Annotated in this window: 204 protein-coding genes, 9 tRNA genes, 2 other RNA genes and 2 pseudogenes (1 of these 217 cut by a window edge); 131 read left to right on the top strand and 86 right to left on the bottom strand. The window is 24.3% G+C overall.

All coding sequences use genetic code 11. The annotated features are described in order from the left end of the window. The first annotated feature begins 201 nt into the window (after window positions 1-201). The 9 genes from mnmG (at window position 202) to D9V62_RS00045 (ending at window position 8,850) form a co-directional block, all read left to right on the top strand. A complete protein-coding gene (gene mnmG / locus D9V62_RS00005) occupies window positions 202-2,097 on the top strand; it encodes a tRNA uridine-5-carboxymethylaminomethyl(34) synthesis enzyme MnmG (RefSeq protein ID WP_158339782.1) in 1,896 nt (631 codons plus the stop codon). 179 nt (window positions 2,098-2,276) lie between these two features. Further along, on the top strand, window positions 2,277-3,095 hold the full coding sequence (gene atpB / locus D9V62_RS00010) for a F0F1 ATP synthase subunit A (RefSeq protein ID WP_158339783.1): 819 nt from the start codon (window positions 2,277-2,279) through the stop codon (window positions 3,093-3,095). A gap of 42 nt (window positions 3,096-3,137) precedes the next feature. Next, on the top strand, window positions 3,138-3,377 hold the full coding sequence (gene atpE, locus D9V62_RS00015) for a F0F1 ATP synthase subunit C (protein WP_158339784.1): 240 nt from the start codon (window positions 3,138-3,140) through the stop codon (window positions 3,375-3,377). 108 nt (window positions 3,378-3,485) lie between these two features. Continuing rightward, on the top strand, window positions 3,486-3,989 hold the full coding sequence (locus D9V62_RS00020; protein WP_158339785.1) for a F0F1 ATP synthase subunit B: 504 nt from the start codon (window positions 3,486-3,488) through the stop codon (window positions 3,987-3,989). Continuing rightward, window positions 3,989-4,519 carry an ATP synthase F1 subunit delta gene (gene atpH / locus D9V62_RS00025; RefSeq protein WP_158339786.1) on the top strand — a complete coding sequence of 177 codons (531 nt, stop codon included), beginning with the start codon at window positions 3,989-3,991 and terminating at the stop codon, window positions 4,517-4,519. Before D9V62_RS00020 ends, atpH begins: the two co-directional genes overlap by 1 nt. 11 nt (window positions 4,520-4,530) lie before the next feature. Next, window positions 4,531-6,063 (top strand): F0F1 ATP synthase subunit alpha, encoded by a 1,533-nt coding sequence (gene atpA / locus D9V62_RS00030; protein ID WP_158339787.1) that lies wholly within the window; start codon window positions 4,531-4,533, stop codon window positions 6,061-6,063. Between the two features lie 50 nt (window positions 6,064-6,113). After that, the gene (gene atpG / locus D9V62_RS00035; protein ID WP_158339788.1) at window positions 6,114-6,986 is read left to right on the top strand and encodes a F0F1 ATP synthase subunit gamma; all 873 of its coding nucleotides are present in this window, start codon (window positions 6,114-6,116) and stop codon (window positions 6,984-6,986) included. Window positions 6,987-7,008: 22 nt separating this feature from the next. Next, entirely contained in the window at window positions 7,009-8,406 is a 1,398-nt protein-coding gene (gene atpD / locus D9V62_RS00040) for a F0F1 ATP synthase subunit beta (protein WP_158340330.1), read from the top strand. Window positions 8,407-8,427: 21 nt separating this feature from the next. Next, window positions 8,428-8,850 (top strand): F0F1 ATP synthase subunit epsilon, encoded by a 423-nt coding sequence (locus D9V62_RS00045; RefSeq protein WP_261979526.1) that lies wholly within the window; start codon window positions 8,428-8,430, stop codon window positions 8,848-8,850. Window positions 8,851-8,942: 92 nt separating this feature from the next. On the opposite strand, the gene gyrB is transcribed toward D9V62_RS00045, so the two are convergent. The 3 genes from gyrB to dnaA all read right to left on the bottom strand — a co-directional run bounded on the left by gyrB (window position 8,943) and on the right by dnaA (window position 13,902). Further along, window positions 8,943-11,354, bottom strand: coding sequence for a DNA topoisomerase (ATP-hydrolyzing) subunit B (gene gyrB / locus D9V62_RS00050; protein ID WP_158339790.1), 2,412 nt, complete (start codon window positions 11,352-11,354; stop codon window positions 8,943-8,945). 78 nt (window positions 11,355-11,432) lie between these two features. Beyond that, on the bottom strand, window positions 11,433-12,533 hold the full coding sequence (dnaN, locus tag D9V62_RS00055; protein ID WP_158339791.1) for a DNA polymerase III subunit beta: 1,101 nt from the start codon (window positions 12,531-12,533) through the stop codon (window positions 11,433-11,435). A gap of 4 nt (window positions 12,534-12,537) precedes the next feature. Next, entirely contained in the window at window positions 12,538-13,902 is a 1,365-nt protein-coding gene (dnaA, locus tag D9V62_RS00060) for a chromosomal replication initiator protein DnaA (RefSeq protein ID WP_158339792.1), read from the bottom strand. A 371-nt stretch (window positions 13,903-14,273) separates the two neighbouring features. Here dnaA and rpmH point away from each other — a divergent pair, with 371 nt between their 5' ends. The 5 genes from rpmH to mnmE are packed head-to-tail and all read left to right on the top strand — an operon-like array spanning window position 14,274 to window position 18,039. After that, window positions 14,274-14,417, top strand: a complete 144-nt coding sequence (gene rpmH / locus D9V62_RS00065; RefSeq protein WP_158339793.1) for a 50S ribosomal protein L34 — start codon at window positions 14,274-14,276, stop codon at window positions 14,415-14,417. Further along, entirely contained in the window at window positions 14,401-14,775 is a 375-nt protein-coding gene (gene rnpA / locus D9V62_RS00070) for a ribonuclease P protein component (RefSeq protein WP_315984411.1), read from the top strand. Before rpmH ends, rnpA begins: the two co-directional genes overlap by 17 nt. Then, the gene (yidD, locus tag D9V62_RS00075) at window positions 14,754-15,011 is read left to right on the top strand and encodes a membrane protein insertion efficiency factor YidD (protein ID WP_158339794.1); all 258 of its coding nucleotides are present in this window, start codon (window positions 14,754-14,756) and stop codon (window positions 15,009-15,011) included. Before rnpA ends, yidD begins: the two co-directional genes overlap by 22 nt. 2 nt (window positions 15,012-15,013) lie before the next feature. Then, window positions 15,014-16,612, top strand: a complete 1,599-nt coding sequence (gene yidC, locus D9V62_RS00080) for a membrane protein insertase YidC (protein WP_158339795.1) — start codon at window positions 15,014-15,016, stop codon at window positions 16,610-16,612. Window positions 16,613-16,671: 59 nt separating this feature from the next. Continuing rightward, window positions 16,672-18,039: a tRNA uridine-5-carboxymethylaminomethyl(34) synthesis GTPase MnmE gene (gene mnmE, locus D9V62_RS00085; protein ID WP_158339796.1), complete on the top strand. Its 1,368-nt coding sequence runs from the start codon at window positions 16,672-16,674 to the stop codon at window positions 18,037-18,039. 9 nt (window positions 18,040-18,048) lie between these two features. On the opposite strand, the gene D9V62_RS00090 is transcribed toward mnmE, so the two are convergent. Next, a tRNA-Phe gene (locus D9V62_RS00090) sits at window positions 18,049-18,121 on the bottom strand. Between the two features lie 259 nt (window positions 18,122-18,380). On the opposite strand from D9V62_RS00090, the gene D9V62_RS00095 reads away from it, so the two are divergent. From D9V62_RS00095 to efp, 3 genes are all read left to right on the top strand, one after another. Then, complete coding sequence (locus D9V62_RS00095; protein WP_158339797.1) at window positions 18,381-18,671, top strand: co-chaperone GroES; 291 nt, start codon at window positions 18,381-18,383, stop codon at window positions 18,669-18,671. A 48-nt stretch (window positions 18,672-18,719) separates the two neighbouring features. Further along, window positions 18,720-20,366, top strand: a complete 1,647-nt coding sequence (groL, locus tag D9V62_RS00100; RefSeq protein ID WP_158339798.1) for a chaperonin GroEL — start codon at window positions 18,720-18,722, stop codon at window positions 20,364-20,366. Between the two features lie 218 nt (window positions 20,367-20,584). Next, window positions 20,585-21,154 (top strand): elongation factor P, encoded by a 570-nt coding sequence (gene efp, locus D9V62_RS00105; protein ID WP_158339799.1) that lies wholly within the window; start codon window positions 20,585-20,587, stop codon window positions 21,152-21,154. An 11-nt stretch (window positions 21,155-21,165) separates the two neighbouring features. Here efp and dnaC read toward each other — a convergent pair whose 3' ends face one another. The 3 genes from dnaC to rsmD are packed head-to-tail and all read right to left on the bottom strand — an operon-like array spanning window position 21,166 to window position 23,021. Beyond that, window positions 21,166-21,906 carry a DNA replication protein DnaC gene (dnaC, locus tag D9V62_RS00110; protein ID WP_158339800.1) on the bottom strand — a complete coding sequence of 247 codons (741 nt, stop codon included), beginning with the start codon at window positions 21,904-21,906 and terminating at the stop codon, window positions 21,166-21,168. After that, window positions 21,906-22,400 carry a primosomal protein DnaT gene (dnaT, locus tag D9V62_RS00115; protein ID WP_158339801.1) on the bottom strand — a complete coding sequence of 165 codons (495 nt, stop codon included), beginning with the start codon at window positions 22,398-22,400 and terminating at the stop codon, window positions 21,906-21,908. The genes dnaC and dnaT overlap by 1 nt, the downstream gene beginning before the upstream one ends. A gap of 33 nt (window positions 22,401-22,433) precedes the next feature. Further along, on the bottom strand, window positions 22,434-23,021 hold the full coding sequence (gene rsmD / locus D9V62_RS00120; protein WP_158339802.1) for a 16S rRNA (guanine(966)-N(2))-methyltransferase RsmD: 588 nt from the start codon (window positions 23,019-23,021) through the stop codon (window positions 22,434-22,436). Between the two features lie 131 nt (window positions 23,022-23,152). Here rsmD and ftsY point away from each other — a divergent pair, with 131 nt between their 5' ends. Both ftsY and rpoH read left to right on the top strand, forming a co-directional pair. Next, window positions 23,153-24,217 carry a signal recognition particle-docking protein FtsY gene (gene ftsY, locus D9V62_RS00125; RefSeq protein ID WP_158339803.1) on the top strand — a complete coding sequence of 355 codons (1,065 nt, stop codon included), beginning with the start codon at window positions 23,153-23,155 and terminating at the stop codon, window positions 24,215-24,217. 169 nt (window positions 24,218-24,386) lie between these two features. Next, window positions 24,387-25,247, top strand: a complete 861-nt coding sequence (gene rpoH / locus D9V62_RS00130) for an RNA polymerase sigma factor RpoH (protein ID WP_158339804.1) — start codon at window positions 24,387-24,389, stop codon at window positions 25,245-25,247. Between the two features lie 103 nt (window positions 25,248-25,350). On the opposite strand, the gene glmS is transcribed toward rpoH, so the two are convergent. Continuing rightward, entirely contained in the window at window positions 25,351-27,180 is a 1,830-nt protein-coding gene (gene glmS / locus D9V62_RS00135; RefSeq protein ID WP_158339805.1) for a glutamine--fructose-6-phosphate transaminase (isomerizing), read from the bottom strand. Window positions 27,181-27,230: 50 nt separating this feature from the next. After that, window positions 27,231-28,616 carry a bifunctional UDP-N-acetylglucosamine diphosphorylase/glucosamine-1-phosphate N-acetyltransferase GlmU gene (glmU, locus tag D9V62_RS00140; RefSeq protein WP_158339806.1) on the bottom strand — a complete coding sequence of 462 codons (1,386 nt, stop codon included), beginning with the start codon at window positions 28,614-28,616 and terminating at the stop codon, window positions 27,231-27,233. A 176-nt stretch (window positions 28,617-28,792) separates the two neighbouring features. Between glmU and D9V62_RS00145 the strand changes: the two genes are divergently transcribed. Next, complete coding sequence (locus D9V62_RS00145) at window positions 28,793-29,602, top strand: Cof-type HAD-IIB family hydrolase (protein ID WP_158339807.1); 810 nt, start codon at window positions 28,793-28,795, stop codon at window positions 29,600-29,602. 13 nt (window positions 29,603-29,615) lie between these two features. Here D9V62_RS00145 and metR read toward each other — a convergent pair whose 3' ends face one another. Further along, on the bottom strand, window positions 29,616-30,551 hold the full coding sequence (gene metR, locus D9V62_RS00150; RefSeq protein ID WP_158339808.1) for an HTH-type transcriptional regulator MetR: 936 nt from the start codon (window positions 30,549-30,551) through the stop codon (window positions 29,616-29,618). Window positions 30,552-30,702: 151 nt separating this feature from the next. Between metR and metE the strand changes: the two genes are divergently transcribed. After that, window positions 30,703-32,973: a 5-methyltetrahydropteroyltriglutamate--homocysteine S-methyltransferase gene (gene metE, locus D9V62_RS00155; RefSeq protein ID WP_158339809.1), complete on the top strand. Its 2,271-nt coding sequence runs from the start codon at window positions 30,703-30,705 to the stop codon at window positions 32,971-32,973. A 145-nt stretch (window positions 32,974-33,118) separates the two neighbouring features. On the opposite strand, the gene purH is transcribed toward metE, so the two are convergent. The 15 genes from purH to murB form a co-directional block, all read right to left on the bottom strand. After that, complete coding sequence (gene purH, locus D9V62_RS00160) at window positions 33,119-34,696, bottom strand: bifunctional phosphoribosylaminoimidazolecarboxamide formyltransferase/IMP cyclohydrolase (protein ID WP_158339810.1); 1,578 nt, start codon at window positions 34,694-34,696, stop codon at window positions 33,119-33,121. Window positions 34,697-34,809: 113 nt separating this feature from the next. Beyond that, window positions 34,810-35,082 (bottom strand): HU family DNA-binding protein, encoded by a 273-nt coding sequence (locus D9V62_RS00165; protein ID WP_158339811.1) that lies wholly within the window; start codon window positions 35,080-35,082, stop codon window positions 34,810-34,812. A gap of 549 nt (window positions 35,083-35,631) precedes the next feature. Continuing rightward, window positions 35,632-39,861, bottom strand: coding sequence for a DNA-directed RNA polymerase subunit beta' (gene rpoC, locus D9V62_RS00170; RefSeq protein ID WP_158339812.1), 4,230 nt, complete (start codon window positions 39,859-39,861; stop codon window positions 35,632-35,634). A 70-nt stretch (window positions 39,862-39,931) separates the two neighbouring features. Continuing rightward, window positions 39,932-43,960, bottom strand: a complete 4,029-nt coding sequence (gene rpoB, locus D9V62_RS00175; RefSeq protein WP_158339813.1) for a DNA-directed RNA polymerase subunit beta — start codon at window positions 43,958-43,960, stop codon at window positions 39,932-39,934. A gap of 185 nt (window positions 43,961-44,145) precedes the next feature. Next, a complete protein-coding gene (gene rplL, locus D9V62_RS00180; RefSeq protein ID WP_158339814.1) occupies window positions 44,146-44,514 on the bottom strand; it encodes a 50S ribosomal protein L7/L12 in 369 nt (122 codons plus the stop codon). A gap of 69 nt (window positions 44,515-44,583) precedes the next feature. After that, entirely contained in the window at window positions 44,584-45,081 is a 498-nt protein-coding gene (rplJ, locus tag D9V62_RS00185) for a 50S ribosomal protein L10 (protein WP_158339815.1), read from the bottom strand. Window positions 45,082-45,271: 190 nt separating this feature from the next. Further along, a complete protein-coding gene (gene rplA, locus D9V62_RS00190; RefSeq protein ID WP_158339816.1) occupies window positions 45,272-45,964 on the bottom strand; it encodes a 50S ribosomal protein L1 in 693 nt (230 codons plus the stop codon). 2 nt (window positions 45,965-45,966) lie between these two features. Beyond that, complete coding sequence (gene rplK, locus D9V62_RS00195) at window positions 45,967-46,395, bottom strand: 50S ribosomal protein L11 (RefSeq protein ID WP_158339817.1); 429 nt, start codon at window positions 46,393-46,395, stop codon at window positions 45,967-45,969. Window positions 46,396-46,422: 27 nt separating this feature from the next. Next, entirely contained in the window at window positions 46,423-46,968 is a 546-nt protein-coding gene (gene nusG / locus D9V62_RS00200) for a transcription termination/antitermination protein NusG (RefSeq protein WP_158339818.1), read from the bottom strand. Window positions 46,969-46,970: 2 nt separating this feature from the next. Then, window positions 46,971-47,354: a preprotein translocase subunit SecE gene (gene secE, locus D9V62_RS00205; protein WP_158339819.1), complete on the bottom strand. Its 384-nt coding sequence runs from the start codon at window positions 47,352-47,354 to the stop codon at window positions 46,971-46,973. Between the two features lie 223 nt (window positions 47,355-47,577). Next, window positions 47,578-47,650: transfer RNA gene (locus D9V62_RS00210), tRNA-Thr, on the bottom strand. Window positions 47,651-47,662: 12 nt separating this feature from the next. Further along, a tRNA-Gly gene (locus D9V62_RS00215) sits at window positions 47,663-47,734 on the bottom strand. A 14-nt stretch (window positions 47,735-47,748) separates the two neighbouring features. Then, window positions 47,749-47,830: transfer RNA gene (locus D9V62_RS00220), tRNA-Tyr, on the bottom strand. 14 nt (window positions 47,831-47,844) lie between these two features. Next, window positions 47,845-47,917, bottom strand: a tRNA-Thr gene (locus D9V62_RS00225). A 140-nt stretch (window positions 47,918-48,057) separates the two neighbouring features. After that, on the bottom strand, window positions 48,058-49,101 hold the full coding sequence (murB, locus tag D9V62_RS00230; RefSeq protein WP_158339820.1) for a UDP-N-acetylmuramate dehydrogenase: 1,044 nt from the start codon (window positions 49,099-49,101) through the stop codon (window positions 48,058-48,060). Between the two features lie 114 nt (window positions 49,102-49,215). On the opposite strand from murB, the gene metF reads away from it, so the two are divergent. Then, window positions 49,216-50,097 carry a methylenetetrahydrofolate reductase gene (gene metF, locus D9V62_RS00235; RefSeq protein ID WP_158339821.1) on the top strand — a complete coding sequence of 294 codons (882 nt, stop codon included), beginning with the start codon at window positions 49,216-49,218 and terminating at the stop codon, window positions 50,095-50,097. Between the two features lie 25 nt (window positions 50,098-50,122). Here the strand turns inward: metF and argE are convergent, their stop codons facing one another. Further along, window positions 50,123-51,268 carry an acetylornithine deacetylase gene (gene argE, locus D9V62_RS00240; RefSeq protein ID WP_158339822.1) on the bottom strand — a complete coding sequence of 382 codons (1,146 nt, stop codon included), beginning with the start codon at window positions 51,266-51,268 and terminating at the stop codon, window positions 50,123-50,125. Window positions 51,269-51,420: 152 nt separating this feature from the next. On the opposite strand from argE, the gene argC reads away from it, so the two are divergent. The 7 genes from argC (at window position 51,421) to cysE (ending at window position 57,843) form a co-directional block, all read left to right on the top strand. Continuing rightward, window positions 51,421-52,425, top strand: coding sequence for an N-acetyl-gamma-glutamyl-phosphate reductase (gene argC, locus D9V62_RS00245; protein ID WP_158339823.1), 1,005 nt, complete (start codon window positions 51,421-51,423; stop codon window positions 52,423-52,425). A gap of 15 nt (window positions 52,426-52,440) precedes the next feature. After that, on the top strand, window positions 52,441-53,214 hold the full coding sequence (argB, locus tag D9V62_RS00250) for an acetylglutamate kinase (RefSeq protein WP_158340332.1): 774 nt from the start codon (window positions 52,441-52,443) through the stop codon (window positions 53,212-53,214). Between the two features lie 25 nt (window positions 53,215-53,239). Continuing rightward, a complete protein-coding gene (locus D9V62_RS00255; RefSeq protein WP_158339824.1) occupies window positions 53,240-54,448 on the top strand; it encodes an argininosuccinate synthase in 1,209 nt (402 codons plus the stop codon). Window positions 54,449-54,498: 50 nt separating this feature from the next. Further along, a complete protein-coding gene (argH, locus tag D9V62_RS00260) occupies window positions 54,499-55,878 on the top strand; it encodes an argininosuccinate lyase (RefSeq protein ID WP_158339825.1) in 1,380 nt (459 codons plus the stop codon). Window positions 55,879-56,011: 133 nt separating this feature from the next. Next, the gene (locus tag D9V62_RS00265) at window positions 56,012-56,452 is read left to right on the top strand and encodes a rhodanese-like domain-containing protein (protein ID WP_158339826.1); all 441 of its coding nucleotides are present in this window, start codon (window positions 56,012-56,014) and stop codon (window positions 56,450-56,452) included. Between the two features lie 48 nt (window positions 56,453-56,500). Further along, the gene (gene secB, locus D9V62_RS00270; RefSeq protein WP_158339827.1) at window positions 56,501-56,956 is read left to right on the top strand and encodes a protein-export chaperone SecB; all 456 of its coding nucleotides are present in this window, start codon (window positions 56,501-56,503) and stop codon (window positions 56,954-56,956) included. Between the two features lie 56 nt (window positions 56,957-57,012). Further along, window positions 57,013-57,843, top strand: a complete 831-nt coding sequence (gene cysE / locus D9V62_RS00275) for a serine O-acetyltransferase (protein ID WP_158339828.1) — start codon at window positions 57,013-57,015, stop codon at window positions 57,841-57,843. A gap of 101 nt (window positions 57,844-57,944) precedes the next feature. Here cysE and rpoD read toward each other — a convergent pair whose 3' ends face one another. The 3 genes from rpoD to rpsU form a co-directional block, all read right to left on the bottom strand. Then, window positions 57,945-59,822 carry an RNA polymerase sigma factor RpoD gene (rpoD, locus tag D9V62_RS00280; RefSeq protein ID WP_158339829.1) on the bottom strand — a complete coding sequence of 626 codons (1,878 nt, stop codon included), beginning with the start codon at window positions 59,820-59,822 and terminating at the stop codon, window positions 57,945-57,947. 96 nt (window positions 59,823-59,918) lie between these two features. Beyond that, window positions 59,919-61,655, bottom strand: a complete 1,737-nt coding sequence (gene dnaG / locus D9V62_RS00285) for a DNA primase (protein WP_158339830.1) — start codon at window positions 61,653-61,655, stop codon at window positions 59,919-59,921. A 66-nt stretch (window positions 61,656-61,721) separates the two neighbouring features. After that, complete coding sequence (gene rpsU / locus D9V62_RS00290; RefSeq protein ID WP_158339831.1) at window positions 61,722-61,937, bottom strand: 30S ribosomal protein S21; 216 nt, start codon at window positions 61,935-61,937, stop codon at window positions 61,722-61,724. 216 nt (window positions 61,938-62,153) lie between these two features. On the opposite strand from rpsU, the gene tsaD reads away from it, so the two are divergent. After that, a complete protein-coding gene (gene tsaD, locus D9V62_RS00295) occupies window positions 62,154-63,176 on the top strand; it encodes a tRNA (adenosine(37)-N6)-threonylcarbamoyltransferase complex transferase subunit TsaD (RefSeq protein ID WP_158339832.1) in 1,023 nt (340 codons plus the stop codon). A gap of 15 nt (window positions 63,177-63,191) precedes the next feature. On the opposite strand, the gene ribB is transcribed toward tsaD, so the two are convergent. Beyond that, entirely contained in the window at window positions 63,192-63,842 is a 651-nt protein-coding gene (gene ribB, locus D9V62_RS00300) for a 3,4-dihydroxy-2-butanone-4-phosphate synthase (RefSeq protein WP_158339833.1), read from the bottom strand. 245 nt (window positions 63,843-64,087) lie between these two features. Next, window positions 64,088-65,032, bottom strand: coding sequence for a D-glycero-beta-D-manno-heptose-7-phosphate kinase (gene rfaE1 / locus D9V62_RS00305; RefSeq protein WP_158339834.1), 945 nt, complete (start codon window positions 65,030-65,032; stop codon window positions 64,088-64,090). A 170-nt stretch (window positions 65,033-65,202) separates the two neighbouring features. Here rfaE1 and D9V62_RS00310 point away from each other — a divergent pair, with 170 nt between their 5' ends. Next, window positions 65,203-66,435, top strand: coding sequence for a tRNA CCA-pyrophosphorylase (locus D9V62_RS00310; RefSeq protein ID WP_158339835.1), 1,233 nt, complete (start codon window positions 65,203-65,205; stop codon window positions 66,433-66,435). A gap of 19 nt (window positions 66,436-66,454) precedes the next feature. On the opposite strand, the gene D9V62_RS00315 is transcribed toward D9V62_RS00310, so the two are convergent. From D9V62_RS00315 to cysK, 5 genes are all read right to left on the bottom strand, one after another. After that, window positions 66,455-67,243, bottom strand: coding sequence for an undecaprenyl-diphosphate phosphatase (locus D9V62_RS00315; RefSeq protein ID WP_158339836.1), 789 nt, complete (start codon window positions 67,241-67,243; stop codon window positions 66,455-66,457). A 61-nt stretch (window positions 67,244-67,304) separates the two neighbouring features. Continuing rightward, complete coding sequence (gene crr, locus D9V62_RS00320) at window positions 67,305-67,808, bottom strand: PTS glucose transporter subunit IIA (RefSeq protein WP_158339837.1); 504 nt, start codon at window positions 67,806-67,808, stop codon at window positions 67,305-67,307. Window positions 67,809-67,868: 60 nt separating this feature from the next. Beyond that, the gene (ptsI, locus tag D9V62_RS00325) at window positions 67,869-69,578 is read right to left on the bottom strand and encodes a phosphoenolpyruvate-protein phosphotransferase PtsI (protein ID WP_158340333.1); all 1,710 of its coding nucleotides are present in this window, start codon (window positions 69,576-69,578) and stop codon (window positions 67,869-67,871) included. 154 nt (window positions 69,579-69,732) lie between these two features. After that, window positions 69,733-69,990: an HPr family phosphocarrier protein gene (locus tag D9V62_RS00330; RefSeq protein WP_158339838.1), complete on the bottom strand. Its 258-nt coding sequence runs from the start codon at window positions 69,988-69,990 to the stop codon at window positions 69,733-69,735. Between the two features lie 110 nt (window positions 69,991-70,100). Further along, window positions 70,101-71,069, bottom strand: coding sequence for a cysteine synthase A (cysK, locus tag D9V62_RS00335; protein WP_158339839.1), 969 nt, complete (start codon window positions 71,067-71,069; stop codon window positions 70,101-70,103). Between the two features lie 444 nt (window positions 71,070-71,513). Here cysK and ligA point away from each other — a divergent pair, with 444 nt between their 5' ends. Then, window positions 71,514-73,532: an NAD-dependent DNA ligase LigA gene (ligA, locus tag D9V62_RS00340; protein ID WP_158339840.1), complete on the top strand. Its 2,019-nt coding sequence runs from the start codon at window positions 71,514-71,516 to the stop codon at window positions 73,530-73,532. 9 nt (window positions 73,533-73,541) lie between these two features. Here ligA and D9V62_RS00345 read toward each other — a convergent pair. Both D9V62_RS00345 and D9V62_RS00350 read right to left on the bottom strand, forming a co-directional pair. Continuing rightward, window positions 73,542-73,614: transfer RNA gene (locus tag D9V62_RS00345), tRNA-Lys, on the bottom strand. Window positions 73,615-73,624: 10 nt separating this feature from the next. After that, window positions 73,625-73,697, bottom strand: a tRNA-Val gene (locus tag D9V62_RS00350). Between the two features lie 177 nt (window positions 73,698-73,874). Between D9V62_RS00350 and gltX the strand changes: the two genes are divergently transcribed. Together gltX and D9V62_RS00360 are read left to right on the top strand one after the other, a co-directional pair. Next, window positions 73,875-75,287 carry a glutamate--tRNA ligase gene (gene gltX / locus D9V62_RS00355; protein ID WP_158339841.1) on the top strand — a complete coding sequence of 471 codons (1,413 nt, stop codon included), beginning with the start codon at window positions 73,875-73,877 and terminating at the stop codon, window positions 75,285-75,287. 136 nt (window positions 75,288-75,423) lie between these two features. Continuing rightward, window positions 75,424-75,496, top strand: a tRNA-Ala gene (locus D9V62_RS00360). Between the two features lie 107 nt (window positions 75,497-75,603). Here D9V62_RS00360 and fliE read toward each other — a convergent pair. Further along, window positions 75,604-75,909, bottom strand: coding sequence for a flagellar hook-basal body complex protein FliE (gene fliE / locus D9V62_RS00365; protein ID WP_158339842.1), 306 nt, complete (start codon window positions 75,907-75,909; stop codon window positions 75,604-75,606). A gap of 175 nt (window positions 75,910-76,084) precedes the next feature. Here fliE and fliF point away from each other — a divergent pair, with 175 nt between their 5' ends. The 11 genes from fliF (at window position 76,085) to fliR (ending at window position 86,066) form a co-directional block, all read left to right on the top strand. Next, window positions 76,085-77,749 carry a flagellar basal-body MS-ring/collar protein FliF gene (gene fliF / locus D9V62_RS00370; RefSeq protein WP_158339843.1) on the top strand — a complete coding sequence of 555 codons (1,665 nt, stop codon included), beginning with the start codon at window positions 76,085-76,087 and terminating at the stop codon, window positions 77,747-77,749. Continuing rightward, window positions 77,746-78,741 carry a flagellar motor switch protein FliG gene (gene fliG / locus D9V62_RS00375; protein ID WP_158339844.1) on the top strand — a complete coding sequence of 332 codons (996 nt, stop codon included), beginning with the start codon at window positions 77,746-77,748 and terminating at the stop codon, window positions 78,739-78,741. Before fliF ends, fliG begins: the two co-directional genes overlap by 4 nt. Beyond that, window positions 78,734-79,402, top strand: coding sequence for a FliH/SctL family protein (locus tag D9V62_RS00380; RefSeq protein WP_158339845.1), 669 nt, complete (start codon window positions 78,734-78,736; stop codon window positions 79,400-79,402). The genes fliG and D9V62_RS00380 overlap by 8 nt, the downstream gene beginning before the upstream one ends. Continuing rightward, the gene (locus D9V62_RS00385; RefSeq protein ID WP_158339846.1) at window positions 79,399-80,757 is read left to right on the top strand and encodes a FliI/YscN family ATPase; all 1,359 of its coding nucleotides are present in this window, start codon (window positions 79,399-79,401) and stop codon (window positions 80,755-80,757) included. Before D9V62_RS00380 ends, D9V62_RS00385 begins: the two co-directional genes overlap by 4 nt. 203 nt (window positions 80,758-80,960) lie before the next feature. After that, a complete protein-coding gene (locus tag D9V62_RS00390) occupies window positions 80,961-81,278 on the top strand; it encodes a flagellar export protein FliJ (RefSeq protein WP_261979527.1) in 318 nt (105 codons plus the stop codon). Beyond that, entirely contained in the window at window positions 81,262-82,371 is a 1,110-nt protein-coding gene (locus D9V62_RS00395; protein WP_158339847.1) for a flagellar hook-length control protein FliK, read from the top strand. Before D9V62_RS00390 ends, D9V62_RS00395 begins: the two co-directional genes overlap by 17 nt. 100 nt (window positions 82,372-82,471) lie before the next feature. Further along, window positions 82,472-83,410: a hypothetical protein gene (locus tag D9V62_RS00400; RefSeq protein WP_158339848.1), complete on the top strand. Its 939-nt coding sequence runs from the start codon at window positions 82,472-82,474 to the stop codon at window positions 83,408-83,410. Next, entirely contained in the window at window positions 83,403-83,858 is a 456-nt protein-coding gene (gene fliN, locus D9V62_RS00405) for a flagellar motor switch protein FliN (RefSeq protein ID WP_158339849.1), read from the top strand. The genes D9V62_RS00400 and fliN overlap by 8 nt, the downstream gene beginning before the upstream one ends. 13 nt (window positions 83,859-83,871) lie before the next feature. Beyond that, window positions 83,872-85,011, top strand: a complete 1,140-nt coding sequence (fliP, locus tag D9V62_RS00410; protein ID WP_158339850.1) for a flagellar type III secretion system pore protein FliP — start codon at window positions 83,872-83,874, stop codon at window positions 85,009-85,011. Between the two features lie 18 nt (window positions 85,012-85,029). Continuing rightward, the gene (gene fliQ / locus D9V62_RS00415) at window positions 85,030-85,299 is read left to right on the top strand and encodes a flagellar biosynthesis protein FliQ (protein ID WP_158339851.1); all 270 of its coding nucleotides are present in this window, start codon (window positions 85,030-85,032) and stop codon (window positions 85,297-85,299) included. Beyond that, the gene (fliR, locus tag D9V62_RS00420) at window positions 85,299-86,066 is read left to right on the top strand and encodes a flagellar biosynthetic protein FliR (RefSeq protein WP_158339852.1); all 768 of its coding nucleotides are present in this window, start codon (window positions 85,299-85,301) and stop codon (window positions 86,064-86,066) included. Before fliQ ends, fliR begins: the two co-directional genes overlap by 1 nt. 120 nt (window positions 86,067-86,186) lie before the next feature. Here the strand turns inward: fliR and rpmG are convergent, their stop codons facing one another. Together rpmG and rpmB are read right to left on the bottom strand one after the other, a co-directional pair. Then, entirely contained in the window at window positions 86,187-86,354 is a 168-nt protein-coding gene (gene rpmG / locus D9V62_RS00425; RefSeq protein ID WP_158339853.1) for a 50S ribosomal protein L33, read from the bottom strand. 10 nt (window positions 86,355-86,364) lie between these two features. Next, entirely contained in the window at window positions 86,365-86,592 is a 228-nt protein-coding gene (rpmB, locus tag D9V62_RS00430; protein WP_158339854.1) for a 50S ribosomal protein L28, read from the bottom strand. Between the two features lie 111 nt (window positions 86,593-86,703). On the opposite strand from rpmB, the gene D9V62_RS00435 reads away from it, so the two are divergent. After that, window positions 86,704-89,397 carry a hypothetical protein gene (locus tag D9V62_RS00435; RefSeq protein ID WP_158339855.1) on the top strand — a complete coding sequence of 898 codons (2,694 nt, stop codon included), beginning with the start codon at window positions 86,704-86,706 and terminating at the stop codon, window positions 89,395-89,397. A gap of 5 nt (window positions 89,398-89,402) precedes the next feature. Here the strand turns inward: D9V62_RS00435 and ppa are convergent, their stop codons facing one another. Beyond that, on the bottom strand, window positions 89,403-89,942 hold the full coding sequence (ppa, locus tag D9V62_RS00440; protein WP_158339856.1) for an inorganic diphosphatase: 540 nt from the start codon (window positions 89,940-89,942) through the stop codon (window positions 89,403-89,405). A gap of 210 nt (window positions 89,943-90,152) precedes the next feature. Between ppa and pmbA the strand changes: the two genes are divergently transcribed. Beyond that, window positions 90,153-91,496: a metalloprotease PmbA gene (gene pmbA, locus D9V62_RS00445; protein ID WP_158339857.1), complete on the top strand. Its 1,344-nt coding sequence runs from the start codon at window positions 90,153-90,155 to the stop codon at window positions 91,494-91,496. 101 nt (window positions 91,497-91,597) lie between these two features. Here pmbA and rnpB read toward each other — a convergent pair. Beyond that, an RNA gene (gene rnpB, locus D9V62_RS00450) (RNase P RNA component class A) lies at window positions 91,598-91,959 on the bottom strand. A gap of 33 nt (window positions 91,960-91,992) precedes the next feature. Next, a complete protein-coding gene (gene rsmI, locus D9V62_RS00455; RefSeq protein WP_158339858.1) occupies window positions 91,993-92,850 on the bottom strand; it encodes a 16S rRNA (cytidine(1402)-2'-O)-methyltransferase in 858 nt (285 codons plus the stop codon). A gap of 144 nt (window positions 92,851-92,994) precedes the next feature. Between rsmI and D9V62_RS00460 the strand changes: the two genes are divergently transcribed. From D9V62_RS00460 to dapE, 4 genes are all read left to right on the top strand, one after another. Further along, window positions 92,995-94,212 carry a beta-ketoacyl synthase N-terminal-like domain-containing protein gene (locus D9V62_RS00460; protein ID WP_158339859.1) on the top strand — a complete coding sequence of 406 codons (1,218 nt, stop codon included), beginning with the start codon at window positions 92,995-92,997 and terminating at the stop codon, window positions 94,210-94,212. Window positions 94,213-94,326: 114 nt separating this feature from the next. After that, entirely contained in the window at window positions 94,327-95,277 is a 951-nt protein-coding gene (gene tal / locus D9V62_RS00465; protein ID WP_158339860.1) for a transaldolase, read from the top strand. Window positions 95,278-95,316: 39 nt separating this feature from the next. Continuing rightward, window positions 95,317-97,314: a transketolase gene (gene tkt / locus D9V62_RS00470; protein WP_158339861.1), complete on the top strand. Its 1,998-nt coding sequence runs from the start codon at window positions 95,317-95,319 to the stop codon at window positions 97,312-97,314. Between the two features lie 97 nt (window positions 97,315-97,411). After that, complete coding sequence (dapE, locus tag D9V62_RS00475) at window positions 97,412-98,539, top strand: succinyl-diaminopimelate desuccinylase (protein ID WP_158339862.1); 1,128 nt, start codon at window positions 97,412-97,414, stop codon at window positions 98,537-98,539. A 117-nt stretch (window positions 98,540-98,656) separates the two neighbouring features. Here dapE and D9V62_RS00480 read toward each other — a convergent pair whose 3' ends face one another. The 3 genes from D9V62_RS00480 to aroC all read right to left on the bottom strand — a co-directional run bounded on the left by D9V62_RS00480 (window position 98,657) and on the right by aroC (window position 101,380). Next, window positions 98,657-98,845, bottom strand: a complete 189-nt coding sequence (locus D9V62_RS00480; RefSeq protein WP_261979502.1) for a hypothetical protein — start codon at window positions 98,843-98,845, stop codon at window positions 98,657-98,659. Between the two features lie 61 nt (window positions 98,846-98,906). Beyond that, window positions 98,907-99,782, bottom strand: coding sequence for a 4-hydroxy-tetrahydrodipicolinate synthase (gene dapA / locus D9V62_RS00485; RefSeq protein ID WP_158339864.1), 876 nt, complete (start codon window positions 99,780-99,782; stop codon window positions 98,907-98,909). A 524-nt stretch (window positions 99,783-100,306) separates the two neighbouring features. Then, window positions 100,307-101,380, bottom strand: a complete 1,074-nt coding sequence (gene aroC / locus D9V62_RS00490; protein WP_158339865.1) for a chorismate synthase — start codon at window positions 101,378-101,380, stop codon at window positions 100,307-100,309. Between the two features lie 204 nt (window positions 101,381-101,584). Here aroC and smrB point away from each other — a divergent pair. The 12 genes and pseudogenes from smrB (at window position 101,585) to metG (ending at window position 113,744) form a co-directional block, all read left to right on the top strand. Further along, a pseudogene (gene smrB, locus D9V62_RS00495) lies at window positions 101,585-102,201 on the top strand (endonuclease SmrB). Between the two features lie 190 nt (window positions 102,202-102,391). Then, window positions 102,392-103,291 (top strand): ATP phosphoribosyltransferase, encoded by a 900-nt coding sequence (gene hisG / locus D9V62_RS00500; RefSeq protein WP_158339867.1) that lies wholly within the window; start codon window positions 102,392-102,394, stop codon window positions 103,289-103,291. Window positions 103,292-103,297: 6 nt separating this feature from the next. After that, window positions 103,298-104,605: a histidinol dehydrogenase gene (gene hisD, locus D9V62_RS00505; protein WP_158339868.1), complete on the top strand. Its 1,308-nt coding sequence runs from the start codon at window positions 103,298-103,300 to the stop codon at window positions 104,603-104,605. Further along, window positions 104,602-105,675: a histidinol-phosphate transaminase gene (hisC, locus tag D9V62_RS00510; RefSeq protein WP_158339869.1), complete on the top strand. Its 1,074-nt coding sequence runs from the start codon at window positions 104,602-104,604 to the stop codon at window positions 105,673-105,675. Before hisD ends, hisC begins: the two co-directional genes overlap by 4 nt. A gap of 25 nt (window positions 105,676-105,700) precedes the next feature. Further along, window positions 105,701-106,762: a bifunctional histidinol-phosphatase/imidazoleglycerol-phosphate dehydratase HisB gene (hisB, locus tag D9V62_RS00515; protein WP_158339870.1), complete on the top strand. Its 1,062-nt coding sequence runs from the start codon at window positions 105,701-105,703 to the stop codon at window positions 106,760-106,762. Next, the gene (gene hisH, locus D9V62_RS00520; RefSeq protein ID WP_158339871.1) at window positions 106,762-107,379 is read left to right on the top strand and encodes an imidazole glycerol phosphate synthase subunit HisH; all 618 of its coding nucleotides are present in this window, start codon (window positions 106,762-106,764) and stop codon (window positions 107,377-107,379) included. Before hisB ends, hisH begins: the two co-directional genes overlap by 1 nt. Beyond that, complete coding sequence (gene hisA, locus D9V62_RS00525; RefSeq protein ID WP_158339872.1) at window positions 107,360-108,094, top strand: 1-(5-phosphoribosyl)-5-[(5-phosphoribosylamino)methylideneamino]imidazole-4-carboxamide isomerase; 735 nt, start codon at window positions 107,360-107,362, stop codon at window positions 108,092-108,094. The genes hisH and hisA overlap by 20 nt, the downstream gene beginning before the upstream one ends. Next, the gene (hisF, locus tag D9V62_RS00530) at window positions 108,076-108,852 is read left to right on the top strand and encodes an imidazole glycerol phosphate synthase subunit HisF (RefSeq protein ID WP_158339873.1); all 777 of its coding nucleotides are present in this window, start codon (window positions 108,076-108,078) and stop codon (window positions 108,850-108,852) included. Before hisA ends, hisF begins: the two co-directional genes overlap by 19 nt. Then, on the top strand, window positions 108,846-109,469 hold the full coding sequence (gene hisIE / locus D9V62_RS00535; RefSeq protein ID WP_158339874.1) for a bifunctional phosphoribosyl-AMP cyclohydrolase/phosphoribosyl-ATP diphosphatase HisIE: 624 nt from the start codon (window positions 108,846-108,848) through the stop codon (window positions 109,467-109,469). Before hisF ends, hisIE begins: the two co-directional genes overlap by 7 nt. A 366-nt stretch (window positions 109,470-109,835) precedes the next feature. Continuing rightward, window positions 109,836-111,251 (top strand): NADP-dependent phosphogluconate dehydrogenase, encoded by a 1,416-nt coding sequence (gene gndA, locus D9V62_RS00540; protein WP_158339875.1) that lies wholly within the window; start codon window positions 109,836-109,838, stop codon window positions 111,249-111,251. Between the two features lie 150 nt (window positions 111,252-111,401). Beyond that, window positions 111,402-111,992, top strand: coding sequence for a dCTP deaminase (gene dcd, locus D9V62_RS00545; protein WP_158339876.1), 591 nt, complete (start codon window positions 111,402-111,404; stop codon window positions 111,990-111,992). Window positions 111,993-112,100: 108 nt separating this feature from the next. Further along, window positions 112,101-113,744, top strand: coding sequence for a methionine--tRNA ligase (metG, locus tag D9V62_RS00550; RefSeq protein WP_158339877.1), 1,644 nt, complete (start codon window positions 112,101-112,103; stop codon window positions 113,742-113,744). 32 nt (window positions 113,745-113,776) lie between these two features. Here the strand turns inward: metG and tilS are convergent, their stop codons facing one another. After that, complete coding sequence (gene tilS / locus D9V62_RS00555) at window positions 113,777-115,108, bottom strand: tRNA lysidine(34) synthetase TilS (RefSeq protein WP_158339878.1); 1,332 nt, start codon at window positions 115,106-115,108, stop codon at window positions 113,777-113,779. A gap of 32 nt (window positions 115,109-115,140) precedes the next feature. Then, a tRNA-Val gene (locus D9V62_RS00560) sits at window positions 115,141-115,214 on the bottom strand. Window positions 115,215-115,342: 128 nt separating this feature from the next. Between D9V62_RS00560 and D9V62_RS00565 the strand changes: the two genes are divergently transcribed. The 10 genes from D9V62_RS00565 (at window position 115,343) to tyrS (ending at window position 125,160) form a co-directional block, all read left to right on the top strand. Then, complete coding sequence (locus D9V62_RS00565) at window positions 115,343-115,969, top strand: riboflavin synthase subunit alpha (RefSeq protein ID WP_158339879.1); 627 nt, start codon at window positions 115,343-115,345, stop codon at window positions 115,967-115,969. A gap of 59 nt (window positions 115,970-116,028) precedes the next feature. Further along, the gene (gene rsxA, locus D9V62_RS00570; RefSeq protein ID WP_158339880.1) at window positions 116,029-116,610 is read left to right on the top strand and encodes an electron transport complex subunit RsxA; all 582 of its coding nucleotides are present in this window, start codon (window positions 116,029-116,031) and stop codon (window positions 116,608-116,610) included. Between the two features lie 11 nt (window positions 116,611-116,621). Beyond that, window positions 116,622-117,113: an RnfABCDGE type electron transport complex subunit B gene (locus D9V62_RS00575; RefSeq protein WP_187312797.1), complete on the top strand. Its 492-nt coding sequence runs from the start codon at window positions 116,622-116,624 to the stop codon at window positions 117,111-117,113. Window positions 117,114-117,195: 82 nt separating this feature from the next. Continuing rightward, window positions 117,196-118,758, top strand: coding sequence for an electron transport complex subunit RsxC (gene rsxC / locus D9V62_RS00580; protein WP_158339882.1), 1,563 nt, complete (start codon window positions 117,196-117,198; stop codon window positions 118,756-118,758). Between the two features lie 23 nt (window positions 118,759-118,781). Then, a complete protein-coding gene (locus D9V62_RS00585) occupies window positions 118,782-119,816 on the top strand; it encodes an RnfABCDGE type electron transport complex subunit D (RefSeq protein WP_158339883.1) in 1,035 nt (344 codons plus the stop codon). After that, window positions 119,813-120,427, top strand: a complete 615-nt coding sequence (gene rsxG / locus D9V62_RS00590; protein ID WP_158339884.1) for an electron transport complex subunit RsxG — start codon at window positions 119,813-119,815, stop codon at window positions 120,425-120,427. Before D9V62_RS00585 ends, rsxG begins: the two co-directional genes overlap by 4 nt. Window positions 120,428-120,432: 5 nt before the next feature. Continuing rightward, the gene (locus D9V62_RS00595; RefSeq protein WP_158339885.1) at window positions 120,433-121,131 is read left to right on the top strand and encodes an electron transport complex subunit E; all 699 of its coding nucleotides are present in this window, start codon (window positions 120,433-120,435) and stop codon (window positions 121,129-121,131) included. Beyond that, a complete protein-coding gene (nth, locus tag D9V62_RS00600) occupies window positions 121,124-121,756 on the top strand; it encodes an endonuclease III (protein WP_158339886.1) in 633 nt (210 codons plus the stop codon). Before D9V62_RS00595 ends, nth begins: the two co-directional genes overlap by 8 nt. Window positions 121,757-121,769: 13 nt before the next feature. Continuing rightward, window positions 121,770-123,773 (top strand): primosomal protein N', encoded by a 2,004-nt coding sequence (gene priA / locus D9V62_RS00605; protein ID WP_158339887.1) that lies wholly within the window; start codon window positions 121,770-121,772, stop codon window positions 123,771-123,773. Between the two features lie 112 nt (window positions 123,774-123,885). Further along, complete coding sequence (tyrS, locus tag D9V62_RS00610) at window positions 123,886-125,160, top strand: tyrosine--tRNA ligase (protein WP_158339888.1); 1,275 nt, start codon at window positions 123,886-123,888, stop codon at window positions 125,158-125,160. Window positions 125,161-125,190: 30 nt separating this feature from the next. On the opposite strand, the gene D9V62_RS00615 is transcribed toward tyrS, so the two are convergent. Next, window positions 125,191-125,574 (bottom strand): iron-sulfur cluster assembly accessory protein, encoded by a 384-nt coding sequence (locus D9V62_RS00615; RefSeq protein WP_158339889.1) that lies wholly within the window; start codon window positions 125,572-125,574, stop codon window positions 125,191-125,193. Window positions 125,575-125,784: 210 nt separating this feature from the next. Between D9V62_RS00615 and ydiK the strand changes: the two genes are divergently transcribed. The 12 genes from ydiK to yajC all read left to right on the top strand — a co-directional run bounded on the left by ydiK (window position 125,785) and on the right by yajC (window position 138,147). Further along, window positions 125,785-126,879, top strand: a complete 1,095-nt coding sequence (gene ydiK, locus D9V62_RS00620; protein WP_158339890.1) for an AI-2E family transporter YdiK — start codon at window positions 125,785-125,787, stop codon at window positions 126,877-126,879. A 396-nt stretch (window positions 126,880-127,275) separates the two neighbouring features. Then, entirely contained in the window at window positions 127,276-128,322 is a 1,047-nt protein-coding gene (locus tag D9V62_RS00625) for a 3-deoxy-7-phosphoheptulonate synthase (RefSeq protein ID WP_158339891.1), read from the top strand. Between the two features lie 120 nt (window positions 128,323-128,442). Beyond that, window positions 128,443-130,371: a threonine--tRNA ligase gene (gene thrS / locus D9V62_RS00630; protein ID WP_158339892.1), complete on the top strand. Its 1,929-nt coding sequence runs from the start codon at window positions 128,443-128,445 to the stop codon at window positions 130,369-130,371. Between the two features lie 3 nt (window positions 130,372-130,374). After that, the gene (infC, locus tag D9V62_RS00635) at window positions 130,375-130,914 is read left to right on the top strand and encodes a translation initiation factor IF-3 (RefSeq protein WP_158339893.1); all 540 of its coding nucleotides are present in this window, start codon (window positions 130,375-130,377) and stop codon (window positions 130,912-130,914) included. Between the two features lie 69 nt (window positions 130,915-130,983). Then, window positions 130,984-131,181, top strand: coding sequence for a 50S ribosomal protein L35 (rpmI, locus tag D9V62_RS00640; RefSeq protein ID WP_158339894.1), 198 nt, complete (start codon window positions 130,984-130,986; stop codon window positions 131,179-131,181). Window positions 131,182-131,223: 42 nt separating this feature from the next. Beyond that, the gene (rplT, locus tag D9V62_RS00645; RefSeq protein WP_158339895.1) at window positions 131,224-131,583 is read left to right on the top strand and encodes a 50S ribosomal protein L20; all 360 of its coding nucleotides are present in this window, start codon (window positions 131,224-131,226) and stop codon (window positions 131,581-131,583) included. A 202-nt stretch (window positions 131,584-131,785) separates the two neighbouring features. Continuing rightward, window positions 131,786-132,775 carry a phenylalanine--tRNA ligase subunit alpha gene (gene pheS / locus D9V62_RS00650; protein WP_158339896.1) on the top strand — a complete coding sequence of 330 codons (990 nt, stop codon included), beginning with the start codon at window positions 131,786-131,788 and terminating at the stop codon, window positions 132,773-132,775. Window positions 132,776-132,784: 9 nt separating this feature from the next. Continuing rightward, the gene (gene pheT, locus D9V62_RS00655; protein ID WP_158339897.1) at window positions 132,785-135,196 is read left to right on the top strand and encodes a phenylalanine--tRNA ligase subunit beta; all 2,412 of its coding nucleotides are present in this window, start codon (window positions 132,785-132,787) and stop codon (window positions 135,194-135,196) included. A 4-nt stretch (window positions 135,197-135,200) separates the two neighbouring features. Beyond that, window positions 135,201-135,503 (top strand): integration host factor subunit alpha, encoded by a 303-nt coding sequence (locus D9V62_RS00660; RefSeq protein WP_158339898.1) that lies wholly within the window; start codon window positions 135,201-135,203, stop codon window positions 135,501-135,503. Between the two features lie 32 nt (window positions 135,504-135,535). Beyond that, window positions 135,536-136,609, top strand: a complete 1,074-nt coding sequence (gene queA, locus D9V62_RS00665) for a tRNA preQ1(34) S-adenosylmethionine ribosyltransferase-isomerase QueA (RefSeq protein ID WP_158339899.1) — start codon at window positions 135,536-135,538, stop codon at window positions 136,607-136,609. 39 nt (window positions 136,610-136,648) lie between these two features. After that, window positions 136,649-137,752: a tRNA guanosine(34) transglycosylase Tgt gene (gene tgt, locus D9V62_RS00670; RefSeq protein WP_158339900.1), complete on the top strand. Its 1,104-nt coding sequence runs from the start codon at window positions 136,649-136,651 to the stop codon at window positions 137,750-137,752. Between the two features lie 38 nt (window positions 137,753-137,790). After that, window positions 137,791-138,147: a preprotein translocase subunit YajC gene (gene yajC / locus D9V62_RS00675; protein WP_158339901.1), complete on the top strand. Its 357-nt coding sequence runs from the start codon at window positions 137,791-137,793 to the stop codon at window positions 138,145-138,147. Window positions 138,148-138,169: 22 nt separating this feature from the next. Here yajC and glyS read toward each other — a convergent pair whose 3' ends face one another. After that, window positions 138,170-140,236: a glycine--tRNA ligase subunit beta gene (gene glyS / locus D9V62_RS00680; protein WP_261979503.1), complete on the bottom strand. Its 2,067-nt coding sequence runs from the start codon at window positions 140,234-140,236 to the stop codon at window positions 138,170-138,172. Window positions 140,237-140,280: 44 nt separating this feature from the next. Further along, entirely contained in the window at window positions 140,281-141,150 is an 870-nt protein-coding gene (glyQ, locus tag D9V62_RS00685) for a glycine--tRNA ligase subunit alpha (RefSeq protein WP_158339903.1), read from the bottom strand. A gap of 126 nt (window positions 141,151-141,276) precedes the next feature. On the opposite strand from glyQ, the gene folE reads away from it, so the two are divergent. The 3 genes from folE to rplY all read left to right on the top strand — a co-directional run bounded on the left by folE (window position 141,277) and on the right by rplY (window position 143,267). Continuing rightward, window positions 141,277-141,939, top strand: a complete 663-nt coding sequence (gene folE / locus D9V62_RS00690; protein ID WP_158339904.1) for a GTP cyclohydrolase I FolE — start codon at window positions 141,277-141,279, stop codon at window positions 141,937-141,939. 149 nt (window positions 141,940-142,088) lie between these two features. Then, complete coding sequence (gene nfo, locus D9V62_RS00695; RefSeq protein WP_158339905.1) at window positions 142,089-142,931, top strand: deoxyribonuclease IV; 843 nt, start codon at window positions 142,089-142,091, stop codon at window positions 142,929-142,931. A gap of 51 nt (window positions 142,932-142,982) precedes the next feature. Next, entirely contained in the window at window positions 142,983-143,267 is a 285-nt protein-coding gene (rplY, locus tag D9V62_RS00700) for a 50S ribosomal protein L25 (RefSeq protein WP_158339906.1), read from the top strand. A gap of 49 nt (window positions 143,268-143,316) precedes the next feature. On the opposite strand, the gene D9V62_RS00705 is transcribed toward rplY, so the two are convergent. Then, the gene (locus D9V62_RS00705; protein ID WP_158339907.1) at window positions 143,317-144,075 is read right to left on the bottom strand and encodes a DedA family protein; all 759 of its coding nucleotides are present in this window, start codon (window positions 144,073-144,075) and stop codon (window positions 143,317-143,319) included. A 294-nt stretch (window positions 144,076-144,369) separates the two neighbouring features. Between D9V62_RS00705 and D9V62_RS00710 the strand changes: the two genes are divergently transcribed. The 3 genes from D9V62_RS00710 (at window position 144,370) to D9V62_RS00720 (ending at window position 147,424) form a co-directional block, all read left to right on the top strand. Then, window positions 144,370-145,662, top strand: coding sequence for a peptidylprolyl isomerase (locus tag D9V62_RS00710; protein WP_158339908.1), 1,293 nt, complete (start codon window positions 144,370-144,372; stop codon window positions 145,660-145,662). 100 nt (window positions 145,663-145,762) lie between these two features. Further along, the gene (rsmA, locus tag D9V62_RS00715) at window positions 145,763-146,575 is read left to right on the top strand and encodes a 16S rRNA (adenine(1518)-N(6)/adenine(1519)-N(6))-dimethyltransferase RsmA (RefSeq protein ID WP_158339909.1); all 813 of its coding nucleotides are present in this window, start codon (window positions 145,763-145,765) and stop codon (window positions 146,573-146,575) included. 36 nt (window positions 146,576-146,611) lie between these two features. Next, a complete protein-coding gene (locus D9V62_RS00720) occupies window positions 146,612-147,424 on the top strand; it encodes a symmetrical bis(5'-nucleosyl)-tetraphosphatase (protein ID WP_158339910.1) in 813 nt (270 codons plus the stop codon). Between the two features lie 43 nt (window positions 147,425-147,467). On the opposite strand, the gene folA is transcribed toward D9V62_RS00720, so the two are convergent. The 8 genes from folA to ribF all read right to left on the bottom strand — a co-directional run bounded on the left by folA (window position 147,468) and on the right by ribF (window position 158,711). Continuing rightward, entirely contained in the window at window positions 147,468-147,965 is a 498-nt protein-coding gene (gene folA, locus D9V62_RS00725; RefSeq protein ID WP_158339911.1) for a type 3 dihydrofolate reductase, read from the bottom strand. A gap of 79 nt (window positions 147,966-148,044) precedes the next feature. Further along, complete coding sequence (carB, locus tag D9V62_RS00730) at window positions 148,045-151,275, bottom strand: carbamoyl-phosphate synthase large subunit (RefSeq protein WP_158339912.1); 3,231 nt, start codon at window positions 151,273-151,275, stop codon at window positions 148,045-148,047. Window positions 151,276-151,288: 13 nt separating this feature from the next. Continuing rightward, complete coding sequence (carA, locus tag D9V62_RS00735; protein WP_261979504.1) at window positions 151,289-152,428, bottom strand: glutamine-hydrolyzing carbamoyl-phosphate synthase small subunit; 1,140 nt, start codon at window positions 152,426-152,428, stop codon at window positions 151,289-151,291. Between the two features lie 198 nt (window positions 152,429-152,626). After that, the gene (dapB, locus tag D9V62_RS00740) at window positions 152,627-153,445 is read right to left on the bottom strand and encodes a 4-hydroxy-tetrahydrodipicolinate reductase (protein ID WP_158339914.1); all 819 of its coding nucleotides are present in this window, start codon (window positions 153,443-153,445) and stop codon (window positions 152,627-152,629) included. Between the two features lie 7 nt (window positions 153,446-153,452). Further along, a complete protein-coding gene (ispH, locus tag D9V62_RS00745; protein ID WP_158339915.1) occupies window positions 153,453-154,394 on the bottom strand; it encodes a 4-hydroxy-3-methylbut-2-enyl diphosphate reductase in 942 nt (313 codons plus the stop codon). A gap of 84 nt (window positions 154,395-154,478) precedes the next feature. Further along, complete coding sequence (lspA, locus tag D9V62_RS00750; RefSeq protein WP_158339916.1) at window positions 154,479-154,940, bottom strand: signal peptidase II; 462 nt, start codon at window positions 154,938-154,940, stop codon at window positions 154,479-154,481. Continuing rightward, window positions 154,937-157,753, bottom strand: coding sequence for an isoleucine--tRNA ligase (ileS, locus tag D9V62_RS00755; RefSeq protein WP_158340334.1), 2,817 nt, complete (start codon window positions 157,751-157,753; stop codon window positions 154,937-154,939). Before ileS ends, lspA begins: the two co-directional genes overlap by 4 nt. A gap of 10 nt (window positions 157,754-157,763) precedes the next feature. Continuing rightward, on the bottom strand, window positions 157,764-158,711 hold the full coding sequence (gene ribF / locus D9V62_RS00760) for a bifunctional riboflavin kinase/FAD synthetase (protein ID WP_158339917.1): 948 nt from the start codon (window positions 158,709-158,711) through the stop codon (window positions 157,764-157,766). 169 nt (window positions 158,712-158,880) lie between these two features. Between ribF and rpsT the strand changes: the two genes are divergently transcribed. Further along, window positions 158,881-159,144 carry a 30S ribosomal protein S20 gene (gene rpsT, locus D9V62_RS00765; RefSeq protein WP_158339918.1) on the top strand — a complete coding sequence of 88 codons (264 nt, stop codon included), beginning with the start codon at window positions 158,881-158,883 and terminating at the stop codon, window positions 159,142-159,144. A 62-nt stretch (window positions 159,145-159,206) separates the two neighbouring features. Here the strand turns inward: rpsT and dnaJ are convergent, their stop codons facing one another. After that, entirely contained in the window at window positions 159,207-160,343 is a 1,137-nt protein-coding gene (gene dnaJ / locus D9V62_RS00770) for a molecular chaperone DnaJ (protein ID WP_158339919.1), read from the bottom strand. Between the two features lie 101 nt (window positions 160,344-160,444). Then, the gene (gene dnaK, locus D9V62_RS00775) at window positions 160,445-162,361 is read right to left on the bottom strand and encodes a molecular chaperone DnaK (RefSeq protein ID WP_158340335.1); all 1,917 of its coding nucleotides are present in this window, start codon (window positions 162,359-162,361) and stop codon (window positions 160,445-160,447) included. 316 nt (window positions 162,362-162,677) lie between these two features. On the opposite strand from dnaK, the gene ndhC reads away from it, so the two are divergent. The 17 genes from ndhC (at window position 162,678) to D9V62_RS00860 (ending at window position 180,440) form a co-directional block, all read left to right on the top strand. Next, window positions 162,678-163,061 (top strand): NADH-quinone oxidoreductase subunit A, encoded by a 384-nt coding sequence (ndhC, locus tag D9V62_RS00780; RefSeq protein WP_158339920.1) that lies wholly within the window; start codon window positions 162,678-162,680, stop codon window positions 163,059-163,061. 47 nt (window positions 163,062-163,108) lie between these two features. Then, on the top strand, window positions 163,109-163,783 hold the full coding sequence (locus D9V62_RS00785) for a NuoB/complex I 20 kDa subunit family protein (protein ID WP_158340336.1): 675 nt from the start codon (window positions 163,109-163,111) through the stop codon (window positions 163,781-163,783). A 94-nt stretch (window positions 163,784-163,877) separates the two neighbouring features. Then, entirely contained in the window at window positions 163,878-165,680 is a 1,803-nt protein-coding gene (gene nuoC / locus D9V62_RS00790) for an NADH-quinone oxidoreductase subunit C/D (protein WP_158340337.1), read from the top strand. A 33-nt stretch (window positions 165,681-165,713) separates the two neighbouring features. Continuing rightward, window positions 165,714-166,193, top strand: a complete 480-nt coding sequence (gene nuoE / locus D9V62_RS00795; RefSeq protein ID WP_158340338.1) for an NADH-quinone oxidoreductase subunit NuoE — start codon at window positions 165,714-165,716, stop codon at window positions 166,191-166,193. Beyond that, window positions 166,190-167,470 carry an NADH-quinone oxidoreductase subunit NuoF gene (gene nuoF / locus D9V62_RS00800; protein WP_158339921.1) on the top strand — a complete coding sequence of 427 codons (1,281 nt, stop codon included), beginning with the start codon at window positions 166,190-166,192 and terminating at the stop codon, window positions 167,468-167,470. The genes nuoE and nuoF overlap by 4 nt, the downstream gene beginning before the upstream one ends. Window positions 167,471-167,580: 110 nt before the next feature. Next, complete coding sequence (gene nuoG, locus D9V62_RS00805; protein ID WP_158339922.1) at window positions 167,581-170,304, top strand: NADH-quinone oxidoreductase subunit NuoG; 2,724 nt, start codon at window positions 167,581-167,583, stop codon at window positions 170,302-170,304. Continuing rightward, complete coding sequence (nuoH, locus tag D9V62_RS00810) at window positions 170,301-171,269, top strand: NADH-quinone oxidoreductase subunit NuoH (protein ID WP_158339923.1); 969 nt, start codon at window positions 170,301-170,303, stop codon at window positions 171,267-171,269. Before nuoG ends, nuoH begins: the two co-directional genes overlap by 4 nt. A gap of 24 nt (window positions 171,270-171,293) precedes the next feature. Continuing rightward, window positions 171,294-171,836, top strand: coding sequence for an NADH-quinone oxidoreductase subunit NuoI (nuoI, locus tag D9V62_RS00815; RefSeq protein ID WP_158339924.1), 543 nt, complete (start codon window positions 171,294-171,296; stop codon window positions 171,834-171,836). Window positions 171,837-171,849: 13 nt separating this feature from the next. Further along, the gene (gene nuoJ, locus D9V62_RS00820; protein ID WP_158339925.1) at window positions 171,850-172,356 is read left to right on the top strand and encodes an NADH-quinone oxidoreductase subunit J; all 507 of its coding nucleotides are present in this window, start codon (window positions 171,850-171,852) and stop codon (window positions 172,354-172,356) included. A gap of 34 nt (window positions 172,357-172,390) precedes the next feature. Continuing rightward, complete coding sequence (nuoK, locus tag D9V62_RS00825) at window positions 172,391-172,693, top strand: NADH-quinone oxidoreductase subunit NuoK (RefSeq protein ID WP_158339926.1); 303 nt, start codon at window positions 172,391-172,393, stop codon at window positions 172,691-172,693. Next, entirely contained in the window at window positions 172,690-174,522 is a 1,833-nt protein-coding gene (gene nuoL / locus D9V62_RS00830) for an NADH-quinone oxidoreductase subunit L (RefSeq protein WP_158339927.1), read from the top strand. The genes nuoK and nuoL overlap by 4 nt, the downstream gene beginning before the upstream one ends. Window positions 174,523-174,595: 73 nt before the next feature. After that, window positions 174,596-176,125, top strand: coding sequence for a NuoM family protein (locus tag D9V62_RS00835; RefSeq protein WP_158339928.1), 1,530 nt, complete (start codon window positions 174,596-174,598; stop codon window positions 176,123-176,125). Between the two features lie 6 nt (window positions 176,126-176,131). Next, complete coding sequence (locus D9V62_RS00840) at window positions 176,132-177,589, top strand: NADH-quinone oxidoreductase subunit N (protein WP_158339929.1); 1,458 nt, start codon at window positions 176,132-176,134, stop codon at window positions 177,587-177,589. A gap of 294 nt (window positions 177,590-177,883) precedes the next feature. Then, window positions 177,884-178,645, top strand: coding sequence for a TerC family protein (locus D9V62_RS00845; protein WP_187312794.1), 762 nt, complete (start codon window positions 177,884-177,886; stop codon window positions 178,643-178,645). A gap of 90 nt (window positions 178,646-178,735) precedes the next feature. After that, on the top strand, window positions 178,736-179,977 hold the full coding sequence (gene folC, locus D9V62_RS00850) for a bifunctional tetrahydrofolate synthase/dihydrofolate synthase (protein ID WP_158339931.1): 1,242 nt from the start codon (window positions 178,736-178,738) through the stop codon (window positions 179,975-179,977). Window positions 179,978-180,015: 38 nt separating this feature from the next. Next, entirely contained in the window at window positions 180,016-180,249 is a 234-nt protein-coding gene (locus tag D9V62_RS03205) for a CvpA family protein (RefSeq protein WP_158339932.1), read from the top strand. Beyond that, window positions 180,249-180,440, top strand: a complete 192-nt coding sequence (locus D9V62_RS00860) for a hypothetical protein (protein WP_158339933.1) — start codon at window positions 180,249-180,251, stop codon at window positions 180,438-180,440. Before D9V62_RS03205 ends, D9V62_RS00860 begins: the two co-directional genes overlap by 1 nt. Before the next feature lie 92 nt (window positions 180,441-180,532). On the opposite strand, the gene D9V62_RS00865 is transcribed toward D9V62_RS00860, so the two are convergent. Together D9V62_RS00865 and ispE are read right to left on the bottom strand one after the other, a co-directional pair. Next, window positions 180,533-181,480, bottom strand: coding sequence for a ribose-phosphate pyrophosphokinase (locus D9V62_RS00865; RefSeq protein WP_158339934.1), 948 nt, complete (start codon window positions 181,478-181,480; stop codon window positions 180,533-180,535). 34 nt (window positions 181,481-181,514) lie between these two features. After that, entirely contained in the window at window positions 181,515-182,393 is an 879-nt protein-coding gene (gene ispE / locus D9V62_RS00870) for a 4-(cytidine 5'-diphospho)-2-C-methyl-D-erythritol kinase (RefSeq protein ID WP_158339935.1), read from the bottom strand. 206 nt (window positions 182,394-182,599) lie between these two features. On the opposite strand from ispE, the gene prfA reads away from it, so the two are divergent. The 3 genes from prfA to sirB1 all read left to right on the top strand — a co-directional run bounded on the left by prfA (window position 182,600) and on the right by sirB1 (window position 185,448). Beyond that, window positions 182,600-183,685, top strand: coding sequence for a peptide chain release factor 1 (prfA, locus tag D9V62_RS00875; RefSeq protein WP_158339936.1), 1,086 nt, complete (start codon window positions 182,600-182,602; stop codon window positions 183,683-183,685). After that, complete coding sequence (gene prmC, locus D9V62_RS00880) at window positions 183,682-184,509, top strand: peptide chain release factor N(5)-glutamine methyltransferase (protein ID WP_158339937.1); 828 nt, start codon at window positions 183,682-183,684, stop codon at window positions 184,507-184,509. The genes prfA and prmC overlap by 4 nt, the downstream gene beginning before the upstream one ends. A 129-nt stretch (window positions 184,510-184,638) precedes the next feature. Next, window positions 184,639-185,448, top strand: coding sequence for an invasion regulator SirB1 (gene sirB1, locus D9V62_RS00885; RefSeq protein ID WP_158339938.1), 810 nt, complete (start codon window positions 184,639-184,641; stop codon window positions 185,446-185,448). Between the two features lie 14 nt (window positions 185,449-185,462). Here the strand turns inward: sirB1 and nadE are convergent, their stop codons facing one another. Beyond that, window positions 185,463-186,269: an ammonia-dependent NAD(+) synthetase gene (nadE, locus tag D9V62_RS00890; RefSeq protein WP_158339939.1), complete on the bottom strand. Its 807-nt coding sequence runs from the start codon at window positions 186,267-186,269 to the stop codon at window positions 185,463-185,465. Between the two features lie 166 nt (window positions 186,270-186,435). On the opposite strand from nadE, the gene D9V62_RS00895 reads away from it, so the two are divergent. Further along, window positions 186,436-187,638 carry an acetate kinase gene (locus D9V62_RS00895; RefSeq protein ID WP_158339940.1) on the top strand — a complete coding sequence of 401 codons (1,203 nt, stop codon included), beginning with the start codon at window positions 186,436-186,438 and terminating at the stop codon, window positions 187,636-187,638. A gap of 51 nt (window positions 187,639-187,689) precedes the next feature. Next, complete coding sequence (pta, locus tag D9V62_RS00900) at window positions 187,690-189,819, top strand: phosphate acetyltransferase (RefSeq protein ID WP_158339941.1); 2,130 nt, start codon at window positions 187,690-187,692, stop codon at window positions 189,817-189,819. Window positions 189,820-189,829: 10 nt separating this feature from the next. Here the strand turns inward: pta and yfaE are convergent, their stop codons facing one another. The 4 genes from yfaE to gyrA form a co-directional block, all read right to left on the bottom strand. Further along, entirely contained in the window at window positions 189,830-190,090 is a 261-nt protein-coding gene (gene yfaE, locus D9V62_RS00905) for a class I ribonucleotide reductase maintenance protein YfaE (RefSeq protein ID WP_158339942.1), read from the bottom strand. Between the two features lies 1 nt (window position 190,091). Then, window positions 190,092-191,222 (bottom strand): class Ia ribonucleoside-diphosphate reductase subunit beta, encoded by a 1,131-nt coding sequence (gene nrdB / locus D9V62_RS00910; RefSeq protein WP_158339943.1) that lies wholly within the window; start codon window positions 191,220-191,222, stop codon window positions 190,092-190,094. 52 nt (window positions 191,223-191,274) lie between these two features. Next, window positions 191,275-193,563: a class 1a ribonucleoside-diphosphate reductase subunit alpha gene (gene nrdA / locus D9V62_RS00915; RefSeq protein WP_158339944.1), complete on the bottom strand. Its 2,289-nt coding sequence runs from the start codon at window positions 193,561-193,563 to the stop codon at window positions 191,275-191,277. 101 nt (window positions 193,564-193,664) lie between these two features. Beyond that, on the bottom strand, window positions 193,665-196,184 hold the full coding sequence (gene gyrA, locus D9V62_RS00920) for a DNA topoisomerase (ATP-hydrolyzing) subunit A (protein WP_158339945.1): 2,520 nt from the start codon (window positions 196,182-196,184) through the stop codon (window positions 193,665-193,667). 258 nt (window positions 196,185-196,442) lie between these two features. Between gyrA and D9V62_RS00925 the strand changes: the two genes are divergently transcribed. Further along, on the top strand, window positions 196,443-197,162 hold the full coding sequence (locus D9V62_RS00925) for a DUF2076 domain-containing protein (RefSeq protein ID WP_158339946.1): 720 nt from the start codon (window positions 196,443-196,445) through the stop codon (window positions 197,160-197,162). A 100-nt stretch (window positions 197,163-197,262) separates the two neighbouring features. Here the strand turns inward: D9V62_RS00925 and D9V62_RS00930 are convergent, their stop codons facing one another. Then, window positions 197,263-197,859 carry a peroxiredoxin gene (locus D9V62_RS00930; RefSeq protein WP_158339947.1) on the bottom strand — a complete coding sequence of 199 codons (597 nt, stop codon included), beginning with the start codon at window positions 197,857-197,859 and terminating at the stop codon, window positions 197,263-197,265. Window positions 197,860-197,934: 75 nt separating this feature from the next. Between D9V62_RS00930 and ung the strand changes: the two genes are divergently transcribed. Then, window positions 197,935-198,600, top strand: a complete 666-nt coding sequence (gene ung / locus D9V62_RS00935) for a uracil-DNA glycosylase (protein WP_158339948.1) — start codon at window positions 197,935-197,937, stop codon at window positions 198,598-198,600. 93 nt (window positions 198,601-198,693) lie between these two features. Here the strand turns inward: ung and grpE are convergent, their stop codons facing one another. Then, window positions 198,694-199,269 carry a nucleotide exchange factor GrpE gene (gene grpE / locus D9V62_RS00940; protein ID WP_158339949.1) on the bottom strand — a complete coding sequence of 192 codons (576 nt, stop codon included), beginning with the start codon at window positions 199,267-199,269 and terminating at the stop codon, window positions 198,694-198,696. 112 nt (window positions 199,270-199,381) lie between these two features. Here grpE and nadK point away from each other — a divergent pair, with 112 nt between their 5' ends. Further along, the gene (nadK, locus tag D9V62_RS00945; RefSeq protein WP_158339950.1) at window positions 199,382-200,260 is read left to right on the top strand and encodes an NAD(+) kinase; all 879 of its coding nucleotides are present in this window, start codon (window positions 199,382-199,384) and stop codon (window positions 200,258-200,260) included. 117 nt (window positions 200,261-200,377) lie between these two features. Then, window positions 200,378-200,704 (top strand): outer membrane protein assembly factor BamE, encoded by a 327-nt coding sequence (gene bamE / locus D9V62_RS00950; RefSeq protein WP_158339951.1) that lies wholly within the window; start codon window positions 200,378-200,380, stop codon window positions 200,702-200,704. 20 nt (window positions 200,705-200,724) lie between these two features. Here the strand turns inward: bamE and ssrA are convergent. Next, window positions 200,725-201,094, bottom strand: a transfer-messenger RNA (tmRNA) gene (gene ssrA / locus D9V62_RS00955). Between the two features lie 136 nt (window positions 201,095-201,230). On the opposite strand from ssrA, the gene grxD reads away from it, so the two are divergent. Then, on the top strand, window positions 201,231-201,557 hold the full coding sequence (grxD, locus tag D9V62_RS00960) for a Grx4 family monothiol glutaredoxin (RefSeq protein ID WP_158339952.1): 327 nt from the start codon (window positions 201,231-201,233) through the stop codon (window positions 201,555-201,557). Between the two features lie 111 nt (window positions 201,558-201,668). On the opposite strand, the gene rnt is transcribed toward grxD, so the two are convergent. Beyond that, the gene (gene rnt / locus D9V62_RS00965) at window positions 201,669-202,310 is read right to left on the bottom strand and encodes a ribonuclease T (RefSeq protein ID WP_158339953.1); all 642 of its coding nucleotides are present in this window, start codon (window positions 202,308-202,310) and stop codon (window positions 201,669-201,671) included. A gap of 177 nt (window positions 202,311-202,487) precedes the next feature. Between rnt and D9V62_RS00970 the strand changes: the two genes are divergently transcribed. From D9V62_RS00970 to ychF, 3 genes are all read left to right on the top strand, one after another. After that, window positions 202,488-203,099, top strand: coding sequence for a Fe-Mn family superoxide dismutase (locus D9V62_RS00970; protein WP_158339954.1), 612 nt, complete (start codon window positions 202,488-202,490; stop codon window positions 203,097-203,099). A 139-nt stretch (window positions 203,100-203,238) separates the two neighbouring features. Then, on the top strand, window positions 203,239-203,772 hold the full coding sequence (pth, locus tag D9V62_RS00975; RefSeq protein WP_187312798.1) for an aminoacyl-tRNA hydrolase: 534 nt from the start codon (window positions 203,239-203,241) through the stop codon (window positions 203,770-203,772). A 64-nt stretch (window positions 203,773-203,836) separates the two neighbouring features. Next, window positions 203,837-204,931, top strand: coding sequence for a redox-regulated ATPase YchF (gene ychF, locus D9V62_RS00980; RefSeq protein WP_158339956.1), 1,095 nt, complete (start codon window positions 203,837-203,839; stop codon window positions 204,929-204,931). A gap of 92 nt (window positions 204,932-205,023) precedes the next feature. Here ychF and thrC read toward each other — a convergent pair whose 3' ends face one another. The 3 genes from thrC to thrA are packed head-to-tail and all read right to left on the bottom strand — an operon-like array spanning window position 205,024 to window position 209,718. Then, window positions 205,024-206,313 (bottom strand): threonine synthase, encoded by a 1,290-nt coding sequence (gene thrC / locus D9V62_RS00985; RefSeq protein ID WP_158339957.1) that lies wholly within the window; start codon window positions 206,311-206,313, stop codon window positions 205,024-205,026. A gap of 3 nt (window positions 206,314-206,316) precedes the next feature. Next, window positions 206,317-207,246 carry a homoserine kinase gene (gene thrB / locus D9V62_RS00990; RefSeq protein ID WP_158339958.1) on the bottom strand — a complete coding sequence of 310 codons (930 nt, stop codon included), beginning with the start codon at window positions 207,244-207,246 and terminating at the stop codon, window positions 206,317-206,319. Between the two features lie 21 nt (window positions 207,247-207,267). Continuing rightward, window positions 207,268-209,718 (bottom strand): bifunctional aspartate kinase/homoserine dehydrogenase I, encoded by a 2,451-nt coding sequence (gene thrA / locus D9V62_RS00995; RefSeq protein WP_158339959.1) that lies wholly within the window; start codon window positions 209,716-209,718, stop codon window positions 207,268-207,270. Window positions 209,719-210,414: 696 nt separating this feature from the next. Here thrA and hpt point away from each other — a divergent pair. Then, window positions 210,415-210,948, top strand: a complete 534-nt coding sequence (hpt, locus tag D9V62_RS01000; protein ID WP_158339960.1) for a hypoxanthine phosphoribosyltransferase — start codon at window positions 210,415-210,417, stop codon at window positions 210,946-210,948. Between the two features lie 10 nt (window positions 210,949-210,958). On the opposite strand, the gene panC is transcribed toward hpt, so the two are convergent. The 3 genes from panC to dksA all read right to left on the bottom strand — a co-directional run bounded on the left by panC (window position 210,959) and on the right by dksA (window position 213,196). Beyond that, window positions 210,959-211,816: a pantoate--beta-alanine ligase gene (panC, locus tag D9V62_RS01005; RefSeq protein ID WP_158339961.1), complete on the bottom strand. Its 858-nt coding sequence runs from the start codon at window positions 211,814-211,816 to the stop codon at window positions 210,959-210,961. A gap of 32 nt (window positions 211,817-211,848) precedes the next feature. Continuing rightward, window positions 211,849-212,640, bottom strand: coding sequence for a 3-methyl-2-oxobutanoate hydroxymethyltransferase (gene panB, locus D9V62_RS01010; protein WP_158339962.1), 792 nt, complete (start codon window positions 212,638-212,640; stop codon window positions 211,849-211,851). A 100-nt stretch (window positions 212,641-212,740) separates the two neighbouring features. Next, window positions 212,741-213,196, bottom strand: a complete 456-nt coding sequence (gene dksA / locus D9V62_RS01015; protein ID WP_158339963.1) for an RNA polymerase-binding protein DksA — start codon at window positions 213,194-213,196, stop codon at window positions 212,741-212,743. A gap of 255 nt (window positions 213,197-213,451) precedes the next feature. Between dksA and truA the strand changes: the two are divergent. From truA to D9V62_RS01035, 4 genes and pseudogenes are all read left to right on the top strand, one after another. Then, window positions 213,452-214,263: pseudogene (gene truA / locus D9V62_RS01020) on the top strand (tRNA pseudouridine(38-40) synthase TruA). Window positions 214,264-214,339: 76 nt separating this feature from the next. Further along, entirely contained in the window at window positions 214,340-216,634 is a 2,295-nt protein-coding gene (gene mrcB, locus D9V62_RS01025) for a penicillin-binding protein 1B (protein WP_261979507.1), read from the top strand. A gap of 134 nt (window positions 216,635-216,768) precedes the next feature. Beyond that, window positions 216,769-219,387, top strand: a complete 2,619-nt coding sequence (gene secA, locus D9V62_RS01030; RefSeq protein ID WP_158339965.1) for a preprotein translocase subunit SecA — start codon at window positions 216,769-216,771, stop codon at window positions 219,385-219,387. 21 nt (window positions 219,388-219,408) lie between these two features. Further along, a complete protein-coding gene (locus D9V62_RS01035; protein WP_158339966.1) occupies window positions 219,409-219,813 on the top strand; it encodes an NUDIX domain-containing protein in 405 nt (134 codons plus the stop codon). Here D9V62_RS01035 and coaE read toward each other — a convergent pair. Next, window positions 219,805-220,470: a dephospho-CoA kinase gene (gene coaE, locus D9V62_RS01040; protein ID WP_158339967.1), complete on the bottom strand. Its 666-nt coding sequence runs from the start codon at window positions 220,468-220,470 to the stop codon at window positions 219,805-219,807. The genes D9V62_RS01035 and coaE overlap by 9 nt on opposite strands. 103 nt (window positions 220,471-220,573) lie before the next feature. On the opposite strand from coaE, the gene D9V62_RS01045 reads away from it, so the two are divergent. The 4 genes from D9V62_RS01045 (at window position 220,574) to lpdA (ending at window position 227,190) form a co-directional block, all read left to right on the top strand. Next, complete coding sequence (locus tag D9V62_RS01045; RefSeq protein WP_158339968.1) at window positions 220,574-221,623, top strand: GMP reductase; 1,050 nt, start codon at window positions 220,574-220,576, stop codon at window positions 221,621-221,623. A 238-nt stretch (window positions 221,624-221,861) separates the two neighbouring features. After that, the gene (gene aceE / locus D9V62_RS01050; RefSeq protein WP_158339969.1) at window positions 221,862-224,525 is read left to right on the top strand and encodes a pyruvate dehydrogenase (acetyl-transferring), homodimeric type; all 2,664 of its coding nucleotides are present in this window, start codon (window positions 221,862-221,864) and stop codon (window positions 224,523-224,525) included. 13 nt (window positions 224,526-224,538) lie between these two features. Then, window positions 224,539-225,714: a 2-oxo acid dehydrogenase subunit E2 gene (locus D9V62_RS01055; RefSeq protein ID WP_261979508.1), complete on the top strand. Its 1,176-nt coding sequence runs from the start codon at window positions 224,539-224,541 to the stop codon at window positions 225,712-225,714. 51 nt (window positions 225,715-225,765) lie between these two features. Beyond that, window positions 225,766-227,190, top strand: coding sequence for a dihydrolipoyl dehydrogenase (gene lpdA, locus D9V62_RS01060; protein WP_158339970.1), 1,425 nt, complete (start codon window positions 225,766-225,768; stop codon window positions 227,188-227,190). Window positions 227,191-227,275: 85 nt separating this feature from the next. Here the strand turns inward: lpdA and speD are convergent, their stop codons facing one another. From speD to ftsZ, 5 genes are all read right to left on the bottom strand, one after another. Next, window positions 227,276-228,082 carry an adenosylmethionine decarboxylase gene (gene speD, locus D9V62_RS01065; protein ID WP_158339971.1) on the bottom strand — a complete coding sequence of 269 codons (807 nt, stop codon included), beginning with the start codon at window positions 228,080-228,082 and terminating at the stop codon, window positions 227,276-227,278. Window positions 228,083-228,109: 27 nt separating this feature from the next. Further along, a complete protein-coding gene (speE, locus tag D9V62_RS01070; RefSeq protein WP_158339972.1) occupies window positions 228,110-228,970 on the bottom strand; it encodes a polyamine aminopropyltransferase in 861 nt (286 codons plus the stop codon). A gap of 196 nt (window positions 228,971-229,166) precedes the next feature. Continuing rightward, complete coding sequence (locus D9V62_RS01075) at window positions 229,167-229,880, bottom strand: 5'-methylthioadenosine/adenosylhomocysteine nucleosidase (protein WP_158340340.1); 714 nt, start codon at window positions 229,878-229,880, stop codon at window positions 229,167-229,169. A gap of 35 nt (window positions 229,881-229,915) precedes the next feature. Next, window positions 229,916-230,254, bottom strand: a complete 339-nt coding sequence (erpA, locus tag D9V62_RS01080; RefSeq protein WP_158339973.1) for an iron-sulfur cluster insertion protein ErpA — start codon at window positions 230,252-230,254, stop codon at window positions 229,916-229,918. A gap of 237 nt (window positions 230,255-230,491) precedes the next feature. Next, on the bottom strand, window positions 230,492-230,686 hold the 3' end of the coding sequence (gene ftsZ, locus D9V62_RS01085) for a cell division protein FtsZ (RefSeq protein WP_158339974.1). It continues 960 nt past the right edge of the window; 195 of the gene's 1,155 nt are visible here — the last part of the coding sequence; its start codon lies off the right edge, out of view; the stop codon is at window positions 230,492-230,494.

Here is a 230,686-nt window from a genome sequence, read left to right on the forward strand (position 1 = left end):
TCCACAGATTTTGTGTTTGCTAATAATAATAATATTATTATTATTTATAATTATTTTTTTATTTTTTTAAATATTAATAAAATAATTAAAGTCAAAAACTAATCTTTAATATTAAAGTTTTATATTAATTATTTACATGTGTTATCTTGATTAAAATATTAATACTGTATAAAATAATTTTAACATTTAAAGGGTTTTGATATGTTGCAGTCAAATTTAAAAAATTTTGATGTAATTATTATTGGTGGAGGACATGCTGGAACTGAAGCTGCATCAGCTTCTTCGAGAATGGGATGTAAAACGTTATTATTAACTAAAAATATAGCAGATATTGGTATTTTGTCTTGTAATCCAGCAATTGGTGGAATTGGAAAAAGTCATTTAGTCAAAGAAATAGATGCTTTAGGTGGTATAATGGCTAGAGCTATTGATTATTCAGGTATTCAGTTTAGAATTTTGAATAGTAAAAAAGGTCCTGCTGTTAGATCTACTCGTGCACAAGCTGATAGAATACTTTATTCTAAAAATATAAAAAAATTGTTAAAGAAAGAAAAGAATTTATTAATTTTAAATGAAGAAATAAAAGATTTAATCGTTAAAAATTATAAGGTTATTGGTGTATTAACACAGACTCAAATAAGTTTTTATGCTAAATCAGTTGTTTTATCTACAGGTACTTTTTTAGGAGGCAAGATACATATAGGTTTAGATAGTCATTCTGCAGGAAGAATAAATGAAAAAGCTTCGTTAGATTTAGCATGTCGTTTAAGAGAATTACCTTTACGTGTGAGTCGATTAAAAACAGGTACTCCACCTAGAATTGATTTAAATACCATTGACTTTAAGAATTTATTTGTACAACATGGAGACGTTCCTATTCCGGTTTTTTCTTTTTTAGGAAAAGTCTCAGATCATCCTTTACAAATACCATGTTATCTTACACATACAAATGAAAAAACACATCAAATTATACGTGATAATTTACATAAAAGTCCAATATACCAAGGTTTAATTACAGGTTTAGGACCTCGCTATTGTCCTTCTATTGAAGACAAAATAATACGTTTTCCTAATAAAATATCACATCAGATTTTTTTAGAACCAGAAGGTCTTTCTAGTTTAAAAATATATCCTAATGGGATCTCAACTAGTTTGCCATTACAAGTTCAAGAAGAATTAATTAAATCTATTAAAGGTTTAGAAAAAGCAAAAATTATTGACCCAGGGTATGCAATAGAATATGATTTTTTTGATCCTAAAGATTTAAATTTAACTTTAGAAAGTAAGTGGATTAAAGGGCTTTTTTTAGCGGGTCAAATAAATGGTACTACTGGTTATGAAGAAGCGGCTTCTCAAGGCCTTTTAGCAGGTTTAAATGCTGGGTTATATGCATTGGATCGAAACCAATGGTTTCCTAGACGTGATCAGGCTTATTTAGGGGTTCTTATTGATGATCTTACTACACAAGGTACTAATGAACCATATCGTATGTTCACTTCGCGTGCTGAACATCGATTAATTTTAAGAGAAGATAATGCTGATTTACGTCTTACTGAAATTGGTCATAAATTTGGGTTAATTAATAATTTTCGATGGTCTCATTATAACGATAAATTACTGAATATTAAGTCTGAAATAAAATTTTTAAAAAAAACAAAAATATATCCTCAATCTGATCATTCTAAACTTTTAAGTAATTTTTTTGATATTTCATTAACAAAAGAATTAAATATTTTTAATTTATTAAAACGACCAGAGATTACATATAAAAAATTATCTTATCTAAATATTTTTCATTCACAGATATCTGATTTAGAAATTATAAATCATATAGAAAACGAAATAAAGTATGAAGGTTATATTAAACGACAGTTAGAAGAAATTAATAGACATTTAAAAAATGAACATACTCTTTTACCATCTCATTATGATTATAATCAAGTAAAAGGTTTATCTCATGAAGCAGTGTCTAAGTTAAATGATTATAAACCAGTTTCTATTGGTCAAGCATCTCGTATTTCCGGAATTACACCTGCATCTATATCTGTTTTATTAATACATTTAAAAAAAGAAGCATATAAAAAACTTATATTATAAAAGATTTAAAATATAATTATTTTTAATATATAATTTAGTTGATAAATATCAAAATTATTTAAATTAAAAAAACATTTTTAGTTTTTTTAAAAACTAAATGTTTTTAAAAGTTCTTTTAAATAAAAACGCTTTAAAATTTTTTATTTTTGTATTAAATTCAATATAAATGAGAAAAAATTATGTTTTTAGAGCAAATATCCAATCCTCAAAAATATATCAGTCATCATTTACATCATTTACAAATAGATTTACTTAATTTTACATTTGTTAAATCTGAAAGTGTATCTTCTCATTTTTGGATTTTAAATCTTGATTCAATAATATTTTCTTTTATATTAGGATGTATTTTTATAAGTATTTTTTATATAGTAGCAAAAAATATTACAACTGGTGTACCAAGTAAATTACAAACGTGCGTTGAAATAATTTTTGATTTTGTATCTACTAATGTTAAAAGTATGTTTCAAGGAAATAATCCACTTATAGCACCATTGTCATTAACAATTTTTATATGGGTATTTTTAATGAATTGTATGGATTTAATTCCAATCGATTTTATACCTTTATTATTTGAAAAGTTTTTTCAACTCCCAGCTATTCGTGTTGTTCCATCTGCTGATGTGAATATCACTTTGTCTATGTCATTAGCAGTTTTTATTCTAATTTTATTGTATAGTGTAAAAATTAAAGGATATATTGGTTTTTTAAAAGAACTAACTTTACAACCTTTTAATCATCCTGTATTTTTTGTTTTTAATTTTTTATTAGAATTTGTTTCTTTATTATCTAAACCTATTTCTTTGGGCTTAAGACTTTTTGGTAACATGTATTCTGGTGAAATGATTTTTATTTTAATTGCAGGTTTGCTTCCATGGTGGTTTCAGTGTTTTTTAAATGTTCCATGGGCTATTTTTCATATTTTAATCATTTCCTTACAAGCTTTTATTTTTATGGTGTTAACAATTGTTTATTTATCAATAGCTTCGCAATCTCATTAAGGTAAAGTTTAACTATAATCCTATTAAAATTCGGGGTTTATAATGCATAATTTAAATATTGATATGTTATATATAGCAGTAGCTATTATGATTGGATTAGCGGCAATTGGTGCTGCTATTGGTATTGGTATTTTAGGTGGAAAATTTTTAGAAGGAGCAGCAAGACAGCCTGATTTAATTCCTTTATTAAGAACACAGTTTTTTGTTGTTATGGGGTTAGTTGACGCGATTCCTATGATTGCTGTAGGTTTAGGTTTATATATGCTTTTTGCTATTTCTTAGTTTTTTATTGTTTAAAAAAATTGAATTTTATCTTAAATAATCAGCAAAATCTTTACGTTTTTGAATGGCGTAAAGATTAATTTATATTTTAATATAAGGCGTATAATTGTGAATCTTAATGCAACAATTTTGGGACAAGCAATTTCATTTTTTTTATTTGTTTGGTTTTGTATGAAGTATATATGGCCTCCCATTATTTTGGCTATAGAAACAAGACAAAAAAAAATTGAAGACACTTTAATTTCTTCAAAAAAAATTGAACAAGAATATCTTATTATTCAAAAAAAAATGAATCAAACAATTAAAGATACGAAAGAAAAAGCTGCTTTTATTTTAAATGAAGCAAATCAACAAAAATTATTAATTTTAGAAGAAGCAAAAAACAAAGCGATTGAAGAAACCAAAAAAATTTTATTAAATAGTCAAGTGGAAATTGATATGCAATTAATGCATGCGCGTCAAAATTTAAAAAAAGAAATTATAGCTTTGTCTATTTTAATGACTGAAAAAATGATTAAACAAAATATTCAAGATAATAAAAATAAATTTTTTATGAATAATATAATAACTTTGTTATCAGAAATAAAAAAAATTAATATAGGTGATGTTTAATGTCATTTGATACCATTGCCAGACCTTATGCTAAAGCTATTTTTGAAATAGCAATAAAAAATAATTCAATAAAAAAATGGAAAAAAATATTGATTTTAATTCATCAAATTATTGCATTTAAAAAAATTCAAAAATTTTTATCTGGATCTTTATCTCCTAATTATTTATCATCATTTTTTATATCTATTATAGGGGAACATCTTGACGAATATTCAAAAAATTTAATAAAATTATTGGCTTATCATCAGAGATTAAAAATATTTGATAGTATATTAAAGCACTTTCTTAAATTAGAAGCTTCTCATCAAAAAATTATTATTATTGAATTAACATCAGCATTTGTTTTAAAAGAATCTCAAATAATTAAAATACGTAATATTTTAGAAGAAATATTATCTTCTAAAGTTGAATTTATATATAAAATTAACAATTATATACTTGATGGTATACTTATAAAAATAAATGATCAAATCTTTGATTTTTCTATGCGGAATTATTTACAACAATTATCTTTAGAATTAAAATTTTAAGAGAAAAACATATGCAATTAAACGCCACAGAAATTAGTCAATTGATTAAAGAAAGAATTTCACAATTTGAGGTATTTAATCAATCTTATAATGAAGGTACTATTATTTCTGTTAACGATGGTATTATAAAGATCTATGGTCTTTCTGAGGTGATGTTAGGAGAAATGATTTCTCTATCTAATAATGAGTATGCTATCGCGCTTAATATAGAGAGAGATACCGTTTCTGCTGTAGTTATGGGACCCTATATTCATATTAATGAAGGTATGAAAGTGAGATGTACAGGGAAAATTTTAGAGGTCCCCGTAGGCGTAAAATTTTTAGGTCGTATTGTTAATGCATTAGGTTCTCCTATTGATGGAAAAGGATCTATTAAATATGATAATTTTTTACCAGTAGAAGCTAATGCACCGGGAGTTATTGAACGTCAATCAATTAATCAACCTATACAAACTGGTTATAAAGCTATTGACGCTATGATCCCTATAGGTCGTGGTCAACGTGAATTAATTATTGGCGATCGTCAAACAGGCAAAACGGCACTTGCAATAGATACTATTATTAATCAAAGAAAATCTGATATTAATTGTATTTACGTAGCGATAGGACAAAAACTTTCTACTATTATTAATGTTGTAAAAAAATTAGAAGAACACGATGCTTTATCAAATACTATAGTTGTTGTTGCTTCTGCTGCTGAGGCAGCTTCTTTACAATATTTATCACCATATTCAGGTTGTGCGATGGGAGAGTTTTTTCGTGATCAAGGGAAAGATGCTTTAATTGTTTATGATGATCTTTCTAAACATGCAGTTGCTTATCGTCAAATTTCTTTATTATTACGTCGTCCTCCTGGAAGAGAAGCATTTCCTGGTGATATATTTTATCTTCATTCTCGTCTACTAGAAAGAGCTGCTCGTGTTTCTAAAGAATATATTCACAATATTACAAAAGGAAAAGTTGTTGGAAAGACAGGATCGCTTACAGCTTTACCAATTATTGAAACCCAGTCTGGTGATGTTTCTGCTTTTGTTCCGACAAATGTTATTTCTATTACTGATGGTCAAATATTTTTAGAATCTAATTTATTTAATTCAGGTATTCGACCTGCTGTAAATGCGGGTATTTCTGTTTCTCGTGTTGGCAGTTCTGCTCAAACTAATATTATTAAAAACCTGTCTTCTGGAATTCGAACAGCATTAGCTCAATATCATGAACTTGCAGCATTTTCACAATTTGCCTCAGATTTAGATCCAACGACACAAAAACAGTTAGTTCACGGGCAGAAAATTACAGAATTACTAAAACAAAAACAATATAATCCCTTTAGCATAGCTGATCAAGCATTAATGTTTTTTATTTCAGAAAACCATTTTCTTGATGATATCAATGTTGAAAAGATCGCTCAATTTGAAAGAGATATTTTGATATATGCATATAATTATTATTTAAATCTAATGATGGAAATAAATCGAGATGGAAATTTTAATGATAAAGTAAAAGAACAATTTATTGAATTAATAAAAAAGTTCAAAAATTCTTAATAGTATAATACTTAATTTTAAATAGAAAAATATAATTATAAAAAGAGAAGATACTAGTGGGTATAAAAGAAATACAAGATAAAATAACTAGTGTTATAAGTACAAAAAAAATTACTAAAGCTATGGAGATGGTTGCAATTTCTAAAATGCGGAAAACAGAAGAACGTATGCGTTTAGGAAGACCTTATTGCGAAATTATTAAAAAAGTCATTCAGCATGTTGTCAAAGGAAGTTTAGAGTATAAACATAGTTATTTAGAAAATCGAAACACTAAAAGAATTGGTATAATTATTATTTCAACTGATCGTGGTTTATGCGGTAGTTTAAATACTAATCTTTTTAAACAAGTACTATTAAAAATAAAAAAATTTATGCATATGAATATTCCTTGTGATTTAATATTATTTGGTTTAAAAAGTTTATCTGTATTTAAGTTAGATGGTATTTCTATTCTTGCTCAAGTTACTAATATAGGAGAAAATCCAGATTTTTCAAAATTGATTGGATCTGTACAAATTGTTTTAGAAAAATATCAAAATAATGAAATTGATAAAATATTCATTGCTTATAATAAATTTCATAATAAAATGTCTCAACATCCAATAATTAATCAACTTCTTCCATTATCCCCTAAAAAAAACACATTAAACAAAGAAAAATGGGATTATTTATACGAGCCAGAATCTAAATTAATTTTAGATACGTTGTTTAATAGATATATTGAATCTCAAGTATATCAAAGTATTTTAGAAAATATTGCAAGTGAACAAGCAGCTCGTATGGTAGCTATGAAAACTGCAACAGATAACAGTGCTAGTCGTATTAAAGAATTACAGTTAGTTTATAATAAAGTTCGTCAAGCTAACATTACTCAAGAATTAACTGAAATTATTGCTGGAGCATCAGCAGTTTCAGTAGATTAAAATTAGTTAGAGGTATTAAATGATAGCTAATGGAAAAATTATTCAAATTATTGGTGCTGTAGTGGATGTAGAATTTGATCAAAGTGCAGTACCAAAAATATATAACGCTTTAGAAGTACAAAATCAAAGAGTAAAACTTATTTTAGAAGTACAACAACAATTAGGATCAGGTATTGTTAGAACTATTGCTATGGGATCTACAAATGGTTTAAAAAGAGGTTTAATTGTGACTGATCTTGGGCATTATATTAAAATACCAGTAGGTCAGGCTACACTAGGTCGTATAATAAATGTATTAGGTGAAACAATAGATAATAAAGGGCCATTAACAAGTACAGATACTTCTGAAATAGAACATTGGGAGATTCATAGATCTCCTCCCAGTTATCAGGAACAATCTACTTCTCAAGAAATTTTAGAAACCGGTATAAAGGTTATTGATTTAATTTGTCCTTTTGCAAAAGGTGGAAAAGTTGGTTTATTTGGAGGCGCTGGTGTAGGAAAAACAGTAAATATGATGGAGCTAATTAGAAATGTTGCAATAGAACATTCTGGTTATTCGGTTTTTACTGGAGTTGGAGAAAGGACTCGAGAAGGAAATGATTTTTATTATGAAATGAAAGATTCAAAAGTTTTAGACAAAGTATCACTTGTATATGGTCAAATGAATGAACCACCAGGTAATCGATTGCGTGTTGCTTTTACAGGTTTAACTATTGCAGAAAAATTTCGTGATGAAGGTAAGAATGTTTTATTATTTATTGATAATATATATCGTTATACCTTAGCTGGGACAGAAGTATCTGCATTACTTGGCAGAATGCCATCTGCTGTAGGATATCAACCTACTTTATCTGAAGAAATGGGTTTATTACAAGAAAGAATCACTTCAACTAAAAAGGGTTCAATTACTTCTGTTCAAGCAGTTTATGTGCCTGCAGATGATTTAACAGATCCATCACCTGCTACAACGTTTGCACATTTAGATTCTACAGTCACATTGAGTCGTCAAATTGCATCTCTTGGTATTTATCCGGCTGTTGATCCTTTAAACTCTACCAGTCGTCAATTAGATCCTTATATTGTTGGAGATGATCACTATAATACAGCACGTGGAGTTCAATCAATATTACAAAGATATCAAGAATTAAAAGATATTATCGCAATATTAGGTATGGATGAACTTTCTGAAGAAGATAAAAAATTAGTTTCAAGAGCACGAAAAATACAGAGATTTTTATCGCAACCATTTTTTGTGGCAGAAGTATTTACTGGTTTTCCAGGTAAATATGTATCTTTAAAAGATAATATTCGTGCATTTAAGGGGATAATAGAAGGTGAATTTGATGATTTACCAGAACAAGCATTTTATATGGTAGGTTCAATTGAAGAAGTTCAAGCAAAATCAAAAATATTATAAATTATAGTAAATATTTTGGATATACCCATGGATTTTTATTTAGATATTGTTAGCGTTGAAAAACGTATATTTTCTGGGTTAGTTAAAAAAATACGAGTTTCTGGTAGTGAAGGGGAAATGGGTATTTATCCAGGACATGCTCAATTATTAAGTATAATTAAACCAGGAATAGTATATATATTTCATAAAAATAAAGCAGAAGAATGTCTTTATATATCAGGAGGTATCTTAGAAATTCAACCTTCTATTATTTCTATTTTAGCAGATATTGTTATTCGTGGCGTAGATTTAGATCGAAAACGTATTTTACAAGCAAAAAAACAAGCTGAAGAATATTATTTTAAACATCAAAATAAAAACATTAATACAGATGATCTTTTACTAAAAATATCAAAAGAAATTGCAAAACTTCGTGTTCTTGAAATAATGGATAAATTTAAATAATAGAAAATAATATTTTCGCGGCTGGTTTTTCCTGCCGCAATTATTTTTTTAAAAGATATAAGTATTTTTTAATAAAATATATGTTAAATTTTTTAAATATCTATATTTTCCGCTTTTAACGCATTATTTTCTATAAATTTTCGTCTAGGTTCTACTGCATCACCCATTAGAGTGTTAAATAAATGATTTGCTGAAATTGCATCATTAATTGTAACTTGTAACATATTTCTTGTTTCAGGATTCATCGTTGTATTCCATAATTGTTCTGGATTCATCTCTCCAAGTCCTTTATAACGTTGAATAAATGAATTATTTTTAAACTCGTTAGTTAACCATTCTATAGTATTTTTTATATCATTTATTATGTATGTTTTTTCTCCTTTTTCTATAAAATTATTATTTTTTTGAAACTTTTTAAATTTTTCACCTAATTTAACAATTGAAAGATATTCCTGGCTGGTTAGAAATTTGTTTGTAAAATCATATTGATTATGATTTTCATATCTAGATGAAATTATACTTGGTTCAAATATATTTTCATTTTCTTTTTTATTAACTTTAAATTTGTAAAATATATTATTTTTATCTTTTTTATTTAGTCTTTCTGTTAATTTTTCAATCCAAATAACAACTTGTTCTTGATTTGTTAAATTATTTAAATGTGGTTGATAGATTAATTCATTTAATATTATTTCAGGAAAGTAGTTTTTATTTTTTTTTATATTATTTTGGATTTGATTAAATTCGTAAATAATTTGTTTAAATGTTTTTATATTATTTTCAATATCATTGTGTTTGTTGTTTTTTATAATAAGATTCTTTAAAGCTATTTTAACTTGATATTTTTTCATTTCTTCATCGTTTTTAATATATTTTTCTTTTTTTCCTATTTTAATTTTATACAAAGGAGGCTGTGCAATATAAATATATCCTTTTTCAATTAATTCAGGTAATTGACGATAAAAAAATGTTAGTAATAATGTTCGAATATGTGCTCCATCAACATCTGCATCTGTCATGATAATAATATAGTTATATCTTAATTTTTCTAAATTATATTCGTTTTTTCCAATTCCACATCCCAAAGCTGTTATTAGAGCTGCTAATTCTTGAGATAAAATTATTTTATCAAATTTTGATTTTTGTACATTTAATATCTTTCCCTTAAGAGGTAAAATAGCTTGATTTTTTCTATTTCTGCCTTGTTTTGCAGATCCACCTGCAGAGTCTCCTTCTACCAAATAAATTTCTGATACTGTAGGATCATTTTCTTGACAGTCAGACAACTTTCCAGGCAATCCTCCTAAATCTAATATTCCTTTTTTTTTGTTTATTTCTCTAGCACGTCTTGCAGCTTCTCTTGTTTTTGCAGCATTTATAATTTTTTGAATTATAGCTTTTGAATCAATAGGGTTTTCTAAAAGATATTCAATAAGATGTTCATTAATTAGTGATTCTATTACTGATTTTGCTTCAGATGAAACTAATTTATCCTTTGTTTGTGAAGAAAATTTTGGATCAGATAATTTAATTGATATAATTGCTGTTAATCCCTCTCTAGTATCTTCTCCTATAACAACAGTTCTATTTTTTTTATTATATCCTTCACGTTCAATATGTAAGTTTAATGTACGTGTTACTCCAGATCTAAAACCTGCTAAATGTGTACCACCATCTTTTTGAGGTATATTATTAGTAAAACAACATATATTTTCTTTGTGTGATTCGTTCCATTGTATAGCTACTTCTAATTCAACATTATTTTTAGTAGATTTAAAGTAAAATATATTTGAATTAATCACTATTTTTTTTTTATTTAAAAATTTAATAAAAGCTTTAATACCGCCTTTATAACGATAATGATCTTCAATATTATTTCTATTATCTTTTAAGTAGATAGAAATATTAGAGTTAAGAAAAGATAGTTCACGTAAACGTTTAGATAAAATTTCATATTGAAATTTTCTTTTATTTGTAAAAATTTTATAACTAGGCCAAAATCTAATGTACGTACCTGTTTTACTTGTTTTTCCAAGTATTAACAAAGGTGATTCTGGAATTCCATTTTTATATATTTGTTTATATTGCTGTTGATTTTTATATATTATTAATTCTAATTTTTCTGATAAAGCATTAACTACTGAAATTCCTACACCATGTAATCCACCAGATATTTTATAGGAAGAATTATCAAATTTTCCTCCTGAATGTAATACAGTCATAATAACTTCTGCGGCTGAAATTTTTTCTTCATGATGTATATCTGTTGGAATTCCTCTTCCATCATCTTGGATTGATACAGAATTATCTTTGTGAATAATAACTATTATTTCCTTACAGAATCCTGCTAATGCTTCATCAATAGAATTATCTACAATTTCGAAAACCATATGATGTAACCCACTTCCATCATCTGTGTCTCCAATATACATTCCAGGTCTTTTTCGTACTGCATCTAATCCTCTTAAAATTTGAATTTTCGAAGAATTATAGGTATCTGTCATAAGTATTCCTATTTATTATTGTTGATTTTTTTATAAATCAATAGTTTTTTATTTTTCTATTTTATATATGTTTTTAAGTTAACGTTTTAGTAACATTATAACGTAAATAGTTGAAGAATTATTTTCTGATTCAATTTGTATTGAAGATTGAGATTTATTTAAAAATAACAAAATATTTTTACTATTAATAGTGTTAAGAACATCTAATATATAATAAACATTAATGGATATTTCTATTGTGTCACCAAAATATTCAATATTAAATTTATCTTCTGCTGTTTCTTCTTCTTGATTATCAGATGTTGTTTTTAGTTCACCGCTTTTAATATTTATTTCAATTCCAGAAAATTTTTCATGTGATAGAATAGAAGTACGTAGTAATGATTTTTTTAATAAATCATTATTAATAATAATAGGTTTTTTTGGGTTTTCTAATAAAACACTTTTATAATCTGGATATTTTCCTTCAATTAATTGAGTTGTAAAAATTAAATTATTTATATGTATTCTTAGATTATTAGTACCAATTAAAATATGTAATAATGTTTCTTTGATATTTAATAATCTTAATATTTCTATTATTCCTTTATGTGGAACAATAATTGAAAAAGAGTTAATTTTTTCTTTTAAAGACACATATGAGGTTGCTAATCGATATCCATCTGTTGCAACATTTCGAAGATAATTTTCTTTTTGCTCAAATAACATACCATTAAGATAATAACGAACATCTTGTTTTCCCATAGCAAATTCAGTTTTTATTATCATATTTTTTAAAATATCTGATGATATATAAAAGCTAGAAATATGATTAAAATTTTGATGATTAGGAAAATTTTCAGTTGGTAAAGTTACTAATATATAACGACTCTTTTCAGAGGAAATATATATTTTTTTATTTTTTAACTCTATTTGAATATTTGACATTTCTGGTAAATTTCGACAAATATTTAATATTTTTCTACCCGAAATAGTTGCTTTTCCTAGTATATATTTTTTTGAGATTTGAATATTTACAATTATTTCAATTTCTAAATTTGTTGCAGTTAAAGATAATATACCTTTTTTAATTTCTATAAGAATATTTTCTAAAATAGGAAGTGAAGTATTTTTAACTAATAATCGATTAATTTTTTTTAGATTTTCAACTAAAATATTGTTTGGAATAATAAATTTCATAAAATCACACTGATAGAGTTCTAATTAAATTGGAAAAATCTTCTTTAATATCATTGCTTTCTTCTCGTAATTGATCGATTTTACGACAAGCATGTAGTACTGTAGTATGATCTCTGCCGCTAAATGCATCTCCAATTTCTGGCAAGCTATGATTGGTTAATTCTTTTGCCATAGCCATAGCCATTTGTCTTGGTCGAGCTACCGATCGAGAACGTCTTCGAGATAATAAATCTGATACTTTAATTTTATAATATTCTGCAACTGTTTTTTGTATATTATCAATTGTTATAAGTTTTTCTTGTAATGCTAATATATCTCTCAGTGCTTCTCGTACAAATTCAATTGTAATAGTTTTATGAGTGAAATTAGCATTAACAATAATTCTATTTAAAGCACCTTCTAACTCACGCACATTAGAGCATAATCGTTTAGCAATAAAAAAAGCAACTTCATCAGGTAGTACAATATTTTTTTCATCAGCTTTTTTTATTAATATAGCTACTCTTGTTTCTAATTCTGGCGGGTCTATAGCAACAGTTAGTCCCCATCCAAATCTTGATTTTAATCGATCTTCAACACCATTTATTTCTTTAGGATAACGATCTGAAGTTAAAATGATTTGTTGATTTCCTTCTAGAAGAGCGTTAAATGTATGAAAAAATTCTTCTTGAGAACGTTCTTTATGGGCAAAAAATTGAATATCATCAATTAATAATGCATCAACTGATCGATAATGTAATTTAAATTTTTCAATTGCATTATTTTGTAAAGCTCTCACCATATCTTGAACAAAACGTTCCGAATGCATATAAATTATTTTCATATTATATTTATATGTTAATATTTCATTTCCAATTGCATGAAGTAAATGTGTTTTACCTAATCCTGTTCTTCCGTATAAAAAGAGTGGATTGTAAGAATTACCAGGATTATGAGCAACTTGAGAAGCTGCTGCACGTGCTAATTGATTGGATTTTCCTTCTATAAAGTTTTCAAATTTATTTTTTTTGTTAATATTAGAACGATAAGACAATTCATGGAAAATAGGTATTTTATCCCATTTTTGTCGTATGTTTATTTTTTTTAAATAATTTATAGTATTTTTTTTAAATTTTTTTTCTTTAGAAGTTTGATATACTTTAAATGTTACTAGTGGTGTATTTAAACCACAAAGATCTTTTAGTATTTTATTAAAAGTAATTAAATATTTGTCTTTTACCCACTCTAATATAAATTGATTTGGAGCGTATATTTCTAAAATATTATTATTTAGTTTGGCTTTCAGAGAGCGTATCCACATGCTAAATTCTGTAGATGGTAGCTCATCCTGCAACCGGTCAAGACACTGTTTCCAAAGACAAAGTGACACGGTAGACTCCAAGCGAACAAAATTAAATAAAATTAAAGTTTAAAAATTTTTTATATAAAAATTATATAAAATCATATTTTTTACATTAAAAGTTATACAATTTAAAATAGGTGAGTATAACGAAAGGATGTAATATATTTTTAGATATTTTTATTTAACAAAGTGGTTTTTAGCTGTATTTTATAAATAATAATTTACTTTTATAATAAAAATAAAATATTAAAATTTTTTTAAATATATTTTTAAAACTTTATAAAAATAATAAGATAATAGTTTTTTTAAAATAAATTTACTTTTAAAAAAATATTTCTTTATATTTTACACTTAACTAATTATAGAATCTCATTAATTTTTATTGGATACATATTAAAATGAAACGAACTTTTCAACCATCAATATTAAAACGTAATCGTTCACATGGATTTAGAATTCGAATGGCAACTAAAAATGGTCGTTATATTTTATCACGAAGACGTGCTAAATTAAGGGCACGTTTAAGTGTTTCTAGTAAGTAACAAGTTGAATATGATGTTAAATTATTCTTTAAAAAAAAAATCAAGATTATTAAAATCTATACATTTTAAATATGTTTTTAAAAAACATGTTATTCAAAAAAAAACAGAACTAGTTATTTTAGGACGTCCCAATTTATTAGGATATCCTAGATTAGGTATCAGCATATCTAGAAAAAATATAAAATATGCATATAAACGCAATATTATTAAAAGATTGATTCGAGAAACTTTTCGTGTATTACAACATAAATTAACTTTTATGGATTTTATAGTAATAGCTAAAAAAAATATTATTTTTTTAAATAATAAAAATATAATTAATATATTGGAGAATTTATGGTTAAACTATCATCAATAATTGTATGCTGTTTAAGTTTTTTTATTTCAATTTATCAGTATTGTATTAGTCCTTTTATGCAATCAAATTGTCGTTTTTATCCAACTTGTTCGACATATATGCTATTATCTTTACGTAAATTTGGTGTAATTAAAGGTATAATATTGACAGTTTTCCGTTTATTTAAATGTCATCCATTGCATTCAGGTGGATGCAATTTCATACCTACAAATATACAAGATAAAAGTGAATATTAATTATGGAAGTACAGCGTAATTTTTTTATTTTTGCCTTTTTATTTATTTCCTTTTTACTTTGGCAGGAATGGCAAAAGCAATCATTTTTAAATGATTATCAAAATAAAAAAAATAGTATAGATTTCCATATTGATCCTGAAAAGAACAATCATCAAAATCAAATTATTATTAAAAACGATGTAATTCGTTTAGTTGTAAACATGTATGGTGGTGATATAGAAGAAGCTAGTTTACTAGCTTATAAAGATAAATTAAATTCTTCCAAACCACTAAAATTATTAGAAACAGCATCAGATTTTGTGTATCAAGCACAAAGTGGATTAATTGGTAAAGATGGACCAGATAATGCAGAAAATTATATTAGACCACTTTATCATGCAAGAAAAAACTTTTTTGAATTAGAAAATAATAAAGAAGAATTACGTGTGCCAATAAGTTTTATTAAAGATAATAATATTATTTATACTAAAACTTTTATTCTTAAATCAGGAAAATATGATGTACAAGTAGAATATAATATACATAATCTTAGTAATGATAATTTACAGCTGCGTATGTTTGGACAGTTAAAACAAACTATTAAACTTCCTAAACAACGTGATATTTATAGTGGTAATTTTGCTTTACAAACATTTCGAGGATCTGCATATTCAAGTACTGATTCAAAATATGAAAAATATAAATTTGATAATATTTCTAAAAATCAACAATTACATATTTTAACTAAAAGTGGTTGGGTTGCAATGTTGCAACAATATTTTACTGTAGCTTGGATACCTGAAGAAGATGTAAATCTTAATACTATTTACACATCCTATATAAATCATAATATTGCTAGTATCGGATACAAATCACCTCTTATTAATATTCCCTCAAATTCTCAATCTATTATAAAATCAAAGTTATGGATAGGACCAGCAATACAGAAAGAAATGGCATTAGTAGCCCCAAATTTAGATTTAACAGTAGATTATGGATGGCTTTGGTTTTTATCTCAACCATTATTTAAATTGTTAAGTATTTTATATAATCTCATAGGAAATTGGGGATTTTCTATTATTTTAATTACATTTATTATGAAAGCTATAACTTATCCTTTAACAAAAGCACAATATGTTTCTATGGCTAAAATGCGAAAATTACAACCTAAAATTAATGAAATAAAGAAAAATTTTGGGAATAATAAACAGCGTATGAGTCAAGAAATGATGAATTTATATAAAAAAGAAAAGATTAATCCCTTAGGTGGTTGTTTACCTGTTTTTATACAAATGCCTATTTTTTTATCACTTTATTATATGTTAATTGGATCTGTTGAACTTAGACACGCTCCTTTTTTATTATGGATTAAAGATTTGTCTAATCAAGATCCTTATTATGTTTTACCGATTATTATGGGTATTACAATGTTTTTTATTCAAAAAACGTCGTCTAATAATATATCTGATCCATTACAAAAAAAAATAATGCATTTTATGCCTATTATTTTTACAGTATTTTTTTTATGGTTTCCATCTGGACTAGTTTTATACTATATTGTGAGTAATTTAGTGACTATTATCCAACAAAAAATTATTTTATTTAATTTAAAAAATGAATAATTTAAATAAAATTTTTTTCACTTTTAAAAGTTTTATCATTTTAAATAAGAAAGTATTTTATGATACAAAAAGATACTATTGCTGCTCAAGTTACCTATCCAGGAAAAAGTTCTGTCGGAATAATACGAATTTCTGGAATTAATACAAAAAAAGTTGCTATAAAAATTTTAGGTAAAATACCTAAGCCAAGATTTGCTACTTATTCAAAATTTTTGAATGAAAATAATCAAATTTTAGATCACGGTATATCTTTGTGGTTTCCTGCTCCTTTTTCATTTACAGGTGAAGATATATTAGAATTACAAGGTCATGGTAGTCCATTTATTATGGATTTATTAATGAAAAGAATTTTATCTGTAAAAAATACAAGATTAGCTAAACCAGGGGAATTTTGTGAACGTGCTTTTTTAAATGGTAAAATTGATTTAATTCAAGCAGAAGCAATAGATGATTTAATTAATTCTGAAACTGAATCTATGGTTAAAGCTTCATTAAATTCCTTACAAGGAAATTTTTCGTATTATATACATAATTTAGTAAAAACACTTATTAAATTTCGTGTAGATATTGAATCAAGTATTGATTTTTCAGAAGAAGAAATAAATTTTAATTTTGATGATATTATTGATAACAACTTTCAAAAGTTAAATAATCAATTTTCAAAAATACAAAAAATCATTACAAATAAAAGTATTGTAAGAGAAGCTAAAAAAATTATAATTGTTGGTCCTCCTAATGCAGGAAAATCTAGTTTGTTGAATATCTTATCTTCATATAATCGAGCGATAGTTACTAATATTCCTGGCACGACACGTGATCTTATTCATGAACATATAAATATTAATGGTTTTTTATGTGAAATTATTGATACTGCAGGTTTTCATGATACGCAAGATAAAATTGAAAAAATTGGTATTAATCGTGCTTGGGAAACCATTAAAACATCTGATCATATTCTATTTGTAATAGATAAAACAATAAGCGTTGAAAGTCAAAGAAAGATATCAAATGAATTTATTAAAAAAGTTAGATCTTATAATAATTCTATACAAATCACTTTTGTTTTAAATAAGAATGATTTACTGAAAGATGATTTTGGAGTAAAAAAAATAGAGAATTTTAATTTTATTAGTATTTCCGCTCTTACAGGTCAAGGAATAGATACATTAAAAAAATATCTTGTAAAAATAGAAAACAACAAAGAAAAAGAAGGTTTATTTATTGCTAGAAGACGTCATGTACATCAAATTGAATTATCTTATTCTCAATTTTTAAAAGCAAAACAACATTGGTTAAAATATAAAAATATTGAATTATTAGCAGAATCATTAAGCTTAATAAATAGATTAATAGGAGAGATTACAGGTTCTTTTACTTCAAATGATTTATTAAATCGTATTTTTTCTACTTTTTGCATAGGGAAATAAAAAAATTTATGCCCGGAGGCGGAATTGAACCACCGACACGGGGATTTTCAGTCCCCTGCTCTACCGACTGAGCTATCCGGGCATTTTTTATATTAAATCATCAAAGTTAAAACTTTGTCAATACTTTTTTTTATAGCAATTAAACTTCAATTCTATTTTAATAAATATTTAAAAAAAAAATCATTAAAAATAATTTTTACCCTTGAAAGTTTTCATAAACATCCCTATATTTAATAATAAAGATAAAATATTAAATTATAAAATATTGAATTTAGATAACAATTTAAAAAATAATTTTTTTTAAAACAATTAAACAGGATTATTCACAGGAGTATTATCATATGAAAATTCGTCCATTGCATGATCGTGTACTTGTAAAACGTCAAGAAGCAGAATCAAAATCTGCTGGTGGTATTGTTCTTACAGGTTCTGCTGCGGGTAAGTCAAATCGTGGCACAGTCACAGCAGTTGGTAATGGTCGTGTTCTAGATAATGGAGAAATTAAACCATTAGATGTTAAAGTTGGAGATGTTGTAATTTTTAATGAAGGTTATGGTGCAAAAACAGAAAAAATTGATAATGAGGAATTATTAATTTTAACTGAAAGTGACATTTTAGCAATTGTTGAATAGTAAACTATGCTATATCCATAAAAAAAATATATTTAAGGAAATGTCAAAATGGGCGCTAAAGACGTAAAATTTGGTAATGAAGCTCGAATTAAAATGCTTCGCGGAGTTAATGTATTAGCTGATGCAGTTAAAGTAACTTTAGGACCAAAAGGTAGAAATGTAGTTTTAGATAAATCTTTTGGAGCACCTAGTATTACTAAAGACGGTGTATCAGTAGCTCGTGAAATCGAATTGGAAGATAAATTCGAAAACATGGGAGCTCAAATGGTAAAAGAAGTTGCTTCTAAAGCTAACGATGCAGCTGGAGATGGAACTACAACAGCAACATTACTAGCACAATCAATAGTTAATGAAGGTTTAAAAGCTGTAGCTGCTGGAATGAATCCTATGGATTTAAAGCGAGGTATTGATAAAGCAGTTATTAGTGCTGTTGAAGAATTAAAAAATTTATCTGTACCGTGTTCTGATTCTAAAGCAATTACACAAGTTGGTACTATTTCTGCTAATGCTGATGAAAAAGTAGGTGCTTTAATTGCTGAAGCAATGGAAAAAGTTGGTAATGATGGAGTTATTACAGTAGAGGAAGGAACAGGTTTACAAAATGAACTTGAAGTTGTTAAAGGTATGCAATTTGATCGAGGTTATTTATCTCCTTATTTTATTAACAAACCAGAAACTGGAATTGTTGAATTAGAAAATCCATATATTTTAATGGCTGATAAAAAAATTTCTAATGTTCGAGAAATGCTTCCAATATTAGAATCTGTTGCAAAATCTAGCAAACCATTATTAATAATTTCAGAAGATTTAGAAGGTGAAGCACTTGCTACTTTAGTAGTTAATTCTATGCGTGGTATTGTTAAAGTTGCTGCTGTTAAAGCCCCTGGATTTGGTGATAGAAGAAAAGCAATGTTACAAGATATTTCTATTCTAACTGGTGGTTCTGTAATTTCAGAAGAACTAGCAATGGAATTAGAAAAATCTACTTTAGAAGATTTAGGACAAGCAAAACGTGTTGTTATTAACAAAGATACAACAACTATAATTGGTGGCATCGGAGAAAAACATGCTATCCAAAGTCGTATTAGTCAAATTCGACAAGAGATTCAAGAAGCTACCTCTGACTACGATAAAGAAAAATTAAATGAGCGCTTAGCGAAATTATCAGGTGGTGTTGCAGTACTAAAAGTAGGAGCTGCAACAGAAGTAGAAATGAAAGAGAAGAAAGCTCGTGTTGAAGATGCTTTACATGCAACTCGTGCTGCTGTAGAAGAAGGTGTTGTTGCAGGTGGTGGTGTTGCTTTAGTTCGTGTAGCTGGAAAAATATCCAGTTTACGTGGTCAAAATGAAGATCAAAATGTTGGAATTAGAGTTGCATTACGTGCGATGGAAGCTCCTTTACGTCAAATCGTATCAAATTCAGGTGAAGAACCTTCTGTAGTTACTAATAATGTAAAAGATGGAAAAGGTAACTATGGTTATAATGCTGCTACTGATGAATATGGAGATATGATTGATTTTGGAATATTAGATCCTACTAAAGTTACAAGATCTGCTTTACAGTATGCTGCGTCTGTTGCTGGTTTAATGATTACTACAGAATGTATGGTTACAGATTTACCAAAAGATGAAAAATCTTCTGATGCAAGTGCTTCTCCTGCTGGTGGAATGGGTGGCATGGGCGGAATGATGTAAAAATTTTTTAGTTAATCAGTACTTAAATTAATTTAAAAATTTCTTTCCTCAGATATATTTTTCTGAGGAAAGAATTGATTATTAATGAAAATCAAAAATATAAATTGAATTATTAATTTAAAACATAATAAATATATTTTTTAATATTATTAGTAAGATTTTATTTTTTTATTAGAAATTCAATAATTTAGTGGTAAATAAATTTTTATAGAGGTTTTATGAGAGTTTATCAAAGTAATAATTTTCGTATTGGTTATAAAATTATTTTTGAAAAAGAACCTTGTTTAATAGAGTCTAGTGAATTTGTTAAACCTGGAAAAGGTCAGGCATTTGTTCGTGTAAAATTAAGAAAATTACTAACAAATCAATTAATAGAAAAAACATTTAAATCAACAGATTCATTGGAAATAGCTGATATTTCAGAATATAAATTATCTTATTTATATAATGATGGTATTTTTTGGTATTTTATTAATAATGATACTTTTGAAGATTTATCTGTAGAAAAAAAAATTATTGGTTCAAATATACAATGGTTATTAGAGCAAGATACATGTATTATTACATTTTGGAACAATAAACCAATTTTCATTACACCTAATATTTTTGTTGAATTAAAAGTAATAGATACAGAATCAACTGTAAAAGGAGATACTATTAATACTAGTACTAAATTAGCAAAAGTAAGTACTGGTGCAATTGTAAAAGTTCCATTATTTGTACAAGTTGGATCTTGGATTAAAGTAGATACGAGATCCGGTGAGTATATAGCTAGAGTTAATAAATAAATAATAACGAATTAGTATTCGTCACCTTTTACATATTGTCTATAACTTTCCCATTCAAATGTTAACCATAAACTATTACCTAATCGCATTCTATCAATTACTCGTTCTCCTAATAAACTTTTCATACCCTTATGATCTAAATTAGATAACATACCGGTAGATCGTTTAGATGAGGATCTCCTATCAACTATTTGATTAATTATTACTTTTTCATATCTAGATTCAGTTTGCATACCAATTTCATCAATCATTAATAGATCAACACTACTAAGGTTATGTAATAAATTTTCTTCAGTAATGTTACTAGTACCACTAAATGTACCTTTCATATTAGACATTAAATCTGCAACTGTTACAATTAAAATACTTTTTCCATGTAAAATTAAATAATTGCCTATAGCTGATGCTAAATGATTTTTACCAGTTCCAGGCCGTCCTGAAAAAATAAAACTTGCAATATTTTCATTAAATTCTTCAGCATAGCGTTTCGCTGCTTTAAGTACTTTTCTTTGTCCTTCATGTTCTATTTTATAATTTTCAAATGAACAATTCATATATAATTCACGAATGCCAGATCTACCTAAAACTCTTTGCATTTTCATTGCTTTGTTTTCACGTAATATTGATTCTGAAGATATCCTTCCTTGTTCCTGGTTCCAAGCTAATAAATCTTGATCATTTTCAAATTTAGGTTTTATATTGTTAGGCATAATACGTTGGAGACGTTTAAAAAATTCAGTATAAAATGTCATTATTTTCCTCTAAATCCATGGGGTGTTTTTTGATCAGGAACTGGTATATAAGTGATATCTTTTTGTTTTTGAATTAAATTAAAAGAACGAGTTCTTTGTAAACTTCTTGCTAATTTTTGTTCCCATTGTACATGATAAAAAAAACAACGTTCAGCTTGCCAATAAGAAATAAAAGCAGCAAGTTCATGTTTAGAGACGTCTTCTTCTAATATTATTCCCCATAAAGCTGCTTTTCGAATAAAATCTTTTTCAGGAGTCCATTTGGAATGCATAGAAAATTTTTGTTTTATTTTTTCTTCTTGTTGTATATCTTTTTGTTCAAAATTGTTTTCAAGATTAAATATTTTTGTTAATACTGATGGAGTTATAACATAAAATAAAATTTTTTTATTTTTTGATATAGCTAGAGTTCCATTTTTAGTTGTTTTTATAATTTGAACAGGGTTTTTGCAAAACAAATCTAAACTTATATTTTTAGAAATTAAAATTTTCATAAAAATTTGATCCTATTAAATTTATTAATATTTTTAAATATTAATTTTTTTTATTTTAAAAACATAAAGATAGCATGCAATTTGACTGGTTATTTTTTTTTTATATAAAACAAAATTATGTGATATTATTAAAGATTGATTTCTTTTTACTTCTATATAAATTATTGAGTTATTTTTGATCCAATTTTTTTTCTCTAGAAGAATAATAGTTTTTTCTACTAATTCGGTATTATATGGTGGATCTATAAATATTATGTCATATGGTTTTTTTGGTTTTATTAACCAATCTAAGGTATTTGTATGTATAATTTCTAGATTAGATATATTTAATTTTTTTTTATTTTGTATTAATGAAAGTACAGTTTTTTTATTTATTTCTAACAACGTAACAAATTTAGCATATCGAGATATAGCTTCTAATCCTAATGCACCACTACCTGCAAAACAATCTAGACAACGAGCATTTTGAATGTATTTTGATAACCAATTAAAAAGTGTTTCTTTTATTCGATTAGTTGTTGGACGTATACTAAAATTATCTTTAAAAGATAATTTTCTTCCCTTTAGCTTACCTGAAATAATATAAACTTTTCCCTTTTTTTTAAAAAAAGAATTATACATTTTATTAGAGTATCTGTGTTAGTAATATAATTTATTTTATTATTAAATATAATTTAAATAAATATTTAATTTTGAATTTTTTAAAGTATAAAGTAAATAATTTTTACTTTTTTAGTTAAGGAGTTAGTTAAATGAACGATAATAAAAAAAATAATTTATTTTCTTGGATTAATTCAAAAATAATCAAAAAAAATAAAATTGATTTAAATAAACATGAAAGAGATAAACAAATAAGTACTAAAGATTCTATAAAAACAAACGATAAAAATAATACAAAAATAAATTTTTTTTTTAAATTAAAAGAAAGTTTAAAAAAAACTAAAAATTTTTTTGGTAACAGTATTAGTCGTATTTTTTCTATAAAGCATATAGATAATGATTTATTTGAAGAATTAGAAGATACTATGATCTTGTCTGATATTGGTATAACAACTACTGAAAAGATCATTCAGGGATTAATTAAAGATACTAGTCGTAAAGAGTTAAAAAATCCAAAGTCAGTGTATTTTCTTTTAAAAGAGCGAATGCATATAATTTTAAAAAAAGTGGAAGTTCCTCTATTAATTTCAAATAAAATGCCATTTGTTATATTAATAGTAGGTGTGAATGGTACAGGAAAAACTACAACTGCTTTAAAATTAGCAAAAAAATATAAGTTAGATGGAAAATCTGTCATGCTAGCAGCAGCAGATACATTTCGAGCTGCAGCAATAGATCAACTACAAACATTAGGAAAGATACATAATATTCCAGTTATAGCACAAGTTTTAGGAACAGATCCGGCTGCAGTAGCATTTGACGCGTTAAAATCTGCTATTTCTAAAAAAGTTGATGTTTTAATCATTGATACAGCAGGAAGGTTACATAATAAACAGTATTTGTTAGAAGAATTAAAAAAAATAATTAGAGTTGTTAAAAAGTTAAATGTATCTGCTCCACATGAAATAATATTAGTAATTGATGCATGTAATGGACAAAATACAATTAAACAAACTGAAATATTTCATAAAGAACTTAATTTAACTGGATTAATTATCACAAAATTAGATGGAACAGCAAAAGGAGGAGTAATTTTTGCGCTATCAGATCAATTTTCAATTCCTATTCGTTATATTGGTACTGGTGAAAAATCAACTGATTTAGTTACTTTTAATAGTAATGATTTTATCAATTCTATTTTTCATAGTATTAAATAATTTTTTTATAAATTTCAAAAAAATATAATTTACATCATTAATTTTGTTTATATATTAATATAGATAATATTTATATAAGTTTTTGATTTTAAATTTTAATTAAAGTATGATGCAAAGATCCCACATACTTATAATTAATTTAATATATTTTGTTTATGCGGGAATTAACATGACTAATAAAGTACAGATTTTGTCTGTAACATCGTTAGGTAATTTAGATGCTTATATTAGAATAGCTAATTTGTGGCCTATGTTATCTATCGAAGAAGAAAAATTATTAACTCAACGTTTACGTTACAATGGTGACTTAGATGCTGCTAAAACTTTAATTCTTTCTCATCTTCGATTTGTTATTCATATTTCACGTAATTATTCCGGATATGGTTTACTTCAAGCGGATTTAATACAAGAGGGAAATATAGGTTTAATGAAGGCGGTTAGGAGATTTAATCCAGAAATTGGAGTACGGTTAGTTTCTTTTGCTGTTCATTGGATCAAATCTGAAATACATGAATATGTACTTAGAAATTGGCGAATTGTAAAAGTAGCTACTACGAAATCTCAAAGAAAATTATTTTTTAATTTACGAAAAAGTAAAAATAGATTAGGTTGGTTTAATAAAGAAGAAATTGAAATAGTTGCTAGAGAATTAGGAGTGAGCATTGCAGATGTTAAAGAAATGGAGTCTCGTATGTCAGCTCAGGATGTAACTTTTAATCCATTTCCTGATGAAGATTTAAAAGATGGTAAAAATAATTTAAATATGCCGTATTTACAAGATAAAACATCTAATTTTGCCAATGGATTTGAACAAGATAATTGGGATCAGCATGCAACACATAAGTTAAGCAATGCTTTATTAAGATTAGATAAACGTAGTCGTGATATTATCCGATCTAGATGGTTACTTGATAATAATAAAAAAAATACTCTGCAAGCATTGGCAAATAATTATGGAATTTCTGCAGAACGAGTACGGCAATTAGAAAAAAACGCTATGAAAAAGTTAAAAATAGCTATAGAAAATTAAATTAAACTAATTATTAGTTATAGTATAATTTTATATAGAGTATGAGACTATTTTATAAAATTAAAAACTCATACTCTTTTATATATAACATCAATATAAATTTTTATTCTACTGTAACAGATTTCGCAAGATTTCTTGGTTGATCTATATTTGTTCCTTTACTTAAAGCAATATAATATGCAAGCAATTGCAATGGAATTATATAAAAAATTGGTGCTATTATTTCTTCTACATAAGGAACTTTTAAAAGTGTTATATTTTTTTCTAGATTTATTTCTGCATCAGAAAAAATATAGATTAAACCACCTCTTGTACATATTTCTTGAATATTTTTTTTTGTTTTTTCAAGTAATAAATTTTTTGGTGCTGTAATAATAATAGGTATATTTTCATCAATTAATGCAAGAGGTCCATGTTTTAATTCTCCAGATGGATAAGCTTCTGCGTGAATATAAGAAATTTCTTTTAGTTTTAATGCTCCTTCCATAGCTATAGGATATTGATCACCTCTTCCAAGAAAAAGTATATTTTTTGTATTATATAATTTTTTTGCTATATTTTTAATTTCTTTATTTTTTTTTAAAATTTCTTCAATTCTGTAGGGTAAAATAGTCAATATTTTTGCAATTTTTTTTTCAACATTATTTTTTTTTTGTTTAATACTTACTATTTTTGCTACTAACATTAATAAAACAGTAAGTTGTGTAGTAAAAGATTTTGTGGAAGCAACACCTATTTCAATTCCTGCTTGAGTGAGCAAATAAATATCAGATTCTTGAACTAAAGATGAACCTTTCATATTACATATAGTTAAATTACCTAAATATCCTAATTTTTTAGAAATTCTTAACGCAGTTAAAGTATCTGCAGTTTCGCCTGATTGTGATAAAGTAATAAAAAAACTTTTTTTTCTTACTGCTAATTTTCTAGAAGAAAACTCAGAAGCAACTTCAACATCACAAGGAATATTAGCTAATGATTCAAACCAATGTTTAGCTACCATAGCAGCATGATAAGAGGTTCCACATGCAACTATTTGAATATGTTCTACGTTTAAAAATATATTTATTTCTTTTAATCCTAATTCTGGAAAAAAAATAGTTGTATTATTTTTTAAACGGTTTTTTAAAGTATTTCGAATAGAATCTGGTTGTTCATATATTTCTTTCTCCATATAATGCTTGTATTTTCCTTTTTTTACGCATTCATATTTCACATCAGATTCAATTATTTTTCTTCGAACTATAGAATAATTCTTATTGAAGATTGTAGTTTTTTCTGCTTTTATAATAGCAATATCTCCTTCTTTTAAATATATAAAACGTTTTGTAATGTTTAATAATGCAATTTGATCTGAAGCTATAAAATTTTCTCCTACACCTAAACCAATAATTAATGGACTTCCTGAACAAACAGCAATTAATTTTGATGAATGATTGCTATCCATAGCCACCATACTATAATTTCCATGTAGTTTTATTACACTATTATGTATAACTTCTACAAGAGATTTTCCTGTCTTTTTTTGTTCCCAATGTAATAAATGTACAATCACTTCAGTATCTGTATCAGACTGAAATATATAACCTTTTTTTTGTAAAAATAGTCGAAGTTTTAAGCTGTTTTCAATAATACCATTATGCACAATAGCAATATGTGAAGAAATATGTGGATGTGTATTTTCTTCTGAAACTTTTCCATGAGTTGCCCATCTTGTATGAGCAAGACCAATTTTTCCAGATAATTTTTTATTTTTTGTTTTTTTTATTAATTCTTTTACTTTTCCAATAGATCGAACTCGAATAAAATCATTGTTTTTATTTATTAAAGCTAATCCAGAGGAGTCATATCCGCGATATTCTAATCGTTGAATACTTTCAAGAAGAAAGTTAATTATATTACGTTGTGTTACTGCAGCAACAATACCACACATATAAATATACCCTTATTTTATTATAAAATAATATTTATTAATTTCTATTATTAACTAGTGGTTTTTTTAATATTTTTATTAGAATAAATCCAATTTTCTTTATTTTTTTGTTCCTTAGTATTGTAAACTAAACATGGTTTATCTACATTTTTTATTACTGTAGTTCCTGCTGCGATAGTCGTATTTTTTGATATTTTAATAGGTGCAATCAATTCTGTATTTGAACCTATAAAAACGTTATCACCAATAATAGTTTTAGATTTTTTATAACCATCATAATTACATGTAATACTACCTGCACCAATATTTACTCGAGAACCAATTTCAGAATTCCCAATATAGCTAAGATGTTTTATTTTTGTTTTTTTTTCTATAATACTATCTTTAATTTCTACAAAATTGCCTATATGTGTTTCGTTATTTAATATAGTGTTGTTTCTTAGATGACAGAAAGGTCCTATTATACAATTTTTTCCTATTTTAACATTTTCAATAATTGTATATTCTTGAATTTGAGATTTATTATTAATAATACTATTTTTAATTATACAACCTGCCCCAATTTTAACATCATCTCCTAAAACTATATTTCCTTCTAATATAACACCTGTATCTATTTCTATATTTTTTCCGTGTTTTAATGTGCCTCTTAAATTAAAATGATATGGATCTTTTAATCTAATACCAGCAATCATTAGATTTTTAGTTATTTCTTTTTGAACAATTTTTTCTAAAATAGACAATTGTAATTGATTATTTATCCCTAATATTTCTTTACAATTTGAAGGTTCTACAGTTTTTATAGTATTACCCTCTAAATAAGCTAAATAAACAATATCTGTAGCACGAATTTCTTGATTAATATTGTTTTGGTTAATTTTTAATAGCCATCTTTTTAAGTCTTTTCCATTGGTTATAAACGTTCCAGAATATACTTCTTTAATTAATTTTTCTTTACTATTAGCACATTTATCTTCAATAATACTTATTACTTTTCCATTTTTTCTAAAAACTCTTCCGTATCCTTCTGGGTTTTCTATGTTACTAGTTAGTAAACTAAGATTTGATTTTTTTTTAGATTCTTGTAATTTTTTTATAGATTTATTTGAAATAAATGGCATATCTCCATAAAGAACGATAATATTTTCATTGTCTGAAAAATTTTTTGATGCTATAATTATGGCGTCTCCTGTTCCTTTTTGCTGTTTTTGAATTACCCATTCTATAGAAAAATCTTGATTTTTAGATAAAATTTTCTTTATATATTTTGTACAAACTAATATTATTTTTTTAGGCTGAATAGATTTTGCTGTATTTAAAACATGTTCTAATATTGTTTTCCCTCCTAATGTATGTAATACCTTCGGACAATTAGATTGCATTCTAAGACCCTTACCAGCCGCTAATATAATGACAGTTGTTTTATTTTTTAACATATATGTCTTTTTCCGATATTTTATATTAATATAACATATGAACTTTTTTTAAAATTAATTTACTAAATATATTATTAAATTTATAAAATTATAATTATCAGTTTATAAATATAAATAAATTATTAAAGCGTTTTTTAGCATATCAAATATATTATTTTTTATATTAAGGTGTTTTTATGTATCGAATTATTACTGTAGATTTAGATGGTACTTTATTATCCCCAGAAAATAAAATAACAAAATATACTAAAAAAATCATAAAATTATTAATAAATAAAGGTTTTTATATTATTTTTGCATCAGGTCGTCATCATATTGATATGATGCATATTCGAGATCATTTTAATATTAGAATTTTTATGATTACTTCTAATGGAGCTAAAGTTTATAATTTAGATAATAAATTAATTTTTGAAAGTAATTTAGACACAGATATTGCTTTAAAACTTAGTTGTTTAAAATATTTAGATTTAGATATTATTACGCAAGTGTATCAAAATAATCAATGGTATATAAATAATAGTAAAATTCAAAATAATTTTTGCCCAAGTTTATCATCACTAAAATATGAATATTTTCATCCAGATACATTTAATTTTAGTGAAGTTAGTAAAATTTTTTATACAAGTAATAATTTCCAAAAATTATGTGAGCTTAAAAAACATATTATTACTTTATTAGGTAAGAAGGTAAATATTAGCTTTTCTGTTCCTGGATGTTTAGAAGTTATATCTGGAAAAACTTCTAAAGGATATGGATTACAATTAATATCTAATATGTTAGGTATTTCTTTACAAGAATGTATTACTTTTGGTGATGGAATGAATGACTACGATATGTTAAACATTTCTGGAAAAGCATGCATTATGGAAAATGCTGATTCGCGTTTAAAAGATGCTTTGCCATATGCTGAAATTATTGGTAATAACAAACATGATGGTGTAGCAGTTTATTTAAATAAAATGTTTATTAAATTTGATAATTAATTATATCAAGATTTTAATATTTAAAATTTTTAAAAAATTTGGGTTGTAATATATGACGAATAAATTTTAAATGAGTATTAGCATGTGAACATATTGAAAAAATAAAATTTTGTATAGTTAGTTCTTCTTGTTCACCATTTCTTACAGCAGCATATAATCTTTTCCATATTCCATCACCTAATTTTTTCGTTACAATTAAATTTTGTCTCTCAAAACTATCTACTACCCAATGTGGTAGAGCAGTAATTCCCATTTTTGCCGAAACCATTTGTATAAGAAGAGAAGTATTATTTACATTTTTAAATATTGGTACTATACCTGCTGGTTGTAAAAAAAATTTCCATACATCTAATCTATGGCGCTCTACTGGATATGTCATTAATATTTCAGATGCTAAATCTTCGGGAACAATTTTTTTTTCTTGTTGAGCTAAAGGATGACTAGGGGATAAAATTAATCGTACTTCAAAATCAAACATAGGTATATAAATTAAGTCATTTTTAGGTAAAACTTCTGAAGTTAATACAATATCTAGTTTTCCTTGACGAAGAGATGGTTGCGGACTAAAAATCATATCAGAATGAAAATCTATTCCCACCTTAGGCCAGTTTTTACGAAAAATTTTTAATGCTGGTGTTAGCCAATGAATACAACTATGACATTCAATTGCCAGTTTGATAACTGTTTGATGAGTATATTTACAATTTTTAATTGCTTTATCTATTTTTGGTAATATCTCTTTAGATAATTTTAATAAAATTTTTCCTTGAATTGTAAATTTCAAAGGATTAGTTTTTCTAATAAATAATTTAAAACCTAATCTTTTTTCTAATTTATTACATTGATGAGAAATAGCTGATTGTGTTTGATGTAATTGAATTGCAGCAGAGCTTAATGAACCGCTATTTTTTAAGATTTGTAGCGTTCGTAAGTGTTTTATTTCGATCATGAGATTCCTTCATATCGAGAATTAAATATTTGCGCTTGCGTATTTTATTTAATACTAGAATTATAAGATATCTATTTTAAATAAATCAATTATTAAATTATGTTTAGTAAATATTTATTAAATAGTTATAAAATAATTATAAGGGAAAATAATGGTTATTTCGAATCATATACTTGGATTTCCAAGAATAGGTATAAATCGAGAACTGAAAAGAGCTCAAGAATCTTATTGGTCTGGTGATATTACACAATCAGATTTATTTTTTATAGGAAAAAATTTACGAAAAGATAATTGGAAAAAACAAAAAAATGCTGGTATTCAATATATATCAGTTGGAGATTTTGCCTGGTATGATCATGTTTTAAATACTACTATGATGTTAGGAAATATACCGGAAAGACATCATAATTTCAATTCTTCTATTGATTTAGATTGTTTATTTCGTATAGCTAGAGGTTCATATCCAGATATTTCTGCTTCAGAAATGACTAAGTGGTTTAATACTAATTATCATTATATTGTTCCAGAGTTTAATAAGAATAGAACATTAAAATTTTCTTGGAATCAGCTTTTAGAAGAAACCGACGAAGCTTTGTTATTAGGTTATCAAGTTAAACCTATTATCTTAGGTCCTATTACATATTTATGGTTAGGAAAAGTAAAAGGAAAATATTTTGATCGTTTAGATTTACTTGATGCTATACTTCCTATATATAAACATGTTTTAAATGAGCTATCTCTAAAAAATATTAGTTTTGTTCAAATAGATGAACCTGCTTTAGTTTTAGAACTTCCAGAAAAATGGAAAAAGGCTTATTCATATGCTTATGAATATTTATATGGAAAAACTAAAATATTATTAACAACATATTTTGATAGTATTAATCATAACATAGAATTTATTCGTCATTTGCCTGTGTATGGTATTCATATTGATTTAATTTTTGGAAAATATAACTTATTTGATTTTAATAATAAAATTCCTCAGGAATGGACTTTATCTTTAGGAGTTATTAATGGTCGAAATGTTTGGAAATCAGATCTTTTAAAATGGTTTAAAGTTATTTCGAAAATAACCAAACTACGTCAAAATTTATTAATTAGTTCATCTTGTTCATTATTGCATTCTCCTATTGATTTAGATCAAGAAAAAAATCTAGATACAGAAACGAAAAAATGGTTTTCTTTTGCTGTTCAAAAATGTAGTGAATTAACACTATTGTTAAAAGCACTACAAAATAATAATACTAATTTAATTGAACAATGGTGTGATCCAATTTATAAACGCGAATTTTCTAATAAAGTTCATAATTTTGATGTTCAGAAACGTTTTTATAGTATTTTAAATACTAATTTTAGTCGTACTAACAATTATTCTATTCGTTCTAAAGAACAAAAAAATAAATTTAATCTACCTATTTTACCTACAACTACTATTGGTTCGTTTCCTCAAACAATAGAAATAAGAAAATTAAGAAGAGATTATAAAGAAAACTTAATAAATCTTGAAGAATATGAAAAAGGTATTAGAAAAAGCATTAAAGAAGTAATAAAAATACAGGAAAAATTAGATATTGATGTTCTTGTACATGGAGAAGCTGAAAGAAATGATATGGTAGAGTATTTTGGTGAACATTTAGATGGTTTTGTATTTACAAATAATGGATGGGTTCAAAGTTACGGATCACGTTGCGTAAAACCACCAATTATAATAGGTGATATTAGTCGACCAAAGTCTATGACTATAAAATGGATTAAATATGCTCAGTCTTTAACAAAAAAACCAGTAAAAGGCATGTTAACAGGTCCAGTTACGATTTTATTTTGGTCTTTTCCTAGAGAAGATATTTCATTAGAAGTTATTTCTAAACAAATTGCATTGGCATTACAGGATGAAGTTTTAGATCTAGAAAGAGCAGGAATTGAAATTATTCAAATAGATGAACCTGCATTACGAGAAGGTTTACCGTTGAAAAAAAGTTTATGGAATGAATATTTAACTTGGGCAACAGATTCTTTTCGTTTAACTTGTTTTAATGTTAAAAATACTACACAAATTCACACACATATGTGTTATTGTGAATTTAATGACATTATGTATTCTATTGCTTTATTAGATGCTGATGTAATTACAATTGAAACTGCACGGTCTGATATGGAACTATTAGAATCTTTTAAAGAATTTAAATATCCAAATGAAGTTGGTCCGGGTGTGTACGATATTCATTCTTCAAATATACCTAATATTAAATCAATTCATATTTTATTAAAAAAAGCAATGCAGTATATACCGTTAGATCGTATTTGGGTTAATCCTGATTGTGGTTTAAAAACAAGAAATTGGAATGAAACGATATCTGCATTACAAATTATGGTAGAAGCCACAAAGATAATGCGAAATAAAATTAAAAAAAACATCTAATATAACATTTTATTATTAAAAACATCTACTTTATAAGAAATTAAATCATCTTTTAGATTATTTTACATAAATAAAATCTAAACGATGATTTAAAAACTATAGTAATATTTTATTAATATTTTCATTATTTAAAATATTATGAAAATTAATGTTTAAAATGACGTTGTTGAGTAAAAATCATCGCTATATTATGTTTATTAGCACATTTAATAATTTCTTTATCACGAATTGAACCACCTGGTTGAATAATACAATTTATACCAATGGAAGCGGCTTTTTCTACCCCGTCTATAAAAGGGAAAAATGCATCAGATGCCATAGTAACTGCATTAGTATCAAATCCTCTATCTTTTGCTTTTAAGTTTGCTAATTGCGTTGCATCTACTCTACTTGTCTGTCCAGCACCTATACTAATAGTAGTTTTTTTATAACCATATACAATTGCGTTTGATTTAACATATTTAACTACTTTCCAACAAAATATAGCATCTTGTAATTCTTGATTAGTAGGTGATCTTTTTGTAACAAAATTAAATTTTTTAATATCTATTTCATTATTATCGTACTCTTGTAAGAGTAATCCATTAGTTATTTTTTTAAAATCTATTTTTTCATCATTCTTTTGAAATTTTCCAGAAATTAATATTCTTATATTTTTTTTATGTTTTAATATTTCTAATGCTTCATAGTTGATTTCAGGCGCAATAATCAATTCAACAAATTGTGTTTGAATAATTTCTTGAGCTGTTTTTGTATCTACAATAGAGTTAAAAGCAACTATTCCTCCAAAAGCGGAAATAGGATCTGATTTATAAGCGGATATATATGCTTGAAATATAGATATATGTTCACAAACTCCGCAAGGATTACCGTGTTTAACAATTACACAAGCTGGTCTATCAAACTGTTTAACACATTCTAACGCTATATCTGCATCAGATATATTATTATAAGATAATTTTTTTCCATGTATTTGATATGATGAACTAACTGTACTAGAGTGCAAAATATTTTCTTTTATGTATAAAGCAGATTTTTGGTGTTGATTTTCTCCATATCTTAAATTTTGTTTTTTAATGAACTGTAAGTTTATTTGATTTGGAAACAAATCATGGGTATGTTGGGCATTATTTTTTTTTTTATTTATAAAATATTTTTCAATACTTTGCTCATAATTTGAGGTATAGGTAAAAGCACGACTTGCCAAATATAATCTTTTTTCGATACTTATATAATTATTTTTTGTTGAATTAAAAATTAATTTAAAATCAGAAAAATCAACTATAACTATAACATCTTTATAATTTTTAGCAGCGGATCGAACTAGTGTTGGACCTCCAATATCAATATTGTTAATTATTTCTTCTATTTTGTATTCTTGTTGAATATTTATTTCATCAAATGGATAAAAATTAACAATTACTATATCGATAGGTAATATGTTATATAAATCCATAATTTTTTGATCTTTTTCTCTTCTACCTAAAATGCCTGCTATTATTTTAGGATGCATAGTTTTTACACGACCATCCATTATTTCTGGAAAGTTTGTATATTTTGAAATTTCAACTACAGGTATATTATGATCTTTTAAATATTTTGCTGTGCCTCCTGTTGAAAATAAATTAATTTTTTTTTCTAATAAAATTCTTGACATCTCTAATAAATGTTTTTTATTAGATAAACTGACTAAAGCATTTTTTAATGTATTGTTTGATAACATGATTTTAGTTCTTTTATATAAAAAATATTATTAACAAAATTTATTTAAAAATTTTTATATATTTAATTTTATAGGGGCATTGTGCCCCTTATTTTTTTTAATATAATAATTTTTTATTTAATTGCATTTTTTAATGTTTTTCCAGATATAAAACTAGGTACTTTCGTTGCAGGAATAATAATTTCTTTTCCTGTTTGTGGATTTCTTCCTGTTCGAGCAGCTCTTAAATTGACTTTGAATGTACCAAAACCAACTATTTGTACTGATTCACCTTTTTTTAAAGAATCAATGATAGTTGATAATGTTGATTCTAAAGTAGATTTAACTTGTATTTTTGATAAATTAGATTTTTTAGAAATAATATTAATTAATTGAGTTTTATTCATTATCTTACCTTTTTATTTAAAAAATAATAATTAATTTAAATTATATTGATATAAATTTTAATAAAAAGCACCTATTTTATGTAGTAAGAACAACTTATCTGAGTATAAATTTTATGTTCTTAGAAAATTTAAAAAGCAAATTTCAGTTAATATTTTATATAATTTAAATCTAAATTTAATTGATATTACGTCTTTAAAAATTGATTTAAAATAAAAAAGATTAATTTATTAAATTAAATAAAATATATAATATATCTAAAAAAATAAAAAGATAGTATAAATAAAACATATATTTTTACTTAAATAAAAATTTATTTATAGAATTTTGAAAGAATGAAATTAGCAAGTTTATATTAATAAGGTAAAAAATAAATAATATTAAATGTATTTTAATAAATTTAAGTGTGTTTTTATAAAAAATTATATTTTTGTTTATTTAAGTATATAATTTAATAATAAATGTTAAATATTTACAAATGTTTTAGGCTGCTTTTATAGAGCAGCCATATTTCTATTTTTATATTTTAAAAATTTGTATATATATAATTTTTATGTCAAAGTAGAATTTAATAATTCAGATAAACTTGCAGATGCCTCTTCAGCACTAACTTGAGAAGACGAATTATTATTACTTAATGCATGATTATTATTTATAGTTTTACGACGATTTAAACGCTCTTTATGATATGCATATCCAGTTCCTGCTGGGATTAAACGACCAACAATAACGTTTTCTTTTAATCCTCGTAGTTCATCTTTTTTACCGGCTACTGCTGATTCTGTTAGTACTCTAGTTGTTTCTTGAAAAGATGCTGCAGATATAAATGATTCAGTTGCTAAAGAAGCTTTAGTAATTCCTAATAAATCTCTTGAAAAAGTAGCTGGTATTTTATTTTTTTTATTTAATATTCGATTTGAAATTTTTATTCTTGAAAACTCAACTTGTTCTCCATCTAAGAAATCTGAATTTCCTGATTTAATTATTGTCGCTTTTCTAAGCATTTGTCTAATAATAACTTCAATATGTTTATCATTAATTTTTACGCCTTGTAAACGATATACTTCTTGTACTTCATTTACAATATATTTAGTTACAGATTGAACACCTCTTAAACGAAGAATATCATGCGGTGATTCTGGACCGTCAGATATAACATCACCGCGTTCTACTCGTTCGCCTTCAAATACATTTAATTGTCTCCACTTGGGAATCATTTCTTCATACGAATCACTTCCATCTACTGGAGTTATAATTAATCTTCTTTTTCCCTTTGTTTCTTTTCCAAATGAAACAATACCACTAATTTCAGCTAGAATAGCTAGTTCTTTTGGACGTCTTGCTTCAAATAAATCTGCCACCCTAGGTAATCCACCAGTTATATCTTTAGTTCCTCCTGATTCTTGAGGTACTCTTGCTAAAGTATCACCTGAACTAATTTTTACACCATCATTTAATTGTACAATTGCCTTTCCTGGTAAAAAGTATTGAGCAGGCATATCTGTACCTGAAATAAGTACATCGTTTCCTTTCTCATCAACAATTTTTAATGAGGGTCTTAAATCTTTACCAATAGTCATTCTTTCAGCTGTATCTAACACAACTATTGAAGATAATCCTGTTAATTCATCTGCTTGTCTTGTAATACTTTGACCATCTATCATATCTATAAATCGAACAAATCCATTAACCTCTGTAATTACTGGTATAGTATGTGGATCCCATTTTGCTATAGTTTCTCCAGAACTAACTTCTTCTCCATTTTTTTTGGCCATTATAGATCCGTAAGGTATTTTATAACTTTCTTTTGTTCTACCAAATTTATCAATTATATTTAATTCTACGTTTCTTGATGTGATAACTATTTTTCCAGAAGAATTAGTTACAGATTTTGCATTGTTAAGATTTATAATACCTTTATTTTTAATTTGAATACTAGACTCAGTTGCAACTCTTGATGCAGCACCACCAATATGAAACGTTCTCATAGTTAATTGAGTCCCAGGCTCTCCTATAGATTGAGCTGCTATTACTCCTATTGCTTCTCCTTTATTAACTAGGTTCCCCCTTGCCAAATCTCTTCCATAACAGTATGAGCATACACCAAAATCGGTATCACAATTAACTACAGATCTTACTTTTATCGTATCTATAGAATTGTTTTCCAAAAGATCACACCATTCTTCATTTAATAAAGTATTTCTCTCAATTAATACATTCTTAGTATTAGGATTCAATATATTTTCTGCAGTTACACGACCTAAAACTCTTTCACGTAATGGTTCTTTAACATCTCCACCTTCTATTAATGGTGTCATTAAAATTCCTTCATGTGTTCCACAATCGTTTTTTGTAATAACTAAATCTTGTGCCACATCTACAAGACGACGTGTTAGATAACCAGAATTAGCTGTTTTTAATGCTGTGTCAGCTAATCCCTTTCTTGCTCCATGAGTTGAAATAAAGTATTGTAGTACATTTAAACCTTCTCTAAAGTTAGCTGTGATAGGTGTTTCAATAATAGAACCATCAGGTTTAGCCATTAATCCGCGCATTCCAGCTAATTGACGAATTTGTGCAGCTGATCCTCGAGCTCCGGAATCTGCCATCATAAATATACTGTTAAAAGAAGTTTGTTTTTGTAATTCTCCTTGTTTGTTTAAAACTAATTCTGTAGATAAGTTTTCCATCATTGCTTTTGCAACTCGTTCGTTAGCTGCAGCCCAAATGTCAATAACTTTATTGTATCTTTCTCCTGCTGTCACTAAACCAGATTGAAATTGTTCTTGTATTTCAGCAACTTCAATTTCTGCTTCGTGGATAATATTTGATTTTTTTTCTGGTATAACCATATCATTAATACCTACAGATGCTCCTGATCTTGCAGCATAAGCAAAACCTGTATACATAATTTGATCAGCAAAAGTCACAGTAGGCTTTAACCCTAAAATGCGATAACATATATTTAACATTTTAGAAATATCTTTTTTCCCTAAAGTTTGATTAACTATACTAAATGGTAAACCTTTAGGAACAATCATCCATAAAATTGCTCTTCCTACAGTAGTATTAACTATTTTTTTTATAGGACTAAATTCATTATTTGCATTTTTTTGGTATTCTATTATTCTAATTTTAACTAAAGAATGTAGTTCAGCAATTCCTAAATGATATACTTTTTCTGCCTCATTAGAACCATTTAGAAACATACCTTCTCCTTTTCCATTTATTTTTTCTCGAGTCATATAGTACAAACCTAAAACTACATCTTGAGAAGGTACGATAATTGGTTCTCCATTAGCTGGGGATAAAATGTTATTTGTAGACATCATTAAAGCTCTGGATTCTAATTGAGCTTCTAATGTTAATGGAACGTGAACAGCCATTTGATCTCCATCAAAATCAGCGTTATAAGCAGCGCACACTAATGGATGTAATTGAATGGCTTTGCCTTCTATTAAAACAGGTTCAAATGCTTGAATACCTAATCTATGTAAAGTAGGAGCACGATTTAATAACACTGGATGTTCTCGAATAACTTCATCTAATATATCCCATACTACTGCTTCTTCTCTTTCTACCATTTTTTTTGCGGCTTTTATAGTAGTTGCCAAACTTCTTACTTCTAATTTTCCATATATAAATGGTTTAAAAAGTTCTAAAGCCATTTTTTTAGGCAAACCACATTGATGCAATCGTAAATAAGGACCTACAGTAATAACTGATCGACCTGAATAATCTACACGTTTTCCAAGTAAATTTTGACGAAATCTACCTTGTTTACCTTTAATCATATCAGCTAAAGATTTAAGAGGTCTTTTATTAGATCCTGTAATAGCTCTTCCTCTTCTTCCATTATCTAGTAATGCATCTACTGCTTCTTGTAGCATTCTTTTTTCGTTTCTAACAATAATATCAGGAGCGGCTAAATCTAATAATCTTTTTAATCGATTATTTCTATTAATAACTCTTCTATACAAGTCATTAAGATCAGAAGTTGCAAACCTGCCACCATCTAATGGTACTAGAGGTCTTAAATCAGGAGGTAATACTGGTAAAACAGTAAGAATCATCCATTCTGGTTTATTATTAGATTGTATAAATGATTCAATCAATTTAATTCTTTTAGTTAATTTTTTTCGTTTTGTTTCGGAATTGGTTTCATTTAACTCTATTCTTAAATTTTCACATTCTTTTATTAAATGCATATTTTTCAACAATAGTTGAATTGCTTCTGCTCCCATTGTTGCATAAAATTCATCTCCAAATTCTTCTAATGCATCTAAATATTGTTCTTCTGTTAAAATTTGATTTTTTTCAAGATTAGTCATACCTGGATCAATAACAACATAAGATTCAAAATATAGTACTCTTTCAATATCTCTTAATGGCATGTCTAATAATAAACCTATACGTGATGGTAAGGATTTTAAAAACCAAATATGAGCTGTAGGAGAAGAAAGTTCTATATGACCCATACGTTCACGTCTTACTTTACTTTGCGTAACTTCAACACCGCATTTTTCACAGATTACACCTCGATGTTTTAATCTTTTATACTTTCCACATAAACATTCATAATCTTTAACTGGACCAAAAATACGAGCGCAAAATAATCCGTCTCTTTCTGGTTTAAAGGTACGATAGTTAATAGTTTCAGGTTTTTTAACTTCGCCAAAGGACCAAGATCTAATAACATCTGGTGATGCTAAGGAAATTTTAATGGCATCAAAATCTTCAGTTTTAGTTTGGGCTTTTAAAAATTTTAGTAAATCTTTCACGCATGAGCTCTCATTGGAGTGAAACTTTTGAAGGTTTTAAATCTATATATTCACTAATATATTAAATGTTTTATTCGTTTTCTAATTCGATATTAATTCCTAGTGAACGAATCTCTTTTAGTAGCACGTTAAATGATTCTGGCATCCCAGGTTCCATTTGATGATTACCATCTACAATATTTTTATACATTTTTGTTCTTCCATTAACATCGTCAGATTTAACGGTTAACATTTCTTGCAATGTATAAGAAGCTCCATATGCTTCTAACGCCCAAACTTCCATTTCTCCAAAGCGTTGTCCACCAAACTGAGCTTTTCCTCCTAATGGTTGTTGAGTTACAAGACTATAAGAACCGGTTGAACGAGCATGCATTTTATCATCTACTAAATGGTTTAATTTTAACATATACATATAACCAACAGTAACAGGTCTTTCAAATTTTTCTCCTGTTCTTCCATCAAATAGAAAAATTTGTCCAGATATAGGTAAATTGGCGAATTTTAACATTTGTTTTATTTCTTTTTCTTTTGCACCATCAAAAACTGGTGTTGCAATAGGAAAACCTTTTCTTAGATTATTTGCTAAATGTAGTATTTCTTCATTTGAAAATTTGTCTAAATTTACTTTTTGTCTTAAGTTTTCTCCTAAATCGAAAGTTTTTTGAATAAATTTTTTTAAGTGAGATATTTTTTCTTGTTTTTTGAGCATATTATTAATTTGATCACCAATTCCCTTTGCAGCCATGCCTAAATGTGTTTCTAATATTTGTCCAATATTCATACGTGATGGTACTCCTAAAGGATTTAAAACAATATCTACTGGTATACCGTTTTCATCATATGGCATATCTTCAACAGGATTGATTTTAGAAATAACTCCTTTGTTACCATGTCTTCCAGCCATTTTATCACCAGGTTGTATTTGACGTTTTACTGCTAAATATACTTTTACTATTTTTAATACTCCTGGTGCAAGATCGTCACCTTGTATAATTTTTCGACGTTTTATTTCTATTTTTTTTTCAAATTCTTTTTTTAGTTCATTATTCTGTTGTATAAATTTCTCCATTTCTTTATTTTTATCTTGTTCTTTAACATTGATTGTAAGCCATTGTTCTAAAGGCAATTTATTTAAATAGTCTAATTCAATGTTAAAAGATAGAAGAGTTTTTTTTATTTTTAAAAATAAGCTTAATTGAAATATTTTAAATTCTTCTGTAAGATCTTTTTTTGCTTTCTTAAGTTGCATATCTTCAATTTCTAAAGCTCTTTTATCTTTTTTTACACCATCTCTTGTAAAAATTTGAACATCAATGACTGTTCCAGATACTCCATTAGGAACTCTTAATGATGAATCTTTTACATCTGATGCTTTTTCACCGAAAATAGCACGTAATAATTTTTCTTCTGGGGTTAATTGTGTTTCTCCTTTAGGTGTTACTTTGCCAACTAAAATATCTCCTCCAGTTACTTCGGCTCCAATGTATACAATTCCTGATTCATCTAATTTACATAAAGCTGCTTCTCCTACATTAGGTATATCTGAACTAATTTCTTCAGGTCCTAGTTTAGTATCTCTAGATATACAAGATAATTCTTGAATATGAATCGTAGTAAAACGATCTTCTTGTACGACTTTTTCTGAAACTAATATAGAATCTTCAAAGTTATATCCATTCCAAGGCATAAAAGCAACTCGCATGTTTTGCCCTAATGCTAGTTCACCTAAATCAGTAGATGGTCCATCAGCTAATACATCTCCTTTGTTTATTTTTTCATTTAATTGAACACACGGTTTTTGATTAATACAAGTGTTTTGATTTGAACGAGTGTATTTAGTTAAATTATAAATATCTATACCTGATTCTCCTAAAAATGTTTCATTATCATTAACTTTAATAATAATTCGAGAAGCATCTACATATTGAATCATACCACTTCTTTTTGCTACAATTGTTACTCCTGAATCTACAGCTACTGCTCTTTCCATTCCAGTCCCTACTAAGGGTTTATCAGTTTTTAGAGTAGGCACTGCTTGACGTTGCATATTAGCTCCCATTAAAGCTCTATTTGCATCATCATGTTCAAGAAAAGGAATCAAAGATGCTCCAACAGATACAATTTGTTGAGTAGAAACATCCATATAATCTACTTGATTACGATTAAATAAACTTGATTCTCCTTTATGCCTACAAGTTACTAAATCATCCATAAAAAAATTATTATGATCTATATTTGTATTGGCCTGTGCAATAATATAATTTCCTTCTTCTATTGCAGATAAATAGTGTATTTCTTTTGTAACTAATCCATTTTTTACCTTTCTATAAGGTGTTTCTAAAAAACCATATGAGTTAGTTCTTGCATATACTGATAAAGAATTAATTAATCCAATATTAGGACCTTCTGGGGTTTCGATTGGACACACTCGACCATAATGTGTTGGGTGAACGTCTCTTACTTCAAAACCAGCTCTTTCTCTAGTTAAACCACCTAATCCTAAAGCTGAAATTCTTCTTTTATGTGTAATTTCTGATAAAGGATTATTTTGGTCCATAAATTGTGATAATTGACTAGAACCAAAAAACTCTTTTACAGCTGCAGATATTGGTTTGGCATTAATCATATCTTGTGGCATTAAAGTTTCTAAATCTCCTACTGATAATCTTTCCTTAACAGCTCTTTCTACTCTTACTAAACCAAGTCTAAATTGATTTTCTGCCATTTCTCCTACCGATCTAATTCGTCTATTTCCTAAATGATCAATATCATCTACCTCTCCTTTTCCATTTCGAATATCAATTAATTTTTTTATTACATCAATTATATCTTCTTTATTTAAAGTTCCTGGACCTTCAATTTTTTCACGTGATAAAGATCTATTAAATTTCATGCGTCCAACAGATGAAAGATCATATCGATCTTCAGAAAAAAACAAATTTTCAAATAGATTTTCTGTAGCTTCTTTTGTTAGTGGTTCTCCAGGTCTCATAACACGATAAATTTCCATTAATGCACTTGATCTATCATTTGATGAATCAATACGAAGTGTTTCAGAAATATATGGACCATGATCTAAATCATTAGTAAAAAGTGTTTCGATATATAAAAAATTTAGTTTTCTTAATTTTGTTAATACTTCTAAAGATAATTCTGTATTAGCTGAAATAATTATTTCTTTTGTTATTGGATGTAAATAATTTTTTGATACTATTCTTCCCAAAATATATTCTACTGGGACTATAATAGACGTAATGTTAAATTTTTTTAATTCTTGAATATGTCTAGCAGTGATACGACGACCTTTTTTAATGTATATTTTTCCGTTTTTCTGAATATCAAAAGAAGCAGTTTCACCTCGAAGTCTTTCTGAAACTAGTTCTAATTCAATTTTATTATTATTTATTTTAAAAATATTTTTTTCAAAAAATAAATTTAATATTTCTTCTGTATTATAATTTAGAGCACGTAAAATAATAGTTACTGGCAACTTTCTTCGTCTATCAATTCTAACAAATAAATTATCTTTTGGATCAAATTCAAAATCTAACCAAGATCCTCTATAAGGAATGATACGAGCATTATATAAAACCTTTCCTGATGAATGTGTCTTTCCTTTATCACTATCAAAAAACACGCCAGGACTTCGATGTAATTGAGATACAACAACTCTTTCTGTACCATTAATTATAAAAGTTCCATTATTTGTCATTAATGGTATTTCACCCATATATACTTCTTGTTCTTTAATATCTTTAACTGTAGGTTCTGATATATCACGTTCATAAATAACTAATCTTAGTTTAACTCTTAATGGAGCGGAGTAAGTAGCGCCTCGTATTTGACATTCTTTAACATCAAATGTTGCTTCACCTAATCGGTAACTTACATATTGCAATTCAGAATTACCATTATAACCACGTATAGGAAAAACTGATTGAAAAGCTGCTTCTAATCCGTGTTGTCCTTGTGCGTCTATTTTAATAAATTTTTTATAAGAGTTTAATTGAATAGAAAGAAGATATGGTATATCCAAAATTTGAGGACGTTTTCCAAAATCTTTACGAATACGTTTTTTTTCGGTGTAAGAGTAAACCATAGAGTTCCTGCGATTGTTGACAGACAAATTAATGGTAATATTATTGTCTTTTGATCTGAAGAAGAGATATTTTTTAATTTTAATTACTTATTTTAGTCATTTAAATATTTTATTATATAAAAGGGCTGGTGAATTGAAAACACCAGCCATATGCAGAATTTGATTACATAAAAATATATAATATTTTATTTAATTTCGATTTCAGCACCAACATCTTCTAAAGTTTTTTTCAACGATTCTGCGTCTTTTTTGTTAATATTTTCTTTTATGACAGTTGGTGCAGATTCTACTAAATCTTTAGCTTCTTTAAGTCCTAAACCAGTTGCACTACGAACGCTTTTGATCACTGATACTTTATTAGGACCAATAACTTTTAAAAAAACATCAAACTCTGTTTTTTCTTCAGCAGCTTTTTTTTCATTATTATTATTGGACTGCATAGACATATTTGCAGAAACTCCAAATTTTTTTTCCATTGCTGAAATAAGTTCAATAATATTCATTATCGACATTTCTGATACAGCTTCTAAAATTTGTTCTTTAGTAATAGACATAACAATAATTCCTAATAACAATTAGAATTATTTTAGATGTTAATAATACATCAAAAATAATAACCTCTTTTAAGAGGTTTCTTTTTTCTTTTTTATAGCAGATAATGTATAAATAAGTTTTCCAGCAGCTGATATTTTTAATATTAATAAAAGTTTTGCTATTGCTTCTTCATAAGTTGGCATATCTGCAAGTTGATTAATTTCTAAGTTAGATAGCAGTTTACCTTCAAAAACCGCTCCTGTAATTTTAAAATTTTTGTTTTTTTTTTCAAATTCTGTAAATAATCGAACCCCGCTACCTGGATGATTTGTAGAATAAGCTATAAGAGTTGAACCTTTTACAATTTCTTTTAAACATTCAAAAGCTGTATTTTTAATGGCTAAAGCTAGTAAGGTATTTCGAACAATGCTCATTTTTACGCCTAATTTACGTCCTGACTGTCTTAATTGATTTATTTTATTTACTGAAATTCCTTGAGAGTCCGCAATTACAGCTGATAAAGCCGAATTAGAAATTTGATGTATTTTAGAAACAATTATTTTTTTTTTATCAAGATTCAATGCCATTTTATCGTATTCTCCTACATTTTTATTTAGAGAAAAGATTTTTAATTAATTTTAAAGCAATAATTAGGATTAGTATTATTGTTTCTTTGTGATTATAAAAAATTTATTAAAATAAATTTTGAATTTTTAAAAGGGGATACCATTATAAATAATTTTTTTTCTATCGTAAAGTAAAAACATTTTATTATAATTAAGATAGATTTGATTGATCTATAGTTAAACCTATTCCCATAGTACTAGATAAAACAATTTTTTTGATATATATTCCTTTAGATTGTGGTGGTTTGGCTTTTTTTATCGATTCTAAAAAAGTATTGAAATTATCTTTAATCTGGTCTTTTTTAAAGTTAATTCTTCCGATAGTAGCATGAATAATTCCATTTTTATCATTTCGATAACAAATTTGTCCTGTTTTTGCGTTTTTAATTGCCTCATCAATATTGGTTGTAACTGTACCTAATTTGGGATTAGGCATTAGTCCTCGAGGTCCTAATATATGACCTAATTGAGTTACAATTTTCATAGCATCTGGTGATGCAATAACAGTATTGAATATAATACCTTCCTTTTTTATTTTTTCCGCTAAATCTTCCATTCCAATATATTCTGCACCAGCGTTTTTTGCTATTTCAATATTTTTGCCTTGAGTAAATACAGCAACTTTAATAACACGACCTATGCCATGTGGTAATATAGTAGTTCCTCGAATATTTTGATCTGATTTTTTTGGGTTTATTCCTAAATTAATAGCAATATCAATGCTTTCAATAAAATTGACTTTTGATGAATTTTTTAATAAAGTTATTATTTTATCAATGTCATATGACTTTTCAACGTTAATATCTTTCTTTATTGTATTCATACGTTTAGTAATTTTAACCATAATTAATCCTCGATAATTAAACCCATAGATTTAGCTGTACCTTTAATAGATTGAATGATATTTTCAATATTTGAACCAGTCATATCTTTTTCTTTTATTCTAGCTATTTCTTCAATTTGTAAATTTGTTACTTTACCTTTTGTTTCGATTTTGGGTTTACTAGATCCGGATTTAATTCCAGCAGCTTTTTTTAATAAAATAGAAGCTGGAGGTGTTTTTGTAATAAATGTAAATGAACGATCAGAATATACTGTTATAATTACTGGTATAGGTAATCCTTTTTCTATATTTGCCGTTTTTTCATTAAATAATTTACAAAATTCCATGATATTTACTCCTTTTTGTCCTAATGCAGGACCTATTGGAGGACTTGGATTAGCCATACCAGCAGATACTTGAAGTTTTATATAAGATTGTATTTTTTTTGCCATATTAAGATTTTCCTTATAAAAATGTTTTTAATTTTTTTCAACTTGTCTAAAGTCTAACTCTACAGGAGTAGATCTACCAAAAATCGAAACAGATACTTTTAATCTACTTTTTTCATAATCTACTTCTTCGACAACTCCATTAAAATCTGCAAAAGGACCATCATTAACTCGAATCATTTCTCCAGGTTCAAATAAAGTTTTAGGTCTTGGTTTGTCACCAATTTGACGTAGTCTATTAACAATAGTTTCTACTTCTTTATCACTGATTGGTGATGGTTTATCTGATTTTCCTCCAATAAAACCTAGTACTCTAGGAATATTCCTCATTAAATGCCAAGTTGTATCTGTCATAATCATTTGAATTAAAACATATCCTGGAAAAAATTTATGTTCACTTTTTCTACGCTGTCCACCTCGAATTTCAACAACTTCTTCAGAAGGAACCATAACTTCACCAAAAAATTCTTGCATTTTATTTAATTTCACATGTTCTCGTATTGATTGAGCAACACGACTTTCAAAACCAGAAAAAGCTTGTAAAACATACCATTTTTTTTTTGGATTTTCGTGCATTTTTATAACCTTAAACTAATAATAAATGCTATTAAACGAAATATAATACTATCTAAACCCCATAAAAGTAGTGACATAAATATTGTTACAAAAATAATGATAAATGTAGTATATAAAGTTTCTTTATATTTAGGCCATATTATTTTTTGCATTTCACTTTTTGATGCATTTATATACGCTAGGATAGCTTTGCCTTTTTTTGTGTAAATTAAAATAGCAATTGTACAACTAATTAAAAAAATTATTAACGAAATTCGAATAAATAAATTTATTTTATTAAAATAACAGTGAATTAAAATACATAAAATAAAATTTATAAGTATAAAAATCCATTTTATTTTTTCTATATTTTTATTTTTTTTTTGGTTAGAAATTTGTATACTCATGTTTTCTCCTGAGAATTGTAAAAAATTAAATAATTCAAGAAATATATTAGACTTTCTTGAAAGTTTAATTTTTTTATAATACATATGTTACAAATTTTTTGAAAAATAAAAATTGTATTTAGAGTATATTTTCATTTCAGGATTTAGATAATTTTAAAGGTGAGATTTTTTATGGATTGAATATTATTTTTGAAATTTTGTATTAGAATATATTTTTTTAAAATGCTGATACCCAGAATTGAACTGGGGACCTCACCCTTACCAAGGGTGTGCTCTACCCACTGAGCCATATCAGCAGCATTTTTTTAAGCGGTCAGCGGGAATTGAACCCGCATCATCAGCTTGGAAGGCTGAGGTAATATCCATTATACGATGTCCGCATGTGTAATGTTTTTGGTGGGAGAAGGATTCGAACCTTCGAAGTCTCAGACGGCAGATTTACAGTCTGCTCCCTTTAGCCACTCGGGAATCCCACCTATTAAAACATTTTTGCCGGCTACCGGAATCGAACTGGTGACCTACTGATTACAAGTCAGTTGCTCTACCTGCTGAGCTAAGCCGGCATTAAATAAACTTTGTTTTTTAATATTATATGTTTTTTCGTTTTTAATGCAAGGTTTTTTAAAAAATAATTTTAAATAATATATTATTATTTAATATAATATTTATAAAATACATAAAATTTAACTTATGAATAATTAAATTAAATATTTTTTAATAATTTTATTCTTCCCATAGCATTAATAAAATCTATTTCAGGTTCTAACCATATTTTAAATTTTTTTAAAATAGATTTTTGTATTATTTCAGCTAGTTTTAAAATTTCTTTTGGATGAGCTTTTTTTCGATTAATTAATATAAGTTTTTGTTTTTTATAAATAGCAGCATCTCCAATTTGGATGTTATTAAAATTATATTTTTCAATTAACCAAGCAGCTGAAATTTTTATAGATCCATCAATTTGCAAATAATGCGGTATATTAATATATAAAGATAAAATTTTTTTTGCTTTTTTTTTAGAAATAATAGGATTTTTAAAAAAGCTACCTGCATTTCCTAATTTATTTACATTAGGTAATTTTTTTTTTCTTATTTGACATATACTATTATATATTTTATAAGGGTTTACTTCTGTTATATTTATATTTTTTAAAAGTGCTTTAAAAATAATAGGATTCCATTTTTTGTATATTTTAATACCCACAGCAAGCACTGCATATTTGTCTTTGTACTTATATTTAAAAATACTATCACGATAAGAAAATTTACATAAATCTTTTTTAATTCTTATTATTTTAGAATTTTCTAAAGAAATAATATCAACATATTGACATATATTTTTAAATTCTAATCCATATGCGCCAATATTTTGAATAGCAGCAGATCCTAAACAGCCCGGAATTAATGCTAGGTTTTCTAATCCAAAAAAACCCATTCTTAATGTATATTTAACTAAGTCGTTCCATTTTTCTCCTGAATAAACATGTAATAACCAAGCATTTATTTGTTCTTTAACTTTAATACCTTTAATTCTATTAATTATAACTATTCCTTTATAATTTTCTAAAAAAAGTACATTACTACCCTCCCCTAAAATTATATAAGGAATATTAGATAAATTGCATGTTTTACAAATATTAATTAATGATTGAATACTTCGAACAAAAATAATTTTTTTTGCTGTTACATCGATAGAAAATGTGTTTAAATCTTTTAAAGATTTTTGATAAATTTTATTTTTATGCATATAAATTTTTAATATTATTAACATTTTTTAAAAATATACTATTTTCGGAGAAAAGTCCTATATTTATTTATGATATTATAACTAAAATTAAAATATTTTAATGGAGTTTTAAATATGAGTTTTTTAAAAAATGAATATCACCAAGATATAGTTAATCAAAAATTGAGCAATCTAAATAAGTTAATACGATGTTCTTTTGAATTTTTTCCACCTAAAAACATATATTTAGAAGAAAAATTATTTTCTTCTGTAATTCAATTAAATAAATTAAAACCATTTTTTTTTTCTGTTACCTATGGAGCAAATAGTGGTGAACGTAAAAAAACATATACAATTGTAAAAAAAATATATGAAAAAACAGGTGTTATAACAGCTCCTCATTTAACTTGTGTTGACGCAACACCAAGTGAATTAGAAAAAATAGCGAAATTTTACTGGGAAAATGGTATTCGAAGTATATTTGCATTAAGAGGAGATTCTGATAATACTAATCATCTACATCAAATGTATGCTTATGATTTAGTTGTTTTATTAAAAAAAATAGCTGATTTTGATATTTCTGTAGCAGCATATCCTGAAATACATCCAGAAGCTAAAAACGCACAATCTGATATTTTAAGTTTAAAAAAGAAAGTTGATGCAGGTGCTAATCGAGCTATTACTCAGTTTTTTTTTAATACTGAAAGTTATTTACGTTTTCGAGATAATTGTATTAAAAATAATATAAATGTTGAAATTATACCTGGTATATTGCCTATTTATAATTTTTCACAGTTAAAACAATTTTCTAAATTAACTAATGTTCATATTCCATCTTGGATGTTTGAGATTTTTAATAGATTAACTAATGACTTAATTACTCAAAGAATTATAGGTGCTAGTATAGTTATAGATATTATAAAAAATTTATCTAAAGAAGGTGTAAAAAACTTTCATTTTTATACTTTAAATCAATCAGATGTAGTATATTCTATATGTCGTTTATTTGGTTTTTAAGATTTTAATTATATAAATTATTTTTTTAACAACAAAATTTAATTATTAGTTGTTTTAAAATATTTTTTGTAGGCTCGATAAACGAACAATGTAAATATTCATCTGGATAATGTGCTTGATCGATTGAACCAGGCCCTAAAATCAATGTAGGTGCAATTTTATTTAAAAATGGTGCTTCTGTGCAATAGTTCGCAGTTGTAGATTCAATTTTACAAAAATTTTCTATTTTTTGCACTATTTTATGTTTTTTAGATATTTCATATGCAGGTACAGAAAAAAAAAGATTTTTTAAAAAAATTCGATTTGGCCATTTTTTATTAATTTTTTTTAATTTTTCTTTTAATAAAATTTCTAATGTTTTTAAGTTTAATTTGGGTATAGGTCGTATTTCAAATGTTATACTACATAACGAACAAATTCGATTGATTGCATTACCACCATTAATAGATCCTAAGTTCATAGTCGGATATGAAATAGAAAAATCTTGATGTGAATAGTTTTGTTGTAAATATTTTTTAAGATCAATTAAATTTTTTATTACTTCGTATGCAATTTCAATACTATTAATACCATTAGAGGGATTACTGGAATGTCCAGTATTACCAATAATGTCAATTTTATATGAAATATGACCTTTATGAGCTTTTATTAATTTTAAAGACGTTGGTTCTCCAATAATAATACAATCTGGTTTAATATTTGTAGATTGAGAAAAATATCTTGCTCCAGACATATCTGTTTCTTCATTAGCAGTAGCAAGTATATAAATTGGTTTTTTAAGCTTTTTGATATTTATAGAAGATATCACATCTAATAAAAAAGCAAAAAATCCTTTCATATCAACTACACCTAATCCATATAATTTATCATCTTTTTTGGTTAATTTAAAAGGATCTTTAGTCCATGCATTTTCATCAAAATCAACAGTATCTGTATGACCTGAAAATAACAATCCTCCATTACCTATACCCAATGAAGATAACATATTAAATTTATTTGTATTAGGTATATTTATAATTTGTATTAAAAAATTTAACTCTGAAAAATAATTTGCCAATAAGTCAATTAAAACTTTATTACTTTGATCTATTGTTTTTTTTTCGCTACTGATTGTAGGTATTTTAATAAACGATTCATACATTTGTATAAAAGAAGGTATTTTTCTTTTCATTTGAGCAAACTTATTAAAATTTTTTATATATTAAAACATATGTTACATATAAAGTAAAAATACTAATATAATTAAACATGCAAGCATTTTATATTTAATAATATAATAAATTAATTTTTAAAATAATTTTTTATTTTTAAGGTTTTCAATTTATGTTAAATGTTTTAATTGTCGGCGCTAGCGGGTATTCTGGAGCAGAGTTAGTTAATTATATTAATCGTCATAAGTTTGCTAGAATAAAAAAAATTTTTTTATCTAAAGATAGTATTGACATAGGAAAATTATTTTCTGATTTACATCCAGAATATACAAATATTATAAATTTATCATTTGAGTCTATTGAGAATTTTGCTTTAATTAAAAATAATATAGATGTGGTATTTTTGGCGACAGATCATAATGTAAGTCATACCTTAGTCCCTTTTTTTATAGAACACAATTGTGTTGTAATAGATTTATCTGGTGCATATAGAATAAATGATATTAGTATTTATTTAGAATATTATGGTTTTATTCATCAATACAAAAAAATTTTAAAAAAATCTGTTTATGGATTAGCTGAATGGAACCAGAAAAAAATTAAGGAAGCAAAATTGATTGCTATTCCAGGGTGTTATGCTACTTGTATACAATTAGCGCTCAAACCTATTTTAGAATCTAATATTTTATCTAAATCATATATTCCTATAGTTAATGCTATTAGTGGTGTTAGTGGTGCTGGTAGAAAGCCAAGTATTAATAATAGTTTTTGTGAAGTTAGTTTATCTCCATATAATATTTTTACGCATCGTCATACCCCAGAAATTATAGCACATTTAGGAATTCCAATAATTTTTATTCCACACTTGGGTCCTTTTGCAAGAGGCATTATTGCTACTATTACATGTAAATTAAAAACAAATGTTAAATTAAATCATATTTATGATATATATAATATATTTTATAAAGATAAATCATTAATTAGAGTGTATCAAAATACTTTTCCAAGTATTAAAGGAATAGTAAAATTACCATTTTGTGATATCGGATTTACTATTCAAGATGAATATCTTGTTATTGTAACAGCTGAAGATAATTTATTAAAAGGTGCAGCTGCTCAAGCAATACAGTGTTTTAATATTCGTTTTGGATTTAATGAAACAGAATCAATTATTTAATGAGGTATTTTAATGATTAATTCCTTAGTTATTAAATTAGGTGGAGTTCTTTTAGAAAGCGATAACGCAATGATGGGTTTGTTTAAAGCCATTTATGATTATCAAAAATCTAATAAACGAAATATTTTAATAATTCATGGAGGTGGACGATTAATAGATAATTTAATGAATAAATTATCTTTACCTATTACTAAAAAAAATGGCTTACGTATTACGCCTTCTGAACATATTAATGTTATTACAGGAGCTTTATCTGGAACAGCTAATAAAATTCTCTTGGCGTGGGCATTAAAAAATAAAATAAATGCTGTAGGTTTATGCTTATCTGATGGGCAAAGTACAAATATAGAAATATTAGATAAAGATTTAGGTCATGTAGGTAAAGTTAAACCAGGTTCTCCTGTTTTTTTATTAAATTTATGTGAGCAAGGTATTTTACCAATTATTAGTTCTATAGGTATTACAAATGATGGTAAATTAATGAATGTAAATGCAGATTTAGCTGCAACAGCAATTGCAAAAACTTTAGGAGCTCATTTAATTTTATTATCAGATATTAGTTCAATATTAGATGGAAAAGGACAAAGAATTAAAGAAATTAATAATGTTGAAGCTAAAAAATTAATTTCTCAAGGAATTATTACTAATGGTATGATTGTTAAAGTAAATGCCGCTCTAGATGCAGCTAAAACTTTACATAATTCAGTAGATATTGCTAGTTGGCAAAATACAGAAGATTTAAAATTGTTATTTAATGGTGTAAATATTGGAACACGAGTTTTAATATAGTTTAATTATATTATAGGTATTTAACATGACAAGTAATCTTGAAAAAGTTGTATTAGCATATTCTGGTGGTTTGGATACTTCGGCAATTATTCCTTGGTTAAAAGAAACTTATAAACTTGATGTTATTGCTTTTGTTGCAGATATTGGTCAATCTAAAAATGATTTAAACGATATTAACAAAAAAGCATTACAATCTGGTGCATCTAGTTGTCACATTTTTGATTTAAAAGATGATTTCATAGAAAATTATGTTTTTCCTATATTAAAAACAGGTGCTTTATACGAAGGTACTTATTTATTAGGAACAGCCCTAGCCAGACCTATTATAGCAAAAAAACAAGTAGAATTTGCTTTAAGTATTGGAGCAAAGTTTTTATGTCATGGTGCTACTGGGAAAGGTAATGATCAAATTCGATTTGAAATGGCTTACGCAGCATTAGCTCCTCATCTGACAGTAATTGCTCCCTGGCGTCAATGGAATTTAAATTCAAGAGAATCATTATTAGATTATCTAAATAAAAAAAATATTAATACTACAGCAACTTTAGAAAAAATTTATAGTAAAGACGAAAATGCTTGGCATATTTCTACAGAAGGTGGTTTACTTGAAAACCTTTGGAATAGAACTAATAGGGATTGTTGGAGTTGGACTACCGATCCAGAAAACGCTCCAGACAAACCAGAATATATTTTATTAAATATAAATCAAGGCTCTGTGAGTGCGATTAATAATGAACATGTAACTCCTTTAAAATGCATTAAAGAATTAAATAAAATAGGTTCTAAACATTCTATAGGACGATTAGATATTGTTGAAAATAGAATTGTGGGAATTAAATCTAGAGGTTGTTATGAAACTCCAGGTGGTACAATTGTTAATACCGCTTTAAGGGCAATTGAACAGTTAGTTTTTGATCGAGAAAGTTTTAATTGGAGAGAAAAAATTGGTTTAGAAATGTCTACAGTAGTTTATGATGGTAGATGGTTTACTCCAATTCGTGAATCTTTACAATGTGCTGCTAATTCATTAGCTTCTTTATTAAATGGAAAAGTAGTATTAAAATTATATAAAGGAAGTGTGATTGCTGTTCAAAAAAAATCTTTATGTTCATTATATTCTGAAGAATATGCAACTTTTAGTAAAGATGAAGTTTATAAACATTCAGATGCAGAAGGATTTATTCGTTTATTTTCTCTTTCTTCTAGAATACGTGCTTTAAATAAGTTAAAATAATTATATAAACAAATAATTATTAAATTAATTAATTTTATCAGAGAAAATATATGTCACTTTGGGGTGGAAGATTCCTTGATGAATCTAATAAATTATTTAAAGAATTCAATGCTTCTTTATCATTTGATTACATTTTAGCACAAGAGGACATATGTGCTTCAATTGCCTGGTCTAAATCTCTTCTAGAAACTGGTGTTTTAACCAAGACAGAACAAAAACAAATAGAAGTTGCTTTAATTTGTTTAAAACAAGAAATTTATACAAATCCAGAACAAATTCTTAAAAGTGATTATGAAGATATTCATAGTTGGATAGAATCTAATCTTATTAAAAAAATAGGAGAACTAGGTAAAAAATTACATACTGGTAGAAGTCGTAATGATCAAATTACTACTGATTTGAAATTATGGTGTAAAAATAACATTCAAATTTTATCACAAAGTATTTTAAATTTTCAAAAAATACTTATTTTAACTGCCGAATCATATTATGATGTTATAATGCCTGGATATACTCATTTACAACGCGCTCAACCTATTACTTTTTCTTATTGGTGCTTAGCATATATAGAAATGTTTAAACGTGATTTTAGTCGTTTAGAAGATACTTTAAAAAGATTAAATGTTAGTCCATTAGGATCAGGAGCTTTATCTGGTACAGGATGGAATATTGATCGTGACAAATTAGCATTATCTATGGGTTTTAGATCTGCTACTAATAATGCATTAGATAGTGTTTCAGATCGAGATTATGTTGTAGAACTATTATCTTCTGCTTCCATTAGTATGATGCATTTATCTAGATTTTCTGAAGATTTAATTTTTTTTAATTCTAGTGAAGCAAATTTTATCGAATTATCTGATTCTATTGCATCAGGGTCATCGTTAATGCCTCAAAAAAAGAATCCAGATGCTTTAGAATTAATACGTGGAAAATGTAGCCGTGTATATGGATCCTTGTTTTCTATTTTAGTTGTTTTAAAAGGTTTACCATTGTCTTATAATAAAGATATGCAAGAAGATAAAGAAAGTCTTTTTGATGCAATTAGAACATGGAATAATTCCTTGTTAATGGCTATTTTAATTTTAAAAAATATAAAAGTAAATCGTTTATCTTGCTATCAAGCTGCAGAAAAAGGATACTCTAATGCTACAGAAGTTGCAGATTATTTAGTGAAAAAAGGAATTACTTTTCGAGAAGCGCATAATATATCTGGGAAAATAGTATTACGAGCTATAAATGAAAATAAAGCTTTAAAAGATTTAGATTTGTTTATATTTCAGGAATATAATAATCTTATAGAAAACGATATATATGATCATATTACTTTAGAAGCATGTATTAAAAAACGCACATCAAAAGGTGGGGTTTCGTTAAATGAAGTCCAAGATGCAATTATAAAAGAAAAAATTCGATTAAATATTGTATAACTTTTAAGATATAAAAATTATAATAGTATTTCAATTTTATATTTTTAGGCATTTAAAGTTTTTTTAAATGCCAAAATTAACACTACCTAGATATATTATTATTTTAACCTATAAAAAATAGGATGTTTATTTCGTGAATAATATATTATTTTTTATATCTAATAATTTAGCACTTAGTGCTATATGGTTATTTTTCTTAATTATTATTGTTGTTTTAATTTATAAGCAATTTTATTTAAAAGAAAAAATAATTAATAATCTTGATGCAATAAAATTAATTAATGAAAAAAATGCTACAATCATCGATACACGATCTTTAGAATTATATAATACAGGTCATATTTTAAATGCTATTCATATTCCATTAAATGATATTTCTTTTAAAAAAATTAAAGAGTTAAATTTATCTACTGTTGTACCTGTAATTCTTATAATACATTCATCAAATAATAATAACAAATATATTAAGAAATTCATTGATAATGGAATAAGTAATATTTACATTTTAAAAAATGGAATGGAGGCCTGGAATACAGAAAATCTTCCTGTGATTACAAATAAAAATAATAATTAAATATGATAAAATAAAATTTTAATTAAATATTAAGCATTGGAAAATTTTATGATAGAAAAACAATTAGAAAAAAAAGTATTTGCAATTCAGAGAATTTATATAAAAGATATTTCTTTTGAAGCACCTAATACACCTGCAATTTTCGAAAAAAAATGTATTCCAACGATGAAATTTAATATAAACACAGATGTAAAAAAAATAAAATTAGATATTTTCGAAATTATTTTACAAGTTAGAGTAATAGTAGAAAGTAAAAAAGACTTAGTCTTTTTATGCGATGTACATCAAGCAGGAATTTTTCTTATTTCTAAATTTAATGAACAAGAGTTAAAATATTGTATAGCTTCATATTGCCCAAATATTTTGTTTCCATATGCTAGAACATGTATATCTAGTTTAGTTTCTTATGGTAGTTTTCCACAATTAAATCTTGCACCGATTAATTTTGATGATATTTTAAATCAAAATTCAAATTTAAAAAAAGATAATATCGACATCAATTGATATTTATATTTTTAATAATAAATGATGTATTTTAAAGACTATTTTAAGGAAAAACTATGTGTTCTACAGAAATCTTAGAACTATGGAATATAATAATATATGAAGCTAAACTTGCATCAAAAAAAGAACCAATTTTATATCGATTATATAAAGAAAGTATATTAAAACATAAGAAATTAAATTATGCATTAAGTTATATATTATCAACTAAATTATCTAGTTCAATAGTTTCTAGAAAAAATATGCAAAATATTTTTGATACAATATATTTAAATAATTTTTTTATGTTAGATCTAGTAGTTAAAGATTTAAAAGCTATTTTACAAAGAGATCCAGTTGTAAATAATTATTTAATCCCGTTTTTATATTTTAAAGGTTTTCATGCATTAGAATCATATAGAATAAGTCATTATCTTTGGAATCAAAAAAAATATGCATTATCAATGTATTTACAAAGTAGAATTTCTACTGTTTTTTCAGTTGATATTCATCCAGCTGCATATATTGGTTCTGGAGTGATGTTAGATCATGCAACTGGTATTGTTATTGGGGAAGGAGTTGTTATAGAAGATAACGTTTCTATTTTACACTCTGTTACTTTAGGCGGAACAGGAAAAAATAATAGTAAAAATAGACATCCAATTATTAGAAGCAAAGTTAGTATAGGTGCGGGAGCTAAAATATTAGGAAATATTGAAATTGGTTCTGAAACAAAAATCGGTGCTGGTTCAGTAGTATTAAAAAATATTCCACCATATGTTACAGTTGCTGGAGTGCCAGCTAAGATTGTAAAAAAAATAAAAAATAATGTAAATACTTTTTCTAAAGAAAGCCAAAGTATCTCTTTAGATAGTATAGAAGAATTTCAATATGGAGATGGTATTTAGTAAAACTTAGATTTAAAACTCCTGTGTTTTATTAAAAACATAATTTTTATGTTATTATTATTTTATTACAGAAGTTTTATTTGTTATTATATAATATGATATTAATCATCTAAAAAGCTGCGCAATACTTCTGATCTGCTTGGATGACGTAGTTTTCTTAATGCTTTTGCTTCTATTTGCCTTATTCTTTCCCTAGTAACATCGAATTGTTTTCCTACTTCTTCTAAAGTATGATCGGTATTCATATCAATTCCAAAACGCATACGAAGAACTTTAGCTTCTCGAGCTGTAAGTCCTGATAATACATCATGTGTTGCTGATCTTAAACTTTCAGATGTAGCTGAATCTAGTGGAAGTTCTAATGTAGTATCTTCTATAAAGTCACCTAAATGAGAATCATCATCATCTCCTATAGGAGTTTCCATAGATATAGGTTCTTTAGCTATTTTTAAAACTTTTCTAATTTTATCTTCTGGAATTAACATTTTTTCAGAAAGTTCTTCAGGTGTTGGCTCACGTCCTGTTTCTTGAAGTATTTGTCTAGAAATACGATTAAGTTTATTAATAGTTTCTATCATATGAACAGGAATACGAATAGTACGTGCTTGATCTGCAATAGAACGAGTAATTGCTTGACGAATCCACCAAGTTGCATAAGTTGAAAATTTATATCCTCTACGATATTCAAACTTATCTACTGCTTTCATTAAACCAATATTACCCTCTTGAATTAAATCTAAAAATTGTAATCCTCTATTAGTATATTTTTTAGCAATAGAAATAACTAGTCTTAAATTTGCTTCTACCATTTCTTTTTTAGCTCTTTTAGCCTTCGCTTCTCCAATAGACATTCGTTTATTAATATCTTTTACTTCCTTTATTGTTAAACCTGTTTCTTTTTCTATATTAGTTAATTTTTTTATACTTGTAAAAATTTTTTCTTCAACTTCTTGTAATTTTTCAGACCATGGTTGTTTTGAATTTTTTTCTTTAATAAACCAATCTATATTATTTTGATTTCCTAAAAAAATTTTCATAAAATTTTTTTTTGGCATATGACATTTTTCGATACATAATTTCATTATAATTTTTTCTTGTGTTCTTACTCTTTCCATCATATCGCGCATATTATTAACTAAATGATCAAATTGTTTAGGAACCAATCTAAATTGTTTAAAAATTTCTGAAAGATTATAAATTTCTAATAATGAATCTTTATGATTTCTATTTTTAATTTTAATTGTATTACTTGTATTAGTATATTGTTCTCGTAATGCAGAAAATTTTTCGTTTGCTAACTCTGGATCAATACTATTTTCTTCATCTTCTTCGTTGTCTTCATTTTCTTCATCTTCTTCGTTGTCTTCATCTTCTTCATCTTGATTATGAACTTCAGTATTAGTATCATCATCTAAAAGTTCAGATCTTAGATGAATATTGTTAGAAAGAGGTAAAATTTCTTCTGCATTAGGATCGACAAATCCTGTTACTATATCAGACAATCTTATTTGACCAGTTTTAATTCGATCATATTGTTCTAAAAGATAAGTAATAGCTTCTGGATATTCTGACACTGAAGATTGAACTTGATTAATTCCTTCTTCGATACGTTTTGCTATATCAATTTCACCTTCTCTTGTAAGTAATTCAACACTTCCCATTTCTCGCATATACATGCGAACAGGATCAGTTGTCCTACCTATCTCAGATTCAACACTTGATAAAACTTGTGTCACTGCTTCTACTGCATCTTCATCTGTATCTGTATTTATTTCGTTTAAAATTAAATCATCTGCATCAGGTGCTTCTTCGACGACTTGAATTCCCATATCATTAATCATCTGAATAATGTCATCGATTTGTTCGGAATCAATAATATCTTCTGGAAGATGATCATTAACTTCGGCATAGGTTAAATACCCTTGCTCCTTACCATGTGTAACAAGCAGCTTAAGTTGTGACTTTGGGTTTTGCTCCATAGGAAAATATCCAAATTCTGTTAATATAATGAATATTAATTGACTGTATCGTCAATAATGAATATATAGAATTATTGTAATTTTAAGGTGTACTATTCAGCTATTTTTTATTTTTTTATTAATAGACCAAATTTCTTTTTTTTCGTGTATTGTTAATCCGTTCGTTCTTTCTTTTGCGAGTAGATATTCCTGTCTTTTTTCAAGATTTTTTTTATATATACTTTTTAATAAATCTAAAAACATAGGTTGAATCTTATCTTCAACTATCATATGATCTAATGTTGATAGTGTTTTTAAAATATTAATTATTTTACTATCTCTATAAAATTCTAGTAATTGACCGGTATTAAATTTTGGATTTTCTAAACATGTTTTTAAGATTTCTAAAAAAATAGGAATTCCTTTTATTTTTGAATGTTTAAATTTATTTATAGAAGTTACTAAATTTGATAAATTAGGGTTTTGAACAAGTAAAGCTATAAGAGTTTGCATTTGAGTTTGTTTACTTTTATATTGTAAAACTTTATTATTGTTCTTTTTTTGGTGCAAAAATTTTTCAAATTGGTAATCATCTAAAATTCCTATTATTCGTGCTAATATTTGTCTTAAATAAATTCGTATTGTATCACTAGATATACAATTTATTAAAGGTAAAGCACGCACACTTAAATAAAATTTATCATCATTAGATGATAAATCAATTCCTTTTAAAATATTTTTAAAAAAAAATTTAGACATTGTAAGAGCGTTTTGAATACGTATTTGAAAATTTTCAGCTCCTTCTTTTTTAATAATAGTATCCGGGTCTTCATTTTCAGGTAATATGATAAATTTTACGGTTTTTTTATCAGATATATATGGTAATGTAATTTTTAAAGTTCTCCAAGCAGCATTTTTACCTGCGTTATCACCATCATAACAGTATATAACTGTATCAGTATTTCGAAAAAGTATTTTTACTTGCTCTTTTGTAATTGACGTTCCTAAAGATGAAACTACATAATCAATTTTATTTTGTGTTAATATAATAACATCAATATATCCTTCTACAACTAATAGATATTTTGGTTTTGAGTTTTTCTTTTTTACTTGGTACAATCCATAAATTTGTTCACTTTTATAAAAAATATTTGTTTCAGTTGAGTTGATATATTTTGGCGAAATATTTTTGATTGTTCTACCTCCAAACCCTACAGTTCTTCCGTATTTATCATGTATAGGAAATATTATTCTTCCTTGAAAAGAATCGTATATTTGATTATTTTTATTAATAGAAATAATTTTATAATCTAATAATTCTTTCTCAAATTCTTTTTTTATATTCAGTTTTTTAGAAAATAAATCCCATGTAAAACTTGAAAATCCAATATAAAAATATTTCATCATATTTTTACTAATTCCTCTTTGAATTAAATATTCACAAGCAGAATTAGTTAATATTACGTTTTTTTGATATAACTTAGATATTTGATCTGTTAATAAATATAACTTTTGTTTTTTAAAATAGTCATTTTTTTCAGATATTATATTTTTTTCAAATGGAATTAACAGTCCATGTATTAAAGCAAGTTCTTCAATACTCTCTATAAAAGTTAAATTTTCATAGTTTATTAAAAAATCAATTGCATTTCCATGGATGTTACATCCAAAACAATAATAAAATTGTTTTTCAAAACTTACTGTAAACGATGGTGTTTTATCGTGGTGAAAAGGGCAATTAGTTTGATAATTTCTACCTTTTTTTTTTAATTTTATTCGAGTGTTAATAAGATCAACAATATTAGTTCGATATAATAAATCATTAATAAAATATTTAGGTATTTTTCCAGACATAGATTTTTTAGTATAATCCCGTTCTTTTAAAAGAACGGTTTTTTTTTTAAAATGTTTTTATATATTTTAATACATACGGATTCGTTTTGAGTTTTCTCGTGTAAGTTTTTTTGCTAAACGTTTTATAGCAGAAGCTTTAGCACGTTTTCTTTCAGTAGTAGGTTTTTCATAAAATTCTCTTCTACGTATTTCCGCTAAAATACCAGCTTTTTCACAAGATCTTTTAAAACGACGTAGTGCTACATCAAATGGTTCATTTTCTCGTACTTTTATTATTGGCATGTAATATTTACCTTAATTATTTAATTTATATTGTATATTATAATTGTATAATTTAAATTTATTCTCTAATTTTTAATAGTATTTTTTAATTATTACAGAATGAATCCTATCTCAATTAATATTATGTTGTAAAGTATCATTATTTAAATATGGTTATTTTTTGATTAAATTTAATTTTATTTATAATTATTTAACTTTAGATAAATAGGTATTAAAATGAAAGTATTAGGTATTGAAACATCTTGTGATGATACTGGAATTGCTGTTTATGATAATATTCAAGGTTTATTAATCAATGAATTATATAATCAAAAAAGACTACATGCTAATTATGGTGGAATTGTACCGGAGTTAGCATCCCGTGAACATGCTAATAAAATAATTTTTTTGATAGATAAAATTTTTAAAAAAATAAATGTAAAGAAGGAAATTGATCTTATTGCATATACTGCGGGGCCTGGTTTATCTGGTTCTTTATTGGTTGGAGCTACGTTTGCATGTTCTTTAGGTTTTTCTTTAAATATTCCAGTATTAGCTGTTAATCATATGGAAGCTCATTTATTATCTCCAATGTTAGAGTATAAGTCAATGAAATTTCCATTTATTGGATTATTAGTATCTGGCAAACATACTCAAATTATTGCAGCTTATAAATTGGGAAAATATAAAATTCTTGGGACCTCCTTAGATGACGCTGCAGGTGAAGCTTTTGATAAAACAGCAAAATTATTAGGTTTAAAATATCCAAATGGTAAAGAATTATCTAATTTAGCAAAAAAAGGTGTCAAGAGTAATTTGTATTTTCCTCGTCCTATGAAAAATCATTCTAATCTACATTTTAGTTTTTCAGGTTTAAAAACATTTGCTTCAAATATTATTAAAAATAACATTTTAAATTTTCAACAAAAAGCAAATATTGCAAAAGCTTTTGAAGATGCAGTTATTGATATATTATTGATTAAAACTAAAAAAGCTTTACTTCAACAAGGATGGAATAATTTAGTAATAGCTGGAGGTGTTAGTGCAAATAAATTATTACGTAAGAAATCAAAGATTATGATGAAAGAAGTATTTAATGGTAATACATTTTATTCATCCCCTCAATTATGTACAGATAATGGTGCAATGATTGCTCATTTAGGATCTTTACATTATAATAAAACAAATATTTCTTCTTTAGAGATTGTAATAAAACCAAAGTGGTCTTTAGATAATTTATCGTTATCTTATAATAATTAGAATTTGTATATAAATTTATTTTTTTTTGTGATTTTTATGCATGTATAAAAGTAAATCTTTTATAGTTAATATCGTCATATTTTTTGCTTTTGAAAATTTAATAATTTCAGGTGTTCGAGACATTGATCCGTCTTTATTAGTTAATTCGCAGATTACTCCAGCTGGTTTAAAACCAGCAAGGGATACTATTTCAATAGCTGCTTCTGTATGGCCAGCTCGTGCTAAAATTCCACCTGTATTACCTCTTAAAGGAAATACATGACCTGGCCGATTTAAATCACTTGGTTTAGCATTATCTGCTATAGCTGTTTTTATTGTTTTGAGTCTGTCTTTAGCTGAAACACCAGTAGAAATACCTTTAGCAGCCTCTATTGTAACTGTGAATCCTGTTCGATATGTACTTGTATTATTTTGAACCATCATAGGTAAATTTAATTTTTTACGTTTAGATTCTGTGATGCATAAACATACAATACCACTACCATAACGAATTGCTAAAGCCATTTGTTCTACTGTCATTTTTTCACATGAAAATACAAGATCTCCTTCATTTTCTCTATTTTCATCATCTAGTATAATAATACCTTGTCCAGATTTTAAAGCTAATATTCCTTTTTCTACACGTTGTATAGGGTTTCCAAATTCATAAAGTAGTTTTTGATTCATTTTGAAAACCTTATTAAATTAAACTATTAAACGAATAATATTTAAAATTTTTTATATATGAAGCATAATTTAAAGACATATAATTGTCGTATATTATAACTTGAATAAAAATCAAGAGCAATCTAGAACTACATGATTATAAAAGATTTATATACTTTTATATCTAAGTATTAAATATGATATTTAGATATAAAATTTATTTTTTTATGTAAATAATATAAATATTTATTTAAAAATATTTTTAATTACATATTTAATACCGTATTTAATTCGTTTATATTTAGAGTTTCTGTTCCTATTTTTTGTATTACTATACTTGCTCCGATATTAGCGTAAAAACATGATTCTTCTAATGAATAACCTGTAGCCAAAGAAGCAGCAATAATAGAAATAACTGTATCACCTGCACCTGTTACATCTGATGCTATTTTAGATATTGCTGGAAAATGTATTGGTTTTTTTTCAGGTTGAAATAATGTCATACCATTTTTAGATCGAGTTACTAATAACGCTGATAGATCTAATTCAGATACTAATTTTATTCCTCTTTTTAATATTTGTTTTTCTTCATAACATTTTCCTACTATTTGCTCGAATTCAAAAAGATTAGGTGTTAATAAACTGGCTCCAGAATATTTTTTAAAATCTACTCCTTTTGGATCTATAAGCGTATGAATAGACATTTTTTTTGCGAGATTAATAATTTTTTTAATGTGCAATAGTGTTCCTTTTGCATAATCTGAAAGAACTAAAACTTTATAATTCTTTAACGAATTAATAATTTTTTCATGTAATAAATTAAAATTATTAAATATATATTGTTCTTGGAAATCTAATCGCATTAGTTGGTTTTTTTCCGATATAATTCTAATTTTTGTAATTGTTTTAGTATTTTTAATAATTATCAAATCGGAATAAATTTTTATATGTTTAAGAAGTTTATCTAATATTATTCCCTCATTATCTTCACCAATTAAGCCAATTATTTTACATTGACCACCTATTTCTGCAATATTTTTAGCTACATTACCCGCTCCACCGGGTTGATTTTTAATTTTTTTAATTAATGCAACTGGCATTGATTGTTCGGATAGCATATAGTAATTTTTACTATACCAATAACAATCTAATATTAAATCTCCTACTACGAGAACAAGTGCATTATTAAAATCAATGATTTCTTTTTTCATTAAGAATACCCTAAGATGTTATTAAAATAATTATTATATTTTTTTATATATTAATATTACCTTTAAAAATATCACAACATTTAATTATTACAAATAATCTTAAAACATTTAAGTATTCTATATTTTTCATTTAAAATAAAACTTTATTTTTTTATCTTGAGAAAATTTTTATGAAAATATACTTAGTTGGTGGTGCTGTACGTGATAAATTATTAAATTTACCTATTAAAGATAGAGATTGGGTAGTAGTCGGAGCTACTAAAGAAATATTATTAAAGAAAAATTTTCAACAAGTTGGTAAAGATTTTCCGGTATTTTTGCATCCAGATACACATGAAGAATACGCTTTGGCAAGAAAAGAAAGAAAATTCGGAAAAGGTTATACTAATTTCTGCACTAATTTCAGTTCTAACATAACGTTAGAAGAAGATTTAGTTAGGCGTGATTTAACAATTAATGCTATTGCTCAAGATAAATTTGGTAATTATATTGACCCGTATCAAGGTAAAATAGATTTAGAAAATCGTTTATTACGTCATGTTTCGGAATCTTTTATTGAAGATCCATTACGTGTTTTGCGAACTGCACGATTTGCAGCTAAATTAATGCATTTAGGATTTCGTGTTGCTAAAGAAACTATGCTTTTAATGTGTGAAATCGTCAATAAAAAAGAGCTATTATATTTAACTATAAATAGAATTTGGAATGAAACTGAAAAAGCATTTAAAACCAAAAATCCACATGTTTATTTTCAAGTGCTTTACTCTTGTAAAGCACTTAATTTAATATTTCCAGAAATATATTTTTTGTATCAAAAAGAATTATTTTTTACAAATATTTTTAATTACTTAAATAATTATTTTTTATCAACAGGTTTATCTAAGATATCTATTTTAACTAAAGATATTTCTATACGTTTTGCTTATTTATTTCAGTTTGTTTCTTTAAATATAAATTATATATCTAATACAAAATTGTATGATAAAACTTCTGCATCTATTGTAAAAAGTTTTTGTAATCGTCTTAATGTTCCTATACATATCAAGGAAATAGTGATACTAAGTGCTGGTTTTTATAATTTTTTACATGCAATAAACTATCAATCTTCTGAGGATATTATTAGTTTTTTTTCTAAGATAGATGCCTGGAGAAAACCAGATCGTATTGAGAAATTTGCATTTTTAACTGATTTTAATTTTTTTAATAATAAATTAAGTAATATTTCTAATATTAGTTTAGCACCTGGTTTATTTTTAAAAAAATCATTTTATGTTATACAAAATATATCTATTAAATCAATTTTAAAGAAAGGTTTTATAGGAAATCAAATAAAATATGAATTAAATCGATTGAGAATTAAAAAATTAGATTTATGGAGAATAAAAAACTTAAAAAAAGTATAACTAAATAAAGTATGATTTATTAATTTATGAAATAAATTAAAAAAGCTAATATAAAACGATAAAATCCGAAGAAATTTAATGAAATCTTATTAAGTATTTTAATCAGTTTATTAATTGATAGTAAAGAAATTATTAAAGATATAAAAAATGCACTTAAATAATATGGTATATAACTAATATTGATATTATTTATATTTTTTATTAAATCTAAACAAGATGCTCCTATTGTTAATGGAATGGAAGTAATAAAAGAGAAATCTATTGCAACAGAACGTTTTATACCTAATAATATTGCACTTCCTATAGTAGCACCTGATCTTGAAAATCCTGGGTATAAACATAATGCTTCAAAACATCCGATAATAAATGATTGTAAAAATTTTATATCATTAATAGAATTTATTGTAGATTTTTTAGGTTTTAAATTTTCAGAAACAATAAGAAAAAAACCTCCAATAATTAATGAGTACATAACATTTTTAGGATTAAATAATAATTTAATATTATTATAAAAAATAAAACCTAAAAATATTGTAGGTATAAGAGATATTAAAATATGTATATTTTTTGTTGTTTTTTTTCCTTTTTTAAATTTTATTAAATTTATTATTTTTTTAAAAAAAAACATTAATATTGCTATTGAAGATCCAAATTGAACAAATATTTTTAATATATCTGCATGTTTATTTGATACACCTAACCAATGACTAATAATAATTATATGTCCTGTTGATGAAATAGGAAGAAATTCTGTTATTCCCTCTACTATTCCAATAATCATAGAAATAATTGTTTGATATATATACATAAATTTTCTCTTTTTAAATAAAACGGTACTAAATAATAGCACCGTTTTTATTTTTTAGAAATTAATTATATAAAGACATAATTATTGTTTCACCAGCAATAATAGAACCTGATGATTTTTCTATTTTTTTAAATTTTTCCATATTAGATATTACTACAGGTGTTAAAATAGAACGTGCTGTTTTTTCCAATATATTTAAATCAAATAAGATAATAATATCTCCTATTTTTACTTTTTGATTATCTTTTGCTATTTGTTTAAAACCTTCTCCTTTTAGTTTTATTGTATCTATTCCAAAATGTACAAATAATTCAACTCCATCTTCTGATAGCACTGAAAAAGCATGTTTACTATCAAGTATTTTACCGATAGTTCCATTGATTGGTGATATTATTTTATTACCTGATGGTTTTATTGCAATACCATCACCTACGATTTTTTTTGCAAAAACTACATCTGGTACATCTTCAATATTGACTATTTCACCTGATACAGGTGCAAAAATATCTATTTTTTTTAAAGAATTAGATTTTTTACTATTAAAAAAATTCGATAAGAAACCCATTTTATTCTCCTAAGTACTTCTATCATTAAATTTTTTATATAAAAAAAATCAAATGACTCCTTAATTAAATGTATTTAATAAATTAAATATTTCTTGTGTTGTAGGCAAAGTTAATATTTTTTTAGCTAATTTTTGAGCTTTTAAAAAAGATATTTTTCGAATTGTTTCTTTGATTTTAGGAATACTTGTTGAACTCATACTAAACTCATCTAAACCCATACCTAATAAAAGAGCAGTAATGCGTTCATCTCCTGCTAATTCTCCACACATACCAGTCCATTTTCCGTCATTATGTGAAACATCAATAACTTTTTTAATTAATTTTAATACAGATGGACTTATAGGATTGTATAAATGTGAAATTAAATCATTACCTCTGTCAACAGCTAAAGTATATTGCGTTAAATCATTAGTACCAATACTAAAAAAATCTACTTCTTTGATTAAATATTCTGCTATTATAGCTGATGCAGGAGTTTCTATCATAATTCCAATTTTAATATTTTTATCAAATAGTATATTATTATGATCTAATTGATATTTTAATTTTTTAATTTCTATTTTTAATATTCTAATTTCCTCTACAGATATAATCATAGGAAATAAAATATATATTTTACCAAATGCAGAAGCTCTAAGTATAGCTCTTAACTGAGCATGTAAAATTTCTTTTCTATCCATTGAAATACGTATGGCTCTCCATCCAAGAAATGGATTTTCTTCTTTTGGTAAATTCATATATGGAAGATCTTTATCGCCTCCAATATCCATAGTCCTTATGATAACTGACTTATTTTCCATAGTTTCTGCAATTTTTTTATATGCTTGAAATTGTTCTTGCTCAGTAGGAAATGTATTACGACCCATAAATAAAAATTCTGTTCGATAAAGACCAATACATTCAGCACCATTTTTCTTTGCTGATTCGACATCTTGAATATTGCCAATATTAGAACCAATTTTAATATTATGTCCATCAATTGTGGTTGCTGGTAAATATTTTAATTTTTTAAAACTATTTTTTTTAATAAAATAGTTTTTTTCAACCTCTCGTTTTTTATTTATTAATTCAGTAGAAGGGTTGATAAAAATTTGATTGTTAATTGAATCTAAAACAATATAGTCATTGTTCTTGACTATATTTGTAATATTACTAGTTCCTACAATTGCAGGTATTTCAAGTGATCTTGCCATAATTGAAGTGTGCGATGTTAAACCACCTAAATCTGTAATAAATCCTAAAATGTATGTTAAATTAATTTGTGCAGTTTCTGAAGGAGTGAGATCTTTTGAAATTAGAATTACTTTATCTTTTATGTTATTTAAATCAATAATATTAATGTTAAGTATATTTTTTAATAAACGTAATCCAATATCTCTTACATCAATTGCTCTATTTTTTAAATATTCATCTTGTATTTTTTCTAACGCTTTTGCTTGTTCTTCAATAACATATTGAGTTGCTTCTTCTGCTGATATTTTCTTTTCTTGAATTAAGTCTATTATTTCTTTTTCTAATTCTTCGTCTTCAAGAAGCATAATATGACTTGCAAAAATATCTTCTTGTTTTTTTCCAAATTTTTTTCCTATAGTTAGTTTGATTTCTTGTAATTGATTTACTGATTTTTTTCTTCCATTAAAAAATTTATTTATTTCTGTTTGAATATTTTTAACAGAAATTATTTTCCGGTTAATGACAATGTCTTCATGTTTTAATAAAAGAGCATGGCCAAAAGCTATACCCGGTGATGCTGAAATGCCTGAAATCATAACATTACCTTTAACTATAAATTTTATATTTGTTTTAGAGAGGAAAACATTGAATGTCAGGCGAATATATTTTTTTTTATAAGAGAAATCCGGAAGTAGTATTAACCCTCCGGTATTTTTATAAAAATTCATAAATTATTTTTTTAATTATGATTTATTCTAATTCTGTCATTATTTTAGATAAATGTTCAATAGCTTTTTTTTCATCTTTTCCTTCTGCAGATAACGTAATTAAACTTCCATGAACTAAACCAAGTGTTTGAATTTTAAAAAGACTTTTTGCATTCACAGATTTTCCGTTATAAATAATTTGAATATCAGAAATAAATTTTTTTGCTTCTTTTACAAATTCAGCTGCAGGTCGAGTATGTAATCCATGCACAGCAGTAATTTTTATTTCATTTTGAAACATTTTTTTTTCCTTATTAATATTAAATTTCAGAAATTTTTTTTATATTAAATATTAAAATACAACTTCTATAATAAATTTTTTTTTACTTTTTATTAAAGAAGTTGTATTTTTTAATATGTATTTCTATTTTGAAATGATTTAGAAAATAATTCTGTACTTAAATAACGTTCTCCAGAAGAAGGAAATATTACGACTATTGTTTTATTTGAAAATTGTTTTTGACTTTGTATTTTTAAAGCTGCTGCAATAGCAGCGCCAGAAGAAATACCAGCTAATATTCCTTCTTGTTTCATTATTTTTTGAGCATATAACATGGATTCTTCACTTGATATTGTAATTACTTTATCAATTAAACTTAAATCTAAATTTATAGGAATAAAACCAGCTCCAATGCCTTGAATTTTATGTAATCCAGGTGTTATTTTTTTTCCTGATAAAAATTGTGTAATTACAGGTGATTCTAAAGGCTCTACAGCAACACTAATAAAATCTTTTTTTCCTTTAATATTTTTTATATATCTTGTAATACCTGTTATAGTTCCTCCTGTACCTACTCCTGAAACTAATATATCTATATTTCCATTGGTATCATTCCAAATTTCTGGTCCAGTAGTATTTTCATGTATTTCTGGATTAGCAGGGTTTTCAAACTGTTTTAATAAATAATATTGTTTTTTATTTAAAGATACAATTTCATTAACTTTAGCAATAGCTCCCTTCATACCTTTTTTGCTATCTGTTAAAATTAACTTAGCACCTAAAGATTTGAGTAGTTTTTGTCTCTCAATCGACATGGATTCAGGCATCGTAAGAACTAATTTATAATTTCTAGCAGCTGCAACATATGCTAGAGCTATACCTGTATTTCCACTTGTAGCTTCAATTAATTTAATATTTTTATTTAAACTTCCTTTTTTTTCTGCATTCCATATCATATTAGCACCAATTCTACATTTAACACTAAAACTTGGATTTCTAGATTCAATTTTTGCTAAAATTTTACCATTTCCTATTTTATTTAAACGAACAAGTGGTGTATTACCAATAGTTAATGAATTATCTTGATATATTTTACTCATTTTTTTCCATTTTTTTAAATTTATAATACATAATATTATTTATACTTGATTTTTTTATTTTATAAAACTTGTTAAGTTCATGTTTTTTTTTATTATACTTTGTTTAATAATTATTAGAAAAATCTATTTTTATAAATTGATAAAATTTAATTTTATTCTATTTTTTAAGAATTTTTTTATTTTACTTATCTAACATATAGTATATTTTAGATATTAATTTTTATACTATTTTATTTTTTATATATGTTTAATATATAAAATAATATATAAAACAATTTTCTTTGTATTTATTTATAATAAAGTATTATTTGTTTATAATTTAATTGTTATTCAAATATAAAATATTTTTGTATCGTAATAATATATTATAAAAAATATTAATATTTTAAATTAAAATTTTTAATGAATTTTCTATTGTTTACATTAATTTTATCTAATATATTTATGAAAAAAATTCAATATCAAATTAATAAACTACGCGAAAAAATTTTAAAATACGATTATTTTTATCATACTTTAGATAAACCAATTATTTCTGATCCAGAATATGATTATTTATTGAATCAATTGTATAATTTGGAATTAAAATATAAAGAATTAATTACCCCTGATTCACCTACTCAGAAAATAGGTTCAAATTTACTTGATAAATTTAAAAAAATAAGACATTTTTTTCCTATGTTATCTTTAGAAAATACATTTGATTTAAATGGATATTTAAAATTTGAAAATAGAATTAAAAAAGTTTTTATAACTGATTCTAAAATAGATTTTTGCTGTGAGTTAAAAATTGATGGAATAGCTGTTAGTTTAATTTATGAAGAAGGAATTTTAATTCGTGCTGCAACTCGAGGTGATGGCTATTTTGGAGAAAATATTACACAAAATGTAAAAACAATTAAATCTATTCCATTAAAATTAAAAGGATTGAATATACCGAAAAGGTTGGAAATACGAGGTGAAGTTTTTATGTTAAAATCTGATTTTTCAGACTTAAACATTCAATCTTGTTCGGATAAAAAAAAATATTTTTCTAATCCAAGAAACGCAGCTGCTGGATCATTAAGACAAATTGACTCTAAAATCACAGCTAAAAGAAAATTAATGTTTTTTTGTCATGGATTTAATTTTTTTAAAGAAACAAAATTTTTTAAAACTCATTATGAAACGCTTATACATTTTAAAAATTGGGGTATACCTATTAATAAGGAAATATTAATTTGTTCTAGTCATTTAGAAATATTTAATTTTTATAAGAAATTTGAAAAAAACCGATTATTATTTAATTTTGACGTAGATGGTATTGTTATAAAAGTGAACTCACTTTATTATCAAAAAAAATTAGGTTCTAATAATAAATCACCAAGATGGGCTATTGCTTTTAAATATTTTCCTAAAGAAGAAATAACTAAGTTAAATGATGTAAAATTTGAAGTTGGAAGAACAGGAGTTATTACGCCAGTAGCTTATTTTAATCCAGTTTGTATCTCAGGAGTTATTATTAAAAAAGCTTCTTTATATAATAGACAAGTAATGAACAAATTAAATTTACATTTTAATGATTATATTACTATACAACGCTCTGGAGATGTTATACCAAAAATTATAAATGTTATCAAAAATAAACGTCTTAAAAATACTAAAAAAATAGTTTTTCCTATTTATTGTCCAGTTTGTAATTCAAAATTATTAATACATGAAAAAGGAAAAACAATACGTTGTCTTGCTGGATTAATGTGTAATGCTCAGAAAAAAAAATTATTTTGTCATTTTTTTTCAAAATATGGATTAAATGCAAATGGATTAGGTCCTAAAATTATTAATAAATTAATTCAGAAAAAAATTGTTTTAAATTTAATAGATTTTTTTTATCTTAAAGAAGATCAATTGAAAACTATAGAAAATATAGGTAAAAAAAAGAGTGCTAAAATTATCAAAATTATTTATTTATCTAAAAGAACTACTATAAATCGTTTTATTTGTGCTATAGGAATTTTTTCTGTAGGTGAAGTTATTGCAGAAAAGCTTTCTAATTATTTTCATATTGTTAATAATTTAATTAATTCATCAAAAGAAGAATTAGAATCAATAGATGGAATAGGATCAGTAGTCGCACATAATATATTTAATTATTTTTCTATTCCTGAAAATAAAAGATTAGTTGAAGAATTAACAGAAGTATTAAATATTTTACCATATAATCAAAATATTATTAATGATAAAATACCGAGTATTTTTAATAAAAATATTGTTATAACAGGTATATTTAGAAATTATTCAAGAAATGAACTACAGGAAATTTTAATTAATTTAGGTGCTCGTGTTAGCAATAAAGTTTCTAAAAAAACAGAGTTATTAATATTTGGAGAAAAATTTGGTCGTAAGTTTTTAGAAGCAAATAAACTAAATATTAAAATGATGAATGAAGAAGACTTTATTTTGTTAATGAAGAATATGAACTAAATTATTTTATGGGTCGTGCAGGATTTGAACCTGCGACCAATTGATTAAAAGTCAACTGCTCTACCAACTGAGCTAACGACCCGAAATATTTTTGGGTGATGACGGGCTCGAACCGCCGACCTCCTCCGTGTAAAGGAGGAGCTCTACCAACTGAGCTAATCACCCATATAATTATCTATATCTATTGTAAAGATAAGAAAAATAGAGTCAATCTTTTTTTTAAAAAGATTATTTGTTTGTTGTAATTTTAATCATTATGATGAAATAATTATCTATATTTATTAATATATAAAATTTATTTTAAAATTTTTGTGTAAATTTTTAAAATATTTCAAGGAATATATGAAAGTTAAAACTCGTTTTGCTCCTAGTCCTACTGGAGATTTACATATCGGTAGTATTCGAACCGCTTTATATTCTTGGTTGTTTGCGCGTCATTATAATGGAAAATTCATACTTCGTATAGAAGATACTGATTTTCAAAGATCTAAATCATTTTCAGTTCAATCTATTTTCCAAGGATTAAAATGGTTGGGATTAGATTGGGATGAAGGTCCTTATTTTCAGAGTAAAAGATTAGATCGATACAAAGAAGTAATTGAAATTATGTTAAAAACAGGAAACGCTTATAAATGTTTTTGTTCACCAAAAGAAATAGAACAAGAACGTTTTAAACAACTTTGTGAAGGCAAAAAACCACGTTATACTGGAGTTTGTAGAAATTTAAAAAATAAATATAACATTAATAAAAAATATACAATACGATTTAAAAATCCCAATTCTGGAATAGTAACATTTGAAGATAAAATCAGAGGACAGATTACTTTTGATAATATGGAATTAGATGATCTTATAATTCAGCGTTCAAATGGAATTCCTACTTATAATTTTTGTGTCGTAATAGATGATTTAGATATGAATATTACACATGTAATTCGTGGAGAAGATCATATTAACAATACGCCTCGTCAAATTAATATTTTGAAATCTTTAAAAGCACAAATACCTGTTTATGCACATGTTTCTATGATATTAAATGAAAATGGAAAAAAATTTTCTAAAAGAGATAATTCTGAAAATATTATTGAGTATTATAATAAAGGTTTTTTACCAGAAGCATTAATTAATTATATAATACGATTAGGTTGGTCTCACGGTAATCAAGAAATTTTTAGTCTTTTAGAATTAAAAAAATTGTTTAATTTAGATTCTATTAGTAAATCGGCTAGCGCTTTTAGTATAAAAAAACTATTATGGTTAAATAAATACTATATTAATAGTTTGCCATTGAATTATATTTCTAATATTTTAAAAGATTATATGAAACACGAAAATATAAATATAGAAAGTGGACCTAATTTAGAATCTTTATTACATTTGTATAAAAACCGTTATCATACCTTGAAAGAAATGGCCTGTGCTTTTAGATTTTTTTATGAAGAATTTAAATGTTTTGATATAAAATCTGCTAATAAATATTTAGTTTTAAAAAATTTTTATATTTTAAAAAAAATTTATAATAAAATACAAAAATTTTCTTTTTGGCAAATTGAAACTTTGTCTGAATTTATTAATAATCAATCTATAGAATTAAATGTTAAGATAAAAGAAATAAGTATGTTATTACGAGTAGTATTAACAGGAAATATATCTTCACCGAATATAAGTTCTGTAATGTTTTTACTTGGAAAAGAAAAAACTTTATTTAGATTAAAAAAATCGATGAGTTTTATAGAAAAAAATAGAAAATTCTAGAGAAAATAGTTTTTTTCAAATCTTAATAAAATTAAATTTTTTTCTATTTTTTCAACGATTTACTTTTTAAGATAAACAGCACTTTATAGAAAAATAAATTGACAGAATTCATGTGTTTTTATATTGTAATAATTTTGGGGCTATAGCTCAGTGGGCAGAGCATTTGCATGGCATGCAAAATGTCAGCGGTTCGATTCCGCTTAGCTCCAAAAAAATAAATAATTTTTTAAAATTTAAATATTATTTTTTAGATAAATTTAATATTTTTAATCAATATACATGCTGTGCAAAATTAAAATCAGCACAGCATTTTAAATTAAATCTGTTGACTCATTATTTCTTTGTAAGCTGATATAACTTTATTTCTAATTTGAATAGCTAATTCTATAGAAATAGAAGATTTTTGTAAATTTATCATTACGTCATTTAAAGACATAGAAGATGGATTTAATTCAAATTTTTCAATATTTTTTTTCGCATTATTTTGAATATTATTAATTTCGCCTAATGCTTTTTGAAAAAATTGAACAAAACTATTAGATTTTTTGATGTTTTGTGTTTTTTCATCTAAAAAATTAATCTTGGTATAAACGTTTTGATTATGAATATTATCAATAACCATATTTTCCTCTAGAATTTTTACTATGACTTTTTAAATAATATCATATCTTTTATAAATATAAATTATAAAGATAAATATTTTATGTTATAGATAATTTATTAGGAAATGTTTGTAAATTAAATTTAATTGTTGCTCAATTTATAGTTAAGATTATCTACTAGATTAGGAAGATATCATGAATTTTAGTAATATAGAAGAATCAATTTCAGAAGAGAAAAAAAAACTTAATAACTTTCTATCTTATTTTTTTAAAAACGCACGTGTTTTAATAATTTTGTTGGTAATAGCAGTAATTACTACAATTTCAGTTTCTATGTGGAAAAAATCTTCTGATTATCAAGTTTTATATAATAATCTATCTACTGAAGATGGGGAATTTGTTTCTGATTATTTAAATCAAATGAAAATTCCTTATCAATTTTCAGAAGATTCTGGAAAAATATTAGTTCCAAAAAATAAAGTACATGATTTACGCTTATCTTTGTCAGAACAAAAAATACCCCGTAGCGGAATCGGTTTTGAAATTTTAGATAAAGAGAAATTTGGGATTAGTCAATTTAATGAACAAATTAATTATCAACGTGCTTTGGAAGGTGAGTTGGCACGTACTATAGAAAGAATAAATATTGTAAAAAGTGCAAGAATACATATAGTGATGCAAAAAAATTCTTTATTTTTACAAGATAAAAAAAAAGCATCAGCTTCAGTTATCTTAAGTTTAAAAGCTGGATCTAAATTAAATTCAAGTCAAACAAATGCTATATTACATTTAATATCTAATAGTATATCTGATTTATCCGTAGATAATATAACTATAGTTGATGAATTTGGTAAGTTATTAAATAATTCTTCATTAGTATCAGATCAAATAAATGATGCTAAATTAAAATATTCTGAGCAGGTCGAATTAAGATACGCTAATAAAATTCAAAGTATTTTAGAACCATTATTTGGATTTGGAAATGTACATGCTCAAGTAACTGCTCAAATTGATTTTAATTCTCAAGAAAAAACACAAGAACAATATGAACCTAATGCAAACTATAAGGATCAGTCAATACGTTCACATCAAACTACTATTAATGATAATATAAAAAGTAAAAAAGAAAAAGATCATAGTAATACGTTTCCTCAAAGTAATTCATTTAATACTAATAGTAGTAAAACTAAAAAATATAATTTAAATCAAACTAATGAATCACTGAAAGATAGTATTATGAGTTCTAATTCTACGATTAATCATGATGATACAATTAATTATGAATTAAATCATACTTTATCGCATGTAAAAATGAATATGGGAGAAGTTAAAAGATTATCTGCTGCAGTGGTAATAAATTTTATTAAAGATAAAACTGGAAAATCAGTGCCTTTAAATATAGAACAAATAAAAAATATTAAACGTTTAGTATGTGAATCAATAGGTTATTCTAAGATTAGAGGTGATAGTATACATATAATTAATGAATCTTTTGCACAAAATAATAAAAATACTTATATTAAACTTAATAATTTTAATCAATCTAATATTTTTAATGCTTTTTCAATTTTTATACCATGGTGTATTTTAGCTTTATTTTTGTTATATTTTTTAAAAAAATATATTTTTTCTTTTTTTAAAAATACGGGTCAAGATAAAAAATTAGATAAGAAGAATATTAAAAAAGCAATTATAAATTCTAATGAAAATGAATTAGCTAATAATGTTGAAAAAAAAGTTTTGAAAAATTTAAATAATGAAAATACAGATAATTTAATTCATCAAATTTGTAATATATCTAATCAAAATCCACGTGTTGTAGCGTCGATTATTCGTCAATGGATGAGTGATAAAAAATGACTTTAAATGGTACTGAGAAAAGTGCACTTTTATTAATGTCAATAGGATCTGATCAAGCGTCAGAAGTGTTAAAGTATTTAACTCCTTTTGAAGTTCAAGAATTGGTTACTTCTATGGTTAATATTAATCAGTGTTCTAATACAATATTAAATAAAGTATTAACTGAATGTTATGATATTTTTATGAAAAATAACAATTTAGTTTATAATAATAATGAAGAATATATATCTGATATGTTAACTAAAGCATTAGGTGATAAAAAAGGCAATATTTTATTAAGTGATGCATTAGAAGTAAGAAATATTAAAATGTGTATTGAATCTCTTAATTCAATGAAACCTGATAAATTAGCTTCTTTATTAAAAGAAGAACATACTCAAATTATTACAACTATACTTGTATATTTAGATAAAAATCAATCAGCTCAAATTTTATCTTATTTAAGTAAAGAACAACGTACTGAAATTATAATAAAAATTGCTGAATTTAATGGTATTGAAGAAAAAACATTTATTGAATTAAAAAATATTGTTAATAATTTATTAGAAAAGAAAAAATTTGCTTTTTCAAATAAAGGAGGTATTAAAACTGTTGCTAATATTTTAAGTTCTATGAAGATAGAAAATGAAAAATATTTATTAGAAAAAATCAAACTTTCTAATAAAGAATTATCTAATAAAATTATTAAACAAATATTTTTATTTGAAAATATAGTAAATGTTAATGATGATATTATTAAATGTTTAATAAATTATATAGAAGAAGAAAAATTGTATATTGCACTTCAAGGTACTAGTAACATCATAAGAAATAAATTTTTTAGCAATATGGATGAAACAAAATCAACAAGATTATTACTACTTCTAAAGAAAAAATCTTATATTTCTAATATTGCTATAGAAAATGAACAAAAATTAATTTTGATGATGATTAAAAATATTTTAGATCATGGTATATTTTCGCTAGAAAATTTAGGAAAATATTATGTCTAATTTAAATGTAAAAAAAGAATGGAAAAAATGGTATCCAGAAAAAATTGTTTTAAATAATCCAAAAAAAAATCATAATATTTTTTGGAATAAAAATGTTTTAAAAGAAACAGATTTTTATATTATTAAAAAAAATGAATTAATTAATCAACTGAAAAACTCAGATGAATTTGAACAAAATTCTTTTAATAGCAAATCAGATTTTTTAAAAATAAAAAAAAATCTTAAAGAAAAAGAAAAAAAATACATCTTACTAAACAGCAAGTTACAAGATTTATGTATAAATTTTGAATCTACAATTGCTGTATTTGAAAAAACGTTATTTTCACGTTTATTAAAGACTGTTTTAATAATTTCTTCTTATATTATTGGTGAAAAATTTTTAATTAATAAATCAATTTTATTAAAAAAAATAAATAAAATTATTAAAGACGATAAATTTTTCTTAAATAAACCAAGATTAGTTATTCATCCTAGTAATAAAAAAATATTAGAAAAAATTTTAAAACAATCTATAAATAATAAATGGGAATTAGTTTGTAATAAGAGTATTGATATTAATAGTTTTAAAATTGAATCTGATAATAGCAATATAGATTCTACTATTTATTCTAGATGGAAAGAAGTATATCGTGTTATTCTTAAAGAAGAGGAACATTTATGAAATTGAAATGTTCTGAATTATTTAAAAAAATTGATTTTTTTGAAAATAAGATTAATAATCTTTCAGATGTTATTACATATGGTTATGTAATTAGTATAAATGGTTTAATATTAGAAGTCATTGGTTTAAAAGCTCCTATTGGAGCTGAATGTATTATTGAAAGCATAATAGATGGTAAAATATTAAATATTTCAGCTGAAGTTGTTAAATTTAATCAAGAAAAAACGTTATTATTTTCTTTTCAAGAAACTTATGGTATTTTACCTGGTGCTAAAGTTGTTTTAAAAACATCTAAAAATCTAGACATATTTAGTAAAAAAATTCCTTTAGGAATAAATTTATTAGGTAGAGTATTAAATGGTAAAGGTCAACCATTAGACGGACGTTCTGAATTAGATCCAAAATGTTTTACTAGAATTAAAAAGAAATATATTAACCCATTAAGTAGAAAACCTATTCATGAAATCCTTGATACAGGAATACGTGCTATAAACGGATTAATAACTATTGGGAGAGGTCAAAGAATAGGAATTTTTTCAAGTTCAGGAATTGGTAAAAGTATTTTACTCGGAATGATGGCGAAATATACAAAATCAGATGTAGTAGTAATTGGATTAATTGGAGAAAGAGGAAGAGAAGTAAAAGATTTTATAGAAAATATATTAGGATCGGATGGATTATTAAATTCTGTAGTAATTGCTGCTCCAGCAGATCATTCTCCTTTATTACAAATTGAAGCTGCTTCATATGCTACAAGCATAGCTGAATATTTTCGAGATAAAGATAAAAATGTTTTATTAATTATGGATTCTTTAACTCGTTACGCAATGGCTCAAAGAGAAGTTGCATTGTCTTTGGGCGAACTACCAGTTTCTAGAGGATATCCATCTTCTGTTTTTTCAAAAATTCCTATTTTAGTAGAGCGATCAGGAAATACAGATAATAAAGGATCTATTACTTCATTTTATACAGTTTTAACTGAAAACGAAGAAGAACAAGATCCTATTTCACATATTTGTCGTTCTATACTTGATGGTCATATTGTATTATCGCGTTATTATGCAGATTTAGGACATTATCCTGCTATTGATATCGAATCTTCTATAAGTCGTGTTATGCCAGATATTATAACTAAATCACAATATTCAAAAGCTTGTTATTTTAAAAAATTAGTAGCTTCTTATCAAAGAAATAAAGATTTAATTAACATTGGAGCTTATATTAAAGGAAATGATTTAATTTTAGATGATGCAATTGACAAGTGGCCAGACTTAGAAAAATTTTTACAACAAAAACAATCAGAAAAAAGCAATTATTTAGTTTCTTGCGAAAAATTAAATAAAATATTTATTTAAATTTTTTTATTTATATATTTATTAGTTGGTTTAAGATCTAATAGGAGATTTTTTATGAAATTTAAAAAAAATTTATTTTCTATTTTAGAAAATATAGAGAAAACAAAAATAGAACAAAAAAAAAATCATATTAAAAATTTATATAACCAAAAAAAAAACATATTGAACAACTAAATCTATTAATTAATTTTCGAAACGAATATATTAATAAATTAAATATTAAACTTAAATTAGGTATATGTATAGATCAGTGGAAAATATATAATAATTTTATTCTTATGTTATATATTGCAGTGGAAGAAAATAATAATGTAATTAAGCAATATGAAAAAACAATTAATAAAAATTTAGATCAATGGTTTAAAAATCATGTTAAATTAAAAACTTGGAATTATTTAAATCAAAAAAATCAAATAGTGTTAAAAAAACGTAAAATTTTAGAAGAAAACATTATTAACGACGAATTTTCTCAATTTAAATTTTTTGAAAAAGGCAACTATTATAATGTTAAATCCTCTTAATAATATAGTATTAAAACGAAATATTTCAGTCAGTTCAGATTATAATATTGCTGATTTTAATTTGTATCGATTTATTTTTAATGCATGTAAAAAAAAATTATTAAATAAAGAAATTAAATTTGATAATATTTCAACGAAACATAAAACAAAAGATGATGAAAATATTATATCTACTAATTTTATAGTAAATAATTTATTAAATATTTTAAATACAAAAAATGTTAAGAATAACTTTTATATGCATAAAAATACTGAGAAAAAACAAAAAAAAAAATTACACGAAAATATTAAATTAACATCTCATATTTTTTTAAAAAATAAAGAAAAAATTAATAAAGAAGAAAATAATACAAAAGATAAAATATTTAAAAATAATGAAATGTTAAAAAATTTAAAATATATTAAAAACAAATATCGTTTATCTTGTAATTATAATACTATTAATTTATTTAAAAAATCCTACAATGAAAGTATCTTCAATAAAATCAGTAATTTAAAAAATATACAAAATAAAAAAAATTTTATTAGAGATAATAAAAATTTTATGTATTTTAAAAATTATAAAAATAATATATCTGAAATATCTTCTTCTAAAAATATGAAGAACAATCAATATTCTATTTCTGAAATAAACTCTTTAAAAAAAATAAATGAAAAAAATTCCTTTAAATTAAATAAAAAATCAATTTTTGTTTTAAATAGCAAAGAAAATATTAAATGGAAACAAGCAATTAATCAACAAGTTTTATTATCTATTTCTAACAAAGAAAATAAAGCGGAAATACGTTTAAAACCAGAATATCTTGGTTCAATATATATAAAAATTAAAATGGAAAATGATAAAGCTAAATTAAAATTAATTTCTGATAATTTAGGAATTAAAAATTTTTTAAATAATTGTATACCATTTTTAGAATATTCCTTAATTAAAAATGGTATCTTTTTAAAAGATGTTAATATTTCTAGTACTTTTAATTTAGAAAAAAATAAAAATTTGTTTATTTCAGACAATTGTCATTTAAGCAAATCTAATATATTTAAAAAATTTTATAAAAATTTAAATCAAAAACAACTAATTGATATGTATGTTTAAATTTTAAAAAATGTCTATTTAAAATTTTAATTGCATTTAAAACTTATAAATAAGTTTTAGAATAATTTAAAACCACTTTTACCTATAAGGTATATAATAAATGGGAAAAAGTAATTATTTAAATGTTATAAATAAAGAAACTAATAAAAAAGAAGAGATACTTAATATTTTAAGTGTAGATAGAATTAAAATATTAGAAAAAATTAATGAAAATTTTATAAAAAAAACAATAACATATTTTTCAAAATTTATTAAAAATCATATAAAATTAAATTTTTTTTCTATTAAAGTAAATTCTTATACAGATAATGATACAGATATAAAATATTTATTTTCTAATGAAATAAAAATATCTAATTCAAAAGAACAATCTTTTATATTTTTTTCTGATAATTTATTATCTGTTTTTATAGATTTATTATTTGGAGGTAATGGAAATTATATAGAAAAAATTAATAAAGAAAGAAATATTTCATATACAGAAAAAATTATTTCTGAAAAACTTATGAAGTTAATTTGTACTGCTTATTGTAAAGCTATTAAAAAATTTTATTCTATTGATATGAAAGTTATTAATATAAAAATCGTTGATATTAAAAAACTTTCTTATTTAAATCAAAATTATATAACTAATTATTTTAATTTTAGTATAAATAATATAAGTATTTTTTTTAGTATTTTATTTCCTATTTCAATAATTGAAAAAAATTTTCAACAAATAAATTCTTTAAAAGTTAATAAACAATCTTTAATAAAAAATGTAAATTGTAGACAAGATATTGCTATTAGTAATTTATATGATGTTGAACTAGATGTTATTGTAAAATTAATAATGTCTTCTAAAGTGAATTGTAACAGTTTATCTATAGGAGATATTTTAATGATTAAAAGCCCTGAAAAAGTACTTGCTTATATAGAAAAAATACCTATATTTTTAGGTCACTATAAAAATTTTGATAAAAAATCAGTTATTTTTTTAAAAAAATTTATACATAAAAATTTAGATTTGAATAAATATGAGGAGTTTTTTAATGAATAAACTAAAAAAAAAACCTAATTTTGACAAAATTGATCGTGTTATTCAAAGTAGTAACAATGATATAGATAACAATGATATAGATAACAATGATATAGATAACAATGATATAGATAACAATGATATAGATAACAATGATATAGATAACAATGATATAGATAATTCTAAAGAAAAAAAATCTGTTAAATCTGAAGAAATATTAAATAATAAAAAAATAATATTTGATATACCAATCAATATAACTATAGAATTAGGTAGATCAAAAATAAAAATAAAAGAACTATTAAATTTTTCTAAAGGAAGTATGTTTATCTTAAATAGACAAAAAGAAGATCCTTTAAAAATTTTTGCGAATGGTAAATTAGTTGCATTTGGTGAAGTTGTTATCTCAGATAATACTTATGGTATACGAATTATTAGTATCAAAAACTCTTTAAATACTATGAATTAAAAATTTAAATTTTATGAAAAACAATATTGAATCACAGTTAGCATTGAACAATTCTCCATTAGAATTTAATAGTATAAATTTTTTTCACATAGCTAGTTCGTTAGGACAAATAATATTACTAATATTAGTTTTAAGTTGGATAGCAAAAAAAATTTCATTTATAAAAAACAATAAAAAAAAATCTTATATAAACATTATAGAAAGAACGTCAATAGGATCTAACGAATCTATTATTGTAGTAGATGTAAAAGAGGTAAAATTGATATTAGGGGTTACAAAAACTAAAATTACTCATCTATATACATTAAAATCTCAATTAAAAGACGAGTTACCTAATAAAGAAGAAAATATTATGTTACCAAAAAAAAATTTTCATGATTCTTTTAAAAATTTAACTAAAATTTTTTTAAAAAAAATAATTTTCTATCGAACCATTCCATTTGTATTTTTTTTATTATTTTGTCCCTTAGTTTATGCTGATATACCTGGTCCAATAATTCATAATTTTAGTAATGGCACCCAAACTTGGTCTTTGCCGATACAAACCTTAGTTTTTTTAACTGCACTTACTTTTCTTCCAGCTTTTCTTTTAATGATGACTAGTTTTACTCGAATTATTATTGTTTTTGGATTACTTAGAAATGCCTTGGGAACTCCATATGCGCCACCTAATCAAATATTATTGGGTTTGTCACTTTTTTTGACTTTTTTTATCATGTCTCCTACTTTTGAAAAAGTTTATCAAGAAGCGTATCTCCCATTTAGCAAAGAAAAAATTAATATGGATGAAGCTATTTTAAAAGGTTCAATACCATTGAAAAAATTCATGCTAAATCAAACAAGGACATCAGATTTAGAAGTGTTTTCAAAAATAGCACATATTTCTTATTATAAAAATAAAAATGATATACCTATGCGTATTTTATTACCTTCATTTATTACAAGTGAATTAAAAACGGCATTTCAAATTGGTTTTACTATTTTTATACCTTTTTTAATTATCGATTTAGTTGTTGCTAGTGTTTTAATGGCACTTGGTATGATGATGGTTCCGCCTTCAACAATCTCATTGCCTTTCAAGCTAATGTTATTTGTATTAGTAGATGGTTGGCAATTATTGGTAACTTCGCTATCGCAAAGTTTCAACATATAATTCTTAATGGAATTGTTTATGACTCCTGAATATATAATGGTTTTATTTAGTCAAGCTATGAAAGTTGCATTAATGATTGCATCTCCATTATTGTTATCTGCTTTAATAAGTGGCTTGATTATTAGTATATTACAAGCAGCTACACAAGTAAATGAACAAACTCTTTCATTTATTCCTAAAATAATTTCTATTTTAGCAACAATTGCTTTACTTGGTCCTTGGATGTTGGGTGTTATGTTAGATTATATGCATAACTTATTTAATAATATACCAGTAATTATAAAATAATGTTAACATTTAATAACTTACAACTAATAACGATTATAAGCAATTTTTTTTGGCCTTTAGTACGTATTTTAGCATTTTTTTCAACTGTGCCAATTTTTAATGATCAGCATATAAATCGAAAAACTAAAATAGTTTTATCTATATTAATTAGTTGGATAATATTACCATTTTTACCGAAAGTAAATATAGAACTATTTTCTTTTATTGGTTTATTGCTTTTATTAGAACAAATTTTAATTGGTATTATTTTGGGATTTACTTGTCAATTTTTGTTTGCTACAATTAATTTTGCAGGAGAATTAATAGGATTACAAATGGGTTTATCTTTTGCCACGTTTTTTAATGCAAATAATAATATTGGTATTTCTGTTATATCTCGTTTATTAAATATTTTAATGTTATCTTTCTTTTTATCAATTAATGTTCATCTTTATTTAATATCTATATTAATTAATAGCTTTCACAGTATACCAATTAATATTATTTTTTTTAAAAGTAATATTTTTTTTGTTTTACTAAAATTTTCTAGTAGCATTTTTTTAAATAGCATAATGTTTGTGCTGCCAATTATGATTTTTTTATTATTATCTAATATAATAATGAGTATTTTAAATCGTTTGTCTCCGCAAATATCTATTTTCTCTATTGGTTTTCCTTTGAATTTATTAATAGGATTAGTAGTATTATATTATTTAATATCTATTTCTTTTCCTATTTTTAACAAATTATTACATCAATTAACTTCATTTTTATTTTATACTTTTTAACTATTATAGTTAATATTGTGAAATTTTATCAATACTTTAAAGTATATTAAATTATTTATAAAGTATAATTTATATTAAATTATACTTTAGTTTAGTTGTTAAATTTTATTTAAAATTTTTTTATTTAATTTTTCCTTCATTATATAATACATGTTTACGAATAATTGGATCATATTTTTTAAATACCAACTTATCAGGTGTATTTCTTTTGTTTTTAGTAGTAGTATAATAATGCCCTGATCCTGAAGAAGAAATCATTTTTATTTTTTCTCTACTTTTTTTTGCCATATTATAACCCTTATTTTTTATTTTTCATTTTTTGTATAATTGATTCTATTCCATTTTTATCAATACAACGCATTCCATTAACAGATACACGCAATTTAATAAATTTTTTTTGTTCTGGAACCCAAAAACGATGATTTTGAATATTTGGTAAGAATTTTCTTTTTGTTGCATTTAAAGCGTGTGATCTATTATTACCAATCATTCGTTTTTTTCCTGTAACTTGACATATACGAGACATATAAAATTTCTCCTAGAATTTCATTTTTTTAAAATACGAAAATTTTTATTTATATTAATATATAGTTTTATATTTAAAAGTATTAATCAATATTTAATTAGGATCTCTTATATGAATATATGTCAGAGATATTTATCTAAATCTTTGATTTTTTTATCTAGTATATTGTTTTTAATAGTATTTCTCCTAGAAAGTAATTTTGGATTTAAATTATTTTTTAATGTCACTAATTATTTTTTCTGGGGATTAAAAACAGAAGAAATATCAGGTAATTGGCGTGATTTTACATTAAAAAACATTACTTGTAATGTTTTTGGAGTATATATTAAAGCTACTAATGTTCATATATTAATTGATCCAATATCTTTATTTAAAGTAAATAAAATTTTTAAAAAAATTGAAACAAAAAATTTAATTTTTTCATTTAATAAAAATAATTTATTCTCTACAGAAAAAAAATATTTAAAAAAAAATATATTAGAAAAAAATATTTTTTTTAATAATTCTATTATTTTAAAAAAAATTTATGCTGATAAAATTTTATTAAAATTAAATAATATGAATATACTTTTATTTAATGTTTTTAGTGGATTAAAGTTAATTAATAATAATTTAACTATATTTCGTAGCCATATTAATTTAATTACATTAAAGTTTAAAAAACATCATCAACAATATTTTTTACATAAAAAAAATTTTATTGATAAAAAACATATAAACAATTTTTTATCTTGTCTTTTAGATAATAAAAAAGTTTTATTACCAATAAATTTAAATTTAACATCTATCAAATGTCAAAAAATAAAACTTTTTCATTATCAATTTAACAATATTTTGTTTCAAGGTATTATTAATAATCAATTGATATTTAAATTAAAATTTAATAATTTTTTTAAATTTAGTTTATATGGAAAAGTATTATTAAATAGTTTAAGTCATCCTATGTATATTAATTTAAATATTCATCGTTTTTTATTTCCAATTAAAAAAAATTTAATATTTACCTCAAAAAAATTTAATTTAATTTTAAAAGGAACATTTAATAATTATTATTTATCATTAAAAAATATTATTAATATTTCAAATATGCCGTCAGTTTTTATAAATATTTTTGGTAATGGTCATTTAACAAATATTTATTTAAATAAAATTTGTTGTATTCCATTTGTAAAAAAAGTTAAAAATAATAAATTAATTAATTTACAAAAAGAAAATTATAATCGATATATTTCTCAATTAATAGGAAATATTAATATATCGAGTAATTTTCATAACAATATAAATAGTATTAACATTCCTAGTTTTAATATAAAAACAAATATAGTAAATAGAAAATTATTAATACTAGGGGCTTTATATTATAATCAAATAAATAATATTAAAATACCTAAAATAAATTTTTTTTCAGGGAAAAATAAAGGATTTATATCAGGTTCAATATCAAAAATAATTAATATTAATTCGTCTATTAATGCTAATAATTTAGATTATTTTATACCTAATTTAAAAGGAGCAATTACAGCTACATTAAATATATATGGTCTTTATTTTTCACCTATTTTTTCTGGTTTAGTTTTAGGAGAAAAATTAAATTGGAAAAATATGATATATTTAAATAGTATTAAAATGTTGATTAATATGAATTCGGAAAAAAATTGTAAAAAAGATATTTTTCTTGTTATTAAAAAAATCAAGTTTTTTAAATATTATCTAGATTTTTTAAAATTAAAGATTAATTGGGATAATACAAACCAAAAATGTTATTTATTTTTAAAAAATAAAAATTTAAGTATAAATTTTATGCTGAATGGAAAATTAAATTATCGAACAGGAATTTGGAGAGGAACTTTTAATAAAATAAATATTTTAAGTTTTAATAAAAAATGGGTTATAAATCAAAATCCTGTTGTATTTTTTTATAATAATAAAAACATGCAAATAAATAAAAAAAATAAAAACACACATAAAAACTATATTTTTTCTATAATAAATAAAATTAAAAAATCTGTACTTTCATCTGTTTTTAATTCATCTATTAATTTTAAAACTAATTTGTTTTTCAAAATAAATTTTAAATCAAGAAAAAAACAATCTTCTAATATAAAAGTTTTTTTATATAATAGTAATGTAAAATTGCAAAAAAAAATAAAAGATACAATTTTTACAAAAAAAATATCTTCTTTACAATTATATATTCATTTTAAAAAAAATAAAATTTTAACTCAGTGGTTAATATATCCATTAAAAAACAAAAATAATAAATTATTTGGATTTTTAAATATTTATAATTATTTTGATAAAAATAATATAAAAGGGAAATATTTTTTATTTAATTTTCCTTGTTCTATTTTAAATTTTTTTATTTTAAATTCTACAAAAGTAAAAGGAAAATGTACCGGGAATATAAAATTTTCTGGAACTTTATATCAGCCTCATATATTGGCTGATATTCATTTAAAAAATTTTTACATTAAAAGTAATAAGATATCACAGTATATTATTTTATTTTTTTATCCTTCTTTAAGTTTAATTAAATATGTAAAGATAAATCAATTAATTTTTATAAAGCAAGGAGATGTATTATTTCAATTACATTTCAATTCAAAAAGTAATATTCTTAGTTTTATAGAATGGAATATTTTTTTTAATAGTAATCAAATGCTTTTTTTTATATTTCCAAATATTAAATTAAATTTGTTTTCTCAATTAAGTTTACATTATTGTTTATCTAAATATGATTTAATTGGATATTTAAAATCTTTTTTATTTTATTTTAAAATTAATGAAAAAAATTTTGTTTTTTAAAAAATTTAAATAGTTTTTTTATTTTTAAATCGATTATATGCTGAACTAATCTCTAGTTTTGCAGATTTATGATTTTCCCATCCTATAATTTTTGTCCATTTTTCTTTTTCTAGTTTTTTATAATATTTAAAAAAATGTTCTATTTGTTTTTTTAACAATTCTGATATATCTGAGATATCATTAATATATTTATATGTTTGACAAATTTTACTTTTTGGTACAGCGATAATTTTAGCATCATCTCCTGATTCATCTTTCATTTGAAGCATTCCAATAGGTTTGCAGTGAATAACAGAATGAGATTGTATGGGATATGGTGATGGTATTAAAACGTCTAAAGGATCTCCATCCATAGATAACGTTTGATTAATATATCCATAATTACAAGGATAAAACATAGGTGTAGGTATGAACCGATCTACAAAAAGTAAACCTGATTTTTTATCTACTTCATATTTAATAGGAGATGAATTAGATGCTATTTCAATGATAACATATATATCATTTGGTATATTATCACCTGCAATAATTTTATTATAATTCATTAATAGTTACCTTTTTATATTTTAAAAATATTTTATTGATATTGAATTTTAATAAACATTATTTATAAAATATATAAAATTAAATAAATATTATTTATTTTAAAAAAGTAATTTATTTTAAAGTAATTATTTTTATATAGTTATTTCTAGAATAATATTAATATATCTTACTTTTACTGATATATTATATATATTATTAAGGAGTTACAAATGAAATTAATAAATCAGATTAAAACTGAGGAAAATTTACTGATAAATGCAGTAAATAATACTTTACAATTAGCTAAAAAAACAATTTCTTGTTCTGTTGAAGTTTTTGTTAAAAAAACAATAGGCATTAATATTAATATTAGAAATAATATTGTAGAAAATATAGAATTTAATAGTGATGGAGCATTATTTATTACTGTTTATAATAAGTTTTCTAAAGGTAGTGTCTCATCTAGAGATTTTAGTATTAATGGTATTAAAAAAATGTTAGAAATTGCTATTGATATTTCTAAACATTCGTCTTCTGATTTTTTTGTAGGATTACCAGATATAAGATTATTATGTTTTCATGCTAATAATCTTGATTTATTTCATCCTTCTGAACTAGATATAAAAAAAGGAATTAATTTCGCTTCTCTTGTAGAACAAGAAGCATTTAAATTTGACAAAAGAATTGTAAATAGTGAAGGAAGTTTTTTTAGCAATCATGTTACTATAAATGTTTTTGGAAATAGTTTAGGAATGCTAGAAAAATATAAATCTACTCTTTATTCCGCTTATAACTGTATGATTGCAAAAGAAAATAATGTAATGCAAAGGGATTTTTATTATTCTACTTCTAGAAAGATAGAAAATTTAGAAAAACCTGATATTTTAGGTAAAAAAACTGCTAAACGTGCTGTTTCTAGATTAGGTTCTAGAAAAATTAATACTATAAAATCTTCAATTATATTTTCAAGAGAGATAGCTTCTACTTTTTTTTCTTATCTTATTGCAGCAATTAGTGGTGATAATGTTTATCGTAAATCTACGTTTTTACTTTATGATTTACAAAAAAAAATTTTTCCTACTTGGTTAAACATTATAGAAAAACCTGACATTCTACAAGGATTAGGTAGTAAACCATTTGACAATGAAGGCGTAAAAACAAATGAAAAATATATCATTAAGAATGGTATATTAAAAACATGGTTACTTAATAGTTATAATGCTCGTAGATTAGGATTAATTAGCACTGGAAATGCTGGAGGTATTTATAACTGGTTAATTTCAAATCAAAATATATTATTTCAAGATTTACTAGCAAATATGAAAACTGGATTATTAGTAACTGAATTAATGGGGCAAGGAGTAGATATTGTTAGCGGAAATTATTCTCAAGGTGCAATAGGTTTTTGGATTGAAAATGGAAAGATTCAATATCCAGTAAATGAAGTTACTATATCTGGAAATTTAAGAAATATATGGAATAATATTTTAAGCATTAGTAATGATATTGATATTCGAAATAACATTCAATGTGGTTCTATATTGATATCTGAAATGCAGATTTCAGGAAAATAATTTTTTTATTTTATTTTTTAAAACGTAAGTTAAATAAAAAGGTAATAAATTTATTACCTTTTGAATAGTTTTATTATCTTGTATAATTATGATTATTTTATATAAGAAGTTGACTGATAAGCCGGGTTCTGTATTTAACAGTCATTTATCTAGATTAGCAATTACTTGCTAATTCAAGCAGTCTACCCAGGTTTTTTTGTAGTACGAGCAATACCTAATAACCTATATTTGACTTTGCTCCAGGTGGAGTTTACCATGCCATAAATTGTCGCCAATTATGCGGTGTGCTCTTACCACGCCTTTTCACCCTTTCCATTTTTATATATTTATTATGGTGGTTTTTTTTCTGTTGCACTAGTCATAAGTTTACACTTTCCAGGTATTACCTGGCACCTTGCTCTATGGAGCCCGGACTTTCCTCTCTTTAGTAAACAACTAAACAGCGACTGTTTTAGTCAACTTCTTAAAAACATTATATATTATTTAAATAAAAATGTCATTTTTCTTCTTTTTTTATTGCATATTGATATAAAATATTTTTATTAATTTTATGAATTTTAGAAGTAATAAATACTGATTGTTTTAATGATAAAATATTTCTTAATATTGTAAAAGTATTAATTATTTTTTCTGAAATATTAATGTTTTTCAATTCTTTATAACCATCTATAATAATAACATTTTCTCCTTTGTTATAACGATTTTGATCCTCTTTGATCCAAGAAAGTATTAATTCAGCTTTATTCCCATAAATTATCTCCCATTTTTTTGTTATTTCTCTAGCAATTACTATATGTCTATTTTTTCCAATTTCATTTATTATATCTTTAATACTTTCAATTATTCTATGTTTTGATTCATAAAAAATCATTGTTCGTTTTTCTTTTTTTAAAGAGTGTAATAAATCACATCTTGATTTTTTTTTAGAAGGAAGAAATCCCTCATAACAAAAACGATGAGTAGATATACCAGAAGCACTCAATGCAGTAATAGCAGCACACGGACCAGGAAGAGGAATGATTTGAATATTTAATACATGACATTGTTTTATTAATAAATATCCTGGATCATTAATTACTGGAGTTCCAGCACTAGATACTAAAGCAATTGTATTGCCTTTTTTTAATTTTTTAATTAAATCATTATTTTTTTGAACTTCATTATTTTTATTAAAAGATGTTAAGGTATTTTTAATCTTAAAATATTTTAATAAAATATTAGTATGTTTAATATTTTCACAAGCTATTAGATCAACTTCTTTTAATATTTGTAAAGCCCGATAAGTAATATCAAATAAATTACCAATAGGTGTTGGTACAATATAAAGAATTCCAGTTTTTTTTAATAAACTCACTTTTTTTGTCCAAATATATTTTATATTTATTTTTATAGAAAATAAATTATCTGAAAAACAATTAATTATTTATTATATAAATAATATCAAATTTAATCTTTTTTATATCGCATTTAAAAAATTTATTATTGATAAGGAATATAATTGAAAAGAGTAGTTATTACAGGACTTGGTATTATTTCTAGTATTGGAAATAATAAAGACGAAGTTCTTAGTTCTTTATATAATGGTTATTCTGGAATAACATTTTCAGAACAGATGAAAGAATTAGGTCTACGTAGTCAAGTATGGGGTAATATTAAATTAGAGTATAAGAATTTGATAAGTAAAAAAATATCTCGTTTTATGACTGATGGTTCTATCTATACTTTTTTATCAATGGAACAAGCTATTAAAGATGCTAATTTAAAAAATAAAGATTATCAAAACAATGCTCGTGTTGGATTAATCGTTGGTTCTGGAGGTGGTTCTCGTAAAGATTATATTAAAGATATAAATATTACGAAAAATAGTTTTAATTTTCGTTTTTTAAGTCCATATACTGCAATTAAATCTATGACATCTGGAATTTCTGCTTGCTTATCAACTATATTTAAAATTCATGGAATAAATTATTCTATTAATTCTGCTTGCGCAACTTCTGGGCATTGTATTGGAAATGCTTTTGAATTAATTCAATTTGGAAAACAAGATATTATTTTTGCAGGTGGTGGTGAAGAAGTAAGTTGTGAATTAGCTGCTGAATTTGATGCAATGAGAGCGCTTTCATCAAATTTCAATAAAACTCCTATTAAAGCCTCTCGTGTATATGATTTAAACAGAGATGGTTTTGTAATATCAGGAGGAGGAGGTATTGTAGTCATTGAGAGTTTGAAGTCTGCAATTTCTCGTTCTGCTTATATTTATGCTGAAATTATTGGATATGCTGCAACTTCTGATGGTGATAATATGGTTGTACCTTCTGGAGAAGGTGCTTTGAGATGTATGAATTTAGCAAAAGGTAAAAGAAAGTTGTCTATTGACTATTTAAATGTTCATGGAACATCAACTAAAATTGGTGATTTAATTGAATTACAAGCAATTAAAAAATCTTTTTTTAATGAAAAAAAACCAATTATTTCAGCAACAAAATCTATGACCGGTCACTCCTTAGGAGCATCTGGAGTTCATGAAATTATTTATACTTTATTAATGTTACAATATAATTTTATAGCTCCTTCAATTAATATTGAAGTATTAGAACCGTTTGCAAAAAATATGAATATTATTCAAAAAACTATTCCCCAAAAAATTACTACTGCAATGTCTAATAGCTTCGGATTTGGAGGAACCAATGTTTCTTTAATATTAAAAAAATATTAATTTTTTAAAAAACAAATATTATTTAAATAATATATAAATATATGTATGATTTATAAATAGACAATATATTTTATATTTATTATCTTTTATCTCCTTAATAATAAGGATTATAATATGAATCAGTTGGAATTATTAAGAAAATTCACAACAATTGTTGCCGATACCAGTGATATAGATTCTATTCGTAAATATAAACCTGAAGATGCAACTACAAATCCATCTTTAATATTAAAAGCAGTAAATTCAAATATCAATCAAAAGTTACTTATAAAAGCAATAGAATATGCAAAAAAGAAAGGTGGTTCAAAAGCAGAACAATTAATAAATGCAAGTGATAAAATTTTAGTTGATCTTGGTATAAAAATTTTAAAATATATACCAGGTTATATTTCTAGTGAAGTAGATGCTCGTTTGTCTTTCAATACAGAAAAATGTATTTTAAAAGCAAAAAAAATAATTAAAATGTATGAAGAGCAAGGTATTTCTAGAAATAGAGTGTTAATTAAATTAGCAGCTACATGGGAATGTATAAAAGCAGCAGAAGAATTAAAAAAAGATAAAATTTTTTGTAATTTAACTCTTTTATTTTCTTTTGCTCAAGCACGTGCTTGCGCAGAATCAAAAGTATTTTTAATATCTCCTTTTGTAGGTCGTATTTATGATTGGTATATAGATCAGAACTTGATATCACAATTTTCTTACGATAAAGATCCAGGAGTTATTTCTGTTTGTAAAATATATAATTTTTATAAAAAACATAATTATAAAACTATTATTATGGGTGCTAGCTTTAGAAATATCCATCAAATTTTATTGTTATCTGGATGTGATCGATTAACTATTTCTCCTTTATTATTAAAAGAACTTGAGTCAAATAATACAGTATTTGATAGAAAATTAATTCCACCTTCTACTTATATTACACCACCTAATCCTCTTTCTGAAGAAGAATTTAGATGGGAACATAATCAAGATGAAATGTCTGTTCAAAAATTATCAGAAGGTATACGAAATTTTAGCAAGGATCAACTTCTTTTAGAAAAAATTATTTTAAAATTAATGTAAAAATTAATTTATTTTTTAAATTTAAATATGGAAAAATCTATGTATTTAGACAAAGAATTATCAAATGCAATTCGTATGTTAAGTATAGATGCCGTTCAAAATGCGAAATCAGGTCATCCTGGCATGCCTATGGGAATGGCTGACATTGCAGAAGTATTATGGAGATATTTTTTAAAACATAGCCCTAAAAATCCTAAATGGGATAATCGAGATCGTTTTGTATTATCTAATGGTCACGGTTCCATGTTGCTCTACAGTTTATTACATCTAACTGGATATGATTTATCAATAGAAGAAATTAAAAAATTTAGAACACTTAATTCTAAAACTCCAGGACATCCTGAAATAGAAGAAACACCTGGTGTTGAAACTACTACTGGTCCGCTAGGCCAGGGTTTAGCTAACGCTGTAGGAATGGCTATTGCAGAAAAAACATTAAGTGCTTATTTTAATCGATTAAATTTCGATATAGTGAATCACTACACTTGGGTTTTTGTAGGTGATGGGTGTTTGATGGAAGGAATTTCACATGAAGTTTGTTCTTTAGCAGGAACATTAAAATTAGGAAAACTAATTGTTTTTTATGATAGTAATGGTATTTCAATAGATGGAAAAATATCAAATTGGTTTACAGATGATACAGTAATGCGTTTTAAGTCTTATAATTGGCATGTAATAGATAAAGTTAATGGTCATGATTCAAAGTCTATTATGAATAGCATTAAACAAGCAATGTGTATCAAAGATCAACCTTCTATTATTATTTGTAATACTATTATTGGTTTTGGATCACCGAATAAATCAGGTACATCAGAGTCTCATGGTGCTCCGCTTGGGGAATTTGAAATTAATTTAACAAGAAAAAACTTAAAATGGAAATATTTACCTTTTGAGATTCCTAAAGAAATTTATGAAAAATGGAATTTTATTAAACAAGGCTTAGAATTAGAAAAAGAATGGGATAAAAAATTTGCTTTATATAAATTAGAATACCCTAAACTTGCAGAAGAATATTTAAGACGGTTTAGAAAAGAATTGCCTATAATATGGTATAAAAAAACTAATGAATATATTCTTGAATTACAAAATAACCCTAAAAATATTGCAAGTCGAAATGCTTCTCAAAATACTTTAGAAAAATTTGTAAAATTATTACCTGAGTTAATAGGTGGATCAGCAGATTTGTCTCCTAGTAATTTAACCATTTGTTCGTCTTCTAGTTCTATAACAGATAATCCATCTGGAAATTATATTCATTATGGTGTACGTGAGTTTGGAATGACTGCTATTGCTAATGGTATTGCACATCATGGTGGATTTATTCCATATACTTCAACATTTTTAATGTTTGTTGAATATGCAAGAAATGCTGTTCGTATGGCTGCCTTAATGAATACTAAACATATTTTTGTGTATACTCATGATTCGATTGGTTTAGGAGAAGATGGTCCTACTCATCAGCCAGTAGAGCAATTAGCTAATTTAAGAATGACTCCAAATATAGATGTATGGCGACCTTGCGATCAAGTAGAAACTGCAATCGCTTGGAAATTTGCAATTGAAAAAAAAGAAGGACCAACAGCATTAATTTTATCACGTCAAAATTTATTTCAATTTAACAGAGATAAAGAACAAATAAATAACATTACATATGGAGCATATATTTTATATGAATCTAAACAACCGATTGATATTATTTTTATATCTACTGGATCAGAAGTTGAAATTACATTACATGCTGCAAAAAAAATGATTTCCTTAGGTTATTCTGTACGTGTAGTCTCTATGCCTTCTACTAATGTTTTTGATCGACAAAAAAATGCGTATAAAGAGTTTGTATTACCTTCTTACGCTACTAAAAGAGTTGCAGTAGAAGCTAGTGCAAAAGACTTTTGGTATAAATATGTAGGAATAAATGGTTTAATTATTGGTATGGACACGTTTGGCAAGTCAGCTCCAGCCGATGTTTTATTTAAAAAATTTGGTTTTACTGTAGAAAATATAGTTGATCAATCAAAAATTTTTTTAAAACATTAATTTTTAACTATTATATAGTTATAAGGGGCTTTTTTAGCCCCATTTAAGAAAATTATAAAAAAGCTAAAATTATAAAAATTATTTTAAAGAGATAAATATGATTTGTTCAGTGACTGAATTAGCTAAAGAATTAATTCGCATTCCATCTATTAGCCCAAAAGACCTGGGTTGCCAAGATATTATGATAAATTTTTTATCTAATCTTGGATTTCAAATAAAAACAATCAATATTAATCAAACAAAAAATTTTTGGGCTACTAGAGGAATAGGCAAAACTTTAACATTTGCAGGTCATACAGATGTAGTTTCGCCTGGAGAATACAAAAATTGGAGTAATAATCCATTTGATCCTACAGTACAAGATGGATTATTATTTGGTAGAGGGGCATCAGATATGAAAGGTGCTTTAGCTGCTATGTTAATTGCATCGAAAAGATTTATAACAAAATATTCTAATTATAAAGGTCGTTTATCTTTTTTAATTACCTCAGATGAAGAATCTTCTGCGATTGATGGTACAAAAAAAGTAGTCGATTATTTAATTTCTAAAAAAGATATAATTGATTATTGTATAATAGGAGAACCTACTAGTTATACTAACATTGGTGATTGTATAAAAAATGGTCGACGTGGTTCTTTAACAGCTGATTTAAAAATTTTTGGTGTTCAAGGACATATCGCATATCCTCATTTAGCAGATAATCCAATTCATAAGGGTTTACCTATTATTTTAAAATTATTATCAATGCCATTAGATCAAGGTAATTCTTTTTTTGCTCCAACAAGTATAAACATCTCCAATATTCATGCAGGTGATGGAAGTAATAATATGATTCCAAATACTTTATTTATACAATTTAATTTTCGGTTCAGTAATGAAATATCTGAAAATCAAATAAAATTAAAATTTATAGAAATATTAGATCAAAATGATGTTAATTATTCCATAAAATGGAATTTATCGGGACTTCCTTTTATTACAAAAACAGGATTATTAACTAACACTGTAATGGAATCTATTTTAAATATTACTAAATTAAAACCAATATTATCTACAGAAGGTGGAACTTCAGATGGACGTTTTATCACTAAACTTAATGCACAAATAATAGAATTAGGATTACTTAACAAAACTATTCATAAAGTTGATGAACACGTTAAAATATCAGATTTAAAAATATTAACTTTAATTTATGAAAATATTATGACAAAGTTATTAATATAGAATAATAATGATGTATAACATATTTTATTATAAATGATGCAGAATATCTATTAAGATAATCTGCACCTATATATTTAAAATATAAATAATTTTTTTATATATTTTAGCCTAATTAGTTTATACAGGAGGAAATATATTATTTTTTTCTTTTTTTAAATCTTCTTCCGTGTAAGGTATTTTATATTCTTGATCTTCAGTCGGAATATTTATTCCTTTCGGAATAACTAGTTTATTAAATTGATTTTGATTATTTTTATTAAATAAAAAATTATGATTTTCTGAAATATCTAAATTACAAGAAGTCATTAAAAATATAATAAAAATTTTTAAAATGATTATTTTTATTTGAAAACAAAATTTGTTTTTATTAAAGATTAGCATATTTCAGTGCTTTTTCAAGTTGAACCTGTCCATTAGATGAAATTGGAGTCATTGGTAAACGAAGCGTATCATGTTTTATTAAACCCATTTTTTTCGCTAGCCATTTAATTGGAATTGGATTTGGTTCTACAAATAATGCTTCATGTAATAAAGATAATCTTTTATTTATATATCTTGCATTCATAAAATCACCTTTTAATGCATATGAACACATTTTCATCATTTCTTTCGCAGCAATATTTGCGGTAACTGATATTACTCCTTGACCACCTAATTGAATAAAATCTAATGCTGTTGCATCATCACCACTAATTAATAAAAAATTATCTTTTACTATGTTTTTTATTGTATTAATTCTTGATAAATCTCCAGTTGCTTCTTTAATTCCAATAATATTATTAAGCCGAGATAAACGGGCAATAGTTGATGGAAGTAAATCGCATCCTGTACGACTAGGAACATTATATAAAATTTGTGGTAATTCTGTGTTTTCCGAAATAGCTTTAAAATGTTGATATAATCCTTCTTGAGTAGGTTTATTATAATATGGGGTTACAGTTAAACAGGCTGCAACTCCAGAATTTTCAAATCTTTTTGTTAAAGATATAGCTTCAGTTGTTGCATTTGCACCTGTTCCTGCAATAATAGGAATTCTTTTATTTGCAATTTCTAATGTTGACATAACAACTTTAATATGTTCTTCTTGACTTAAAGTTGCTGATTCCCCAGTTGTTCCAATAGAAACAATTGCTGTTGTTTTGTTCAATATATGATAGTCAATTAAATTTTTTAAGCTAGAATGACAAATTTTTCCTGATTTATTCATTGGTGTAATTAAAGCAACAATACTTCCTGTGAACATTAGTTTTATTTTCCTCCATAAAAAATATTTTATGGTATATTTTGTTCAAAATATAAAATTAATTAAATAAAAATTATAAATATAATATTTCTAATTATTTAATAAATTTCTATAATTTTTGTATATTTTTTTTATTTATATCATATATAATATTATTTTTAATATATTTTAAAAAATTTGTATTCCATATTCAATTAATATTCTTAATATTAAAATTTATTTAAAAAGAATTAATTTTAATTTTAGAATATATTTATATTTTATAACATTTATTAAATTATTAAAAAATATTATTTTTTTATTTTAAAAGTATAATTTTTTCAATTACACGTTATAAAGTGTACTATGCAAATCTATTTTAAAAAATAGAATTTTTAGTTTTTTTAGTAAAAATATACTTAATTTTTTTTTACAGATCTAAAAATATAAAAAAATAAAATATTAATACTATTATACTTTTATTAAAATGTTTATATATAACTAAACGTACTAATATGAGTAAAAAGAAATCATTTTATAAAATTTTATATATTCATTATTTTATTACATTGTGCTCTAAATCTGAGCATATGATCCATAATTACAATTGCAACCATTGCTTCAGTTATTGGTGTTGCTCTGATCCCTACACATGGATCATGTCGACCTTTTACAATAATTTCAGATTCTTTATTATTAATATCCACTGTTTTGCCTGGGATTCGTATACTTGAAGTAGGTTTAAAAGCTGCTTTTAATATAATATTTTCACCATTACTAATACCCCCTAAAATTCCACCGCAATGATTACTTTTAAATCCATTAGGAGTCATTTCATCTCGGTTTTGACTTCCTTTTTGGTTTACTACTGAAAAACCATCGCCAATTTCCACTCCCTTAACTGCATTAATACTCATTAATGCATGTGCTAAATCTGCATCTATACGATCAAATACCGGTTCTCCAAGTCCTATAGGAACATTCTCAGCAACAATTGTTATTTCGGCACCAATTGAATCACCTATTTTCTTTAATTTTTTAATTAATTCTTTTATTTCTTCAATTTTTTTTGGATTAGCACAGAAAAAAGGATTTTTATTTACTTCTTCCCATGAATCAAATGAACATTGAATATTACCTATTGCTGATAAATATGCTCGAATTATTATGCCATATTTATTTTTAAGATATTTTTTTGCAATAGCTCCAGCTGCAACTCGCATAGCAGTTTCACGTGCTGATGATCTTCCACCTCCTCGGTAATCTCTAATACCATATTTCTTTTCATAAGTATAATCAGCATGTCCTGGTCTAAATAAGTGTTTTATTTCTTTATAATCTTGAGATCTTTGATCAATATTTTTAATAATTAAACCAATACTTGTACCTGTTGTTAAACCATTAAATACTCCAGAAAGTATTTCTACTTGATCTAATTCAGATCTTTGTGTAGTATATCTAGAACTACCTGGTTTTCTGCGATTTAAATCATTTTGTAAATCATTAGAAGATAATTTTAAACCTGGTGGAACACCATCTACTATACACCCCAATGCTGTTCCATGTGATTCACCAAAAGTTGTTACACAAAATATCTTACCGATTGTATTTCCAGCCATATTTTTCTTCTTTTTTATTCATTTGTAAATAATACAACTATACAGAAAAAAAATAAAAAAATAATCTTTTTGTTAAATAGTCTTAAGGATAAAATTTTTATTTGTTGTTTTTATAAAAACTAAATTATATAATCAAAAAAAATATTTATTAAAATAATGATTCTAAACACTTTATATTTATTTGCGATTTGGTAATAAATAATTATGAATAAAAATCGAGAATATTCTAATAATAGAAATATTTCATTTCGTCAATATTTAAATGATACACGTGAAATAGTACAAGATAAAATTTTTCATTCAAGAACAAGTAAAGTAGTAAATCAAAACATAATATCAAAAAGAAATATTTTTGAGCAAGAAGCTCATAGTTATTATTTTTCTTGTTTGCAGAATGAAAAAATTTTTTTTAAAGAAAATCCAGTGTCTTATATGCGTAGTAAAAATTCAAATAATATTTTAAAACGATTAAAAAAAGGAAAATATTCACCTGATATATCTCTTGATTTACATGGGTTAACACAATATCAAGCACAAAAAAAATTAGGTCAACTTATTACTATATGTCAAAAAGAAAAAATTTTTTGTGCTCATGTTATACATGGATATGGAAAAAATATTTTAAAACAGCAAATACCCTTTTGGTTATCTCAACATCCTGACATAGTTGCTTTTCATCAAGCACCTAGAGTTTTTGGAAATGATGCTGCTATTATAGTTATTATTGAAATATACAATTAAAAAAAATAAATTTGAATATTTTTTTAAATATATTTCACATTTTTCAACTTAAAAAAATTTATATAACTAATTTATGTTAAAAATAAATAGTAATTTTAAAAATTATATCTTTTTTAATTTCAACAAAATACGTATAAAACAAACTATTAATAAATAATATTTTTTAAAATAAAAATTTTTAAAACCCTTATTTTTTGGGTTTTTTTATTTTTTAAAAGAGCTATTTTATAAATTTATTTTTGAATATAAAAATATTTCAGGATTTTGAATATGTTAAATAATAATCGTCTACGTATAGCTATGCAAAAAACCGGTCGTTTAAGCAGTGAATCTATAAAGTTATTAATATCATGTGGAATAAAAATTAATTTAAAACAGCAGAAATTAATAGCTTTTGCTGAAAACATGCCTCTAGATGTTATGCTCGTACGTGATGATGATATTCCAGGTTTAGTAATGGATGGAGTAGTCGATTTAGGTATAGTAGGAGAAAATGTTTTAGAAGAAGAGTTACTAAATCGAAAATCACAAAATTTAGATAGTTCTTATATTACCTTAAGACGTCTTGACTTCGGTATTTGCAGACTATCTCTTGCAATTCCTATTAATACTTCTTATATTAATATAGAGTCTTTAAAAAATGTTAGAATAGCCACTTCATACCCTCACTTGTTAAAAAAATATCTAGATAAAAAAAACATTAATTTTAAATCTTGTATGTTAAACGGTTCTGTAGAAGTAGCACCTAGAGCTGGATTAGCTGATGCTATTTGTGATCTAGTTTCAACAGGAGCTACATTAGAAGCTAATGGATTACGTGAAGTTAAAGTTATATTTCGTTCACATGCATGTCTTATTTGTAAAACAGGAGATATTAATATTATTAAAAAAGAAGTAATTAATAAATTAATGACTCGTATTAAAGGTGTAATTAAAGCACGAGAATCAAAGTATATTATGTTACATGCTCCTATTAACAAGCTTGATGAAGTGATATCTTTGTTACGAGGTGCCGAAAGACCAACAATTTTAAAATTAGCTGGTGATGAAAATCGAGTAGCTATGCATATGGTCAGTAGTGAAACATTATTTTGGGAAACGATGGAAAAATTAAAATCACTAGGAGCTAGTTCAATTTTAGTTTTACCTATTGAGAAAATGATGGAGTAAAATTTTATGAAATATTTTAATACAATTGTTGATTGGAATAAGTTAAATTCTGATGAACAAGAAAACATTTTATTAAGACCTGCTTATTTTGAAAATAATGTTATTAAAAAAAAAGTAGAAGAAATAATTAAAAATGTCCAATCTTTAGGTGATCAGGCTGTAAAAAATTATACTAATTTATTTGATAAATGTTTATTACATAAGTTTCAATTATCCCAAGAATATATATCATCTACTTTGTTACAAATTGATCCTGTGTTACAAGAAGCAATTGCAGTTGCAGAAAATAATATTACATCTTTTCATAAAGCGCAAATTTTACCGGACACTGATATTGAAACACAAGTTGGAATAAGATGTCAGCAAATATATTTACCTTTAAATTCTATTGGCATTTATATTCCTAATGGAATAGCGCCTTTATTATCTACAGTATTAATGCTTGGGATACCTGCTAAAATTGCCGGTTGTAAAGAAATTATATTATGTTCTCCTCCACCAATTAGTCATGAAGTTATTTATGCTGCGCATACTTGTGGAATTAATAAAATATTTCAAATAGGTGGTGCACAAGCTATTGCTGCTTTAGCTTTTGGAACTGAAAGTATTCCTAAAGTAGATAAAATTTTTGGACCAGGTAATGCTTATGTCACTGAAGCAAAATTACAAGTTAGTTCTGTATTTAATGGCCCAGAAATAGATATGTTAGCAGGTCCATCAGAATTATTAATTATTGCTGATGAAACTTCTAATGCAGATTTTATTGCGGCTGATCTATTATCTCAAGCGGAACATGGAATATCTTCTCAAGTACTATTATTAACTTCTTGTGCTCAATTAGCTAAACAAGTTGTTTTATCTATTAATAAGCAATTAAAGAATTTTTTTAGATCATCTGATATATATATTGCTTTAAAAAATAGCGCAATAATTTTAACAAAAAGTGTTTTTGAATCTATTTATATATCTAATAGATATGCACCAGAACATTTAATTATTAATACAAAAGAACCAAGATCATTACTTCCTCATATATTGAATGCTAGTTCAATTTTTTTAGGGCCTTGGTCTCCTGAATCAGCAGGTGATTATGCTTCTGGGACTAATCACGTTTTGCCAACATATGGTAAATCTATTTCAAGTTCTGCTTTAGGTTTATCTGATTTTAAAAAACGTATATTAGTACAAGAATTAACATCTCAAGGATTTATGGACTTATCACATACTCTTCAAGTTTTATCTAAATCAGAAAAATTAGAGGCACATAATAATGCTGTTAAAATTCGGATAAATTTTTTCCAGGATAAATTATGAAGGATAAAATAATACATTTAGTTAGGTCAAATATAAAAGATTTACAACCTTATGAATCAGCAAGACGTATTGGAGGTAACGGTAAAATATGGTTAAATGCAAATGAATCTCCTATACCCAGTTCATTTACAACTAACATTACATTATTTAATCGTTATCCTGAATGTCAACCTAAGAATTTAATTTCTTCCTATGCTGATTATGTTGGTTTGTTAAATGATCAAGTTTTAGTAACTAGAGGCGCTGATGAGGGTATAGAATTATTAATTAAAGCTTTTTGTAATCCAGGAGAAGATGCAATTATTTATTGTCCTCCAACTTATGATATGTATGCTATAAATGCTAGAATTGCGAATGTTAAAATAAAAGAAATTCCTACCTTTAGAAATACTTGGCAAATAAATTTAGAAAAGATTGAATCTAATCTTAATAAAGTTAAATTAATATATATATGTAATCCAAATAATCCTACTGGAAATATTATTTTAAAAAAAGATATTATAAATTTATTAAAAATAACTTTAGAATGTGCTTTAGTTGTAATAGATGAAGCATATATAGAATTTTCCCCTAAAAATAGTATGATTGATTTTTTACAACAATATCCAAATTTAATTATTTTACGAACTTTATCTAAAGCATTTTCATTAGCAGGTATAAGATGTGGTTTTACTTTAGCGAATAAAGAGATTATTAATATTTTACATAAAGTAATTAGTCCATATCCAATTTCTACTATTGTTGCTGATATTGCTGTACAGTCTTTAAATAAAAACTCAATAAAAAATATGCAAGATAGAGTGTTAAAAATTAATTCAAATCGTAATTGGTTAGTTAATGAACTATCGAATATTTCTTTGGTAGAAAAAGTTTTTTATAGTAATGCTAATTATATTTTAGTTAAATTTCATATGTTTGAAAAAATATTTCAGCATCTATGGACAAATGGTATAATTTTAAGAAATCAAAATCATAAGATTTATTTAAATAAATGCTTAAGGATATCAATAGGATCTTATTCTGAATGTGTACGTTTAATTAAAGAAATTAAAATTTTATCTAACAGATAATATTTTAATCATAAGGTTGTTTAAAATGAAACAAAAAATATTATTTATTGATCGAGATGGCACGTTAATTGATGAGCCTAAAGATAACTTTCAAATTGATAAAATTAATAAAATTGTATTTAAAAAAAATGTAATTTCTTCACTTCTTAAATTAATGAAACTTGGTTATAAATTTGTTATGATTACAAATCAAGATGGATTAGGAACCAAATCGTTTCCATTAGAGGAGTTTAATATACCTCATTTTTTTATTTTAAATATTTTTAAATCAGAAGGAATAATATTTGAAGATATTTTAATTTGTCCACATTTTAAAAATGATAACTGTGAATGCAGAAAACCTAAAACTAAATTAGTAAAATCATGGTTAAATAAAATTAAAAGTCAATATAGTTATGTTATCGGTGATCGAAAAACAGATATGGATTTAGCAAAAAATATGAAATTACAGGGAATACAATATAAAGAAAAAACTTTTAATTGGCCAAATATTGTAACAAAAATTACACAGAATAATCGATGTGGAGAAGTATTTAGAACAACGAAAGAAACTTGTATACATGTAAAAGTATGGTTGGATTCTGAACATACCAGTAATATTAAAACAGGAATAAATTTTTTTGATCATATGTTAGAACAATTATCAGTACATAGTGGTATTTCTATTTATATAAAAGCTAAAGGAGACCTAAAAGTTGATGATCATCATACTGTGGAAGATACAGGTATTGCTTTAGGAGAAGCGTTATCACAAGCATTAGAAAATAAAAATGGCATATCTAGATTTGGTTTTGTTTTACCTATGGATGAAAGTGTAGCACAATGTACAATAGATTTATCAAATCGTGCATATTTAAATTTTAAAGGTTGTTTCCGACATCAAATAGTTGGGGATTTAAGTACTGATATGGTAGAACATTTTTTTTATTCCCTTTGTCAATCTATGCAAATTACTTTACATTTATCATTCAAAGGAAATAACGATCATCATTGTGTTGAAAGTTTATTTAAAGCATTTGGAAAAGTATTACGTCAAGCAATAAAAATAGAAGGGGAAACATTACCAACATCAAAAGGATTATTATAGTGAATATAGTTATATTAAATACTGGTTGTGCTAATTTAACTTCAATAAGAATAGCTATTAAACGATTAGGATATATACCTCAAATTACTTCTGATCCTAACTTATTGCTAAAATGTAAAAAACTTATAATACCTGGTGTAGGAACTGCTTCTGCAGTTATGAATGTTTTACATAAAAAAAATCTTATAAATATTATTAAAAATATGAAACAACCAGTTTTGGGAATTTGTCTTGGAATGCAAATTTTTTGTAAATTTAGTGAAGAATGTAATGGAACAAATACAATTGGGATTTTAAATAATTGTTCAACACATCTTTTAAAAAATTTAAATTTGTCTTTACCTCATATTGGTTGGAATTATATTACTTTTAATAAAATACACCCATTATTTAAAAACATTCAAAAAAAATCTAGATTTTATTTTGTTCATAGTTATATTGTACCAGTCAATAAATATACTTTAGCAACAAGTAATTATGGAATATCTTTTAGTTCTGTTATTCAAAAAAATAACTTCTTCGGAGTTCAATTTCATCCAGAAAAATCAGGTGATGTAGGAGCTCAATTACTAAAAAATTTTTTAGAGATATCATTTAATGATTATTCCAGCATTTGATTTCCTAGAAGGAAAAGCAGTTCGTTTACATCAAGGCAATTATTTAGAAAAAAAATTTTATGATATAGATTTATATCAAAATTTGATAAATTATAAAAAGCAAGGAGTAAAAATTATTCATTTAGTAGATTTAAATGGTACAAAAAATATAAAAAACAGACAATTGAATCTTTTAAAAGATATAATATCTTACACAAATATTCCTATTCAAATTGGTGGTGGGATACGAACCGAAAAAGATATAAACATGTTATTTAAATTAGGTTTTAAAAGAGTTGTTATTGGTTCTTCTGCAATAACCAATCAAATAGAAGTAAAAAAATGGTTAAGAATTTATGGCTCTAATAAAATTGTTTTAGCATTAGACGTTAAAATTATTAATAACATCAAAAAAATATCAATTAATGGTTGGTTACAAGACACTAATTTTACATTAGAAGAAATAATCGATATTTTTTCTTCTGAAAATTTGAAACATGTACTTTGTACAGATATATCTAAAGATGGTACTTTATCGGGTCCTAATATTACATTATATAAAGAAATTGTAAAAAAGTTCAAAAATATTAAATTTCAAGCATCAGGAGGAGTATCAACGTTATCTGACATAATTTCATTAAAACAAACACGCGTAAATAGTATTATTATAGGTCGTAGTTTGTTAGAAAAAAAATTTACGATAAAAGAGGCATTAAAATGTTGGCAAAAAGAATAATAGCATGTCTTGATGTGAGCAATGGAGTTGTGGTTAAAGGTGTTCAATTTAAAAATCATAAAATTGTAGGTGATATAATTCCTTTATCTGAACGTTATGCAAGAGAAGGTATTGATGAATTAGTTTTTTATGATATCACAGCTGCAACTAACAATACATTGGTTGATAGAAGTTGGATAGAAAAAGTTGCAGAAGTTATTAATATTCCCTTTTGTGTAGCAGGTGGAATTAAAAGTGTAGAAGATGTAAAAAATATACTATCTTTTGGTGCTGATAAAATATCAATTAATTCTGCTGCATTAATTAATCCTACTTTGATTAATAGAATTGCAGAACGTTTTGGTATACAATGTATAGTTGTAGGAATTGATTCATGGTTTGATAAATTAAATCAATGTTATATGGTTCAACAATATACAGGTAATATTAATCGTACTTACCAAACTAATTGGAAAACATTTGATTGGATAAAACAAGTTCAAAAAAATGGCGCTGGAGAAATTGTTTTAAATATGATGAATCAAGATGGATTGCAAAATGGATATGATTTATTACAATTAAAGCAAATGAGAAAAATATGCAAAGTACCTTTAATTGCATCAGGTGGTGCTGGAAATTTAGATCATTTTTATGAAGCATTATTTTATGCTAATGTTGATGGTGTATTAGCTGCTTCTGTCTTTCATAAAAATATAGTTAGTATAAAATTATTAAAAGATTTTTTAATTAAACGAGGAATAGAAATTCGACAATGTTAAATAAACAAAAAAAAATATTAAAATTAGATTGGTATAAAACTAATGGTATGATTCCAACAATAATACAAGATTATTTATCCAATGAAGTTTTAATGCACGGTTATATGAATGAAGAATCATTATTAAAAACACAACAAGAAGGTTTTGTTACTTTTTATTCTCGTAGTAAAAAACGATTATGGACAAAAGGTGAAACTTCAGGAAATTTCTTGAGAGTAATAGAAATAACTACAGATTGTGATAATGATTCATTATTAGTATTAGCTGAATCTACCGGAACAACATGTCATTTAAATAAAAAAAGTTGCTTTTTTTTACAAAATAATTATTTATCTTTTCTTGCTGAATTAGAAAGAATAATAGAAGATAGAAAAAATAATTATTTACAAAATTCATATACATCTAATTTATATAAATCTGGAACTCAACGAATAGCACAAAAAGTAGGTGAAGAAGCTGTAGAAACAATATTAGCTGCAATGAAAAAAGATACAAACGAATTAATTAACGAATCCTCAGATTTAATTTATCATTTAATTGTATTATTACATGATCAAAATTTAAATTTTAATTTAATTATTGAAAATTTAAAACAAAGAAAAATAACAAGATTATAAAATTTGTATTCTTAAATTAAATAATTTTTTATAAAATAATTCATAAAAACAATATTTTACTTATAATATTTTAAGTTTATTTTAATTTCAAAAAATTTCAATAAAATTAACATATATATAATATATGTAAATTTTTCTTATTGTATAAATCAAATCTAATAAAAAATAACATAAAACATTTATATAATTAAAAGATATACAATTAATTTTATCATTGTAACCATCTTTATTTTTTATATATTTATTAAAATATTTTTATTCTAAAATGCAAATTGAAAATAATTATAATATCATTTATTGTATAAGAAATATAATTTAATAATATAATTTTAAATGAATAATACATTTTTAATACTGGAGAAAAAAATGTTAAAGCAACAAATTGGTGTTGTAGGTATGGCTGTAATGGGTCGAAATTTAGCATTAAATATTGAAAGTAAAAATTATCGTGTATCTATTTTTAATAGAACTAGATTAACAACAGAAGAAGTAATTAGAAAAAACAAAAAAAGAAATATTTTTCCATATTTTTCTATTAAAGATTTTGTTAATTCATTGACAAAACCAAGATGTATTTTATTAATGGTTAAATCAGGATCTCCTACAGATAATACTATTGCGTCTATTCTTCCTTATTTAGAAAAAGGAGATATATTAATTGATGGAGGTAATACTTTTTATAAAGATACTATTAGAAGAAATAATGATCTTCTTGAAAAAGGTATATATTTTATTGGAATGGGTGTTTCTGGAGGAGAATTTGGAGCATTATATGGTCCTTCTATTATGCCAGGTGGATCAAAAAAAGCATATAAACTTATTTCTGCAATTTTAAAAGATATATCTGCTAAATTTCAAGGAGAATCTTGTGTGACTTACATTGGTCCTGATGGTTCTGGACACTATGTAAAAATGATTCATAATGGAATTGAATATGGTGATATGCAATTAATTTCGGAATCATATTTAATTTTAAAAAATTTATTAAATTTAAGTAATGAAGAGCTTTCTAACACATTTTCAGAATGGAATAAAGGAGAGCTAAATAGTTATCTAATTGAAATAACGAAAAATATTTTTATTAAAAAAGATGAAAAAAATCGTTATTTATTAGATTTTATTTTAGATGAAGCAGAAGATAAAGGTACTGGAAAATGGATCAGTAAAAATGCTTTAGAGCTTCGAGAACCTCTTACATTAATTACAGAATCTGTTTTTTCACGGTATTTATCTTCACTTAAAAAACAACGTATTATTGCATCAAAAATATTAAAAGGTCCTACTTTAAAACATATATCACATGAGAATAAAAAAAAATTTATTGAAGAAGTTCGAAAAGCTCTTTATTTAGGTAAAATTATTTCTTATGCACAAGGTTTTGCTCAATTAAAAAAAGCGTCAGAAAAATATTCTTGGAATTTAAAATACGGTAAAATCGCTAAAATTTTTAGAGAAGGATGCATTATACGAGCTAGTTTTTTAGAAAAAATAACAGATGCATTTAATATTGATAATAATATAACTAATTTATTATTAACTCCTTATTTTTCAAAAATATCTAATGAATATGAAAAATCTTTACGAAATGTTGTTGTATATGGCATAAAATATGGTATTCCTATTCCTGCTTTTGCTTCTGCTATATCATATTATGATAGTTATCGCAATTCTTCTTCATCAGCTAATTTAATTCAAGCGCAAAGAGATTATTTTGGTGCACATACTTATAAAAGAACAGATAAAATAGGATACTTTCATACAGATTGGTTAATTAAAAAGTAATTTGATCTTCGGTTTTTTAATTCTTTGAAAATTAAATTAATTATATAATTTATTATGAGATAGCAGAAGATGTTCAAACATATCTATCTGCTATTAATTATTTTATAATTTAGATATAAATATAAAATATATATGATAGGAGAAAAAATTATGCGTTTATGTGATCAAGATATTGAAAAATGGTTAGTTACAAAAAAATTAATTATTACACCTTATCCTAAAAAACAACTCATTAATGGAGTTACTGTGGATATACATCTAGGAAATACATTTCGTATTTTTTGTGATCATACTATATCTTGTATTGATTTAAGTAGTTCACAAGAAAAAATTTCTAAGAATTTAAAAAAAGTAATGAGTAATGAAAAATTATTTTCTAAACAAAACCCTTTTTTTTTAAAACCAAAAGCTTTAGTATTATTTTCAACTTTAGAAAGTATTACCTTACCAGATAATTTAGTTGGTTGGTTAGATGGTCGTTCTTCTTTAGCCAGACTTGGATTAATGATTCATGTAACTTCCCATAGAATTGATCCTGGTTGGAATGGTAATATAGTTTTAGAAATTTTTAATGCTGGGAATTTAACGTTAGTATTAACTCCAAAAATAAAAATTGCTGCGTTAAGCTTTGAATTACTTGATAAATCAGTAATTCGTCCTTACAGTGCTCGTTATGAATCAAAATATAAAATGCAGACTGGAGTAGTACCTAGTCGTATTTATAAAGAAGAAGTATTTTAAGTGTTTAGATGTTTTCTTTAAAATTTATTTAGAGATTTTTATATAAATACTTTACGATTATTTTTTTGTATATTATATTATTTATTTTGATTAATGAAATATTATTTTATGCCTATTAAAATGAGAAAAATATTAGTTACTTGTGCTTTACCATATGCAAATGGTCCTATTCATATAGGACATATGCTTGAACATATTCAAGCAGATATTTGGGTTCGTTATCAAAGAATGCGAGGTCATGAAGTATGGTTTGTTTCTTCTGATGATGCACATGGTACTGCTATTATGTTAAGATCTAAAGATCTTAATATATCGGAAAAACAGTTAATTAGAAATATTCATAAAGAACATAAAACAGATTTTATGAATTTTAATATTTCTTATGATAATTATCATACTACACATAGTATAGAAAATTTATTTTTACTTAGAAAAATATTTTCTTCTTTAAATAATAAAAATCTTTTAAATAAAAAAACAATTTTTCAATTTTATGATAATAAAGAAAAAATATTTCTTCCAGATAGATTTATTAAAGGTACATGTCCTATTTGTTATACAGAAAATCAATATGGAGACACTTGTGAAATATGTAGTTCAATTTATGAACCTAAAGATCTAATAAATTCTGTTTCAGCAATTTCAGGTACACCTCCAATTTTAAAAAAGACTGAACATTTATATTTTAATTTACCAATTTTTTCAGATATGTTAAATAAATGGATATATTCAGGTGTTTTAGATAATTCTGTAATAAATAAAACAGAAGAATGGTTACAATTAGGTTTAAAAAAATGGTGCATTTCTCGTGATGCTCCATATTTCGGATTTAAAATCCCAAATTTTTCTAATAAATATTTTTATGTTTGGATGGATGCTCCTATTGGTTATATAAGTGCATTTAAAAATCTTTGTTTAAAAAATAAAAATATAAATTTTAATGAATTTTGGAATAAAAATTCAAAATGTGAATTATATCATTTTATTGGTAAAGATATTATTTATTTTCATACATTATTTTGGCCTTCAATATTAGAAGCATCTTCTTTGCGAAAACCTAACGGTATTTTTGTACATGGTCATCTAACAATAAATGGATTAAAACTGTCAAAATCTAGAGGTTTTTTAATTAAAGCATCGGATTGGCTAAAACATTTTGATTCTGATAGTTTACGTTACTATTATGCAAGTAAGTTAACAAGCAATATTAATGATATTGAAATGAATTTAGATCATTTTATGTATAAAATAAATAGCGATATTGTAAATAAATTAATAAATTTAGCTTCAAGAAGTGCTAGTTTTATTAATAAATATTTTAATGGATATTTATCTGATACGTTAGATGATTATGATTTATACGATTCTTTTGTTAATGCAAGCAAAAAAATTGAGGGTTTTTTTGAAAATAGAGAATTTAGTTTAATTGTTCGAAGTTCTATGAAATTATTAGATGTTGCAAATAAATATATAAATGAAAAAAAACCTTGGACAATTCAAGAAAATGTAAAAAGAAATAATACATTGCATATGATTTGTACTATGGGTATTAATTTATTTAGAATAGTTATGACTTTTTTAACACCTATTATACCTATTTTATCTAAAAAAATAGAGCTGTTTTTAATGTCAAATCTTATATGGAATGATATTAGTAAACCTTTACTGTCTCAAAAAATAACAGATTTTCCAAGATTATATGAAAGAATAAGTTCTGATAAAATATTACAATTATTGAAGCTATCTAAATAATTTTTTAAATATTTTAAAATATATAAATAATTTTAATTAAATATAAAGTTATCATAATAATTTAATTGAATACTATTTATCCAAGATATATTCCATTCATTTTGATTTTCTTTTTTTATATTTTGATTAACGACAAATACACCTAATGCGCTAACTAATTGATTATTATAAAATAAAAGAGGAATTTGATTGCGTAACCAAGGAGGAATATTATATTCTTGCCAAATTTTTTTAATATATTTTTGTTTATGTTTTCCTAAAATTAATATTTTACCATCACATTGAAATCGAATATTAATTAATTCACTATTTTGGGGTCTTGGTATATTCATACCTTCTGTATTATTTTTAATAATATATCCTAAATTATTAGGTAGAATTAATTTATGATTAGTATCATGCCAAAATACAATCATATTTTTGATATTTTTTTTTGTTTCAATAAAGTAAAGAGATTTTTTATAGCATCTAATTTCGTTTTTTTGAATAATTATTTTTAGATTAATATTTTTTTGACTGCATATAATTTCATTATATATACGTTGAATAGTTTTATATGATGGTGATTTAATGTTTTTCAAAGAAATCCAATATCGAATTAAAGCTTTACATACTTCTTCTTTTAAATCTTCAAAACTTTTAATATTTAAAGATTCGTTAAAATGAAGAAATTTTTGAATTTTTTCTTGTAAAAGTATATTTTTTAATTTAGTTTCTTCTTTACATATTTTTGTAGTGCGAAAGCAATTTTTTAAAAAAAAAGGCCATTTTTTTTCTAATATTGGTAAAACGTTATGTCTGATAAAATTGCGATCATAGTTTGTATTAAAATTAGTAAAATCTTCAATCCATATTAAATTATTTAAATTAGCCCATTTTTTTAACTCTTTTTTTGTTTTTGTTAAAAATGGACGAACAATTTTAGTTTTTCCAAAAATTGTTTCATTAGACATTGCAGATAATCCTGTAGGACCACTGCCCCGTTTTAGAGATAAAAATAATGTTTCACATTGATCATTCAAATGATGTCCTGTTAGTAGTATTTCATTATTAAATAAATGTTTGTAAATTAAGTTATATCTTTTAATACGTAATTGTTCTTCAATATTTTGTATAACGTTTACACTTATTTTTTCAATAATTAATGGTATATTATATTTTTTACAAGTATTGTAACAATGATCTTGCCATTTTTTTGAATTAGAATGAATGTTATGATTAATATGAATAGCACGTATGCTAATTTTAGGGTTAATTTGTTTTATTTTTAATAATTGATACAATAATACTGTAGAATCCATTCCACCACTATAAGCTATTAAAAATAATTTATATTTATATTTTTTTATAATATCTTGAATCAATTAAAATCGCCTGATATTAAATATATTTTTATTACGTTCGAGTGGACTTGAACCACCAACTTCCACCATGTCATAGTGGTGCTCTAACCAATTGAGCTACGAACGTGAATTTTAAATAATTATTTTATATTTTATCATAAAAATATTTTTTATCTATTAAAATATATATTAATTTTTAAATAAATTTTTAAATAAAATAAATGTTATTAGATAATATTAAATTAAGGATATTTTATGTTTACAGGTATTGTTGGTGGAATTGCTCAAGTTGTATCTATAGATAAGAAAAAAAAATTACATACTTATACAATTAATTTCCCAGCTGCTTTATTAAAAAAATTACGACTTGGAGCTTCAGTTTCACATAATGGATGTTGTTTAACAGTAAAAAAAATTAATCGTTTTGATATAACTTTTGATATCATGCAGATAACACTTCAACATACTAATTTAGGATATTTAGATATAGGTGATTATATCAATATTGAAAGATCTGTTAAATACGGTGATGAAATTGGAGGACATATAGTATCTGGTCATATTATGAATACAGCTGAAATTTCTAAAATATTAAAATTAGATAATAATTATATTATATGGTTTAAAATAAATAATATATCTTTACTGAAATATCTTTTTTACAAAGGTTTTATTTGCATAGATGGTATCAGTTTAACTATTGTTAATATTGTTAAAAATGAATTTTGCGTAAGTATAATTCCAGAGACTTTGTCCTCAACAATAATAGGTCATAAAAAAATTGGAGAATTAGTTAATATTGAAATTGATTTATATACTCAAATTACTGTCGATACAACAGAGCGTTTACTTCAAAAAAACTTTTTTCTTTCATATAAATAATTTATTTTTCTTTTATATATTATTTGATAATATTTTATTTTGATAAATGGAAATTATAAATGAAGAATTATTTTCTATTTTTTATATCAAATATATTAATTGATAACTTTATTTTAGTAAAGTTTCTTGGTTTATGTCCTTTTACAGGAGCATCAAATAAGTTAGAAGTCTCAATTGGAATTAGTTTTGCTACTACTTTTGTTATATTTATATCTACTATTATTTTATGGTGTATTAATTTTTTAATTTTATCGCCATTCGATTTAGTTTACTTGAGAATTATTGTATATATGTTAATAATTTCTTTTTTTGTACAATTTTTAGAAACTATTTTATGTAATACTAGTCCTTTTTTATATCGTATACTTGGTATTTTTTTACCTTTAATTACAACTAATTGTGCAGTTTTAGCTATTCCTTTATTTTGTTTATATGAAAATTATACATTTTTAGAGTCAATACTTTATGCATTGAGTGCATCATTTGGTTTTTCTATAGTAATGATTATATTTTCAAGCATTAGAGAACGTATATTATTATCTGATATTCCTATAGTATTTAAAGGTTCCCCTATTGTTCTTATCACTATAAGTTTAATTTCCATTGTATTTATGGGTTTTAGAGGTTTAATAAAAGTTTAATTATGTTTATAATAATGATTATTTTAATTTTTTCTTCTTTATCTTTTTTATTAGGTTTAATACTATCATATTCTGATTATATTTTTCCTAAAACAATAGATCCTATTATAAATAAAATTAACGATATTTTACCTCAAAGTCAATGTGCACAATGTGGATATCCTGGTTGTTACCCTTATGCAAAAGCTATAATCAATGAAAATGAAAAAATTAATAAATGTATTCCTGGAGGAAGTGATTTAATATTTAAAATTAGTAAATTATTAAATTTAGATAAAAGTTTAGAGGATATTAATGTTCAAAATAAATCAATTTTATATACAACGGTCAAAATTGATGAAAACAATTGTGTAGGATGTTCTAAATGCGCTATTTTTTGTCCAGTAGATGCAATAATTGGAGCTCCTAACTTCATGCATACGGTAGTACAAAAGTTTTGTACTGGTTGTAATATCTGTGTATCACATTGTCCAACTAATTGTATTAAAATAATTGAAGAATAATATATTATGTTAAAAATTAAACTTATTTTAAAAAAATATTTGTGTCTAAATTTTTGGAAACGTTTAAAACGTTATTTTATAAATAAAAAAAAAATATAATTTTTCAGGTGGAATTACATGTATACCAATAAAAGAAGAACCAAATAAGTATATTATTAATTATGTTCCTTATCCAAAGGAATTTTTTATATATATTAAATATAATACTTTAAAACAAAGTATGTTAAGAGTAAAAATTAATCAGAAAGTACTATGCGGTGAACCCTTGACTTTTGGTGATTGTTTTAGTGTTCCTATACATTCTCCTACTTCAGGTAAGATTAAAAGTATAGAATTTAATTCTCACCATATTAATTTTAATAAAGCAAATATAAAAATTATTATTTCATCTGATTATTTAGATCAATGGATTAGATTAAAAAAAATTAATAATTATAAATTATATTCTGCTAAAAGCTTAATAAAAATTATTTATCAATCAGGCATTGTAGGACTTGGAGGTGCTCATTTTTCGTCTTCTAAAAAATTAATGTTAAGTGTTAATAAAGTACATACATTAGTTGTCAATGCAGTTGAAAGTGATCCTTGTATAACTTCTGACTATTGTTTAATAAATAATTGTTTAGAAGAAATATTAATAGGATGTGAAATTATATCTTGGATATCTAAAGTAAAAAAGATTTTAATTGTTATTCAAGAAGATAAAATTAAATTAATTTCTAAAATTCAATTATTAATTAGTAAAAAAACATTATTTAAAATATGTATTTTAAAAAAAAAATATCCTGGCGGAAGTAGTAAAATAATTATTAAATCTTTAACAGGAAAAGAAATTCCATATGGTAAACATTCTATAGATATAGGATATCTTATTTTTAATATTTCAACTGTATATGCTATTAAAAGAGCTATTATTAATGGAGAACCATTAATTCAGAGAATTGTTAGTGTATATAATTATGAAAATCATTTATCTAAAAATTTTTTAATTAAAATAGGAACTCCTATAAATTTTTTTTTAAATTATTTTAAAATTCAAAATAATTCAGATTACATGGTATATATAGGAGGTATATTTATGAAAGATTTATTAATTAATTTTAATTATTCGATCTCGAAAAATATTAATTCTATTTTAATAAAAAAAAAAATAAAAAAACTAAAAAAATCTATTAATTATTCATGTATTAATTGTGGTTATTGTGCTCAAGTATGTCCAGTTAATTTGCTTCCTCAAAAATTATATTTATATTCTAAAAATAATAATCACGAACAAACAAAAAAATCTTATATTATGGATTGTATTGAATGTAAAATTTGTGAAAAAATTTGTCCTAGTAATATTCCATTAGTTAAATATTTTAAGAAAGAAAAAAAAAATCAACATGAAATAAATATAGAAACATATCGAAAAAAAATATTTTTTGAACGTTTTCAATTACGAGAAGAAAGAATGATAAATCAAAAAAAAATTGTTTATAAAAATAAAAATTATTTTGATAATAAAAGCTTAATAGACTCTAATATTTTAAAAAAAGTATCAAACGAAGCATTTGTTAATAAGAAACAAATAGAAAAAAATATTAGAAAAGAAATATTACGGTCTTCAATAGAACGTATAAAACTAAAAAATAAAAACTTATAATCTTATCTTATAATAATATAAAAATGAATCTTCCTTATATATATGAAACTTATAGTGTAAAAAAAATGATGTTTTTTGTTCTTATAGCATCTATTCCAGCTATATTAACAGAATGTTATTTTTTTGGTATAGTTATATTAATACAAATATTATTATTTGTATTATTTTCTTTATTATTTGAGATAATAATATTAAAAATACGTGATAAGAATATTAAAGAGAATATATTAGACAATTCATCCGTTGTAACTGGAGTATTACTAGGTTTAAGTATTCCTTGTACATTAACGTGGTGGATGATAATGTTTAGTTCTTTTTTTGCAATTGTTATTGCTAAACATTTATATGGAGGTCTGGGACAAAACATATTTAACCCGGCTATGGTTGGATATGCTGTTTTATTAATATCTTTTCCTTTATATATGAGCTCTTGGAATAAAGAGAATACCAAGTTTTTTTCTATAAACAATATAAAATCTTCAATAGATAAAATTTTTTTTACAACAAATAACAGTGATTTTTTAGTAGATACTGATATTGAAAATTTTACAAAAGCAACTCCTTTGAATAACATTAAAAATCATTCTCATGTGTCTTATGATAATGCTTTAAAAAATTTCATTTCAAAAAATGAAAAAATAACTATTTTTTCATCTTGGAATTATATTAATTTAAGTTTTTTATTAGGTGGTTTTTTTTTACTATATAAAAAAATTATTTGTTGGCGTATTCCATTTAGCTTTTTATTTTCTTTATTTTTTTCTTCTACTATTAATTATTTATTTTCAATAGATTTTATTATTTCTCCATTGTTTCATCTTTTTTCAGGCGGAACAATGATTTGTGCATTTTTTATTGCTACTGATCCAGTGACAACTTCTTATAGTAATATAGGAAAAATAGTTTTTGGTTTAATAATTGGTTTGTTAGTTTATATAATTCGTAATTATAGTAATTATCCAGATGGAGTAGCTTTTGCAGTTTTATTTGGAAATATGCTTGTGCCATTAATAGATAATATTTTAAAAACATCTGGATATGGACATAAAAATATATGAAAGATTTTGAAAAAATATTAAAAAATTCATTTACAATGAGCTTTTTTTCTTTTTTATCTTTATGTATTGTTGGGTACGTACATTATATTACAAAAAATCAAATAAGAAATCAAAAAGAATACGAAAAAAAAATGTTTATTCAACAAGTAATACCTTATAAGATTTATGTTACTTTTAAAGAAAAAAAATATTTAGTAGATAATAAACTATTAGGAGATTCAAAAAAACACAACTTGTGGTTATTATTTCAAGATAAAGTGGCAAAAGTTGCTATTGTTGAAAGTACTGCTCCAGATGGATATTCTGGTTCAATTTATATATTAGTAGCAGCATATTTAAATGGTAAAATTATTGGTGTGAGAGTACTATCGCATAAAGAAACTCCTGGAATTGGAGATAAAATTGATATATCTATTTCTGATTGGATCACTAAATTTACAAATTTAAGTGTTATGAACTTACAAGATAATCATGTATTATTAAAAAAATACGGTGGTCAAATTGAACAATTTACAGGTGCAACTATTACACCACAAGCAGTTACTAATGCTGTAAAAAGAACAGTGATTTTTATAAAAAAAATACCATTAATATTTTCTTTAAAGAGATAAAATATATGGAATGGAAAAATTTTTTAAAAAATAGATTATGGACTAATAATTCTTCTTTAGTACAACTTTTAGGTTTATGTCCAGTTTTAGCTATGACAACTAATGTAGTAAATGCAATAGGATTAGGAATAGCTACAACATTTATATTAATTTTTACAAGTGGCATTATTTCTATATTTAAATATATCATACCTAAAAATATTAGAATTCCTATTTTTATGTTAATAATTTCTTCAATAGTTACTTGTATAGAAATGATATTGCATGCATACCAATTTAATTTATATAAATCATTAGGTGTTTTTATTCCTCTAATAGTAACAAATTGTATTGTAATTGGCAGAGCAGAAGCTATAGCTTATAAGAGTTCTATCTTGGTTTCTGTCTTAGATGGATTATTCATAGGCTTAGGATCAACATTTGCAATGTTTTTTATAGGTTCAATACGAGAAATATTAGGTCATGGAACTTTTTTATTTGGAATAAATAAAATTTTTAATGTTTTAGGAAATAATTATTTTTTTAATATATTAAATAAAAATACAACAATAATTTTAGCAATATCTCCTCCAGGAGGATTTTTAATATTGGGTTTTTTAATTGCTTTTAAAAATTATTTAGATAAAAATAAAATTAAAAATAAAAAAAAATGTTTAAAATGTATTAGTTTAAAATGTCAGGAACAACATAAAATATATGAATAAAAGTAAACGTTATAGTATTTTATCATTATTTTATATAAACCAACCTAATCCCATGACAGAGTTAATTTTTTCATCAGATTTTGAATTATTAATATCGTTAATATTATCTGCTCAATCAACCGATGTAATGGTAAATAAAATAACTTGTATTTTATTTAAAGTAGCTAATACTCCTGAAAGTATTTTACAATTGGGTATAAAAAGATTAAAATATTATATTAAAAATCTTGGTTTATATAATATTAAAGCTGTATATATTATTAAAATTTCTTATTTATTAATTAATAAATATAATAATCAAATTCCTAACAGTCGTATTGAACTTGAGTCCTTACCTGGCGTGGGTAGAAAAACTGCAAATATTATTTTAAATTTATTATTTGATCAAAAAACTATTGCTGTAGATACACATGTTTTTCGAGTTTCTAATCGTACTGGTTTTGCCACAGGAAAAAATGTAATACAAGTTGAAAAAAAATTAATCAAAGTTGTTCCATCTATATTTAAAAAAAACGTTCATTTTTGGTTTGTTTATCATGGACGTTACATTTGTAAAGCACGGAAAAAACAATGTGATATTTGTTTGATAAGCAAATTTTGTGAATTAACTAATAAAAACATATAAGATATGAATATAAGTGATTATTATAGACGTTATTTTACCTTTTTCAATTAGATCTTATTTTAGTTATATATTACCATATTCAAAAACTCCTATAATCGGTACTCGTGTTGTTGTACCTTTTAATTCAAAAAATGTTATAGGTATTGTAGTTGCATTTAATCATAAAGAAAATGCAAAACATTTTAATTTTAAATTTGTTAAATGTATTATTGATCATCAACCGATTTTTAATGCTTCATTATTAAATACTTTAACATGGGTTAGTAAGTACTACTATTATCCTATAGGAAGTATATTTTTTTCAATTTTACCAAATGTTTTAAAATCTAAAAATATAGAAGTAGATGAAAATATTAATAATTTTTTTTTAAATAAAAATATAAGTAAAATAGATCAATTTAAAACAAATAAAAAATTTTTTTTAAATAAAAAAATTTTATTACAAATAAGTAAAATTATAATTAAAAATTCTTTTGCATCTTGGTTAATATCAGAAATTAATTTGTATATAAAGATTAAATTTTATTTAGGATTAATTGAACAAATTTTAAAGAAAAATTTACAAATTTTAATTATTGTACCTTTTGAAAAATATATATATAAAATACTATTTTTTTTAAAACAGTATTTTAATGTTCCTATTGATATTATTCATTCCGATTTAACTGATGAAACATTTTTTAAAGTATGGATTAATACTAAAAATAATCAAAATTCTATTATTATAGGAACAAAAAAGAGTATTTTTTTTCCTTTTTTACAATTAGGCTTAATTATTATCTATGAAGAGCATAATGTAACTTATAAACATGTAGATAAATTTAAATGTAATGTTAGAGATATAGCAATATTTCGAGCATATAAAGAAAATATACCTATTATTTTAGATTCAAAAACTCCTTCTTTAAAAACGTTATATAATATTATGCATAAAAAATTTTTTTGGATAAGTTTATCTCAAAAAAATAGTTCTTTAATGTTAAAATATCAAATTATTGATATAAAAAAAGAAAAAATAAGGGTCGGTTTATCAGATACATTAATTTATGAAATTTTTGAAAATATAAAAAAAAATTTTTCAGTGCTGTTAATTTTTCATCCATCTGATTTTATTTTTTTAGGTCTTATTTGTCGTCATTGTAATTGGATTCCTAAATGTAATGTTTGCAATGATTACTATGAAATTAATAAATATAATAATATTGCATTTTGTAGAAATTGTTTAATTAATTTTAAAAAACCTACGTTTTGTTATAATTGTAATTTTTTTCCATTAACTACATTAAATTTTGGTATAAAAAAAATAAAAAAAAATTTTAAAAAAATATTTCCTAATATATCACTGTTGTTTTTAATAAATTTAAAAGATATTAAAAGAAAACAATTAAATTCACAACTTTTTAATTTTTCTATTGTGCATTCAGGAATTATTATTAGTACAGAAAAAATAGTTCAAAATTATTATTTTCCTAATGTAGAATTAATTGGTTTAGTCAATATTGACTATTATTTGTTTTCTTTAAAGTTTTATAATATTGAGTATTTTTATCAGTTTTATTTGAATCTAGTTAATTTAACGCAAAAAAATTCTAAATTTTTAAATATATTTATTCAAACAACAATTCCTCACAATAAATATTTAATAAATATATGCAATGAAAAATATTTTTTTTGTGCTCGTAATCTATTATATTTAAGAAAAAAATTTTTGTTACCTCCATGGAATTGTCAAGTTATTTTATATTGTCAAAGCAAAAATTTTAGAAAAACTTATAATTTTTTAAAATTTATATATACTTTATTAAAAAACGAATCTAAAAAAGATAATGTTTTATTATGGTTTGTAGGTCCTGATCCTGTTTTTTATAACACTCAAAAAAAATGCTTTTATAAATTATTAATACAATGTTCTTCACGTATTTATTTGCAAAAAATATTACGAATTTCACTTGAAATTTCAAAACATTTTTCTATATTTAATTGTGTAAAATGGTTTATAGATTTTGATATTAATTAATCTTAATTAAATAAAAATTTTATATATTTTATATTATTGAAGTTCAAAAGAAATTAGAATAAACTATTTACATAGTTTAAATTTTTTATTTTAAAAAAATAAGGTTTTTTTTATGAATCATGCTAATTTAGTTGACGAATTAAAACAACGAAATTTAATATCTCATATCACAAACGAAAATTTATTAAAAAAAAATATTGATAATAATTTTATTTCACTGTATTGCGGATTTGATCCTACTGAAGATAGTTTACATGTAGGTCATCTTTTACCTTTAATTACTCTTAAAAGATTTCAAATGAAAGGTCATACACCTATTGTTTTAATTGGAGGAGCTACAAGTCTTATTGGTGATCCTAGTTTTAAAGAAAAAGAACGTGTATTAAATTTTGATAATAAAATTGATGTATGGACAAATAAAATAAGTAAACAAATATCTTATTTTTTAGATTTTAATTGCGCATCAAATAAAGCAGTTATATTAAATAATAAAACATGGTTTGAAAAAATTAACATCTTGTCATTTTTACGTGATATTGGTAAACATTTTTCAGTTAATACTATGATTAATAGAGAAGCAGTAAAACAACGTATCAAAAGATTAGATCAAGGTATTTCTTTCACAGAATTTTCATATAATTTATTACAAGCATATGATTTTTTTATATTAAATAAAAAAAAACAAGTATCCCTGCAAATAGGAGGTTCAGATCAATGGGGCAATATTTCAGCAGGTATGCACTTAATAAATCGAATTTCTAAAAAAGAAGTTTATGGTTTAACACTGCCTTTATTAATACAATCTAATGGTGTTAAATTTGGAAAAACAGAATCTGGAACTATTTGGTTAGACGCTAAAAAAACAACTCCGTATAAATTTTATCAGTTTTGGAAAAACATAGAAGATTCTAATGTTTATAATTTTTTAAGATTATTTACCTTTTTAGACTGTAATGAAATTAATCAAAGAGAAATCAATAAATATAAAAATAATCAAATTATTAATGATAAATCTTATTTATCTAAGTATATGACTCATTTAGTGCATGGTGAAGAAAATTTACTAGCTGCTGAAAGAATTACAAATATTCTTTTTCTAAAAAATATTAATGAGATAAAAAAATCTGATTTACAGCAATTAAAAAAAGATGGAATACCTTCTATCGAAGTATATCAAATAAAAGATTTACAGGATGCATTAGTACTATGCTCGTTAGCAGATTCTCGAACACAAGCAAAAAACATGATAATATCTAATTCTATATCTATTAATACCAATAAAATTACAAATAAAAATCATGTTTTTCATAATAATGAAAAATTATTTGATCAATTTACTTTACTTTCAAGAGGTAAAAAAAATCATTGTCTTATATATTGGAAGTAAATTATATATTACAACATATTAATTTAATCATTAATTGATTGAAAAACTCTCCCCACAACCACAAAATTTTTCTAATTTAGGATTATAAAATTTAAATGTTTTATTAATATTATTTTTGATAAAATCAATTTTAATACCATCTAAAAATGGTATATCTTTTTTAGAAATTTGTATTAAAATAGTTCCATAAAAAAAAATTATATCATCTTCCTTTTGTGACATTTCTTTATTAATTAATTCCATAATATATCGAAAACCTGCACATCCAGATTTTTTTATACTCAGTTTTATACCTTTATTTGCTATATCTAGATTAATTAAAAATAGTATTTGTTTTATAGCACTTTCAGTAATTTTGATTCCTTTCCATTTATATTTATTTAATAAATAAGTATTTTCTTGTTTTTTTTTCATTTTTTTCTTTATTACCTTTGATAATAAGAATATTCTTTAAATAATAATTAATTTTATGTTTATATATCTTTTAGTGTAAAGTTCAGTTTTTTCTTTCATTGTTTGTAAAAATTTGATGTTATAATTTTTTAATAATAGAATTTTTAATTATTTTTTATTTGTCATCTGTAATGTAAAGATGTTTATAAAATATTGAGGTGAAACAATTATATGCAAAATCCAAAAGAAAAAGTGGATTTATCGCAGTTTATTTTATCATTAATATTTATTATTGCTATAAGCATTACAAGTTTTTTAACAATAAAACCGTTTATATTAGGATTTTTATGGGCTAGTACAATTGTTATTGCAACTTGGCCTATTATGTTAAAGATACAAAAATTTTTAGGAGGTAGACGTTTTATTGCTGTTTTTACTATGATTGTTATTTTATTATTATTATTTATTATTCCTATAGTACTTTTAGTCAATAGTTTAATTGCAACAAGTATTCCTTTTTTTCATTGGTTTAGTTCTAATACCTTAGATTTTCCAGAATTAATTTGGCTTCGAGATATACCACTTATTGGAAAAAAAATTTTTATTAGCTATCAAGAATTATTAGATAGTGATGGAGCCGAATTAATTAAAGAAGTTAGACCTTATATGGGTCGTACTACAGAATTTTTTATAATTCAAGCTAAAAAGTGTGGATTATTTATAATACACTTAGTTGTAATGTTGTTATTTAGTATTTTACTTTATTGGAATGGTGAAAAAATTAGTAATTTAATTCATCAATTTGCATTTCGTATTAATTCTAAAAATGGAGATGCTATTGTTTTACTTGCAGTTCAAGCTATTAGATCTGTTGCATTGGGAGTTGTAGTAACAGCTTTAATCCAGGTTTTTTTATCTGGAATAGGTTTATTAATTTCAGGTATTCCATATTGGACTTTATTAATGATTTTAATTGTTTTCTCTTGTTTAATACAATTAGGTCCATTGCCGATTTTAATACCATCTATTATATGGTTTTATTGGAATAGTAATACTACATGGGGTACATTATTGTTAATTTGGAGTTTTTTTGTATTCATATTAGATAATATACTTCGTACTTTTTTTATACGAATGGGATCTGATTTGCCAACTTTTTTAATTTTTTTAGGTGTTATAGGTGGTTTTTTAACTTTTGGAATGATTGGTTTATTTGTTGGACCAGTAGTATTAGTAATATTATATAGATTAATAATATCTTGGATACATGGTATTTCTATCAATTCATTGTTAAATAATACAAATATAAAATCAAAAATTAATTAATATTATATTAAATTAATAGTATTATAATTTTTAAACTTTGAATTATAAAATATATTAGTTTATATAATATAAAGATAGAATAAGTACTTTTAAAATATAAATAAAAGATTATGATATGATAAAAAATAATTTAATTATCTTTAATATTTACTGAACAGAATATTGATAATCTTGTATAATTATATTATTTTTAGAATGTTATCTTCATTTTCTTTCCTATTTTAAGCTTTTTTTATTATATTTAAAGTATACTATTATACTTATTTCATCTAATATTATAATGTTTTTTTTATATTTAAAATATATTAGAGATAAGTTTTTGATTAATTAGTTTATCGTGATTTTTATCACATTTTGATATTCTTTTTAGGATAAAAAATTCGTTTAGAGAATAAAATGAAAAAAACAGATGAACTACGTACAATACGAATTGATCCATTAATAACTCCTTCTGAATTAGCAAAAAAATATGCTATTACTTCAGATATTATGGATAATGTTATTATAACAAGACAAAATATTGCTCGAATTATGACCGGTGAAGATTTACGTTTACTTGTTGTCATAGGTCCATGTTCTGTTCATGATCCTATAGCTGCAGTTGAATATGCTCATCGATTATATGAATTACGTAAACAATATCAAGATCGTCTTGAAATTATAATGCGTACATATTTTGAAAAACCAAGAACAGTAGTAGGTTGGAAAGGATTGATTTCAGATCCAGACTTAGATGGTAGTTTTCGAGTAAATCATGGTCTTTCTGTTGCTCGAAAATTATTATTAGATATAAATACATTGGGAATGCCTGCCGCAACAGAATTTTTAGATATAGTAGTAGGTCAATTTATTGCAGATTTAATTAGTTGGGGAGCTATTGGAGCAAGAACTACTGAAAGTCAAATTCATAGAGAAATGGCTTCTGCGCTTTCATGTCCAGTAGGTTTTAAAAATGGAACTGATGGAAATATACGTATCGCCATTGATGCTATAAGAGCTGCACAAGCTCGTCATTTGTTTTTTGCGCCAAATAAAAACGGACAAATGACTGTTAATCATACTAGTGGAAATCCATATGGACATATTATTATGAGAGGTGGTCGAACTCCTAATTATCACGCTAAAGACATTGATTTGGCAATAAAAAGTTTACGTGAATTTAATCTAATAGAACATTTAATGATTGATTTTAGTCATGGTAATTGTTTAAAAGAACATATTCGTCAAAAAAATGTTGCTACATCTGTTTCAAGTCAAATTGCTTCAGGATCAAAAAATATATTTGGTGTCATGATTGAAAGTTTCTTGGAAGAAGGTTTTCAAAAAGTATCAAAAGATCAACCATTAATATATGGGAAATCAATTACTGATGCGTGTTTAAATTGGAAAGATAGTGTTTTACTTATTAAACAATTGGCAGATGCAGTAGATACTCGTTTTTAGCTTATATGCTAGTCAAAGTTTTGACTAGCATGTCTTTATTTGATGAAATAAATTCAATTTTATAAAATTAAAATTTTTATAAATTATTAACAAATATTTTTAAATAAAAGGTATATCAGAATGCCTGTAATACAATTTTGTGATGGAAGTAAAGAAATTTACAAGCATTCTATTTCATTACAAGAAATTTTAAAATGTAAAAATATTAATATAAATCAATCTCTTATCGCTATTTCTGTTAACGGTGATTTTGCAAATTTAAATACTGTAATTACAGAAGACGCTTCTATATCGTTTATTAATAAAAAAGATCTTTATGCATTAAATATTATTAGATGTTCATGTATACAACTTTTAAATTATTCAATTAAAACAATATGGCCATTATGTAAAATCGTAGAAAGTAAAATTACAAGCAATGGTTTTTATTGTGATATAGATATAAAAAATAGAATTTTAGAAAAAGATCTTGTTTTAATAGAAAAAAAAATGAAAACTTTTTTACATAAAAAATATGATATTTTAAATAAAAAAGTTTCTTTTAATCAAGCGTTAAAAGAATTTGAAGAAAGGTTAGAGACATATAAAATTAATTTTATAAAAACCAATTTTTTAAAAAATGATATAATCTCTTTATATTATCATGAAAATTATATAGATTTTGATATTGGTATGCAGACTTTTAATATAAAATTTTGTAAACATTTTAAATTGCAGAAAATTGGAGGTGTATACTGGAAAGGTGATAATCAAAATCAAATGTTGCAGCGCATTTATGGTACTGCTTGGTTGAACAAAGAAGAATTAGATAAACATTTAATTTATATTAGTGAAGTAGTAAAAAGAGATCATAGAAAAATTAATAAATATTTAAAATTATATCATATGCAAGATGAATCTCCTGGTATGGTTTTCTGGCATAATAATGGTTGGATTATCTTTAATGAACTAGAAAATTTTGTTCGAGAAAAATTAAAAGAATATAAATATAAAGAAGTAAAGACGCCGTTATTAATAGATAAATCAATATGGGGAAAAAGCGGTCATTGGGATAATTACAAGGATGCTATTTTTACTACTTCATCAGAAAATAGAGAATATTGTATTAAACCTATGAATTGTCCTGGGCATGTTCAAATTTTTAATATTGGATTAAAATCTTATCGAGATTTACCTATTCGTATGGCGGAATTCGGAAGTTGTCATAGAAATGAATTTTCAGGAGCTTTGCATGGTCTTATGAGAGTTCGAAATTTTACTCAAGATGATGCTCATATATTTTGTACTCACGAACAAATACATTCTGAAATAAATAATTGCATTAAAATGATATATGATTTATATGGTATATTTAATTTTAAGAAAATTATAGTAAAATTTTCTACTCGACCAAAAAAACGTATTGGTAATGATGTAATTTGGGATAAAGCAGAAAAAGATTTATCTGATTCCTTAAAAGAAAATAATTTAGAATTTGAATATCAATTAGGAGAAGGTGCTTTTTACGGTCCTAAAATTGAATTTATTTTACAAGATTCTTTAGATCGACATTGGCAATGTGGAACAATTCAGTTAGACTTTTATTTACCAATTCGTTTAAATGCATTTTATATTAATGAACATAACGAAAAAAGTACTCCTATAATAATTCATCGAGCTATATTAGGTTCGATTGAACGTTTTATTGGGATATTAATAGAAGAATGTTCTGGTAAATTACCTACATGGTTAGCTCCAATACAAGTTGTAATAATTAGTATTAAAAATATTCATTCAATTTATGTGAATAAAATAGTTAAAAAATTTAACCTTTTAAATATTCGTGTCGAATCAGATTTAAGAAATGAAAAAATAGGTCTTAAAATTCGAGAACATACTTTACGTCGAATTCCATATATATTAATTTGTGGTGAAAAAGAAATTCAATCTAATAAAGTTTCCGTTAGAAGTAGGAATGGAAATAATTTTGGAATTGTAGATATTGATTTATTTATTAAAAAACTACAAAAAGAAATATTTACTCGTAGTTTTTTTCAAATGGAGGATTAAGGTATTAAAGTCGGAAAAAGAACTCAATTAACAAGGCCAAATCGTATTAATAACGAAATTCGTTCAGTTAAAGTTCGTCTTACAGATGTTAAAGGCGATCAAATGGGCATAGTTACTTTACGTGAAGCTTTAGAAAAATCTGAATCGTTAGGATTAGATTTAGTAGAAATCAGCCCTAATGCAGAGCCTCCAGTTTGTCGTATTATGGACTATGGAAAATTTCTTTATGAAAAAAGTAAATCTTCTAAAGAACAGAAAAAAAAACAAAAAGTCATTCAAGTAAAAGAAATTAAATTTCGTCCTGGAACTGATGAAGGAGATTACCAAGTTAAACTGCGTAATTTAATTCGTTTTTTAGAAGATGGTGATAAAGTTAAAATTACTTTACGATTTAGAGGTCGTGAAATGGCTCATCAAAAAATAGGTGTAAATGTATTAAATAGAGTTAAAAATGATTTAATTGAACTAGCTACTATTGAATCATTTCCATCTAAAATTGAAGGTCGTCAAATGATTATGATATTAGCACCAAAGAAAAAATAGCAATTTTTGACTAAACGTGTTCAAAAATAAATATATAATTAATTTTTTATAATTTAAAAGAAACATTGTATGCCAAAAATTAAAACTTTAAAAAGTGCAGCAAAACGTTTTAAAAAAACTGCATCTGGTAAATTTAAACGTAAACAAGCAAATTTACGTCATATTTTAACAAAAAAAACAACAAGTAAAAAACGTCATCTTCGTCCTAAGATTTTAGTATCAAAAGGAGATATAGACAAAGTGAAGTCATTTTTACCTTATATATAAAATTTATTTTTACTAACATTGTGTGAACAGGAGAGCATATCAATGGCTCGTGTGAAACGTGGTGTGACTGCTCATGCTCGTCATAAAAAAGTTTTAAAACAAGCAAAAGGTTATTATGGAGCTCGTTCCCGTATTTATAGAGTAGCATGTCAAGCAGTAATAAAAGCTGGTCAATACGCTTATCGTGATAGACGTCAAAGAAAAAGACAATTTCGTAAATTATGGATTACAAGAATCAATGCTGCAGTTCGTCAAAGTCAAATTTCTTATAGCAAGTTTATATATGGATTAAAAAAAGCTTCTATTAATATTGATCGTAAAATATTATCTGATATTGCAATATTTGATAAATCTACATTTAATATTTTAGTACAAAAATCAAAAGAAGCTTTACTTGTATAATAAATTATTTTTTATAAACCAAGAAGGGGAAATTCATCTCCCCTCTATTTAAATAATAGTTAAATTTTTATTTTAGATAAAATTATTAATGTATTTATATTTTTATATATTTAAAAATTCAATAAAACAAGCTTCCTTTATGGAAGCTTTTTAATATTTTAATAATATAAGTTTTAATAAAAACATAGAGAAAGAGTTAATAATGTTAATGTTAGAAAAATTATGGAATGTTATTAAAAATGAAATTAATAGTTCTCATAGTATAGAGATATTAGATGGAATAAAAATTAAATACTTAGGAAAAAATGGAATTTTTAATAATTATATAAAAAAAATAAAAAATTTTTCTTTTGAAGAAAAAAAAAAATACAGTATTATTCTTAATACAATTAAAAAAAAAACAATATCTAAAATTCATATAAAAAAAAATGAATTAAATAAATTAATTTTTGAAAAACGTATTCAAAAAGAAAAAATTGATATATCTTTACCAGGTCGTTATATTAAAAACGGTTCTATTCATCCTATAAATTATAGTATTAGTTGTATACAACATTTTTTTTATAAATTAGGATTTGAATCAATTAATGGTTTTGAAATAGAAGATGAATATCATAATTTTGATGCATTAAACATACCTAAAAATCATCCTGCACGTGATAATCATGATACCTTTTGGCTAGATAAAAATAGATTGTTAAGAACTCAAACTTCTACTATGCAGATTCGTATGATGAAATCAGAGAAACCTCCAATGCGATTTATTTTTCCTGGAAAGGTTTATCGAAACGATTATGATTCTACTCACACACCTATGTTTCATCAAGTAGAAGGTTTAATAGTTGAAAAAAATATTAATTTTTCTAATTTAAAATGGATTATATATAATTTTATATATAATTTTTTTAATAAAAAAATACCTCTAAGATTTCGTCCTTCCTATTTTCCCTTTACTACTCCTTCAGCCGAAGTTGATGTTATGACGGATTCTAAAAAATGGTTAGAAATTTTAGGTTGTGGAATGGTTCATCCATCGGTTCTAAAAAACGTTAATATTAATCCAGAGATTTATTCTGCTTGTGCATTTGGATTGGGAGTAGAGCGAATGACCATGTTACGTTATGGAATTTCTGATATTCGATCTTTTTTTGAGAATGACTTCAGATTTATAAAACAATTTAAATATATTTAGTGAGATAAAATGAAATTTAGTGAAAAATGGTTACTTGAATGGATTAATCCTAAAATAGATAGTATTACTTTAACTCAACAAATTATCAATTCTGGTATAGAAATCGAATCTATTGATACACTTTTTCCTTCATTTAAAAATGTAGTAGTCGGTGAAATAATTTCTTGTATGATACATCCTACATTAAATAATTTAAAAATAGTGAAAGTAGATATAGGGAAAAAAAAGTTATTAAATATTTTATGTAAAGCATTAAATTGTCGAAATAAAATAAAAGTCGCAGTAGCTACTATTGGCAGTATATTGAATAATAATGTAAAAATTAATTTAAAAAAAATTTATGATCAAGAATCAGAAGGAATGCTATGTTCTTTTTTTGAATTAGGTTTATTTGATTCCAATAATAGTGAAATTATTGAATTTCCTGAAAATACACCAATAGGAATTAATGTTAATGATTATTTATTATTAGAAGATAATTTAATAAAAGTAAATGTTACGCCTAATCGACCAGATGGATTAAGTATTATAGGAATAGCTCGTAATATAGCTGTTATAAATAATATAGAAATGACTCCATTAAAAGATAAAAGTAATCCAATTACAATTAAAAAACAATTTCCAATTTATGTTAATACTCAAAACACAGATATTAATTGTTTTGGAAGATTAATTGAAAACATAAATGTTAATATTAAAACGCCATTTTGGATGAAAAAAAAGTTATTTATGTCTGAAATGTTATCTGACAATATAATAATGAATATTATTAATTATGTTTTAATTGAAATTGGTCAACCTTTAAATGTATTAAATTCAGATATAATAGATAGCTTTATTCAAATTAAAACAACTACTAAAAAAGAAATTTTGAATTTAAAAGATAATTTTCAATTAATTTTAGATAAAAATACACTTATCTTTTCCGATAAATCAAAGATATTATTTATTCCTGGTAATTTAAATTCTCATTGTTTAGAAATAGATAACAATACTAAAAATATATTTTTGATTTCATATTTAGTAGATCGAGAATCTCTTTTTAATATTACTAAAAAAGTTGGTTTTAATAAAATTCTTAATTACCATAATTATGGTATTGATTTTTCTCTTCAAAAATATGCAATAGAATACGCGACAAACTTAATCCTTCAAATATGTGGTGGAAATGCAGGATTGATTACCGATTATATAGATAATTCGCACTTAAAATGTATAAATAAGATTAAATTATATTATAAGAATATTAATAAAATAGTTGGTTTTTTTATTGATTCTAAAATTATTTTAAATATTCTCTTACGTCTTAAATATAAAATAGAAGATAAAAAAAATTATTTATATGTTACACCTCCTACTTGGAGATTTGATATATTAATAGAAGAAGATGTTATAGGTGATATTATTCGTGTATATGATTATAATAAAGTTCCATTAATTCCATTAAAAGAAAATTTTAATTTTAGTGTTTATAAACATCAAAACGATTCTAAAAAAGATTATATATTATATCAATTATCGACATTGCTTACACATAGAGGTTATTATGAAGTAATTACTTATCCATTTATTGATCCAATTTTACAAAATGATATTTTATCAACGAATGGTAAAGAATTATTTATTTCTAATCCTATTTCTAAAGATCTTTCTTGTATGCGTATATCATTATGGCCAGGTCTTCTTAAAACTCTTACTTATAATAAAAATAGAAAACAAGATAGTATTCGTTGTTTTGAACGAGGGTTATGTTTTTTAATAGATAATCAAAAAATTCTCGGAGTTAATCAACAAATGTTTTTAGGAGGAGTTATTAGTGGTTTTAGTGATAAAGAAAATTGGTTTTCTCAGAGAAGAAAAATAGATTTCTATGATTTAAAAGGCGATATAGAATCTATATTAGAATTCATATGTGATACAGATAGTTTCGAAATAAAAAATAGAAATGTATCAGGATTACATCCAAATCAAAGTGCTCAAATTTTTTTAAATAATGAGTTTATTGGTAGTTTTGGTAAAATACATCCAATTTTAGAAAAAAAATTAGATTTACATAATAATACGTTTTTATTTGAATTACTAATTGATAAAATTTTCGACGTAAAAAAACTTAAAGATTTTAAAATAGAAGAGTATTCAAAATTCCCAAGTAGTCGTCGTGATATTTCAATACTAATATCAGAAAATATTCCCTATTCTGATATTATAAAAGTATGTAAAAATTGTTTGTTAAATAAACAAATAGAAATTAATATATTTGATATTTATTCATGTAAAAATTTTTCTAATAAAAAGAGTTTAGGTATTAGTTTTACTTTTCAAGATGAAAGAAAAACTTTAAAAGAAAATGAAATTAATTTAATGCTTGATTATTGTATAAAAACATTAATAGATAAATTTCAAATTATTTTAAGGAAGTAAACTTATGGTACTAACAAAAGCTAAAATTTCAGAAAATTTATTTGAAAAATTAAAATTGACTAAACGTGAATCAAAAGCATTCGTAGAATTTTTTTTTGAAGAAGTAAGAAAATCTTTAGAAAAAGGAGAAAATGTTAAATTATCTGGATTTGGGAATTTTGAGCTAAAAAATAAAAAAGAACGTCCAGGTAGAAATCCAAAAACAGGAGAAAAAGTAATTATTTCAAAAAGACGAGTTGTTACTTTTAAAGCTGGTCAAAAATTAAAAAATCGTGTTGAACATTGTTTTATAAAAACTAAATATTAATATTTAGTTTAATTTTTTTAAAGAAAAAAAATATGAATCTTAGTAATTTTTCTTTTGAGATACCAAAATCATTAATAGCTTTTTATCCTTCTTGGATACGGAGTCAATGTCGTTTAATGATGATTAATGGTTATACCGGTAAAATAAGTCATGGATTTTTTTATAATATTATAAATGAAATTAATTCTGATGATTTAATTATTTTTAATAATACTGAAGTTATTCCTGCTCGTTTACATGGGATTAAAGAAAGTGGGGGAAAAATTGAAATTTTACTTGAAAAAATATTAAATAATAATAATATTCTTGCATATATTAAATCATCAAATCCAGTTAAAATTAATTCTCATCTTTTTTTTGGAAAATACAATGAAATTCGAGGTTCTATAATTAGTTATAGAAATCCATTTTATGAAATTAAATTTAACAATCAGAAAGTTTCATCTATTTATATTTTTAATAAAATTGGCCATATACCATTACCTCCTTATATTAAAAGAAAAAATATGAAATTAGATGTAAATTTGTATCAAACTATATATAAAAAAAATTTAGGATCTATCGCAGCACCAACTGCAGGTTTACACTTTGATTTGCCTTTATTAGAATCACTATATAAAAAGGGAGTAAATGTAGCTTTTCTAACATTACACATAGGTAGTGGAACGTTTCAACCTATTAGAACGATGCAAATAGAAAAACATATTATGCATTCTGAATGGGTTAATATTTCTTCAGAATTAATCAATAAAATTAAGATATGCAAAAAAAAGGGAGGTCGTGTAATAGCTGTTGGAACTAGTACATTACGTGCTTTAGAAAGTGCATACAATTCAATTTCATGGAATAATTCAGAAAATTATTCACAAAATACTAATATCTTTATATATCCTGGTTATCAACATAATGTTGTTGATGCATTAATTACTAATTTTCATTTTCCTGAATCAACACTAATTATGCTAGTGTCTTCTTTCCTAGGTTATAAAAATACTATTAATGCTTATTATGAAGCAATTAAAAAAAAGTATCGTTTTTTCAGTTACGGAGATGCGATGTATATTACATATAATAAACTGGCTCCTTATGAAAAAATAAAAAATTAAAAGATTGTATTTTAAAAATATTTATTTTATGGGAAAAAAATGAAATTTCAATTAATAAATCAAGAAAAAAAAGCAAGGCATGGAGTTTTTTATTTTAATGAACAACGTATAGAAACTCCTGTTTTTATGCCTGTTGGAACATATGGAACAGTAAAAAGTCTTAGTACTAAAGAAATTAAAAATACTGGAAGTCAAATAATTTTAGCAAATGCATTACATTTATATTTAAGACCGGGATATGATGTAGTGAAATTGCATGGTAATTTACATAATTTTATGAATTGGAACGGACCTATACTTACAGATTCCGGTGGTTTTCAAGTTTTTAGTCTTTCAAAATTTTGTAAAACTAATAAAGAAGGAGTAATTTTTAAAAGTTATATTGATGGTAAAAAATTTTTTTTAACACCTGAACTTTCAATTGAAATTCAATTAAATCTAGGTTCAAATATTATTATGGTTTTTGATGAGTGTATTGCATATACTAAAAACTGGGAAAAGACAAAACATGCCATGGAAAAATCATTAGATTGGTCAAAAAAATGTCGTAGATATTTCGACTTAAACAAAAAAAATAACCATCTTTTATTTGGAATTATTCATGGAGGAATATATCCAAATTTAAGAGATATATCTTTGAATGAATTAATAAAAATGGATTTTGATGGATATGCTTTAGGTGGTTTAGCAGTTGGTGAATCTAAATCAGAAATGTATAATATATTAGATTATATTACTCCAAAAATACCTATAAATAAGCCAAGGTATCTAATGGGTGTAGGAAAACCAGAAGATTTAGTAGAAAGTGTATATCGCGGAGTAGATATGTTTGATTGTGTTCTTCCTACAAGAAATGCAAGAAATGGACATTTGTTTGTAACTAATGGTATAATAAAAATTAGAAATAAAAAATATAAAAAAGATTTATCTGCATTAGATAAAACATGTCTTTGCTATACTTGTAAAAATTATAGTCGATCATATTTACATCATTTAGATTCTTGTAATGAAATTTTAGGAGCTCGTTTAAATACTATACATAATTTGCATTATTATCAAACATTAATGCTAAATATAAGAAATGCAATTAAAGAAAAAAGATTTGATGATTTTATAGTGAATTTTTATAATCAAAAGAAATAATTTTGTATTTATTAATATACATTAAGGAATTTTATAAAATGAATTTTTTTATAGAAAATGCTAATGCTTCAGTTGGTCAACCAATAGAAGGTAGTTCTTATTCTTTAGTTATTATGCTGGTAATTTTTTTATTAATTTTTTACTTCATGCTTTTTCGTCCTCAACAAAAAAAAGAAAAAGAACGAAAAAATCTCATGAAATTAATTACATTAGGTGATGAAGTAATGACAACTAGTGGTTTTTTAGGTCGTGTAAAAGATATCACAGAAAATGAATATGTTTTATTAGAACTAAATGATCAAAATGAAATTTTTATAAAAAAAGATTTTATAGTTTCATTACTTCCTAAAAATACTTTAGAATCTTTAAAAAAACAAATTATTAAAAAAAAATAATCAAATTTATTTTGATAAATATTTAATATAAAAAAGAGAAGTTTGCTATATTAAAAAAAATTTTTTCTACTGTTTTTAATAAAATTAATCTATTATTTTTAATTTCAGCATTATCATGATTTATTTGAACTTGGTTAAAAAAGTTATTTATAGGATTTTCAAATTTTTTTAATCTTAATAAAATTGATTTATATTTTTTTTCTATAAATAATTTTTTTGTATCTTGATTAAAATTATTTATTTCTTCAAATAAGTTTTTTTCTTCTATTTTTTGTATCAAACTGATATTAATTTCAGTGTTGTTTATATATTTTTTATGAGTTTTTAATATATTAGATATTCTTTTAATTATTAAAGTAACTGATTTTAATTCTTCTGTTTTTTTAAAATCTGATATTGCTTTAATTCTCATATCTATATCTAAAATTTCTGTTAATTGACAGGCTAATACTGATTGAATTATTTTAATATCATATTCTTTTTTTTTATAAAAAGATAATAATCTTAATTTAAAAAAATCTATAATTTTATTAGATATAAATACATAATTTAATTTTTCTTTATTATAATTTTTAAGACTATTAAAAATTAAATATTTTAAATCTAAAGACATTTTTTGATGAATAATAATACGTATTATTCCTAATGCAGCTCTTCTTAAAGCAAAAGGATCTTTGTTTGATAATGGTATTTGATTAATTAAAAACATACCACATAAGGTATCTATTTTATCTGCTATTGATAATACAGATCCAATAATACTAGATGGAAGTTTATCTTCAGAAAAAGATGGTAAATATTGTTCTTTTATAGATATAGCAATTTCATGTTTTTCTTGGTTTTTTAAAGCATAATACATCCCAATTGTTCCCTGTAATTCTGGAAATTCACATACCATATCTGTAATAAGATCACATTTTGATAATGTTGCTGATTTTATTAAATCTATCTTATTACTATCATTTGACATTAAACCTACAAGTAATTGTAATCGTATAGTTTTATCATATAATGTACCTAAATGATTATGAAATAAAACTTTTTTTAGTAATGGAAGATAGTCTAATAATTTCATCTTATTATCTTTATTTAAAAAAAATATAATATCATCTATTTTAGCTTTCATAATATTTTCATTTCCTAATATTATCTGATTATTATTTTTTGAATTAATATTAGTTGTAAAAATAAAATATGGTAAAATTTTTTCATTATTATATATTGGAAAACATTTTTGTTGTTTTTCTATAACATAAATTAATATTTCATTAGGTATATATTCAATATATTGTTCTTCAAAAGTAGCTAAAAAACATTTAGGAGACTCTACCATTGAATTTATTTCTTCGAGAAGTGAATAGTTTATTTTTGTGTATCCATTTACTTTATTAGCAATTTCTTTAATTTCTGTCTTAATTATTTTTTTACGAGTTTCATAATCAGCTGTTATATAACTATATTTTAACAAAGAAAATGGATATTCTTGGGCATGATTAAGACAAATATTTTTTTCTTTATAAGAAATATGATTGTGAAGCTTATTTGTAGAATTAACATTAAACATCTTATAATTAATTGTTTGATCATCTAACATCATTAAAATATTTCGAATAGGGCGAAAAAATTTAGTATTATTTTTTTCCCATCGCATTAAGTTTTGAATACTAATTTTTTTTAATGATATTTCTGTTATTTTAGGAAGTAATGTTTCAATATTTTCTTGTTTTTGTTTTATGTAATATGCGAGCCATTCACCTTTTTTATTTTTTAAATAACTTGCTTTGTCTACTTCGATACCAATATGTTTAGCCCAAGAATGTGCAGATTTTGTTGGACTTCCATCTTGATTAAAAGCATATTTTAATGAAGGTCCTTTTTTAAGAATTTTTTTAACATTTTCAGAGATATCAATATCTAAAATTTTTAATGCTAATCTTCTAGGAGTTGCAAAATAATTAACTTTTTTATATTTAATATTATATAACTTTAACTCGCTTATAAAATTTTCATAAAATAAAATAATCAAACGATATAGTATTTTAGCAGGTAACTCTTCTGTTCCTATTTCAACTACAAATGTTTTTTTCATTATTTTTCTCTTTTACATTTAATATAAATCATATTTTAATTGTCTTAGGAATTTAAATATTTTTTTGCAATTTGTTTATTTAATTTTCTAATTTTTAAAATATAATTTTGGCGTTCGCTAGAAGATATTGCTTTTCTTGCATCTAATAAGTTAAATATATGATTGGCTTGTAACATTTTTTCATATGCTACTAATAGTAATGGTTTTTTTAAATTGATTAAATTATTTGCTTCAAGCATATATTTTTCAAAATATTCAAATAATAAATCAATATTTGAATATTCAAAATTATACTTAGATTGTTCTATTTCATTTTGTTTAAAAATATCACCATAAGTGATTGTTTGAAATTTATTTGAATGCCAAATTAAATTATATACATTTGATTGATTTTGCATATGCATTGCTATTCTTTCTAAGCCATATGTAATTTCTATGGTTACAGGATTGCATTCTATTCCGCCAACTTGCTGAAAATAAGTGAACTGAGTAATTTCCATTCCATTAAGCCGTACCTCCCATCCAACTCCCCATGCACCTAAAGTAGGGTTTTCCCAATTATCTTCTATAAAACGTATATCGTTATTTTTTTCATCTATTTTAAGTAAATTTAACGATTCTAAATACATATTTTGAATGTTTTTAACTGGCGGTTTAATAATTACTTGAAATTGATAATAACTTTGTAAACGATTTGGATTTTTTCCATATCTTCCATCAGTTGGTCGTCGACAATATTGTACATAGGCGGCTTTAATGGGTTTAGGGCCGATCGTTCCTAAAAATGTTATATTATGAAATGTACCTGCTCCCATTGGTAAATCTAATGGTTGGAAAATAATACATTCTTGTTCTATCCAGTATTTTTTTAAAATTTGAATTAAATTATAAAAAGTATTGTAATAATTGTTCATTTTATACCTTTAAGAAGAATAGTATTTATACATATATATTATATATAATGATATTTTTAATCTATATATTTTATAGATAAAAAATTGTATATAAAATATAATTTTTTTAATAGGAGAAGTTCAAATATGACTAAAATTAGCAAAGAAGCTAAATTAGCACGTAATGCTTTAATATTAAAAGGATTAGAAAATCCTATTTTAAACGAATACAATGGCATAAAAGAAAAAAAAAGGGAATTGTTAATCGCAAAATATATATATAAAATTATGTATATTTTAAATTTAGATTTAAAAAATGATAGTTTAAAAGACACTCCAACTCGTATATCAAAAATGTATAATTATGAAATTTTTTCAGGTCTAGATTATCAAAACTTTCCTAAAATTACATTAATAGAAAATACCATTAAATCAAATGATATGATTATTGTTCGTGATATAATATTAATGAGTACTTGTGAACATCATTTTATTACTATGCATGGAAAAGCTACTATTGCATATATTCCTAAAGATAAAATTATTGGATTATCTAAAATAAATAGAATTGTTCAATTTTATTCGAAACGACCTCAAATTCAAGAACGTTTAACTAAACAAATATTGGTAGTATTACAAGTTTTATTAAATACTGAAAATGTTGCGATTGTTATTTATATGAATCATTTTTGTGTTAAAGCACGTGGCATTTGTGATGTTAATAGTACAGCTATAACTTCATCTTTACAAGGTGTATTTAAAAATGAAAAAAGTATTCGTGATGAATTTTTTTATAAGAATAATATATAAGAATATATATATTCTATTTATTTGATTGATTAAAATATTATTTCTCAGTATTATATGATTTTAAATTTATAAATATTTTGATATTTAAATAAATTTTTAATAAAATAAAGTTAACATTTAATTCTTTTAAATTTTGTGGAAAAGTGAATATGAAATATATTGGTGCGCATGTTAGTGCTGCAGGTGGTGTAGAAAAAGCAGTTTTTCGAGCGTTTCAATTAAAAGCTACAACTTTTTCATTTTTTACTAAAAATCAGCTTCAATGGTCTACATTTCCATTAAGTAAAATAAATATAGATGATTTCAAAAAAGCTTGTATTAAATATAATTTCTTTTTTGAAAAAATTTTACCTCATAGTAGTTATTTAATTAATTTAGGTCATCCTGATAATAATTTATTAAAAAAATCTCGTATAGCATTTATAGATGAAATAAGACGTTGTGATGAATTAGGTCTACGTTTTTTAAATTTTCACCCAGGTAGTCATTTGAATAAAATATCCGAAATAGATTGTTTATCAAGAATATCTGAATCAATTAATATAGCTTTAGAAAAAACTAAAAATATAATAGCTGTTATAGAGAACACTGCAGGTCAAGGTACTAATGTTGGATATTGTTTTGAGCATTTATCTACAATTATTAATAAAATAGATAATCAATCTAGAGTCGGAGTTTGTCTTGATACTTGTCATTTGTTTGCATCAGGATATGATTTGAGAACAAAAGAAAATTGTAAAAATACCTTTAATAAATTTTTTGATTTAATAGGATTAAAATATTTAAAAGGTTTTCATCTAAATGATTCGAAAAGAGATTTTAATAGCCGTATTGATCGACATGAAAGTTTGGGTTTAGGTAAAATAGGAGTTTTAGTATTTGAATGGATTATGCAAAATAAACATTTTTTTGATATTCCAATGATATTAGAAACGAGCAATCCTAAGATATGGTCGAAAGAAATTGATTGGTTAAAATCGTTAAGAAAATAATACTTATTTTTACTTTTTAAATATATATATTATTATATAAGAGAAAATATCATGTTAATTATCAATGCAGAAATAAGAGATAAAAAAGGAAAAAGTTTTAGTCGAAAATTACGTATTAAAAATAAATTTCCAGCTATTTTATATGGTTTAAATAAAACGCCTATGTCTTTAATATTAGATCATGATCCTGTTTTTAATTTGCAAAAAAAAATAGATTTTTATAATGATATATTAATATTATTGATTAAAGATAAAAAATACAAAGTTAAAGTGCAATGTATACAACGACACGCGTTTAAATTAAAATTGTTGCATATTGATTTTTTATATGTTTAATAACAAATTTTTTTAAAAATAAATTCAAATAATAAAATATAACTATAAATTACAATATAGTCGATAGTACTTGTCTAAAAATTAACATTGTAGGATGAAACTGTATTAATACTAACCCAATAATCCCAAATAATAAAACCGTTAATGCTATGAACCCAATGTTTTTTTGGATAATATTCATGTTATCTTTGTTCTTTATATGTCTTATTTTCCACCATTTTGATGTCAACCATATCCCTATCCAAATTAAAACAGCAATAATTAATAAAAACCATTTAAAATAGTTATTATCGGAATTTGTAGGTATATTAATAGTGATACCTGCAATAATTCCTGGAAAAAAATATACTGGAGGCCATAATATACATCCTATTAAACTAGGTAAAATAAATTTCTTTAATGGTAATTTTAACATACCAGAAACCATAGGAATTAATGGTCTAGTTGGTCCTATAAATCGACCAATTAATATTGTTAACATACTATGTTTATGTAATAATATTTTAGTTTTTTCAAGTATTTTATAGTGTTTTTTTAGAAAAGAAAGATTATGCAACCAGTTTTTAAAGTATAGTCCAACATAATATGACAACCAGTCTCCTAATAAACACCCGATAATTCCGGAAATCCAAGCAGGATAGAAAGGTAATTTTCCATTACCTATAAATGTGCCTAATGTTGCCATTAATACTATTCCGGGAAGTAATAGTCCAACTAATGCAAGAGATTCTAAAAAAGACACTATACCTACTATAAATAGTGAATATATTAAAGAATGTGTTATTAAAGATGTTAACCAATATTCCATAAAATATCCATTAAATTGTTATTTTGTTATATTTATGATAATTTGAAATTAAGTTGTAATATTTTTTAAAATTAAATTTTTTTATTTTATACTTTATATTTTTTTTAAAAAAATCTCAAGAAAATATTTTAAAAAATTTATTTAAATTAAATAAATTCAAAAATTTTTTAATTAAAATTAAAAGATTCTATATTAGAATATCATTATAATATAGAATATCATTATAATATAAAATATCATTTATAATGTAAAAATCATCATAATAAAAAATTTAAAATTTAAAGAAGAATAAAAATGAGAGTATTTTTTATTTTAATTTTCTATGTCTTTTCAAGTTTTTTTTCAAATTGTTTTTCTAAAACTTTAGAAATAGACAAAGTTCTTGCTGTTGTAAATAATCAAGCTATATTAAATAGCGATGTGAACCAAATTCTTTTTTATCTTAAACAAGAAAAAAATATCATTACATTGCCTTTAAAAATTAATTTTTTAAGAGATAAAATATTAGAAAAATTAATTGTAGATACCTTGATTTTAGAAGAAGCAAATAAGTTTAATATTACAGTTTCTGATGCTCAAGTGGATATTATACTTAGAAAGATTGCTTTTAAAAAACATATTACTTTAAAGGAATTAAAAGATAGTATTATATTAAATAACACTAATGATTTTTTTACTTATGAAGATTATATAAATAACTTTAAAAAATCATTAAAAATTAAAATGTTACAAGATTACATATTAAATAATCATATTCATATATCTCAAGAAGAAATATATTATTTATTAAAACAACGAATAGAACAAAGAAATGATTTAAAAAAAATTAATTTAAAATTTATTATTTTACCTTTTTCAAAAATAGAAAATAATAAAACAATTAAAAACAAAAGAACACTAATTAATAATCTTATTAAAATAATTAATGATCATTCTAATTTTGATTACTTTTATGGAATTTTTAAAAAAAATAAAAATATTTTTTTAGTTGAAAATGCATCATCAAAACCTTTAAAGCATTTTAAAGAATTGTTTTGTAATAAAATTCATATTACCCAAAAAAACAAAATATTAGGCCCTATTTTAGGTCCAAAAGGTTTTTATATTATAAAAGTTGATGATATTGAAAATAATAGTTCTAAAAAAATAATAACTGAATTTCATATTCAGCATTGTTTAATACGTCCTTCAATTTATTTAAATAATATACAGGCAAAAAAAGATATTTTTGAAATATACAATAATATAAAAACAAAAAATTATAGTTTTCAATATGCTGTTAAAAATTTATCTCATGATGTTTATTCATCCCATAAAAAAGGTGATTTAGGTTGGATATCAAACAAATCATTTGATGGTGTTTTTAAAAATGTTTTAAAACATTTAAATAAACAAGAAATTAGTAAACCAATTAAATCTAGTATCGGATGGCATATAATTAAATTGTTAGAAAAACGTCAAATAGATGAAACATGGAAAATAGAAAAAGAAAAAATTTATAAAAATTTATTACAACATAAAATAAAAATAGAAAAAACAAATTGGATTAATAAACTTAAACAATTATCATATATAAATATTTTTTAAATATTTAGAAAAGATGTAAATAATCAAGTAATTAAAAAAGTAAATAATGTACTTTTAAAAATTAAAAATTTTATAATATTTTAAGTTAATAAAAATTCAAATGAAAAAACATATTCCTCTTAAAAAATTTAGTCAAAATTTTCTTATAGATTCTAATATAATAAAAAAAATAATTGAATTTATTAATCCGAAATTAAACGAAACATTAGTTGAAATTGGACCTGGATTAGCTGCATTAACTCGACCTATTTGTCATTTAATAAATGAGCTAATTATTGTTGAAATCGATTATTCTTTATTAGAACGATTAAAAAAATTTTCGTTTTATTCAAAATTAGTAGTATTTCATCAAGATGCGTTAACATTTGATTATTTAGAGTTGTTTAATAAAAAAAATCAATTAATTCGAGTTTTTGGAAATTTACCATACAATATTTCTACATCTTTAATACTATATTTATTTCAAAAAATTCAAATAATTAAAGATATGAATTTTATGTTACAAAAAGAAGTTGCTGAACGTTTAATTGCTTCTCCAGGCAGTAAATCATATGGTCGTTTAAGTATTATTGCTCAATATTATTGTAATATGACAAAATTACTAAATGTTTCTCCAAAATGTTTTAGACCAGTTCCTCAAGTCGATTCGATATTTATTAATTTAACACCTTATGCTACTAATTATTACCCTTATTTTACTCATGATGTAAGAGTTTTGAGTTATATTACAAATTTGGCTTTTCAAAAGAGAAGAAAAATATTACGTCATAGTTTAGGACAAATATTTTCTGAAAAAGTATTAATAACATTGGATATCAATCCAAGATTAAGACCAGAAAATATTTCTATACTGCAATATTGTAAGTTATCTAATTATATGATAGAAAACAATATTTATCAAAATTATATTTAATTTTAATATATCTTTTTATATTCTAAGTGAAATGAAATGAGTATTTATTTTATTAGTGATATTCACGGTTGTTACAAAGAATTTAAACTACTTTTAAAAAAATCAAATTTTAATATAAAAACAGATTACTTATGGATTGCAGGTGATTTAGTTTCTAGAGGTCCAAACTCATTAGAAGTAATGAGATATCTATATTCTATAAAAGATAGAATAAAGATATCACTTGGAAATCATGATTTAAATTTAATTGCAGTTTATTCTGGTGTTCAAAAAAATAAAAAAGAAAATTGTTTTGATGATTTTTTATCGGCTAAAGATAGTCATAAATTAATAAATTGGTTACGTTCTCAATCTATTTTACAAATTGATGAAATTCAGAAAATTATTATGGTACATGCAGGAATCAGTCCACAATGGAATCTTGAAACAGTTAAAAAATGTTCTTTAGAAATTAAAAAAGCTTTATTAAGTAAAAATTATCCTTTATTTTTAGATTCTGTTTTTAATAATAAGATCGATTATTGGGATGATCATTTTGAAAAAATTAATCGATTACGATATAGTATTAATGTTTTTACACGTATGAGATATTGTTATCCCAATGGAAAATTAAATCTTATATGTAAAGAATCTCCTAATGTTGTTCAATATCCATTATTGCCATGGTTTGTTATATCAAATAAATTTATAGAAAAATATTCTATTATTTTTGGACATTGGTCTTCTTTAAAAGGTACAAATGTTCCTAATCAATTTTTCCCATTAGATCAAGGTTGTTGTTGGGGTGGAGAATTATTAATGTTAAGATGGGAAGATAAAAAATATTTTTATCAAGATTATCAAAAATAAGATATATTATATAAATATGAATATAAAAATTTATTAATAAATATCATCTTACTAATATTTCAAAATAAAAATCGTAAGAATGTTTTTTATCTTTAAAGAATTGTTTTTTAAATATTGTTTTCCAATTTTTATATAGTTTATATTTTGGAAAATATGAATCTCCAATAATATTACAATTAACGTGAGTTAAATATAATTTATTAGCGTAAAACAACATTTGTTTATATATTTCACCTCCTCCAATAACCATTACTTCTTGGTTTTGATTGTATTTCGAATATGTAGTAGAAATTATAGCGTTTTGAATTGAGTTTGCCCATATAATATTTTTTTTAACAATTTTTTTCCGGCTAATAACTATATTAGTTCGCATAGGTAAAAAATTTACAATGGATTCCCAAGTTAAACGTCCCATAATAATATTCTTATAAATTGTATTTTTTTTAAACCATTTTAAATCTTCTGGAAGATTCCAGGGTATTTTATTTTTATTTCCAATAACTAGATTATTAGAAATGGCTGCAATTAGACTAATATTCATATTTTAAAATTTTTGTTAAGAGTTATAAATATGTTTTACAACATATTTATAAAAATTACTTTAGTGAGTGAAGATCAATTTAATGTTTTAAATTTATTTTTTTATGAATTTCTTGTAGTGATCTAATGTTTTTTGTTGGATCTTCATTTAATGCCATGACTGTTGCAAATGCTCCATTAATAGTAGTATCATAGTGAACTTTATATTGTAAAGCACTTCGACAGATGAGCTTTGCATCCTTTATACCTTGACGACAAGATGTGGTATTTACAATATATACATATTCTCCATTTTTTAGACGATCTTGAATATGAGGTCTACCCTCGTGTACTTTATTTACTAATCTAGATATAATTCCAGATTTTTTTAAAGCTATAGATGTACCTTTAGTGGCATCAATTTTAAAACCAAATTTTTGTAATTTTACTGCTAAATTTGCAATATTTTTTTTATCGTTATTTCTTACTGAAAGTAATACACGACCTGATTTTTTCATATTTGTATGAGCACTAAGCATTGCTTTAGAAAATGCTTCTGAAAAATTTTTTCCAATACCCATTACCTCTCCTGTTGATCTCATTTCTGGTCCTAATATAGGATCTACACCTTGAAATTTATCAAAAGGCAAAACGGCTTCTTTTACTGAAAAGAATGATGGAATAATTTCTTTCATGAACCCCTGTTCTTCTAATGTTTTACCATACATAACACGTACAGATATTTTTGCAAGTGCTAATCCTATTGCTTTTGATATAAATGGAACAGTCCTAGATGCTCTTGGATTTACTTCAATAATATATATTTCATTGTCTTTAATTGCGAATTGAACATTCATTAATCCTTTTACAGATAATTCAAATGCTAATTTTTTTACTTGTTTCCTAATTTTATCTTGAATTTTTTTTGTTAAGGTATATGCTGGTAAAGAACATGCTGAATCTCCAGAATGAACTCCAGCCTGTTCAATATGTTCCATTATACCTCCAATTAAAACTGTTTTTCCATCGCAGATAGCATCGACATCTACTTCTGTAGCATAATTTAAATATTGATCTAGTAAAATGGGAGTATTTTTATCTTCTTTTAACATTGTTTGAAAATATTTATCTAATTCAGATGGTTCATAAACAATTTCCATTGCTCTACCACCTAGAACATAAGATGGTCTAACCATAATAGGATAACCAATGTTTAGTGCTTTTTGATGAGCTTCTTTTAAAGTTAATACAGTAGCGTTTAAAGGTTGTTTTAAATTTAATTTTGTTACAATTTCTTGGAAACGATTTCGATCTTCTGCTTTATCAATAGCATCTGGTTTAGTACCGATAATAGGAATTCCTTCTTTTTCGAATTCTTTTGCTAATTTTAATGGTGTTTGTCCTCCATACTGGACAATTACTCCATTAGGTTTTTCGATTTTAACTATTTCTAAAATATTTTCTAATGTAATTGGTTCAAAGTAAAGTCGATCAGATATATCATAATCTGTAGATACTGTTTCTGGATTACAATTAATCATAATTGCTTCAAAGCCGTCTTCTCTTAATGCTTGAGCTGCATGCACACAGCAATAATCAAATTCTATCCCCTGTCCTATTCTATTAGGACCTCCTCCTATTATAATAATTTTTTTATTATTTTTAGTTGGATTAGATTCACATTCATCTTCCCAAGTAGAATACATATATGCTGTTTCAGTGGAAAATTCAGCTGAACATGTATCAATTCTTTTATAAACAGGATGTAAATTTAATTTATATCTAAGACGACGTATATTATACTCTGTTGTATTAGTTAATATTGCTATACGTAAATCGGAAAAACCTTTTCTTTTAATAAAGTATAAAAATTTATAATTTAATCCAATAAATCCATTTTTTTTGATTTTTTCTTCTAGATTAATTATTTCTTGAATTTGTACAAGAAACCAAGGATCAATTGATGTTAATTCAAATACTTCTTCTATAGACATTCTTAACCTAAATGCATCACCAATATACCAAATTCGATCAGCACCAGCTTCTTTTAATTCGTGTCTAATTTTTATTAAACATTGTGGATCTAATAGAGATATTTTAGAATTAAAACCGCTTGCTCCAATTTCTAATCCTCGAATCGCTTTTTGTATTGATTCTTGAAATGTTCTGCCTATTGCCATTACTTCTCCGACAGATTTCATTTGAGTAGTTAATCTATCGTTACATCCTAAAAATTTTTCAAAATTAAATCTAGGAATTTTGGTGACTATATAATCTATAGATGGTTCAAAAGATGCTGTGGTATTTGTACCTGTAATATCATTAGCAAGTTCATCTAATGTATATCCCACTGCTAATTTTGCAGCTATTTTAGCAATTGGAAATCCTGTAGCTTTAGATGCTAATGCAGAAGAACGAGAAACCCTCGGATTCATTTCAATAACTATCATACGACCATCTTTAGGATTAATTGCAAATTGCACATTAGAACCTCCAGTTTCTACACCAATTTCTTGTAAAATGGCCATAGATGCGTTTCTCATAATCTGATATTCTTTATCAGTTAAAGTTTGTGCTGGAGCTACAGTAATTGAATCTCCTGTATGAATTCCCATAGGATCAAGATTTTCAATAGAACAAACAATAATGCAATTATTATTTTTATCTCGAACTACTTCCATTTCATATTCTTTCCAACCGATTAATGATTCGTCGATTAATAGTTCAGTAGTAGGAGATAATTTTAATCCTCTTTCGCAAATTTCTTCAAATTCTTCTTGATTGTAAGCAATCCCGCCACCATTTCCTCCCATAGTAAAAGAAGGTCTAATAATACATGGAAATCCTACATTTTTTAATACTGATAATGCTTCTTTAAGATTGTGTGCAATACCACATTTTGCAGTTTTTAGATTAAGCTTATTCATTGAAAATTCAAATAATTTTCTATCTTCTGCTTTATTAATAGCATCAATAGTAGCACCTATAATTTTAACATTGAATTTTTTTAATATTCCTCTTCGATTTAGTTCTAATGCGCAATTAAGTGCAGTTTGACCGCCCATTGTTGGTAATAATGCATCCGGACGTTCTTTAATTATAATTTTTTTTACTATTTTCCAATGAATAGGTTCAATATATGTAGCATCTGCCATATATGGATCAGTCATAATAGTAGCAGGATTTGAATTAACGAGAATAATTCTATAACCTTCTTCATGTAGTGCTTTACATGCTTGTGCACCTGAATAATCAAATTCACATGCTTGTCCAATTACGATAGGACCTGCACCAAGAATTAAGATAGATTTTATATCAGTAGATTTAGGCATGTTTTTTTCCTAATTAATTACTGAATTTTGCTTGATTAAGTAATTTTATAAAATGATCAAATAAATGAGAAGCATCATGTGGTCCTGGACTGGCTTCTGGATGTCCTTGAAAACTAAAAGCTGGTTTATTAGTTAAACATAATCCTTGTAGCGTACCATCAAAAAGAGAAGTATGTGTTATAGAAATATTATTTGGCATATGTTTTGTATCAACAGTAAAACTATGATTTTGAGATGTAATAATTACTCGATTTGTTTTTAATTCTTTAACTGGATGGTTCCCCCCATGATGTCCAAATTTCATTTTAATAATATGAGCTCCACTAGCTAATGCAAGTAATTGATGTCCTAAACATATTCCAAATATTGGAATATTAATTTTTAAAAAATTTTGAATAGATTTAATTGCATAGTAACATGGTCTTGGGTCACCTGGTCCATTAGATAAAAAAACTCCATCGGGAGCTAAATCTAATACTTTTTTTGCACTAGTTGTAGCAGGTACTATAGTTAAATAGCAGCCTCGATCTACTAGCATACGTAAGATATTTCGTTTAACACCAAAATCATATACAATAATATGAAATAAAAATTTTTTTTTGGAATATAATTGTTGTTTATTAATTACATAACTATTTTCATCCCAGTTATAAATAACTTTAGTAGTTACCTTTCGTGCTAAATCTAGTCCTTGTAAACTTAAACAATTTTTTGCTTTTTCATGTGCTATAATATAATTTTCTTTTTTATCTTCTATAATACATCCATTTTGAGATCCTTTCATTCGTAAAATACGTGTTAATTTTCTTGTATCAATATCAGATATTGCAATAATATTATTTTCTTTTAAATAAGAAGAAAAGCTTTTTTCACTGCGATAATTACTAGATATTGGAGACATATCACGAATAATTAAACCTCTTATATGAATTTTTGATGATTCTTCATCGTTATGATTAGTACCAATATTTCCGATATGAGGATGTGTTAGTGTTACAATTTGATTTGCGTAAGAAGGGTCAGTGATTATTTCTTGGTACCCAGTTATTGATGTATTGAAAACAACTTCTCCTACTGTGGTTCCGTTAGCTCCAATAGAACGTCCGTGAAATCTAGTGCCATCTTCTAAAACTAATACTGCTGATTGGCCCAAAGCACCCTCCAAAAAATTTTTTAATATTGATTCAATTTAAAATAATAAGTAAAATATTTTGAAAAATTAAATTTTATTTTAACTAAAATTAATATTTTTGTCTATTTATCGTAATAAATATTTTGTGTATCTTAATTTTTTAAAAGATTTAATTTTTTAAAGATATAAATGTAATAACTTATTTTTTTAAGTAAAAATTTAATATATATTTTTTAAAAAATCTTTCATATTAAATAATCCTTTATTTTTTAAACAGACCCAAAGAGCTGATTGAATAGCGCCTTTAGCAAAAGATCTTCTATCAAATGCTGTATGCGTAATATTAATTTCTTCTTCAGAGTTTGTAAAAAGCACTGAATGTTTACCAACAATATTACCTGATCTTATACTAGAAAACCCAATTTTTTTACATTCTCTAATCTTTGTTAGACCTTTTTTATAATACAATGAATTTTTATTTAAATCCCATTGCATAATTTTTGATATACTTTCGCCAATAGTTATTGCTGTACCTGAAGGAATATCAATTTTATTACGATGATGAAATTCTAAAATATCAATATCAGAATTATCACCTAAAATTCGAGTGGTTTGTTCTACTAATTCATATAGTAAATTTATGCCTATACTGAAGTTAGATGCTATTAATATAGCAATATTTTTTGAATATGAGTTAATTATCTTGATTTCTTCTTTTGAGAACCCAGTTGTACCAATGATAATATTTTTTTGAAAGTTATGACAATATTTTAAATATTGTAATGTTGCTTTAGGACTTGTAAAATCAATTAAAATATCAAAATTGTTGTTTTTAATATCTAATTCATCTTTTATCAGTACTCCTATATTTCCTATACCAATTTCTTGTCCAATATCATGATTAATTAATGGATGATTTTTTTTTACTATAGCTGTAGTTAAGCAAGTGTTTTTATTTTTGTGTATTTCCTTAACTAACATCTTCCCCATTCGGCCTAAAGCCCCAGTAATAGCAATACGAGTTATTTTTTTATTCATAATTTTTTTAATGTGATGGAAATATTAAATGTTTAGGTATATTAAAAACTGTTTTTTCTTCAGTTCCAATAATTTCTTTTGATTTTTTAGCACCCATTTTTTGTAAATGTACAATTACTTGTTTTACTAAAAATTCAGGTGCAGATGCACCTGCTGTAATACCAATATGTTTTATATTTTTTATCCATTCTTCTTGAATATCTAAAAATGATTCAATTTGTTTAGTGAAAACTCCAGTTTCTTTACTTAATTCAGAAAGACGATTAGAATTAGAGGAATTTTTAGAACCTATTACAAGTATCATATCAGTCATTTTTGATAATTTAATAATTGCGTTTTGTCGATTAGTTGTTGCATAACATATATCTTCTTTTTTAGGCCCCGAAATATTTGGAAATTTTTTTTTTAAAAATTGAATAATTGATTGAGTATTTTTAATAGATAATGTTGTTTGGGTAAAAAAATTCAATTTTGTATCTTGTTTGATTGATAGTTGATTGATATCTTCTATTGATTCAACAAGATGTATTTTTCCATTTTTATTATTATATTGGCCTATTGTTCCAATAACTTCTGGATGTCCTTTATGCCCAATAAAAATAGTTTCTATATTTTTTTGACTTGCTTTTGAAACTTCTTTATGTACTTTCATTACTAATGGACAAGTTGCATTTAAAATAATTAATTGTTTTTTTATAGCCTTTTCTTTGGTTTTTTTTGAAACCCCATGAGCAGAAAAAACTACTATTGATTTATTTGGAATATCTGAGATTTTTTCAACAAAAATTACTCCTTTTTGACGTAACTTGTTTATAACATATTTATTATGTACTAACTCATGTTTGACATAGATAGTTTTTTTATAAATTTTTAAAGCGTTTTCAACTATTAAAATAGCTCTTTTAACACCTGCACAAAAACCTCTTGGATTAGCTAATAAAATATCCACTTATAAAAAGATCTCCAGAAACATATTTATATTAAAGTAATATATTTTATTATTAAACATCTAAAAAATAATATATTTATTGTTTTAAATAAGTTTATATTTATTTTTTATATATATAATTATTCCAATAAAAATACTAAAATCAGATATATTGCACGTTGCAAAATGCCAGTTATTAATATGTATATCAATAAAGTCTATAACAAAGCCATAATAAATACGATCTATTAAATTTCCTATAGCTCCTGAAATAATAAAGCAATAAGCTAATTTTTTATATCTTTTTTTTGATTTTAAAATTTTTTGAAATATTAATAATACAATAATTGTACTTAATATGGACAAAAAACATCTATTCCATAATGTTTTATTCGATAAAATGCTAAAAGCAACACCGTAATTATGTACATGAAATAAATTAAGTACTGATAAAATTTTTTTTATTTCATATAAATCTAAATTATTTAAAATCCAATACTTAGAAAAAATATCTATCATTAAGAGAAATATTGTAATTAAAAAATATTTTTTATATATTTTTTTCATATAAAAATTCGTTTTTCACCATTTCCTTGAGTATTAGAAATACAACGTGTACAAATTTCATGGTTATTTTGATTAAGATTTGAAATGTTATAATGCCAACATCTTTGACATTTTTTTTCTTTGCTTTTTTTTAAAGAAATTTTAAATTTAGAAAATAAAAGACTTGTTTTTGTATTTTTTGGAGCTACATCGTAATTTTCAACTACAACATGAGATGTTAGAAATATAAATTTTAATTCATCTCCTAAAAGATTTAATTTTTCTTTTATTTCGGGTCTTACATATAATATAATAGATGCTTCTAATGAATTATTTATTTGTTTATTTTTTATTTCTTCTTCTATAAATTTATTTATTTCATTTTTAATTGCTATTATTTCATTCCAGAATTGATGATTAAATACAGTATTAATATTTAAATCAAACAATTTATCGAACCATTCTTCTGTAAATACATATTTCGAATGTTTTCCAGGTAAATAGTCCCATATTTCATTAGCAGTAAATGATAATATAGGTGATATCCATCTAACAAGCGCATGAATTATATAATATATTGCTGTTTGACAGCTTCTTCGTTCTAAACTATTTTTTTGTAAAGTATATTGTCTATCTTTGATAATATCAAGATAAAAAGACCCCATTTCAATAGAACAAAAATGCATTAATCTTTGTATGACTCCATGGAAATTATATTTGTTATAAAATGTAATAATTTCTTCTTGTACTATTTTCGTATGAGAAACAGCCCACTGATCTAAATGAATCATATTTTTTTGAGACACAATATTTTTATCTGGATTAAAATCATTTATATTAGCTAACATAAAACGTGCTGTATTTCTGATTCTTCGATAAATATCTGATGTTCTTTTTAAAATTTCATTCGAAATAGAAATATCATTAGAATAGTTTGATGAAGCCACCCAAAGCCTTAAAATATCTGCACCTAACGTATTGATTATATCGTTAGGACTAATAGTATTACCTATAGATTTAGACATTTTTTGTCCTTTTCCATCAACTACAAATCCATGTGTTAAAACTTCTGAATAAGGTGCTTTTTGAGTAATTAACATTGATATCATCAATGATGACATAAACCAACCTCTATGTTGATCAGAACCTTCTAAAAACATATCTGCACGATTTATTATATTTTGTTTGTTTTTATATTCTATTGATGTATGAGTATTTCCTGATTCAAACCAGACATCTAATATATCAAAAATTTGATCGTATAGATTATACTCTATACCTAATATTTCTTTTAAATCAATATTCCACCATACCTGAATACCTTCTAGTTCCACTTTTTTAATTATTTTTTTCATTATTAAAGAGTTTTGAGGATGTATTTGACCTGTTTTTTTGTGTATAAAAATAGACATTGGAACACCCCATTTTCTTTGTCTTGAAATACACCAATCAGGTCTGTTTTTTATCATTTCTTCAATTCTAGACTTGCCCCATTGAGGAATCCATGAAACTTTTTTAACTTCTTTAATAGTATTGAAACGAAAATTATTTTTGTTAATATTAATAAACCATTGTGGAGTAGCTCGAAATATAATAGGAGTTTTGTGTCTCCAACAATGTGGGTAACTATGATTTAAAGAGTTATGATGTAATAAGCAATTAGAATCAATTAATAATTTAATAATAATTTCATTAGATTTAAAAATATTGATACCATCTAATTTCGGGTGTACATTTTTTTTAAAATCACCCTTATAATTAATTAAATTTATTGTATTGATGTTGTATTTTTGACAAATAGTGTAGTCATCTTGTCCATGATCTGGTGCAGTATGAACTGCACCTGTACCTGCTTCAAGAGTAACATGTTTGCCTAATATTACAGGTAATTTAATATTTTTTAAAAATGGATGTAAAAATTTTATTCCTTCTAGTTTTTTACCTTCAATAGAAACTAAATATTTCCAATTTTTTATTTTTAAAATATTAAGTGTATTTTTAACCAACTCTTTAGCTATAATTAAATTATATTGTTCAGTTTCAATTACATCATACCTAAAGTTAGGGTGTACTGTAATAGCTTGGCTAGATGGAAGTGTCCATGGAGTAGTTGTCCAAATAGGTAAATATATTTCTTTATTATTTAATATATGTATATTAAATATTTTTTTTAAATTTTTATCATTGCTTTTTATTGCAACAAAAATTGCGTCTGATGTTTTATTAGAATATTCAATTTCTGCATCAGATAAAGATGATTGACATTTTAAACACCAATATACAGGTTTAAAATCTCTATATAAGTATTTTTTTTCAATAATTTTAGCAAGTGTTTTTATTATATTTGCTTCGTTTTTGTAATCCATTGTAAGATGAGCATTGTCCCAATCTCCAATTACTCCTAGTCTAATAAAGTCTTTTTTTTGTTTTTTTACTTGATTTTCTGCATATTTTCTACATTTTTCTTGAAATTTTAACGTATCTATTGTGTTTTTATGTATACCTAATTTTTCTTCAATTTTTTGTTCAATAGGTAATCCATGACAATCCCATGATGGTATATATGGAGCATCAAAACCAGATAAATTTTTTGATTTAATTATTATATCTTTCAAAATTTTATTAACTGCATGTCCAATATGAATATTTCCATTAGCATATGGAGGGCCATCATGTAGAAAAAAAATTTTTTTATTTTCTTGTTTTTTTCTAATTATTTGATAAAGATTATTTTCATACCAATTTTTTAAAATTTGAGGTTCTTTTTGAGTTAAATTAGCGCGCATAGAAAATTTTGTTTTAGGTAAATTTAAAGTTTTTTTATAATCATGCATAATTTTATCTTTATTTTTTTGGTCCATAATTGAAAGTATTAAAATATTTTGTAACAATTTTAATATCTTTACTAATTTGGTCTTTTAGTTTTTGTGTTGACGAGAAAAATAATTCATTTCTTATTTTTTTATATAAAAAAACTTCTATTTTTTTATTATATAAATTAATATTTGTATTAAATAAATGAGCTTCAAGAATTTTTATTTTTGGTATATAAATATAACTAGGCTTAATGCCTATATTGCATATTCCTAAATATATTTTTTTAAAATGAACTTGAACTGCATATACTCCATTATTTAAAGGAAAATTATCATATAATTTTATATTGGCTGTTGGATAACCCAGTGTCTTACCTATTTGATTACCATAAATAACGCGACCAATAAGACTAAATGGTCTTCCAAGTAATGCCTGCACTAATTTGAAATTATTTTCTAATAAATATTTTCTAATATTAGTACTGCTTACTTTAATATTATCTTTATATAGTGGTTTGATTTCGATAATATTAAATTTATATTTTTTACTAATTTCTTGTAAAAGCGAAATGTTTCCATTTCTTTTGGAACCAAATTTAAAATCTTTTCCAATTATAATAAATTTTATATTTAGTTTATTAATTAATATTTGTATAATAAATTTTTCAGCACTAAGATTTGAAAAAAAAATATTAAATTGAATACATAAAACAATATCAATTTTATATAATTGAATATATTTGATTTTTTCACGAAATTTTGTAATTCTTTTTGGAGGGTTTTGATGATTAAAAAATTCCAATGGTTGTGGTTCGAATAAAATTATTATTGTTGGTAAATTTTTTTCTTTACCTATATTATATACGTTAGATAGTAATTTTTGGTGTCCTAAATGAACTCCATCAAAATTGCCAATACTTACAACTGAATTAGAATTGATTTTTTTTAGATTATGAATACCTCGTATAATCCTCATTATTATATTAACCTAATTAAATAAAGTAATATATCATATAATTTATATTTATATAATAATTGTTCGCAAAGGTTTTAATATGTAATTTATTAGATTTTCTATGAATTGTTATTTTTTCTTGCACCATATTTTATATATATTGTAATTTTTTAAGGTTTAGGAGTTAAAATTGGCGAATATTAAATCATCTAAAAAAGATGCTATAGCATCTGAACAGCGTCGAAAAAGCAATACAAGTCAACGTTCAAAAATTCGTACTTTTATCAAAAAAGTTAGATTAGCTATTATTTCTGGAGACAAACAAAAAGCGGAATATGCTTTTAAGAATATGCAACCTATTGTTGATAAATATGCAACTAAGGGTTTAATACATAAAAATAAAGCTGCAAGACATAAATCTATTTTATCATTGCAAATTAAGAAATTAAATTAAAACTAAATTTATTTATATAGTATTGCCTCTAATTTTATTAAGAAGCAATACTTTATAATATTTTATTTGGTCAAATCATCGAAAAATCTTTTTACTCCATCAAAAAATCTTTTTGAACGAGGTGTATTTTTTTCACCTCTAAAACCATGGAAACTTTTTCCTAATTCATTTAAAAGATATTTTTGTTGTTCGTTAAGATTAACTGGTGTTTCTACTACTACACGACACAATAAATCACCTTGATTTCTATTTTGAACTGATTTTACACCTCTTCCTCGTATACGAAAGAGTTTTCCTGATTGTGTTTCAGATGGGATTTTTAATTTAACTCGACCATCTAATGTAGGAACTTCAATTTCTCCTCCTAATGCAGCCATGGTAAAATTTATTGGCACTTCACAATAAAGATTATTTTCTTCTCTTTCAAATATAGGATGTGTATTTACTGCAATTTGTACATAAAGATCTCCGGATTGTGCACCATTAATTCCTGCTTCTCCTTCATTATTAAGACGAATTCGATCATTATTATCTATACCAGGTGGAATTTTTACTGACAGTGTTTTATTAGTTTTAATTCTTCCTTGACCTTGACAGATACGACATGGATCTTGAATTATTGTTCCCTTTTCATTACATGTAGGACAAGATTGTTGTACTGTAAAAAATCCTTTTCTTATATGTATTTGACCTCTACCTTGGCAAGTTGAACAATTTCGAGGTTTAGTTCCTGTTTTTGCTCCTGTTCCATAACAATGTTTGCATTTTTGGAACGTTGGAATACGTATTTCTTTTATTGCCCCTTTTACTGCTTCTTCTAAAGAAATTTTCATATTATAACATAAATCAGCCCCTTTTTTTACTCTTTGATTCCTACTTCCTCCAAAAATATCACCGAAAACATCTCCAAAAATATCACCAAAATCTGTAGAACTAGTAAAGGTGCTATAAGTAGTATTTTGATTATTACCGTTTTCAAAAGCTGCATGTCCATATTGATCATATGCATTTCTTTTTTCTTCGTTAATTAAGATTTCATAAGCTTCTTTTATTTCTTTAAATTTATTTTCAGCGTTTTTATCTCCTTGATTTCTATCAGGATGATATTTCATTGCTAATCGTTTATAAGCTTTTTTAATCTCACGTTCTTCAGCTGATTTTGAGACTCCTAAAATTTGATAGTAATCTTTTTTTCCCATTATTACTCTTCCTAACTTTTAAAATAATTACACGGGCGTAGATTTTTTCTACGCCCGTGCTAGCTTTAGACGGTTAAAATTATTTATTTTTAATTTAATAATTATTTTTTAGGATCCTTTATTTCTTCAAATTCTGCATCTACAACATTTTCATTTTTTTGGGATGTAGAGGATTTATTTTCATTTTTCAGATTTTCATCTGACTTGGTTTGATGAACTTCTGTCAGTTTAGATGAAAGTGTTAATAGATTTTGTATGTTTTTTTCAATTTCAGACTTATTTTCTCCTTTTAAGGATTTCTCTAAGTCATCTAAAGCTGATTTTATTTTTTCTTGATCTTGAATTTCAATTTTTGTTTTATTTTCATCTAATTGTTTTTTTGTACTATGAATTAATTGATCACCTTGATTACGTATTTGAATTAATTCTTCAAATTTACGATCTGCTTCAGAGTTTGCTTCTGCATCATTTATCATTTTTTTGATTTCTGATTCATTAAGTCCAGAAGAAGCTTTAATAGTGATTTTTTGCTCTTTTCCAGTTTTTTTGTCTTTTGCTGAAACATGTAAAATTCCATCAGAATCAATATCAAATGTGACTTCGATTTGTGCTGTTCCTCTAGGTGCTGGTTCAATTCCATCTAGATTAAATTGTCCTAAAGATTTATTATCTACAGCTCTTTTTCTTTCACCTTGTAGTACATGTATTGTTACTGCTGATTGATTATCTTCTGCTGTTGAAAAAACTTGACTGTGTTTAGTAGGAATTGTAGTATTTTTATTAATAAGAGCAGTCATTACACCACCCATAGTTTCAATTCCTAAAGATAATGGAGTTACATCAAGTAATAATACGTCTTTAACATCACCTGAAAGAACCCCTCCTTGAACAGCGGCTCCAACTGCGACTGCTTCATCTGGATTAACATCTTTTCTAGGTTCTTTTCCAAAAAATTCTGCTACTTTAGATTGAACCATAGGCATTCTTGTTTGACCACCTACTAGTATAACGTCATTAATATTTGAAATTGATAATCCTGCATCTTTCAAAGCCACTTCGAGTGGTTTAATAGATCTTAATACTAAATCTTCGACTAAAGATTCAAGTTTAGAACGAGTAACTTTAATATTTAAATGTTTTGGACCATTAGAATCTGCTGTAATATATGGTAAATTTACATCTGTCTGTTGTGCTGATGATAGTTCAATTTTAGCTTTTTCCGCAGATTCTTTTAATCGTTGCATAGCTAATGAATCGTTTCTTAAATCAATACCTTGTTCTTTTTTAAATTCATTTACTAAATAATTAATTAATCTGCTATCAAAATCTTCTCCTCCTAGATGAGTGTCTCCATTTGTAGCAAGTACTTCAAATGTTTTTTCTTTGTCTACATCATCTATTTCGATAATTGATATATCGAAAGTTCCTCCACCTAAATCATAAACAGCTATAGTTCGATTACCCTTGCCTTTATCTAAACCATATGCAAGCGCTGCGGCTGTAGGTTCATTAATAATTCTTTTAACTTCTAATCCAGCAATTCTACCAGCATCTTTTGTTGCTTGTCGCTGAGCATCATTAAAATATGCAGGTACTGTGATAACAGCTTCTTTTACCGATTCTCCCAAATAATCCTCTGCAGTTTTTTTCATTTTTTTTAAAACTTCTGCAGAAATTTGAGGAGGAGCCATTTTTTTTCTTTTAATATCAATCCAAGCATCTCCATTTTCAGAGTTGATGATATTATATGGCATAATTTTTATATCACGTTGAACTTCTTCATCTTTAAATTTTCTACCAATTAAACGTTTTATAGCAAATAAAGTATTTTTTGGATTCGTAATAGCTTGACGTTTAGCAGGTTGACCTACTAAAACTTCGCCTTCTTGAGTATATGCAATAATTGAAGGTGTAGTACGATCTCCTTCTGAATTTTCTAAAACACGGGGTTTGTTGCCATCCATAATGGCAACACAAGAGTTGGTTGTTCCCAAGTCGATACCAATAATTTTACCCATTGTATTTCTCCTATTTTGATAAATTGGGTTTTCAACCTTTATGCGGCCATTTTTTTGGCTATTAGCTACATAGGATTGTATTTTCATATTTATCTATCGTGTTGTGATTATTAGATGGGGTCTTTTTTTTAGTCATCAAGGTCTAGGTCTAAAAAAAATGAATTTTCACATTCAGTTTAAAAAGAATATGATTTTGTTTACGAAACATAATTTATTATTTTATACTTTTCATGTATATTAAATTTTTATTCTTTGATTTAAAAATTATATTTATAAAATATTTATTATTATTTAAAATAGTTTTTGAGGTCATCTTATGTCAGTAGTAAATGCAATTGATACTAGAGAATACTTATCTTTCTTTTGTTTTATTTTTTTTTCTTTAATTTTTTGTTTATTCATGTTATTTACAAGTTCTTTATTAGGTGGAAAATCATCATCAAGATATAAACATACTCCTTTTGAATCAGGTATTGCTCCAGTAGGAGATACTTATTTGCATTTTTCTATTAAGTTTTATTTAGTTGCAATGTTTTTTGTAATATTTGATGTTGAAGCTCTTTATCTATATATATGGTCTATTAGTATAGTTGAATCTGGTTGGATAGGATTCATCGAAGCTTTTATATTTATTTTATTTCTTTTGCTATCATTATTTTATTTGATTCGTATTAAAGCATTGAACTGGACGCATAAATAAAATATTTAAATTCGTTATATTTAGGATATAATTTAATGAAACATAAAATGAACTATGTTTTAACTCGAGCAGAAACAAAGGATTCTAATAAAAAATATCCGAAAGAAGTCAGTCATTTTGTGGTAGATCCTGTTGAAAGTTATTTAAAAAAAAATATTTTCATAGGTAAAATTAATCAGTTAATTCATAAGTTAGTAAATTGGGGTCGAAAAAATTCACTTTGGCCTTATAATTTTGGATTATCGTGTTGTTATGTAGAAATGGTAAGTGCTTTTACTTCTATACATGATGTCGCTCGTTTTGGATCTGAAGTATTGAGAGCTTCTCCGAGGCAAGCTGATGTTATGGTAATTGCAGGTACACCATTTATTAAAATGGCTCCTATTATTCAAAGATTATATGATCAAATGTTAGAACCTAAGTGGGTTATTTCCATGGGTGCATGTGCTAATTCAGGTGGAATGTATGATATCTATTCTGTTGTCCAAGGAGTAGATAAATTTTTACCAGTAGATATTTATATCCCCGGTTGTCCACCTAGACCAGAAGCATATATACATGCTTTGACATTGCTTCAAAATTCAATTAACGAAGAAAGAAGACCATTATCTTGGGTAATTGGAGAACAAGGAATATATCGAAAAGACAAATTATCAGAAAAAGTTAAAAAAAGAAGCAAAAGGATTTCAATTATCAATCTTCCAACAGTAGAAAAAATTTAGTAATGAACTCAAAAAAAAATAATATAATTTTTTAAATATAATGAGAATTTAATAAAATGTTCAAGTTTTTAGAATGAATTATAATGAGAAATCCATGATAGATGAAATTACAAGTAAAAGTGATTTTTTAAACCAAAATATTCGTAAAGATAATTTAAATGATTTAATTTTTAAAAAATTATTTGATATCTTTGGTAAAGATTTTTGTAGTATTCAAAAGACTAAAACAGGTTTTCCAATAATTTGGGTAAATAAAACTTTATTAATACAAGTTATTAAATTTTTATTAAATTCACCATATTTTTATAATATGCTGTTTGATTTACATGGTGTTGATGAACGTTTTCGATTAAATCGAAAAAATTTACCCAAATCTGATTTTTCAGTGTTTTATCATTTAATATCTATTAAATATAATACTGATTTTATGATAAAGGTTCCTTTATTAAAAAATGATTTAACTTTGTTGACATGTACTGATTTATTTCCGAATGCTAACTGGTATGAACGAGAAACATGGGAAATGTTTGGTATTGTTTTTAAAAATCATCCAAATTTAACACGTATTATTATGCCTCACACATGGAAAGGATATCCATTAAGAAAAGATTTTCCAGCTAGAGCTACTGAGTTTAAAACTTTTTTCTTAAATGAAGAAAAAGAAGATGTAGAAATGGAAAGTTTAAAATTTAAACCTGAATTATGGGGGATGAAAAGAAAAAATGATGACGTAGATTTTATGTTTTTAAATTTAGGTCCAAATCATCCATCAGCGCATGGTGCTTTTAGAATTGTTTTGCAATTAGATGGCGAAAATATTGTTGATTGTGTTCCTGATATAGGATATCACCATCGAGGTGCAGAAAAAATGGCAGAGCGTCAATCATGGCATAGTTATATTCCATATACGGACCGAATTGAATATTTAGGTGGCTGTGTTAACGAAATGCCTTATGTGTTAGCAGTAGAAAAGTTAGTTAATATTACTGTTCCAGAAAAAGTAGAAGTAATTCGAGTAATGTTATCAGAATTATTCCGAATTAATAGTCATTTATTATATATTTCTACTTTTATTCAAGATGTGGGATGTATGACGCCTGTTTTTTTTGCTTTTACTGATCGACAAAAAATCTACGATTTAATTGAAGCAATAACTGGAGCAAGAATGCATCCGGCTTGGTTTCGTATTGGGGGTGTGGCACATGATCTTCCAAAAGGATGGAATATTTTATTAAAAAATTTTCTTGAATGGATGCCAAAAAGATTAAAATATTATATAGATGTAGCTTTAAAAAACACTATTTTAATTCATCGATCTAAAGGTATTGCTAAATATTCTCAAACAGAAGCTGTACAATGGGGTGTAACAGGTGCTGGTTTACGTGCTACAGGCTTGGATTTTGATGTAAGAAAAAAGAGACCTTATTCTGGATATCAAAATTATACTTTTGAAGTACCTATTGGTAATGGAATAAGTGATTGTTATTCTAGAGTAATGATTAAAGTAGAAGAAGTATATCAAAGTCTTTTAATTTTAAAACAATGTTTGAATAATATGCCAGAAGGTCCTTTTAAAGCGGAACATCCATTAACTACTCCTCCTCCTAAAGAAAATGTTTTAAAAGATATTGATAGTATGATTACTCATTTTTTACAAGTATCATGGGGTCCTGTAATTTCAGCAAATGAAAGTTTTCAAATGATTGAAGCTACTAAAGGTATTAATAGTTATTATTTAATTAGTGATGGTGGTACCATGAGCTATAGAACCAGAATACGTACACCTAGTTTTCCACATTTACAACAAATACCATCAGTTATTCGTGGAAGTTTAATATCAGATTTAATTGTATACTTAGGAAGTATAGATTTTGTTATGTCAGACGTGGATAGATGAAATTATGTGTAAAAAAAAAGAAAATTAAGAGAAATTTCTACAAAATTTGTATTAAGTTCCTTCGAAATTAATGAAATAGAAAATCAAAAAAAATATTATGAAAATTATAGAGCAATTACAATAGAAGCATTAAAAATTGTTCAGAAGCAACGTGGATGGGTTTCTGATCAAGCTGTTATTGAAATTTCTAAAATACTTAATATTAGTCCAAGTGATATAGAAAGTGTAGCAACTTTTTATAGTCAAATTTATCGCCAACCTGTAGGACGTAATATAATTCGTTATTGTGATAGCGTAGTTTGTTATCTGACAGGCTATCAAGAAATTACAAAAGTCTTAGAAAATATTTTATCAATTAAAACAGGTGATACAACTTTAGATAATCGATTTACTTTATTACCAGTTTGTTGCTTAGGAAATTGTGATAAAAGTCCGACTATAATGATTAATGAAGATTTATATTCTAAATTAACTCCAGAATCTATACCAAATTTACTGGACTCATATAAATGAATAATAAAATTGTTCGTATGGAAGAAACTCATCCATTAACATGGAGGATACGAGATGATAAAAAAACTATTTGGATTAAAGAATATTGTAATAAAAATGGTTATAATGCTTTTAAAAAAGCTATACACCAAAATACTCCGGAAGATATTATTAGCTTAGTTAAAGAATCAGGTTTAAAAGGAAGAGGCGGAGCTGGTTTTTCTACAGGTTTAAAATGGAGTTTGATGCCTAATATTACTAATAATCAGGAACATCGTTATTTATTATGTAACGCAGATGAAATGGAACCAGGCACTTATAAAGATAGATTATTAATAGAATATTTGCCTCATCAACTAATTGAGGGAATATTATTATCAGCTTTTGCAATAAAAGCTACTCGTGGATATATTTTTTTACGAGGAGAATATGTTAAAGGAGAACATATTTTAAGGCAAGCTATACAGGAGGCTATTCACTTTGGTTATATTGGTTGTAATATTTTAAATAGTGGTTTTAATTTTGATTTGTTTTTGCATACTGGTGCTGGTCGTTATATTTGTGGTGAAGAAACAGCTTTAATTAATTCATTAGAAGGTAGAAGAGCTAATCCTAGATTTAAACCTCCATTTCCTGCAACTTTTGGATTATGGGGAAAACCTACTTGTGTTAATAATGTGGAAACATTATCTAACGTTCCATCTATTGTATTAAATGGTACTAATTGGTATAAAAAATTATCTAAAAGTTCTGATACTGGTACTAAATTAATGGGTTTTTCAGGAAAGGTAAAAAATCCTGGTGTTTGGGAATTACCTTTTGGTATAAGTGCGCGTGAAATTTTAGAAGATTACGCATTAGGTATGCAGTCAGGTTTATCTTTAAAAGCATGGCAACCAGGAGGAGCAGGAACAGATTTTTTTACTCAAAAACATTTGGATTTATCTATGGATTTTTCTACTATTTCACAAGCAGGTAGTCGTTTAGGAACAGCACTTGCTATGGCGGTTGATAATCAAATTAATATGGTTTCACTTGTTCATAATATAGAAAAATTTTTTGCACGTGAATCTTGTGGTTTATGTACACCTTGTAGAGATGGATTACCTTGGATTGTAAAAATACTACATACTTTAAAAAATAAAAAAGGTCAAAGTAATGATATAGAAAATTTAGAACGTTTATGTATATCTTTAAGTCCAGGAAAAACATTTTGTGCTCATGCACCAGGAGCAATTGCACCATTACAAAGTGCTATAAAATACTTTCGTTCAGAATTTGAAAATGGAATTCTATAAAAAAGTAAATTTAAATTAAAAGAAAATTAAGATTCAATATAATAAATTTAATTTAAATATTTAATCATAAATGTAAATTTATTTTTAAAAAAGTTTTGGAATTTTCTATTATGTCTAAAATTTATATAAATAATAAAAAATATTATGCAAGTGAATCTGACAACTTATTACAGGTTTGTCTTTCGAATGGATTAGATATTCCTTACTTTTGTTGGCATCCTGAGTTAGGTAGTGTAGGATCTTGTCGACAATGTGCTGTAACTCAATATAATAGTTTATCAGATTCTCAAGGACGATTAGTAATGTCTTGTATGACACCAGTAGTAGATGGCATAATTATTTCTACTAATGATCATATGTCAAAAACATTCAGAAAAAATATAGTAGAACTTTTATTAACCAATCACCCACATGATTGTCCTGTGTGTGAGGAAGGTGGTAACTGTCATCTTCAAGATATGACAGTTATGAATAAACATTATATACGAAATTATCGATTTTCAAAAAGAACACATAAAAATCAATATTTAGGTCCTTTTATTAAACATGAAATGAATCGTTGTATTGGATGTTATCGTTGCATTCGATATTATAAAGATTATGCTGATGGTACTGATTTAAATGTTTATGGTGCTAATAATAATCTTTATTTTGGCCGCATAGAAGATGGAGTCTTAGAAAACGAACATTCAGGTAATTTAATTGAAATATGTCCTACTGGAGTTTTTACTGATAAAATACATTCAATACAATATAATCGTAAATGGGATATGCAATATGCTCCTAGTATATGTCAAAATTGTAGTGTAGGTTGTAATATTAGTATAGGTGAAAGATATGGTGAAATACGTCGCATAGAAAATAGATATCATCAAAATATCAATAATTATTTTATTTGTGATTTAGGACGTTTTGGATATTCACATAATTCTTTAAAAAGACGTCCTAGAAACCCTTCTTATATTGCTAATGGAAAGTTAAATATATTAAATTTTAACGACGCAATAAAAAAAGGAGTAAATTTTCTTCAACGTTATAAAAATATAATTGGTATTGGTTCAACACGTGCTAGTATAGAAAATAATTTTGCATTGCAAGAATTAGTAGGAGAAAAAAATTTTTCTCATGGTATGTCAATTAAAGAAGCGTCTTGTGTTAAATTAATTTTAAATGTTTTTGAGAATAATGAATTATATATTCCATCTTTAAAAGAAATTGAAAGTTATGACGTCATTGTCATCCTTGGAGAAGATGTAACACAAACATCACCTCGTATTGCACTATCAGTACGTCAAGCTATGAAAAATAAAGCTAAAAAAATAGCTGAACTAAATGGAATACCTAAATGGAATGCTACTATTATATCTAGTATTTCAGAAAATCATAAAAATTCTTTATATATTACTCATACACATGAAACTAAACTAGATGATATTTCTGATTGGTCTTATTTTGCATCAATTAACGACCAGTCGAAGTTTGGTTCAGCAATAGCACATGTTTTAGATTCAAAATCACTTTTTGCGCAAGATTTCAGTCCTTTTTTGCTTGAAAAAGCTTCTTTAATTGCAAAAAAAATATTTAATGCAAAAAAAGTATTAATTATTTCTGGAACAAGCTCTTTCAGTACATCTATTATAAAAACAGCTATTAATTTAGCTATATCTATTAAAAAGAAAAAAGTTAATCATGTTGCTCTTACTTTTTTAACGTCTTCTTCAAATACATTAGGAGTAGGATTGATTGGCGGAATTTCTATAGAACAAGCGGTCCAACGATTAAATCAAAAAGAAGCAGATGCTATAATATTTATGGAATACGATTTATATCGTTATCTTTCTAAATATGATTGTGATATTTTTTTAAAAAATAGAAATAATGTTTTATCAATAGATCATCAATATACCAAAACTTATACAAATTCTAATTTAAGTTTACCTTGTGTTAACTTTTCAGAAAGTTCTGGTACAATAATTAACTTTGAAGGTAGAGCGCAGCGTTTTTTTCAAGTTTATGATCCAATGTTTATTGATAAAAAAAATTGTCTTTATGAAAGTTGGAAATGGTTACATTTCATTCAATGTAAGTTTTTAAATAAAAAAATATCTTGGTTAAATTTAGATGATATTATTGTTTCTTATAGTAATAAATATCCTATTTTTAAAAAAATACTAAAATTTTTACCACATTCTGATTTTAGAATTAATAATCAAAAAATAGCTCGTTCTCCTAATCGCTATAGCGGTCGAACTGCTTTACAATCTCATATTAATATTCACGAATCTTCTCAACCTGAAGATGTTAATACTATGTTTTCTTTTTCTATGGAAGGGTTTAATCAACCTAATAAATCTTTTTCATACATTCCATTTGCTTGGTTTCCTGGCTGGAATTCACCACAAGCGTGGAATAAGTTTCAAGTAGAAGTTGGAAAACAATTAATTGCTGAAGAATCAGGTGTTCATTTGTTTAAAGATAACAAAAAAAATACAGATATTTATTTTCCGTATATAAATACTATTAAAAAAAAATATTGGTATATAATTCCGTACTATCATATCTTTGGTAATGAAGAGTTAACACAGAATTCATCTGTTATTCAAAAAAATACACCATTACCATATGTTTTACTTAGTAATTTAGATGCGTTAGAAATAGGTTTAAAAAAAGATTCTATAGTAGAATTTAATTGTTTAAATAAAAACTTTCGTTTAAATATACGATTATCTAAAAATTTATATAAAAAACAAATTGGATTACCTATTGGAAGAAAAGGATTTCCTATTGCTTTAGTTGGAAAAGAAATTAAATATATAAGGGAATTCATTAAATGAAATATTTTGGAATAGATATATTAGAAATATTTTTAGGGTTTTTTAAAATAATATCATGCGTTATTTTAGTTATATTTTTTTCAGCAATGCTTAGTATTTTTGAACGTCGATTGTTAGCATTTTTTCAAAATAGACACGGTCCTAATCGGGTAGGTTATTTTGGTAGTTTACAATTATGTGCAGATATGATTAAAATTTTATTTAAAGAAGATTGGATACCAAAATTTAGTAAAAAATTTATTTTTATTTTATCTCCAATTATATCTTTTGTTTCTTTATTATTTGTACTTCCAATAATTCCATTTATTCCAAATAATCCAATAATTAACTTAAATATAGGAGTTTTATTTTTTTTAATGATGGCGGGTTTATCTGTGTATGCAATATTATTTGCTGGTTGGTCTAGTAATAATAAATATGCTCTATTAGGAGCGATTCGAGCTTCAGCTCAGACTTTAAGTTATGAAGTATTTTTGGGTTTATCATTAATGGGAGTTATAGCTCAATCAGGATCATTTAGAATACTTGATATTATAAATCAACAACGAGAACTTTGGAATATTATACCTCAATTTTTTGGATTTTTATCTTTTTTCATCGCTGGATTAGCTGTTTGTCATAGACATCCTTTTGATCAACCAGAATCTGAACAAGAGTTGGCTGATGGTTATCATATTGAATATTCTGGTATGAAATTTGGATTTTTTTTTATTGGAGAATATATTTCAATTGTTACAATTTCATCATTAATAACAGCAATATTTTTCGGTGGATATTTTGGTTTTGGAGAACCTAGTTTTTTATGGTTTTTTTTGAAAATGATGGTGTTTATAGTTTTATTTATCTTAATTCGAGCATCTTTACCAAGACCTAGATATGATCAGATATTATCTTTTGGATGGAAAATATGTTTACCATTAACGTTATTCAATTTACTAATCACAGCTTTTTGTATATTAATATAAATTATATTAAAAGAGATTTTATTTATGAAATTTAAAAAAATCATTATTGGATTTTTTATACAAATAAGAAGTATGTGGATGGTTTTTAAAAACATATTTTCTAAATCTGAAACTAAATCATATCCAGAAGAAAAGGTTTATTTACCTCCTCGATATCGTGGTCGTATTATATTAACTAGAAATACCAATGGAGATGAGCGTTGTGTTGCATGTAATTTATGTGCAGTTGTTTGTCCGGTTGATTGTATTTCTTTACAAAAATCTGAAAAAATAGGTGGTCGTTGGTATCCTAAATTTTTTAGAATTAATTTTTCTCGTTGTATCTTTTGTGGTTTGTGTGAAGAAGCTTGTCCTACTGCTGCTATTCAATTAACTTCAGATTTTGAATTATCAGATTTTAAAAGGTATAATTTAGTTTATGAAAAACAAGATTTGTTAATTTCTGGTCCAGGTAAATATCCTGATTATAATTTTTATCATTTTTCTGGTGTAGTTATTAGTGGTAAAAAAACAGGTGAATTAGATATGGAATTACCACCTGTTAATGTAAAAACTTTATTACCATAAAGGAGACCATTAAATGAATTTAGTTTTTTATATATGTTCTTTTATAGCAATTGTTTCAACTTTTTTAGTAATTATTCAAAAAAATGCAGTTTATTCTTTATTATATTTAATAATTTCTCTTTTATCAATATCAGGTGTTTTTTTTACAATTGGTGCTTTTTTCGCAGGTGCTTTAGAAGTTATCATATATGCAGGAGCAATTATAGTTTTATTTGTTTTCATCATTATGACACTTAATCTTGGTCAGAAAGATGATATACAAGAAAAAAAGTATTTACATCCTATATTTTGGTTAGCGCCAAGTTGTTTAACACTAATTTTATTTTTATCAATGACATATGTTATTTTTTTTCTTAAAGAAAAAAAAATTGACTTTTTTATAACCAATACCAAAATTATAGGTATTAGTTTATTTGGTCCTTATTTATTATTAATTGAACTTGCTTCTTTTCTTTTATTATCTGCTTTAGTTGTAGTTTTTCATATTGGTACAGAAAAAAAATTAAATCAAAAAAAATGATCATAACTTCTTAAATTTATAAGGATAACAATTTATGATTTCTTTATTTCATGGTTTATTTTTATCATTAATATTGTTTATTTTAGGTTTAACATCTCTTATAGTTCGTCGTAATGTGATATTCATATTAATTAGTTTAGAAATTATGATGAATGCCGCTGCATTAGCATTAGTTGTAGTAAGTACATATTGGAAGCAACCAGATGGTCATATAATGTATATACTTGCCATTACTTTAGCTGCCTCTGAAGCTAGTATAGCATTAGCATTATTACTTCAATTATATCGAAATAAAAAAACACTAAACATTAATGTGTTAAGTGAGATGAATGGATGAATATTATTTTTTTAATAATTTTATTTCCATTAATTAGTTTCTTTGTTTTGTCTTGTACACAAGGAATACTTTCAAAAAAAAGTATATCTATTATAGGAGTTGCTTCAATATTTTTTTCATTTTTTATTACTGTTTTTTATAGAATACTTTCTATGCATAATACTTCTCAAGTTTGGATGCAAAAATTATGGTGTTGGATAAATATTAATACATTTAGAATAGATTGTAGTTTAATTTTAGATGGATTATCTTTAAGTATGTTAGTAGTAATTACAGGAGTAGGTCTACTAATACATATTTTTTCGATTTGGTATATGCAAAACAAAGAAGGATATTCACGTTTTTTTGCTTATACTAATTTATTTATAGCAAGTATGTCTTTGTTAGTATTAGCAGATAATTTTATATTTATGTATCTTGGTTGGGAAGGTGTTAGTGTATGTTCTTATTTATTAATTGGTTTTTATTATCGTAGTAGTAATAATAATAAATATGCTTTAAAAGCTTTTATTTTAACGCGAATTTCAGATATATTTTTAATAATTTCAATGTTTTTAATATATCAAAAATATGGAACTTTTAATTTTCAAAAAATTAATTTTTTATCAAATTTTATTTATACAAATGATTTTAATACAAGCTTAATAACATTTTTTTTATTCATTGGCGTAATTGGTAAATCAGCACAATTTCCTTTACAAACTTGGTTATCAGACGCTATGGTTGGTCCAACCCCTGTTTCAGCTTTAATTCATGCTGCAACTATGGTAACTGCTGGTATATATTTAATAGCTAGAACACATTGTTTATTTTTACTAACTCCACATATATTATATCTTATAAGTTGTATTGGTATTTTAACCATATTACTTTCGAGTCTTTGTGCATTAGTTCAAACAGATATAAAGCGTATACTTGCATATTCTACTATGAGTCAAATAGGATATATGTTTTTATCACTAGGCGTACAAGCATGGTCTGCTGCAATCACACATTTAATGATACATGCTGTGTTTAAAGCCTTATTATTTTTATCTGCTGGCTCTTTAATTGCATTTTGTAAAAATGAAAAAAATATATTTAAAATGTCTAAAATGAACATAAAATGTCCTATTTTATATGTTAGTTTCATTTTTGGCGGCGCATCTTTAATTTCATTTCCATTAATTACAGCTGGTTTTTATAGTAAAGGTAATATTTTATTTAGTGTATTAGAAAGCGGTTATATTGGTTTATTTTTATTGAGTTTATTTGGATCATTATTAACATCTATTTATACATTTAGAATGATTTTCATTTTATTTAATAAGTTTAGTTTTTCTAACTTGTTATATCAAGAAAAATTAACACATAATATACCATTATTAATTTTATTACTATTTTCTAGTGTACTAGGTATTTATATTATACCTTCTTTATCTTTTGTATTTCCTACATTGCACTATGCTATAAATAATAAATTTTTATTTGAATGTATATCTAGTTGTATATCAATTTTAGGGATTTGGATTGCATATTATTTATGGATCAAGAATACATATTTAATTGTTAAAGTATTGCAATTAAAAATTTTTCGATTTATACATTCTTTTTTACTAAATGGATTTTATTTTGATTCATTATATAATTTAGTTTTTGTAAGATTTTATTTATTTGTTTGTAATATATTATCCTCTGACCCATTTAATAAAATTAATAATTTTTTTATTAATACTACTAAAAAATTCAATTTTATTTTATTAAAAACTGTTAATGGAGATGTAAAATGGTATATAGAATCAATGTTATTTGGTGTTAATTTTATTTTTATATTAATTTTATTTTTATAAAAATTTAATTTATGGATTATTTAAAAATTTTTTAATTAAATAGTTTTTTATAAATCATAGGAATATATGTCTGATGTTGCTTTTTTTATTAGTTATCATTCCATTTTGTAGTAGTTTTGTTTCCTATTTATCTTTTAAATTAAATAAGTGTGCACCTCGTTATATTTCTTTGATTAGTATAATATTAATACTTTTTGTTACTATTAAAATATGGTTTTCTAGCAATTTTTATACGCATCACTTAGATCATTATCCTAATTGGAATTATCAATTAATATTACCTTGGATACCTAGATTTGGAATAGAATTTCATTTAGCTATTGATAGTTTTTCAATTATTATGTTATTTTTAACTTTTTTTTTAGGAATTATTGCTATTTTATGCGCATGGAATGAAATTAAAGAAAATGAAGGGTTTTTTTATTTTAATTTTATGTTAGTGCTAACTGGAGTTATTGGAATTTTTATTGCTTGTGACTTATTTTTATTTTTCTTTTGTTGGGAAATTATATTAGTTCCAATGTATTTTCTAATTTCATTATGGGGAAATAATAGAGAAAATAAGAGCAGTTCTATAAATGCTGCTAATAAGTTTTTTATATATGCACAAATCTCTGGACTAGTAATGTTAGTATCAATTTTATTATTAGTTTTTAGTTATTATCAAAATACTCATATTTTAACATTTAATTATAACTTATTACTTTTTAATACTATTGATTCAAAAATAGAATACATTATTATGCTAGGTTTTTTTATTTCTTTTATTATAAAAATGCCTATTGTTCCATTTCATGGGTGGTTATCAGATTTTCATGCTGAATCTTCATATTGTGGTGCAGTAGATATAATTGGTTCTTTATTAAAGATTGCTCCTTATGGACTTTTTCGTTATAGTATGACACTTTTTCCAAATACAATACAAAAAATTGCTCCAATTGCTATGTTTTTAGGTTTATTTAGTATATTTTATGGTGCTTTATTAGCTTTTTCTCAAAAAAATATTAAACGTTTAATTGCCTATGCTTCAATTTCTCATATGGGGTTAATTTTAATTGCTATTTATAGTAATAATGAAATTGCTTTTCAGGGAGTAATTATACAAATAATATCTAGTAGTATATCAACTGCTGCTTTATGTATTATCTCAGGTCAAATTTATAAATATTTTAATACTCAAAATATTCTTAAAATGGGAGGTTTTTGGTCCAATATTTATTGGATACCTGCTTTTTCTTTATTTTTTGCTTTATCAAACTTAGGACTTCCAGGAACGGGAAATTTTATTGGTGAATTTCTTATTTTATTTGGGACATTCAAAACATATTCAATGATATCCATTATAGCTGTAATAAGCATTGTTTTTTCTTCTATTTATTCTTTATATATGATCCAAAGGATTTATTATGGACCTTCTCAAAAAAGTTGTTTAACGTTGTTTCCTAATATCAAAGAACTTTGGATATTAATAATATTAATGTTAGTATTAATTTTTTTAGGTGTAATGCCTCAAAAAATATTAAATATTGCACAAGATACTATATCTTCTATATATCATTTTCAAAAAGAATTTATTAATTCTATTTTAAAGACAAGGTTATAACAAATAATGATAATAAATTTACAAGAATTAACTGCTTTATTCCCTTTGTTGATTTTAATAGTAAGTTCAGTAACAGTTATATTGTCTATTTCTTATAATCGAAATCATTCTATTGTTGCTTTTTTTAGCATATTTGGTTTAATTATAACCTTATTTACATTATATTTTTTAATTTCAATCGTTCCTATTCATATTACTAGTTTATTTTATATTACTAAATATTCTATTTTATATATTAGTATTATTTTAATTTCTAGCATTGCTACTTGTATTTTTTCGTATTCATGGTTATTAAACTATCCTTTTAATAAAGAGGAATTTTATTTACTTCTTCTTCTATCAACATTAGGTGCAATTTGTCTGACTATTTCTAGTCATATATCATCAATTTTTATTAGTATTGAGTTAATGTCATTACCAGTATTTGGTTTGATTGCATATTCAAATTATGTATATTATTCTTTAGAAGCATCATTTAAATATCTTATTTTATCAGCGATATCTTCTTCGTTTTTATTACTTGGTATTTCTTGGATATACGCTATTTCTGGAAATCTTAGTATTTCGTCTATAAATTATGTTTTATCATTTACATCTAATAATGAAAAATTAGTTTTACTATTCGGTGTAGTTATGGTATTAACTTCTTTTCTATTTAAATTGTCACTAGTTCCTTTTCATTTATGGACATCGGATATTTATCAGGGAACACCATCTTCAATTTTATCATTTTTTTCTGTTTCTGGAAAAGTAGCTCTTTTTAGTGTTTTGTTACATATATTTTCATATAATTTTATTTTAAATAATAAAATATTATACGTAATCTTATCATTAGTTAGTATTCTTTCAATATTATTTGGTAATTGGATGGCAATTTTCCAAAAGAATATTAAAAGATTTTTTGGATATTCATCAATATCACAATTAGGTTATTTATTAATAATATTGCTTGTTTTAAAAAATAATTATATTTTTTCTTTGGAAACAGTAGTAATTTATTTATTTAACTATTTATTTATTAATATATCATATTTTGGTGCTATTCAATTATTTTCCAATGCATCTAATGACATAGATTTAATAGATTCATATAGAGGTTTATTTTGGTCTCAACCTGTTTTAAGTAGTGTTATTACGATTGTTTTACTTTCTTTAGCAGGAATCCCTATAACGTTAGGTTTTATTGGAAAATTTTATATTTTATCTATGATAATTAAACATCATTTATGGTTAATTGGTTTTGGTTTTCTATTTGGAAGTATATTAGGTTTTTATGGTTATTTTAGATTAATTATAAATTTATATTTGAAACCACCTAATAAACTATTTACCAATAGTAAAGTTATATCTACTTCTTGGATTCATATTTCGTCTAAAATTTTAATATTATTTTCTGGAATATTTTTATTAATATTAGGATTGTATCCGAACGCATTAATTAATTTAATACATTTTATTAAATAGTTTTTATTAATCACAAATAAATAATAATTTTATATTATTTAATTAATACAAATATTCATAATATTATTCACAGTTTTTATTGAAATCAATTTTTAATTAAATAAAGAGATATTTAATGAGTATTTTTTTTTTAACTCGATAATTTTTGGAAGTCTTTTTTTTTTAATTTTAATCATATTCATTTTTAACAAATATAGTATTAAAAAAAAAATAAAACAGAGTTTTTTTTTATATCCTTGGGTATTTATTTATTGTTTTGCTTTTTTATTATTTATTTTTATATTTTGGATTTTCTTGTATAATTCCACTGGAATTAATTATGCTAATAAAAATATTATTTGTTTTTTAACTAGTTATTTATTAGAAATTATACTTTCTGGAGATAATGTTTTTGTTTGGTTTTTAGTATTTAAATCACTTAAAATACCAACGATTTATCAAAAAAAAGTTTTATTGTATGGGTTGTTATTAGGTTTAGTATTACGTTGTATTTTTTCTTTTTTTGGTTATTTTTTATTTTCTAAATGGCATTGGATATTATATTGTTTTGGAATATTATTTATATTTATTGGAATTAAAACGTTTTGTGTATCAAATCAAATACAAAATGATAAAAAAAATATAAGTTTATCTTGGATGTATAAAATATTTAGAATAAGTGATAACACTAATACTTCAAATTTTTTTTTAAAAATAAATAATAAAATATTTTTTACTCCTTTATTTATATCTTTAATTCTTATAGAATTGAGTGATATTATCTTTTCAGCAGATAGTATTCCTGCTATTTTTTCTGTTACTCATAATCTATTTATTATTTTGGTATCTAATATTTTTGCAGTTTTAAGTTTAAGATTTATGTATTTATTTATAGCATCGGTGATAAATAAATATTCTATGTTGGAATATGCATTATCATTTATTTTAATATTTATAGGATTTAAAATATTATTTGAAAAATTTATAATTATTTCAACTTTTCTTACTTTTAGTGCTATATCAATAATTTTAGTGATTACGTTTATAATAAATATTATCTTTATTAAAAAAAAATAATACTATACTAGTTATTTATATTTAATACTTTTTAAAATTTATATAAATTTTATATCAATATACAAAACTGTTTTAAAATAAGTTGGAAATATGTGTAAAAACAAATTTTCTTTTTCTATGTGGATTAAATACTTAGAAAAATTGAAAAAGAAAAATCAAATAAATTTAATAGATATTAAACATATTGCACGAAAATTAAATTTATTAAATTTAAAATCTTTTTTTTTTACTGTAGGAGGAACAAACGGTAAAGGAACAACATGTGCTATGTTAGAAAAATTATTATTAGATTCAGGATATCAAGTTGGTTTATATACATCTCCACATCTATTAAATTTTGTAGAACGTGTGAAAATTAATGGATTATATGTCACTGAAATGCAATATGTTTTTGCGTTTCTTAATATACATTCTGCAAAATTAAATTATTCTTTAAGTTATTTTGAATTTATTACACTTGCAGCTTTATTTTTATTTAAACAATATTCATTAGATATTATTATATTAGAAGTTGGTTTAGGAGGTAGATTAGATGCTACTAATATTATAGACTCAGATTTATCTGTGATTACTAATATAGGTATTGATCATACTTCAATTTTAGGTGTAAATAGATTTAATATAGCTCGAGAAAAAGCTGGTATTTTTAGAAAAAATAAAATTTCTGTTATTGGCGAAAAAGATATTCCAGATTCTATATATCAAGAAGCTAAAACAACTAAAACAATATTAAAAATAATCAATAAAGATTGGTATTGGGAAAAATATAATAATACCTGGAATTTAATTCATTCAAAAATAGCATTGTATAATTTACCAATACCTAAAATACCATTACCAAATGCAGCAATTGCCTTATCAGCATTATTTTACTCTGATCTTGATATTAATAAAAAAAAACTAAGACATGCAATTGCTAAAATACAATTACCAGGTAGATTTCAAACTATTTCTTGTTTTCCTCATATAATTGTCGATGTTGCTCATAATGCTCATGCTGCTTTATATCTTTCTAAAAAAATTGATCAAATGGATATACAAGGAAACATATATGCTATATTTGGTGTATTAAAAGATAAAGATATTTCATCAATTGTTGCTCCATTAAGAAATAAAATCTCTTATTGGTATACTTCTACTTTATCTGTAGATCGAAGTGCTAGTCTTGATCAATTAAAAAGTAATTTACCTATTCAAAAAACGTTTTTTTTTAATAGCATTTCTAATGCTTGGAATAATTTAAAAAAAATATTAAATAAAAAAGATATCGTATTAGTTTTTGGATCGTTTATTACTGTTTCAGAATTCATTTCTATAAAACAAAAGAAATAGAATAAAATAATAAAAATATTATTTTTTTTGGAAAGACTATGCTTTTGATAGATTATATCATTCTTATTATTATTTTATTTTCTACTTTTTTAGGAATATTTCGAGGTTTTTTAAAAGAGTTCATATCTACTGTATTTTGGTTTTTTATTTTATATTTTTTTATTAATTACAAATATTTTAGTGTTTTTTATGATGATATCATTGTAAAAAATGACAACTATTTAGTAATTTTAATTATTATTATTTTTTTTTTACAACAAAAATACTATTGATGTTTGTTTTAAACAAAATAATTAAAAAACTTAAATTATTATATATTAATATTGTTTTAGGAGGTATTTTTGGTTTGTCTCGTGGAATAATATTAGTATTTTTTATATTTTTTGGTATTAGTAAATATAGTGATGCTATTTATTTAAATTTAATAAATAAATCTTTTTTAATTGATTTATTTTTTGAATAGTTTTATATAATAAAACTTAATATTTTATTAAAATTTTTTTAAAATACTAAGCACATTATTTTAAAAAGTATAGTGTGCTTAGGATTAATTTATTAATGTTCAAACATAGCAGAAATAGACTCTTCATTACTGATTCGTCTTATAGCTTCTGCTAACATTCCAGATAATGTAAGAGTTCGTACATTTGGTAATAGTCTAATTTTTTCTTGTAAAGGAATAGTATCACATACAACAACTTCATCAATAACAGAATGTTTTAAATTTTCCGATGCTTTACCTGAGAAAATAGGATGTGTAGCATATGCAAAAACTCTTTTTGCACCTCTTTCTTTAAGTGCTTCTGCAGCTTTACATAGTGTTCCTCCCGTATCAATCATATCATCAACTAAAATACAATCTCTATTTGCTACATCTCCGATAATATTCATCACTTGAGAAATATTAGGATGAGGTCTTCTTTTATCTATAATTGCCATATCAGTATCATAAAGCAGTTTAGCAATTGCTCTTGCTCTCACTACTCCACCAATATCAGGTGATACGACAATAGGATTTTTTAATTCTCTTTGCAACATATCTTCTAAAAGAATCAAACTACCAAATACATTATCTACAGGTACGTCAAAAAAACCTTGAATTTGTTCAGCATGTAAATCTACTGTTAATACACGATCAACTCCAATACTAGATAAAAAATCAGCAACGACTTTAGCTGTAATTGGAACACGTGCAGATCGTACACGACGATCTTGACGTGAGTATCCAAAATATGGAATTACTGCAGTAATTCTACCAGCTGAAGCTCTTCTTAAAGCATCTACCATCACAACTAGTTCCATAATGTTGTCATTAGTTGGAGAACAAGTTGATTGAATAATAAATACATCGCTTCCTCTAACATTTTCATTGATTTGAACGCTAATTTCACCGTCACTAAATCTACCTACAGATGCGTTTCCTAAATTGATATAAAGTCGACGAGCAATAAATTTTGCTAGTTTTGGAATAGAATTTCCAGCAAATAATTTCATATCTGGCATAAAAAACCTTGTTTTTTATTTAAATGTTGATTTTTTAATTGAAAATATGCTTATTTTGTTTATAAAAAACATGATGTAATGGAGAAGTATTAACACTTTTAGCAATAAATCCTTTCATATTCTTAGGCAGTAAAGAAAATATTTTTTGAGCAGATGTTTTATCATTAAATTCAGCAAAAACACAGGATCCTGTTCCAGTCATTCGAGTGGGTGCATAGAGAGATAATATAGATAGTAATTTTTTTATTGTTTTAAATTTATTACTTACTATATTTTCAAAATCATTACTAAATGGAGATGTTAATAGTAATTGAATTGGTTTTTTTTGTGTTTTACTTTTCAGCAGAGAACTAGAAAATATATTTTTTGTTAAAACGTGAATTTCAGGATATACAATTAGATACCATTTTTCTTCTCTTTCAATAGGGTGCAATATTTCTCCTATTCCTTCAATAATAGATGTTTTTCCCATGATAAATGCTGGAATATCTGATCCTATATTAAGACTAAATTTGGCTAACTCTTGTAATGTAAATTTTGTTCTCCAGAGCTTGTTTAATACTACTAATACTGTCGCAGCATTAGATGAACCTCCTCCTAGTCCACTTCCTATAGGTATTTTTTTATTTAAAAATATTTTTGCACCAAGAGTAGTACAATTTGTCTTTTCATAATATAATGCTTTTGATTTTAATAGTTTAGCAGCTTCAATAATAGTGTTTGTTTTTTTTAGAAAAAGTTTTTTTTCTGTAAATAGTTCAATGTTGCCAGTTTTATTAGGAATAATTTTTAATGTATCACCATAATTAAGAAATTGAAATAAGCTTTGTATATAATGGTATCCGTCTGAACGAATACCTGTAACGTATAAAAATAAATTAATTTTTGCAGGAGAAGGCCATGTATATATCATTTTGGTATTTATTTTTAAAAATTATTTTATGTTAATATTTATTAAAATTATACTGAAAATTATTAAAAATGATATAATCATTTTAATTGAAAGATTTTAATTTTTTTTTTAATTATTATTAGCAATATAATATTTTTATTTATTTGAAAATATATTAACATTATTTGAGTTTTATTTTTTTTGAATTTGCAAAAGGATAATATTATATGAATGCTTCTATTATTAATAAATTAAAATCTTTAAAATATCGTCATCAAGAAATTGAAGTATTACTTACTCAAAACGATATTATTTCAAATCAAGATAAGTTAAAAAATTTATCTCAAGAATATTTAAAACTTTCTGAAATTGTTAAATATTTTATTCGTTGGGAAAAAGTAGAATCTGATATTAAAAATATTAATGTATTATTTGATGACAAAGAAATGTACGATATAGCTAAAGAAGAATATTATATACTTAAAAAACAAAAAAAAAAAATAGAAACAAAAATTAAAATATTATTATTACCAGAAGATCCTAATGATCAGCATAGTTGCTTAATTGAAATTAGATCTGCTACAGGTGGAGATGAGTCGTCTATTTTTGCTGGTCAGTTATGCAGAATGTATATAAGATATGCTGAAAGTTATATGTGGAAAACAGAAATAATGAGTTCAAGTGAAAATGAAAAAGGAGGATTTAAAGAAATAATAGTTAAAGTTACAGGTAAAGGAGCTGTTGGTCAATTAAAATTTGAATCAGGAGGGCATCGTGTTCAAAGAGTTCCAGAAACTGAATCACAAGGAAGAATTCATACTTCTACTTGTACTATTGCTGTAATGCCGATTCTTCCTAAAACAGAAAAAGAAGAAATTAATCTATCTGATTTAAAGATTGATACATTTCGTTCCTCTGGTGCTGGTGGTCAACATGTAAATACTACTGATTCAGCTATTAGAATTACGCATCTTCCTACTGGGAATGTAGTAGAATGTCAAGATGAACGATCACAACATAAAAATAAAGCAAAAGCTTTATCTATTTTATCAGCTCGATTGTATACTGAAAAATTAGCACAAAACCAACAAGAAAATTCTTCTATGAGACGAAATTTGTTAGGTAGCGGTTCAAGATCAGATAGAAATAGAACATATAATTTTCCTCAAAATAGAATTACAGATCATAGAATTAATTTAACTATATATAAATTAGATGAAGTATTAGAAGGAAAGTTGGACTTACTTATTAAACCAATAGTTCAAGAATATCAAGCTGATATTCTGTCTTCTTTATCTACGTTTAAATTATGAAAATATATGAATGGTTAGATAAAACAATTAAAATATTTTCGCATCTTGACTATCCCAAATACGAAGCAGAAATATTATTATGTCATGTTTTACAACGTTCACGTTCTTGGATTATAGCTTTTGATAGAACAGAGTTAAATGAATTAAATCAAAAAATATTAAAAAAATTTGTTTATCGAAGATCTATAAGAGAGCCAATGGCTTATATATTAGGAAAAAAAGAATTTTGGTCTTTATCTTTACGTGTTTCTCAAGATACTTTAATTCCTAGGCCTGATACAGAAATTTTAGTTGAACAAGTATTGTCTAAAATTGATAGAAATAAAATATATATTCTTGATTTAGGAACTGGTTGTGGAGCGATTGGATTAGCGCTTGCGAGTGTTTGTAAAAATTTTAATATTACTGCTGTTGACAATTCAAATAAAGCTATTAAAATAGCTAAAATAAATGCTCTAGAATTAAGCTTAAATAATATTGTTTTTTTTTATAGTAATTGGTTTTCAAACATAAATCAAAAATTTCATATTATTGTAAGTAATCCTCCATATCTTAGTTTAAAAGAAATGCACTTTTTTAAAAAAGATCTTATTTTTGAACCGGTTAATGCATTAGTATCCAAAAATAATGGTTTAAAAGATATTGAGTTAATTATAAAACAATCAAAAAATTATTTATTTTGTAAAGGTTGGCTTTTTATTGAACATGGATGGAAACAGAAATTCAAAGTTCGGTTTTTATTTAAAAAATATAATTTTTTTAATATAACATCTTATAAAGATTATGGAGGTAATGATCGTATTACTATTGGTCAAAAAAAATAATAATATTTTCAACTCTTTTAATTTAAAAAGAAAAAGTTTTAAATTATAAAAACATAATTAAATATCATTTATTAAAATACAAAAATAAATTTCAATGTCTTGATTACCTAAAAGTATTAGTATAAAAATATGAAATCTTTTTCAAAAAATAGTTTATCTAAATTATCACTTTTTGATTCTATTATATCAGCTTCTCAGTTTATTCGAGAAGATTTTCCTATAGATTCTATAATCTTAGATATGTGTAATAAAATTAAAGAAGCAAAATCTTATATTTCATCTGAAATTGAACCAAATGAAAAATTAAAAAAATTATTAAATTTATTTTATAAACATTGGAATTTTGGTGGAGCTAGCGGTATTTATAAACTTTCAGACGTATTATGGATTGATAATGTTTTGAAGACTCGACAAGGTACCGCAGTATCTTTAGGAATCCTTTTGTTACATATTGCAAAAGAATTAAGATTACCATTAAATCCCGTAGCATTTCCTACTCAATTAATATTACGAGCGGATTGGTCAGATAAAAATAAATGGTTAATTAATCCATTTAATGGTGAAATATTAGATCAACATACATTAGAAGTTTGGTTAAAAGGAAATATTAGTCCTACAGCAGAATTATATGAAAACGATTTATATCAAGCAGAATCTGTTACTATTATTCGTAAAATGTTAAACACTTTAAAATCAGCTTTAATGGAGGAAAAAAACATGGAGTTAGCATTAAATGTTAGTAACGTTCTTTTGCAAATTGATCCTAATGATCCATATGAAATTCGTGATAGAGGATTAATTTATGCTCATTTAGATTGTAATCACGTTGCTTTAACAGATTTACTTTATTTTGTTGAAAACTGTCCTGAAGATCCTATTAGTGAAATCATTAAAGTTCAAATTCATTCGATTGAACAAAAAAAAATGATATTGCATTAAAAATATTTTAAATTTTATCCAATATTAATTGTATTTCTTTTATGTTGTGTATGTAAATAAAGTTTCTCAATAATTTTTCTATCTGATATGTTTATTTCTTTTCCTTCTAGGTAAGAATCAATTATATTGTATTTAATACCTAAAGCAATTTCGTCTGGTTTTTGTGGATTTTTATCTTCAAGATCTGCGGTTGGTGTTTTTAAATATAAATTCTGAGGACAATTAAGTTGTTTTAATAATAATTGACCTTGTCTTTTGTTTAATTTAGATATTAGATTTATATCTACCCCATGATCTCCGTATTTAGTAAAGAAACCTGTAATAATTTCTGCCGCATTACTTGTTCCTACAACTATTCCATTTGTCATTGCAGCAACACTATATTGTACTTTCATTCTTTCTCTTGATTTTTCATTTCCTTTAACATAATCTGAAATTTTAATTCCTGCTATATTTAATGATAATTCACTACTTAAAACAGAATTTTTGATATTAATTGTAAAAACTTTATCTGGCTTAATAAATTTAATTACTTCTTTGCAATCTTGTTCGTCTTTTTGAATACCATATGGTAATCTTAATGCAATAAATTGATAAGAGTTGTTATTTTTTTCTCTACGTAATTGTTCAATTGTTATTTGGCATAGTTTTCCTGTTAACGTTGAATCTTGCCCCCCACTAATAGCTACAATTAAAGATTTTAAATTAGTATTTTGAAGTAAATATTTTTTTAATTCTATAATACGATTTTCAATTTCTATTTTTGGTATAATTTTTGGTTTTACATGAAGTAATTTAATAATTTTTTTTTGTAGTATCATGTTTTTTTAACTTTACATTGATGAAAATATTAATAAAAATATTTATTTTTATCAAATTATCTTTTTTTAATAAAGTAATTATTATATATTAAATATAATAATTTTTAAAACATATATTAAAAATAATTATTTTTACTTTTTAATTTTAATAACATACTGGTAAACAATATTGAATAATTTAATTTTTGTATTAAATTGTGGAAGTTCTTCTATAAAATTTTCTATATTAAACCCAAAAAGTAAAAAAAAATATTTATCTGGTTTGGTAGAATGTTTATTTTTAAAACAAACATATATTAGATGGCAATATTTAGGAGTAGAATATAAAAAAAACATAGGATCTTATATATCTCATCAAGATGCTTTAAATTTTATCTTTGATAAAGTTTTATCAAAAAAACAAGATATATTGAATAATATCATAGGGATAGGTCATAGAGTTGTTCATGGTGGAAAAAAAATTAATAAATCTATTTTAATAAATTCTGAAACTATAAATTTTATTAAAGAAGCTATTCCTTTTGCTCCATTGCATAATCCTGCAAATTTAATAGGAATTAAAATGGTAATTGAAAAATTACCTATTTTATCGAATAAAAATGTAGCAGTGTTTGATACTTCTTTTTATCAAAAAATGCCTAAAACTTCATTTTTGTATGCTATTCCCTATATTTTTTATAAAAAATATTATATTCGACGTTATGGTGCACATGGAATTAGCCATAATTATGTTTCATATCAAGCATCTATTATGTTAAATAAAGACTTTAATTTATTAAATATTATAACATGCCATTTAGGTAATGGATCTTCTGTTTCTGCAATTCGTAATGGAGTATGTGTAGATACTTCTATGGGTTTGACGCCTTTGGAAGGTTTGGTTATGGGGACTCGGAGCGGTGATATAGATCCTTCAATTATTTTTTTTATGCATCAACAAATGGGAATAAGTATAGATAAAATTCATGAAATATTAACAAAAGAATCTGGTTTGTTAGGATTAAGTGGAAAAAGTAGTGATTTTCGTTATCTTGAAAAACATTACTCTACTGATAAAAGAGTACAGTTATCTGTAGATATTTTTTGTCATCGATTATCTAAATATATTGCTTCTTATATGTGTCTTATGGATAAGCGACTAGATGCAGTAGTATTCACTGGTGGAATTGGTGAAAATGTATCATTAATTCGAGAAATAACTTTATCAAAATTATATTTAATGGGTTTTAAAATTGATATAGAAAAGAATTTATTAATTAAAAACGGAAAAAGTGGATTAATTACAATCGACAAATCTATTCCAGTTTTTGTTATTCCTACAAATGAAGAATTGTTGATAGCACAAGATACAATTAAAATAGTTAGTTAAATATAATTATTTATTAATTTTTTTTATATATTTTAAGATAATAAGAATATTATGTCACGTATTATAATGTTAGTTCCTTTAAATGAAAATGTTAGTATGACTACTATTACTTTAAGTTTAATTTCTTTAATTGATAAAAAAACAACAAATATTTTTTTTAAATATTTTTTTTATTTTTCTCTTATAGATCCTTTAAAAGATAAAACTAAATTTATTATTAATAAATATTTTTCAAAGAATATAATTACATTAGAAAATATAGATTTTTCAGAACAATATTTTAATTCGAGTCAATATAATACTCTTGTTAATCAAGTTATTGAACAATGTTATAATAAAAAAAATATAAATGGATTAATTTTTATTAAAGGTATAAATAAAAAAGATCATATTGATGCTGATAAAATAAATTATGAAGTTTCACAAAATATAAATGCTGAAGTAATATTTTTAGAAAATTTAAGAGAATATGCTTTTGAATATATCAGTAAAAAAGAAAATAAAATAAAAATATTTTTAAAATATAGTAAATATAAAAATATTTTAGGTTTTATTTTTAATAATATTAGCTCTCCTTTTATAAAATCAAAATATAATTTTACAGAAAAATTAAATATTTTATATAATTTAAAAAAAAATGCACATATTGATATAATTAAAAAAGATATTTTTTTAAAAAATAGATTTTTTTCTACCTTAGCCTGTATTCCTTGGAACAAAAGTTTATTAAAACCGTCTGTAATAGAGATTTGTAGCTTTTTAAATGCAAGTATTATTAATACAAAAAATATAAAGAATTCTATTGTTAAGAAAATAATAATATTTGATGAAAATTATAAAAATATAATAAAAAAAAATTATAGTAATGCTTTATTTTTAATTTGTTTAAATCGTATAGAAACATTTATTAATGAGTTATTTCTCAAATCAAAAGTAAATAAAATTAGTGGTATTATTTTAACAGGAACATTTAAATATACAAAAAACGTTTTAAACTTAATTGATTATTTAAAAAATAGTAATATTCCTATATTTTTTGTTAATAAAAATACAATAATGACATTGTCTCAATTAGAAAAATTTAATTTTAATATTAATTTTTATAATAAGACATACATTAATAAAATATTAAAATATATTTCTAGTTATTTTAACAATATTAATTTATTTTTGTTTCAAAATAAAAAAATTAATTATAAAAGAAAATATTCACCTAAAGAATTTTGTTATCGTTTAAAAAAATTATCTCAAAAAAATATAAAACGAATTATACTTCCTGAAGCATATGAACCTCGTATATTACAAGCGGCTTCAATTTCTGATTCCTTAGGAATTGCAGAATGTATATTATTAGGAAATCCAAAAAAAATTTACGAGATAGCTCATGATAAAGGGATTCATTTAAGTAAAAATATTAAAATAATACAACCTAATTTAATACGAAATAATTATATTTCAAGATTACTAGAATTGAGAAAAAATAAAGGAATGACTGAATTTTCTGCAATAAAGCAATTGCAAGATAATACTATTTTAGCAACTTTAATACTAGAATCTAATGAAGTTGATGGATTAGTATCTGGTTCGATAAATACAACAGCTAATACTATACGTCCAGCGTTACAGATTATTAAAACTAATTCTATTTATTCTTTAGTTTCTTCAATATTTTTTATGCTATTTCCTCAAGAAGTTTTAATTTATGGTGATTGTGCAATTAATGTTGATCCAACTGCTGAAGAATTAGCAGAAATTGCAATTCAATCTGCTAATTCAGCTAAAAATTTTGGTATAGAACCACGTATAGCAATGTTATCTTATTCTAGCGGATATTCTGGAAACGGATTACAAGTAGAAAAAGTAAGGAATGCAACTTCTATTGTAAAATTAAAACAACCTAATTTAATTATTGAAGGTCCTATTCAATATGATGCTGCTATCTCAAAAAAAGTTTCTAAGTTAAAAACTCCAAGTTCATTGATTGAAGGATCTGCAAATATTTTTATTTTTCCAGATTTAAATTCTGGTAATATCACTTATAAGGCAATACAACGTTCTTTAGGCTTAATTTGTATTGGACCTATGTTACAAGGATTAAGAAAACCAGTGAATGATTTATCCAGGGGCGCATCAATTGAAGATATTATTTATACTATTGCTTTGACTTCGATTCAGTCATAATATATTTTAATTAGATTTTAATTATAATATTACCGTTTGGCTGACAGCAACATGGAAAAATTTCATTTGTTTTAAATAAAGCAGCTATAGGCTGTTTTATTGGGTAACTTATTTTTCCTTTTATTATTTGTATACGACAAGTTCCACAATATCCAGACTTACATTGATATCCTATAAATATATTATTTTTTTCTAGAGTAGATAATAACGAAATATTTTGTGTGTAAAAAATTATTTTTTTATTTACTATTTCAATAGTAGAATTGCTCATTTTATAGTTTAAATTTTTTAAATTCTTGATTAGATACCTTAGAATCAATTTGACCTACTAAATAAGAACTAATTTCGGTTTCTTGAGGAGCATTTTGTATATAATCAGAGTTTAACCAAGAATCAATCCAAGGAATAGGATTAGATTTTTGTTGAAAAGGCATTTTTAAACCTATTGCATCCATACGAATATTAGTAATATATTCTATGTATTGACATAGTATATCTTTATTTAACCCTAACATTGAACCATCTCGAAATAAATATTCTGCCCATTTTTTTTCTTGCTCTGAAGCTGATATAAAAATTTTAATTACTATTTCTTGACATTCTTTAACAATATTGTGCATATTTTCATTATTTTTTTTATTACTTAAAAGATATAAAATGTGTTGAGTACCTGTTAAATGCAATGCTTCGTCTCTTGCAATTAATCTAATAATTTTTGCATTTCCTTCCATAATTTCTCTTTCTGCAAATGCAAATGAGCAAGCAAAACTTACATAAAACCTAATTGCTTCTAGCACATTAACACTAATTAAACACAGATATAATTTTTTCTTTAACAAATGTAAATTAATATAAATTTTTTTCTCATTTACTATGTGATGTCCTTCTCCTAATAAATGCCAATAACTAGTCATTTGGATTAATTCATCATAATAATTAGAAATATCTTTTGCTCTATCATTAATATTTTTATTACTTATAATATCATCAAAAATGATTGATGGATTATTAATAATATTTCTAATTATATGAGTATAAGAACGAGAGTGAATTGTTTCTGAAAATGACCATGTTTCAATCCATGTTTCTAATTCAGGAATAGATATAATAGGTAAAAAAGCAATGTTTGGACTTCGTCCTTGAATTGAATCGAGTAATGTTTGATATTTTAAATTACTAATAAAAATATGTTTTTCATGTGAAGGAAGGTTTTGAAAATCTATACGATCTTGTGACAAGTCTATCTCTTCTGGTCTCCAAAAAAATGAAAGTTGTTTTTCAATTAATTTTTCAAAAATATTATATTTTTGTTGATCATATCTAGCTATATTTACAGATTGTCCGAAAAACATAGGTTCTATTAACTGATTATTCTTTTTTTTTGAAAATGTTGTATAGGACACTTTTTATACCTAAAAAATAAATTTTTTACATTTTATGTAGTTTATCGAAATATTATATAATACAAGAACCACTTGTACAATTATCTTCTTTATTTGTTTTATATTTATTAAAATTATAATTATCTTCAGCTCCATCTCTTGTATTTTGGTAATATAAAGTTTTTATTCCTAGTTTGTATGCTATAAGTAAATCATATAATAGTTGTTTCATCGGTATTTTTTCGTTTTCAAATTTTTTGGGATCATAATTAGTATTTACTGAAATAGATTGATCAATAAATTTTTGCATAATAGCTACAAGTTCTAAGTATCCAGTATTATTTGGTATATTCCAAAGTAATTCATATTGTGCTTTTAATTTTTTATATTCTGGTACAACTTGTTTTAACATTCCATCTTTTGATGCTTTTATACTAATAAATCCTCTTGGCGGTTCAATACCATTGGTTGCATTAGATATTTGAGAAGATGTTTCTGACGGCATTAAAGCAGATAAAGTAGAATTTCTTAAACCATACTTTTTAATTTTTTTTCGTAATAAGTTCCAATTTAAATGTAATGGTTCATTACATATTATATCTATATCTTTTTTATATGTATCTATTGGTAATTTTCCTAAGTAATAATTTGTTTGATCGAATAATAGACATGATCCTTTTTCTTTAGCTAATTCACAAGAAGCTTGTAATAAATAATATTGTATTGCTTCAAAAGTTTTGTGTGTTAAATTTTTTGCGCTACCATCTGAATAACGAACTTTATTTTTAGCTAAATAATATGCAAAATTAATTACACCAATACCTAAAGAACGTCTTGAAATAGAGGATGTTTTTGCTGATATTATTGGATAGTTTTGATATTCTAATATTTCATCTAATGCTCGAACAGACAATATAGATAATTCTTCAAGTTCTTTTAAATGTTTAATTGATCCTAAATTTAAAGCTGATAATGTACAAAGAGCTATTTCTCCATTTTTATCATAAATATCATTTAATGGCTTGGTAGGCAATGTAATTTCTAAACATAAATTAGATTGCTTTATTGGGGCTAATTTAGGATTAAAGGGACTATGTGAATTACAATGATCTACATTTTGTATATAAATTCGTCCAGTTGAAGTTCTTTCTTGCATAATTAGAGAGAATAAATTAATTGCTTTGATGGTTTTTTTTCTTATATTTTTATTATTTTCATAATCAATGTATATTTCTTTAAATTTTTTTTGATCAGAAAAAAAAACTTCATATAACTCTGGAACATCAGAAGGACTAAATAATGTAATATTTGCACCTATCAACATTCTTTGATACATTAGTTTATTAATTTGAACAGCGTAATCAAGATGACGTACTCTGTTTTCTTCAACACCTCTATTATTTTTTAAAACTAATAGATTTTCAATCTCAAGATGCCAGATTGGATAAAAAACTGTCGCTGCTCCTCCTCTAACACCTCCCTGTGAACAAGATTTTACAGCACTTTGAAAATGTTTATAAAAAGGAATACACCCTGTATGAAATGCTTCTCCATTTCGAATTGGACTTCCTAAAGCTCTAATTTGACCAGCATTAATTCCAATACCAGCTCTTTGAGAAACATATTTAACAATACAACTAGCTGTGGCATTAATAGAGTTTAAATTATCTGCACATTCAATTAAAACACAAGAACTAAATTGACGAGTTGGTGTTCTTACACCTGACATAATTGGTGTAGGTAATGAAATTTTAAAGGTAGAAATTGCATTGTAAAATCTTTGAATATAATTCATGCGAATATTTTTAGGATATTTAGAAAATAAACATGCAGATATTAAAATATATAGAAATTGTGCACTTTCGTAAATTTTTCCAGTAATACGATTCTGTAATAAATATTTTCCTTCTAATTGTTTGACAGCGGCATAAGAAAAATTCATATCACGGCGATGATCAATAAAAGAATCCATTATTACATATTCTTTAAAAGAGTAATCTTGTAATAAGTTTTTATCATATTTCCCCAAATTTACTAATTTTTTTACATGATTATATAGTACTGGTGGTTCAAATTGACCATAAGCCTTTTTTCTTAAATGAAAAATAGCAAGTCTCGCGGCAAGATATTGATAATCAGGTGTATCTTGAGATATTAAATCTGCTGCAGCTTTAATAATTGTTTCATGTATATTAATGGTTGTTATGTTATTATAAAATTGAATACGTGATCGTAATTCTACTTGAGAAACAGATATATCTTCTAGTCCTTTAGCTGCCCAATTTAAAACTTTATGAATTTTGTCTAAGTTTATTTTTTCTTGTGTTCCGTTACGTTTAGTCACGAATAGACTATTTTTCATATTTACTTAACCTGTTGTACAGACATAATTTTTTAGATAAAAATTTTTTGAATTTAAAAAAAGTATTAGTTTATGTAATTTAAATGATTAATATATTTTGATTATATAGATTTTACAATAGGTTCGACAATTCTTTGTAAAGCAACAACTTTTTCGTTTTTTGATGTTCGTGTTAAAATTACACCCTGTGTATTTCTTTTAAATACTCCTATTTCTGAGACTCTAATTCTAACTAATGTTCCTGCGTTAGTAATCATCATAATTTGATCTTTATCTATTACTTGTATAGCACCAATTATTTTTCCATTTTTTTTTGTTATTTTTATTGAAATTACTCCTTGTGTTGCACGTGATTTAATTGGAAAATCAGAAATTTTTGTACGTTTTCCATATCCGTTATTAGTCGCTATTAAAATACTTGTTTTTTCATTAGGTACAATTAATGAGACTACTTTATCATTTTTTAGTATTTTAATACCTCTTACTCCAGAAGCAGTTCTACCCATAGCTCTAACACTATTCTCTGAAAATTGAACTACTTTCCCATTTTGGGTAAATAGCATAATGTTATTTTTTCCATTAGTTAGTGCTACTCCAATTAATTCATCATCAGTTTTTAAATTAATAGCGATAATTCCAGCAGATCTAGGTTTTTGAAATTTTTTTAAAGAACTTTTTTTAACTATACCTTGCGAAGTAGCCATAAAAATATTAAGATTATCTTTATATTCATGAACAGGTAAAATTGCTGTAATTCTTTCTTTATTATTTAATGGTAATAAATTTACTATAGGTCTACCTTTTGCATGTCTACTAGATTCTGGTAGCTGATATACCTTCATCCAATATAAAATACCTCGACTAGAAAAGCACAATATAGTGTCATGTGTGTTTGCAATTACTAAATTTTGTATAAAATCTTCCTCTTTAATCTTAGCAGCAGATTTTCCTTTTCCTCCTCTTTTTTGTGCGTTATAATCAGAAATAGGTTGATATTTAACGTATCCAGAATGAGATAATGTAACTACTACATCTTCTTGAGTAATTAAATCTTCAATGTTAATATCATTATGATGTTCATTGATTTCTGTTTTTCTTTTATCATTAAAATTACATTGTATTAAAAGTAATTCTTCTTTAATAACTTCCAGCATACGATTTGGGTTTTTTAATATTTCTTTTAATTCGATAGTTTTATTTATTAAATTATTATATTCTAAAACAATTTTATTTTGCTCTAAATTAGTTAGTCTTTGTAATTTTAAATCTAAAATAGCTTGCGCTTGCTTTTTACTAAAGCAGTAATAATTATTTTTTTCGTTTATTTTTTTTATTGCTGTAATATTTTGAGTGTTACATTGTATATTTTTATACATCCATTTTGTTTCTATAATATTTTTTTTTGCTTCTATTAAATTTTTAGAATTTTTAATTAAATCAATAATAAGATTGATATTTGTTAAAGCAACACTTAATCCTTCAAGAATATGAGTACGTTTAAGCGCTTTTTTTAACTCAAAAATACTACGACGTGTGACTATTTCTTTTCTATGTGATATAAAATATTGAATTATTTCTTTTAAAGGTAATGTTTTTGGTTGTCCACGACATAATGCAACCATATTTATTCCAAAAGAAATTTGTAGTTGCGTAAGAGAATATAATTGATTTAAAATTATTTCTGATAAAGCTTCTTTTTTAATTTCAATTACAATTCTCATTCCATCTTTGTCAGATTCATCACGTAAAGCTGTAATACCATCAATTCTCTTATCTTTTACTAACTCAGCTATTTTTTCTATTAAACGTGATTTATTTACTTGGTAAGGGATTTCATAAAAAACGATTGTTTCTTTATTATTTTTTTTATTTTTTTCAATTTTATTACGTGCACGAATATAGATTTTTCCCTTTCCAGTACGATATGCTTCTTCAATACCTGTTTTTCCATTAATAATCCCAGCTGTTGGAAAATCTGGTCCTGGAATGTATTTTATTAATTCTTGTAACGTAATGTTGTTGTTTTCTATATAGGCTAAACATCCATTAATTACTTCATATAAATTATGAGGTGGAATATTTGTTGCCATTCCAACAGCTATTCCAGATGATCCATTAATTAAAAGATTTGGTATTTTAGATGGTAATATTTCAGGAATATACTCAGTTCCATCATAATTAGGAACAAATTCAACGGTGTTTTTTTCGAGATCTGCTAATAATTCATGAGCTATTTTAGACATTCGAATTTCTGTATATCTCATAGCTGCTGCTGCATCTCCATCTACGGATCCAAAATTGCCTTGACCATCTATCAACATATATCTTAATGAAAAATTTTGAGCCATTCGTACTATTGAATCATATACAGCAGAATCACCATGTGGATGGTATTTACCAATTACATCACCTACAATTCTAGCAGATTTTTTATATGATTTATTCCAATCATTATTTAATATATACATTGCAAAAAGTATTCTTCGATGAACTGGCTTTAAACCATCTCGAACGTCAGGTAAAGCTCTACCGACTATAACGGACATAGCATAGTCTAAATATGAGCTTTTTAATTCTTTTTCAATATTAACTTGTATGATTTCTCGTGCAAGTTCTTTCATAATAACTATTGTCTCTTTTTGAATTAATAAAATAATTAAGTAAAAATTATAACATAATTAATATATTAGATGCATTGAAAGAAATAAATTCTATATTTAAAAATATACTTTAATTAATTAGTTAATATTTAAAAATATTTTTTATATTGTTTATTTTAAATGAAAGTATTAAAATAATAGTTTATTAAAACTATTTTATTAATATTCAACAATATTAAAAATAATATTTTTTATTTTAATTAAATATGAGATCTTTTTATGAAAGATGAAGAAAAAAAATTAATAGAAAATTTGTTTCATCGTTTAAAAAATACTGAATTAAATTCTTCTGAACGAGATGATGAAGCAAATAGTTTAATACAAGATTTAGTAAAAAAACAACCATACTCTCCTTATTATATGACACAAACAATATTAATCCAAGAAACAGCAATAAAGAAATTAAGTTTAAAAGTTGAAGAATTAAATAATACTATATCGAACTTAAATTCAAATAAGGTTATTAAAAAACCTAGTTTTTTATCTAGTTTTTTTAGAAAAGAACCTATTTCTTCAGAAACATCTAATAATATTTGGGGAAAAAATCAAAATATTTCAGGTTCTTATAATCCCTTACCAGCATCTTCTTCAGCTATAAGTAATAGTAATAGCAGTGGTAGTAATAGTGGGTTTATTAAAAATGCTTTGCAAACTGCAACTGGTGTAGCAGGAGGAATGATTTTAGGTAATATGTTAATGAATGTTTTTAATCATAGCAAACCTGAAGAAGAAATATTCGATACCATTAATGAATCTTCTATATCTAATATAGAAGCAAATGAATTTCATACAGATAATGAACACAACTTAATTGATTACAATGATCAACATCATCCTTATGCAGATGAAAATATATCTAATTTTGATGATAATCATATTAATGAAATTAGCGGTATAAACGATGATATGGATGACATTAATGATGATAATTTTATTTAATTATTTAAAATAAAATATTTGATATAAAATTTTTTTTAAATTTAAAAATTTAAATAAAGCCAGCATATTTTTTTGCTGACTTTAAACATAATAATAATTTTTAAGAAAAATGTTTATTTAAATATGAAGAAATTCCTTTTAAAGAAGTAGTTATTCCATCTTTTCCTGGTTCCCAATTTGCAGGGCATACTTCTCCATATTGGTTATGAAATTCTATAGCGTCTATCATTCGTATTATTTCATTTATATTTCGTCCAAATGGTAGATCATTAATAACTTGATGACGTATTATCCAATTTTTATCAATAATAAACGAAGCTCTTAATGCTATATTTAATTCTGGATGTTCAATACCATAAGATTTTTGAATTTCATGTTTGATATCAGATATCATGGGAAATTTAATTTTTCCGATTCCTCCATTTTTAGGGAGAGTATTTTGCCATGCCTGATGTACAAAAACACTATCAATAGATACACCTACAATTTTTACATTTCGTTTTTGAAACTTTTCATAAGATTTATTAAATTCCATAATTTCAGAAGGACATACAAAAGTAAAATCCATAGGCCAAAAAAATAACATAACTGATTGACCATTAGAGTATTTCTTTAAATCAAAATTATTAATGATTTCACCATTACTTAAAACTGCTGGAGCTATAAAATTTGGTGCTTTTTTTGTAACTAAAATCATTTTTTTCCCCTTTAGAATTAAAGTTATATTTTTTAAAAATATTTTATTTAATTAAATTAAAAAAAGAGTTTTTTTATGAGCAATAGTTTAACTTGGAAAGATATTTTATCTCAAGAAAAAAAAAAATATTTTTTTAATATTATTAATTATATTAAAAAAGAACGTTTAAAAAAAATAATTTATCCTTCTTCAAAAGATGTATTTAATGCTTTTTTATTAACTTCTTTTGATAAAATAAAAGTAGTTATTATTGGACAGGATCCTTATTTTTCAAATAATCAAGCCCATGGATTAGCGTTTTCTGTACCAAAAAATGAAAATATACCACCTTCTTTAAAAAACATATATAAAGAATTAAATAGTGATTTTAAAAAAAATTATATATTTAATCATGGTTGTCTTGAAAACTGGGCAAAACAAGGTGTTTTTTTATTAAATACTATTTTAACTGTAGAATTAGGAAAGCCAAAATCTCACAATCATATAGGATGGGAGATATTTACTAATAAAGTAATTTTTTGCATTAGTAAATATAAAAAATCTATTATTTTTTTGCTTTGGGGAAATAATGCCCATAAAAAATACAATTTAATTGATATTAGTAAACACTATGTTTTAAAAGCATCACATCCATCTCCATTATCAGCATATCGTGGTTTTTTTGGATGTAGACATTTTTCTAAAACTAATAAAATATTAATAAAATGTAAAAAAAAAGAAATTAATTGGTTTGATATTTAAATTAATATATAAAAATAGAAAAAATTTAAATAATTTTTTCTATTTTTATCTAAATTAATAGGATGAATTTTTATTTAAGAAATATAGATTTTTTTAAGTTTTAGAAATTATTACTAATGCTTTTCGAAGCATAATAGTTTTGAAGCTAAAACCTTTTCGTTTTACTGAAATAATATGATTAGGTTGTATTTCTGTTGAATTTTCGGTTAATATAATATCATGAATTTTTGGATTAAAAATTTCATTTTGTTTTCCTTCTATTTTTACTCCAAATTTATATAATATTTTTAATAAAGATTTCAACGTTAATTGTATTCCTTGTATTAACGGTTCTTTATCTAAATTTAATTTTTTAGAAAAATATAGTGTATCTTCTAATGCATCTATGATAGGAATAACTTTTTTAAAAAATTCCTCTTTTTTTATATTTTTTATATTTTTTATTTCTATTTCATTGTTTTTTTTGATATTTTCTATAAATGCTAAATGTCTTAATTGTATATCATGAATTTTTTTTTGATTATTTAACAATTTTTCTTTTAATTTATTTAATTCATTTATATTTTTTTGTTCAATTTCAGAATGATTATTTTGTTTTTCTTTTTTTTCTTTTTTTATATCTTGTTTTTCAATGTTTATATTTTTTGATTGTTTTTCTTCAGTATCCATAATATCACCGTTTTAAACATTACTGATTAGTTAAATATAAATTTTTAATATGTCTTTCAAAGTTGATTCATGTATTAATTAAATAGATATATTCATTAGGGATTTTAATGCAATGAAGCAATATTTTAATTGTATCGGTATTGTTGGACGTCCTCGTCATTCTAATGCATTAACAACACACGAGATACTTTATAAATGGCTAATTAAAAGAGGTTATAAAGTTTTTGTTGAATATAACGTTGCTAAAAAATTAAAGTTAAAAAATCCAAAAACCGCTACATTAATAGAAATTGGTAAGCTTTGTGACTTAGCCATAGTAATTGGTGGAGATGGAAATTTATTATTTACAGCTCGAATTTTATCATATTTTAATATTAAAATCATTGGTATTAATCGAGGAAATTTAGGTTTTTTAACAGATTTAAATCCTGATAATCGATTTAAAAAATTATCAGAAGTATTATCTGGAAAATTCTTTATAGAAAATCGTTTTTTATTAGATGTAAAAATTTATAAGAAATCAAAAATTTATAAATCTAGTATAGCTGTTAATGAGGTTGTGTTACATCCTAAAAATGTAGCTCATATGATAGAGTTTGAAGTTTATATTGATGAAAAATTTGCTTTTTCACAACGTTCAGATGGATTAATTATTTCAACTCCAACAGGTTCTACAGGATACTCATTATCTGCAGGAGGACCAATTATAGAAGCTTCTTTAGAAGCTATACTATTAATACCTATGTTTCCTCATACTTTATCAGCTCGACCATTGGTAATTAGAAGTGATAGTATTATTTGTTTAAAGTTTTCTAATTTAGAAAAAAAATTAAAAATTAGTTGTGATAGTCAAATAGTTTTACCTGTTAATAAAAATGAACATGTTGTACTTCAAAGAAGTAATTATCATTTAAATCTTGTTCACCCAAAAAGCTATAATTATTTTGATACTTTAACTTCAAAGTTAAATTGGTCTAAAAAATTTTTTTAAAAATTATATAATATTTTTTAATATGTAATATATATCAATATAATTTAGTGTAAAATTAAAAAATTACATATTTTTTTTGATAATATTTTATATAAAGTACTAGGAAAAAATTTGTTAATGAATATTCAAATATTTGTAGTTAAAATATTATTAATAACTTTTTTATTGACTAGTTGTTCATTTTTAGACAATAAAAATTATAATTCTAATAATATAGATGATTTTTGTTTGAGTTTAAATAAGTTTAAAAAAAATTATAAAGGTATGACAAGAGAACAAATAATTTATATTTTTGGAAACCCGATAATTTCTGATACTTTTAGTGATACTTATCATTATATTTTTTGTAAACCATTTAAAGAAGATATATGTCAAAAAAAAATATTAAATATTTTTTTTAAAAAAGATAAAGTTTTTTATTTTAGTATTGAAAAAATTGAGTAAATGTATAATATTTAAAAATTTTGGAGCTGGCGGGATTTGAACCCGCGTCCAAAATTTCTATAAATAAAGATCCTACATGCTTAGCTTTTCTAATTATATTCTCCTCCTAATTTGGAAAAACGCATTTTAGGAGTATAGCTTGAATAAATATTATCGTGTGACAACCAAGCATTGTTTTCACGTTTTCTCTTTAGTAAATGACCTTTAATAAATTTCTCGTTATAAAAGAGTTAATTTCGAGAATAAAGGGCTTTATACAGTTTTTTAAGCTGCTAATGCGTAGTTTTGTTTATTATTTGTAGCTATTTTTTTACGGCTTTTTACGAGGCAAACCGTTCCTCGGCATGCACTTTATTTGTTTGATAATTTTGTCGAATCCAGAACAGCCCCATACTTTGATTATAAATATTTAATTTATTAGTATTACAAAAAAAAATAAAATTGTCTATAAAATATTTTAAGATTGTTTATAGTTAAAATTTTTTAATGCTGTGTAGATTTATAAATTTTAGACATGGAGTAAATTATGGACGTAATTAAAAAAATAGAACGTCAAATTAAAGATAATATTATTTTAATTTACATGAAAGGAACACCAAGCTCTCCTAGTTGTGGGTTTTCCGCCCAAGCAGTTCAAGCTTTATCATTATGTGGAGAAAAATTTGCATACGTAGATATTTTGGAAAATACAGATATTAGACAAGAACTACCTAAATATGCAAATTGGCCTACATTTCCTCAAATATGGATAGATGGTGAGTTGATAGGAGGTTGTAGTATTATTATGGAAATGTTCCAAAATGGAGAATTACAAAAATTAATATCTAAAACGATAAAAAAATATAAGAAATAGAATTTAATTTATAAAATTAGTTTTGAAAAAGATATGACATTTTAAATAAATTTATTATTAATGTCATATCTTTAATTATATTGAAGAAATATATAAAATCTAAAATAGTATTTATTTGCGTATATTTATTGGCCATCCACCTAAACGTTTCCAACGATTAACTAATTCACAAAAAAGATTTGCAGTTTGTAACGTATCATAAAGTGCAGAATGAGCTTGATTGTTATCAAATGTTAATCCAATAGCTTTGCATGCTTTTGCTAAAACAGTCTCTCCTACAACTAATGCACTTAGTGTGGCAGTATCAAATGTAACAAATGGATGAAATGGATTTTGTTTAATTTTAACTCTTTGTATTACCTCCATTAAAAAGTTGTGATCGAAACTAGCGTTATGTGCAACTATAATACTCTTTCTACAACCTTCTATTTTAATTCCTTTCTTTACTGTTTCTAATATTGATTCAATTGCTAATTTTTCACTAATAGCACCACGTAATGGATTAAATGGATCAATTTTATTAAATGCAATAGCATCAGCGTTAATAATAGACCCTTTAAAGGGTTTAATATGAAAATGAAGTGTATTTTCTTTATGCAACCATCCTAATTTATCCATTTTCAATGTGATTAAAGCAATTTCTAATACTGCATCGGTTTTCGGATTAAACCCAGCTGTTTCAATATCAATAACTACCGGATAAAAATTTCGGAATCGATTACTTAATAAATTAAATTCTTGCGTTGTAGACATTTACATCTCATTTGAAAAATTATTGTTTTCATTTTATAAAATTAATTTTTATATTTTGTATATTTATTATGATTCTTGTTTATTACATAATAATTGTACTATAATTTAATATAATATTTAAGATGAAATTTTTAATTTAATTTCATATGATACCTTATATTTTAATAGGAAAATAAAATGAGTTATTTTTTACCTGCTATACCTTATGCATATAATGCATTAGAACCTTATTTTGATGAAAAAACAATGAAAATTCATCATACAAAACATCATCAAAATTATATTAATAATACCAATGCTATATTAAAAGATACTGCTTTTGATTCTCTTTCAATTGAAGAATTGATGTCTATATTTAATGAAATAAGTTTAGAAAACAAGAATGTATTACGTAATAACGCAGGTGGACATATAAATCATAGTTTTTTTTGGAAATCTTTAAAAATCAACACTGTATTAAATAGTAATATAAAACTAGAATTAGAAAAAAGTTTTGAAAGTATTGAACTTTTTAAAAATCGATTTGAAGAAGTTGCTATGAAACATTTTGGTTCAGGTTGGGTTTGGTTAGTTAATCAAAATGGAAAACTTAATATAGTATCTACTACGAATCAAGATAATCCATTAATGGGAAAATTAATTTCAAATACTTATGGTGAACCTATTTTAGGTTTAGATATTTGGGAACATGCATATTATTTAAAATATCAAAATAATAAATTAGACTATATTAAAGCATTTTGGAATGTAGTAGATTGGAATAAAGTTGATAGTCGTTTACAAAAATAAGAATTGATTTATTAGTAGTAATTATATTATTTAAATAAATAATATTTAAATTTTATACTTTAAAACATATAATATTTATTATTATATGTTTTTATATATTTACAAAAATATTAAAGGGTTATTTTTGAGTACTATTAAGATGATTGTGGGGTTATCTAATCCTAAAAAAAAATATCATAATACACGTCATAATATAGGTTCCTGGTATATTTACGCTTTATCAAAACATTTGAATAAATTATTAAGAGAAGAAAAAAAATTTTTTGGTTTTACTACTTCTATTAATATATATTCTAATAATATTCGTTTATTTGTACCTAATATTTTTATGAATATTAATGGTAGTGCAGTATATCAAATAGCTAAATTTTACAATATTCATTTAAATGAGATATTAGTAGTACATGACGATTTAGATTTAGAGTCTGGAAAATTAAAGTTAAAATATAGTTATGGACATAGTGGTCATAATGGTTTAAGAAGCATTATTAATAATTTTAATAATAAAACAAATTTTTATAGGTTTAGAATTGGAATTGGTCGACCAAAAGATAAAAAAGAAATATCATCTTTTGTGCTTTCAGAGCCTATAGCAAAAGAAATTGATTTAATTAACATATCTATTCAAAATGCTATAAAAGAAACTTATATACTATTAAGTAATATTGCTTAACTGAATATGAATTATTTTATTTTTTTAATATGCGATAAAATTATTTATTTTAAGGTATATAAATATGGGTTTTAAATGCGGTATTATAGGACTTCCTAATGTTGGAAAGTCTACTTTGTTTAATGCCTTAACTAAAGGAAATTCTACAGTTGCAAATTTTCCATTTTGTACAATTAAACCAAACATTGGAATAGTTTCCGTTCCTGATATTCGTATCTACGAACTTGCTAAAATTATTTCTCCTAAAAAAATAGTAAATGCATATATAGAATTTGTAGATATTGCTGGTTTAGTTAAAGGTGCATCTAAAGGAGAGGGTTTAGGAAATCAGTTTTTAAGTAATATTAGAGATACTCAGGCCATTGCACATGTTGTGCGTTGTTTTAAAGATGATAATATTAGTCATATTTACAATGAAATTAAACCTAAACATGATGTTGATACAATTAATTCTGAGCTTATATTATCTGATTTTGATACTTGTGAAAAATCTATATTAAGATTAAAAAAAAATTTAAAAAATGATGTTAAAGAAATAGAAAAAAAATTAAATGTTTTAGATAAATGCATGAATCATTTAAAGCAATTTTTGATGTTAAAAACATTAAAATTAAATAAAATAGAAAAACAATTAATTAGTGATTTTCGATTTTTAACTTTAAAACCAACAATGTATATTGCAAATATTAATGAAGATAAAGACTCTTTAATTTTTTTAAATGAATTAAATGAAATAGCAAAAATAGATAATTCTTTAGTTATTCCGATTTTTTCTAATTTAGAATTAGATTTAGTTAAAATGGATAGACAAGAACAGAAAGATTTTATGAAAGCTTTTAATATAAAAAATTTAGGGCTAAATGAAATTATTAAATATGGTTATAAAATACTTAATTTAATAACATTTTTTACAGTAGGTATTAAAGAAATTCATGCTTGGTCAATACCTAAAGGTAGCACAAGTATACAAGCTGCTCATAAAATTCATAGTGATTTTAGCAAAGGTTTTATTCGTGCTCAAATTATTAAGTATTTAGATTTTATTCAATATAAAAGTGAAATTCAAGTTAAAGAAATGGGTAAATGTAAAATTGAAGGAAAAAATTATATAGTTGAAGATGGTGATATTGTAAATTTTTTGTTTAATGTTTCAAATTAATTAAAATATTTAAATAAACTCTTAATATTTATTCATTTATTTTCAATTTTTTTAGAGAGGAAAAAATAATTATCCTCTCTAATTATTTATATTTATTTATTTAATAAAAAGTTTTTAAGTTTATTAAAATCTGGATTTATATTATGTGATAATAAAGGTAAATTAATTCGATGTTTAAGTTCATTTGGTAAAATAACACTATTTTTTAAAATTTTTTCAACAGTATCTTTGAATTTAGATGGATGCGCTGTTCCTAAAAATATACCGTATTCATCTTCTTTTAATTGATCACTTAATAATCTATATGCAATTGCAGCATGTGGTTCAGAAGTATATCCAAGTTGGAAAAGTTCTTTAATTGTTTCTTTAGTATTTGTATCTGATACACTTCCAAATCTTAAATCATTTAAGTTCCAATTATTTCTACGAAATAATTCTTCAATTCTAGGCCAATTATTTGGTTGACTAATATCCATAGCATTAGAAATTGTAGATATAGTTTTTTTGGGTTTCCATTGTTTATTTTGTAAAAATCTTGGAACAGTATCATTTGCATTTGTGCATGCTATAAAAGATTTAATCGGTAAACCAAGAGATTTTGCTAGCAATCCAGCTGTTAAATTTCCAAAATTACCACATGGAACAGATATAACTAAATTTTCTCTCTTTTTTTCTGTAATTAATGAAAAAGCTTCAAAATAATAACATATTTGTGCTAATAAACGACTTATGTTAATAGAATTAGCTGAATTTAAACCTATTAATTCTTTTAGTTTTTTATCATCGAAAGCTTTTTTAACTAAATTTTGACAATCATCAAAACTACCATTAATTGATATAGTTGTTATATTTTCTCCTAATGTACAAAATAATTGTTCTTGTAGTAAACTAATTTTTCCTTTCGGGTATAAAATAATTACTCGAATATTTTTCATTTTATAAAATGCGTGTGCAACTGCAGCACCAGTATCTCCTGATGTTGCAGTTAAAATAGTAAAATTTTCATTTTTTTTATTTAGATGAAATATCATTTGAGCCATAAAACGGGCTCCAAAATCTTTAAATGCTAATGTTGGTCCATGAAATAATTCAAAACAACTTATATTTTTATTAATTGAAACTTTTAATGGTTTTTTAAAAGAAAATGCTTTTTTTACATGTTTATATAATATATTTTTAGATATTTCAGAATCGATAAATTTAGAAAGTATTTCAGTACTTCTTGTAATAAAATCCATTTTTAGCATTTCTGATAATTCAAAAGGTGTAATAGTTGGTATTTTTACTGGAAAAAACAATCCTTGTTGTTGTCCTAGTCCAAGTTTTACAGCAGTTTCAAAGTTAACTTGTTCACTATGATTTTTTAAATTATAAAGTTTCATCTTTTATCCTATTTTTCGAGCACCTTTTATATCTATATAACAAATATGAACAAATCCCGTTTTATTTTGTAAATAGTTTTTTGTTAACCACTCAGATATTTTTTTAGCAATTTTAATATTTTCTGCAACAGCAAAAATTGTTGGTCCTGAACCAGATATACCGCAACTTATAGCCCCTAATTTTTGAATATTTTGTTTATTTTCAGTAAATTTAGGTAATAATTTACTACGATATGGTTCTGCTATAGATTCTTTCATGCATCTTGCTGCTAAATGAGATTGTTGAGTATATGATGCATGAATGAAACTAGCTAAATAACGACTATTTGTAATACAAATATCTTTTGTGTATTTTTTAGGTAAAATTTTTCTTGCTTCTGCAGTAGATAATTTTACTCCTGGCCAAGCTACTATCCAAAACCAATTTTTAAAATTTGGTATTGTTTGACTAATTATTTTAGAGTCGTCTATGATTAATTGTAAACCTCCCAGATAAGATGGAGCAACATTATCATAATGAATACTTCCTGATATTTCCCCTTCAACTTCACCCATAAGTAATAGTAGTTCTTTTGAATTTAATGGGTTGTTAAAAATTTCATTTATTGCAACTAAAGTAGAAACAACAGAACAAGCACTAGATCCTAGTCCTGATCCAATTGGTAAATTTTTTTCTAAAATTATTGAAACCGGAATGTTTTTTTTTATTAATTTACAAAATTTATACCAACATTTCCAAACAATATTTTGTTCGTGGTTTATAGGTAATTGATGAGAAAACGTTCCTTTATTAACTAATTGAAAATTTTCTGATAATTTTATTGTGATACAATCACCTAATAAACTACCATTTATTGGTTTAATAGCTGCACCTAAAATATCAAATCCAACTCCAACATTACCAATAGAAGCTGGTGCATAAATTTTAATCATTACTGTACTCCACACTGACGTTTATAATATTATACGTAGTAGGTCGGAAAATACTCCAGAGGCAGTAACATCGTTACCAGCACCATATCCTCTTAATACGAGAGGAATCGGTTGATAATAATTTGTATAAAATGTCAGTGCGTTTTCGCCGTTTTTAACTTTGTATAATGGATTATCACTATTTATTTCTTCAATTTTTACTGAACATTTTCCTCCTTTTTCTATTGTTCCTACAAAACGTAATACTTTTCCTATATTTCTTGCTTTTCTCACTCTTTCTACGAAAGAAATATCTATTTCCTTTAATTTATTTAAAAATTCTTTAGTATTTTTACATTTTTGAAAATTTTTAGGTAATATTGGTTCAATTTCAATATCTTCTAATTCTATTTTATATCCTACTTCACGTGCTAAAATTAACAATTTTCTAGCAACATCTATTCCTGATAAATCATCACATGGGTTTGGTTCTGTAAAACCTAAATCTTTCGCTTTTTTAGTAGCATCTGATAATAAAATATTTTCTTCTAGTTTTCCGAATATAAAAGATAAAGAACCAGATAATATGCCTTTAAAGCAAATTAAATTATCACCTGTATTAACTAGATTTTGTAATGTTTGTATGATAGGTAATCCTGCCCCAACATTAGTTTCATATAAAAATTTTTTATTTTCTTTTAATGTAGTGTTTCTAATATCGTTATAGTATTTTAACGAGCTAGTATTAGCTTTTTTATTTGATGTAATTACATGGAATCCTTTCGAAAAAAAATTAATATATTGTTGAGATAAAATTTCATCTGAAGTGCAATCGATTACAACAGAATTTAAAAAAGAATTCTCTTTCAATAATTTATTTAATATTTCAAGATTAAATTGTTTTTTCGATTCTTGAAAATGTTTTTCCCAATTTTTTAAATCAATTAAATCATTTAAAAATAATATTTTTTTAGAATTTGAGATAGTACGAATTTTTATTTCTATATTTTTATTTTCTAAAAAATTTTTTTGTTTTAATATTTGTTTTATTAATGTTCTTCCTACCCCACCTATACCAAGTAAAAAAACATTTATAATTTTTTTATTATAAAACAATGTATTATGAATATTTTGAAGGCTTTTTAACACATTTTCTTTTTTAATTACTACTGATATAGAATGTTTTGAAGATCCCTGAGAAATTGCAAGAACATTAACTTTAGATTTTCCTAAAGCACAAAAAATTTTTGACGCAATATCATATTTTTGAGAAATATTAAAACCGATTATAGATAATATAGACAAATTACTAATTATATGAATACTATTCAATAGTTTTTCTTTTAATTCAGATTTAAATAATTTATTTAATATAAAAAGAATTTTTTGCGAGTCTTTTTCTAGAGTGCAAAAGCTAAAATTATTTTTAGATGATGATTGAGTAATTAATATAATATTGATATTTTCTTTTTCAAATAAATTAAATATACGTGGAAGTACATCATTTTTTTGTTTTAATAAACAACCAGACATTGTAAACATTACAATATTATCTAAATTAGTTACACCTTTTAAAATATTATTTTGATTACAATCATTATTTTTACAAATCAATGTACCTTGAGATTGAATATTCGAAGTATTTTTAATGATGCATGGAATATTAAAGTTTTTAAGTGGCTCAATAGTTTTTGGATGTAATACCTTAGCTCCAAAATATGATAATTCCATTGCTTCTTCATATGATATTGATTTTAGTAATGAAGTATTGGATATTTTTTTTGGGTCTGAAGTCAAAACACCATCAACATCTGTCCAGATTTCGCATAAATTAGCATTTAAACAACAAGCTAATATTGCTGCAGAATAATCTGATCCGTTACGTCCTAATATTACTAATTCATTTTTTTTGTTACCTGCAATAAAACCTGCCATTAAAATAATATTATTTTTATTTATGTTTATTTTACTAATACGTTTTTTAGATTCATTTATATCCACTGCAGAGTTTAAAAAATTTCCTATAGATACAATATTTTCAACAGGATCTATAATAGTAATTTGATGATTTCTAGATATTAATATATTTTTCATGATCCAAATAGAAAGTATTTCTCCACGAGAAATTATAATAGCTTGTATATTTTCAGGATATTTTTTAAATGATTTAAAATCATGTACAATTTTTTTTAATTTGTTAAATTCTATTTTAATTATTTGTTTTGTTTCTTCATATAAAAAATAAGATTGTATTTTTTTGATATTTCTTATTATTTCAATAAATATCTTTTCTGCAAGATCAATTTGTTCTAATATTTTATTAATATTGATATCATTTTCAATAATATTAACTAGATAGTTAGTTATTTTAGCTGGAGCAGAAAGAACTGTTGCAACTTGTTCATTATTTTGATTTTTTTCTATAATATCAGCTACACATAAAAATTTTTCTGCATTAGCTAACGAAGTTCCACCAAATTTTAATAGTTTCATATTTTATGAATCCTTAAATTTATTTCATAAAAAAATTATATTGTTTACAATTTATTTTTTGTTAAAAATATATCACTCCTAAATTTATATGAGTTTATTTATAGTAAACTAGAACAGTTATTCTATTGCGATAAGATTATAAATAGATATTAATATTCTTATGTAATACCTTGAGAGGTAAAACTAATCAATGATGAAAGTAATTTAATTAATTTGTTAGGTAGTTTTTTAATAAGAATTAGATTTGTAATTGAAAATATATTTAAATTTTTTATCATTAGTATAACTTATATTTTATATGTTATTAATTTTATCATAAAATTAGTTTATTTTTTTTGAAATAATTTTAGAACATAACAACTTATTATCAGTAATTTTTTATATTTATAAATAATTTTTAAATAATAAAATTATTTATTGATATATTTATATTAAAATGCATATTTTAAAGATATAACATAAATAAAAAAAAACAGAATTATTTTAAATAAAATACCGAATAAGTGTTATTAAATATAATAATTTTTATAACATAATGATTATTATTATTGCAATAGTTTAAAAAATAAATATTCAATTTTTAATTTTGTATTAAAATCTTATCTATTACATATACTTTTTGTTTTTCTTACAGATCAATTAGATAATTTTTAGTATAATATAACTATAATTTAAATTAAAAACTTAGTTAATATTATGAAACATATTATTAAAGTTATTTTTTCTGAAAAAGAATTAGGTATTCGTGTTCATGAATTAGGGCAAGAAATTACTAAAAAATACAAGAATAGCGAAAACAAAATGATATTAATTGCTTTATTACGTGGTTCATTTGTATTTATAGCAGATTTATGTCGTAGTATTCAAATTGAGCATGAAGTTGATTTTATGACTACTTCTAGTTATGGACGTGGAATTATATCTAGTGGGGATGTAAAAATTATAAAAGATTTAGATGAAGATATTTATAATAAAAATGTTTTAATTGTTGAAGATATTATTGATTCTGGAAAAACCTTAAGTAAGGTATTGGGTATTTTAAAATTAAGAAATCCAAAATCTTTATCAATTTGCACACTTTTAGATAAACCTGAATGTCGTGAAGTAAATATTAATGTTGATTTTATAGGTTTTTCTATACCTGACGATTTTATAGTTGGTTATGGAATAGATTATGCACAATGTTATCGTTATTTACCATATATTGGTAAAGTAGTATTTAAAAAATAAGATATTTATTTTAATGTGGTAATATAAATTTTTTATTATCAATCAAACGAGTACTACCTAACCATACAGATGCAAGAATAATGTTGTTTTTATTTTTTTTATAAAAAATATCTAGTGTTTTAGAATTATATACGTTAAATATATCAACTAGAAATCCCTTTTTTGTTAAAGACATTTTTGCAAAATTAATAGTTTCATATAATTGATTTCCATTGTTTTTAATAATAATATTTATTGTATCTTTTATAGTTTTATATAAAAAAGGTGCTTTTTTAAGTTCTAAATCATTTAAATATTTATTTCTCGAACTAAAAGCTAATCCATTTTCTAATCGAATTGTAGGTGAGCTAATGACTTTTATTGGATAATTTAATTCTTTAACAAAAGTTTTTATAATTAATAATTGTTGATAATCTTTTTCGCCAAAAAATGCAAAATTAGGTTGTATTAAATTAAATAATTTTCCAATTATTGTCGTTACACCTATAAAATGTCCAGGTCTTGATTTTCCTTCAATAATTTTCGATAATTTAGGTACTTGAATATATGTATGCATATTTGTACCATTAGGATAAATTTCAGATATTTTAGGAGCAAATAAAATTTCTATTTTTTCGTTTTTTAATATTAAACAGTCTTTTAAAAAAGTTTGAGGGTATTTTTTAAAATCTAATGAGTTTTCAAATTGCATAGGATTAATAAAAATACTGACTATAACAATATCTACATATTTTTTAGCTAGTATAATTAAATTTATATGACCTAAATGCAAGTTGCCCATTGTAGGTACTAATCCTATTTTTTTTTGTTTTTTTTTAAAAAATTGAATTTTTTTATATAAATTATCTATTGTTTTTATTATGTACATGATATTCCTATTTATAGAATAGTTGATTTTTTTTAAAAGCTATATTTTTCATTAGGAAAAATACCATTTTTTACTTCACTAATATATGTTTTAATTGCATTTTGAATACTTCCATTATTCAAAAGAAAGTTTTTTACAAATTTCATCTGTTTTCCTTCAGTAATTCCCAAGAGATCTTGCATTACTAGTATTTGTCCATCTGTATAATTTCCAGCTCCTATTCCAATTACTGGTATCGATAATTTTTCAGTTATTTTTTTTGCTAATCTTGAAGGAATACACTCTAATACTAACATTTTAATTCCAGCATCTTCGAGTGATAAAGCTTCTTCTATAATTCTATTTGCATCTTTTTCGGTTGTTCCCTGAACTTGATAACCACTCAAATAATTTATATGTTGAGGAGTTAGTCCTATATGGCCACATACTAATATTGATTGATTTGACAGTTCTTTGATAATATTAATTAAATATTTGCCACCTTCTATTTTAATCATATTAGCACCAGATTGAATAATTTTTGAAGTATTTTGTAATGTCTGGTTAATTTGATAATAAGACATAAATGGCAAATCAGATATTAAAAAAACATTAGGAGCACCTTTTCTAACTGCTTTTGTATGATATTCAATATTTTCAACTGTTACAGGTATAGTTGAATTGTGACCTTGAATTGTCATACCGAGAGAATCTCCAACAAGTATAACTGGAATTCCTTGGTTTGAAAATAATTTGGCAAAACTAAAATCATAAGCTGTAATTGCAGCAAATTTATTTTTTTTATTTTTCCAATTTTGTAATGTAGAGATATTAATAGATTGCATATTAAACCTAATTTTTTAACAATTTAATTGTGATATAGATTTATCAAAGGATACTCGAGATAATTTGATATATCAATCGAATATCCTAATCTATATCATACTACCCAGACATTTGTTTTTCTCTAATCTCTGCCAATGTTTTACAATCAATACATAAGCTGGCAGTTGGTCTAGCTTCTAAACGACGTATTCCAATTTCAATTCCACAAGAATTACAATAACCAAAATCATTATTTTTTATTTTTTTTAAAGTTGTTTCAATTTTTTTTATTAATTTACGACTTCTATCTCGATTGCGTAATTCCAAACTAAATTCTTCTTCTTGTGTAGCTCGATCAATAGGATCTGGAAAATTAGTAGATTTATCTTGTATATATAGTAGAGTATGATTAATTTCAAATTTTAACTGGTTCTTCCATGTTTCAAGAATTTTTTTAAAATGTAACATTTGTTTTTGATTCATATATTGTTCATCTAATGTTTTTTGATAAGGTTTTAAACCAGCAATAGAAAGAACATTTAAAGAAGATTTTTTTTTTTGTTTTTCTTTTTCCATAATGTTTTCCTAATAAAAATTTTATAATAAAATTTATTATTTTTTAAATTAATAAGTATATTATAAATAAATTATAAATATTTTTATATGTAATATATTTTATTTTTTATAAAAATTTTCATTTTATACGCAGTATATTTATTAAATTATTAATAACTGATTTTAACACAAACTTTAATTAAATAGGCTTTATAAAATTATAGATTTATTTGATTATAATATTAATGTATTTGTATAAGTGAGGAACATTTTCAGATGATACAAAAAAAAATAAAAAAATTTGCTTTAGGAGTTGAGTATAATGGAGAATATTACCATGGTTGGCAACGTCAAAAAACATGTTCTTCCGTTCAACAAGAAGTTGAAGAGTCTTTATCTAAAATCGCAAATCATAAAATTAATGTTATTTGTGCTGGTCGAACAGATTCTGGTGTTCATAGTATAGGACAAGTTGTTCATTTTGAAACGACTTCTATTAGAAGTGAATATGCATGGACAGTAGGAGTTAATAATTATTTATCTAAAAATATTTCAATTAAATGGGCCAAAGAAGTTCCTGATTATTTTAATGCGCGTTATAGTGCTATTCAACGTACTTATCGTTATTTAATATATAATGATATTTGTCGTTCTAGTATTTTATATAAACAATCGAATCATATTCATAAATATTTGAATGTTTTTAAAATGCATTCTGAAGCACAGCATTTATTAGGAAATCATGATTTTTCTTCTTTTCAAGCATTAGGTTGTCAATCTTATTCTTCTTATAGAGAAATAAAAAAAATAAATGTTTTTCGTATAAATAATTGCGTTATTATTGATATTACAGCAAATTCTTTTTTATATCATATGGTTCGAAATATTGTTGGTTCTTTAATTCAAATTAATTCTATAAAAAAAGAAAATATTATTAAAGATTTATTAAAAAAAAAAATCGAAGATATGCAGGCCCTACTGCTGCAGCTAAAGGTTTGTACTTATTATCTGTTCAATATCCTTCGTGTTTTAATTTACCAATATCTGACGATATTTTGTTAAAATATAATCATGTGTTTTTTAAATAAATTTTCTATTTATTTAAGTTTTAAATAAAATATAATTTTCAATATAAATATTTAATGAATAAGGTCTTTAATGTATATGAATAAAAAAAAAGCAAAATCATTAAGACAAATTTTTATTTTAATATTGATTTTAATAATTTTTTATGGTTTTTTTTTATACATAAAGATAAGTCATTTAATTAATGGTAAAGTGTGGGATTTTCCTACTTCAATATATAGTCGTATAATAAATTTAGAACCAGGTGCTTTATTTTCTCAAAAAGAAATTGAAACTTTTTTAAAAAGTACAATGTATAAAAAAGTTGATAACATTATGCTTCCTGGAGAATACAGCGTATACAATAATAATATAGAATTTATACGTCGTTCGTTTGATTTTCCTGATATTAAAGAAAATGAACTTCATGTAAAATTAGTTTTTAATGCAAATTCTTTATTAAAAATTCAAAATATTGAAAATTATAGGGATTTTAATTTTTTTCGATTAGAACCAAAATTAATAAGCATGTTAAATTCTTTTAAGGGAAAAAATCGTATTTTTCTTCCTCGATCTAAATATCCCATGATTTTAATTAAAACATTGTTAGCAATTGAAGATAGAAATTTTTATAAACATGATGGAATTAATATAACATCTATTTTTAGAGCACTGTTAGTTAATATTATGGCAGGTAAAACAATACAAGGAGGTAGTACACTAACTCAACAACTAGTTAAAAATCTTTTTTTAACAAATACTCGTTCAATATGGAGAAAAATGAACGAGATGTACATGGCTTTAATTTTAGATTGCTTTTATAAAAAAGATCGAATTTTAGAATTATACTTAAATGAAGTTTATTTAGGACAAGATGGTAATGAGCAAATTCGAGGTTTTCCACTTGCGAGTCTTTATTATTTTGGAAGACCAATTGATGAATTAAATTTAGATGAGTACGCTTTATTAGTTGGTATGGTAAAAGGAGCATCTTTATATAATCCTTGGAGTAATCCAGAATTTGCTTTACATAGAAGAAATTTAGTTTTATTAACTTTATATAATCAAAGACTAATTACGAAGAAAACTTATATAAAATTATCTAAAAGACCTTTAAAAATTCATCCACAAGGATTTATAATTTCAGATTACCCTGATTTTTTACAGCTTGTTCAAATGGAAATAAAACAAAAATTAAAAAATAAAATTCAAAATTTATCAGGTTTAAAAATATTTACTACTTTAGATTATTTGTCACAAAATGCTATTGAAAAAGCTGTTCAAGTAAGTATGCCTTTATTAAATAAGAAAAAAAAATTGCATGATTTAGAAATTGCTATGATTGTAGTAGATAAATTTAATGGTGAAATTAACGCAATTATTGGTAGTTCTTATCCAAAATTTCATGGTTATAATCGTGCTTTACAAGCACGTCGTTCTATTGGATCTCTATCTAAACCTGTTACTTATTTAAAAGCTTTATCTAATCCAAAAAAATATCATTTGAACACTTGGATACCTGATTATCCTATTGCAATTAAATTAAAAAATGGTAAATATTGGATTCCAAAAAATAATAACAGTCAATTTAATGGACAAGTAACTCTTTTGGAAGCATTAACTAATTCTATTAATATACCTATAGTTAATTTAAGTATTGATATAGGTTTGAATTCATTAATAAAACATTGGGATCATCTAGGTATTTCTAGAAAATATTTAATGTCGTTACCTTCAATATCTTTAGGATCTATTAATTTAACGCCCATTGAAGTTGCTCAAATTTTTCAAATTATTTCGAATAAAGGTTATAAATCATTGTTGTCTTCAGTGAGATTTATTGTATCTGATGATGGTAAAACATTATATCAAAGTTTACCAAAATCTGAAAATGTAGTTTCTTCTGAGGCATCATATTTAACTATTTATGGTATGCAAAAAGTTGTAAATTGTGGAACAGCTAGATCTTTAGGAGCTTTATTTAAAAATTTTTCTTTAGCTGGTAAAACTGGTACTACAAATAATTTGGTAGATAGTTGGTTTGTAGGAGTAGATGGAAAACAAATTGTAATTACTTGGATAGGACGAGATAATAATAAATCAACTAAATTATATGGTTCCTCTGGTGCTATGCGAGTATATCAAAAATATCTTGAATATCAACAACCAACACCATTGATATTAAATCCTCCTAAAAATATTCATATATTTTATATGAATGAAACTGGAAAACTATTCTATAAAAAAAATCAAGAATATACAAAACCTTTACCAATATGGTTTTTAAATACTGAAAATTTATATAACCAAAACATGTATTTAAAAAACTTTTCCGAAGAAGATAAAAAATATAAAAAAAATTTTTTACTTTGGATAAAAAGTTTGTTTATATAATTTTTTTTGATATTAATTATTTTAAATAAATAAATTTAAAATTTAATCAATGTTTAAAACTAAATTGATTTATTTATTATAAATTTTATAAATGTTATTAACTTTCAGTAAAAATATAATTTGAGAATTACAACATGTTAATTAAATTTTTAAAAAAAATTTTTGGGAATTATAATAATCGTATTTTAAAAAAATACAATAAAATTGTTTCTGAAATTAATCACTTAGAAAAAACTTTTGAACAACATTCAGATATACAGCTTCAAAAATACACTAAATTGTTTCAATTACGATTAGAAAAAGGGGAGCATTTAAATAATTTATTAGTAGAATCTTTTGCTGTGGTTAGAGAAGCAAGCAAACGTGTTTTTAATATGCGTCATTTTGATGTTCAAATTCTTGGAGGAATAGTTTTAAACAAGCAATGTATTGCAGAAATGAGAACAGGTGAAGGAAAAACTTTAACATCTACCCTGCCTGCTTATCTAAATGCTTTATCTGGAAAAGGTGTGCATATAGTTACAATGAATGACTATCTTGCAGAAAGAGATGCTAAAAAAAATACTCCATTATTTGAATTTCTTGGATTATCAGTTGGATTAAATTTATCTGAAATGTCTTTTCCTCAAAAGAAATATGCTTATTCTTGTGATATTACGTATGGTACAAATAACGAATATGGATTTGATTATTTACGTGATAATATGATTTTTTCTGAGGAAGAACGAGTTCAACGTCAATTAAATTATGCATTAATTGATGAAGTAGATTCTATTTTAATAGATGAGGCTAGAACACCTTTAATTATTTCGGGTCCTTCAGAAGATAGTTCTTTCTTATACAAAGAAATTAATAAAATAGTACCACTTTTAATTTCTCAGACAAAAGAAGATTCTGAAGAATTTCAAGGTCAAGGTCATTTTTCAGTAGATGAGAAAACAAAACAAATCTATTTAACTGAAAGAGGATTAATTGAAATTGAAAAATTATTAATTACAAAAAAATTAATGAAAAAAAATGAATCATTATATTCTTCAAAGAATATTATATTAATGCATCATGTTATATCAGCTTTACGTGCTAATAAATTATTTATTCGAGATGTTGATTATCTTGTAAAAAATAATAGTGTAATTATTGTAGATGAACATACAGGTAGAACTATGCCGGGAAGAAGATGGTCAGATGGATTACATCAGGCTATAGAAGCAAAAGAGCAAGTTGCTATAAAAAACGAAAATCAAACTTTAGCTTCTATTACTTTTCAAAATTATTTTCGTTTGTATAAAAAAATAGCAGGCATGACAGGTACTGCTGAAACTGAAGCATTCGAATTTAGTGCTATTTATAATTTAGATACAATTGTTATACCTACAAATAAACCAATGATAAGAAAAGATCTACCTGATTTAGTTTATATGACTGAAATGGAAAAAATACATGCTATTTTAAAAGATATTCAAAATTGTATTCAAAATAATCAACCTGTTTTAGTTGGAACAGTATCTATTGAAAAATCAGAAGTTATTTCAAAAAAATTAAAAGAGTTAAATATTAAACATAGTGTTTTAAATGCAAAGTTTCATGCACAAGAAGCTGAAATTATAGCTCAAGCTGGAAAATCTAAATCAGTAACAATTGCTACTAATATGGCAGGAAGAGGCACTGATATAGTCTTAGGAGGTAGTATAGATGCGAAATTAAATAAAAAAATGTCTTTAAACGAAATTGAAATAATTAAAGAAAAATGGCAAAAAGAACATGATTCAGTTGTATTATCTGGAGGTTTACATATTATTGGTACTGAGCGTCATGAATCACGTCGTATTGATAACCAGTTAAGAGGACGTTCGGGTCGTCAAGGAGACAGTGGTTCTTCTCGTTTTTATTTATCTATGGAAGACTCATTAATGAGAATTTTTATATCTGAAAAAATCATTAATATGATGCGTAAACTAGGTTTATCTGTAAATGAAGCAATCGAACATCCTTGGGTTACTAAAGCAATTGAAAATGCTCAAAAAAAAGTAGAAAATAGAAATTTTGATATTAGGAAACAATTATTAGAATATGATGATGTTTATAATGAACAACGTCGTATAATTTATACTCAACGTAATAAATTAATTAATTCAAAAAATATAAAAAATATTATTAATGATATTTTAATAGATGTATTAAACTGTACAATTAAACAATATATAAATAAAAAAATACAAAAAAATGATTGGAAAATTTTAGATTTAGAAAAAAAATTAAATATTGAATTTAATATATATGCGCCAATTTTAGATTGGATAAAAAAAGACTCTAATTTAAATTTAGATAGTATTATAGAACGAATTATTAACATTGCAAAAACAAACTATACAAATAAAGAAATTTTTATCGGTTGCTCTAATATGAGGAAAATTGAAAAATCTATTATGTTACAAACATTAGATGACCTTTGGAAAGATCATTTATCAGCTATGAATTATTTAAGACAAGGTATTCATCTTCGTGGTTATGCACAAAAAGATCCTAAACAAGAATATAAAAGGGAATCTTTTAATATGTTCTCTAACATGTTAGATTTATTAAAATATGAAGTTGTATCTTTTCTTAGTAAATTTAATGTATCGTATACAAAAAATTATTTTGATTTAAAAAATAGTTCAGATAAATCATTAGATAAGATTAAAATTGGAAGAAATACATTATGTTTTTGTGGATCTAATAAAAAGTATAAATACTGTCATGGAATTTTATAATTTTAATTTAAATAATATTTTATGAATTATATAAAAATTGCAATTGGTATTATTCTAAAAAAAAATAAAGTCTATATTACTAAAGCAAATAAAATTAAATATAAGACAAATGTATGGGAATTTCCAGGTGGAAAAGTTAAAAAAAATGAAAACATTATATGTGCATTAAAACGTGAATTATTAGAAGAAGTAGGAATTAGTACATTGAATTTTAAATTTTTTCAATATAAAAAAATTTATTGCAAAAATAATAAATTATATTTTTTTTTAATTAATAAATGGATAGGAAAGGTACATAGTAAAGAAGGATATAATTATAAATGGGTACACTTAAAAAAATTAAAATTTTATGAATTTCCAACTGCTAATTATATTATTATAAAAAATTTGAATACACTAAATATAAATTTATATTTTTTAATATAGTTTGGTTAAATAATTTTTTTTTAAAATTAGTTTTTTTGATTTTTTTTTAATTTTATAAATATTAAATAAATATGTATAAAAACAATTTAAATAATTTACATATATATTTAATTTTTGAATATTTTTACTTTTATTAAAGATAATATCATCTGAAATAAAAATTCTTTTATTTCTACTAGTTTGTTGGTAAATTATATTTTTTGCTTGATATACATTAATTTTATCTCGTATCATAATACGTTTTATTTGAGTTCTTACAGGGGTATCAACTAAAAGAATGCGATGTGCTATTTTATCTAGTTTTTTTTCGACAAGTAATGGAACTACCCATAAGCACCAAATTGATTTTACTAATTTAATTTGTCGTTTACTTTCTTTGTATATTTCAGGAATTAATATATTTTCTAACCATAGCTTATCTTTCTTATTATTAAAAATACATTGTTTAAGTAATCTTCGATTTATTGAATGATCAAAATTTAATATACGTTTTCCAAATTTTTTTTTAATAGAATTAAATATTTTTATATTTTTTTCTATTATTTCTTTTGCAATAATATCAGTATCAATAATATTAATACCTATTTTTTTGAAGCCATTAGAAATAGTAGTTTTTCCACTACAAATCCCCCCAGTAAGTGCTACAATATAAGTCATAATAATTTTATTCGAGTTAATATTGAAGAAAATTAGATATTTATTATGTTAATAAAATATATCTATATTAAGATTTTTATATTTTTTATAGGACATTAATTTTATGCGTATTGAAGAAGATATTAAATTAGGTTTTAAAGATGTTTTAATTAGACCTAAAAGATCTACTTTAAAAAGTCGTTCTGAAGTTGATCTTATTCGTTTTTTTACTTTTAAATATTCTAATAAAAAATGGTCTGGTATTCCAATTATTGCTGCAAATATGGATACTATTGGAACATTTTCAATGGCTTCATCTTTATCAAATTTTAACATATTAACTGCAATACATAAATATTATTCTTTTAATGAATGGAAGAATTTTGTTAATAAATCTTCAAATCAAGTATTAAAGTACGTTATTGTATCCATTGGAACATCTGATTTAGATTTTTTAAAAATTCAACAAATTTTTTCATTGTCTTCAGAATTAAAATATATTTGTATTGATGTTGCTAATGGTTATTCTGAACATTTTGTTTCTTTTTTAAAAAAGATAAGAAGTACATTTCCTAATAAAATTATTTGTGCTGGTAATGTTGTTACTGGAGAAATGGTTGAAGAACTAATTTTATCTGGAGCTGATATAGTTAAAGTTGGTATTGGGCCAGGTTCAGTATGTACTACAAGAGTTAAAACAGGAGTAGGTTATCCACAGCTTTCAGCTATTATAGAATGTGCAGATGCTGCACATGGATTAAATGGACAAATTATTAGCGATGGAGGTTGCATCGTTTCTGGAGATATAGCTAAAGCCTTTGGAGGTGGTGCAGATTTTGTAATGTTAGGAGGTATGTTATCAGGACATTATGAATGTTCTGGAAAAATTATTAAAGAAAATTTAAAAAAATTTATGTTATTTTATGGTATGAGTTCAACTTCTGCAATGAAGCGTTATTCTGGTCAAATTCGAGGGTATCGAGCTTCAGAAGGAAAAACAGTAAAAATACCTTTTCGTGGAAATGTTGATATAACTATACGTGATATTTTAGGTGGTCTTAGATCTGCTTGTACTTACGTAGGTGCTCAAAAATTAAAAGAGTTAACTAAAAGAACTACATTTATTAAGGTGAACGAGCAAGAAAATTGTGTTTTTAATAATTTTACATATTAAAATTAATTATATTATATATTTTAAAAAATTTAAAATAATAAAATCAATAAAATTAATTATTTTATAGTTAATTTTATTGATTTTTTTTAGAAATTAATAATTAATTATTTTATAAAAATAATAAATTTTATTTGCAAATATTTTATTATATTAAAAAATAACAATCAATATAATATTTTTAATTTAATATAAATTATATCATTGAAAATAATAAAATAATATATAAGGAACTTATACCATGTCAGAAAATTTATATGATGACGTGGATCCAATTGAAACTAATGATTGGGTACAATCAATTGAATCTGTTATTCAAAAAGAAGGTCTAGAAAGAGCTCGTTTTTTAATCGAAAAAGTTTTAAAGCAATCTAAAATAAATAAATCAGATTTTTTTAAATGTTTTTTTACGAGTGATTATATTAATACAATTAATGATGAAGATGAAATTGAATATCCTGGCGATTTAATTTTAGAAAAAAAAATTCGTTCTGCTATTCGTTGGAATGCTATCATGATGGTATTACGTGCATCTAAAAAAAACCTAGAATTAGGAGGACATTTATCTTCTTTTCAATCCTCTGCAACTATATATGAAGTTTGCTTTAATCATTTTTTTCGTGCTAAAAATAATCATGATGGAGGTGATCTAGTTTATTTTCAAGGTCATATTTCTCCTGGTATTTATGCTCGATCATTTTTAGAAGGTAGATTATCTATACAACAATTAGATAATTTTAGACAAGAAGTTGATGGTAATGGATTATCTTCTTATCCCCATCCTAAATTAATGCCAAATTTTTGGCAGTTTCCTACTGTTTCTATGGGATTAGGTCCTATTTTTTCTATTTATCAAGCAAAATTTTTAAAATACCTTCAAAATCGTGAGTTAAAAGATACAGAGCACCAAACAGTTTATGCTTTTTTAGGCGATGGTGAGATGGATGAACCTGAATCTAAAGGGGCTATTTCTATTGCAGTTCGAGAAAAATTAGATAATTTAATTTTTATAATAAATTGTAATTTACAAAGATTAGATGGCCCAGTTATGGGAAATGGTAAAATTATTAACGAATTAGAAAGTTTTTTTTATGGTGCGGGCTGGGAAGTAATAAAAGTAATATGGGGTGGAAAATGGGATAATTTGCTTAAAAAAGATAAAACTGGAAAGTTAGTTCAATTAATGAACGAAACAATAGATGGTGATTATCAAACATTAAAATCAAAAAATGGAGCTTATGTTAGAAAAAATTTTTTTGGTAAATATAAAGAAACATTAGAATTAGTTAAAAACATGACAGATGAAGAAATATGGAATTTAAATCGAGGTGGTCATGATCCTAAAAAAATGTTTAATGCAATAATTAAAGCTAAAGAAACTAAAGGAAAACCGACAGTTATTTTAGCACATACTATAAAAGGATATGGTATGGGTATTATTGCAGAAGGTAAAAATATCGCACATCAAATAAAAAAAATAAATATCAATGGAATTATGTATATTAGAGATCGTTTTAATATTCCTATATCTAACGAGAAAATCGAAGAATTACCTTATGTGAAATTTGAACAAAATTCTAAAGAATATTTCTATATTCAAAATCAAAGAAAAAAACTAGGTGGTTATATTCCATTTCGATTATCTAAATTTACAAAAAAATTAAACCTTCCAAATTTAATAGATTTTAAATCATTGTTAGAAGAACAAAAAAAACATATTTCTACTACTATTGCCTTTATTCGAGTTTTAAACTTAATTTTAAAAAATAATTCTATTAAACATTTGATTGTGCCTATTATTGCTGATGAAGCACGTACTTTTGGAATGGAAGGTTTGTTTAGACAAATTGGAATTTACAGTTCTAATGGACAGAAATATACTCCTCAAGATCGTGAACAATTAGCATATTATAAAGAAGAGAAAACAGGACAAATATTACAAGAAGGGATTAATGAATTAGGTGCTGCTTCATCTTGGCTTGCTGCAGCAACTTCATACAGTACTAATGATTTTCCTATGATTCCTTTTTATATTTATTATTCTATATTTGGTTTTCAACGAATTGGTGATCTTTTTTGGGCTGCAGGAGATCAACAAGCAAGAGGTTTTTTAATTGGTGGAACATCAGGAAGAACAACTTTAAACGGAGAGGGTTTGCAACATGAAGATGGTCATAGTCATATACAGTCTTTAACGATCCCTAATTGTATTTCTTATGATCCAGCCTTCGCTTATGAGGTTGCTGTGATTATACAAGATGGTTTAAGAAGAATGTATGGTTCTCTTCAAGAAAATATATATTATTATATTACTACAATTAATGAAAGTTATTATATGCCAGCTATGCCTAAAGGAGTAGAAGAAGGAATTTGCAAAGGAATTTATAAATTAAAAACATTATATTCTAATGCATTAAAAATACAATTAATAGGTTCTGGAGCTATTTTACGTTGTATATGTGAAGCAGGTGAGATTTTATCTAATGATTATTATATAACTACTGATATTTATAGTGTAACTTCTTTTACTGAATTAGCTAGAGATGGAGAGGAATGCACACGATGGAATATGCTGCATCCAAATAAAAAAAAGAAAATTCCTTATATAAAACAAATTATGAATAAAGCACCTACTATTGCTGCTACTGATTATATGAAATTATTCGCAGAACAAGTACGTCATTATATTCCTTCGAAGGAATATTACGTATTAGGTACAGATGGTTTTGGACGATCAGATAGCCGTGATAAGTTACGTGATCATTTTGAAGTTAGCGCTCATTATATTGTAATAGCAGCTTTAAGTTTATTAGCTAAATCAAATAACATAAATCAACAGATAGTAGAAGATGCAATTGTTAAGTTTAATATAAATGCAGATAAAATTAATCCACGTTTAGCTTAAGGGGTGAAATAAAGTGCATATTGAAGTTAAAATGCCTGATGTTGGTTTAGATGAAGTAGAAGTAATAGAAATATTAGTTAAGTTAAATGAAGAAGTACAAATAGAACAAGGATTGATTAGTGTAGAAGGTGAAAAGTCTTCTATGGAAATACCTTCTCCTATATCTGGAATAGTAAAAGAAATAAAAGTAAAAGTTGGAGATAAAGTAGTTACTGATTCTATGATAATGATTTTTAAAACTAGCGATACTGAATCTAATAATCAAAAAAAAGTAGATGTTAACGTTTCTAAAATTGAATCACCTACTATTGATACTATAATTAATACTGAAAATAATATAGTACATGCAACACCATCAGTAAGACGATTAGCGCGTGATTTAAACATTGATTTAAATCATATTATAGGTTCTGGCCGGAAAAATCGTATTTTAAAGAATGATATTGAATTATATACAAAAAGTATATTAAATCATTCAAAGAAACCTCAAGTAGAAAAGATTAAAATAAATAATTTACAAAAAGTTATTGGGAATAATTTACATAATAATTGGGTAAATATACCTCATGTAACACAATTTGATGAAGTCAATATTACTACATTAGAGGAATTTAGAAAAAATTATAATTATGAAGAATTTAAAAAAGATAATAATTATAATAATATTACTATATTAGTTTTTATTATAAAAGCAGTATCGCATGCATTATTAAAATTTCCAATTTTTAATAGTTCTTTATCTATAGATAAAAAAACAATTATTTTAAAAAAATACGTTAATATTGGTATCGCTGTAGAGATTGAAAATGGATTACTTGTTCCAGTATTAAAAAATGTTAATAAAAAAAATATTATAAACATATCATCTGAATTAATATTACTTTCTAATAAAGCACGTAAAAATAGATTAAATAAGTTAGATACTCAAGATAGTTGTTTTACAATTTCAAATTTAGGAGGCATTGGAGGATATTGGTTTACACCAATTATTAATGCTCCTGAGGTTGCAATTCTTGGAGTTTCACAAGCAATTATTAAACCTACTTGGAATGGTAGTAATTTTATTCCATCTTTAATACTACCTTTATCTTTATCTTATGATCATCGTGTTATTAATGGAGCAGACGCGGCTCGTTTTATTTCTTTTCTTAAAAAATTATTATCTGATATTAGATTGTTAGTTATGTGATTTTATACTAATAAAATATTTTTTATAAAATTAATTATTAAAGAGGCTCAAATGCATCAAAAAATTCAAGCAGAAGTTGTAGTATTAGGGTCAGGACCTGCCGGTTATTCTGCAGCTTTTCGATGTGCTGATTTAGGTTTAGATACAATCTTAATAGAACGTTATGAAAAACTAGGTGGTGTTTGCTTAAATGTTGGATGTATTCCTTCAAAATCTTTGTTACACATAGCTAAAGTAATCAAAGACGCAGAAGAATTATCTCAATCAGGTGTATTTTTTAAAAAACCGTCTATTGATATTCAAAAAATTCAAGGTTGGAAAAAACATATTATTGATAAACTAACGAATGGTTTATACAATATTAGTAATAAAAGAAATATAAAATTTATTCAAGGAATAGGTTATTTTGAAAATGAAAATAATATTATTGTAGAAAATAATGAGAATAAATTAAACGTATGTTTTAAATATGCAATTATTGCAACTGGTTCAAGTCCAATCAAAATACCTTCATTTCCAATTAAAGATGATAGAATTTGGGATTCTACAGATGCATTATCACTAAAAAACATTCCTAATCGTTTTTTAATTGTAGGCGGAGGAATTATTGGTTTAGAAATGGCAACAATATATAGTGCATTAGGATCACATGTAGATATTGTAGATCGTTTTAATACATTGCTTCCTGTAGTTGATCAAGATATTTCTGAAACGTATATTAAATCTATTAATAACAGATTTAATATATTTTTAAATACTCATATTCAAGCCGTGGAATCAAAAGACAATGCTTTAATTGTTTCAATGCAGTGCGATAATAAATATCATAATAATTCCTATGATAACATATTAGTTGCAATAGGAAGAAGTCCTAATATTAAAAATTTAGAATTAGATAATATTGGTGTTAAATTAAATGATTCTGGTTTTATTCAAGTAGATAATCAATTACGAACTAATATATCTAATATTTATGCCATTGGTGATGTAATAGGATTTCCGATGTTAGCCCATAAAGCAATCCATCAGTCTCATATTGTAGCTGAAGTAATTTCTGGTAAAAATCATTATTATGAACCTAAAGTTATTCCTTCAGTAGCTTACACTGATCCTGAAATTGCTTGGGTGGGTCTTAACGAAAAAGATGCTATAAAATCTGGTATTGATTATGAAGTAGCTATTTTTCCTTGGAACGCTTCTGGAAGAGCAAATGCTTCAAATTGTACAATGGGGATAACAAAATTAATTTTTAATAGTCAAAACCACCAGATTATCGGGGGAGCTATAGTAGGTATAAATGCTGGGGAATTGATTAATGAGATTACACTTGCAATTGAAATGGGATGTGATGCAGAAGATCTTTCTCTGACTATTCATGCACATCCTACTTTAAGTGAATCAATTTGTTTAGCATCAGATATTTTTCGAGGAACAATAACAGATTTATTAAATACAAAAAAAAATGTTATCAAATAATATTTGATATAATTCTTTTAAAAGAATTATATCAAATATTAAATTGTTCTTGAATATATATAAAATTATATTAATTTATATTAATTTATATTGATTCTATCATTGGAATATTTCTCCCATGATATATCTCTCTCATTTCTTTCCATAGTAAATCAATAATATATAAACGTTCTTTTTGAGATAAATCCATTACATTAATATTAAATAGATAATTTTGTAAATGAAATTCCCTTAATAACATTCTAGTGTGAAAAATATTTTCTTGGTATACATTTACATCAACCATTTCGTACATAGATTTAATATTATTAGACATAAAGTTTTGAATAGAGTTAATTTTATGATCAATAAAATGTTTTATTCCATCGATATCTCTGGTAAATCCTCTAACACGATATTCAATTGTTACGATATCTGATTCTAATTGATTTATAAGATAATTTAATGCGTTAAGTGGAGATATTATTCCACAAGTTGAAACTTCAATATCTGCACGAAAAGTGCAAATTCCACTTTGAGGATGACTTTCAGGATATGTATGAACACAAATATGACTTTTATCTAGATGAGCTAGAACAGAAGATGAAATGATATTATTATTTTTTTTTTCAATATTGACTGTATCTAAATTTATTGGTTCCTCACATACTAATATAGTTACGCTAGCGCCTTGTGGATCATAATCTTGATGAAATATGTTTAAAACATTAGCACCAATAATTGAACATGTTTTTTTTAATATCTTAGTTAATCGAACAGCGTTATATTGTTCATCAATATATTCAATGTAGCTGTTTCTCGAATTATTAGTATTTGCATAACAAATATCATAGATACAAAAACTTAGGCTTTTAGTCAAATTATTAAAGCCATATAATTTTAGTTTTTGCAATTTAATTACTCTCCTATCACAGGATTTTTAACTTTTATCTAATGTATTAATTATATATTGAGGTAAAGCAAAGCTACTTATGTGTATTTGAGGATTATAATAGTTAAAAATTAATTTTGTTTTTTTTATGCGAGATATTAATTGTTCAAGAGTAATCAATCGTAATTTTATATTATCAGAACCCCATGCAAACATCATTGCTCCCCCATAATAAGTAGGAATTGTTGCTTGATAAAAAGTAGTATCATGAAAATATTTTTTTAAATTTTTATAAGTTGATATAATTTCATTTATTTGAAAAAAAGAAATTCCATTTTGTGCTACAAAAATACCATTTTTTTTAAGATTTTTTTTGCAATTTAAATAAAAATCTGGAAAAAATAAACTTTCTCCAGATCCTACTGGATCAGTAGAATCAGATATGATTAAATCAAATTTTTTGTTTGTATTTTTAACAAAATTTAGTCCATCATCAATAATCAATTGTAGACGAGCATCTTCATACGCATTATTACTATGATTTGGAAAGTATTTCTTACATAAATTAATAATATTAATATCAATTTCTACCATCGTAATGCTATTAATACTTTTATGTTTACATATTTCTCTTAATATACCTCCATCGCCTCCACCTATTATCAATACATCTTTGATAAATCCATGAGAAAATATAGGTACATGACTTAACATTTCATGATATATAAATTCATCCTTTTCCGTAGTTTGAACAATATCATCTATAGTCATTATTTTACCCATAACTAAGTTATCAAATATTTTAATATCATGGTATTTATTTTTTTTTTGATATAATATTTTATCAATTAAAAAATATTGTCCTAGATGACAATGAAGTTTTTCATGCCATATTTGTTTGTTAATCATGGTATTTTTGCCCTTAAATATCAATAATAAATTATTTAGCAATTGATTGTAAATATATTGAAATAACAGAGTTTATTTTTAGATTTTTTAAAGAAGGATAATGATTTTTTATAAAATATTTTAAATATTATATAATTACAATACTTAAAAATAATTGAATTTAATAAAGATTATCAAAAATGTTATAACAATGCTATTATTTATTCAACAGATTTGTACAATTGTTATTTTCTAATACTAATTTAACTAAATTAGACGATTTTAATGATGCAATGGATATATTTTTTTTAAAATTTAATGTGGCTGTTTCATCAGATAAATCAGATACTGATTTTATAACTATTAATGGAATATGAAATTGATAACATACCTGAGCTATTGCTGTAGACTCCATTTCTACTCCAATTGCAGAGGAAAATTGAACTTTTAATTTCTTAATAATTTTTTTTTCGCTAACAAATGAGTCTCCAGTAATAAGTAGTCCAGTCATAAATTGAAATTTAAAATTTTTTGCTGTGCTTATAAAAATATTATATAAATTTTTATTTATTTTAAATTTTTTTGGATATTGAGGTATTTGCCCTCTAGAATATCCAAAGTTTGTTAAATTTACATCATAATAACATAAATAATTAGGAATAATAATATCTCCTATCTTCAGTTGAGAATGTAAACTTCCTGCTGAACCACTATTAATAATAATATCAGGTTTAAAAAATTTTATAAGAATCATAGATGCGATACTAGCAGAAACCTTTCCGATACCTGATTTTATTAAAAAAATATTATTTTTTTTAAATGTTCCTATATAAATTTGAAATTGTCCAATATTTTGTATTTCTTTATAGTTTATAATTGTTTTAAATGTTTTAATTTCTTGATCTATAGCACCGATGATTCCAATATTTATATTCATGTGAATTAATTTCAATTATTTTAATTGTCTTAAATATTAAATGATGAGCCACATCCGCATGTATTTTTTGCATTTGGATTATTTACTACAAATTTTGATCCTTCTAAATTTTCTATATAATCTATTTTCCCACCATTTATATATTGCAAGCTAATAGGATCAATAACTATAGAAATATTTTCTTTATTAATTAATACATCATCTTTATTTATATTTTCATCAAAAATAAATTGATATTGAAATCCACTACATCCACCTCCAAGAATGTATATTCTTAATTTTAAATTTTTTTTATTTAAAGTAAGATTTTTTATTTTATTAATAGCATTTTGTGTAAGTTTAATATGATTATTTATAGTATTTTTCACTGTAAATATATTCTCAAAACATTTAGATATCGTTAAAAATAAGATATTTTATCTTATCACAAAATAAATAATTTAAATAAAATAACATATATTAATTATTATATAATAATTCACTTATTCCTTGCGCCGATAGATTTTTTTTATTGGCGCAGGTTATAATTATATAATAGAAAATATAACAACTAATATGATTAACTTACATTGTATGGTTAAAGTATGTTATTTTAAATTTTAAAATTAATCAGATCTTTTACGTAGAAAAGCAGGAATATCTAAATATTCTGGTTCTTTACGTTTAGTATGTTCTGTTTCTTTGATTTCGTTTTTTATATGTTTTTTATCTAATGTTGCAGATGACATATTTAAATATTGATAACGATAATCCATTAATGTTTCTTTAGAAGATTTATTTTTAATTTGACTCACATCTGA

The organism is Buchnera aphidicola (Aphis helianthi) (assembly GCF_005083845.1).
Lineage (GTDB): Bacteria > Pseudomonadota > Gammaproteobacteria > Enterobacterales > Enterobacteriaceae > Buchnera > Buchnera aphidicola_AW.

Coding starts and splice junctions, on each gene's coding strand:
- nusG (WP_158339818.1), bottom strand. CDS start 46,968: ATGCACGAAAATCCAAAAAAAAAATGGTATGTTTTACAAGCTTTTTCT.
- ligA (WP_158339840.1), top strand. CDS start 71,514: ATGAAAAAAATTCAATATCAAATTAATAAACTACGCGAAAAAATTTTA.
- D9V62_RS00385 (WP_158339846.1), top strand. CDS start 79,399: ATGAAATTGAAATGTTCTGAATTATTTAAAAAAATTGATTTTTTTGAA.
- dnaG (WP_158339830.1), bottom strand. CDS start 61,655: ATGTCTGGAAAAATACCTAAATATTTTATTAATGATTTATTATATCGA.
- fliQ (WP_158339851.1), top strand. CDS start 85,030: ATGACTCCTGAATATATAATGGTTTTATTTAGTCAAGCTATGAAAGTT.
- rsmA (WP_158339909.1), top strand. CDS start 145,763: ATGAAAAAACATATTCCTCTTAAAAAATTTAGTCAAAATTTTCTTATA.
- D9V62_RS00835 (WP_158339928.1), top strand. CDS start 174,596: ATGTTGCTTTTTTTATTAGTTATCATTCCATTTTGTAGTAGTTTTGTT.
- rpmB (WP_158339854.1), bottom strand. CDS start 86,592: ATGTCTCGTATATGTCAAGTTACAGGAAAAAAACGAATGATTGGTAAT.
- metF (WP_158339821.1), top strand. CDS start 49,216: ATGAGTTTTTTAAAAAATGAATATCACCAAGATATAGTTAATCAAAAA.
- pheT (WP_158339897.1), top strand. CDS start 132,785: ATGAAATTTAGTGAAAAATGGTTACTTGAATGGATTAATCCTAAAATA.
- D9V62_RS00625 (WP_158339891.1), top strand. CDS start 127,276: ATGAAAAAAACAGATGAACTACGTACAATACGAATTGATCCATTAATA.
- prmC (WP_158339937.1), top strand. CDS start 183,682: ATGAAAATATATGAATGGTTAGATAAAACAATTAAAATATTTTCGCAT.
- hisD (WP_158339868.1), top strand. CDS start 103,298: ATGAAATATTTTAATACAATTGTTGATTGGAATAAGTTAAATTCTGAT.
- D9V62_RS00255 (WP_158339824.1), top strand. CDS start 53,240: ATGACAAGTAATCTTGAAAAAGTTGTATTAGCATATTCTGGTGGTTTG.
- D9V62_RS00595 (WP_158339885.1), top strand. CDS start 120,433: ATGGAATGGAAAAATTTTTTAAAAAATAGATTATGGACTAATAATTCT.
- ndhC (WP_158339920.1), top strand. CDS start 162,678: ATGTCAGTAGTAAATGCAATTGATACTAGAGAATACTTATCTTTCTTT.
- nuoL (WP_158339927.1), top strand. CDS start 172,690: ATGAATATTATTTTTTTAATAATTTTATTTCCATTAATTAGTTTCTTT.
- lpdA (WP_158339970.1), top strand. CDS start 225,766: ATGCATCAAAAAATTCAAGCAGAAGTTGTAGTATTAGGGTCAGGACCT.
- rsmD (WP_158339802.1), bottom strand. CDS start 23,021: ATGTATAATTCTTTTTTTAAAAAAAAGGGAAAAGTTTATATTATTTCA.
- fliE (WP_158339842.1), bottom strand. CDS start 75,909: ATGGTTATTGATAATATTCATAATCAAAACGTTTATACCAAGATTAAT.
- D9V62_RS00705 (WP_158339907.1), bottom strand. CDS start 144,075: ATGGAATATTGGTTAACATCTTTAATAACACATTCTTTAATATATTCA.
- rplT (WP_158339895.1), top strand. CDS start 131,224: ATGGCTCGTGTGAAACGTGGTGTGACTGCTCATGCTCGTCATAAAAAA.
- D9V62_RS00145 (WP_158339807.1), top strand. CDS start 28,793: ATGTATCGAATTATTACTGTAGATTTAGATGGTACTTTATTATCCCCA.
- hpt (WP_158339960.1), top strand. CDS start 210,415: ATGAAACATATTATTAAAGTTATTTTTTCTGAAAAAGAATTAGGTATT.
- D9V62_RS00615 (WP_158339889.1), bottom strand. CDS start 125,574: ATGAAAAAAAAACAAGAAAATACTTATTTATTAAATAAATATAAATGG.
- nuoJ (WP_158339925.1), top strand. CDS start 171,850: ATGAATTTAGTTTTTTATATATGTTCTTTTATAGCAATTGTTTCAACT.
- nuoC (WP_158340337.1), top strand. CDS start 163,878: ATGATAGATGAAATTACAAGTAAAAGTGATTTTTTAAACCAAAATATT.
- D9V62_RS00970 (WP_158339954.1), top strand. CDS start 202,488: ATGAGTTATTTTTTACCTGCTATACCTTATGCATATAATGCATTAGAA.
- groL (WP_158339798.1), top strand. CDS start 18,720: ATGGGCGCTAAAGACGTAAAATTTGGTAATGAAGCTCGAATTAAAATG.
- dapB (WP_158339914.1), bottom strand. CDS start 153,445: ATGAATAAAAAAATAACTCGTATTGCTATTACTGGGGCTTTAGGCCGA.
- gndA (WP_158339875.1), top strand. CDS start 109,836: ATGTTAAAGCAACAAATTGGTGTTGTAGGTATGGCTGTAATGGGTCGA.
- tyrS (WP_158339888.1), top strand. CDS start 123,886: ATGAATCATGCTAATTTAGTTGACGAATTAAAACAACGAAATTTAATA.
- hisC (WP_158339869.1), top strand. CDS start 104,602: ATGAAGGATAAAATAATACATTTAGTTAGGTCAAATATAAAAGATTTA.
- rpoD (WP_158339829.1), bottom strand. CDS start 59,822: ATGGAGCAAAACCCAAAGTCACAACTTAAGCTGCTTGTTACACATGGT.
- dcd (WP_158339876.1), top strand. CDS start 111,402: ATGCGTTTATGTGATCAAGATATTGAAAAATGGTTAGTTACAAAAAAA.
- tsaD (WP_158339832.1), top strand. CDS start 62,154: ATGAAAGTATTAGGTATTGAAACATCTTGTGATGATACTGGAATTGCT.
- D9V62_RS00925 (WP_158339946.1), top strand. CDS start 196,443: ATGAAAGATGAAGAAAAAAAATTAATAGAAAATTTGTTTCATCGTTTA.
- D9V62_RS00310 (WP_158339835.1), top strand. CDS start 65,203: ATGAAAATATACTTAGTTGGTGGTGCTGTACGTGATAAATTATTAAAT.
- rpmI (WP_158339894.1), top strand. CDS start 130,984: ATGCCAAAAATTAAAACTTTAAAAAGTGCAGCAAAACGTTTTAAAAAA.
- D9V62_RS00315 (WP_158339836.1), bottom strand. CDS start 67,243: ATGTATATATATCAAACAATTATTTCTATGATTATTGGAATAGTAGAG.
- yajC (WP_158339901.1), top strand. CDS start 137,791: ATGAATTTTTTTATAGAAAATGCTAATGCTTCAGTTGGTCAACCAATA.
- ribB (WP_158339833.1), bottom strand. CDS start 63,842: ATGAATCAAAAACTACTTTATGAATTTGGAAACCCTATACAACGTGTA.
- nuoF (WP_158339921.1), top strand. CDS start 166,190: ATGAATAATAAAATTGTTCGTATGGAAGAAACTCATCCATTAACATGG.
- nth (WP_158339886.1), top strand. CDS start 121,124: ATGAATAAAAGTAAACGTTATAGTATTTTATCATTATTTTATATAAAC.
- rplA (WP_158339816.1), bottom strand. CDS start 45,964: ATGGTTAAAATTACTAAACGTATGAATACAATAAAGAAAGATATTAAC.
- D9V62_RS00395 (WP_158339847.1), top strand. CDS start 81,262: ATGTTAAATCCTCTTAATAATATAGTATTAAAACGAAATATTTCAGTC.
- D9V62_RS00480 (WP_261979502.1), bottom strand. CDS start 98,845: ATGACTTCTTGTAATTTAGATATTTCAGAAAATCATAATTTTTTATTT.
- prfA (WP_158339936.1), top strand. CDS start 182,600: ATGAATGCTTCTATTATTAATAAATTAAAATCTTTAAAATATCGTCAT.
- D9V62_RS00865 (WP_158339934.1), bottom strand. CDS start 181,480: ATGCCAGATATGAAATTATTTGCTGGAAATTCTATTCCAAAACTAGCA.
- gyrA (WP_158339945.1), bottom strand. CDS start 196,184: ATGAAAGAACTTGCACGAGAAATCATACAAGTTAATATTGAAAAAGAA.
- sirB1 (WP_158339938.1), top strand. CDS start 184,639: ATGAAATCTTTTTCAAAAAATAGTTTATCTAAATTATCACTTTTTGAT.
- hisF (WP_158339873.1), top strand. CDS start 108,076: ATGTTGGCAAAAAGAATAATAGCATGTCTTGATGTGAGCAATGGAGTT.
- thrS (WP_158339892.1), top strand. CDS start 128,443: ATGCCTGTAATACAATTTTGTGATGGAAGTAAAGAAATTTACAAGCAT.
- mnmE (WP_158339796.1), top strand. CDS start 16,672: ATGATACAAAAAGATACTATTGCTGCTCAAGTTACCTATCCAGGAAAA.
- cysE (WP_158339828.1), top strand. CDS start 57,013: ATGTGTTCTACAGAAATCTTAGAACTATGGAATATAATAATATATGAA.
- murB (WP_158339820.1), bottom strand. CDS start 49,101: ATGCATAAAAATAAAATTTATCAAAAATCTTTAAAAGATTTAAACACA.
- ribF (WP_158339917.1), bottom strand. CDS start 158,711: ATGAGGATTATACGAGGTATTCATAATCTAAAAAAAATCAATTCTAAT.
- ptsI (WP_158340333.1), bottom strand. CDS start 69,578: ATGATTTCAGGCATTTCAGCATCACCGGGTATAGCTTTTGGCCATGCT.
- gyrB (WP_158339790.1), bottom strand. CDS start 11,354: ATGACAGATACCTATAATTCTTCGAAAATTCAAATTTTAAGAGGATTA.
- rplL (WP_158339814.1), bottom strand. CDS start 44,514: ATGTCTATTACTAAAGAACAAATTTTAGAAGCTGTATCAGAAATGTCG.
- dnaJ (WP_158339919.1), bottom strand. CDS start 160,343: ATGGGAAAAAAAGATTACTATCAAATTTTAGGAGTCTCAAAATCAGCT.
- D9V62_RS00710 (WP_158339908.1), top strand. CDS start 144,370: ATGAGAGTATTTTTTATTTTAATTTTCTATGTCTTTTCAAGTTTTTTT.
- queA (WP_158339899.1), top strand. CDS start 135,536: ATGAATCTTAGTAATTTTTCTTTTGAGATACCAAAATCATTAATAGCT.
- pheS (WP_158339896.1), top strand. CDS start 131,786: ATGTTAATGTTAGAAAAATTATGGAATGTTATTAAAAATGAAATTAAT.
- efp (WP_158339799.1), top strand. CDS start 20,585: ATGAGAGTTTATCAAAGTAATAATTTTCGTATTGGTTATAAAATTATT.
- ychF (WP_158339956.1), top strand. CDS start 203,837: ATGGGTTTTAAATGCGGTATTATAGGACTTCCTAATGTTGGAAAGTCT.
- hisB (WP_158339870.1), top strand. CDS start 105,701: ATGAAACAAAAAATATTATTTATTGATCGAGATGGCACGTTAATTGAT.
- hisG (WP_158339867.1), top strand. CDS start 102,392: ATGTTAAATAATAATCGTCTACGTATAGCTATGCAAAAAACCGGTCGT.
- D9V62_RS00660 (WP_158339898.1), top strand. CDS start 135,201: ATGGTACTAACAAAAGCTAAAATTTCAGAAAATTTATTTGAAAAATTA.
- dnaK (WP_158340335.1), bottom strand. CDS start 162,361: ATGGGTAAAATTATTGGTATCGACTTGGGAACAACCAACTCTTGTGTT.
- nuoK (WP_158339926.1), top strand. CDS start 172,391: ATGATTTCTTTATTTCATGGTTTATTTTTATCATTAATATTGTTTATT.
- fliP (WP_158339850.1), top strand. CDS start 83,872: ATGAAAAACAATATTGAATCACAGTTAGCATTGAACAATTCTCCATTA.
- folE (WP_158339904.1), top strand. CDS start 141,277: ATGACTAAAATTAGCAAAGAAGCTAAATTAGCACGTAATGCTTTAATA.
- purH (WP_158339810.1), bottom strand. CDS start 34,696: ATGTTATCAAACAATACATTAAAAAATGCTTTAGTCAGTTTATCTAAT.
- dapE (WP_158339862.1), top strand. CDS start 97,412: ATGATTTGTTCAGTGACTGAATTAGCTAAAGAATTAATTCGCATTCCA.
- grpE (WP_158339949.1), bottom strand. CDS start 199,269: ATGGATACTGAAGAAAAACAATCAAAAAATATAAACATTGAAAAACAA.
- nadE (WP_158339939.1), bottom strand. CDS start 186,269: ATGATACTACAAAAAAAAATTATTAAATTACTTCATGTAAAACCAAAA.
- tgt (WP_158339900.1), top strand. CDS start 136,649: ATGAAATTTCAATTAATAAATCAAGAAAAAAAAGCAAGGCATGGAGTT.
- atpE (WP_158339784.1), top strand. CDS start 3,138: ATGCATAATTTAAATATTGATATGTTATATATAGCAGTAGCTATTATG.
- rpmH (WP_158339793.1), top strand. CDS start 14,274: ATGAAACGAACTTTTCAACCATCAATATTAAAACGTAATCGTTCACAT.
- metE (WP_158339809.1), top strand. CDS start 30,703: ATGGTTATTTCGAATCATATACTTGGATTTCCAAGAATAGGTATAAAT.
- rnt (WP_158339953.1), bottom strand. CDS start 202,310: ATGTCTACAACGCAAGAATTTAATTTATTAAGTAATCGATTCCGAAAT.
- ung (WP_158339948.1), top strand. CDS start 197,935: ATGAGCAATAGTTTAACTTGGAAAGATATTTTATCTCAAGAAAAAAAA.
- D9V62_RS00165 (WP_158339811.1), bottom strand. CDS start 35,082: ATGAATAAAACTCAATTAATTAATATTATTTCTAAAAAATCTAATTTA.
- metR (WP_158339808.1), bottom strand. CDS start 30,551: ATGATCGAAATAAAACACTTACGAACGCTACAAATCTTAAAAAATAGC.
- thrB (WP_158339958.1), bottom strand. CDS start 207,246: ATGATTAAAATTTATGCACCAGCTTCTATTGGTAATGTTGGAGTTGGA.
- mnmG (WP_158339782.1), top strand. CDS start 202: ATGTTGCAGTCAAATTTAAAAAATTTTGATGTAATTATTATTGGTGGA.
- nadK (WP_158339950.1), top strand. CDS start 199,382: ATGAAGCAATATTTTAATTGTATCGGTATTGTTGGACGTCCTCGTCAT.
- rpmG (WP_158339853.1), bottom strand. CDS start 86,354: ATGGCAAAAAAAAGTAGAGAAAAAATAAAAATGATTTCTTCTTCAGGA.
- panB (WP_158339962.1), bottom strand. CDS start 212,640: ATGCAATCTATTAATATCTCTACATTACAAAATTGGAAAAATAAAAAA.
- D9V62_RS00860 (WP_158339933.1), top strand. CDS start 180,249: ATGTTTGTTTTAAACAAAATAATTAAAAAACTTAAATTATTATATATT.
- rplY (WP_158339906.1), top strand. CDS start 142,983: ATGTTAATTATCAATGCAGAAATAAGAGATAAAAAAGGAAAAAGTTTT.
- ftsY (WP_158339803.1), top strand. CDS start 23,153: ATGAACGATAATAAAAAAAATAATTTATTTTCTTGGATTAATTCAAAA.
- D9V62_RS00330 (WP_158339838.1), bottom strand. CDS start 69,990: ATGTTTCAAAATGAAATAAAAATTACTGCTGTGCATGGATTACATACT.
- tkt (WP_158339861.1), top strand. CDS start 95,317: ATGTATTTAGACAAAGAATTATCAAATGCAATTCGTATGTTAAGTATA.
- grxD (WP_158339952.1), top strand. CDS start 201,231: ATGGACGTAATTAAAAAAATAGAACGTCAAATTAAAGATAATATTATT.
- thrA (WP_158339959.1), bottom strand. CDS start 209,718: ATGAAACTATTAAAATTTGGTGGAACTTCGTTAGCTAATGCAGAAAAA.
- thrC (WP_158339957.1), bottom strand. CDS start 206,313: ATGAAACTTTATAATTTAAAAAATCATAGTGAACAAGTTAACTTTGAA.
- pta (WP_158339941.1), top strand. CDS start 187,690: ATGTCACGTATTATAATGTTAGTTCCTTTAAATGAAAATGTTAGTATG.
- fliF (WP_158339843.1), top strand. CDS start 76,085: ATGAATTTTAGTAATATAGAAGAATCAATTTCAGAAGAGAAAAAAAAA.
- yidC (WP_158339795.1), top strand. CDS start 15,014: ATGGAAGTACAGCGTAATTTTTTTATTTTTGCCTTTTTATTTATTTCC.
- atpB (WP_158339783.1), top strand. CDS start 2,277: ATGTTTTTAGAGCAAATATCCAATCCTCAAAAATATATCAGTCATCAT.
- argC (WP_158339823.1), top strand. CDS start 51,421: ATGTTAAATGTTTTAATTGTCGGCGCTAGCGGGTATTCTGGAGCAGAG.
- D9V62_RS00585 (WP_158339883.1), top strand. CDS start 118,782: ATGAATCTTCCTTATATATATGAAACTTATAGTGTAAAAAAAATGATG.
- D9V62_RS00435 (WP_158339855.1), top strand. CDS start 86,704: ATGAATATATGTCAGAGATATTTATCTAAATCTTTGATTTTTTTATCT.
- hisA (WP_158339872.1), top strand. CDS start 107,360: ATGATTATTCCAGCATTTGATTTCCTAGAAGGAAAAGCAGTTCGTTTA.
- dnaN (WP_158339791.1), bottom strand. CDS start 12,533: ATGAAATTTATTATTCCAAACAATATTTTAGTTGAAAATCTAAAAAAA.
- pmbA (WP_158339857.1), top strand. CDS start 90,153: ATGAAATTAATAAATCAGATTAAAACTGAGGAAAATTTACTGATAAAT.
- glyS (WP_261979503.1), bottom strand. CDS start 140,236: ATGAAAAAAACATTTGTAGTTGAAATAGGAACAGAAGAGTTACCTGCT.
- nfo (WP_158339905.1), top strand. CDS start 142,089: ATGAAATATATTGGTGCGCATGTTAGTGCTGCAGGTGGTGTAGAAAAA.
- rpsU (WP_158339831.1), bottom strand. CDS start 61,937: ATGCCAATAATAAAAGTACGAGAAAATGAACCATTTGATGTAGCACTA.
- nuoH (WP_158339923.1), top strand. CDS start 170,301: ATGAAATATTTTGGAATAGATATATTAGAAATATTTTTAGGGTTTTTT.
- ydiK (WP_158339890.1), top strand. CDS start 125,785: ATGCAAAATCCAAAAGAAAAAGTGGATTTATCGCAGTTTATTTTATCA.
- lspA (WP_158339916.1), bottom strand. CDS start 154,940: ATGAAAAAAATATATAAAAAATATTTTTTAATTACAATATTTCTCTTA.
- mrcB (WP_261979507.1), top strand. CDS start 214,340: ATGAATAAAAAAAAAGCAAAATCATTAAGACAAATTTTTATTTTAATA.
- argH (WP_158339825.1), top strand. CDS start 54,499: ATGTCACTTTGGGGTGGAAGATTCCTTGATGAATCTAATAAATTATTT.
- D9V62_RS00380 (WP_158339845.1), top strand. CDS start 78,734: ATGTCTAATTTAAATGTAAAAAAAGAATGGAAAAAATGGTATCCAGAA.
- dnaT (WP_158339801.1), bottom strand. CDS start 22,400: ATGAAAATTTTAATTTCTAAAAATATAAGTTTAGATTTGTTTTGCAAA.
- rplK (WP_158339817.1), bottom strand. CDS start 46,395: ATGGCAAAAAAAATACAATCTTATATAAAACTTCAAGTATCTGCTGGT.
- rsxG (WP_158339884.1), top strand. CDS start 119,813: ATGAAAGATTTTGAAAAAATATTAAAAAATTCATTTACAATGAGCTTT.
- cysK (WP_158339839.1), bottom strand. CDS start 71,069: ATGAGTAAAATATATCAAGATAATTCATTAACTATTGGTAATACACCA.
- glyQ (WP_158339903.1), bottom strand. CDS start 141,150: ATGAACAATTATTACAATACTTTTTATAATTTAATTCAAATTTTAAAA.
- glmS (WP_158339805.1), bottom strand. CDS start 27,180: ATGTGTGGTATTGTTGCTGCAGTAACACAACGTAATATAATTAACTTT.
- metG (WP_158339877.1), top strand. CDS start 112,101: ATGCCTATTAAAATGAGAAAAATATTAGTTACTTGTGCTTTACCATAT.
- ppa (WP_158339856.1), bottom strand. CDS start 89,942: ATGAATTATAATAAAATTATTGCAGGTGATAATATACCAAATGATATA.
- rfaE1 (WP_158339834.1), bottom strand. CDS start 65,032: ATGAAAAAAGAAATCATTGATTTTAATAATGCACTTGTTCTCGTAGTA.
- hisIE (WP_158339874.1), top strand. CDS start 108,846: ATGTTAAATAAACAAAAAAAAATATTAAAATTAGATTGGTATAAAACT.
- dapA (WP_158339864.1), bottom strand. CDS start 99,782: ATGTTCACAGGAAGTATTGTTGCTTTAATTACACCAATGAATAAATCA.
- ileS (WP_158340334.1), bottom strand. CDS start 157,753: ATGCATGATTATAAAAAAACTTTAAATTTACCTAAAACAAAATTTTCT.
- nuoI (WP_158339924.1), top strand. CDS start 171,294: ATGAAATTTAAAAAAATCATTATTGGATTTTTTATACAAATAAGAAGT.
- D9V62_RS00930 (WP_158339947.1), bottom strand. CDS start 197,859: ATGATTTTAGTTACAAAAAAAGCACCAAATTTTATAGCTCCAGCAGTT.
- folA (WP_158339911.1), bottom strand. CDS start 147,965: ATGAATATTAGTCTAATTGCAGCCATTTCTAATAATCTAGTTATTGGA.
- carB (WP_158339912.1), bottom strand. CDS start 151,275: ATGCCTAAATCTACTGATATAAAATCTATCTTAATTCTTGGTGCAGGT.
- nrdA (WP_158339944.1), bottom strand. CDS start 193,563: ATGAAAAATAGTCTATTCGTGACTAAACGTAACGGAACACAAGAAAAA.
- rpoH (WP_158339804.1), top strand. CDS start 24,387: ATGACTAATAAAGTACAGATTTTGTCTGTAACATCGTTAGGTAATTTA.
- D9V62_RS00565 (WP_158339879.1), top strand. CDS start 115,343: ATGTTTACAGGTATTGTTGGTGGAATTGCTCAAGTTGTATCTATAGAT.
- nuoG (WP_158339922.1), top strand. CDS start 167,581: ATGTCTAAAATTTATATAAATAATAAAAAATATTATGCAAGTGAATCT.
- atpH (WP_158339786.1), top strand. CDS start 3,989: ATGTCATTTGATACCATTGCCAGACCTTATGCTAAAGCTATTTTTGAA.
- D9V62_RS00840 (WP_158339929.1), top strand. CDS start 176,132: ATGATAATAAATTTACAAGAATTAACTGCTTTATTCCCTTTGTTGATT.
- ispE (WP_158339935.1), bottom strand. CDS start 182,393: ATGATATATACATGGCCTTCTCCTGCAAAAATTAATTTATTTTTATAC.
- argE (WP_158339822.1), bottom strand. CDS start 51,268: ATGAAAAGAAAAATACCTTCTTTTATACAAATGTATGAATCGTTTATT.
- fliR (WP_158339852.1), top strand. CDS start 85,299: ATGTTAACATTTAATAACTTACAACTAATAACGATTATAAGCAATTTT.
- D9V62_RS00720 (WP_158339910.1), top strand. CDS start 146,612: ATGAGTATTTATTTTATTAGTGATATTCACGGTTGTTACAAAGAATTT.
- pth (WP_187312798.1), top strand. CDS start 203,239: ATGATTGTGGGGTTATCTAATCCTAAAAAAAAATATCATAATACACGT.
- fliG (WP_158339844.1), top strand. CDS start 77,746: ATGACTTTAAATGGTACTGAGAAAAGTGCACTTTTATTAATGTCAATA.
- yfaE (WP_158339942.1), bottom strand. CDS start 190,090: ATGAGCAATTCTACTATTGAAATAGTAAATAAAAAAATAATTTTTTAC.
- rplJ (WP_158339815.1), bottom strand. CDS start 45,081: ATGGCATTGAATCTTGATAAAAAAAAAATAATTGTTTCTAAAATACAT.
- D9V62_RS01035 (WP_158339966.1), top strand. CDS start 219,409: ATGAATTATATAAAAATTGCAATTGGTATTATTCTAAAAAAAAATAAA.
- D9V62_RS00400 (WP_158339848.1), top strand. CDS start 82,472: ATGGGAAAAAGTAATTATTTAAATGTTATAAATAAAGAAACTAATAAA.
- rsxA (WP_158339880.1), top strand. CDS start 116,029: ATGAAGAATTATTTTCTATTTTTTATATCAAATATATTAATTGATAAC.
- secA (WP_158339965.1), top strand. CDS start 216,769: ATGTTAATTAAATTTTTAAAAAAAATTTTTGGGAATTATAATAATCGT.
- speE (WP_158339972.1), bottom strand. CDS start 228,970: ATGATTAACAAACAAATATGGCATGAAAAACTTCATTGTCATCTAGGA.
- yidD (WP_158339794.1), top strand. CDS start 14,754: ATGGTTAAACTATCATCAATAATTGTATGCTGTTTAAGTTTTTTTATT.
- D9V62_RS00785 (WP_158340336.1), top strand. CDS start 163,109: ATGAACTATGTTTTAACTCGAGCAGAAACAAAGGATTCTAATAAAAAA.
- D9V62_RS03205 (WP_158339932.1), top strand. CDS start 180,016: ATGCTTTTGATAGATTATATCATTCTTATTATTATTTTATTTTCTACT.
- D9V62_RS01045 (WP_158339968.1), top strand. CDS start 220,574: ATGCGTATTGAAGAAGATATTAAATTAGGTTTTAAAGATGTTTTAATT.
- D9V62_RS00095 (WP_158339797.1), top strand. CDS start 18,381: ATGAAAATTCGTCCATTGCATGATCGTGTACTTGTAAAACGTCAAGAA.
- panC (WP_158339961.1), bottom strand. CDS start 211,816: ATGTACATAATAAAAACAATAGATAATTTATATAAAAAAATTCAATTT.
- atpA (WP_158339787.1), top strand. CDS start 4,531: ATGCAATTAAACGCCACAGAAATTAGTCAATTGATTAAAGAAAGAATT.
- aceE (WP_158339969.1), top strand. CDS start 221,862: ATGTCAGAAAATTTATATGATGACGTGGATCCAATTGAAACTAATGAT.
- folC (WP_158339931.1), top strand. CDS start 178,736: ATGTGTAAAAACAAATTTTCTTTTTCTATGTGGATTAAATACTTAGAA.
- fliN (WP_158339849.1), top strand. CDS start 83,403: ATGAATAAACTAAAAAAAAAACCTAATTTTGACAAAATTGATCGTGTT.
- dksA (WP_158339963.1), bottom strand. CDS start 213,196: ATGGAAAAAGAAAAACAAAAAAAAAAATCTTCTTTAAATGTTCTTTCT.
- coaE (WP_158339967.1), bottom strand. CDS start 220,470: ATGACTTATATTGTAGCACTTACTGGGGGGATTTGTAGTGGAAAAACT.
- secE (WP_158339819.1), bottom strand. CDS start 47,354: ATGAGTATACAAATTTCTAACCAAAAAAAAAATAAAAATATAGAAAAA.
- crr (WP_158339837.1), bottom strand. CDS start 67,808: ATGGGTTTCTTATCGAATTTTTTTAATAGTAAAAAATCTAATTCTTTA.
- tal (WP_158339860.1), top strand. CDS start 94,327: ATGAATCAGTTGGAATTATTAAGAAAATTCACAACAATTGTTGCCGAT.
- dnaC (WP_158339800.1), bottom strand. CDS start 21,906: ATGACATTTTATACTGAATTTTTTAAACGTCTCCAACGTATTATGCCT.
- gltX (WP_158339841.1), top strand. CDS start 73,875: ATGAAAGTTAAAACTCGTTTTGCTCCTAGTCCTACTGGAGATTTACAT.
- aroC (WP_158339865.1), bottom strand. CDS start 101,380: ATGGCTGGAAATACAATCGGTAAGATATTTTGTGTAACAACTTTTGGT.
- glmU (WP_158339806.1), bottom strand. CDS start 28,616: ATGTTAAAAAATAAAACAACTGTCATTATATTAGCGGCTGGTAAGGGT.
- bamE (WP_158339951.1), top strand. CDS start 200,378: ATGAATATTCAAATATTTGTAGTTAAAATATTATTAATAACTTTTTTA.
- rpoB (WP_158339813.1), bottom strand. CDS start 43,960: ATGGTTTACTCTTACACCGAAAAAAAACGTATTCGTAAAGATTTTGGA.
- secB (WP_158339827.1), top strand. CDS start 56,501: ATGATAGAAAAACAATTAGAAAAAAAAGTATTTGCAATTCAGAGAATT.